This window comes from Bradyrhizobium agreste, from assembly GCF_016031625.1.
Taxonomy (GTDB): domain Bacteria; phylum Pseudomonadota; class Alphaproteobacteria; order Rhizobiales; family Xanthobacteraceae; genus Bradyrhizobium; species Bradyrhizobium agreste.
The window spans coordinates 166,541-389,218 of the sequence record NZ_JACCHP010000007.1 but is presented as its reverse complement, the minus strand read 5'-3'; the positions used below and the strand labels follow the sequence as shown (position 1 = coordinate 389,218).

218 protein-coding genes, 3 tRNA genes, 1 other RNA gene and 4 pseudogenes (2 of these 226 only partly in view) are annotated in these 222,678 nt (G+C 64.7%); 124 read left to right on the top strand and 102 right to left on the bottom strand.

All coding sequences use genetic code 11. The features are described from left to right. The 7 genes from nudC to HZZ13_RS13450 form a co-directional block, all read right to left on the bottom strand. On the bottom strand, positions 1-492 hold the 5' portion of the coding sequence (gene nudC, locus HZZ13_RS13480) for an NAD(+) diphosphatase (RefSeq protein ID WP_197960058.1). 453 nt of this gene lie to the left of the window's left edge; 492 of the gene's 945 nt are visible here — the first part of the coding sequence; it begins with the start codon at positions 490-492; its stop codon lies beyond the left edge, outside the window. A gap of 10 nt (positions 493-502) precedes the next feature. Beyond that, the gene (locus HZZ13_RS13475; protein ID WP_100236798.1) at positions 503-922 is read right to left on the bottom strand and encodes an HIT domain-containing protein; all 420 of its coding nucleotides are present in this window, start codon (positions 920-922) and stop codon (positions 503-505) included. Between the two features lie 291 nt (positions 923-1,213). Continuing rightward, complete coding sequence (locus HZZ13_RS13470; RefSeq protein WP_197960057.1) at positions 1,214-2,341, bottom strand: muconate cycloisomerase family protein; 1,128 nt, start codon at positions 2,339-2,341, stop codon at positions 1,214-1,216. Continuing rightward, positions 2,338-3,093: an SDR family NAD(P)-dependent oxidoreductase gene (locus tag HZZ13_RS13465; protein ID WP_197960056.1), complete on the bottom strand. Its 756-nt coding sequence runs from the start codon at positions 3,091-3,093 to the stop codon at positions 2,338-2,340. Before HZZ13_RS13465 ends, HZZ13_RS13470 begins: the two co-directional genes overlap by 4 nt. After that, entirely contained in the window at positions 3,093-3,887 is a 795-nt protein-coding gene (locus tag HZZ13_RS13460; RefSeq protein ID WP_197960055.1) for an amino acid ABC transporter ATP-binding protein, read from the bottom strand. Before HZZ13_RS13460 ends, HZZ13_RS13465 begins: the two co-directional genes overlap by 1 nt. After that, the gene (locus tag HZZ13_RS13455) at positions 3,884-4,546 is read right to left on the bottom strand and encodes an amino acid ABC transporter permease (protein ID WP_197960054.1); all 663 of its coding nucleotides are present in this window, start codon (positions 4,544-4,546) and stop codon (positions 3,884-3,886) included. The genes HZZ13_RS13460 and HZZ13_RS13455 overlap by 4 nt, the downstream gene beginning before the upstream one ends. A 144-nt stretch (positions 4,547-4,690) precedes the next feature. Next, positions 4,691-5,536: a transporter substrate-binding domain-containing protein gene (locus HZZ13_RS13450; protein ID WP_197960053.1), complete on the bottom strand. Its 846-nt coding sequence runs from the start codon at positions 5,534-5,536 to the stop codon at positions 4,691-4,693. A 184-nt stretch (positions 5,537-5,720) separates the two neighbouring features. On the opposite strand from HZZ13_RS13450, the gene ffs reads away from it, so the two are divergent. From ffs to HZZ13_RS13420, 6 genes are all read left to right on the top strand, one after another. Further along, positions 5,721-5,817, top strand: an RNA gene (gene ffs / locus HZZ13_RS13445) — signal recognition particle sRNA small type. Between the two features lie 95 nt (positions 5,818-5,912). Then, positions 5,913-7,745 carry a DNA polymerase III subunit gamma/tau gene (locus tag HZZ13_RS13440; protein ID WP_197960052.1) on the top strand — a complete coding sequence of 611 codons (1,833 nt, stop codon included), beginning with the start codon at positions 5,913-5,915 and terminating at the stop codon, positions 7,743-7,745. Positions 7,746-7,772: 27 nt separating this feature from the next. Then, positions 7,773-8,093, top strand: coding sequence for a YbaB/EbfC family nucleoid-associated protein (locus HZZ13_RS13435; protein ID WP_128930882.1), 321 nt, complete (start codon positions 7,773-7,775; stop codon positions 8,091-8,093). Between the two features lies 1 nt (position 8,094). Further along, on the top strand, positions 8,095-8,697 hold the full coding sequence (gene recR / locus HZZ13_RS13430) for a recombination mediator RecR (protein ID WP_197960051.1): 603 nt from the start codon (positions 8,095-8,097) through the stop codon (positions 8,695-8,697). A gap of 90 nt (positions 8,698-8,787) precedes the next feature. Beyond that, complete coding sequence (locus HZZ13_RS13425; RefSeq protein ID WP_197960050.1) at positions 8,788-9,222, top strand: hypothetical protein; 435 nt, start codon at positions 8,788-8,790, stop codon at positions 9,220-9,222. A gap of 96 nt (positions 9,223-9,318) precedes the next feature. Further along, positions 9,319-9,693, top strand: a complete 375-nt coding sequence (locus HZZ13_RS13420; protein ID WP_197960049.1) for a hypothetical protein — start codon at positions 9,319-9,321, stop codon at positions 9,691-9,693. Between the two features lie 40 nt (positions 9,694-9,733). On the opposite strand, the gene HZZ13_RS13415 is transcribed toward HZZ13_RS13420, so the two are convergent. Both HZZ13_RS13415 and HZZ13_RS13410 read right to left on the bottom strand, forming a co-directional pair. Beyond that, positions 9,734-11,098 (bottom strand): AmpG family muropeptide MFS transporter, encoded by a 1,365-nt coding sequence (locus HZZ13_RS13415; protein ID WP_197960048.1) that lies wholly within the window; start codon positions 11,096-11,098, stop codon positions 9,734-9,736. 177 nt (positions 11,099-11,275) lie between these two features. Further along, on the bottom strand, positions 11,276-12,475 hold the full coding sequence (locus HZZ13_RS13410) for a DNA recombination protein RmuC (RefSeq protein WP_197960047.1): 1,200 nt from the start codon (positions 12,473-12,475) through the stop codon (positions 11,276-11,278). Positions 12,476-12,645: 170 nt separating this feature from the next. Between HZZ13_RS13410 and def the strand changes: the two genes are divergently transcribed. From def to HZZ13_RS13390, 4 genes are all read left to right on the top strand, one after another. Continuing rightward, positions 12,646-13,173 (top strand): peptide deformylase, encoded by a 528-nt coding sequence (gene def, locus HZZ13_RS13405; RefSeq protein WP_197960046.1) that lies wholly within the window; start codon positions 12,646-12,648, stop codon positions 13,171-13,173. Positions 13,174-13,374: 201 nt separating this feature from the next. Beyond that, the gene (gene fmt / locus HZZ13_RS13400) at positions 13,375-14,298 is read left to right on the top strand and encodes a methionyl-tRNA formyltransferase (protein ID WP_197960045.1); all 924 of its coding nucleotides are present in this window, start codon (positions 13,375-13,377) and stop codon (positions 14,296-14,298) included. Between the two features lie 111 nt (positions 14,299-14,409). Beyond that, complete coding sequence (gene truA, locus HZZ13_RS13395; protein ID WP_197960150.1) at positions 14,410-15,147, top strand: tRNA pseudouridine(38-40) synthase TruA; 738 nt, start codon at positions 14,410-14,412, stop codon at positions 15,145-15,147. A 23-nt stretch (positions 15,148-15,170) separates the two neighbouring features. Next, a complete protein-coding gene (locus HZZ13_RS13390) occupies positions 15,171-15,506 on the top strand; it encodes a GIY-YIG nuclease family protein (RefSeq protein WP_197960044.1) in 336 nt (111 codons plus the stop codon). A gap of 136 nt (positions 15,507-15,642) precedes the next feature. On the opposite strand, the gene dapE is transcribed toward HZZ13_RS13390, so the two are convergent. The 10 genes from dapE to rpmH all read right to left on the bottom strand — a co-directional run bounded on the left by dapE (position 15,643) and on the right by rpmH (position 24,544). Then, on the bottom strand, positions 15,643-16,809 hold the full coding sequence (dapE, locus tag HZZ13_RS13385; RefSeq protein ID WP_197960043.1) for a succinyl-diaminopimelate desuccinylase: 1,167 nt from the start codon (positions 16,807-16,809) through the stop codon (positions 15,643-15,645). A 10-nt stretch (positions 16,810-16,819) separates the two neighbouring features. Further along, the gene (gene dapD, locus HZZ13_RS13380; RefSeq protein ID WP_197960042.1) at positions 16,820-17,665 is read right to left on the bottom strand and encodes a 2,3,4,5-tetrahydropyridine-2,6-dicarboxylate N-succinyltransferase; all 846 of its coding nucleotides are present in this window, start codon (positions 17,663-17,665) and stop codon (positions 16,820-16,822) included. Positions 17,666-17,930: 265 nt separating this feature from the next. After that, positions 17,931-18,623: a pyrimidine 5'-nucleotidase gene (locus HZZ13_RS13375; protein WP_197960041.1), complete on the bottom strand. Its 693-nt coding sequence runs from the start codon at positions 18,621-18,623 to the stop codon at positions 17,931-17,933. Between the two features lie 14 nt (positions 18,624-18,637). Beyond that, positions 18,638-19,624 (bottom strand): DUF1036 domain-containing protein, encoded by a 987-nt coding sequence (locus HZZ13_RS13370; RefSeq protein ID WP_197960149.1) that lies wholly within the window; start codon positions 19,622-19,624, stop codon positions 18,638-18,640. Between the two features lie 197 nt (positions 19,625-19,821). Beyond that, positions 19,822-20,709 carry an acetylglutamate kinase gene (gene argB, locus HZZ13_RS13365; protein WP_130363552.1) on the bottom strand — a complete coding sequence of 296 codons (888 nt, stop codon included), beginning with the start codon at positions 20,707-20,709 and terminating at the stop codon, positions 19,822-19,824. Positions 20,710-20,966: 257 nt separating this feature from the next. Then, entirely contained in the window at positions 20,967-21,332 is a 366-nt protein-coding gene (locus HZZ13_RS13360; protein WP_197960040.1) for a DUF423 domain-containing protein, read from the bottom strand. Beyond that, entirely contained in the window at positions 21,332-21,985 is a 654-nt protein-coding gene (yihA, locus tag HZZ13_RS13355; RefSeq protein ID WP_197960039.1) for a ribosome biogenesis GTP-binding protein YihA/YsxC, read from the bottom strand. Before yihA ends, HZZ13_RS13360 begins: the two co-directional genes overlap by 1 nt. A gap of 140 nt (positions 21,986-22,125) precedes the next feature. After that, positions 22,126-23,979, bottom strand: coding sequence for a membrane protein insertase YidC (yidC, locus tag HZZ13_RS13350; protein WP_197960038.1), 1,854 nt, complete (start codon positions 23,977-23,979; stop codon positions 22,126-22,128). 16 nt (positions 23,980-23,995) lie between these two features. After that, on the bottom strand, positions 23,996-24,382 hold the full coding sequence (gene rnpA, locus HZZ13_RS13345) for a ribonuclease P protein component (protein ID WP_197960037.1): 387 nt from the start codon (positions 24,380-24,382) through the stop codon (positions 23,996-23,998). Positions 24,383-24,409: 27 nt separating this feature from the next. After that, positions 24,410-24,544: a 50S ribosomal protein L34 gene (gene rpmH / locus HZZ13_RS13340; RefSeq protein WP_008542748.1), complete on the bottom strand. Its 135-nt coding sequence runs from the start codon at positions 24,542-24,544 to the stop codon at positions 24,410-24,412. Positions 24,545-24,893: 349 nt separating this feature from the next. On the opposite strand from rpmH, the gene HZZ13_RS13335 reads away from it, so the two are divergent. The 4 genes from HZZ13_RS13335 (at position 24,894) to HZZ13_RS13320 (ending at position 28,351) form a co-directional block, all read left to right on the top strand. After that, positions 24,894-26,393, top strand: coding sequence for an ATP-binding protein (locus HZZ13_RS13335; RefSeq protein ID WP_197960036.1), 1,500 nt, complete (start codon positions 24,894-24,896; stop codon positions 26,391-26,393). 294 nt (positions 26,394-26,687) lie between these two features. Next, positions 26,688-26,764, top strand: a tRNA-Arg gene (locus HZZ13_RS13330). A gap of 83 nt (positions 26,765-26,847) precedes the next feature. After that, positions 26,848-27,204: a 6-carboxytetrahydropterin synthase QueD gene (gene queD, locus HZZ13_RS13325; protein ID WP_197960035.1), complete on the top strand. Its 357-nt coding sequence runs from the start codon at positions 26,848-26,850 to the stop codon at positions 27,202-27,204. A 316-nt stretch (positions 27,205-27,520) separates the two neighbouring features. Continuing rightward, positions 27,521-28,351: an alpha/beta fold hydrolase gene (locus HZZ13_RS13320; RefSeq protein ID WP_197960034.1), complete on the top strand. Its 831-nt coding sequence runs from the start codon at positions 27,521-27,523 to the stop codon at positions 28,349-28,351. A 126-nt stretch (positions 28,352-28,477) separates the two neighbouring features. Here the strand turns inward: HZZ13_RS13320 and HZZ13_RS13315 are convergent, their stop codons facing one another. Both HZZ13_RS13315 and HZZ13_RS13310 read right to left on the bottom strand, forming a co-directional pair. Further along, positions 28,478-28,876 carry a helix-turn-helix domain-containing protein gene (locus HZZ13_RS13315; RefSeq protein WP_197960033.1) on the bottom strand — a complete coding sequence of 133 codons (399 nt, stop codon included), beginning with the start codon at positions 28,874-28,876 and terminating at the stop codon, positions 28,478-28,480. After that, a pseudogene (locus tag HZZ13_RS13310) lies at positions 28,861-29,172 on the bottom strand (type II toxin-antitoxin system HigB family toxin). Before HZZ13_RS13310 ends, HZZ13_RS13315 begins: the two are co-directional and overlap by 16 nt. 196 nt (positions 29,173-29,368) lie before the next feature. Here HZZ13_RS13310 and HZZ13_RS13305 point away from each other — a divergent pair. Continuing rightward, complete coding sequence (locus HZZ13_RS13305; protein ID WP_197960032.1) at positions 29,369-30,271, top strand: hypothetical protein; 903 nt, start codon at positions 29,369-29,371, stop codon at positions 30,269-30,271. A gap of 73 nt (positions 30,272-30,344) precedes the next feature. Here the strand turns inward: HZZ13_RS13305 and HZZ13_RS13300 are convergent, their stop codons facing one another. Further along, a complete protein-coding gene (locus HZZ13_RS13300; protein WP_197960031.1) occupies positions 30,345-30,698 on the bottom strand; it encodes a hypothetical protein in 354 nt (117 codons plus the stop codon). Between the two features lie 65 nt (positions 30,699-30,763). Then, positions 30,764-31,549: an IclR family transcriptional regulator gene (locus HZZ13_RS13295; protein ID WP_197960030.1), complete on the bottom strand. Its 786-nt coding sequence runs from the start codon at positions 31,547-31,549 to the stop codon at positions 30,764-30,766. Positions 31,550-31,731: 182 nt separating this feature from the next. Here HZZ13_RS13295 and HZZ13_RS13290 point away from each other — a divergent pair, with 182 nt between their 5' ends. The 3 genes from HZZ13_RS13290 (at position 31,732) to HZZ13_RS13280 (ending at position 35,737) form a co-directional block, all read left to right on the top strand. After that, on the top strand, positions 31,732-32,523 hold the full coding sequence (locus HZZ13_RS13290; protein WP_197960029.1) for an enoyl-CoA hydratase/isomerase family protein: 792 nt from the start codon (positions 31,732-31,734) through the stop codon (positions 32,521-32,523). 3 nt (positions 32,524-32,526) lie between these two features. Next, positions 32,527-34,620: an acetate--CoA ligase family protein gene (locus HZZ13_RS13285; protein WP_197960028.1), complete on the top strand. Its 2,094-nt coding sequence runs from the start codon at positions 32,527-32,529 to the stop codon at positions 34,618-34,620. A gap of 97 nt (positions 34,621-34,717) precedes the next feature. After that, positions 34,718-35,737 carry a tripartite tricarboxylate transporter substrate binding protein gene (locus HZZ13_RS13280; protein ID WP_197960027.1) on the top strand — a complete coding sequence of 340 codons (1,020 nt, stop codon included), beginning with the start codon at positions 34,718-34,720 and terminating at the stop codon, positions 35,735-35,737. Between the two features lie 31 nt (positions 35,738-35,768). Here HZZ13_RS13280 and HZZ13_RS13275 read toward each other — a convergent pair. Continuing rightward, positions 35,769-36,093, bottom strand: a pseudogene (locus HZZ13_RS13275) (hypothetical protein). A gap of 160 nt (positions 36,094-36,253) precedes the next feature. Here HZZ13_RS13275 and HZZ13_RS13270 point away from each other — a divergent pair. The 5 genes from HZZ13_RS13270 to HZZ13_RS13250 all read left to right on the top strand — a co-directional run bounded on the left by HZZ13_RS13270 (position 36,254) and on the right by HZZ13_RS13250 (position 41,981). After that, positions 36,254-38,398: a GumC family protein gene (locus HZZ13_RS13270; RefSeq protein WP_197960026.1), complete on the top strand. Its 2,145-nt coding sequence runs from the start codon at positions 36,254-36,256 to the stop codon at positions 38,396-38,398. Between the two features lie 2 nt (positions 38,399-38,400). Continuing rightward, on the top strand, positions 38,401-39,564 hold the full coding sequence (locus HZZ13_RS13265) for a glycoside hydrolase family 5 protein (RefSeq protein WP_197960025.1): 1,164 nt from the start codon (positions 38,401-38,403) through the stop codon (positions 39,562-39,564). A gap of 57 nt (positions 39,565-39,621) precedes the next feature. Continuing rightward, entirely contained in the window at positions 39,622-41,181 is a 1,560-nt protein-coding gene (locus tag HZZ13_RS13260) for a hypothetical protein (protein WP_197960024.1), read from the top strand. Positions 41,182-41,293: 112 nt separating this feature from the next. Next, positions 41,294-41,512: a hypothetical protein gene (locus tag HZZ13_RS13255; RefSeq protein WP_197960148.1), complete on the top strand. Its 219-nt coding sequence runs from the start codon at positions 41,294-41,296 to the stop codon at positions 41,510-41,512. A 10-nt stretch (positions 41,513-41,522) separates the two neighbouring features. Beyond that, positions 41,523-41,981: a hypothetical protein gene (locus HZZ13_RS13250; RefSeq protein WP_197960023.1), complete on the top strand. Its 459-nt coding sequence runs from the start codon at positions 41,523-41,525 to the stop codon at positions 41,979-41,981. A 72-nt stretch (positions 41,982-42,053) separates the two neighbouring features. Here the strand turns inward: HZZ13_RS13250 and HZZ13_RS13245 are convergent, their stop codons facing one another. From HZZ13_RS13245 to HZZ13_RS13225, 5 genes are all read right to left on the bottom strand, one after another. Continuing rightward, positions 42,054-42,482: a hypothetical protein gene (locus tag HZZ13_RS13245; RefSeq protein ID WP_197960022.1), complete on the bottom strand. Its 429-nt coding sequence runs from the start codon at positions 42,480-42,482 to the stop codon at positions 42,054-42,056. A 31-nt stretch (positions 42,483-42,513) separates the two neighbouring features. Next, a complete protein-coding gene (locus HZZ13_RS13240) occupies positions 42,514-42,867 on the bottom strand; it encodes a hypothetical protein (protein ID WP_197960021.1) in 354 nt (117 codons plus the stop codon). A gap of 58 nt (positions 42,868-42,925) precedes the next feature. Beyond that, positions 42,926-43,426, bottom strand: a complete 501-nt coding sequence (locus HZZ13_RS13235; RefSeq protein WP_197953092.1) for a hypothetical protein — start codon at positions 43,424-43,426, stop codon at positions 42,926-42,928. 330 nt (positions 43,427-43,756) lie between these two features. Further along, positions 43,757-44,029, bottom strand: a complete 273-nt coding sequence (locus HZZ13_RS13230) for a hypothetical protein (protein WP_197960020.1) — start codon at positions 44,027-44,029, stop codon at positions 43,757-43,759. A 74-nt stretch (positions 44,030-44,103) separates the two neighbouring features. Continuing rightward, positions 44,104-44,448, bottom strand: coding sequence for a DUF1236 domain-containing protein (locus HZZ13_RS13225; protein WP_197960019.1), 345 nt, complete (start codon positions 44,446-44,448; stop codon positions 44,104-44,106). On the opposite strand from HZZ13_RS13225, the gene HZZ13_RS13220 reads away from it, so the two are divergent. Both HZZ13_RS13220 and HZZ13_RS13215 read left to right on the top strand, forming a co-directional pair. After that, complete coding sequence (locus HZZ13_RS13220) at positions 44,435-44,659, top strand: hypothetical protein (protein ID WP_197960018.1); 225 nt, start codon at positions 44,435-44,437, stop codon at positions 44,657-44,659. The two genes, HZZ13_RS13225 and HZZ13_RS13220, sit on opposite strands and share 14 nt — an antisense overlap. A gap of 374 nt (positions 44,660-45,033) precedes the next feature. Then, the gene (locus tag HZZ13_RS13215; RefSeq protein ID WP_197960017.1) at positions 45,034-46,353 is read left to right on the top strand and encodes an aminotransferase class V-fold PLP-dependent enzyme; all 1,320 of its coding nucleotides are present in this window, start codon (positions 45,034-45,036) and stop codon (positions 46,351-46,353) included. A 27-nt stretch (positions 46,354-46,380) separates the two neighbouring features. Here the strand turns inward: HZZ13_RS13215 and HZZ13_RS13210 are convergent, their stop codons facing one another. After that, complete coding sequence (locus HZZ13_RS13210) at positions 46,381-46,779, bottom strand: VOC family protein (protein ID WP_197960016.1); 399 nt, start codon at positions 46,777-46,779, stop codon at positions 46,381-46,383. A gap of 176 nt (positions 46,780-46,955) precedes the next feature. Between HZZ13_RS13210 and HZZ13_RS13205 the strand changes: the two genes are divergently transcribed. Further along, positions 46,956-47,798 carry a hypothetical protein gene (locus tag HZZ13_RS13205; RefSeq protein WP_197960015.1) on the top strand — a complete coding sequence of 281 codons (843 nt, stop codon included), beginning with the start codon at positions 46,956-46,958 and terminating at the stop codon, positions 47,796-47,798. A 43-nt stretch (positions 47,799-47,841) separates the two neighbouring features. Here HZZ13_RS13205 and HZZ13_RS13200 read toward each other — a convergent pair whose 3' ends face one another. From HZZ13_RS13200 to HZZ13_RS13165, 8 genes are all read right to left on the bottom strand, one after another. Next, entirely contained in the window at positions 47,842-48,861 is a 1,020-nt protein-coding gene (locus HZZ13_RS13200) for an LLM class flavin-dependent oxidoreductase (protein ID WP_197960014.1), read from the bottom strand. A gap of 115 nt (positions 48,862-48,976) precedes the next feature. Further along, a complete protein-coding gene (locus HZZ13_RS13195; protein ID WP_197960013.1) occupies positions 48,977-49,357 on the bottom strand; it encodes a helix-turn-helix domain-containing protein in 381 nt (126 codons plus the stop codon). Beyond that, complete coding sequence (locus tag HZZ13_RS13190; RefSeq protein WP_197960012.1) at positions 49,344-49,670, bottom strand: type II toxin-antitoxin system HigB family toxin; 327 nt, start codon at positions 49,668-49,670, stop codon at positions 49,344-49,346. The genes HZZ13_RS13195 and HZZ13_RS13190 overlap by 14 nt, the downstream gene beginning before the upstream one ends. Before the next feature lie 91 nt (positions 49,671-49,761). Continuing rightward, complete coding sequence (locus HZZ13_RS13185) at positions 49,762-50,622, bottom strand: L,D-transpeptidase (protein WP_197960011.1); 861 nt, start codon at positions 50,620-50,622, stop codon at positions 49,762-49,764. A 116-nt stretch (positions 50,623-50,738) separates the two neighbouring features. Further along, on the bottom strand, positions 50,739-52,643 hold the full coding sequence (locus HZZ13_RS13180) for a LuxR C-terminal-related transcriptional regulator (RefSeq protein WP_197960010.1): 1,905 nt from the start codon (positions 52,641-52,643) through the stop codon (positions 50,739-50,741). 432 nt (positions 52,644-53,075) lie between these two features. Then, positions 53,076-54,053: an ABC transporter substrate-binding protein gene (locus HZZ13_RS13175; protein WP_197960009.1), complete on the bottom strand. Its 978-nt coding sequence runs from the start codon at positions 54,051-54,053 to the stop codon at positions 53,076-53,078. Between the two features lie 295 nt (positions 54,054-54,348). Then, the gene (locus HZZ13_RS13170) at positions 54,349-54,681 is read right to left on the bottom strand and encodes a hypothetical protein (RefSeq protein ID WP_197960008.1); all 333 of its coding nucleotides are present in this window, start codon (positions 54,679-54,681) and stop codon (positions 54,349-54,351) included. Positions 54,682-54,941: 260 nt separating this feature from the next. Then, on the bottom strand, positions 54,942-55,988 hold the full coding sequence (locus HZZ13_RS13165; protein ID WP_197960007.1) for a lysozyme family protein: 1,047 nt from the start codon (positions 55,986-55,988) through the stop codon (positions 54,942-54,944). Positions 55,989-57,009: 1,021 nt separating this feature from the next. On the opposite strand from HZZ13_RS13165, the gene HZZ13_RS13160 reads away from it, so the two are divergent. Together HZZ13_RS13160 and HZZ13_RS13155 are read left to right on the top strand one after the other, a co-directional pair. Then, positions 57,010-60,426, top strand: coding sequence for an AAA family ATPase (locus tag HZZ13_RS13160; protein ID WP_197960006.1), 3,417 nt, complete (start codon positions 57,010-57,012; stop codon positions 60,424-60,426). Between the two features lie 198 nt (positions 60,427-60,624). Continuing rightward, entirely contained in the window at positions 60,625-60,858 is a 234-nt protein-coding gene (locus tag HZZ13_RS13155; RefSeq protein ID WP_197960005.1) for a hypothetical protein, read from the top strand. Between the two features lie 138 nt (positions 60,859-60,996). On the opposite strand, the pseudogene HZZ13_RS36770 reads toward HZZ13_RS13155, so the two are convergent. The 4 genes and pseudogenes from HZZ13_RS36770 to HZZ13_RS13135 all read right to left on the bottom strand — a co-directional run. Next, positions 60,997-61,164: pseudogene (locus HZZ13_RS36770) on the bottom strand (ABC transporter substrate binding protein); the annotation flags it as partial. A gap of 447 nt (positions 61,165-61,611) precedes the next feature. After that, positions 61,612-62,367: a Crp/Fnr family transcriptional regulator gene (locus HZZ13_RS13145; RefSeq protein ID WP_197960003.1), complete on the bottom strand. Its 756-nt coding sequence runs from the start codon at positions 62,365-62,367 to the stop codon at positions 61,612-61,614. A 964-nt stretch (positions 62,368-63,331) separates the two neighbouring features. Further along, positions 63,332-63,565: a hypothetical protein gene (locus tag HZZ13_RS13140; protein WP_197960002.1), complete on the bottom strand. Its 234-nt coding sequence runs from the start codon at positions 63,563-63,565 to the stop codon at positions 63,332-63,334. 904 nt (positions 63,566-64,469) lie between these two features. Continuing rightward, the gene (locus HZZ13_RS13135; RefSeq protein WP_197960001.1) at positions 64,470-66,491 is read right to left on the bottom strand and encodes a YgiQ family radical SAM protein; all 2,022 of its coding nucleotides are present in this window, start codon (positions 66,489-66,491) and stop codon (positions 64,470-64,472) included. A gap of 228 nt (positions 66,492-66,719) precedes the next feature. Here HZZ13_RS13135 and HZZ13_RS13130 point away from each other — a divergent pair, with 228 nt between their 5' ends. Continuing rightward, on the top strand, positions 66,720-66,857 hold the full coding sequence (locus tag HZZ13_RS13130) for a hypothetical protein (protein WP_197960154.1): 138 nt from the start codon (positions 66,720-66,722) through the stop codon (positions 66,855-66,857). A gap of 6 nt (positions 66,858-66,863) precedes the next feature. Here HZZ13_RS13130 and HZZ13_RS13125 read toward each other — a convergent pair whose 3' ends face one another. Beyond that, complete coding sequence (locus tag HZZ13_RS13125; protein ID WP_197960000.1) at positions 66,864-67,529, bottom strand: GntR family transcriptional regulator; 666 nt, start codon at positions 67,527-67,529, stop codon at positions 66,864-66,866. A gap of 7 nt (positions 67,530-67,536) precedes the next feature. Further along, positions 67,537-68,949, bottom strand: coding sequence for an FAD-binding oxidoreductase (locus HZZ13_RS13120; protein ID WP_197959999.1), 1,413 nt, complete (start codon positions 68,947-68,949; stop codon positions 67,537-67,539). Positions 68,950-69,103: 154 nt separating this feature from the next. Between HZZ13_RS13120 and HZZ13_RS13115 the strand changes: the two genes are divergently transcribed. From HZZ13_RS13115 to serA, 5 genes are all read left to right on the top strand, one after another. Further along, positions 69,104-69,988 (top strand): dihydrodipicolinate synthase family protein, encoded by an 885-nt coding sequence (locus HZZ13_RS13115; protein WP_197959998.1) that lies wholly within the window; start codon positions 69,104-69,106, stop codon positions 69,986-69,988. Between the two features lie 199 nt (positions 69,989-70,187). Then, positions 70,188-72,530 carry a TonB-dependent siderophore receptor gene (locus HZZ13_RS13110; RefSeq protein WP_197959997.1) on the top strand — a complete coding sequence of 781 codons (2,343 nt, stop codon included), beginning with the start codon at positions 70,188-70,190 and terminating at the stop codon, positions 72,528-72,530. Positions 72,531-72,532: 2 nt separating this feature from the next. Then, positions 72,533-73,729, top strand: a complete 1,197-nt coding sequence (locus tag HZZ13_RS13105; RefSeq protein WP_197959996.1) for a PepSY-associated TM helix domain-containing protein — start codon at positions 72,533-72,535, stop codon at positions 73,727-73,729. Between the two features lie 76 nt (positions 73,730-73,805). Then, a complete protein-coding gene (locus HZZ13_RS13100) occupies positions 73,806-75,038 on the top strand; it encodes a rhodanese-like domain-containing protein (RefSeq protein WP_197959995.1) in 1,233 nt (410 codons plus the stop codon). Positions 75,039-75,178: 140 nt separating this feature from the next. Further along, positions 75,179-76,423, top strand: coding sequence for a phosphoglycerate dehydrogenase (gene serA / locus HZZ13_RS13095; RefSeq protein WP_197959994.1), 1,245 nt, complete (start codon positions 75,179-75,181; stop codon positions 76,421-76,423). Between the two features lie 131 nt (positions 76,424-76,554). Here serA and HZZ13_RS13090 read toward each other — a convergent pair whose 3' ends face one another. The 4 genes from HZZ13_RS13090 to HZZ13_RS13075 form a co-directional block, all read right to left on the bottom strand. Next, complete coding sequence (locus HZZ13_RS13090) at positions 76,555-77,664, bottom strand: hypothetical protein (protein WP_197959993.1); 1,110 nt, start codon at positions 77,662-77,664, stop codon at positions 76,555-76,557. Further along, positions 77,664-78,320 carry a 5-bromo-4-chloroindolyl phosphate hydrolysis family protein gene (locus HZZ13_RS13085; RefSeq protein WP_197959992.1) on the bottom strand — a complete coding sequence of 219 codons (657 nt, stop codon included), beginning with the start codon at positions 78,318-78,320 and terminating at the stop codon, positions 77,664-77,666. The genes HZZ13_RS13090 and HZZ13_RS13085 overlap by 1 nt, the downstream gene beginning before the upstream one ends. Continuing rightward, on the bottom strand, positions 78,321-79,910 hold the full coding sequence (locus HZZ13_RS13080; RefSeq protein WP_197959991.1) for a vWA domain-containing protein: 1,590 nt from the start codon (positions 79,908-79,910) through the stop codon (positions 78,321-78,323). 65 nt (positions 79,911-79,975) lie between these two features. Then, positions 79,976-81,034, bottom strand: coding sequence for a toxic anion resistance protein (locus HZZ13_RS13075; RefSeq protein ID WP_311972634.1), 1,059 nt, complete (start codon positions 81,032-81,034; stop codon positions 79,976-79,978). A gap of 369 nt (positions 81,035-81,403) precedes the next feature. On the opposite strand from HZZ13_RS13075, the gene HZZ13_RS13070 reads away from it, so the two are divergent. Next, positions 81,404-83,011 (top strand): tannase/feruloyl esterase family alpha/beta hydrolase, encoded by a 1,608-nt coding sequence (locus HZZ13_RS13070; RefSeq protein WP_376707036.1) that lies wholly within the window; start codon positions 81,404-81,406, stop codon positions 83,009-83,011. A gap of 33 nt (positions 83,012-83,044) precedes the next feature. On the opposite strand, the gene HZZ13_RS13065 is transcribed toward HZZ13_RS13070, so the two are convergent. Both HZZ13_RS13065 and HZZ13_RS37195 read right to left on the bottom strand, forming a co-directional pair. Further along, a complete protein-coding gene (locus HZZ13_RS13065) occupies positions 83,045-84,766 on the bottom strand; it encodes an ATP-dependent Clp protease adaptor ClpS (RefSeq protein ID WP_197959989.1) in 1,722 nt (573 codons plus the stop codon). A gap of 24 nt (positions 84,767-84,790) precedes the next feature. Next, entirely contained in the window at positions 84,791-84,922 is a 132-nt protein-coding gene (locus tag HZZ13_RS37195; protein WP_283817148.1) for a hypothetical protein, read from the bottom strand. Between the two features lie 40 nt (positions 84,923-84,962). Here HZZ13_RS37195 and HZZ13_RS13060 point away from each other — a divergent pair, with 40 nt between their 5' ends. The 6 genes from HZZ13_RS13060 to HZZ13_RS13035 all read left to right on the top strand — a co-directional run bounded on the left by HZZ13_RS13060 (position 84,963) and on the right by HZZ13_RS13035 (position 92,007). Further along, positions 84,963-85,412 (top strand): MarR family winged helix-turn-helix transcriptional regulator, encoded by a 450-nt coding sequence (locus HZZ13_RS13060; RefSeq protein ID WP_197959988.1) that lies wholly within the window; start codon positions 84,963-84,965, stop codon positions 85,410-85,412. Positions 85,413-85,426: 14 nt separating this feature from the next. Then, on the top strand, positions 85,427-86,197 hold the full coding sequence (locus tag HZZ13_RS13055; protein ID WP_197959987.1) for an enoyl-CoA hydratase: 771 nt from the start codon (positions 85,427-85,429) through the stop codon (positions 86,195-86,197). 118 nt (positions 86,198-86,315) lie between these two features. Next, positions 86,316-88,397 (top strand): methyl-accepting chemotaxis protein, encoded by a 2,082-nt coding sequence (locus HZZ13_RS13050; protein WP_197959986.1) that lies wholly within the window; start codon positions 86,316-86,318, stop codon positions 88,395-88,397. Positions 88,398-88,703: 306 nt separating this feature from the next. Beyond that, the gene (locus HZZ13_RS13045; protein WP_197959985.1) at positions 88,704-89,642 is read left to right on the top strand and encodes a dihydrodipicolinate synthase family protein; all 939 of its coding nucleotides are present in this window, start codon (positions 88,704-88,706) and stop codon (positions 89,640-89,642) included. Between the two features lie 287 nt (positions 89,643-89,929). Beyond that, complete coding sequence (locus tag HZZ13_RS13040; RefSeq protein WP_197959984.1) at positions 89,930-91,330, top strand: selenium-binding protein SBP56-related protein; 1,401 nt, start codon at positions 89,930-89,932, stop codon at positions 91,328-91,330. Between the two features lie 83 nt (positions 91,331-91,413). Beyond that, entirely contained in the window at positions 91,414-92,007 is a 594-nt protein-coding gene (locus tag HZZ13_RS13035; protein WP_197959983.1) for a hypothetical protein, read from the top strand. Between the two features lie 3 nt (positions 92,008-92,010). Here the strand turns inward: HZZ13_RS13035 and HZZ13_RS13030 are convergent, their stop codons facing one another. Genes HZZ13_RS13030 through HZZ13_RS13020 form a run of 3 tightly spaced genes read right to left on the bottom strand, consistent with a single transcriptional unit; the run spans position 92,011 to position 94,589 of the window. Further along, positions 92,011-92,709 carry a DUF1045 domain-containing protein gene (locus tag HZZ13_RS13030; protein WP_197959982.1) on the bottom strand — a complete coding sequence of 233 codons (699 nt, stop codon included), beginning with the start codon at positions 92,707-92,709 and terminating at the stop codon, positions 92,011-92,013. Positions 92,710-92,727: 18 nt separating this feature from the next. Next, positions 92,728-93,921 carry an alpha-D-ribose 1-methylphosphonate 5-triphosphate diphosphatase gene (locus tag HZZ13_RS13025; protein WP_197959981.1) on the bottom strand — a complete coding sequence of 398 codons (1,194 nt, stop codon included), beginning with the start codon at positions 93,919-93,921 and terminating at the stop codon, positions 92,728-92,730. Beyond that, entirely contained in the window at positions 93,918-94,589 is a 672-nt protein-coding gene (locus HZZ13_RS13020) for an LbetaH domain-containing protein (protein ID WP_197959980.1), read from the bottom strand. Before HZZ13_RS13020 ends, HZZ13_RS13025 begins: the two co-directional genes overlap by 4 nt. A 174-nt stretch (positions 94,590-94,763) precedes the next feature. On the opposite strand from HZZ13_RS13020, the gene phnC reads away from it, so the two are divergent. From phnC to phnE (HZZ13_RS13000), 4 genes are all read left to right on the top strand, one after another. Beyond that, a complete protein-coding gene (gene phnC, locus HZZ13_RS13015) occupies positions 94,764-95,573 on the top strand; it encodes a phosphonate ABC transporter ATP-binding protein (protein WP_197959979.1) in 810 nt (269 codons plus the stop codon). Between the two features lie 70 nt (positions 95,574-95,643). After that, positions 95,644-96,579: a phosphonate ABC transporter substrate-binding protein gene (gene phnD, locus HZZ13_RS13010; RefSeq protein WP_197959978.1), complete on the top strand. Its 936-nt coding sequence runs from the start codon at positions 95,644-95,646 to the stop codon at positions 96,577-96,579. Between the two features lie 70 nt (positions 96,580-96,649). Then, positions 96,650-97,534 (top strand): phosphonate ABC transporter, permease protein PhnE, encoded by an 885-nt coding sequence (gene phnE, locus HZZ13_RS13005; protein ID WP_197959977.1) that lies wholly within the window; start codon positions 96,650-96,652, stop codon positions 97,532-97,534. Further along, positions 97,534-98,379, top strand: coding sequence for a phosphonate ABC transporter, permease protein PhnE (gene phnE, locus HZZ13_RS13000; protein WP_210349326.1), 846 nt, complete (start codon positions 97,534-97,536; stop codon positions 98,377-98,379). Before phnE (HZZ13_RS13005) ends, phnE (HZZ13_RS13000) begins: the two co-directional genes overlap by 1 nt. A gap of 162 nt (positions 98,380-98,541) precedes the next feature. Here the strand turns inward: phnE (HZZ13_RS13000) and phnF are convergent, their stop codons facing one another. Further along, positions 98,542-99,270 carry a phosphonate metabolism transcriptional regulator PhnF gene (gene phnF, locus HZZ13_RS12995; protein ID WP_197959975.1) on the bottom strand — a complete coding sequence of 243 codons (729 nt, stop codon included), beginning with the start codon at positions 99,268-99,270 and terminating at the stop codon, positions 98,542-98,544. A gap of 120 nt (positions 99,271-99,390) precedes the next feature. On the opposite strand from phnF, the gene phnG reads away from it, so the two are divergent. The 9 genes from phnG to HZZ13_RS12950 are packed head-to-tail and all read left to right on the top strand — an operon-like array spanning position 99,391 to position 106,384. Further along, complete coding sequence (gene phnG, locus HZZ13_RS12990; RefSeq protein ID WP_197959974.1) at positions 99,391-99,855, top strand: phosphonate C-P lyase system protein PhnG; 465 nt, start codon at positions 99,391-99,393, stop codon at positions 99,853-99,855. Positions 99,856-99,859: 4 nt separating this feature from the next. Beyond that, positions 99,860-100,468, top strand: coding sequence for a phosphonate C-P lyase system protein PhnH (gene phnH, locus HZZ13_RS12985; protein ID WP_197959973.1), 609 nt, complete (start codon positions 99,860-99,862; stop codon positions 100,466-100,468). Between the two features lie 4 nt (positions 100,469-100,472). Continuing rightward, entirely contained in the window at positions 100,473-101,588 is a 1,116-nt protein-coding gene (locus HZZ13_RS12980) for a carbon-phosphorus lyase complex subunit (RefSeq protein WP_197959972.1), read from the top strand. Then, positions 101,585-102,481 (top strand): alpha-D-ribose 1-methylphosphonate 5-phosphate C-P-lyase PhnJ, encoded by an 897-nt coding sequence (locus HZZ13_RS12975; protein WP_197959971.1) that lies wholly within the window; start codon positions 101,585-101,587, stop codon positions 102,479-102,481. Before HZZ13_RS12980 ends, HZZ13_RS12975 begins: the two co-directional genes overlap by 4 nt. Further along, the gene (phnK, locus tag HZZ13_RS12970; protein ID WP_197959970.1) at positions 102,474-103,271 is read left to right on the top strand and encodes a phosphonate C-P lyase system protein PhnK; all 798 of its coding nucleotides are present in this window, start codon (positions 102,474-102,476) and stop codon (positions 103,269-103,271) included. The genes HZZ13_RS12975 and phnK overlap by 8 nt, the downstream gene beginning before the upstream one ends. A gap of 22 nt (positions 103,272-103,293) precedes the next feature. Then, positions 103,294-103,992, top strand: a complete 699-nt coding sequence (gene phnL / locus HZZ13_RS12965) for a phosphonate C-P lyase system protein PhnL (RefSeq protein WP_197959969.1) — start codon at positions 103,294-103,296, stop codon at positions 103,990-103,992. 12 nt (positions 103,993-104,004) lie between these two features. Then, positions 104,005-105,153 carry an alpha-D-ribose 1-methylphosphonate 5-triphosphate diphosphatase gene (locus HZZ13_RS12960; RefSeq protein ID WP_197959968.1) on the top strand — a complete coding sequence of 383 codons (1,149 nt, stop codon included), beginning with the start codon at positions 104,005-104,007 and terminating at the stop codon, positions 105,151-105,153. Then, the gene (gene phnN, locus HZZ13_RS12955) at positions 105,150-105,776 is read left to right on the top strand and encodes a phosphonate metabolism protein/1,5-bisphosphokinase (PRPP-forming) PhnN (protein ID WP_197959967.1); all 627 of its coding nucleotides are present in this window, start codon (positions 105,150-105,152) and stop codon (positions 105,774-105,776) included. Before HZZ13_RS12960 ends, phnN begins: the two co-directional genes overlap by 4 nt. After that, complete coding sequence (locus HZZ13_RS12950; protein WP_197959966.1) at positions 105,773-106,384, top strand: pyridoxamine 5'-phosphate oxidase family protein; 612 nt, start codon at positions 105,773-105,775, stop codon at positions 106,382-106,384. Before phnN ends, HZZ13_RS12950 begins: the two co-directional genes overlap by 4 nt. A 184-nt stretch (positions 106,385-106,568) precedes the next feature. Here HZZ13_RS12950 and HZZ13_RS12945 read toward each other — a convergent pair whose 3' ends face one another. Further along, positions 106,569-107,300, bottom strand: a complete 732-nt coding sequence (locus HZZ13_RS12945) for an SDR family NAD(P)-dependent oxidoreductase (RefSeq protein WP_197959965.1) — start codon at positions 107,298-107,300, stop codon at positions 106,569-106,571. Between the two features lie 389 nt (positions 107,301-107,689). Between HZZ13_RS12945 and HZZ13_RS12940 the strand changes: the two genes are divergently transcribed. Beyond that, the gene (locus HZZ13_RS12940; RefSeq protein WP_197960146.1) at positions 107,690-107,884 is read left to right on the top strand and encodes a hypothetical protein; all 195 of its coding nucleotides are present in this window, start codon (positions 107,690-107,692) and stop codon (positions 107,882-107,884) included. Positions 107,885-107,912: 28 nt separating this feature from the next. After that, entirely contained in the window at positions 107,913-108,866 is a 954-nt protein-coding gene (locus tag HZZ13_RS12935) for an aliphatic sulfonate ABC transporter substrate-binding protein (protein WP_197959964.1), read from the top strand. Between the two features lie 14 nt (positions 108,867-108,880). Here the strand turns inward: HZZ13_RS12935 and HZZ13_RS12930 are convergent, their stop codons facing one another. The 4 genes from HZZ13_RS12930 to HZZ13_RS12915 all read right to left on the bottom strand — a co-directional run bounded on the left by HZZ13_RS12930 (position 108,881) and on the right by HZZ13_RS12915 (position 112,464). Further along, positions 108,881-109,384: a DUF6496 domain-containing protein gene (locus HZZ13_RS12930; protein ID WP_197959963.1), complete on the bottom strand. Its 504-nt coding sequence runs from the start codon at positions 109,382-109,384 to the stop codon at positions 108,881-108,883. A 68-nt stretch (positions 109,385-109,452) separates the two neighbouring features. Next, positions 109,453-110,235 carry an alpha/beta fold hydrolase gene (locus HZZ13_RS12925; protein ID WP_197959962.1) on the bottom strand — a complete coding sequence of 261 codons (783 nt, stop codon included), beginning with the start codon at positions 110,233-110,235 and terminating at the stop codon, positions 109,453-109,455. Between the two features lie 4 nt (positions 110,236-110,239). Further along, on the bottom strand, positions 110,240-111,535 hold the full coding sequence (locus HZZ13_RS12920) for an O-acetylhomoserine aminocarboxypropyltransferase (protein WP_197959961.1): 1,296 nt from the start codon (positions 111,533-111,535) through the stop codon (positions 110,240-110,242). A gap of 119 nt (positions 111,536-111,654) precedes the next feature. After that, entirely contained in the window at positions 111,655-112,464 is an 810-nt protein-coding gene (locus HZZ13_RS12915; protein ID WP_197959960.1) for an IclR family transcriptional regulator, read from the bottom strand. A 131-nt stretch (positions 112,465-112,595) separates the two neighbouring features. Here HZZ13_RS12915 and HZZ13_RS12910 point away from each other — a divergent pair, with 131 nt between their 5' ends. The 6 genes from HZZ13_RS12910 to HZZ13_RS12885 are packed head-to-tail and all read left to right on the top strand — an operon-like array spanning position 112,596 to position 117,209. Continuing rightward, positions 112,596-113,561, top strand: coding sequence for a Bug family tripartite tricarboxylate transporter substrate binding protein (locus HZZ13_RS12910; RefSeq protein ID WP_197959959.1), 966 nt, complete (start codon positions 112,596-112,598; stop codon positions 113,559-113,561). A gap of 3 nt (positions 113,562-113,564) precedes the next feature. Beyond that, complete coding sequence (locus HZZ13_RS12905; protein WP_197959958.1) at positions 113,565-114,182, top strand: flavin reductase family protein; 618 nt, start codon at positions 113,565-113,567, stop codon at positions 114,180-114,182. A 50-nt stretch (positions 114,183-114,232) separates the two neighbouring features. Then, the gene (locus HZZ13_RS12900) at positions 114,233-115,093 is read left to right on the top strand and encodes a fumarylacetoacetate hydrolase family protein (RefSeq protein ID WP_197959957.1); all 861 of its coding nucleotides are present in this window, start codon (positions 114,233-114,235) and stop codon (positions 115,091-115,093) included. 3 nt (positions 115,094-115,096) lie between these two features. Then, positions 115,097-115,900, top strand: coding sequence for a 2-oxo-hept-4-ene-1,7-dioate hydratase (gene hpaH, locus HZZ13_RS12895; protein WP_197959956.1), 804 nt, complete (start codon positions 115,097-115,099; stop codon positions 115,898-115,900). A 25-nt stretch (positions 115,901-115,925) separates the two neighbouring features. Further along, entirely contained in the window at positions 115,926-116,321 is a 396-nt protein-coding gene (locus HZZ13_RS12890) for a RidA family protein (RefSeq protein ID WP_197959955.1), read from the top strand. Positions 116,322-116,333: 12 nt separating this feature from the next. Next, a complete protein-coding gene (locus HZZ13_RS12885) occupies positions 116,334-117,209 on the top strand; it encodes an amidohydrolase family protein (RefSeq protein ID WP_197959954.1) in 876 nt (291 codons plus the stop codon). Positions 117,210-117,424: 215 nt separating this feature from the next. Here the strand turns inward: HZZ13_RS12885 and HZZ13_RS12880 are convergent, their stop codons facing one another. After that, positions 117,425-118,432: an LLM class flavin-dependent oxidoreductase gene (locus HZZ13_RS12880; protein WP_197960145.1), complete on the bottom strand. Its 1,008-nt coding sequence runs from the start codon at positions 118,430-118,432 to the stop codon at positions 117,425-117,427. A gap of 274 nt (positions 118,433-118,706) precedes the next feature. On the opposite strand from HZZ13_RS12880, the gene HZZ13_RS12875 reads away from it, so the two are divergent. From HZZ13_RS12875 to HZZ13_RS12865, 3 genes are all read left to right on the top strand, one after another. Further along, on the top strand, positions 118,707-119,210 hold the full coding sequence (locus HZZ13_RS12875; RefSeq protein WP_197959953.1) for a peptidase associated/transthyretin-like domain-containing protein: 504 nt from the start codon (positions 118,707-118,709) through the stop codon (positions 119,208-119,210). A 13-nt stretch (positions 119,211-119,223) separates the two neighbouring features. Continuing rightward, entirely contained in the window at positions 119,224-119,862 is a 639-nt protein-coding gene (locus HZZ13_RS12870) for a ferric reductase-like transmembrane domain-containing protein (RefSeq protein ID WP_197959952.1), read from the top strand. A gap of 213 nt (positions 119,863-120,075) precedes the next feature. Next, entirely contained in the window at positions 120,076-120,588 is a 513-nt protein-coding gene (locus tag HZZ13_RS12865) for a Crp/Fnr family transcriptional regulator (protein WP_197959951.1), read from the top strand. Between the two features lie 1,082 nt (positions 120,589-121,670). Here HZZ13_RS12865 and HZZ13_RS12860 read toward each other — a convergent pair. Both HZZ13_RS12860 and HZZ13_RS12855 read right to left on the bottom strand, forming a co-directional pair. Continuing rightward, the gene (locus HZZ13_RS12860; protein ID WP_197959950.1) at positions 121,671-122,021 is read right to left on the bottom strand and encodes a RidA family protein; all 351 of its coding nucleotides are present in this window, start codon (positions 122,019-122,021) and stop codon (positions 121,671-121,673) included. 79 nt (positions 122,022-122,100) lie between these two features. Further along, positions 122,101-122,175, bottom strand: a tRNA-Thr gene (locus HZZ13_RS12855). Between the two features lie 316 nt (positions 122,176-122,491). Here HZZ13_RS12855 and HZZ13_RS12850 point away from each other — a divergent pair. From HZZ13_RS12850 to HZZ13_RS12795, 12 genes are all read left to right on the top strand, one after another. Then, on the top strand, positions 122,492-122,680 hold the full coding sequence (locus tag HZZ13_RS12850; protein WP_197959949.1) for a hypothetical protein: 189 nt from the start codon (positions 122,492-122,494) through the stop codon (positions 122,678-122,680). Positions 122,681-122,719: 39 nt separating this feature from the next. Beyond that, positions 122,720-124,426 carry an FAD-dependent oxidoreductase gene (locus HZZ13_RS12845; RefSeq protein WP_197960144.1) on the top strand — a complete coding sequence of 569 codons (1,707 nt, stop codon included), beginning with the start codon at positions 122,720-122,722 and terminating at the stop codon, positions 124,424-124,426. Between the two features lie 98 nt (positions 124,427-124,524). Next, on the top strand, positions 124,525-124,833 hold the full coding sequence (locus tag HZZ13_RS12840) for an EthD family reductase (protein ID WP_197959948.1): 309 nt from the start codon (positions 124,525-124,527) through the stop codon (positions 124,831-124,833). Positions 124,834-125,022: 189 nt separating this feature from the next. Then, entirely contained in the window at positions 125,023-125,532 is a 510-nt protein-coding gene (locus tag HZZ13_RS12835; RefSeq protein WP_197959947.1) for a hypothetical protein, read from the top strand. Between the two features lie 147 nt (positions 125,533-125,679). After that, positions 125,680-126,504 (top strand): alpha/beta fold hydrolase, encoded by an 825-nt coding sequence (locus HZZ13_RS12830; protein WP_036039828.1) that lies wholly within the window; start codon positions 125,680-125,682, stop codon positions 126,502-126,504. Positions 126,505-126,640: 136 nt separating this feature from the next. Next, entirely contained in the window at positions 126,641-127,084 is a 444-nt protein-coding gene (locus HZZ13_RS12825) for a DUF2948 family protein (RefSeq protein ID WP_197959946.1), read from the top strand. A gap of 21 nt (positions 127,085-127,105) precedes the next feature. Then, positions 127,106-128,377 (top strand): histidinol dehydrogenase, encoded by a 1,272-nt coding sequence (gene hisD, locus HZZ13_RS12820; protein ID WP_197959945.1) that lies wholly within the window; start codon positions 127,106-127,108, stop codon positions 128,375-128,377. After that, positions 128,374-128,871, top strand: coding sequence for a UPF0262 family protein (locus HZZ13_RS12815; RefSeq protein WP_197959944.1), 498 nt, complete (start codon positions 128,374-128,376; stop codon positions 128,869-128,871). The genes hisD and HZZ13_RS12815 overlap by 4 nt, the downstream gene beginning before the upstream one ends. Before the next feature lie 72 nt (positions 128,872-128,943). After that, positions 128,944-129,411: an arsenate-mycothiol transferase ArsC gene (locus HZZ13_RS12810; RefSeq protein ID WP_197959943.1), complete on the top strand. Its 468-nt coding sequence runs from the start codon at positions 128,944-128,946 to the stop codon at positions 129,409-129,411. A 284-nt stretch (positions 129,412-129,695) separates the two neighbouring features. After that, the gene (locus tag HZZ13_RS12805; protein ID WP_197959942.1) at positions 129,696-130,325 is read left to right on the top strand and encodes a Maf-like protein; all 630 of its coding nucleotides are present in this window, start codon (positions 129,696-129,698) and stop codon (positions 130,323-130,325) included. Between the two features lie 157 nt (positions 130,326-130,482). After that, positions 130,483-130,665: a DNA gyrase inhibitor YacG gene (gene yacG, locus HZZ13_RS12800; protein ID WP_197959941.1), complete on the top strand. Its 183-nt coding sequence runs from the start codon at positions 130,483-130,485 to the stop codon at positions 130,663-130,665. Positions 130,666-130,850: 185 nt separating this feature from the next. Next, a tRNA-Phe gene (locus HZZ13_RS12795) sits at positions 130,851-130,926 on the top strand. A gap of 34 nt (positions 130,927-130,960) precedes the next feature. Here the strand turns inward: HZZ13_RS12795 and HZZ13_RS12790 are convergent. The 5 genes from HZZ13_RS12790 to HZZ13_RS12770 form a co-directional block, all read right to left on the bottom strand. Continuing rightward, positions 130,961-132,709 (bottom strand): TRAP transporter large permease, encoded by a 1,749-nt coding sequence (locus HZZ13_RS12790; protein ID WP_197959940.1) that lies wholly within the window; start codon positions 132,707-132,709, stop codon positions 130,961-130,963. Continuing rightward, on the bottom strand, positions 132,706-133,374 hold the full coding sequence (locus HZZ13_RS12785; protein ID WP_197959939.1) for a TRAP transporter small permease subunit: 669 nt from the start codon (positions 133,372-133,374) through the stop codon (positions 132,706-132,708). The genes HZZ13_RS12790 and HZZ13_RS12785 overlap by 4 nt, the downstream gene beginning before the upstream one ends. Before the next feature lie 93 nt (positions 133,375-133,467). Then, positions 133,468-134,607, bottom strand: a complete 1,140-nt coding sequence (locus HZZ13_RS12780) for a TRAP transporter substrate-binding protein (RefSeq protein ID WP_197959938.1) — start codon at positions 134,605-134,607, stop codon at positions 133,468-133,470. Positions 134,608-135,003: 396 nt separating this feature from the next. Next, a complete protein-coding gene (locus HZZ13_RS12775; RefSeq protein ID WP_197959937.1) occupies positions 135,004-135,423 on the bottom strand; it encodes a CBS domain-containing protein in 420 nt (139 codons plus the stop codon). 114 nt (positions 135,424-135,537) lie between these two features. After that, positions 135,538-136,044 (bottom strand): aminoacyl-tRNA deacylase, encoded by a 507-nt coding sequence (locus HZZ13_RS12770; protein WP_246504401.1) that lies wholly within the window; start codon positions 136,042-136,044, stop codon positions 135,538-135,540. A 520-nt stretch (positions 136,045-136,564) separates the two neighbouring features. On the opposite strand from HZZ13_RS12770, the gene HZZ13_RS12765 reads away from it, so the two are divergent. The 3 genes from HZZ13_RS12765 to HZZ13_RS12755 all read left to right on the top strand — a co-directional run bounded on the left by HZZ13_RS12765 (position 136,565) and on the right by HZZ13_RS12755 (position 140,953). Continuing rightward, entirely contained in the window at positions 136,565-137,197 is a 633-nt protein-coding gene (locus HZZ13_RS12765) for a DUF1326 domain-containing protein (RefSeq protein WP_197959936.1), read from the top strand. 186 nt (positions 137,198-137,383) lie between these two features. After that, a complete protein-coding gene (locus HZZ13_RS12760; RefSeq protein ID WP_311972633.1) occupies positions 137,384-138,037 on the top strand; it encodes a DUF2182 domain-containing protein in 654 nt (217 codons plus the stop codon). Positions 138,038-138,358: 321 nt separating this feature from the next. Next, positions 138,359-140,953, top strand: a complete 2,595-nt coding sequence (locus HZZ13_RS12755; protein WP_210349308.1) for a bifunctional diguanylate cyclase/phosphodiesterase — start codon at positions 138,359-138,361, stop codon at positions 140,951-140,953. A gap of 177 nt (positions 140,954-141,130) precedes the next feature. Here HZZ13_RS12755 and HZZ13_RS12750 read toward each other — a convergent pair whose 3' ends face one another. The 9 genes from HZZ13_RS12750 to HZZ13_RS12710 all read right to left on the bottom strand — a co-directional run bounded on the left by HZZ13_RS12750 (position 141,131) and on the right by HZZ13_RS12710 (position 151,539). After that, positions 141,131-142,549, bottom strand: coding sequence for an autotransporter domain-containing protein (locus tag HZZ13_RS12750; RefSeq protein WP_210349307.1), 1,419 nt, complete (start codon positions 142,547-142,549; stop codon positions 141,131-141,133). A gap of 270 nt (positions 142,550-142,819) precedes the next feature. Next, positions 142,820-143,260 carry a hypothetical protein gene (locus HZZ13_RS12745; RefSeq protein ID WP_197959932.1) on the bottom strand — a complete coding sequence of 147 codons (441 nt, stop codon included), beginning with the start codon at positions 143,258-143,260 and terminating at the stop codon, positions 142,820-142,822. A gap of 83 nt (positions 143,261-143,343) precedes the next feature. Further along, the gene (locus HZZ13_RS12740) at positions 143,344-143,679 is read right to left on the bottom strand and encodes a hypothetical protein (protein ID WP_197959931.1); all 336 of its coding nucleotides are present in this window, start codon (positions 143,677-143,679) and stop codon (positions 143,344-143,346) included. A gap of 88 nt (positions 143,680-143,767) precedes the next feature. After that, the gene (locus tag HZZ13_RS12735; RefSeq protein ID WP_197959930.1) at positions 143,768-144,037 is read right to left on the bottom strand and encodes a hypothetical protein; all 270 of its coding nucleotides are present in this window, start codon (positions 144,035-144,037) and stop codon (positions 143,768-143,770) included. Positions 144,038-144,680: 643 nt separating this feature from the next. Continuing rightward, positions 144,681-146,987 carry a glycoside hydrolase family 31 protein gene (locus HZZ13_RS12730; protein WP_197959929.1) on the bottom strand — a complete coding sequence of 769 codons (2,307 nt, stop codon included), beginning with the start codon at positions 146,985-146,987 and terminating at the stop codon, positions 144,681-144,683. Between the two features lie 20 nt (positions 146,988-147,007). Then, on the bottom strand, positions 147,008-148,087 hold the full coding sequence (locus HZZ13_RS12725; RefSeq protein WP_197959928.1) for an ABC transporter ATP-binding protein: 1,080 nt from the start codon (positions 148,085-148,087) through the stop codon (positions 147,008-147,010). A gap of 18 nt (positions 148,088-148,105) precedes the next feature. Further along, positions 148,106-149,161 (bottom strand): carbohydrate ABC transporter permease, encoded by a 1,056-nt coding sequence (locus HZZ13_RS12720; RefSeq protein WP_197959927.1) that lies wholly within the window; start codon positions 149,159-149,161, stop codon positions 148,106-148,108. 9 nt (positions 149,162-149,170) lie between these two features. Continuing rightward, positions 149,171-150,112 carry a carbohydrate ABC transporter permease gene (locus tag HZZ13_RS12715; protein WP_246504400.1) on the bottom strand — a complete coding sequence of 314 codons (942 nt, stop codon included), beginning with the start codon at positions 150,110-150,112 and terminating at the stop codon, positions 149,171-149,173. 134 nt (positions 150,113-150,246) lie between these two features. After that, the gene (locus HZZ13_RS12710) at positions 150,247-151,539 is read right to left on the bottom strand and encodes an ABC transporter substrate-binding protein (protein WP_197959926.1); all 1,293 of its coding nucleotides are present in this window, start codon (positions 151,537-151,539) and stop codon (positions 150,247-150,249) included. 307 nt (positions 151,540-151,846) lie between these two features. Between HZZ13_RS12710 and HZZ13_RS12705 the strand changes: the two genes are divergently transcribed. From HZZ13_RS12705 to HZZ13_RS12685, 5 genes are all read left to right on the top strand, one after another. Then, positions 151,847-152,860 (top strand): LacI family DNA-binding transcriptional regulator, encoded by a 1,014-nt coding sequence (locus tag HZZ13_RS12705; RefSeq protein ID WP_210349323.1) that lies wholly within the window; start codon positions 151,847-151,849, stop codon positions 152,858-152,860. 101 nt (positions 152,861-152,961) lie between these two features. Next, entirely contained in the window at positions 152,962-153,210 is a 249-nt protein-coding gene (locus HZZ13_RS12700) for a hypothetical protein (RefSeq protein WP_197959925.1), read from the top strand. A 188-nt stretch (positions 153,211-153,398) separates the two neighbouring features. Further along, positions 153,399-154,061, top strand: coding sequence for an FABP family protein (locus HZZ13_RS12695; RefSeq protein ID WP_197959924.1), 663 nt, complete (start codon positions 153,399-153,401; stop codon positions 154,059-154,061). 19 nt (positions 154,062-154,080) lie between these two features. Further along, positions 154,081-154,788 carry a RibD family protein gene (locus HZZ13_RS12690; protein WP_197959923.1) on the top strand — a complete coding sequence of 236 codons (708 nt, stop codon included), beginning with the start codon at positions 154,081-154,083 and terminating at the stop codon, positions 154,786-154,788. A gap of 9 nt (positions 154,789-154,797) precedes the next feature. Then, positions 154,798-156,072 (top strand): flavin monoamine oxidase family protein, encoded by a 1,275-nt coding sequence (locus HZZ13_RS12685; protein WP_197959922.1) that lies wholly within the window; start codon positions 154,798-154,800, stop codon positions 156,070-156,072. A gap of 42 nt (positions 156,073-156,114) precedes the next feature. Here HZZ13_RS12685 and HZZ13_RS12680 read toward each other — a convergent pair whose 3' ends face one another. Beyond that, positions 156,115-156,417, bottom strand: a complete 303-nt coding sequence (locus tag HZZ13_RS12680) for a hypothetical protein (protein ID WP_197959921.1) — start codon at positions 156,415-156,417, stop codon at positions 156,115-156,117. A 34-nt stretch (positions 156,418-156,451) separates the two neighbouring features. Between HZZ13_RS12680 and HZZ13_RS12675 the strand changes: the two genes are divergently transcribed. Next, positions 156,452-157,276, top strand: coding sequence for an oleate hydratase (locus HZZ13_RS12675; protein WP_311972632.1), 825 nt, complete (start codon positions 156,452-156,454; stop codon positions 157,274-157,276). A gap of 3 nt (positions 157,277-157,279) precedes the next feature. On the opposite strand, the gene HZZ13_RS12670 is transcribed toward HZZ13_RS12675, so the two are convergent. The 4 genes from HZZ13_RS12670 to HZZ13_RS12655 all read right to left on the bottom strand — a co-directional run bounded on the left by HZZ13_RS12670 (position 157,280) and on the right by HZZ13_RS12655 (position 161,119). Then, the gene (locus HZZ13_RS12670) at positions 157,280-157,852 is read right to left on the bottom strand and encodes a hypothetical protein (RefSeq protein WP_197959920.1); all 573 of its coding nucleotides are present in this window, start codon (positions 157,850-157,852) and stop codon (positions 157,280-157,282) included. A 203-nt stretch (positions 157,853-158,055) separates the two neighbouring features. Beyond that, positions 158,056-159,369: a tetratricopeptide repeat protein gene (locus HZZ13_RS12665; RefSeq protein WP_197959919.1), complete on the bottom strand. Its 1,314-nt coding sequence runs from the start codon at positions 159,367-159,369 to the stop codon at positions 158,056-158,058. Between the two features lie 12 nt (positions 159,370-159,381). Next, complete coding sequence (locus HZZ13_RS12660; protein WP_197960140.1) at positions 159,382-160,404, bottom strand: aldo/keto reductase; 1,023 nt, start codon at positions 160,402-160,404, stop codon at positions 159,382-159,384. A 289-nt stretch (positions 160,405-160,693) separates the two neighbouring features. Further along, the gene (locus HZZ13_RS12655) at positions 160,694-161,119 is read right to left on the bottom strand and encodes a PaaI family thioesterase (RefSeq protein ID WP_036014328.1); all 426 of its coding nucleotides are present in this window, start codon (positions 161,117-161,119) and stop codon (positions 160,694-160,696) included. A gap of 68 nt (positions 161,120-161,187) precedes the next feature. On the opposite strand from HZZ13_RS12655, the gene HZZ13_RS12650 reads away from it, so the two are divergent. Both HZZ13_RS12650 and HZZ13_RS12645 read left to right on the top strand, forming a co-directional pair. Beyond that, complete coding sequence (locus tag HZZ13_RS12650) at positions 161,188-161,817, top strand: NUDIX hydrolase (RefSeq protein ID WP_376707035.1); 630 nt, start codon at positions 161,188-161,190, stop codon at positions 161,815-161,817. 53 nt (positions 161,818-161,870) lie between these two features. Then, the gene (locus HZZ13_RS12645; protein WP_197959917.1) at positions 161,871-163,088 is read left to right on the top strand and encodes a hypothetical protein; all 1,218 of its coding nucleotides are present in this window, start codon (positions 161,871-161,873) and stop codon (positions 163,086-163,088) included. A gap of 172 nt (positions 163,089-163,260) precedes the next feature. On the opposite strand, the gene HZZ13_RS12640 is transcribed toward HZZ13_RS12645, so the two are convergent. Then, entirely contained in the window at positions 163,261-163,566 is a 306-nt protein-coding gene (locus tag HZZ13_RS12640) for a hypothetical protein (RefSeq protein ID WP_197959916.1), read from the bottom strand. A 193-nt stretch (positions 163,567-163,759) separates the two neighbouring features. Here HZZ13_RS12640 and HZZ13_RS12635 point away from each other — a divergent pair, with 193 nt between their 5' ends. The 5 genes from HZZ13_RS12635 to HZZ13_RS12615 all read left to right on the top strand — a co-directional run bounded on the left by HZZ13_RS12635 (position 163,760) and on the right by HZZ13_RS12615 (position 169,023). Next, positions 163,760-164,239 (top strand): hypothetical protein, encoded by a 480-nt coding sequence (locus HZZ13_RS12635; RefSeq protein ID WP_197959915.1) that lies wholly within the window; start codon positions 163,760-163,762, stop codon positions 164,237-164,239. A gap of 376 nt (positions 164,240-164,615) precedes the next feature. Then, positions 164,616-165,563: a TAXI family TRAP transporter solute-binding subunit gene (locus tag HZZ13_RS12630; RefSeq protein WP_197959914.1), complete on the top strand. Its 948-nt coding sequence runs from the start codon at positions 164,616-164,618 to the stop codon at positions 165,561-165,563. Between the two features lie 153 nt (positions 165,564-165,716). Then, positions 165,717-167,825, top strand: coding sequence for a TRAP transporter permease (locus tag HZZ13_RS12625; RefSeq protein ID WP_197959913.1), 2,109 nt, complete (start codon positions 165,717-165,719; stop codon positions 167,823-167,825). Then, positions 167,822-168,205, top strand: coding sequence for a DUF1850 domain-containing protein (locus tag HZZ13_RS12620; RefSeq protein ID WP_311972631.1), 384 nt, complete (start codon positions 167,822-167,824; stop codon positions 168,203-168,205). The genes HZZ13_RS12625 and HZZ13_RS12620 overlap by 4 nt, the downstream gene beginning before the upstream one ends. Before the next feature lie 11 nt (positions 168,206-168,216). Beyond that, complete coding sequence (locus tag HZZ13_RS12615; RefSeq protein ID WP_197959911.1) at positions 168,217-169,023, top strand: SDR family NAD(P)-dependent oxidoreductase; 807 nt, start codon at positions 168,217-168,219, stop codon at positions 169,021-169,023. A gap of 22 nt (positions 169,024-169,045) precedes the next feature. Here the strand turns inward: HZZ13_RS12615 and HZZ13_RS12610 are convergent, their stop codons facing one another. Further along, a complete protein-coding gene (locus tag HZZ13_RS12610) occupies positions 169,046-169,360 on the bottom strand; it encodes a putative quinol monooxygenase (RefSeq protein WP_197959910.1) in 315 nt (104 codons plus the stop codon). Between the two features lie 152 nt (positions 169,361-169,512). Here HZZ13_RS12610 and HZZ13_RS12605 point away from each other — a divergent pair, with 152 nt between their 5' ends. The 4 genes from HZZ13_RS12605 (at position 169,513) to HZZ13_RS12590 (ending at position 173,933) form a co-directional block, all read left to right on the top strand. After that, positions 169,513-170,748: an FAD-binding protein gene (locus HZZ13_RS12605; protein ID WP_197959909.1), complete on the top strand. Its 1,236-nt coding sequence runs from the start codon at positions 169,513-169,515 to the stop codon at positions 170,746-170,748. Next, positions 170,748-172,070 carry a glycolate oxidase subunit GlcF gene (glcF, locus tag HZZ13_RS12600; protein WP_197959908.1) on the top strand — a complete coding sequence of 441 codons (1,323 nt, stop codon included), beginning with the start codon at positions 170,748-170,750 and terminating at the stop codon, positions 172,068-172,070. Before HZZ13_RS12605 ends, glcF begins: the two co-directional genes overlap by 1 nt. A gap of 85 nt (positions 172,071-172,155) precedes the next feature. Continuing rightward, complete coding sequence (locus tag HZZ13_RS12595) at positions 172,156-172,494, top strand: histone (RefSeq protein WP_197959907.1); 339 nt, start codon at positions 172,156-172,158, stop codon at positions 172,492-172,494. Positions 172,495-172,919: 425 nt separating this feature from the next. Further along, a complete protein-coding gene (locus HZZ13_RS12590; RefSeq protein ID WP_197959906.1) occupies positions 172,920-173,933 on the top strand; it encodes a TorF family putative porin in 1,014 nt (337 codons plus the stop codon). 203 nt (positions 173,934-174,136) lie between these two features. Here the strand turns inward: HZZ13_RS12590 and HZZ13_RS12585 are convergent, their stop codons facing one another. Next, positions 174,137-175,888 (bottom strand): ABC transporter ATP-binding protein/permease, encoded by a 1,752-nt coding sequence (locus HZZ13_RS12585; RefSeq protein ID WP_197959905.1) that lies wholly within the window; start codon positions 175,886-175,888, stop codon positions 174,137-174,139. 208 nt (positions 175,889-176,096) lie between these two features. On the opposite strand from HZZ13_RS12585, the pseudogene HZZ13_RS12580 reads away from it, so the two are divergent. Both HZZ13_RS12580 and HZZ13_RS12575 read left to right on the top strand, forming a co-directional pair. After that, positions 176,097-176,295, top strand: a pseudogene (locus tag HZZ13_RS12580) (L-lactate permease); the annotation flags it as partial. A gap of 178 nt (positions 176,296-176,473) precedes the next feature. Next, the gene (locus HZZ13_RS12575) at positions 176,474-176,824 is read left to right on the top strand and encodes an META domain-containing protein (protein ID WP_376707034.1); all 351 of its coding nucleotides are present in this window, start codon (positions 176,474-176,476) and stop codon (positions 176,822-176,824) included. A 149-nt stretch (positions 176,825-176,973) separates the two neighbouring features. Here the strand turns inward: HZZ13_RS12575 and HZZ13_RS12570 are convergent, their stop codons facing one another. The 3 genes from HZZ13_RS12570 to HZZ13_RS12560 all read right to left on the bottom strand — a co-directional run bounded on the left by HZZ13_RS12570 (position 176,974) and on the right by HZZ13_RS12560 (position 180,488). Continuing rightward, the gene (locus HZZ13_RS12570) at positions 176,974-178,182 is read right to left on the bottom strand and encodes a hypothetical protein (RefSeq protein ID WP_197959903.1); all 1,209 of its coding nucleotides are present in this window, start codon (positions 178,180-178,182) and stop codon (positions 176,974-176,976) included. Positions 178,183-178,322: 140 nt separating this feature from the next. Next, positions 178,323-179,954, bottom strand: coding sequence for a chaperonin GroEL (groL, locus tag HZZ13_RS12565; RefSeq protein WP_197959902.1), 1,632 nt, complete (start codon positions 179,952-179,954; stop codon positions 178,323-178,325). Positions 179,955-180,191: 237 nt separating this feature from the next. Next, the gene (locus tag HZZ13_RS12560) at positions 180,192-180,488 is read right to left on the bottom strand and encodes a co-chaperone GroES (RefSeq protein ID WP_008544107.1); all 297 of its coding nucleotides are present in this window, start codon (positions 180,486-180,488) and stop codon (positions 180,192-180,194) included. 314 nt (positions 180,489-180,802) lie between these two features. Between HZZ13_RS12560 and HZZ13_RS12555 the strand changes: the two genes are divergently transcribed. The 5 genes from HZZ13_RS12555 to HZZ13_RS12535 all read left to right on the top strand — a co-directional run bounded on the left by HZZ13_RS12555 (position 180,803) and on the right by HZZ13_RS12535 (position 187,905). Beyond that, a complete protein-coding gene (locus HZZ13_RS12555) occupies positions 180,803-181,321 on the top strand; it encodes a hypothetical protein (protein WP_197959901.1) in 519 nt (172 codons plus the stop codon). 1,851 nt (positions 181,322-183,172) lie between these two features. Next, positions 183,173-184,078 (top strand): SH3 domain-containing protein, encoded by a 906-nt coding sequence (locus HZZ13_RS12550; protein ID WP_197959900.1) that lies wholly within the window; start codon positions 183,173-183,175, stop codon positions 184,076-184,078. A 100-nt stretch (positions 184,079-184,178) separates the two neighbouring features. After that, positions 184,179-185,411 (top strand): hypothetical protein, encoded by a 1,233-nt coding sequence (locus HZZ13_RS12545; protein ID WP_197959899.1) that lies wholly within the window; start codon positions 184,179-184,181, stop codon positions 185,409-185,411. 76 nt (positions 185,412-185,487) lie between these two features. Beyond that, positions 185,488-186,345 (top strand): PAN domain-containing protein, encoded by an 858-nt coding sequence (locus tag HZZ13_RS12540; protein WP_197959898.1) that lies wholly within the window; start codon positions 185,488-185,490, stop codon positions 186,343-186,345. A gap of 363 nt (positions 186,346-186,708) precedes the next feature. Continuing rightward, on the top strand, positions 186,709-187,905 hold the full coding sequence (locus HZZ13_RS12535; protein WP_197959897.1) for a helix-turn-helix transcriptional regulator: 1,197 nt from the start codon (positions 186,709-186,711) through the stop codon (positions 187,903-187,905). Positions 187,906-188,231: 326 nt separating this feature from the next. Here the strand turns inward: HZZ13_RS12535 and HZZ13_RS12530 are convergent, their stop codons facing one another. Then, positions 188,232-189,017: a protein phosphatase CheZ gene (locus HZZ13_RS12530; RefSeq protein ID WP_197959896.1), complete on the bottom strand. Its 786-nt coding sequence runs from the start codon at positions 189,015-189,017 to the stop codon at positions 188,232-188,234. Positions 189,018-189,333: 316 nt separating this feature from the next. Between HZZ13_RS12530 and HZZ13_RS12525 the strand changes: the two genes are divergently transcribed. After that, entirely contained in the window at positions 189,334-190,164 is an 831-nt protein-coding gene (locus HZZ13_RS12525; protein ID WP_197959895.1) for a L,D-transpeptidase, read from the top strand. A gap of 650 nt (positions 190,165-190,814) precedes the next feature. On the opposite strand, the gene HZZ13_RS12520 is transcribed toward HZZ13_RS12525, so the two are convergent. The 6 genes from HZZ13_RS12520 to HZZ13_RS12495 all read right to left on the bottom strand — a co-directional run bounded on the left by HZZ13_RS12520 (position 190,815) and on the right by HZZ13_RS12495 (position 196,749). After that, positions 190,815-191,627 carry a DUF2076 domain-containing protein gene (locus HZZ13_RS12520; RefSeq protein WP_197959894.1) on the bottom strand — a complete coding sequence of 271 codons (813 nt, stop codon included), beginning with the start codon at positions 191,625-191,627 and terminating at the stop codon, positions 190,815-190,817. A gap of 124 nt (positions 191,628-191,751) precedes the next feature. Further along, positions 191,752-192,597 (bottom strand): ChbG/HpnK family deacetylase, encoded by an 846-nt coding sequence (locus HZZ13_RS12515; RefSeq protein WP_197959893.1) that lies wholly within the window; start codon positions 192,595-192,597, stop codon positions 191,752-191,754. After that, a complete protein-coding gene (locus tag HZZ13_RS12510) occupies positions 192,594-193,640 on the bottom strand; it encodes a glycosyltransferase family 2 protein (RefSeq protein WP_197959892.1) in 1,047 nt (348 codons plus the stop codon). The genes HZZ13_RS12515 and HZZ13_RS12510 overlap by 4 nt, the downstream gene beginning before the upstream one ends. Positions 193,641-193,731: 91 nt before the next feature. Beyond that, the gene (gene hisG / locus HZZ13_RS12505) at positions 193,732-194,709 is read right to left on the bottom strand and encodes an ATP phosphoribosyltransferase (protein ID WP_197959891.1); all 978 of its coding nucleotides are present in this window, start codon (positions 194,707-194,709) and stop codon (positions 193,732-193,734) included. A 4-nt stretch (positions 194,710-194,713) separates the two neighbouring features. Further along, positions 194,714-195,865 carry an ATP phosphoribosyltransferase regulatory subunit gene (locus HZZ13_RS12500; RefSeq protein WP_197959890.1) on the bottom strand — a complete coding sequence of 384 codons (1,152 nt, stop codon included), beginning with the start codon at positions 195,863-195,865 and terminating at the stop codon, positions 194,714-194,716. A 128-nt stretch (positions 195,866-195,993) separates the two neighbouring features. After that, complete coding sequence (locus HZZ13_RS12495; RefSeq protein WP_197959889.1) at positions 195,994-196,749, bottom strand: 16S rRNA (uracil(1498)-N(3))-methyltransferase; 756 nt, start codon at positions 196,747-196,749, stop codon at positions 195,994-195,996. 209 nt (positions 196,750-196,958) lie between these two features. Here HZZ13_RS12495 and HZZ13_RS12490 point away from each other — a divergent pair, with 209 nt between their 5' ends. Both HZZ13_RS12490 and ubiA read left to right on the top strand, forming a co-directional pair. Further along, positions 196,959-197,621 (top strand): hypothetical protein, encoded by a 663-nt coding sequence (locus tag HZZ13_RS12490; protein ID WP_197959888.1) that lies wholly within the window; start codon positions 196,959-196,961, stop codon positions 197,619-197,621. A 142-nt stretch (positions 197,622-197,763) separates the two neighbouring features. Next, positions 197,764-198,720, top strand: coding sequence for a 4-hydroxybenzoate octaprenyltransferase (gene ubiA, locus HZZ13_RS12485; RefSeq protein WP_197959887.1), 957 nt, complete (start codon positions 197,764-197,766; stop codon positions 198,718-198,720). Positions 198,721-198,751: 31 nt separating this feature from the next. Here ubiA and HZZ13_RS12480 read toward each other — a convergent pair whose 3' ends face one another. Together HZZ13_RS12480 and HZZ13_RS12475 are read right to left on the bottom strand one after the other, a co-directional pair. After that, positions 198,752-202,342 (bottom strand): tetratricopeptide repeat protein, encoded by a 3,591-nt coding sequence (locus HZZ13_RS12480; protein WP_197959886.1) that lies wholly within the window; start codon positions 202,340-202,342, stop codon positions 198,752-198,754. A gap of 20 nt (positions 202,343-202,362) precedes the next feature. Beyond that, positions 202,363-202,881 carry a DUF6101 family protein gene (locus tag HZZ13_RS12475; protein ID WP_197959885.1) on the bottom strand — a complete coding sequence of 173 codons (519 nt, stop codon included), beginning with the start codon at positions 202,879-202,881 and terminating at the stop codon, positions 202,363-202,365. A gap of 264 nt (positions 202,882-203,145) precedes the next feature. Here HZZ13_RS12475 and HZZ13_RS12470 point away from each other — a divergent pair, with 264 nt between their 5' ends. The 7 genes from HZZ13_RS12470 to HZZ13_RS12440 all read left to right on the top strand — a co-directional run bounded on the left by HZZ13_RS12470 (position 203,146) and on the right by HZZ13_RS12440 (position 209,277). Then, a complete protein-coding gene (locus HZZ13_RS12470) occupies positions 203,146-204,537 on the top strand; it encodes a TldD/PmbA family protein (RefSeq protein WP_197959884.1) in 1,392 nt (463 codons plus the stop codon). Further along, complete coding sequence (locus tag HZZ13_RS12465) at positions 204,524-205,342, top strand: 3'(2'),5'-bisphosphate nucleotidase CysQ (RefSeq protein ID WP_197959883.1); 819 nt, start codon at positions 204,524-204,526, stop codon at positions 205,340-205,342. The genes HZZ13_RS12470 and HZZ13_RS12465 overlap by 14 nt, the downstream gene beginning before the upstream one ends. 61 nt (positions 205,343-205,403) lie before the next feature. Then, a complete protein-coding gene (locus HZZ13_RS12460; RefSeq protein WP_036009212.1) occupies positions 205,404-205,646 on the top strand; it encodes a DUF4170 domain-containing protein in 243 nt (80 codons plus the stop codon). Beyond that, on the top strand, positions 205,643-206,362 hold the full coding sequence (locus HZZ13_RS12455) for a lysophospholipid acyltransferase family protein (protein ID WP_197959882.1): 720 nt from the start codon (positions 205,643-205,645) through the stop codon (positions 206,360-206,362). The genes HZZ13_RS12460 and HZZ13_RS12455 overlap by 4 nt, the downstream gene beginning before the upstream one ends. Further along, the gene (locus HZZ13_RS12450) at positions 206,355-207,671 is read left to right on the top strand and encodes a 3-deoxy-D-manno-octulosonic acid transferase (protein ID WP_246504399.1); all 1,317 of its coding nucleotides are present in this window, start codon (positions 206,355-206,357) and stop codon (positions 207,669-207,671) included. Before HZZ13_RS12455 ends, HZZ13_RS12450 begins: the two co-directional genes overlap by 8 nt. Next, the gene (gene lpxK / locus HZZ13_RS12445; RefSeq protein ID WP_197959881.1) at positions 207,664-208,680 is read left to right on the top strand and encodes a tetraacyldisaccharide 4'-kinase; all 1,017 of its coding nucleotides are present in this window, start codon (positions 207,664-207,666) and stop codon (positions 208,678-208,680) included. Before HZZ13_RS12450 ends, lpxK begins: the two co-directional genes overlap by 8 nt. 261 nt (positions 208,681-208,941) lie before the next feature. After that, positions 208,942-209,277 (top strand): GYD domain-containing protein, encoded by a 336-nt coding sequence (locus HZZ13_RS12440; RefSeq protein WP_197959880.1) that lies wholly within the window; start codon positions 208,942-208,944, stop codon positions 209,275-209,277. Between the two features lie 250 nt (positions 209,278-209,527). Here HZZ13_RS12440 and HZZ13_RS12435 read toward each other — a convergent pair whose 3' ends face one another. The 5 genes from HZZ13_RS12435 to HZZ13_RS12415 form a co-directional block, all read right to left on the bottom strand. Continuing rightward, entirely contained in the window at positions 209,528-209,713 is a 186-nt protein-coding gene (locus HZZ13_RS12435; protein WP_197959879.1) for a hypothetical protein, read from the bottom strand. A gap of 408 nt (positions 209,714-210,121) precedes the next feature. Beyond that, positions 210,122-210,499: a TadE/TadG family type IV pilus assembly protein gene (locus tag HZZ13_RS12430; protein WP_311972630.1), complete on the bottom strand. Its 378-nt coding sequence runs from the start codon at positions 210,497-210,499 to the stop codon at positions 210,122-210,124. Next, positions 210,496-210,936, bottom strand: a complete 441-nt coding sequence (locus HZZ13_RS12425) for a TadE/TadG family type IV pilus assembly protein (protein ID WP_311972629.1) — start codon at positions 210,934-210,936, stop codon at positions 210,496-210,498. The genes HZZ13_RS12430 and HZZ13_RS12425 overlap by 4 nt, the downstream gene beginning before the upstream one ends. 74 nt (positions 210,937-211,010) lie before the next feature. Then, positions 211,011-212,246, bottom strand: coding sequence for a TadE/TadG family type IV pilus assembly protein (locus HZZ13_RS12420; RefSeq protein WP_246504398.1), 1,236 nt, complete (start codon positions 212,244-212,246; stop codon positions 211,011-211,013). 297 nt (positions 212,247-212,543) lie between these two features. After that, positions 212,544-212,768 (bottom strand): DUF2093 domain-containing protein, encoded by a 225-nt coding sequence (locus tag HZZ13_RS12415; protein ID WP_197953260.1) that lies wholly within the window; start codon positions 212,766-212,768, stop codon positions 212,544-212,546. A gap of 194 nt (positions 212,769-212,962) precedes the next feature. Between HZZ13_RS12415 and HZZ13_RS12410 the strand changes: the two genes are divergently transcribed. Further along, positions 212,963-213,751 (top strand): dienelactone hydrolase family protein, encoded by a 789-nt coding sequence (locus HZZ13_RS12410; protein WP_197959877.1) that lies wholly within the window; start codon positions 212,963-212,965, stop codon positions 213,749-213,751. 188 nt (positions 213,752-213,939) lie between these two features. Continuing rightward, entirely contained in the window at positions 213,940-214,089 is a 150-nt protein-coding gene (locus tag HZZ13_RS12405) for a hypothetical protein (protein WP_197953262.1), read from the top strand. Between the two features lie 304 nt (positions 214,090-214,393). Here the strand turns inward: HZZ13_RS12405 and xseA are convergent, their stop codons facing one another. Next, complete coding sequence (gene xseA / locus HZZ13_RS12400; protein ID WP_197959876.1) at positions 214,394-216,007, bottom strand: exodeoxyribonuclease VII large subunit; 1,614 nt, start codon at positions 216,005-216,007, stop codon at positions 214,394-214,396. A 132-nt stretch (positions 216,008-216,139) separates the two neighbouring features. Between xseA and HZZ13_RS12395 the strand changes: the two genes are divergently transcribed. The 8 genes from HZZ13_RS12395 to HZZ13_RS12360 all read left to right on the top strand — a co-directional run. Then, the gene (locus tag HZZ13_RS12395; protein WP_197959875.1) at positions 216,140-217,144 is read left to right on the top strand and encodes an alpha/beta hydrolase; all 1,005 of its coding nucleotides are present in this window, start codon (positions 216,140-216,142) and stop codon (positions 217,142-217,144) included. Between the two features lie 2 nt (positions 217,145-217,146). Then, positions 217,147-217,668, top strand: coding sequence for a DUF2306 domain-containing protein (locus tag HZZ13_RS12390; protein WP_197959874.1), 522 nt, complete (start codon positions 217,147-217,149; stop codon positions 217,666-217,668). Continuing rightward, complete coding sequence (locus HZZ13_RS12385) at positions 217,665-218,216, top strand: hypothetical protein (protein ID WP_197959873.1); 552 nt, start codon at positions 217,665-217,667, stop codon at positions 218,214-218,216. The genes HZZ13_RS12390 and HZZ13_RS12385 overlap by 4 nt, the downstream gene beginning before the upstream one ends. Beyond that, positions 218,216-218,515 carry a winged helix-turn-helix domain-containing protein gene (locus HZZ13_RS12380; protein WP_197959872.1) on the top strand — a complete coding sequence of 100 codons (300 nt, stop codon included), beginning with the start codon at positions 218,216-218,218 and terminating at the stop codon, positions 218,513-218,515. The genes HZZ13_RS12385 and HZZ13_RS12380 overlap by 1 nt, the downstream gene beginning before the upstream one ends. A 313-nt stretch (positions 218,516-218,828) precedes the next feature. Further along, positions 218,829-219,119, top strand: coding sequence for a hypothetical protein (locus HZZ13_RS12375; protein WP_197959871.1), 291 nt, complete (start codon positions 218,829-218,831; stop codon positions 219,117-219,119). Between the two features lie 40 nt (positions 219,120-219,159). Beyond that, positions 219,160-219,996 carry an NYN domain-containing protein gene (locus HZZ13_RS12370; protein WP_197959870.1) on the top strand — a complete coding sequence of 279 codons (837 nt, stop codon included), beginning with the start codon at positions 219,160-219,162 and terminating at the stop codon, positions 219,994-219,996. A 347-nt stretch (positions 219,997-220,343) separates the two neighbouring features. Then, entirely contained in the window at positions 220,344-221,627 is a 1,284-nt protein-coding gene (gene purD, locus HZZ13_RS12365) for a phosphoribosylamine--glycine ligase (protein WP_197959869.1), read from the top strand. Positions 221,628-221,831: 204 nt separating this feature from the next. After that, a protein-coding gene (locus HZZ13_RS12360; protein ID WP_197959868.1) for an alpha/beta fold hydrolase crosses the window boundary here: on the top strand, positions 221,832-222,678 show its 5' portion. 59 nt of this gene lie beyond the right edge of the window; 847 of the gene's 906 nt are visible here — the first part of the coding sequence; it begins with the start codon at positions 221,832-221,834; its stop codon lies beyond the right edge, outside the window.

Genomic DNA, 222,678 nt, shown 5'->3' with positions numbered 1-222,678 from the left:
GCAGTCGCGCTTCCAGCCGCCTTCCTTCATGCTGGTGCGTGCGCCGCAATTGGCGCAATAGCCGTGGCGCTGATGCCAGCCCACCATCGACTTCGCCATCGCCACGGCCGAGAGCTCCTCGGGCGGGATCGCGCCCTGCATCGCCATGCCGCGCAGCTCGGTCACGGTGTAGTCCTCGCGGCCGACCAGCTTCTCGGCGGCGGCCTGCGACAGGCCCATGCCGAACACGGCCGCACCGTCGCGAAGCCCGAGGAACACCGTGCCGGGATTGGCGCCGCATTTCAGCGCTTCGTCGATTCCGAGCAGCGCGCGCACCTTGTCGCCGTCGCGCTTCACCAGCAGCGAGTCGCGATAGACCACATAGGCGCGCGAGGACGGCTTCTGCTCCAGCGCGAACAGCTTTTCGTCGTCGCGGCGCAGATGCGCGGCGCGGTCGAGGACGTTGTTGACGAAGGCCGGCTGCCCCAGCGGAAATGCGTCGAATGCTGACATTATTGTTCTTTCAACCCAACCAGATCTTGCGGCGAAGCGCGCTGATGAAATTCTGAACCTCCGCGGCGTCATGCGCCAATGGCGGCATCACGCCCCACACCGGCCGCGGCCAGGCGGCGTCACTGGTCCGGCGCGCGATGATGTGGACGTGCAGCTGCGGCACGAGGTTGCCGAGCGCGGCGATGTTGAGCTTGTCGCATTTGGTGATCTCCTTGAGCGCGCGCGAGACGCGGGAGATCTCCGTCATCAGCTGCGCCTGCTGCACCTCGTCGAGATCGATGATCTCGACCGCATCCACCCGCCGCGGCACCAGCAGCAGCCAGGGGTAATGCGCGTCCTTGATGACCAGCACCTTCGACAGCGGCAGATCGCCGATATCGATGGTGTCCTCTTTCAGGCGGGAGTGCAGCGACCAGGCGGGCTCGGGCATATGCGTTTCCGGACGGCCCGATGAGATCGGGCTTGTTGCGCCCGACCATACGATAGGGCGTTAGCGAGGGGAAGGTTGGCAACTGCATACACGCTCGTCGTCCCGGACAAGCGCGCCCAAAGCGCGCGCCGATCCGGGACCCATAACCACAGGGAGTGGTTTGACGAAGACTCGGGGTTGCCGGCTTGCGCCGCAACTCAACCCTGTGATTATGGGTCCCGGGTCTGCGCTGACGCTTGCCCGGGACGACGGCCGAGTTTGTGGCATCGCCGTCGCTTAGATCGACACAACCTACGCCTCCGCGATCACCCTTGCATTGGCGCGGACCGAGGCTTCGCTGACGCGAATGCCGAGGCCGGGGCCGTCGGGCACGACGACATGACCCGCGCGGTTGGCGACACGCTCCTCCAGCACGTCCTCGGTGAGCACGTGGTGCGGCATGTAGAATTCGCAGCCGAGCGAGATGCCTGATGTCGCGGCGATCAGCTGCGTGCCGGCGGCAAGGCCAATGCCGCCCTCCCACAGCGTGCCGCCATAGCCGGGCAGGCCCGCGATGTCGGCGATCGCCATGATCGCCTGCGCCTCGAACAGGCCGCCGGCCTTCATCAGCTTGATCGAGACGGCGTCGGCCGCTTCGCACCGCACCACCTCCATCATGTCGCGGCGATCGAAACAGCTTTCGTCGGCCAGCACCGGCGTTTCCAATGCCGCGGTGAGCTGCGCCATGACGTCGAGATATTTGCGTGGCACCGGCTGCTCGATGAAGGTCGGCGCGAATTCCTCGACATCGCGCAGGATCTTGATGGCGCCGAACGGTGCCAGCGCCTGGTTGTAATCGACGCGCAGGTCGACTTTGTCGCCGAATTCTTTGCGGATTGCTGCGAGATGATCGAGGTCCTCGCGGTGCGGCTTTACGCCGGTCTTGACCTTGTAGATGATATTGCCGTCCGGAACCATTTTCCGCATGCGCTCGAGATCGGCGGAAAAATCCGGATCGGCGATCGAGAAGGAAAGGGGGATGGTGTCGCGCACGCGGCCGCCGAGCAGGTCGGCGACCGAGAGCCCCGACGATTTGCCGACGATGTCGAGCAGCGCCATCTCGATGGCGACTTTTGCTTCGGCATGGCCGACCAGCGCACGGTCGAGCTCGGCCATCAACGCACGAATCCGGCGTACGGGTTTGCCGGTTACGATCGGGCGCAGATAGATGTCGAGCGCGGCGAACGCGGCTTCCGGCGTTCCCGTAAACACTTCCCACGGCGCCGCCTCGCCCCAGCCGATCACGCCGTCGCTCGACGTCAGCTCGATCAGCACGCGTTTCACGGTGCCCTTGACATTGCCGACGCCTTGCAGGCGCGCCATCTTGATCGGGCTCTCGATCAGGAACAGCCTGAGACGTTCGATGGTCGCTTCGGTCATGTCAGGCCTCCATTGACGTGCCCGATCTGGCCTGTGACGTAGGATGCTTTGGGAGATGCCAGGAAGGCGATGATCTCGGCCACTTCCTCCGGCCGCCCGCGGCGGCGCATCGGGATCAGCGCTTCGGTCGCGGCGATCTGCTCGGGTGACAGCCGGCTCTCGCTCGGTCTGTCCTTGACGATGAGGCCCGGCGCCACCGCATTGACGGTGATGCCCTCGCTCGCGAGCTCGACCGAGGTGAGGCGCACCAAGGCTTCCAGCGCGGCGCGGCTCGCGGCCGTCGCCGCGAAGGGCGCAAATTCAGGGCGGATCGCGTGTGCGACGAAGGACGATACGGCCACGATCCGTGCATCGCGCCCAGCACGAAGGTGCGGAAGCGCAAGCTTGACGAAACGAGTGAAGGCGAGAGCGGATTCGTCCATCGCCTGCATGAATTGATCGGCGGGCGTGCCGATCGCGCTGCCGCGGCGGGCGTGGCCTCCAATCAGGATCAATCCGTCAAGCCGGCCGAAATCGAGATGCGCAGTCGCGCATGCCAACGTCAGGGCTGCTTCGTTGGCGAGATCGCCGAGGCACGTTGCAACGGCCGCGCCGCAGGCTTGCGCCTCCGCCGCGGTGGCCTTGAGCCCGTCCTCGTTGGAACGTGTGTGCAGCACGAGCCCGATGCCGGGCGCCGCGAGCAGCTTTGCTGTGGCGCGGCCGATGCCGCTGGCGGCGCCGGTGACGAGATAGACGCGATTGATGTCGGACATCATGGTACTGCATTGGCCGGCGGCAAGGCGCCGCTGCGGTGGAAATGGCTGAGGAAGGTACGCGTCGCGGCCTCCTGCGGATTGTCGATCACCTGCCGCGCCGGACCTTCCTCGACCACGATACCATCGCGCATGAAAATGAGGCGGTCGGCGACCTCGCGGGCGAACGCGATCTCGTGAGTCACGATCACCATGGTCATGCCCTCGGACGCGAGTTGCTGGATCACGTTCAGGACCTCGCCGACCAATTCAGGATCGAGCGCCGACGTTGCTTCGTCGAACAGCATCACGTCAGGCTCCATCGCGAGCGCCCGCGCGATCGCGACGCGCTGCTTCTGGCCGCCGGACAGCGTCGCCGGATATTGATCGGCCTTCTCCGCCAGCCCCACTTTTGCGAGTTGGGCACGCGCGAGCGTCTCGGCGTCTGTCTTGGCCATGCGCCGCACCGTGATCGGGCCCTCCATCACGTTCTGCAGCGTCGTCATGTGCGGGAACAGGTTGAAGTGCTGAAACACCATTCCCGTGGTGGCGCGGAACGCGGCCAGGGTCTTCACGTCGGGCAGCTTCGAGCCGTCGCCGAACGCAAAACGCGTGTCGCCGACGCGGACGCTGCCACCGTCGGGCACGACCAGGAGATTGATGCAGCGGAGCAGCGTCGATTTGCCCGAGCCCGACGGCCCGATCAGCGCCACGACGCCGCCCTTAGCGACGTCGAGATTGATGTTCTTGAGGACCGCGTTGCTGCCGAAGCTCTTGCGAAGGCCGCGGATCTCGATTTTCGGCGTCTCGCTCATTCGCTCACCGCTAGTTGCTTCTCGCCGCGGCGGACGATGATGGTGAGTGGAATCAGGATCGCCGCATAGGCGACCGCGACCGCGGTGTAGGTCTCCAGCGGCCGGTAGCTATCATGGGCGGCGACCTGGCTCTGGTAGACGAGGTCGGGCACTGCGAGCACCGAGACCAGCGAGGTGTTCTTGAACTGGATGATTGACTGGTTCATCAGCGCCGGAATCATGCGCTTGATCGCCTGCGGCAGCACGATCCGCCGCATGGTTTGGCTCGGCGTCATGCCGAGCGCGGCGCCGGCCTCGGACTGGCCGCGGTCGATCGAGACGATGCCGCCGCGGATGATCTCCGAATAGAACGAGCCGCCATAGAGCGAGAGCGCCAGCGCCGAAGCCGTGATCGGCGTCATCTCGACGCCGGCGAGGATCGGCAGCGCGTAATAGAACCAGATCAGCTGCACCAGGATCGGCGTGCAGCGGAACACTTCGATGAAGGCGAGGGCACCGAGGCGCAACGTCCTGAAGCGCGACAGGCTGCCGAACGCCCCGAGCAGCCCGAACAGCAGTCCGCACACCACGATGACGATCGTGAAGCCGACCGTGACGCCGAGCCCGTTGAGAAAGAGCCAGCGATAGCTCCAGAGGATGCCGAAGTCCCACTGATACATGCGTGTCTTACTCGTCGTGGGTGCGGTTTTGCACCGTCGTTCCGGGGCGATGCGAAGCATCGAACTCTGGTGCGCTATGGCGCACCTGAGAACCTCGAGATTCCAGGTTCGCCCTTCGCGAGCCCCGGAATGAACAGTGGAAGCTTACAGCGACACGCCCGGCGGAATGTCCGCTTCCGTCACGCCCACCAGCTCCATATTCGTGATGATAGCGTTGCGGATGAAGCCAAGGCCTTTGTTGAAATCGATCCAGGTGTTGACGTAATCGCGCCACGTTTTGTCGGCCTCGCGGCGGAAGCCGGCATTCGAGGTGGTGGCGAAAATTGGCGTCGGCAGCACGAGCTGGCCGAGCGAGGGGTTCTTCTTCAGCACGGTCAGCGACAGCATGGTGATCAGGCACTGCGCGTCGACGCGGCCGGTCTGCAGCGCGGCGGTGGCATCGTCGGCAGTCTTCAATCGCGTGATCTGGGCCTTCGGCGTCAGGCGGCTGACGACCTGGTCGTGCGAGGAGCCCTGGTCGACCGCGATCTTGATCTCGGGCGAGTTCAATTCGGCCCAGCTCTTCGGCTTGAAGTCCTTCTTGCAGAGGATGGCGAAGGCGTTGTTGAAGACCGGCACCGAGAAATCGATCACCAGCGCGCGCTTCGGCGTCGGGTTAAGGCCGAAAAAGATGTCGATCTTGTTGGCTTGCAGGTCGAGCACCGAATTGCCCCAGGTGGTCTCGGTGATCTCGAGCTCGGCCTCCATGTCGTCGGCCAGCCCCTTGGCGATGTCGATGTAGAAGCCCTTCCACTGGCCGCTGGAAAGATCCTTCATGTAGTAGGGCGCGCCGCCGCCGACGGCGCCGATCCGAATCTTCTTGGTCCGGCGGATGCGGGCGAAGGTCGATTCGCTGGGATCAGCGGTTTGGGCCACGGCCGGGGCTGCCAACGTGGCTGCGGCTACCGCGCCAAATCCGACAATCGATGCAACATCACGACGTGTAACCATTGGGATCAATCGCTTTTCTGGTTGGATGGAGTTCCGCGAAGGTTCTTAGCAAGGTGGTGGCAGCAGAGAAAGCACAGCCTATCGGCTGGGCAGGTCCGAAATTGCCCGGATGCTGAGCAAAGCCAAGCCCGTTCGAGCCGATACGCGCTTGCTTTCCGCTCCTTTTGGCCCCAAATAGGGACCGGGAGATTGGCGGTGGACGAGCCACTCGCCAACCGGGTCAGGTCCGGAAGGAAGCAGCCCTAACGAGGTCCGGATCGGGTCGCTCGTCAGTCTCCTACCTGTTTTTCGAGCGAACCAGCGCCGGCGGCACCAGCCGCCAGCGCGCTCCTTTCCGCAAAAGCCGGCCAAGAGACATTTCATTGCGGATCGACCGATGACCGACGCTGGCGCCCCTCCCAATCCCGATAGCGCCGGCCAGGCCGGCAACGCGCCCTACCGGGTGCTGGCGCGCAAATACCGTCCCTCCTCATTTGACGACCTGATCGGCCAGGAGGCCGTGGTCCGCACCGTCTCCAATGCGTTCGAGACCGGGCGCATTCCGCAGGCCTGGATTCTCACCGGCGTCCGCGGCGTCGGCAAGACCACCACCGCGCGCATTCTCGCCCGTGCCCTCAACTATGAGATGCCGGATGGATCGGTGAAGGGGCCGACCATCCACATGCCGTCCCTGGGCGTGCATTGCCAGGCGATCATGGAAAGCCGGCACATGGACGTGCTGGAGATGGACGCGGCCTCGCATACCGGCGTCGACGACGTCCGCCAGATCAATGACAGCGTGCGTTATGCCCCGGCCAGCGCGCGCTACAAGGTCTACATCATCGACGAAGTCCACATGCTGTCGACGGCGGCGTTCAACGCCTTCCTGAAGACGCTGGAGGAGCCGCCGGAGCACGCCAAATTCGTGTTCGCGACCACCGAGATTCGCAAGGTTCCGGTCACCGTGCTGTCGCGCTGCCAGCGCTTCGACCTGCGCCGCGTCGAGGCCGACGTGCTGATGAAGCACCTCGCCAACATCGCGGCCAAGGAGAGTGTCGAGATCGAGCCGGAGGCGCTCGGCATCATCGCCCGCGCCGCGGAGGGCTCGGTGCGCGATTCGCTGTCGCTGCTCGATCAGGCGATCGCGCATGCGGCCGGAGCCGTGAAGGCCGATGCGGTCAGGCAGATGCTGGGCCTTGCCGACCGCACCCGCGTCATCGACCTGTTCGAGTCGCTGGCGCGCGGCGACATCGCGTCCGCCTTCAAGGAGTTCCGCGACCAGTACGATGTCGGCGCCGATCCCATCGTCGTGCTCTCCGACCTCGCCGAATTCGTCAATTTCGTCACCCGTGTGAAGGTCATTCCGGCGACCGCCGACAACGTCGCTTATGGCGAAACCGAGCGGGTGCGCGCCAAGGAGTTCGCCTCGAAGATCTCGATGCGCGTGCTGTCGCGGATGTGGCAGATGCTGCTCAAGGGCATCGCCGAGGTGCAGGCCGCAACCCGCCCGGCAGCCGCGGCCGAAATGGTTCTGGTGCGCATCGCCTATGTCGCCGACCTGCCGACGCCCGACGAAGCGATCAAAATGCTGGAACAGAACGGCGGCGGCTCGCCTGTCGTGAACGGCGGCAGTGCCGCGCGCAGCAGCGCTCCGGCCGCGCCGATGGCATCCGCAGCGCCGATATCCGCGCCCGTGCGGATGCCGACAGCGTCGCCATCAGCGTTTGCCGGTGGCGCCCGACCGCAGATGGCGGCGCCCGCGCCGGATCCACACGGGGCGGCACCCCAGCTGCGGATCACGAGCTTCACCCAGCTCGTCGCGCTCGCCGGCCAGAAGCGCGACCTCCTGACCAAGGGCGCGCTCGAAGGCGACATGCGTCTCGTTCGTTTCGAGGAGGGCCGGCTCGAAGTCGCGCTCGAGCCCAATGCCTCCAAGACCATGATCTCGGAGCTTGCGAAGAAGTTCGAGCTGTGGACCGGCCGCCGCTGGACCGTGATCGTCTCGAACGAACAGGGTCAGCCGACGCTGCGCTCGGTGAACCAGGCCGCCAAGCAGGAGCATGCCCGTACCGCGGAAGCCGATCCGCGCGTGCAGGAGGTGCTGTCGCGTTTTCCCGGCGCCAAGGTCGTCGAGGTCCGCAGGCTTGCCCCCGAGACGCCGGAAACCAATATTAACGTCGACTATGGCACCGACGATCCGCTTGATAGTTCCGACGGCGACGATCTCTGAGCCAATCTTTTCCAAGGACACGCACCGATGGCTGATTTTCTCGGCATGATGAAGCAGGCGGCGCAGCTGCAATCCAAGATGCAGGAGATGCAGGACCAGCTCGCCAACGTCGAGGTCGAAGGCATCTCCGGCGGCGGCCTCGTCGCCGTGCGCATGACTGCGAAGATGGACGTCAAGGGCATCAAGATCGATCCGTCGCTGATGAAGGCGGAGGAGCGCGAGGTGCTGGAAGACCTGCTCGTCACCGCCTTCGGTGATGCGCGCCGCAAGGCCGAGACCGCCATGCAGGAGAAGATGCAGGCCCTCACCGGCGGGCTCGGCCTGCCGCCGGGGTTGTTCGGCCAGTAAGATGGGTGCCGTTGCAGGTCCTGAGATCGAGCGGCTGGTCCAGCTGCTGGCGCGGCTGCCCGGCCTCGGCCCGCGCTCGGCGCGGCGCGCGGCGCTGCACCTGATCAAGAAGCGCGAAGCGCTGATGATGCCGTTGTCGTCGGCCCTCCAGGTCGCACTCGACAAGGTCGAGGTGTGCAAGACCTGCGGCAACATCGACACGCAAAATCCCTGCACCGTCTGCACCGATCCGAAACGCGATCCCGCCATCATCGTCGTCGTCGCCGACGTCGCCGACCTCTGGGCGCTGGAGCGCGCCAATGCCACCCAGGGGCGTTATCATGTGCTCGGCGCGACATTGTCGCCGCTCGACGGCGTCGGCCCGCAGGACCTCACCATCGACGCGCTCGTCGCGCGCGCCCATGATTCGCAGGTGCACGAGATCATCTTGGCCCTGAATGCGACGGTGGACGGCCAAACCACCGCGCATTACATCACTGACCTGCTTCAGGACGCCAATGTGAAGGTGACGCGGCTCGCCCATGGGGTTCCCGTCGGCGGCGAGCTTGATTATCTCGACGAAGGTACGCTATCGGCTGCGATGCGGCAGCGCACCCTGTTCTAGAGCGTTTTCGAGCGAAGTGGATACCGGTTCGCGTGAAGAAAACGCGTCAAAACAAGAATCCCCATCCAGACTTTCCACGGAACGGACGACATGACGAAACTTTTCGCCACACGCTTCGCTTTGGTCGCGACGATGCTGATGCTGGTGACCCCGGCCATCTCCGCGCAGCAGGCCGACGAGGCGCCGCCGCCGTCCAAGCCCGGCAAGCCGATCAACAATGGCGACGTGCTCTCCGGCGAGCTCAACGCGATGAAGGTGCGCGACGCCAAGAATGGCAAGCGCGTGGCGACCTACCAGATCACCTCGGAACCGCGCCGCCTGCCGCCGCCGAACGGGCTGTGCAATCTCGAAACCGGCCCCGAGACGTTCCAGCTCGTCACCGCCAGCGACGCGCAGGCCGCGCAGCTGAAATCCTTCGTCGGCAAGGAGATCTCAGTGAAGGTGGACGAAGTCGCCTGCGCCAGCGATCCCGGCCAGATGAGCGAAGCCGTCATCACCAAGTGGAGCATCATCAGGAAGCAGTAGGGGCGATTTGGCGGGGCCGGCGATGAGCACCTCTCCTTGATCTCCGGTTGTGTGTCGCGCATAGTGCAAGCGATCTAACCCTGGGAGAGCTCAGCTGTGCGTGAAATCGCCCTTGCGGTCCTGCTGGTGGCCGGCGCAACTCCTTGGCCGGTCTCGGCCGCGCCGGACGCTGCGTCTTATCCGACCGCCGCAGCTGCCCTCGAGGCGCTGCGCGCCAAGCCGGGGGTGAAGACGTCCGTTCGATCCGGCTGGACGGTGATCGAGGACAGCGCCACGCTGAGCCTGTGGTCGTTTCCACCTTCGGGGCACCCGGCCTATCCGGCGGCCATTCAGCGCCGCGTCGTGCAGGAAGGAAGCGAAATCGTCATCCGGATGAACGTGCTGTGCGAGGCATCCAGGACCGCTTGCGATGGGCTGGTTGCTGATTTCGAGGCGCTCAACGGACGCATTAGAAAAGAGATGCAGCGCTGAAGCATGATCCGCGTTGCGCCTTTGCCCGCCTACGAGACCGTCACACCCGCACCGGCCCCAACGCCTCGAAGTGCCCGCGCTTCTGCAAATACGCCAGCAGCATCAGGCTCGGGATCGCCACCAGTACGCAGATCACGAAGAACAGCGCCCAGCCCGTCGTATCCGCCACGAAGCCGGCGCCGGATGACAGATAGGTCCGCCCCACCGCCGCGAGTGCGGTGAGCAGCGCATATTGGGTCGCCGTGTGCAGCGGGTTCTGGCACAGCGCGGAGAGGTAGGCGACGAAGATCACGGTGCCGATCGCGCTGGTGAAGTTCTCCGCGCAGATGGCGAGCGCCAGCGCCCATTGATTGGTGCCGACGATGGCGAGCCATGAGAACGAGAGGTTGGCGAGCGCCTGCACCACGCCGCCGATCCACAGGCTCGTCGCGAGCGGATAGCGCCGCGCGACAAAACCGCCGGCGAAGCCGCCGATCAGCGTCGCGGCGAGACCGACGCCCTTCACGATTGCCGCATAGTCGTTGCGGGTGAAGCCGAGATCGATCACGAACGGCGCCGTCATCGTGCCGGAGAAAGCGTCGGTGAACTTGAACAGCACCACGAAGGCGAGCGCAGCGAGCGCATCCTTGCGCGACAGGAATTCCGAGAAGGCGCCGATCGCCGCATGCAGCACGCGCGCGAACGCGGTGTCAGCCTGTGTCGCCGCCTCGGCCCGCGCCGATTGCTCGGGCTCAGTCGCGACCAGCGCCGTGATCGTGCCGATCAGCACCATCGCCGCCATCACCACATAGCCCCACATCCATGCCGATGGTCGCGGGATGCCCGTGCTCTCGAAGCCCGAGACGATGAACAGCGCGCCTGCGGTCGAGACCAGCATGCCGATGCGGTAGGCCGCGACGTAAGCGGCCATGCCCGCGGCCTGCTCGCTCTCCGGCAGGCTCTCGACGCGGAAGGCGTCGACGACGATGTCCTGGGTCGAGGACGTGGTTGCGACCAGCAGCGCACCGAGCGCGACATAGAACGGCGAGCTTGCGGGGTCGGCCATCGCCAGCAGCAGGATCGCGGCGATCAAGAGGGCTTGCGAGAACAGAAGCCAGCCGCGCCGCCGGCCGAAGGCGCGGGTGAACAGCGGCACATGCATCGCATCCACCAGCGGCGCCCACAGGAATTTCAGCGTGTAGGGCGTGCCGACCAGCGCGAACAGCCCGATGGTCTTGAGATCGACCCCGGCCTCGCGCATCCACACCAGCAGCGTCGATCCCGACAGCGCCAGCGGCAGGCCGGAGGAGAAGCCGAGAAACAGCACGATCAGCACCCGCGGCTGCAGGTAGACGGCAAGGCTCTCGCGCCAGCAGGTGGCGGGTGCGGCGGTCACGGCAGGGGAGGTCGCGTCGGGTGCGGTCATGGGGCGGTGTTAGCAGATTCTGGGGGAGATGCCTCGTCTCCCTCTCCCCGTTCTTACGGGGAGAGGGCGGGTGAGGGGCCACTCTCCACACAGGAGGTCGACGATGGACCTGTACCCCCTCACCCGGATCGCAAGAGCGATCCGACCTCTCCCCGCAAGCGGGGAGAGGTGAAGGCATCACTCCCCCGCCTGGAGCTTCCTTGGAAACAGCTCTGCCGCCCCCGCAGCCACCAGCCGCGGTCCCTCCACCGCATCGCTCTTGCTGAAATCGAGTTCCTCGATGCGCCCGGCGCGCTTCTCGATCTTGTCGGCGGAGATCAGCACCTGGCGGACGTCCTCGTTCACGTCGGCAAAGTGCTTCTGCAGCTTGAGCACGCGGTCGCGCAGGCGCCCCAGGTCGTCGCCGAGCTTGATCACCTCGGTGCGGATCTGGTCGGCCGCATCGCGCATGCGCGCGTCCTTCATGATCTGCTGCATCACCTGGATCGCCAGCATCAGCAGCGAGGGCGACACCAGCACGACGCGGGCGCGATAGGCCTTCTGGATCACGTCATCGAAGCCGTCATGGATCTCGGCATAGACCGATTCCGACGGCACGAACATCAGCGCCATCTCCTGAGTCTCGCCGGCGACGAGATATTTTTCCGCGATGTCGCTGACATGCTTCATCACGTCGCCGCGGAGCCGCTGCGTGGCAACGCGCCGCTCCTCGTCGGTGCGGGCGTCGTGCAGCGCTGTCATGGCCTCCAGCGGAAACTTCGCGTCGATGCAGAGCGGGCGCTGGTCCGGCAGGAACACGACGCAGTCCGGCCGTTTTCCGGTCGAGAGCGTGAACTGGAACTCGTAGGAACCCTTGGGCAGACCGTCCTGGACGATCGCCTCCATCCGCGCCTGGCCGAAGGCGCCGCGCGACTGCTTGTTGGCGAGCACGTCGCGCAGGGTGGTCACCTGCGTGGTGAGGTCGGTGAGGTTCTTGTGCGCGTTGTCGATGATGCCGAGCCGTTCATGCAGCGCGCGCAGGCTCTCCATGGTGTTTCGGGTCGAATGTTCCATGGACTGGCCGACCCGATGCGTCACCGAATCCAGCCGCTCGTTGACCGCCCGCGCCATCTCGGCTTGGCGGCCGGCGAGCGCCTGGGTCATGGCGTCGACCCGCCCAGACGCCTCGCTCTGGGCACGTAGCACTTGCGCGAGGCGCTCCTCGAGCTCGTCGGCCCGGATCGCGTGCGCCATCGCGAGTTCCGCACCACGCCGCCCCGCGCGCGCGATCACCACCGCAATCACAACCAGCAGGATGAGGACGAGCGCACCGAAGCCGATCAGCGCATCGATCGTGCGCACCGGCCAGTCGCCCAGCATGACAATGATCTCGTTCATGCCAGCCGTTCTAGCCGATTCGGCCGCCACGGCGAACGAATAGCGAACGACGACGGCTAATCGCCCCCTAATCTTTATGGTTAACGAGAGGCGAAGTTTTATGGTTAGCGAGGGGTTAACGGGTTCCGGGCCGCATTGACCGCATCCGGCGCGCGGCTTAAATCGCGGCCATGGCCTTAAGAGAAATTATCATCCTGCCCGACAAGCAGCTGCGCCTGGTCTCCAAGCCGATCGAGAAGGTCACATCGGAGATCCGCAAGCTTGCCGACGACATGTTCGAGACCATGTACGACGCGCCCGGCATTGGGCTGGCCGCGATCCAGGTCGCGCAGCCCTTGCGTCTGATCACCATGGACCTCGCCAAGCGCGATGAGAGCGGCGAGACCAAGCACGAGCCACGCGTCTTTATCAACCCTGAAATCATCGCCTCGTCCGAGGAACTGTCGGTGTACGAGGAAGGCTGCCTCTCGATCCCCGAATATTACGAGGAGGTCGAGCGGCCTGCGAAGGTGCGCGTGCGCTTCACCGATCTCGACGGCAAGGTGCACGAGGAGGACGCCGAAGGCCTCTACGCCACCTGCATTCAGCACGAGATCGACCATCTCAACGGCATCCTGTTCGTCGACTATCTGTCGAAGCTCAAGCGCGACCGCGTCATGAAGAAGTTCGAGAAAGCCGCCAAGCGCGCGGCGGAGTGAATTGCAAGCGCTTGGTGTCGCGGCACGCTCCGCTCCGCTCCCTCCCCCCTTGTGGGGGAGGGTAGGGGAGGGGGTAGCCCAGCAAATGGTTTAATTGGGCGAAGCATTAATTCGCGCTTGAGCCGCGAGAGCGCGTCGTGTGGCACCCCCCTCCCTAGCCCTCCACCACAAGGGGGGAGGGAACGTACCTGAGTCCTTGTCATGCCCCTCCGCCTGATCTTCATGGGCACGCCCGATTTCTCCGTGCCGACGCTGCTCGAGCTGGTCGCGCATGGTCACGACATCGCGGCCGTCTACACCCGCGCGCCGAAGCCGGGCGGGCGGCGCGGCCTGCAATTGCAGCCGACCCCGGTCGAGGAGGCCGCGCGAAAGCTCGGCATTCCCGTGCTGACGCCGAAAACGCCGAAGACGCCGGAGGCGCTGGCGGAGTTCCGCGCCTTTGAGGCGGACGCGGCCGTCGTCGTCGCCTATGGCATGATCCTGCCGCAGGCGATCCTCGATGCGCCAAGACTCGGCTGCTACAATCTGCACGCTTCGCTGCTGCCGCGCTGGCGCGGCGCTGCGCCGATCAACCGCGCCATCATGGCCGGCGATGCCGAAAGCGGCGTGATGGTGATGAAGATGGATGTCGGGCTCGATACCGGCGACGTCGCCATGGTCGAGCGCATCGCGATATCAGACAGCATGACCGCGCAGGACCTGCACGATCGCCTCTCGCGGCTCGGGGCCGACCTGATGGTTCGCGCGATGGCCGCGCTCGAACGCGGCGGGCTCCAGCTCAAGAAGCAGAGCGAGGACGGTGTCACCTACGCCGCAAAGATCGAGAAGGCCGAGGCGCGGATCGACTGGACCAAGCCCGCGCGCGCGGTGCTGCGCCACATCCATGGCCTCTCGCCGTTTCCCGGCGCCTGGGCCGAACTTGGTGATGCGCGCGTCAAAATCCTGCGCTGCGAATTGGCGAATGGCTCGGGCGAGCCCGGCGCGGTGCTCGACGATCTCCTCACGGTCGCCTGCGGCGACGGCGCCATCCGCATCATCGAGCTGCAGCGCGAGGGCAAGGCCCGCATGCAGGCCGCGGACTTCCTGCGCGGCGTGCCGTTGAAGTCGGGATCCAAGTTCACCTGACACTTCGTCATACGCGGGCTTGACCCGCGTATCCATCTTCTAACAAGACTCTTTCCTCGGCGATGGATTGCCGGGTCAAGCCCGGCAATGACGTCGAATAGACTGGACACGATGCCCCGCTACAAGCTCACCATCGAATATGACGGCGCGCCGTTCTTCGGCTGGCAGGTGCAGGACACGCTGCCGTCGGTGCAGGGCGCGCTCGAGGCGGCCGTGAAGGCGATGACCGGGGCGGATCTGCGCGTGCACGGTGCCGGCCGCACCGATGCCGGCGTGCATGCCCGCGGCCAGGTCGCTCATGTCGACGTCGACAAGCCGTTTCCGCCGGGCCGTTTTCGCGACGGGCTCAACGCGCATCTGCGCCCGCATCCGATCGCGGTGCTGGAAGCCGAGATCGTGCCCGACGATTTCGAAGCGCGCTTCTCGGCGGTCAAGCGCCATTACCGCTATCGCATCGTCAACACCCGCGCCAATCTCGCGCTCGATCTCGGCCATGCCTGGCGCGTGCCGCGCAAGCTCGATGCCGACGCGATGCATGCGGCGGCGCAGCGCCTGCTCGGCAAGCACGATTTCACCACGTTTCGCGACACCGAGTGCCAGGCCAAGTCGCCGGAGAAGACCCTCGACCAGCTCGACGTGATTCGCGACGGCCGCGAGATCAATGTCATCACCTCGGCGCGCTCCTTCCTGCACAGCCAGGTGCGCTCGATGGTGGGATCCTTGGTCTGGGTCGGCGAGGGCCGCTGGACCGCGGACGATCTCTCCGCAGCACTCGCCGCCTGCAACCGCGCCGCCTGCGGCATCGTCGCGCCCCCCGAAGGGCTGTATTTGATGAAGGTGGAATATTAGCGCCTGATACCGCAACGGGCGTCATGGCCGGGCTTGTCCCGGCCATCCACGTGCGTCAACATGTGCTCATGCATGGCGGATGGGTCTATATCATGGCAAGCGCACCCAACGGCATTCTGTATGTCGGTGTGACGAGTGACATCGTCCGTCGCATCTACGAGCATCGAAATGGACTCGTGCCTGGCTTCACAAAGAAGTACGGCGTTAAGCTACTCGTCTATTTCGAGCGTTATGAAGACATCCAAACTGCCATACAGCGCGAGCACAATATCAAGCACTGGTCTCGGACGTGGAAGGTCAGGCTGATCCTCAGGGATAGTCCCGAATGGAAGGATCTGTACGACACGATTATCCAGTAAGGGTTGCCAAGCTCTCTCCACATCGTCATGGCCGGGCCTGTCCCAGCCATCCACGTTCTTGTTGTTAGTGGCGCCGAAGAACGTGGATGCCCGGGCAAACCCGGGCATGACGGCAGAACGTTTGGCGATATCCAGTCTAAGCAAAATACCGCGCCAAAATCCCGCGATACACCCGCGTCAGCTTTTCCAGATCGACCACCGGCACGCGCTCGTCGATCTGGTGCATGGTCTGCCCGACCAAGCCGAACTCGATCACGGGACAATAGCTGGAAATAAACCGCGCATCCGAGGTGCCCCCCGAGGTCGACAGCTCGGGCTTGCGGCCCGTCACCTCTTCGATCGCGGACACCGCAAGATCGGTGAACGGCCCCGGCTTGGTCACGAACACGTTCGAGTTCGATGGCTCCCAGACGATGTGGGCCTTGATGCGGTTGCCGCAGGCCTTGGCGAGGCGCGTCTCCACCAATTCGCGCAGGCTCGCCTGGGTGTGGTTGTCGTTGTAGCGGATGTTGAATCTTGCGCGGGCCTCGCCGGGGATGACGTTGAAGGCCTTGTTGCCGACATCCACCGAGACGAATTCGAGATTGGAGGCCTGGAACTGCGCGCTGCCGTGGTCGAGCGGCTCGTCGGAGATCGCCACGATCAGCCGCGCAATATCCGGCACCGGATTGGAGGCGCGGTGCGGATAGGCGACATGGCCCTGCACGCCGTCGACGACGAGCGTGCCGGATTGCGAGCCGCGCCGGCCGACCTTGATGGTGTCGCCGAGCGTCTCGACGTTGGAAGGTTCGCCGAGCACGCAATGGTCGAATGTTTCGCCGCGCTCGGCGACCCATTCGAGCAGCTTGATGGTGCCGTTGATGGAGACGTCTTCCTCGTCGCCGGTAATCAGGAACGAGATCGAGCCCGCACCGTCCTCGCGCGGCTTGCCGCCATTGGCGGCGAGATGCTCCAGCACCGCTGCGACCGAGCAGGCGATGCCGCCCTTCATGTCGACCGCGCCGCGGCCATGCAGCACGCCGTCCTTCACCTCGCCGGAGAACGCACCGACGCTCCAGGCGCTCTCGTCGCCCGGCGGCACCACGTCGGTGTGGCCTGCGAAGGTGATGTGCGGGCCTTCGGTGCCGATCCGCGCGTAGAGATTGTCGACGTCGGCGGTGCCTTCCTCGCTGAAGGTCACGCGGTGACAGGTGAAGCCGGCTGCTGTCAGGGCTTTTTCGAGCACCCCGAGCGCGCCGGCATCGGCAGGGGTGACCGAGGGGCAGCGGATGAGGTCGCGGGCGATCGAGAGAGCGTCGGTCATGCGCGTGCGATCAATCCCGCAGCAGCTCGTTGATGCTGGTCTTGGAGCGCGTGCGTTCGTCGACGCGCTTGACGATGACGGCGCAGGCGGTGCTCGGGCCGATCTGGCCGTTCTTCATCGGCTTGCCGGGCAGCGCGCCGGGCACCACCACGGAATATTCCGGCACTTCGCCCATGAAGACCTCGCCGGTCTCGCGGTCGACGATCTTGGTCGAGGCACCCAGAAACACGCCCATCGCCAGCACCGCGCCCTTGCGCACGATCACGCCTTCGGCGACCTCGCTGCGCGCGCCGATGAAGCAATCGTCCTCGATGATGACGGGCTCGGCCTGCAGCGGCTCGAGCACGCCGCCGATGCCGGCGCCGCCCGAGATGTGCACGCGCTTGCCGATCTGCGCACAGGAGCCGACGGTGGCCCAGGTGTCGACCATCGTGCTCTCATCGACATAGGCGCCGAGATTGACGAAGGACGGCATCAAGACGACGTTCTTGGCGATGAAGGCCGAGCGGCGCACCACCGCGCCCGGCACCGCGCGGAAGCCGGCATCGCGAAAACGGTTCTCGCCCCAGCCTTCGAACTTGGAAGGCACCTTGTCCCACCAGGTCGCCTTGCCCGGGCCGCCGGGAATGACGCCCATGTCGTTGAGGCGGAACGACAGCAGCACGGCCTTCTTCAGCCATTGATTGACCTTCCACTTGCCGTCGCTCCCGCGCTCGGCAACGCGGGCCTCGCCCTTGTCCAGGATCTCCAGCGACTGGTCCACGGCCTCGCGCACCTCGCCCTTGGTCGTGGTCGAGATGGTCTCACGCGCCTCGAAGGCGCTGTTGATCGTGGATTCGAGGGCTGCAAGGGACATCGTGATTTCCTCTGGGGAGCGCGTGGTTTCGCGGGAATTGGAGCGCTTTTTCGGGATTTGACAGAGCGGAGTCAAGGCAAACTCCACCGTTACCCATACTCCGCTGTCGTCCCGGACAAGCGCGCCCTAAGCGCGCGCCGATCCGGGACCCATCCCCACAGGAAAAGGTTTTGCGAAGACTCGGAGTTGCCAATCTGGTGCTACGACTGGATCCTGTGGTTATGGGTCCCGGGTCTGCGCTGACGCTTGCCTGGGACGACGGCGGTTATTGTGGCGACAGCTCCGCCAAGAACCCCGCCAGATCATCCGTGACGTGGTCGACATGGGCCGCGTCCCGGCCTTCCAGCTCCCAATCCTCGCGCACCACCTCCTTGGTGCCGTCGGGCACCACCAGCACGGTGGTCATGCCGAGCCGGTGCGGGACGGTGAGGTTGCGGGCGAGGTCCTCGAACATTGCGGCGCGGGTCGGATCGACGGCATGGTCGCTCAGGAACTTGCGGTAGGTCTGCTCCGCCGGCTTCGGTTCGAACTCGGCGGCGATGATGTCGAACACGGCGTCGAAATGGCCGGCGAAGCCGAGCCGCGCCAGCACGGCATCGACATGGTCGACCGAGCCGTTAGTCAGGATGAGCTTGCGGCCCGGCAGCTTTGCGATGGCCGCGCCGAGCGCCGGGTTCGGCTCCAGCGGCGAGTGGTCGATCTTGTGGACATAGGCGAGATAGTCGTCGGCGCGGACGCCATGCAGGGTCATCATGCCGCGCATCGTGGTGCCGAAGCGCCGGTAATAATCCTTCTGGATCGCCCGCGCTTCCTCCGGGCCGACGTTGAGCCAGTTGCAGACGAACTCCCCGATCCGCGCATCGACCTGCTGCCACAGATTGACGTGATGCGGATAGAGCGTGTTGTCGAGGTCGAACACCCAGGTGTCGACGTGGGCGAAGCTGCGGGGTGGGCTCATCACAGGTTCCTCGCTCATGGCACGGCAAAGCGCAGCGTCTTGCCGCCGCTCGACATGTCCACGGCGCCGAAGCCCGTCGGCGCAAAGCCGCGCGCACCGCAATCGGTCTGCTCGCTGGTCTCGAACTTGGTCTCGCGTGTGCAGAGCTGCCTGTCGCCGCCCCAGTTCAGCGGCTTGTCCTTCAGCTTGACGACGCGGTTGTCGGTATCGACCGCTTCCGCGAAGCTGAAGATCTGTTTCGGCTGGCCGGTCACATCGGGGTGCAGGCAGGTCTTGGGATCGATGCGATACCAGCCGCGGCTGGTCACCGCCTTGCCGTCGTCGGTCGCGATCGCCGCCATCACCTTGTGCGGCGTGTCGTTGCACCAGGTGAGGCCGGTCGCGGACGGCGTCTGCACCGCATCGACCATGGTCTTGAAGAAGTTTTGCGAGCCCACGATGTCGGCCGACAAGCCCCGGCTCTTCAGGAAGGCGGCCAGCGCGGCTTGCGTCTTCGGCCCATCGACACCATCGATCGGCGCGGCGTCGTAGCCGGCGATCACCAGCAGCCGCTGGATGCCGGCGAGGCGCGCCTGCTCGTCGTCATATTCGGAATCCTCGGCGAGATAAGCGACGAGGTTGCCGTCCGCGGCTTGTGTCGGCGTCACCTGCGTGAACGGGACCTGGGTCTGGCCGCTGCGGCACTGCCGCGCCGCCGCGATGACGAAATTGTCCTGCGCGACGCACAGCATGTCGTTGCCGCTTTGCGGGATCGGGGACGCGCCGTAGACGCCGAGCGCGCGGGCGTTGAGCAGGATGCGGTCGGCAGTCAGCGTGCCCTGCACCACAACGCGGCAGGCGGCGGGATCGATCCTGAACCAGCCGCGTGTCGCGGTGGCCGCCTTGTCGTCGATGCCGATCGCGGCCTCGACGACATAGGACATGCGGTTGCAGATCTTGAGGTCGGCGATCGCCGGCGCGGAGGAGAAGACGAAGGAGACAGCTGCGGCCGGCAGCGTCATCAGGAAGCGGGTGAGGGGGGAGCGGCGGTGGTGCCGCTCTCTCCGTTCGTCATGGCCGGGCTTGACCCGGCCATCCACGTCTTTGCCACGAGAAGAAAGGTCGTGGATGCCCGGGCCTTCGCCGCGCCGAAGCGGCTTCGGCCGCGCAGGCGGGACAAGCCCGGGCATGACGGCTCTCGTGCGTGGCGTCTCTCGTCTCACTTGTGGATCAGCGTGCCCGTGCCCTGGTTGGTGAAGAGCTCGAGCAGCACCGCGTGCTGCATCTTGCCGTCGATGATGACGACGCCCTCGACGCCCTGCTCCAGCGCGTAGATGCAGGTCTCGACTTTCGGGATCATGCCGCCGGAGATGGTGCCGTCGGCGATCAGTTTCCGCGCGTCTTTCACCGACAATTGCGGGATCAGCTTCTTCGACTTGTCGAGCACGCCGGGCACGTCGGTGAGCAGCAGCAGGCGCTTGGCTTTCAGCGCACCGGCCACGGCCCCTGCAAAGGTGTCGGCGTTGATGTTCAGCGTCTGGCCCTCTTTCGAGGTTGCGAGCGGCGCCAGCACCGGGATCAGCTCGTAGCCGATCAGCTGGTTGAGCAAAGTGAGGTCGACCTTCTCGGGGTCGCCGACGAAGCCGAGGTCGACCGCCTTCTCGATATGTGAGTCCGGATCGACGATGGTGCGCGTCGTCTTGGTCGCCTTCACCATGTTGCCGTCCTTGCCGGACAGGCCCACCGCCTTGCCGCCGGCCTCGTTGATGTAGCCGACGATCTGCTTGTTGACGGAGCCGGCGAGCACCATCTCGACGATCTCGATGGTCGCGGCATCGGTGATGCGCAGGCCCGCCGCGAATTCCGAGACGATGCCGAGGCGCTTGAGCATGGTCGCGATCTGCGGTCCGCCGCCATGCACCACCACCGGATTGATCGCGGTCTGCTCCAAGAGCACGATGTCGCGGGCGAAGTTCTTCGCGGTCTCCTCGTCGCCCATGGCATGGCCGCCATATTTGATGACGATGGTTTCCTCGTCATATTGCTGCATGTGCGGCAGCGCTTCGGACAGGATGCGGGCCTGGTCGAGCGGAGAGATGTCGGTCATGTCGCGGTCTCGCTGGCGGGTCGAATGGTGCGCGTTCTATCCGATTGGCGAGGACAGCGCAAAGTATGCTCTTACCCTCCCCTGGAGGGGGAGGGTCGCTACGCATGCAGCGAAGCGGAATGCGTAGCGGGGTGGGGTGACGGTCTCTCCGCGATGAGCAGTGCCCGAGTGGAGAGATCACCCCACCCCGGCTCATATTTCGCTACGCTCAACATGAGCCGACCCTCCCCCTCCAGGGGAGGGTAAGAAAGAGAGCGCTATTTTTTCGCCACCACCGCCGCCGCGCTCACCGCCAGCCAGCCCAAAATCATCACCGTTCCGCCCGTCGGCGCCGCCATCGGAAACAGCGCGTGCCCGGCATATTGCCGCAAAGTGAGGTCGCCTGCGAACAGCGCGGCACCGATCGCGAAGCCGAACGCTGCCACGAGTCCAATTCCGCCGTGCAGAAGGCCGCGCGTCAGCAAGGCGACGGTCGCGAGCACGGCACTTGCATGAAACAGCAGCATGGCGCTGGCGGAGGCAAGTCGGCTCGCGTCCGCGCCATGGGCGGCGGCGGCGGCCAGCGCAACGCCGGCGGCGCCCATCAGGCCGGCAAGCCCGATCAGCAGGCGCTGCGCCGGCATCACGAGGCCCGCTCTTCCAGCAGCTTCGCCATCGCGGCGCGAAGCTCGGCCATGCCGGTCGCGCTGCGCGACGATGTCGCGAGCACGGTCGGGAACGCGGCCGGGTGTTTTGCCAATGCGGCCTCGGTCTCGGCGATGCGTGCCTGCAGCTCGGCGGCCTTCACCTGGTCGGCCTTGGTCAGCACGATCTGGTAGCTGACCGCGGAGCGGTCGAGTGTCTTCAGCACTTCGAGATCGACGTCCTTGATCCCGTGCCGCGCGTCGATCAGCACGTAGACGCGCGCGAGACTGGCGCGTCCGAGCAGGAACTTGTGGATCAGCTCGGTCCAGGACGCGACCTGGCTTTTCGGCGCCTTGGCATAGCCGTAGCCGGGCATGTCGACGAGACGCAGGTCGTTCTTGCCGGGGACCTCGAAGAAGATCAGCTCCTGGGTGCGGCCCGGCGTATGCGAGGTGCGCGCCAGCGCGTTGCGCCCGGTGAGCGCGTTGATCAGGCTGGACTTGCCGACATTGGAGCGCCCGGCAAAGGCGATCTCCAGCCCCGCAATCGGTGGCAGCGTTTCGATCGAAGGCGAGGCCCAGATGAACTGCCAGTCGCGGGCGAACAGTTTTCGCCCAGCCTCGATCAGTCGCTCGTCGGTCTTGTCGTTCATGCGAGCGGTCTATCCTCTCGTCATGGCCGGGCTTGTCCCGGCCATCCACGTCCATCTGTCGGGCATCCTCCTAAACGTGGATGCCCGGGACAAGCCCGGGCATGACGAAGTGGAGGCATTTGCGCCCGCAATGACGACGACTACGTCGCCTTCCTCGCGAACGTCGCCTTGAGATTGTCGAACAACTCCACCTTCACGCCGTTGCGGCGCATGATGTAGCTCTGCTGCACCACCGAGAGCAGGTTGTTCCAGGCCCAGTAGATCACGAGACCTGCCGGGAAGCCCGCCAGCATGAAGGTGAAGATCAGCGGCATCCAGTTGAAGATGATCTGCTGCGTCGGATCCGGCGGCGTCGGGTTCAGCTTCATCTGGAACCACATCGTGATGCCCATGATGATCGGCCAGATGCCGAGCGCGAGATATTGGCCGAACACCGGGATCGTGGTCGGATCGAACGGGATCAGCCCGAACAGGTTGAACAGGTTGGTCGGATCCGGCGCGGAGAGGTCCTTGATCCAGCCGATGAACGGCGCGTGCCGCATCTCGATGGTGACGAACAGCACCTTGTAGAGCGAGAAGAACACCGGGATCTGGATCACCACGGGAAGACAGCCGGCAACCGGATTGATCTTCTCCTTGCGATAGATCTCCATCATCTCCTGCTGCTGCTTCACCTTGTCGTCGGGATAGCGCTCTTTCAGCGCCTGCAGCTGCGGCTGGATCGACTTCATCTTCGCCATCGAGGCGTAGGACTTGTTCGCCAGCGGGAAGAACAACAGCTTCACGATCACGGTGACGAGCAGGATCGACCAGCCGAAATTGCCGAAGAAGCGGAAGAAGAAGTCGAGGCCGAGGAACATCGGCTTGGTGATGAAGTAGAACCAGCCCCAGTCGATCAAGAGATCGAAATGGTTGAGGCCGAGCTCCTTGTTGTAGCCGCCGAGACCTGCGAACGGGAACACGCCGACGACGCCGGCTTCCTTGGCGCCGGCGAACAGCCGCGCATTGGCGGTCGCGGTGCCGCCGATGGCGACGGTGACGGGATCGAGCAGATAGTCGGTCTGATAGGTGTGGAGATTGCCGGACGGGTTCGAGGAGAAGCGCGCCTGCAGCTTGGCATTGGTGTCGGGCAGCAGCGCCGAGGCCCAGTACTTGTCGGTGATGCCGAGCCAGCCGTTGGTGACGTTGCTGAAGTTCACCTGCTTGGCTTCGTCGACCTTCTTGTAGGCGTATTCCTGCAGGCCCTGGTCGCCGAGATAGCCGATCAGGCCTTCATGCAGGATGTAGTAACCCGAGACCTGCGGCGCGCCGTGGCGCGAGATCAGCGCGAACGGATAGAGCGTGACGGGCGCATTGCCGACATTGCTCACCTCGTCCTTGACGGTGAAGAGATAATGGTCGTCGACCGCAATGGTGCGGCGGAAGGTGAGGCCCTCGCCATTGTCCCACTTCAGCACCACCGGGCTCGTCGGCGTCAGGCTGCCGCTGCCCTCCTGCTGCCAGACGGTCTGGGCGTTCGGCATCTTCGCCGTCACGCCCGTCGCCGCCACCCAGCCGAACTCGGCGTAATAGGGCTCGGCGGTGCCTGACGGCGAATAGAGGATGATCGGCGGCGATTTCGGGTCGACGGTTTCGCGGAATTGCACCAGCGCGATGTCGTCGATGCGGCCGCCCTTCAGCGAGATGCTGCCGGCGATCCGCGGCGTGTCGATCTTGACGCGCGGGCTGGCGGCGATGGCGGCCTCGCGGGGAACGACCGACTGGGGCTGGCTCGCGGCCGGCGTTGCCGGCTGGGCCGCGCTGCCCGGCGTCGCCGGCGCGCCGCCTGGCGTCGCCGAGGCGGTCGGCTGCGGCGTCGTTTTCTGGAGCTCGGCCTGCGCCTGCTGCTGGGCGCGCTGCTTCTCCATCTGCGGCACGTTGTAGAAATACTGCCAGGCGATCAAGACCAGGCCGGACAGAATGACGGCGAGGATGGTATTGCGGTTGTCGGTCATCTCGATTGTCTCGTCATCAATCCGGTTTGCGGCTGGCAGCTCGGGCGTGACCCGGCCTGTGGCCGCGCGCTTTGGCCGTATGCCGCGCGGGCTTCGTGAAGGCTATGCGCAGATCGTCGAGCATGGTGGCGAAGTCGCGCGAGAGCGCGTCCCTTCGTCCGACCAGGACATAATCATGGTGGGGCTGCATCGATGCCGGATCGAGCCGCTTCACCAGTTCGCGCAACCGGCGCCGGATGCGATTGCGCTCGGGGGCGTTGCCGTTCTTCTTTGTGACGGTGAAGCCGATCCTGACAGGGCCGGAATCATCGCGGCGGCGGCTTTGCAGAACGAACGCGGGACTATTCACCCGCGCGCCATTGGCAACGGCGAGGAAATCCGCCCGCTGCCTCAGCCGATCCATGATGAAATCCCAAAAAGGGGGTCCGGCTCAGGCGCTCAGACGCTTGCGGCCGCGGGCGCGGCGGGCGGCGAGAACCTTGCGGCCGCCGGCAGTGGCGAGACGGGCGCGGAAGCCGTGACGGCGCTTGCGCACCAGTTTGCTGGGTTGATAAGTCCGCTTCACGGGTTTTTCTCCGCTGACCGGGCAATTTGCCTGTAGAATTGATGGTAAAGTCCGGAAGATGCGGCCCAAAACGGGCCCTTTTCGGCCCCAAGAGAGCCGCTCCCGGTGTCGCACCGGGTCATCGCGGACAATTCGCGCGGCTTATAAGGGAGCGCCTTGTTTTCGTCAACGCCGCACAAGCGCGCGATTTTGGTGAATATCGCTGTTTGCGCGGCGTTTTTAACCCTTGAGGTGGCGACTCGCGCTATCCGCGCTTACATCCCACTTTGGCAGATTAGCGATCCGTAATTTGACCGGGCTTCGGTCGGGTCGCATCCTCCATCAGCCAAGGTCAACAGGGGCGAGTTTCGTGGCAGCCACAGATCGCCAGCCGATCCAGGATCTGGATCAGCCGGACCCGCCGGCGACGAGGCCCCGCGGCTCGCGCGGGCTCGGGCTGTCGGGCAAGCTGCTGCTGCTCACCGTGCCCCTGGTGATGATCGCCGCCAGCCTGCTTTACGTGCCCGCCATCGCCAATTTCTGGGTCAACCGGCTCAACGACCGCGTTGCGGCCGCCAACACCGCGGCGCTGGTGCTGGATGCGGCGCCGCTCGGCATGGTGCCCGATTCGCTGTCGCGCCAGATCCTCAAAAGCATCAATGCCCGTGCTGTCGCCATCAAGATGGGCCAGCAGCGCCGGCTGCTCGCGAGCGACAACATTCCCGCCGCGATCGAGCACGACATCGACCTGCGCGACATGACGGCCTGGGAGGCGATCACCGGCTCGTTCCGGATGATGCTGGAGACCGGCAACCAGGCCATCCGCATCGTCGGCCCCGGCGTCGGCAATGCCCAGTTCATCGAAATCGTCACCGACGAGCTGCCGCTGCGGCAGCAGATGTACCGTTTCTCCCGCAACGTCGTCGTGGTCGCGCTGATCATCGCAGTGCTGACCGCGGGTCTCGTCTATCTCGCGCTCCATTATCTGTTCGTGCGGCCGATGCGGCGGCTGACCGCGAGCCTGGTCGGCTTCCACGAGAATCCCGAGAGCTCGGCCGGCATCATCGTGCCGAGCCAGCGCAGCGACGAGATCGGGGTGGCCGAGCGCGAATTATCGGACATGCAGCGCGACCTGATGTCGATGCTGCATCAGAAGAGCCGGCTCGCCGCCCTGGGCCTCGCCGTCTCCAAGATCAATCACGATCTGCGCAACCTGCTCGCCTCGGCCCAGCTCTTGTCGGACCAGCTCGCCAGCGTGCCGGATCCGCGCGTGCAGCGCTTTGCACCCAAGCTCGTGCGCTCGCTCGAGCGCGCCATCGCCTTCTGCCAGTCGACATTGTCCTACGGCCGCGCCCAGGAGGCCGCGCCCGACCGCCGCATGATCCTGATCGAGCCTGTGGTGATGGAGGTGCGGGAAACCGCGGGGCTCGCCAACGACGCCTCGATCGCCTGGGTCGCTGCGATCGAGCGCGGGCTCACGGTCGATGCCGACCCCGACCAGCTGTTCCGGGTCTTGCTCAACCTCGTCCGCAACGCCGCCCAGGCGCTTGAAAGCCATGCGGCGGGCGAGGGGCGTGTGCAGCAGATCCGGATCACCGGAAAGCGCGAAGGCGCCGTCGCGATTCTGGAGGTTTCCGACACCGGCCCCGGCGTCCCCCCGAAGACCCGGGAGCGCCTGTTCGAGGCCTTCCAGACCTCGGGCCGTCCCGGCGGCAGCGGCCTTGGCCTTGCCATCGCCGCCGAGCTGGTCCGTGCCCATGGCGGCGACATCCAGCTCGTCGAAGGCACCATCGGCGCCACGTTCCGCATCGTCATCCCCGACCGTCCCGTGGAACTGCTCTCCATCCGCAACGAGCGGCAGAGGGCGTAAGTCGGCCAGAGGCCGACCGAACGAGCGGACGCGATCTCCATACCTTCCGTCATTCCGGGACGACCCGAAGGGTTGGGCCCGGAATCCATAACCCCGGCTGGTGGTTATGGATTCCGGGCTCGCGACTGCGTCGCGCCCCGGAATGACGAGCTGAGATGCGGAAATGAGCCAAAATCTCCCCCTTCCGGACCTTGCCAATCCCGACAAGAGCGGTTAGTCAGAGCGCTCTTTCGCACCCCCTCCGGCTCCGCCGGGGGCTGCTTGCGGGCCCAGCCCGCGCTGTTTGCGAAACACGCGCCCGTAGCTCAGCTGGATAGAGCATCAGACTACGAATCTGAGGGTCGGACGTTCGAATCGTTCCGGGCGCGCCATTCTTCGACGGAAGGTCAGGACAGGACAGCACTGGTCGCCAGACCGGCCCGAGACCGGATGGCCGTGCCGTGTGGGGAGCTGGATGAGGATATCGCAGGCGTTCAAGTTCGAGGCGGCGCATCGGCTGCCAAACGTGCCCGAGACTCACCGGTGCAGCCGGCTGCATGGTCATTCCTATCGGGTCGAGGTCCAGCTGGACGGACCGGTCGACCCGCACACCGGCTTCGTCGCTGATTTCTTCGATATCGAGAAAAGCTTCGCCGGCATCATGGCCGCGCTGGACCACCAGTGCCTGAACGAGATCGATGGCCTAACGAACCCGACCGCCGAGAACATCGCGTTCTGGATCTGGGACCGGTTGAAGCCAAGCCTGCCGCAGCTGTGGGCGGTCCGGGTCTATGAAACGGCGGATTGCTGGGCCGAATATCAGGGGCAGTGACGACGGCCTGGCGCTGAGCCGGCCTGGGCCCGCCCGAGGCTCGGCGCGATCGAGCATCCGACTGAATCGGAGGGCGGCGTTCGAATCGTGCCCGGTGCGCCATCGTCTGGCCAATCGCTGTCCGACGACAATCTGCGTCGGCCGTTGCAATCGTTGGGGACCTATAGCGCCGACATCGGTTATCCGGTCACGGTCGCCGCCGACCCATCATCAACACAGCGTTCACCCCACATCAAATGCCGTCCGCGCGGAACCCCCGGCACAGGGGGGCCGTTTGGTAGGCCGAGAGCCATGCAAAATTCCGAGGAACAGAGCGATGGCGGTGGCGGATTGGTCCCTTCCGGAACGTTTCGCATTTCGCGGTCACTCAATCGCGTGGGGAGTCATGGGCGATGGCCCGCCCGCGGTATTGCTTCATGGTACGCCTTTCTCATCATCGGAATGGCGCAGAATCGCGCCTTTGTTTGCCGAACAGCGGCGGGTCTATTGCTTTGACCTGCTTGGCTATGGTCGGTCCGACAAACCCGCCGGAGACGTCTCCCGTGGCATTCAAAATGAGCTTTTCGCAGCGCTCTACGATCACTGGGGACTTCACAATCCCGATCTCGTCGCACATGACTTCGGCGGCTCGACAGCATTGCGCGCTCATTTGCTCAACGGACTCGACTATCGATCGTTGATGCTCATCGATCCAGTTGCGATCAGCCCGCAAGGCTCGCCGCTTGTTCAAGCCGCTAAGAAATACGAGAAGGTCTTTTCCAGCCTGCCGTCGTACATCCACGAAGCAATCTTGCGCGCCTATATCGGCGGCGCCGTTGCGAACGCACTGCGCGAGGAGGAGATGACACTCTACCTTGCACCGTGGCTGGGGGAGGAGGGCCAAAAAGCCTTCTGGCGTCAGGTCGCCCAGATGGACGACAAATACTCGCAAGAGGTCGAATGGCGGTACGGCGAGATTCGTTGCCCGGTCGCCATCCTATGGGGAGAGGAAGACGCCTGGATTCCCTTAAGAGACGGCCGCGAACTCGCGCGCCGTATACCCGGCGCTGCCTTCCATGCAATTCCCAATGCGAAACATCTCGTACAGGAGGACGCGCCGGAAGCAATCGTATCGGCGGTGTTTGGTTTCTGGCGCCCTCTGAACTGAAAGCGTTGCTATCCAGCAATTTCAATTACATAGGTGTTCGCAGTCTTATCCTGTCCGGCGCGCCATTTGCCCCGGACCACGCTATTGCCGACAAGAACCGCTTCCGTTGCGCGAGCCTTTCCCCTGCTACGCGGCCGATCTTCGACCGCGCGTTCGCGGCGGCGCGATCAGGGCTTCCGCCGGAATGTCCCATTCGCGGTGCAGCTTCCAGGCCATTCTCATTGTCAGCGGACGCTTCCTGGTCAGAATATCGGACGCGCGCTGGCGCGAGCCGAGCAGGCGGCCTAGATCGGCCTGGGTATAGCCGCCCATCTCCATGCGGTAACGAATCGCATCGATTGTATCAGGCGGATCAATCGGCCAGCGCTTACGCTCGTAGTCCTCGATAATCAGTGCGAGGGGATCGAAGCGGTCGGCTTCCGGCGTGCCCGGTTTGGGTTCTTTTTCGAAGTATCCTTCGATCTCGTTGAGCGCCGCTTCATAGTCGGCCTCGGAGCGAATTGGACGGATCAATTTTTTCGCCATGATACGGTCTCTGGATCGATGCGGTCGTATTCGGAATGAGTGCCGATGAACTTCACAAGCAGGCGGCCGAACGCATATGACACGTGAACGATCAGCCGATATTTATTCCCACCGAGATCGAAGATGACTCAGTTGTCGCCCACGAAATCGACGGTGCCGCCGAACTGCCGCTTTATTTCGGCGGGATTGGCCCAATCCGCCTTGGCTGCAATAGCGAACCCCGCCCGAATTGGGCCCTCAGCTTGCGGGTAACGCGCCCAAAATTCTCTCAAAGTGCGAAGGGCAATCACCTGCATGCCAACACCTTATCATGTCACCAAATTGGTGATAATCGCGACAATCTGCCTCGCTCCGAAATCGTAAGGCCGAATGCGTGCTTGATCGTGCCGCAGAACGCGGCACCGACCCTCACGGGTATCGTCATAGCGCCACGGCGAAGCAGTCGTGCCATTTCGTTGGCGGTGGCACGCATTTCGATAGTAAGCTCGTTCCATGCGCACGATCGGCCGTCTGTTCTCCTGCCTCGCTCTGTTGCTTGCCATCGCCGTCGTCCCGATGCTTCCCGCGCGTGCGGCTGAGACCTGCCCGTTCATCAGCGCGCAGGAACTCGCCCGCGCGATGCCGGCGCTGAAATGGTCGCTGATTTCGAACCAGGACGGCCGCGGCTGCATCTACCAGGCCGGGCGCGGCGACACGATGATGCTCTCCGTGTTCCGCAATCCCGACAAGGACCGCGCCAGGGAATTGTACGCGACCTTCGTCGAGACGCTCAGTGAGCGCATGAAGCTGAGCGCAGTGGCTGACATCGGCGACGAGGGCCAGGGCGGAACCAGCGCCGCCGGCGCCGAGCGCCAGGAGGCCTCGGTCGTCGCTCTCTCCGGCGACTACATTCTGCAGATCAGCGTCTATCCGATCGGCCGCCGCGCCGACGATGCGCTGCTCGGCCCCATCACCGAAGCCGCAAGAATTGCCGTCGCCAACGTGAGCAGGAGCAGCGAGCGGTTCGGCAATTGCGAGTGGCTCACGGCCGCTGATGCCGACGGCTTTCTCGACAACTCAACGCTGACGGTGCAGCGGACCGGCGCGGGCAGCTGCATGATGTTCGATCGCGAGGCCAACACCATGACCGTCGCGGTGATCGCGATGTCGCGCGATACCGTCCTCGGCATGATGAAGCGGGCGGGCCCCTGCACGCACGTGGCGATCCCCGAGCTCGGCCGCGAAGCCTTCGGCGAGCATTCCTGCATCAAGGGCAACGGCAACGCCGTCACCATATATGTCTGGAAAAACGGCCGGCAGGCGTCGATCCTGTTCGCGCCGGTCAAGCCGCATCCGGAGTCAGGCTCGGTCGAGCGCCTCAAGGCGGTCGCCGCGCGGGTGTATGGGAAATTGTGACGGCGCTGCGTGGCGTTGCGGGCGCATGCGCCCGTCGCTCGGCTGGAAAGAGGATTTCGGTAGGAACGTTTCGCTACCGAGCGCGAGTCAGCTCCACGCCATCGACCACCATCTTCCATGTTCCCGCCTCCTGGTGAGGCGGTGTCGAGACCTCGAATATCGTCGACAGGAATGGAATTCCAACGACGAAATTATCACCCTCGAACCGGCGCAGCGGCGCGTTGATCGTTGTCGTGACCTCGCCGATCGCGGTGTCCTTCCTGACGCGCTTGTAGTGGACGGTCCCGTCCTTGGTGACCTCCACGTCCATCGCCTGGGCGTGCCATTCGCCGACATAAGCGGCCTTGTCTTCCGTCACCGGCTGTCCGCACGCGGAGAGCAGCGGCACGGCCGCAACGAGAACCGTCAAAGAAGTCAGCTTTCTCATATTTCGCTCGACAGCAGCAGGCATCACGAAGATGCAGGTAGCACCCCTCTTCGTCGGCCATGGTGTCATCTGGGTTCACGGTCTCCCAGCACCTCCCTGCACTTTGCCGCAAACGCGTTGAGGTATGCGCCGAGCTCGCTCGCCAGCGCGTCGGAGCGCTCGACGTTCTGCAGGCTCATGTTGAGCGCGTAGACCGGAAGCCCCTCGATCACGATCGGCGTTGCGACGGCGACAACGGCGGGCTGCCACGACACCGCGCAATAGCCGTCGCGTTCGACGGCGCTGATCGATCGCCTGACCTCCGCCAGCAGCGTCCTCGTCGCAGCAGCGCTGCGCCGCCTGAACTGCTTCAGCAATCGCTCGCGGTCGGTCTCTGCAATGCCGGCGAGGTAGGCGCGGCCGAGCGACGTCAGCTCCATCGGCACCTGCTGGCCGGCGACCACGTTGCGCAGCGCCGCGCGCGGGCTGTAACGGATCGACTCCAGGTAAACCATCATGATCCTGTCCGCAGTCGCGAGCCCGACGTTCAGCCGGCGCCTGGCCGATTCCGTCCGCATCATCGGGCCGATCGCGTTGAGCACGGGCGATCCCGTCCGCATGGCGTGACCGATGCTGATGACCGATGCGGCAAGGCGGTAGGCCCGCTCGCTGCGGACTTGGTCGAGCATCCCGGAATAGACCAGCGTCCGGGTCAGCCGGCTGACGGTTGATCGCGGCAAGCCTGTTCGCTCCGCGATCTCGCCGTTGCCGAGTGTATCGACGCCGGGGCGGAACGCCCTGAGAATTTCGATGCCCCGTTCGAGCGAGCGATTGCCGTCGACCCCGCCCGCATATTTGCGCGCCTGCGCCATCTCCGATCTCCTCGCCGTTTCCACTGAGTGGAATTAAGCGGATGTTCGGGTGGCTGCAAGCCGCTATAGGCAGCGGAAAGAATAATGCCGGGCTGCGCACGGCACGACGAGGAAACCGCAATTGCGGAGCTTGCGCCGATCATGCCTCGCGCGCCGACCGATCCGACTCCAGGGAGCTTGCCATGTCCTATCAGCTCATCGAATTTTCCGTCGAAGCCGGTGTTGCGACGATCGCATTCAACCGGCCGGACCGGCGCAATGCCATGAGCGACGAGATGCGCGCCGAGTTCTCAGGCGCGCTCGAAACCGTGTCCCGCGACAAGGCGATCAAGGCGCTGGTGCTGACCGGGCGCGGCAACGCCTTCTGCGCAGGCGGCGACATCGGCGGCATGAAGCGCCGGCTCGAGGCGCCGCAGGGCGAAGTCGCATTCAACGGATGGAGTCGTCAGCAGGGCGTGCATCACGTGCAGTCGCTGCTGCTAGGCCTGCCGAAGCCGACGATCGCCGCCGTCAACGGCGCGGCGGCGGGCCTCGGCGCCGACACCGCGCTCGCCTGCGACTTCGTCGTGGGCACGGAACGATCGAAATTCACCTGGTCCTACATCAAGCGCGGCTTGATCCCCGACGGCGGGGGGCTTTATTTCCTGCCGCGCCGGGTCGGGCTTGCCAGGGCCAAGGAGCTGATCTTCACCGGCCGCGTCGTCGAGGCCGACGAAGCGCTCGCGCTCGGCATCGTCGATCGCAAGGTGGCCGCGACCGAGCTGCTGTCGGCCGCACAAGCCTGGGCAGCGGAACTGGCTCAAGGGTCCGCCACGGCGCTCGCGCTCAGCAAGAAGATCCTGAACGAGACCTTCGAGCATTCCGCGCACGATATCTTCAATCTCGGCAGCCAGGCGCAGGCCATCTGCTACACCAGCGCCGAGCATCGCGAGGCCGTGGCGGCGTTCCTCGCGCAATCCTCGGCGAAGGGTTGAGCGATGAGTGCGATCGAACGCCTGATCCGGCCGCGCAGCATCGCCGTGATCGGTGCATCGGCGGACCCGAGCAAGACCTCGGGGCGGCCGGTCTCCTATCTCCAGAAGCACGGCTTCGCGGGGGCGATCTATCCGGTCAATCCGAAGGTCGCGGAAATCGGCGGTCTCGCCTGCTACCCCGACATCGCCTCGCTGCCCGACGTGCCTGACGTCGGCCTTGTCCTGCTCGGCGCGGAACGCGCCCACGTCGCGGTGCGGGAATTGTCCGCGCGCGGGGCTGCCGCCGCGATCGTTCTCGCCAGCGGCTTCACCGAAACGGGAGCGGAGGGCGCCGCGCGCCAGCAGCAGCTGATGCAGGCCGCCGGATCCATGCGCCTGCTCGGGCCGAACACGATCGGCCTCGTCAATCTCACCGACGATATCGTGCTGTCGGCCTCGGGCGCGCTGGCCATGGACCATTTCCCGGCAGGTCCGGTCGGGTTGGTCTCGCAGAGCGGAGGCATTCTCGGCGCCATCTTGTCGCGCGCCGCGGCGCGCGGGGTCGGGCTGTCGAAGCTGGTGTCGACCAGCAACGAAGCCGATCTCGAGCTCGCCGATTTCATCGACTTTCTCGCCGACGACGATGCGACCAAGGTCATCGCGCTCTACATCGAGGCGATCCGCAATCCGGCCCGCTTCCGCGAGGCGGTGCTCAAGGCACGAGGTGCCGGCAAGCCAATCGTCGCCTTCAAGATCGGGCGATCGGAAGCGGGGGCAAAGGCGGCTATCTCGCACACCGGCGCGCTCGCAGGCTCCGATCGCATGTATGACGCCTTGTTCAGGCAGCTCGGCGTGATCCGCGCGAAAACGTTCGAAGACCTGCTCGACATTCCCGCAGCGCTTTCGACGGGACGGAAGCTTTCCGGCCGGCGCGTGGCGATCCTCACCTCGACCGGCGGCGCCGGCACGATCGTGTCCGACAGTCTGGGCGTCGCAGGCTTCGCAACGCCCGCTCCCGACGCGGATACGGCCGCGCAACTCCGTGCCTTGCAGTCGGGAGCGCATGCGATGCTCGATCGCAACCCGATCGACGTGACCCTGGCCGGCCTGCAGCCGGATCTGCTCCGCGCCGCAATCCGCATCCTGCTCGCCAGCCCGTCCTACGATGCGCTGGTCGTCATCGCCGGCTCGTCCGCCGTGGGATCGCCGGCGCTGATGGCCGACGCCATCCACGACTGCCTGCCGCTCAGCGGCAAGCCCGTCATTGCCTATGTGAGTCCTCATGCGCCCGATGCGGTCTCCGTCCTCACGCAGCGAGGCGTCCCCGCCTATACCTCCGCCGAAAGCTGTGCCGCTGCGCTCGACGGATTGTTGCAGGCCGGAATGTTCGAGCAGGTTCCGACGTCCGGCTCGGCTGGGACGGCCGTCGACATCACCGATCTCCCGGCGGGATCGCTGGACGAAGCCCAGGCCAAAACCTTGTTCGCCCGCTTTGGTATTCCGATCGCTGCAGAGCAGGTGGTCGCAACGGCCGAAGAGGCGGAATGGGCGGCGCGAGACTTCGGCGGCAAAGTCGTGCTCAAGATTCTCTCGGGCGAGATCGCGCACAAGAGTGATGTCGGCGGCGTCGCGGTCAACCTGACCGCCGAGGCCATCGGCGGCCGGCTGACGGCGATGGCCGACGAGGTCGAGGCTAGGACCGGGAAGCGGCCGGAGCGATTCCTGGTTCAGGAGATGATTTCAGGCGGCGTCGAAATCATCCTCGGGATGCACCGCGATGCCTTGGGCGTCGCCATCCTCCTCGGCATGGGCGGCGTCGCCGCCGAGCTGTTCAAGGACACCACGATGCGCCTGCTGCCGCCGGAAGGCGGCCTCGACCTCGCCGAGGCGCGCGCGATGGCGCGCGATCTCGTCACATGGCCGTTGCTGGACGGCTTCCGCGGCCGGCTGAAATGCGATGTCGAAGCGCTCGCAGCAGCGATCGTCGCTTTCTCGCAGATGGTCGCGCACCTCGGCGACCGGCTTCTCGAGGCCGAGATCAATCCGGTCTTCGTGCTGCCGGCCGGCCAGGGCGTGAAGGCGGTCGACGGGCTGGCTGTTCTGGGCGCAAGCAAATGAAGCCGCACCGCTGTCGCTTGCAAAATGGCAGGCGGCTCGTTCGTCGAAACCGCAAGCCTCATTGAATAACTCGACAAGAACCGGATGGGAGGACCGCATGGCAATCGGCAAGATCATCAGTCGCGACCGCGCTGCATGGAGGGGTTGGCCGCGCTCCGCCATTCTCGTCTCGTCGGCCTTGCTGGCGGTGGCGGTATCGAGCGCTGCGCCGGCGCGGGCCGAGTATCCCGAGAAGATCATCAAGATCGTGGTGCCCTTCGCGGCCGGCGGCGGGACCGACATCGTCGCGCGAACGACCGCCCAGGAAATCCAAACGGACCTCGGCAAGCCCGTCATCATCGAGAACAAGCCGGGTGCCGGGACCATCGTCGGAACCCAGACGGTGGCGACGAGCGAGCCCGACGGCTATTCGCTGCTGCTGGCGACGTTCGCGCACGCGGTCAACCCGAGCCTCTACAACAAGCTGCCGTTCGATCCGCACAAGGATTTCGCCGCGGTCTCGTTGATCGCGCGGTCCTTCAATGTCGTCGTCGTCAACCCCGCATCCAAGATCAACTCGATCTCCGATCTGATCGCTGAAGCCAAGGCCAGGCCGGGCAAGCTCAATTTCGGCACGTTCGGCATCGGCACCTCGGCCCATCTCGCCGGCGAGCTGTTCAACGCCATGGCGAACGTCAAGATGACGGCGGTCCCCTACAAGGGCGCGGCGCCTGCGATCAGCGATCTCTTAGGGGGACAGATCGACGTGATGTTCACCACGGTGGCGAGCGCAGCCTCGCTTGTGGCGGCCGGTCAGCTCAGGGCCTTGGCCGTCACCTCGGCCGAGCGTTCGGCCGCGTTCCCGCAATTGCCGACGGTTTCCGAGGCCGGATTGCCCGGCTACGCAGCCGAGTCCTGGTACGGATTATACGCGCCGGCCAGGACGCCCGCTCCGGTGATTGCGCGCCTCACCCAGGCGATCGCGAAGGCCGTTCAGTCCGGTGCCTTCAAGCAGCTGTCGACCAACGAAGGCCTGATCATGGTCGGCAGCGCGCCCGAAGAGCTCGACCGCTACGTTCGGCAGGAGGAAGAACGCTGGCGCAAGCTGGTCAAGGACGCGAACATCGAGGTGCAGTAGATCATCCGGGACCGCCCCGCAGGCTCGGTCTTCACCGCAAGCCCTGCTCGTCGATCAGGATGCGGTGCATCTCGATGCGCTCCGGCAGCTCGATCAGGAAGTCCGCGTCGCGCGCGAGATGATGGACCTTGGTCGGCTCGCCCTTGGTAAAGCCGTCATGGTTGCGATGTCCGCCCAATAGGAAATAGTGGTGAACCACGTCTCCTCGTCGCGATCCTCGCGCAATTGCTGCACACCGAGTGCGGTCTTGCGCAGCGGCGGGATGCCTCGGCTTGCAGGTAGGCCTGGTAGGCGTCGGCGAGGTCGCGGCGGGTTCGGCCGCGCCAGATGCGGGCGATGGTCGGCTTGGTCGGCATGGAAGGATTCTCCTTCCTGCCGAACGCTGTGCGGCGTGGTCTCGTTCCAGCGTCCCCATGTCACGGCCATCGGCGGTCGTAACCGCCGGTTAACCATGGATATTTACGGTGTAGCAAGCCTCTGAGCTATGACTGTCAGTTGATTTCGAGTCCCAAACCCATGGCGTTCGGTAGCCGCGCATCTCCGCGAAGCATCGCCCCGACGGAGCAAGCGGCTTCGTGGGAAGCGCCGCGGGCTGTGAGGGCGAAGCCTGACGGTGCCTCGCCGGGATTGACCAAGGGATCGCTGACCGTCTCCGGTACGCTGTCCTTTCTGCGCGAGAACGGCCGGCGCATTCTGACGCTGGCCCTGGCGCTGTTCGCCCTCGGCGTCGTCGCTCTGATGGTGCTTCCGGTCCGCTATGCCGCGACGGCCCTCGTCGTGCTCGATCCGCGCGAGCTGCGCGTGACCTCGGAGCAGGACGTGCTGCCCGGCATCGGCCAGGATGCCGCGGCGCTGCAGAGCCAGATCGAAATCGCCAAATCCGACGGCTTCCTGCGCCCCCTGATCGAGCAGCTCAAGATCGCGGACGACGAGGACGTCGCGGGCGGTTATACCGACATGACGCGCCTGCTCGAGAAATTCCGCAACCGCCTCGAGATCACCCGGCGCGGGCTGACCTATGTCATCGCGATTTCGTTCACCTCCAGCCGGCCGGATCGCGCCGCATACTATGCCAATGCCATCGCCGAGGCCTTCGTTGCCAGCCAGGGCCGCGTCCGCACCGAGGCGACGGACGAGGCCGCCGATTGGCTCAAGGACCGGCTGAAGACGCTGAGCGAGCGCCTGCGCGCGTCGGAAGACGCCGTCGCCGCCTTCCGGCTCGAGCACAACATCGTCAATGCCGGCAAGGAATCCACCACGCAGCAATTGCGGGTGACCGACCTGACCCAGCAGGTCTCCGCCGCCCGCGCCCGCACCGAGGAGGCCAAGGCGCGCTACGAGCAGGTGCAGCGCGACGTCAAGGCCAACGTCGAAGGGCCGGTGAAGCAGGATCTCCTCAGCATGCTGCGCGCGCAGCGCTCGGCCCTGAACGACCAGATCGCGCAGAAGAAGGCGGTCTATGGCGACCGCCATCCGGACCTTGCGATCTCCTACAGCCAGCTGGCGGACATCAACCGGCAGATCGAGATCGAGCGGAAGAAGAACATCGACACGGCCAAGTCCGAATATGAGGCCCAGCTGGAGCAGCAGAACGCGCTGGAAAAGCAGCTCAAGGCGGTCGAGACCAAGATGCTGCGCGACGGCCAGGCGCTGGTGAAGTTGCAGGAGCTGCAGCGCGACGCCGATGCCAACCGGAATATCTACGAGCAGTTCCTGTCGCGGTTCAAGACCACCAATGAGCAGCGTCAGCTGCAGGCCTCCCAGACCAAGATCGCCTCGGTTGCCATTCCGCCGCTGCGCTCGACCCGTCCGCCGCTCGCCTTGCTGCTTGCGGCGCTGGCGATCGGCTCGCTGCTGACGTCGACCGCCGCCGTTGCGGTGACGACGAGCCTGTCCGCCGACGAGGCCGAATCCGCTCAGGCGCCTGCCTCTCGTGCAGCGGAGGCGGAGCCCGGCCGGCAAGTTTCTCCGCCGGCCGCCGCCACCCGCCTGGCCGAGGCGATGCCCCGCCTTCCTGTCTGGGCCCGCATTCCCGAGCTGGCGCCAGCAGCCGGGATCAACACGGTCTGGCAAAGGCCGGTCGGCGCGTCGGCCGAGCTCGATGTCAGCCCCCATCTTCGGCCACTGCTCGAACGCATCGACCGCGTGCCGGTGCGCGGCTGCAAGGTCGCGCTGGTCTTGTCGGTCGGCAAGAGCGCCGGCGGCAACACCGTCGCCCGCTCCCTCAATCGCGCCGCCGTGAACCGCGGCATGATGAGCGTGCTGATCCGCCTCCAGCCGGAATTCGCCGGCACCCAGCCGCCGGTGACCGAATGGCAGGACGGCTCGACCACGGCGGGACTTCAGTCGATCGACGAGCTGCTCAGTGCCGGCCGCAAGCCCGATGCGCGGCCCGAGGACGATATCCGCTCGGAGTTTGACCTGATCGTCGTCCATGCCAGCGACCTCGCCTTGCAGCCCGACGCCGTTGCCCTGGCCGCGCATGCCGACCTGATCGTCCTCGTGGCGCGCGCCGGCGAGCTCGGCGCGTCCGCGATGCGGAGGGTGACCGCGGCGCTGTCGAAATATGCGCCGGTGCCGACCGGCCTCGTCGTCAATCACGTGCCCGCCGATTCCGTGGTGCCTCAGCCCGACGGTGGCGCGTTGGGTCTTGCGGTTTGACGATGACTGCCTTGCGCCGCCGTCTGCTGGCTGCGGCGATGCTGTTGTCGATCTCGTTCAGCCGGCCGGTGTTTGCCGACGATTGCGTGCCCCTGCCGTCGACGGTCTCGCCCGCGAGGCTTGCCGCGCTCGCGCGCGGCTTCAACGCCGACGGCTGGATCAACGGTGCACCGCCGGACCGCGCGCTGCTGCAGCAGCTGCGCAAGGCGGGCATGAGCCATGTCCGCCTGCCGGTGCCGGCGGAGCGCGTGATGCCGCGCTTTGCCGCAAAGGACGAGCGCGAGGCGACGCTGCGCGTGCTCGACGGCGCGTTGAAGCAGCTGAGCTCGCTCGGCTATTCCAGCTCCGTCGACCTTCATCCGGGCGAGCGCTTCAATCGCCTGCACAAGGATGATCCGGACGCGGCGATGGGCGAGATGCAGGAGGCCTGGCGCGCGCTTGCTGAGATCATTCGATCCTATCCTGCCGATCGAATCTTCGCCGAGCTGCTCAACGAGCCCGATATCGAAGCGGACAGATGGCAAAAGGAGGTCGAGGCGCTCGCCGCTTTCGTTCGCCGATTGCTGCCGGACGCCACGCTCGTCGTCGGTCCGGTCAACTGGCAGCGCGCGGATTCGCTGCCGCTGTTTCGTCCGCTGGCGGACCCTGACGTCGTCTACGCCATCCATTTCTACGATCCGATGGTGTTCACCCATCAGGGCCACTGGGACGCGCGCGATCCGCTGCACGACATCATGGATCTGCCTTATCCGATCGACGCCGGCGATCCCAAGGTTCAGGCGCTTCGGCAGGATTTGCAGGCCAGGGCCGCGGTCAAGGCGCTCGCCATGCTCGATACCGCGATTGCCGCCGCCAAGGACAAGCCGGGGGCCGATCGCTGGCTCGCGCCCGCGCTTCAATGGCAGCAGCAATTTTCGCGGCCGATCATCGTCAATGAGTTCGGCGTGTTGAAAGCCGGCGCCCCCAGGCAGAGCCGCTTGCGCTGGCTGGCGGAGGTCACTGCCTATGCCCGCGCGCATTGCTGGGGCTGGGCGCATTGGGAACTGGCGCAAGGCTTTGGGCTGGTCGACGCCGCAACCGGCAAGCCCGATCCCGACGTGATGCGGGCGCTGCTCGGCACGTCCGGCCGGCTTGAAGGGGCTCCCTCCGCGCGCCGTGATCGTTAACGGATCCTTACACCTCACGCGGCTATCGTGTCCCGGCGCGATGCCAAAGGACGATCGATGAGCGCCGGGTACTCACCGCAAGGCCAGAGCGTGCAGGCCGCTCCGTCGCCACCAGCCTGGCGCGAGCTGGCTGCGACCTTCTGCATCGCCATCGCGGCGATCGGTTCTGCGCCGGTTCTGCACCTCGCCAATCCGGCGCTGGCCATCACCATCGAGGTCCTGATCGGCATCGCCATCATCGTTGCGGTCCCGACCTGTGCGCCGGCCGTCGCGATCTTCGTCCTGTTCTTCCAGAACCTGTTCGTCTCCTTCCTGTCGCCGCTAGTCCCGCTGCCGTCCGATCTCGATTTCATCAAGGGTTACAATTTCCTGGTTTGCTCCGTGATGTGGCTGGCGACGTTTGCCCTCTACATGCTGGGCCAGAGGAATCAGTCGGCTGAAGTGAACAGGATCATGCGCTGGGGCGTCGTCACCCTGGCCGTGGTGTCGCTGTATTTCGCCATCGGCTTCGTCCAGGACGGACAGCCGGCGGCGGTCTATCTGCGCAACATCGTTCTGCCGTTGTTTCTGTTTCAGCTGTCGCTTCTGACCGCCGCGACCTATGAGGTGCGCATCACGCCGTTCCTGGTGACGCTCGCGGTCATCCTCATGCTGTGCGGCTATGTCGAGCTCGTCTTGCGCGATGTCTGGCTGGCCATCACCAACGGCTATACGTTCTGGGGCTTCGACGAGCTCAAGGCGACCCATTCGGGCGTCTGGGAGGCCCAGATGCGACAGACCGGCAACGTGCCCGTCACGCTCAAGGATCGCTTCAGCTTCGACTTCCTGAACACGCCTCTGCTCGAAGGCTTCGGCCTGTCGAAGATGCTGCGCATTCACGGTCCGAACATGCACCCGATCAGCTTCGCCTACGGGCTCGGCTTTCTCACCCTGTTCCTGTTCTCGGTCGGACGGCCGCTGCTCGCCCTGGCAGCCCTGCCGCTGCTGGTCTTCTGCAGCGTGAAGGGAGCGCTCATCACCGTCATCTTCGTGGCTGCGGGCTGGATCGGGACTCGCCTCATCGGTGCGGTCGCGACGTTGTTGCTGGGTTTCGTCGGCATGATCGCCTTTGCAATCCTGGCGATCCGCCTCGGCTTGCAGATCGGCGACTATCACGTCATCGGCCTGATGGGCGGCCTCGACGGATTCGTGCAGAGACCTTACGGCCGGGGCCTCGGCATCGGCGGCAATCTGTCGGACAGTTATTTTTCCATCGACTGGAGCGCTGCGCAGGCGGCCGGAACCATCGATGGCGCGGTCGAGAGCGCGATCGGCGTGCTCCTGTACCAGATGGGCGTTGCTTCCTTCGTGCTGCTGGCCTTCTATTTCGCGATCGCGCTCAAGGCCTGGCGCCTGTACGCGTCGTCGGGATATCTGACGCAGGGCCTCGCCGGCTTCGGCGTCCTGGTCGTTCTGCTCAACGGATTGTTTCAGGAAGAGGCCCTGTTCGCGCCGCTTGCGCTGGGCCTGATGCTCTCGCTCGCCGGCCTCGTCATCGGCAGTCATGCGAGGGTGCAGAGCGTTGCCAGCGAGGATGCCGGCCTCGCTCGGCTCACCGGCTACCAGCCCGTCACGTAAGCTGCCGGCGCGCCAACGGTCCTGCTCGACCCGCTGCTTTGACCGCGCCATCCAGGAACTTCCATTTTTTCCCGGCGTTGAACCGGACCCGCACAAGCGGTCGACGCACGCGATGAAGAATTTTTCCAACGCCGAGTTTTCTCCCGAGGTGATCGAGATCATGACGACCGCGCTGGAAGCTGCCGTTGCGACCCTGCCGGACCCCGTGCATTCCTCGCACGTCAACGCGCTCGCCGAATCCATCCTGCGCACCGCCAGCGCCGGCGAGCGGAACGTCGCCAACCTGCAAAGGATTGCCCTGATGGAGCTGCAACTGGCGCCGCGCAAGTGACGAGGCGGACATGAAGACACTGGTTGCCGCGATCATCGCGCTCTGTGCGACATCCTCGATCGCTTCGGCAAACGGCTGGAGGACCTACCGCATCCCGCAATCGGGAACCTCGGTCGACATTCCCGCCTCGATCTTCACCGAGCCGGCCGGCAAGCCCGACGGATATGGGCAGCAGTTTCGCAGCTCCGACGGCAGTGCGGACCTCACCGTTCAGGCCGTCGAGAACTGGCAAAATCTGTCGCCGGCCGAATTCCTCGCCAAGAAGAATCCACCGAGCGGGATCATTTACAAGCGGATCACGTCGAACTTCTTCGTGGTCTCCAGCATCAAGCGCGACAAGATCTGGTACGACCGCTGCAATTTCTCGCGCGGCTACGTGCACTGCGTTCTGATCAATTATCCAGCCGCCGAGAAGCGGCGATGGGATGCCGTCGTGACCCGGATCAGCCGCAGCCTGCGTGGCGGCTGAGCGAGGTCGCAAACGGAAAGAGCTGCCCGGACAAGCCGGACAGCAGGTCGTGAGGAATAGAGCCGCGCAATTCTAGCGCGCCGTCGTCGTCGTCCTCGACATGGTCGGCTTCGAGCCCGGCACATGCGACATGGTCTTGGTGGTCGAGCCGACTTCCTCGCCGGCCTTGACCTTGGTGCGCGTGTGCGAGCGGCTGAACGTGCCGCCCTCATGGGCCTGCGCGCGGGCGTTGGAATTCAGCACCGGACCGTTGCCCTTGTTCATGCTGACGCCGGTCTGCGTCTTGCCGCTGGTGGCAGCTGCGCTTCCGCCGGCGGCGATCGAGGAGCCGGTGCGGCCCGTCGCTGAGGTGGACGTGCCGCCGGTGCCGACGGTGGAAGCGGAGGTGCCGCCTGCTGCGGCCGAGCCGCCGCTGCCGCCGGTGATGCTGGTCTGCGCCAGCACTGGTGACGTGGCGGCAAGCAGAAGCGCGACCGCCGAGGTCGTAAGAAGCGTTCTCATGTTCAATCCTCTGTTCGATGGCTACTGGTGTTCAAGGCGACGAGGTCGAGACGGTGCAGCCGTTGACGGTGATGGTGCTGGCGCTGGTCGAGCCAGGCCCGCCCGCCGTCGACGAGGAGCTCGAGACGTGGCCGCCGCCCGCCTGCACGTGGACCGACGATCCGCCGGCCGAGCTCGAGCTCGACAGCGAACCGCTCGATGCGGTCGAGCCCGTCGTGCCGGAGCCCGATGCGCCGGCGGCCGTGATGCTGCCGTCCGCATGCTTCTCGACCTTGACCTTGCAGGTCTCGCCCGAACTCGTCTTGCCCGTCTTTTCGATGGTTTCTGCCGATGCGGCGCTGCCCATCAGGGCCAGCGCCGTGATCGCAACGATTGACTTGTTCATTGCGTCTCCTCCTCAACATGGACAAAGGGAGCGGCACCGTGCCGCTCCCCCGATCGGACTAGTTCTTGTCCTTCTTCCACTCGTCCTTGTTGTGGCCCTTGCCCTTTTCGAGGCCCATGTCGCTCGCGTGGCTACCGGACTTGCCGTCGCCCATGCCTGGCGATTTCGACGAACCGGACTGGCCAACGGTGGAGCCGCCTGCAGCGGAGCCGCCGGTGCCGACGCTGGACGAGCTCTTGCCGCTGCCCGCCGATGAACCACCGGTGCCGAGCGTCGAAGCCGAGCCGCTCCCCGAGCCACTGCCGGCCGCCGAGCCGCCGGTGCCGACGGTCGAAGAGCTGGTGCCGCCGCCCGCCGACGAGCCGCCGGTGCCGAGCGTCGATGCAGAGCCCGACCCGCTGCCGCCAGCCGAAGAGCCACCGGTGCCGACCGTCGAAGAGCTGGTGCCGCCGCCCGCCGATGAACCGCCGGTGCCGATCGTCGAGCTCGATTGCGCGACGGCGAGCGCCGTGCCGGCCAGCAGCGCGGCCGCAGCCGCAGAGAGCTTCAGGATCCTCATTCTCATTTCCTCCAAGTTTCCAAAAATCAGAGCGCCAATCAGGCACGGGATAAATTGGCAATTGCACAAACGTTCCCTTGTGTCCGACACGTTGACGCGTTTGTTGCGCTCGGAGTCAGTTCCGAGACGCGAAGCGTGTCGCCTCTTGTTCATCCGGCGTTCATCTGCTGCGGCCATGGCGTCGCGTTCGCTGCGATCACCAGCTCTCAGAATGCTCCGTCCGTCACCAGATGCGTGGAGAGACGAGAGGAAGCCGCGCGGGCATTCCGATTCGAATGTAGACCGGCTGCTCGCGCCGTGCGGCGTCGAGATGCCGGCGTGACGCCCCGGCTATCGCCTTTCAAGCAGCGCCAACGCGTTGCTTTCACCATGATCCGGCGAGTCGGCGGTGAAGAGGGGAGTGGAGACCGTCGCGGCGATCAGAGCGGACGTGTCGAAGATAATTTTCTCAGGCAGCGCCCGTGTGGAGCGGATGCGAATGGTGGTTCGATCGATGTCCGGGCCGGCAGCACGCGCCACGGACGGCGGCAGAGAGCGATCCAACAAGAAGAGCAGCGCCGCGACGAAACTGCTTGCAAATACGACGTATCGAACGATCGGCATCAGGCGCTACCGCAAACGAAGCTATTGAAAAAATGCACGGGCGGGCCGCCTCGACGGCCCGCCGTGCGCAGCAGTTAGTCAACCTCCTGAACGACCACGCGGGTGTCGGGATCGACCAACATCACGCGGCTGCCCGAATAGACGTAGCGGTACTTGGTGAGCGAGGGACCCCAGTCACTCGGGACGGGCGCGAGCTCGACGTCGCGCGGCACGGGCGAACCGACGACGATCTTTTCGCGCGTTTCGACCGGACGGATCTTGTGCTCGGTGACGTAGGAGCGGATCTTGGTCCGGTATTCCGGTTCGATCTGCACGGCCGCGCCGTGCCCGGCCCCGGTCGTCGTGGTGACGGTGGTCTGTGCCATCGCGCCCGTCGAGACGAGCAGAGCGGCAGCCGAAATCAACATGAGCTTCTTCATCGCGTTCTCCTTCGCCGCTGCATGCGGCGCTGCGATGAACTCGCGATCAGCTGCACCGTTCCGGGGAACCCGGAACGTTTGCCGCTTTCTCCCGTTCCTCCCCGGGGAGGTTCAACTGGAGGAGAGGAAAATGCCTGTATTGATTCTCTGGGCAGTGCCCGCCATCGTGGTCATCGGCGGCGGCATCTATCTCATTAGTCACATGCACTGAATGTGGAGGCCCCGGTTTCCAGGCAAAAGCAAGAAACCGGGGCCGCACATCCAATCACCTTCCATCGATCTCGGGATGTGGAGCATCACCGCTCTTGCACGCGTTGATCATGCCTGGCCAGTTCGGCCCTGGCTTTCTCATGCATGAAGCGATACGCACGCAGGTCGGCGCTTCGGTCGCGGAGTCGACATCGGCTTCCCGATCATCACATTGTCATGCTCCGGTCATCTCCGCTGCATCGTCCGTTGCTCTTGTCCCGCGCGCCAGAGCTTCGCTCCAATGACATCAAAGCGGAGCTCTGGATCTTGTTTGACGCGTTTTCGCGATGCGAGCCCGACGCCGCTTCGCTCGAAAACGCTCTGGGGAGAGCTGACATGCAATTGATCAGGACGATTTCGGCGGACCGCCGCGCTATGCTCAAGGGCCTTGCGGCAGCGGCCGTGGCGCCGCTTGCGGCGCCGGCTTTGGCCGCCGAGGGCCTCCCGCCGCAGCCCACCGGCCCGGCGGCCGCGATCGCCACCGACAAGTCCTATTGGGCGGCCGTGAAGGGGCTCTATGCCGTCACGCCCGACATCGTCAATTTCGAGAACGGCTATTGGGGCATCATGGCCGAGCCCGTGCGGCGCGAGTTCATCCGCCAGTCCGACATGGTCAATTATCAGAACACCTATTACGCGCGGCTGCGTGCGGGCGCAGATTTCGAGGCCGTGCGCACCAAGGTGGCGGCGGCGGTCGGCGCGCTCCCGGAGGAGATCGCGCTCACCCGCGGCGCCACCGAAGCGCTTCAGCTTCTCATCGGCGGCTACAACGGGTTGAAGCCGGGCGATGCGGTGCTCTATGCCGACCTCGACTATGATTCGATGCAATATGCGATGAACGCGCTGAAGACGCGCCGCGGCGTCGACGTGGTCAAGTTCGACGTGCCGGAGCCCGCCACCCGCCAGGCGGTGCTCGACGCCTATGCCCGTGCGATCGAGGCGAACCCGAAGACGAGGCTTCTGCTCCTGACCCATGTCAGCCACCGAACCGGCTTCGTCATGCCGGTCGCGGAGATCGCCCGCATGGCCAAGGCCAAGGGCATCGACACCATCGTCGATGCCGCCCATTCCTGGGGACAGCTCGACTTCCGGGTGAGCGAGCTCGAGGCCGATTTCGTCGGCTTCAACCTGCACAAATGGATCGGCGCGCCGCTCGGCGTCGGCTTCCTCTACATCAGGAAGGATCGCCTCGCGGCGATCGATCGCGACATGGGCGACGAGGATTTTCCGGAAAGCGACATCCGCTCGCGGGTGCATACCGGCACGGTCAATTTCGCCACGGTGCTGACGGTGCCGACGGCGCTGGCGCTGCATCAGGAGATCGGCGCGGCGGCCAAGCAGGCGCGCCTGCGCCATTTGCGCGATTATTGGGTGAGCCGCGTCCGCGGCTTCAAGGACATCGAGATCCTGACGCCGGATGAAGCCGGCTCCTATGGCGCGATCACGTCCTTCCGCCTCGCCGGCAAGACCGGCAAGGCCGACAACGAGGCCATCGTTGCGAAGCTTCGCGACAGCCACAGGATCATGACGGTGCGCCGCGCCGGCGTCGCCAGGGGCCAATGCATCCGCGTGACTCCGGCGCTCTTCACCGACGAGGCCGATCTCGACCGCCTCGTCGAGGCGCTGGCAATCATCACGGGGACGAAGACGGGGTGAGGGTCGCGGAAGCGGCGGCATCGCGCGTCAACAGCGGCCGGACGGTTGGATGAGGTCCCAGCGGTTGCCACACAGATCCTCGAAAACCGCCACGACGCCATAGGCCTCGTGCCGTCGCGGTCCGACGAAACGTACGCCCGCCGCCATCATGCGCGCATGATCGCGCTCGAAATCATCCGTTTCCAGGAAGAGGAAGACGCGCCCGCCGGTCTGGTCGCCGATGCGCGCCGTCTGCGCCGGACCGTCTGCCCGCGCCAGGAGCAGGCCAGAACCAGGATTGCCCCGCGGCCGCACCACCACCCAGCGCTTGCCGCCACCGAGCGGCGTGTCCTCGCAAAGCTCGAAGTTCAGGGCGCGCGTGAAGAAGGCGATCGCTTCGTCATAGTCGGCGACCACGACACTGACGAGTGACAGACGCTGATTCATCGCGCGACCCCGCGAATGGCGGCAAGCTTGCTATCGGGAAGAAGAGGGTAGCATGACGTCGATCCAGAGGGCGCGCCAATTCTGTTCTGACTGGGGTTGTTATTGGGTTACAAGACCAAGCGGTCAATGTCGCCGATTTGCGCCTGAGCCGCGACGGCATGCGTAGGAGACGGCTCGTGCCTCACGACAAGAAAGCCCTTCAGATCCTTCTCGATGCCTATTGGTCGCCAAGGGGCTGGAAGCGAGACGAGCCCGTCGATCGGGCGGATTTCGAATATGCCCGTCAAGCCGGTTACATGTTCGATTCTGTCACGGTGACGCACGACGACATGGTCGCACGACTCGTCTCCGTTCGTACCCGCATGAACCTGGAACGGGTCGCGGACGCCTTCCTGGCCAGCCTCAGCACCCGCCGGCTCGAGTTGCGCTCGGCGCTGGGCAGCTTCTCCTGTGCCGCGCAGTTTCCTCTTCATGGACTTCTCGAACAGGCCACTCGTCGAGCGCCCAGCGGCCGGCTGTATTGTGGTATCTGCGGGCGCTACGGCGACTCCGGCCCCGAGCAGCAAGACCTCAACATTCTGAACTTCGAGAGATGGAAATGGGGCGGCGTTCGTCACCTCGATCCCCTTTATTGTTGGTTCGACTTGGCACAGTTCGAAAAGATCGCTCAGGTCGCACCGACGCAGACGGACCATTCGATCCTCGCGCGGATCATCGACATTGCCTCTAACCTCGCTCCCGCGGCAAGGCCGGGCGAGCTGGAGTCGCGCATCAGCAGGGTGGTCAAGTCGAACAGCGCGGAGCGGCGCACCCTCATCCAGATTCTCGGCTATTGCGGCGTTCTCAAACCGGCAGGCCGAAACGGCTTCCTGCAGGCGTTCACGGCAGATGAGCTTCGAGACCGGCCTCCCGATCGCGCGAACGATTGGGCTTACCCGGTCATCTGGTGGCGAGGCGCGGATGGCGTCGACATGGATGCGCTCAGTCGCGTCTTCCCGAAAGTTGCAGCCATGGTGTGAGGACCTCAACCGCGGACTCACGCACCCAAATCGGCGATACGCCTCACCGCCACCCCAGCGCCGGCGCGACGTGCTTCAGGATCGCCTCGATCGCATGCGCGCAATAGTCGACGCCGAGCTGGTTCGGGATCGTCAGCAGCAGCGTATCGGCCTCGGTGATCGCCTCGTCCTCGTGCAGCTGTTCGATCAGCACGTCCGGCTCCGCCGCATAACTCCGGCCGAAGATCGCGCGGGTGCGCGGGTCGATGAAGCCGATCTGGTCTTCGCCGCGCTCGCCGCCGAAATAGGCGCGGTCGCGATCGTCGATCAGCGCGAAGATGCTGCGGCTGACGGAGACGCGGGGCTCGCGGCTGTGGCCGGCCTCCTTCCACGCCGCGCGATAGGCCCGGATCTGCGCCGCCTGCTGCACGTGAAAGGCCTCGCCGGTCTCGTCGTTCTTCAGCGTCGAGCTCTGCAGGTTCATGCCGAGCTTCGCCGCCCACATTGCGGTGGCGTTCGAGCCGGCGCCCCACCAGATCCGCTCGCGCAGGCCCGGCGCATGCGGCTCCAGGCGCAGCAGCCCCGGCGGATTGGGAAACATCGGCTGCGGATTGGGCTCGGCGAATCCTTCGCCGCGCAGCAGGTCGAGGAAGACTTCCGCATGGCGCCGCCCCATGTCGGCATCGCTCTGGCCTTCGGCCGGCCGATAGCCGAAATAGCGCCAGCCGTCGATCACCTGCTCGGGCGAGCCGCGGCTGATGCCGAGTTGCAGCCGTCCGCCGGCGATCAGATCGGCGCTGCCGGCGTCCTCCACCATGTAGAGCGGGTTCTCGTAGCGCATGTCGATCACGGCCGTGCCGATCTCGATTCGGCTGGTCTTGGCGCCGACCGCCGCGAGCAGCGGAAACGGCGAAGCCAGCTGCCGCGCGAAATGGTGGACGCGGAAATAGGCGCCGTCGGCGCCTAGCTGTTCGGCCGCGACGGCGAGCTCGATCGATTGCAGCAGCGTATCCGCCGCCGAGCGCGTCCGGGATTGCGGCGAGGGCGTCCAGTGCCCGAAGGAGAGAAATCCGATCTTTTTCATGGAAGGCAATCTAGCGATCATCGGCCGGTGGCGATACTCAGGCCGAGTAAAGATGTTGCGACGGAGCCAAATCTTTCGGGCGCTCTCGGTCTGTCGCCCCCCGCCGTCACGTTCACTAAGCCGCCTTCTTTCGGCTCGGCCTGATCAGGACATCTGCGGAGATGCCAAGGCGTTCGTGAAGGCGCCGGATCATCGTGATCGATAGCCCGCGTTTCCGGTTCAAGACCTCGGCGATGCGGGTGCGCGTCCCAATGATCTCTTCCAGGTCCCGCCGCGTGAGCCCTTGCTGCTCCATCCGAAACTTGATGGCCTCAATAGGGTCAGGTGGATCCATTGGATAATGCTCAGCCTCGTATGCATCGATCAGCGTCGCGAGCACATCCAGCCGGTCACCCTCTGGTGTGCCCGCCTTGGCGCCCCAGAGGCGCTCCACCTCCCTGAGGGCGGTCTCATAATCCCGCTTCGTCCGAATCGGCTTGATCTCAGTCCTCGCCATGTCGAACCTCCCTTACGTTGAACCTGTCGTAGTCTCGGTGCGTGCCGATCCATTTGATCCATACGATGCTCTTCTCGAAATCAATGGAGGCGACAAGTCGATAGTCGTTTCCCTTGATGTTGAAGACGATGCGATCTGCCGAGATGATGCTGGCGGTCGCGTAGCTGCGTTTGATGTCCGCGGCGCTGGACCACCGCGCCTTCTTGGCCTCATCGAACCATGCATCGAGGGCAGCTTTGAGAGCGGCGTGGTCCTTATATCCTCGCCGCGCCTCGACGAACTCCCGTAACGTACGCCGGGCTATGATCCGCATGCCTCACGCTAGCATGCGCCCAAAATGGGCGCAACGCCCATTCCCGCTACGAGGAGACGCGATACCCCGATTGCGGACCGAGGTGGCCGAACTACCGCGCCTCGGCGATCCTCGGTCCGGGTGACGGCATCTGCGCGTTGGTTGGCGATGGCCGGCTCGACGGCGAGACCAGGTCCGGCGATCGGGACGCGGCGTCGGGCGGGGCTCCTTGCGATGGTCGACGGGCCGCATTTGCCGGCAGCACGATCACCTTCGCACCGACTTTCACCCGCTCATAGAGGTCGACGACGTCCTCATTGGTCAGCCGGATACAGCCGGACGACACCCGCTTGCCGATCGTGTCGGGCTTGTTGGTGCCGTGAATTCGATATTCGGTCTCGCCGAGATACATCGCCCGGGCGCCGAGCGGATTGCCGGGGCCGCCCGCCATGAACCGCGGCAGATAAGGCTGACGCGAGACCATCTCCGCCGGCGGGCGCCAGTCCGGCCATTCGGCCTTGCGCGCCACGGTCTGCTCGCCGGACCACGCGAAGCCTTCGCGGCCCACACCGATGCCATAGCGCATCGCCTGCGTGTCGTTCAGGACGAGATAGAGGAATGTGTTGTTGGTATCGATGATCACGGTGCCCGGCGTCTGACGGCTGGCATAGTCGACCACCTGCCGGACCAAGGCTCCGGGACCATCCGCGTCGGCTTTGGGCGGTTCGACCAGCGGCGCCGGAGCCGGAATCGGAGCCGGCGCGGGCGCTGCATGAACCGGGGGTGCCACGTAGACCGGTGTTGACGATGCCATCGCCTGCGGCGCGGCTGGCTTCCGCACCGGTTGCTCGCGCCCCGGGCCAGCCAACAGGCCGTACCCCAACGCGGCAACGGCCACCGCACCAATTCCAACGCGCGCGGCCATCGGCAACGCGATCGTCTCGACCTTCCGGCGTTTGGCCCGCTTGCTCATGTCTTTTCCCAGGTGACCATACCCAGGAGAGGTACCCAGCAAGATTTAAGAAACTTCGAAACGATTTCGCTGGAACCGCCGGCGATGGTTAACGCCGCGCGCAGGCGTCGCGTGCGCTACACGAACAAGTCGTGTATCGGATGGTGCTCGGTGCCTCTTGCGTGATCGACCGCGCTTTGCTCCGCGTGCGAATGGCCGATCGGGTCTGCATCGAGCATCAGCGCCAGTTCAGCATGTCCGGTGCCGTGCAGACCATGTTCAGCCGGATCGGCGCCGGAGCCAACCTCGAGATGATCCGAATGTCTCGGCGCTGGCAGATCATTTTTGAAATCGAAAGAATCTCCGGCCCCGGGCGCGGCAGCCGTGCGTGCCGGACCTGAGTCATGCTGAGCCTGGTCGTTGCCGCCAGCCTTCTGGGTCGGCTCCGCATGCAAATTCTTTGAGGCGTCTGGATGTGCCTGGTGCAAGTCACGCTGGGGTTGGCCGGAACTGTGAGGGCTTCCCGGTCCATTATCATCGGTGTGCTGCTCCGCAGATGCGGAAGCCTCCTGCGAAGCGCGATGCGATTGCCCTTGATTTGATGCGTGGTCCGGTGGCCCATGCTCGGCATCCGGCTTGCCTGCTGCTGCGCCGTCTTCCGAAACGTGCAAATCACGCTGCGATTGTTCACGATCAAGCGCCTCTATCGCGGCCGACTGCGTCGTGCCGTGTTCGGCATTCCTCGCGCTTGTTGCGACCGCCTGTTCGATGCCGCCATCATCGCTCTGAGCGTCGATGGCACCGGATCCGACATGGGGATTGCTGCTGCCGCCGAAGCTGTCCTCGCGCGCCGCCGCATCGATGATCTGACGTTCGTCGCTTCTGGCGAACGCCTCGCCTCGGGCCGCCCCGAAGGCGAATGATCCATGGTCTATGTCGGAATCGGGCCAGGGCAGGCCGCCGAAGCCGTCGAAGTCGGGCCTGGCGGGACCATTGAGGGCGACCAGCTCGCCGCGGGCGTTTGCGTCAGCCCATGCAAAGACATCGCTCCGGCCGTCCCAAGCCGTGAGCGCCTGGGCGTGGCTGCTGAGGAGTTCGTAGATCGAAACTCCGACCGCCGTCATCATGAAGGTGCCGGCGTTGCTCAATCCTGGCCTCGCAAGGTTGAGGGCCGGCACCGTGATCGTGCTGCCGGCAACGTCAGCTCGGGGCCCGATGAGCTTGCTCGCCCGCGCAGGCATATCAGCCGGCGAATTCTCGACGCGAACGGCTTTGGCCGTTTTCTCCGGAGCAGCGGTGGCTTTTTGGGGGGTGATCTTGATGGTTACGACCGCGCCGGCGCCGTTCGCGGTCATGACCGTGACGCTGTCGGCATCCGCAGGATCGAGTGCGGCCGCGCTCGCGGATTGAAGGTCGTGGAGTGCTGCCCAAATCAGAGCCGCGAGCGCGCCGACCCCGCCGTAGAGGCGCGACAGGACGAACCGCGCGAGCTCCGTCCGGTTTTTGATGCCGAGCTGCGCAGATATCTGCTCGATCCGCGCCTCGACCCGGCCCGGCGCGACCTTGATCTGACGTGCAATCTCCTTGTTCGACATCCCGCTGGCGGCGAGGCGGATGATCTTGTGCTCCTGGTCCGTCAGTGCAGCCAGCCCCTTTCCGACAAAGGCGCCACGACCGGCTTTGCTGTCCGCCGCCGGCGCCACCAGCCTCAGGGACTGCAACAGGTTCTCGGGCTCCTCGCGCATCGGTATCGCCGTGCAGGCACCCGCGGCGATGGCCGCCGCGAGTTCGCCGCGCGCAATCGATGCGGTGTAGAAGACCAGCCGTGTGGGAAGGTTTTCGGCATTGACGGCGGCGAGCATTGCGGAAGCCGTCACGTCGGGAAATCCGTCCTCGACGAGCGCGACGTCCGGCCTCAATGTCCGGACGGCTTCGAGGCAATCGGCTCCATTGCTGCAGGACGCAACGATCTCGAAGTCGCGCTCGGTCGCAAACAGCGTCTCAAATCCCTGCAAGACGATCGGGCGGCGATCTGCGATCACGAGTCGGATACGACGCATCTGGTCTGGCTCGCCCGGCGTTCCCGTCTTGATTGGCCCAGCAAAGGCGACTGGGTCTTAGTGGTCACCTTCAAGAGCAGCGCGGCAACGCATACCACGTCGCTTGGTTCCGGTCGATTGATAAGGCGGTCGAATGATGCTCGTGGTTGCTTCGCGGCCCTCACTTGGCTGCCACGTGAACAGGCGATCAGAGACGCCACTGCCTACAGCGCTTCGAACTGCTTACAATTGCGCCTGCCGGACAAACTTGGACTGAGAAAGCCATCTACGACATCAACCTTATCGAGCCCGCAATGGGTCAGATGCGCCGTTTCGACCAGCGATCGGGCTCTCCCGGTTTACCCGCGATTCCGGACATCTCGCCGCGATGCACCAACGGAAGCGATGGGCCAATTCCCGACATCATCGCCTGCTTCATTCGATCACCTTGTCGGCACGAGTGAGAAAAGCAGTTGGTACAACTAGATCGAGCGCTTTCGCGGTCTTGAGGTTGAGCGCAAGCTCGATAATTGTGGGCCGCTCGACCGGGATTTGGGCGGGCTTTGCACCCCGCAGCAGCTTGACGAGCTGCGGCACAATAATCTGGGGGATCAGCGTCGCGACGCGTGGACCATAGGCGACGAGGCCGCCCCGGTCGGCGAATTCCGGCACGCCGTAGATAGCGGGCAGCCGGACCTTGGCGACATGCTCGATGATCAGCGAGTAGTTGACGAAGGTGAGCGGCGACTGGATGACGTTGAGGGCTTGAGCCTCGACCGCTCGCGCCGCGTCGATGGCTGGAATGATCTCCTCATTCCGACTGGCACGGTGGATCGATAGCGTGGCGCCACGTGACCCCGCGGCGGCAGCCAACGTCTCGAGCTGTGCAGGAGTCCTAGCGCTTGGATCGACCAGCGCGCCGATGCGACGAATGCCGGGCAGCATGTCGAACAGCATATCCTGGCGTTTGGTATCAATTTCGGGCGCTAGGATGCTGACCCCCGTAGTGTTGCCGCCGGGATGCGCCAGCGAGGCAACAAGTCGTTCCGCTACCAGATCACCCGAGTAAGCGCTGATCGGAATAGTCTTCGTCGCATCCTGCGCGGCTCGTGTACATTCCGGTCCGGCGGTGAAAATGACATCCGCCCCGGCTTTGACCGCCGCGCCCGCGACCGCGTCGGCGCGGCCCGGTGTTACGCCGAATTCGCCCACAACTTGGAGGTTGCCACCCTCGACGAACCCGGCGCGCCGCAACTCGTCGAATAGGATAGTCCAAAAGCCCTCACTGCGAGGCGATGGGACCACGAAGCCCAGACGATAGGTCCGTCCAGCCTCTTGCGCCCAACCCAGCGAAGACGCCACCAGTGTCGCAGCACCAAGTGTGGCAAGCACGGCACGGCGCGGCAGCATCATCCGGCTTCCATTCTCCGTCATTAGGGCGGCCCTCGCCTTGGACGCGCTTCCCTACGGTGCGCAATCGAAAGTTACTACGGCTTTAGGCCAACAGTCACGCGCCATGGGTCCGCTTCGGTTCAAAATGCGAAGACCTCAGACTGAGCAAATCCGGTCCGCTCTGGCTCAACGGGCGGACTTCCGACCGCCGCGGCGCAGCTTCGCCGGCCAGAAGCGGAGATGGCTTTGGGCTTGCAAAAATGCCTAGTTAAGCGCGTGGTCCATCTGCGGGCGCGGCGATGACGGACGCAGGCAATTATTCATCACTCGTCTTCGTTTGTCGCTTGCGCAACCGTCGCTCAATGACTTCGCCTAGTGGCGTATCCGGTGATTTGCGAAACGCCTTCAGTTTCTTCATTCGACCTTTGCGCAACGCTTGCGACTGGGCTTCGTCGGCGACCTCGTCCGCGACGGTCCCCTTCGCAGCGATGAGGGCTTGTCGCACCGCCCGCCGCTCATCCTGATGCGAGAGCTGCTTGCTGCGCGGAATATTCTTGCGACTGCTCTTCTGATTTTCGCCGTAGGTGTTTCGTCGGTCGTTTGCGTAGCTCAGCTGCTTCTTTTCCCGTGGAGTTTTGACCCTACTCACAGCTTGCCTCCGAGTAGACCGTCGATGACGGGGCCGCACGCCCTGCTCGCATTGATTGACAACCGCTCGCGGCACCATCGCTTGATAGCATTACGATTTGGTGGCGCCAAGTCCGCCTGGGGCCAAAGGCTGACGGCTCGCAAGCTGCGCTGCCACGTCAGCAATGAGGTCATGAGTGGACTTGGGTCTCCCCAGCTGCGTCTGTTTCCCCACGGCGACTGAAGGCAAAGCAGCATGACCGGGCGCTGCCGACGACGGATTTATTGGCTTGCCGATGCCGCAGCGCTCGCCACATATTTCGTATAGAATTCGGCGACCCGGCCGCGCCACATGCCGACAAACGCCTCCGAGGTCACGTTGTCCACCGACTTCCAGGTCCGCTTGAAGGCCGGAAGTGCATTGCCCCAGATCGCGCGTTTGCACCACCTCTCACCCTTTTCCTTGCCTTCGCTGCTGGCGCACATGGATTTCCAGGCGAGGCGAGCGGGCTTGCTGATGTGCTCAGCGGCGCCTTCCCAGCCCTGCTGATGGATCAGGTAGAGATCGCTCATATCCGGCTTGCGGTGCGTGATCCACTCGAACTGGACGCCCTCGGTAATGATTTTGTAGGCGGCCGCAACGGCGTTATCCCGCGGACTGCGTATCTGCCCGAAGCCGAACTTGCCGAACTCGTAATGGCTCAGCTGAAACAGCCCGATATACGACCCGGTGCGTTGATTGGGGTTGAAACCGGATTCGATCTTGGCAACCGCCATCATGAAATTGACATCGAGACCAAACGCGTCGGACGCGCGCTTGATCTCCTCAGTCGGCGTTCCGACCGGAATGTCCTTGAACGCACGCAAGACGATCTCCGCCGGTTTCTCGGCGGGCGGCAGTTCAGACCAGACGTAGTAGACCAGATAACGGAAATCCTGCGTCGACGCCGCTTTCGGAGCATCGTTGGATGCCTCCCGTTGCGGCGGCAGCGGTTGGACGACATCCTGTCCCAACGACGCCAATCTTGGCGCGACGGGTTCATCGACCATCTCGGCTTCGGTGCGGAGCGGCTTGGCGCCTGCTGACGTCACCGCGTCAAGCTCTGCTCGTTCAGCCCGAAGCGCTGCCGCGAGTCTGGCGGCTGCCTCTGCGTAGACGGCAGGCGTCACCACGTTCGCAGGAGCCGCTGGGCGCACTGCAGCCGGTATGCTCGCAGCTGCTTCCGGCATGACATCCGGCAAGTTCGCGACCGGTCTGTTGGCGGCGGCCAGATAAAGTCCCGCGGATGCGACAACAGCCACGATGCAGCCGGTTTGCCAGACCTTCATTGCCTGAAGTCTACGGATGGCTTCTGGACGAAGGCTGTTGGCATGGTCCTGCGGCCTGTGAGTGAGTACTCTTCGTAGAATCTTAAGGTTTAAATGTGGTGAACGAGGGCAGGCGTTGTGCCTCGCAGCTCGATGTATCCCCCATTGAGGCCCTTTGGGGCATCAGCGGCCGCTGTAGGGAGACGCTCGGGGGGCTATAGGTCATGGGCGCCCCTTCGGAGTGCGGGCCGGCTGCTTCCGGTCTACACCTATGACCCGACCACCGGGGACGCTGCCTAGACTTCGCAGAAGGGCCACAAGCAGATGAGAAATCTTGATTCAGTAGCAGCCGTCGAAGAGCTTAGGAGGAAGCCCACCATCCGTCGGGAAATGGCTCGAGCAACGTCCAATCGATCGGGTTGTCGTTCTGAGGAACCCTGTGACCTCCTGTATTTCTGCTTAGTGGCGTGTAGCGACGGAGGCGGACAGACAGGGTGCCAAGATCACGACCTCGGAGGCGGCGCGAAGCATGGCGTCTAGGGCGCAATGCAGGCGCACCTCGGGCCACGCGCTCTGCATCTTCGACTAGACTTCGAAGGTCTTCCAGTTCTGAGAGCTGAGAGGCAAGCTCGCCAAGTCGTTGCAGATAAGGCATTGCGCGAAATCTTCGCATAAATGTCCTCCACAGTACTAAAAAGCACTACTCGGACGGCTTCGATGCAGCCGGGATAAAGTGGTAATCTACCATCGCTAGAAATCGGCCTTCAATACGTCAGGCCCGTTGCCCCATACGAGAACTATCGCCTTCGAACGCCTGCAGCAGCGAAAGGCAGCTTAGGCTAAGGCTGTCCTCGGCAGCCGCACGACGGCTTCCGTCCAGCCTTCGAAAGAGGACGGTGCGAGGCCAAGAACGGAAGGCAGCCTCGGGCCAAAAGCTGCCCTTCCTTCGCGCTCAACTCGTGACGTTTCATCGCGCCCAGCGCACGCCATCTTGAGATAGACTGAAGCACCTAGCGCTGAAGACGAGAGCCGGGAGGAGCCCATGGACGTCGGGGCCTGGCTGTGTGGTCTGGGGCTGGGACAGTACGAACACGCGTTCCGGGAGAACGACATTGATGCCGAGGTCCTCATGGACCTTACGGCCGAGGATCTGATTGGACTCGGCGTGGCCTCCATAGGCCATCGCCGCAAGCTGCTCGCCGCCATTGCAGCCCTGCGCGCCGGCTCAATATCTGCGACCATCCCTGTTACGGCCGCACCTACCGCTGTCTCCGAAAAGGCCGCGCCTGCACCGGAGGCGGAGCGCCGTCAGCTCACGGTGATGTTCGTCGATCTGGTCGACTCGACCGCACTCGCGGCGCGGCTCGATCCGGAGGAAATGGCCGAACTCCTCCGTGCCTATCAGAGCGCAGTGGCGGCCGCGATCGCGCGGTTCGAAGGGCATGTGGCGAAGTACATGGGCGACGGTGTGCTGGCCTATTTCGGCTATCCGCGCGCCCATGAGGATGAAGCCGAACGCGCCGTGCGGGCCGGCCTCGCCGCGGTCGCGGCGATGCACGGTTTGGGATCGGCGCATGGCAAGACGCTGGCGGCCCGTGTCGGCATCGCGACCGGTCCGGTGGTTGTTGGCGAGTTGATCGGCGAAGGCGCGGCGCGCGAGGAGACGGTGGTCGGCGACACGCCAAACCTCGCGGCGCGGCTGCAAACCCTGGCCGAGCCGGGCACGGTGGTGATCTCCACCCGCACCCGCGAGCTCATTGGCGGGCTGTTTGAACTCGCCGAACTCAGCGTGCAGATCTTGAAGGGGTTTCCCGTTCCGGTGCGGGCGTGGCGTGTGATCGGGGAAGGCGCCGCCGAGAGCCGGTTCGAGGCGTTGCACGGGGCCGGCCTGACACCGCTGGTCGGTCGCGAGCATGAGATTGGTCTCCTGCTCGAGCACTGGGAGCGAGCCAAGGAGGGGGATGGCCAGGTTGTACTGCTAACGGGCGAGCCTGGCATCGGCAAGTCGCGCCTCGTGCGGGCGCTGCGCGGACGGCTTGCAAATGAGCCGCACACCGCACTGAGCCATTACTGTTCACCGCACCATCAGACCAGCCCTCTTAATCCGGTCATCGGCCTGCTGGAGCGGGCGGCGGGCTTCGCCGCGGACGATCCCGCCGCGGCGCGTCTCGACAAGCTCGAGGCGCTGCTTGCGCTGTCTTCCGATGATGTCACCAAGGTCGCGCCGCTGTTGGCGGCAGTGCTGTCGCTCGAAACGAATACGCGCTACCCGCCGCTCGAGATGAGCCCGCATCGGCAGAAGGAGCGAACGCTCGAGGCGCTGGTCGATCAGGTGTTGGGCCTCGCAAGGCACCGCCCGGTTCTGGCCCTCTATGAGGACGTGCACTGGGCCGATCCGACGTCGCTCGAGCTGCTCGATCTCCTAGTCGACCGGGTGCAAGGCGCCCCCGTGCTCGTCCTCATCACCTTCAGGCCCGAGTTCGCGCCGCCCTGGACGCGCCATGCCCACGTCACTGCGCTGACCCTCAGCCGGTTGAGCCGCCGGCAGGGCGCGGCCATCGTTGCGCGGCTGAGCGGCGGCAAAGCGCTGCCGGCTGCGGTGCTCGACCAGATCGTCGCCAAGACCGATGGCGTGCCGCTGTTCGTCGAGGAACTGACGCGGACTGTGCTGGAGACCAATCTGCTCCGCGATGAAGGCGACCATTACGCGCTCACGGGGCCGCTGCCGCCCATGGCGATCCCAACCACGCTCCAGGAGTCGCTGTTGGCCCGGCTCGACCGGCTCGCCCCGGCCCGTGAGGTGGCCCAGGTCGCGGCCGCTATTGGCCGGGAGTTCTCTCACGAACTGCTCGCGATGACGGCGCAGTTGTCGGAGAGCGAATTGCAGGCGGCATTGGATGACCTCGTCGGCTCGGGCCTGGTGTTCCGGCGTGGGACGCCGCCTCAGGCGACCTACAGCTTTAAGCATGCGCTTGTGCAGGACGCCGCCTATGCGACCCTGGTGCGCCCGAAGCGGCAGCGCTTGCACGCCCGGATCGCCGCGGCGCTCGAGCAGCATTTTTCGGAGACGGGGCAGACACAGCCGGAGCTTCTGGCTCATCATTTCTCAGAGGCCGGACTGATTGCACCGGCAATCGATCATTGGTTGAAGGCAGGACAAGCAGAGATCGCGCGCTCGGCCACAGCAGAGGCGATCACGCAACTTAGCAAGGGGCTCGAACTGATCCCGGCTCTCTCCGACGACGCCGCACGATGGCGGCGGGAACTCGAACTGGAAGTTGCGCTCGGTGTCGCGCTGATGGCTGCGAAGGGCTGGGCGGCACCAGAGGTCGGGCAGGCCAACGCACGCGCCCGAGACTTGTGCGAGCGTCTTGGCGACACGTCGCGGCTCTTTCCTGTGCTCTATGGGGAGTGGGTTTTTCACGTCGTCAGGGCGGAGCTCGAGGCCGGTCGGACGGCAGGCGAGGATTTACTCCGCCGTGCCCAGGAACAGAATGACGTCGCTGCCGAAACCATTGGCAACCGCATCGTCGGAACCGCTGAATTGCTTCGCGGCGAGTTAGCGGCTGCTCGCGACCATCTGGAGCGGACGCTCGCTCTCTACGATCCCTCCGCGCATCGGTCGCTCGCCTTCCTGTTCGCGCAGGATCCGCGCGTGGCGGGACTGTCCGTTCTGTCTTGGGGATTGTTCGCCCTCGGCTATCCCGAGCAGGCGCAGGCGAGGAGCGAACAGGCATTGACAGACGCGAAGGAGTTGTCCCATCGCAATACCCTCGGCTATGCCCTGCTTTACGGCTGCATCCTGTCGCAGCTCCGCCACGACATAGACGAGGCCCGAGATCGGGCGAATGCGCTGATCGCACTTGCAGCCGAGCAGGATTCCCCACACTTCCTCGGAGCCGGCATCATCATTCGTGGCTGGACGCTGGGCGAGGTTGGGGATTTTGGGGCTGGCATCGCGCAGATCCGAGATGGGCTTGCGACGTGGCAGGCCACCGGAGCGGGTTTCCTGGTGCCCTATTTCCGAAGCCTGCTGGCCGAGGTCCACGGCCGGTCGGGCGCTGTGAACGAGGGCTTGGATCTCATGACCGAAGCGCTCGACCGAGTGGAAGAAACCGGCGAGCGGTGGTTCGAGGCCGAGCTCCATCGGATGTTGGGCGAGCTGATGCTACGGCTGCCGAGGCAAGATCCGACCGCCGCGGAAGCACGGTTCGAACATGCCGCTGCAACCGCGCGCCAGCAAGGCGCCAAGCTCTGGGAGTTGCGCGCAACGCTATGCCTTGCACGACTTTGGATGCAACAGCGCCGGCGCGGCGAGGCTCACGATCTACTCAGTCCGCTCTATGGCCAGTTCACTGAGGGCTTTGGGACACCGGATCTCCAGGCTGCTAGAGTACTACTTCGAGAGATCACTGCCAGCTCCGAGCCGAAGAACCCGATCCCAGGTCCCAGCAGTTAGTTCTGCATACGAGCATCGCAGCTCCCCTACCGTGGCGGCTCCGGGTCAAAGGCTGCCTAGTCACCTTTCATGCCGGTGTTCGGGTTAGCTTCGGAAAGCGGACATCTCGGCGCGCTGACTTAAGGTCAGCCACGGGGCCAGCAGGCGACGCCGCTTGAGTTGCCTGTTATGAATAGCCGACCAATGAGGAACCCGGGAATGGCGAATAAGAAATCGGTCGCGTCGGTCCGATACGTCGTCAAGTATGAGTTTGGCGGCTCTTCACACTATGGCGCACTTCAGATTAAGGATGGCGACCGCCTGCATCTCGAAACTCAGCATGGATCGAAAACTGCGACCATGAACCCAAGGTCCGATGTCAGATCACTGGCGATGGTCCTGCTTCTGGAGTTGGGCGCGAAGCTCGTTTCAATCAATTCGCATTCGAGTTGATAGCGACCCTTGGGGCCGCATCGTTGGTCGGCTCGGGGTCAAAGGCTGCCCTTGGCGGGCTGCTTCACCTGGTCGGCTCATCTCCTGCAAGCAGACGTTCGGCTCTTCGAGCGCAGGTCGGCAACAGACCAATAGCGGTCATTCGATCACCTCGTTGGCGCGGGCGAGCAACGTCGGTGGCACGGTGAGGCCGAGTGCCTTGGCCGTCTTGAGGTTTACGGTTAGTTCGAATTTTGTCGGCTGCTCCACTGGGAGATCTGCGGGCTTAGCGCCCTTGAGTATTTTGTCCACGTAGGTGGCCGCGCGACCTTCGACATAGCCAAGCTCCCCGAGCCGACCAAGAAAGACCTCGTAGCGAGCTTCCGTCACCGAACCAAGCATCAAGCCGATACGATAGATCTTCTTTGATTGTTGCGCGCGTGCCACCGCAGATGATGCTGACACCGCCGCGCCGACAAGCGTGATGAATTCGCGCCGATGCATGTGCCCACCAGGAACGGGCTTGCTGCTCCCTAGAGACTAACATTTTTCGTTCGGGCGGCGAGCGAGAAATAACAGCAGATCGGCCTCGGCCGTTGATCAGGTCGGGTGCGGGTCACAATCGGCGGTAGAGGCGAACATGGACCGGCGTCCGGTCTGCTCCTCTCAGCCGACATGCAAAGGCTTGGGCGGTGTTCGGCTTGGGGCCACAAGCCGACATTGGCGCTTGCGCCGATGCGTCCGAAGATCATCTCGTGCGAGCCTATCGCAACGTCAGTGTTGTGGTGGCGGCGAGCGTGTTGTAATCGGCGAGCCCACTGGCAGCTCTTCGTTATACATGCGGGTAATTCTGCGTCGCATGACTGCGTAACACTCGCACGCGATCTTCTCGAGCCGCCCTCGGTCGATCTCCAGCATCCCACGCCGGTCAGACAATATGCCGCCTGCTGCTCGAAGTTTCCGCATCGTTAGCGTCACCGTTGTTCGGCGCACCCCGAGAAGCTGTGCCAACGCCTCCTGCGTTAGCTGTATTCTGCTGTTTCCGATGCGGTCGTGAATCTCAAGCAACCATCGGGCCATGCGGCATTCCACCGGATGCACCGCGTTGCAGGCCGCCACGTTGTTAAGCTGCAGCAATTGTGTGCGGAGATGAAGGCGTAGAACATGCCTAACAGTGGCGCTTTGCTCAAAGGCAAGCCGCAACGGTGCAACAGGAACCTGAACCGCGGCTCCAGCAACATAGGCAGTTGCTGTGACTGGCGATCGCGAGGGGATTAGAAGTGAGAGAGCGCCGACCGCTCCTTCCGAGCCCATGAGAGTTGACGCGACAATGTGTCCGTCCGACATCTCAACGAGAAACGCTATCACTCCGCTAAGGGGAAAATAGACCTGCTTGAATTCGTCTCCTGTTCGTACCAGGACGGCATCAAAGTCGAACGACGTTTCGTGGAAATGGGGAGCAAGCAGGTTGAAATCCCGGGGCGGAAACGCCGCCAAAAGCCTATTCCCAAGGCTAGTCTGGAGCGCCATCGCGGATGTTCCCTCAAACCGCTCAACCCGGTTCAAACCCGCTCTCAGGGGCCCGTTCCTATTGGTGGCAATTTTCTGAGCCGCGCGGGTGGATCCTCCGCTTTGGGTCAAGAGCCGTCGATCTAGCGGCCTCTCCGGGATGCCCGTCGCGCCCCGACTGCCGACGTGCCGCAAGCAGTCGCTATCTTCGCCTCAGGGCCAGCAGCCGACATTGCTGCGTCCAACCGATCCTCAGAGAACGGGTTCGTCGGAAGCGCCCGCGAGCAACGCGCGGGCATCATCGCCAGTTGTCGCTTGGAGGCGCCAAGCAAGACTGGCCCCAGGTTCAGAGCAATAGGGAAGAGCTGGGGCCGATTGCGTTACCCACTTTGGCGAAGGGCTTCGGGAAAACGTGGTAATCGCGAGGCGTTCCAAACGCCGCACGGTCAAAAAAGACAGAGCTGCCTCTGCCAAAACCTCTACGGGGCCGAGGGACGGTTCAAAGTTGGCGTGCCACAACTTCAAACAGATGAACGGGCGGAGAAACTGGAAAAGGCGTATGCCGCGATGGCGCTCGTGGCCGGGGCGGAGCGGTTTCGGCGGTCATCGATATGCTCCGCTCCGCCTCAAGCACGCGGGCGCGAAGACTTTCCAATTCGGACAATTGAGACGTGAGTTGTTCTAGACGCTCCTGCAGCAGCACAGCGGCGTCAACCGCGAGACCATGATGTTTACGCATGTCCTATAACCCCCAACCAAGCTTTCGAACAAACTTGGATATTATGGCCCGCCGGCGAACCAATCGGGAAAATGATGCAATCGCGACTGAAGTCCGCCGATGTTGTTCCAGCATCTACATATGTGAATCGTAAGTTGCTTTACCCGAAAGTTAATTCGGCGGAGTGCATCAGGCGCGTCGCAAAGGTGCGGCCGAAGTGTCCGGGGGTGAGCGCCGTCCCGCGGCGAGGCCCAGTTCGCGGAGGCGTCACTCTCGCTTAGACCGGATTCCAAGGGGCACCACCTTTTCCGGCGCAATAGGGTCCGAACTTGCGCTCTGCCGCTTGATCGCCAGTTCAAGCTCAAGAGCCTCAATTGCGAGTTCCTCTGCTAGGCGTCCGAACAGTTCTCGCTTTCCCGCGTCACTCGTCCGTCTGCTCATGAGGGCGAGATCTGCAGCATCGGCGCGGAGCTTCTCTAACCTCTCCCTGAGATCCCTCATCGCATTTGGCTCAGATTCCTGACCACCCCGCTCCCGCGCGGGTAGCGTACAGGACAACGACAAGAACGCGGGACAGGTTCATTTTTCGTGCTACTTTATCCGGCGATGGCCCATGGCGAGATGAACCGCACGAACGGGGCGGGCTTCGGTAGAGGTCGCACCGCGCCCTCACCATCCCACCAGGGTGATGTCTCTTATGGGTCACAAGCAGCGGTCGAAGTGAGCGCGGCCCCGCGTCCGGTCTGCCGCCGAAAGCCAACAATACGATGGTCTCAGCGTTGTTCGGCCAAGGGTCACAAAAGAAGTCGCGGTGGGCATTCACCGCGGGGCGATGCTGTCGAACTTCGCCGAGCTAAGCGTCACCAAGAGCGTCCAATTGGTTCGGGAGGGGGATCGGTACTCAGCCGCGAATGGCTCCCTAGACCAATTTTTGTCTCGATACACGAATATTGGCGGGAATATGGGAGCATCGAAATATAGGGCCTCCTAGAAGGAGACGAGTTGATTGGGATCTTTGGAAACCAACCTGAGCTCCAGAGTGCTGCCGAGATAGAGCTTTCGATGACGTGACGGAGCAGCCTCATCGGTCAACAGTGAGCGCGACGACGCTAGCGCTGAGCAACGGAAGGGCTCCCGATCCCGGTCCTTCCGATGCTGCCATTCTGCTCCTGTTTTGCCCGACGGAGCAACGGTTTCGTAAAATCAGCAAAAATGTGCAGCGGTCGTTCGTCGAGGTCGTGCTCGCTCGAGCAGCGAGGTCGCCGTGACGATCCACCCGTCTCGTCGCGCTCTAACTCGTTGATTTTGCTGTCCCCGGCTACTGTGCATGGGGTTGTTTTCGAGCTTTTTGTTTTGGAGGGGCGCGAATGCGCCACCGAACCGGGCCCGATGCGGCTCTTGCCCGCTACTTCATCACCCGCAGGCCCTTGGTCGTGAACTTCTGCGTCCTCACACCGGGCCGCAGCGGGCGCTTGGTGCCCGCGGCCTTGCCGGTGCCGGGCGGCTGGTGCGCAGGCACGAGCTGGTGCGGCTGCGAGCCGATCAGGTCGCGGCGGCCCATCTCGATCAAGGCTTCGCGCAGCAGCGGCCAATTGTCGGGGTCGTGATAGCGCAAGAACGCCTTGTGCAGGCGGCGCTGGCGCAGGCCCTTGATCGCCTCGACCTTGTCGCTGCCGCCGTGGCGCACGCCGCGCAAGGGGTTGACGCCGGTGTGGTACATCGCGGTCGCGGTCGCCATCGGCGAGGGCAGGAAGGTCTGCACCTGGTCGGCGCGATATCGGTTCTTCTTGAGCCACAGCGCGAGGTTCATCATGTCCTCGTCGGTCGTGCCCGGATGCGCCGCGATGAAGTAGGGGATCAGGTAATATTTCTTGCCGGCACGTTCGGCCGCTTCGTCGAACATCCGCTTGAACTTGTTGTAGGCGCCGATGCCCGGCTTCATCATCTTGTCGAGCGGACCGCGCTCGGTATGTTCAGGGGCGATCTTCAGGTAACCGCCGACGTGATGGGTGACGAGCTCCTTGATGTATTCGGGGCTCTCGACCGCGAGGTCGTAGCGCACGCCGGAGGCGACCATCACCTTCTTGATGCCCTTGGTCTCGCGCACCTTGCGATAGAGCCGGATCAGATCGTCATGCGAGGTGTTGAGGTTCGGGCAGATCTCGGGGAAGACGCAGGACGGCCGGCGGCACGCCGCCTCGACCTTCGGGTCCTTGCATGCCATCCGGTACATGTTGGCGGTGGGGCCGCCGATGTCGGAGATGACGCCGGTGAAGCCGGGCGTCTTGTCGCGGATGCGCTCGATCTCGCGCAGGATCGAGCCCTCCGAGCGGTTCTGGATGATGCGGCCCTCGTGCTCGGTGATCGAGCAGAAGGTGCAGCCGCCGAAGCAGCCGCGCATGATCGTCACCGAGAACTTGATCATCTCCCAGGCGGGGATGCGCGCCTCGCCATAGGACGGATGCGGCGCGCGCGCGTAAGGCAGGTCGTAGACCGCGTCCATCTCTTCCGTCGTGAGCGGGATCGGCGGCGGGTTGAGCCAGAGGTCGCGGTCGCCGTGGCGCTGCACCAGCGGCCGCGCATTGCCGGGATTGCTCTCCCGGTGCAGCACGCGCGAGGCGCGGGCATAAGCTTCCTTGTCCTGCTCGACCTGCTCCAGCGCCGGCAGCCGGATCACGGTCGACCCTGGCTTGCGCGATGCGCCCTCGTCGGCGGAATCGAGATCGTCGGCGTGCAGCTCGGTGTAATCGTCCGGCACTTTTCGGAACAGCGCCACGCCCCTGATGGCGTCGAGCTCGCGCGGCGCTTCGCCGGCGGCGAGCCGGTGTGCCACCTCGACCACGGCACGCTCGGCGTTGCCGTAGAGCAGCAAGTCCGCCTTGGCGTCGGCCAGCACCGAGCGGCGCACCTTGTCGGACCAGTAATCGTAGTGCGCGATCCGGCGCAGCGAGGCCTCGATGCCGCCGAGCACGATCGGCACATCCTTGAACGCCTCGCGGCAGCGCTGGGCGTAGACGATCGTGCAGCGGTCCGGCCGCTTGCCGCCTTCGCCGCCGGCCGTATAGGCATCGTCGCTGCGGATGCGCCGATCCGCGGTGTAGCGGTTCACCATGGAATCCATGTTGCCGCCGGTGACGCCGAAGAACACCTTTGGCTTGCCGAGCGCCCTAAACGGCTCCGCCGAATGCCAGTCCGGCTGGGCGATGATGCCGACCCGAAAACCCTGCGCCTCGAGCAGGCGGCCGATGATCGCCATGCCGAAGCTCGGATGGTCGACATAGGCATCCCCGGTCACCAGCACGATGTCGCAGGCGTCCCAGCCGAGCGCGTCCATCTCGGCGCGGCTCATGGGGAGGAACGGCGCCGGCTTGCGCGGGCGGGCCTGGTCCATCAGCGGCTTTTCGGCGGCGATCATCTCGGTGTCCATGGCGCCTACGCATAGGGCCGGGGGCGGGCGAATTCAACCGCCCGGTGTGCCGGTGACGGAAGTTCCGGCGCCGATCGGATGCGGCCGCAGGAACCAACCGCGCCCGCGAGCATTCTGGCTATGGGTTCGACGCGGGCCCGGGTTGTGCGCGCCTCCAATCGATTCGGCGCGCGCGGCGTCGCCTCTGGCGATGGGGGAATCGTGGGTACGGTCATAGAGAACTTGCTGATGCGGAAGCAGAAGCTGGTGGAACAGCTCGAAGCGGCGCCATCGGTGGAGGATCGCGACAGGATCGAGCACCAGCTCGAGCAGATCAACACCGCGCTCGATTTCCTGGACAGGTCGGGATCGAAGGAGGAGCGCTAGACGCGCTCAATCCACCTTCAGCGCACTTGCATAGACGATTCCCGAATTCGTGATGTGCGTGGTCATCAATTCGTCGAAGGCGGCGAAATCGCCGCGTGCGAACAGGTCGAGCAGCTTGCGGTGCTCGTCGAAGGACGTGCGGGTGCGCACGTCGATCGGCGATGTCAGATTGGTGCGGAGCGCGGCGACGCGGCCGGAGACGAGCTGATAGGATTCGGCGAGATAGCGGTTGCCGCAATGGGCGAACAGCGCCTCGTGAAAAGCAGTGTCGGCACGGCCATAGGCGATGGTGTCCTTCGCCGCGACCGCCGGCTCCATCGCCGCGATCGCGGCGGTCATGGTTGCAATCGCACTGTTGCGGTCGTGGCGGAAGGCGAGCTCGGCGGCCTTTGGCTCCAGCGCGATGCGGAAGGTGCAGAGCGCATTGATGTCGTCCGCACTCGGCGTGAAGACGAAGCTGCCGACCTGCGGCCGGATCACCACGAGTCCCTGCGCCTGCAACTGGCCCATCGCCTCGCGCACCGGCGTGCGGCTGACGCCGAAGGAATTGGCCACCATCTCCTCGGAGATGGCAGCGCCGAGTGCGAACTCGCCGTCGATGATGGCCTGGCGCAGCCGCAGCATCACCCGCTGCGACAGCGATTTCGGCGTATCGAGCTTGAGCGATCGCATGATGCGTTCAGATCACCTTGCCGGGATTGAGCAGGTGATCGGGATCGAGCGCCGCCTTGAGCGTGCGCATCAGCGCGATCTCGGCCTCGCTCCTGGCATGGCCCAGCCATTGCTTCTTCAACGTGCCGATGCCGTGCTCGGCGGAGACGCTGCCGCCAAGCTCGCGGACGAGACCGTAGATGATCGCGTCCATCTCCTCCTTCGGCTGCTGCTCGACGGCAAGGCCGGTGACCCAGGAGACCAGGTGCAGATTGCCGTCGCCGATATGGCCGTAATAGACGCTCTCGCAGCCCTTGATGCCTGCGGCGAGCGCCGCCTTGCAGCGCGTGACGAACTCGTCCATGCGTGCCACCGCAAGGCCGATGTCGTAGGCGATGTGTGGCCCCAGCACCTGACCGAACTCGGCGCAGATGTCGCGCACGCGCCAGAAGCTCTGCGTCTGTGCGAGCGATTGCGCGACGGCGGCGTCGGCGAGCAGCCCGCGTTCCATCAGCTCCACGAGCCAGCGCTCAAAGCGCGGCGCATCGACGCTTTCGTCGGTGCCCTGCGCTTCCACCAGCACGTAGAGACCATGACCTGGCGCGACCGGCGGCTTCACGCCGGCGCGCGCCGTAATCACGTCCCAATAATCCGGCCACATCACCTCGAAAGCGGACAGCAGCGGGCCGAGCCCTGAGCGCGCTGCATCGAGCAGCGCAATCACGGCGGCATAATCCTTCAGCGCGCAGAGCGCGGCCATGGTCGAGCGCGGCTTCGGGAACAGCTTCAGCACGACGCGTGTGATGATGCCGAGCGTGCCTTCCGAGCCGATGAAGAGATGCTTCAGATCGTAGCCGGCATTGTTCTTCATCAGCTTGTTGAGATTGGTGATGATGGTGCCGTCGGGCAGCACCACTTCGAGACCAAGCACCAGCTCGCGCGTCATGCCGTAGCGGATCACGCGGTTGCCGCCGGCATTGGTCGAGAGATTGCCGCCGATCGCGCAGGAGCCGCGCGAGCCGAGATCGAGCGGAAAGAAGAAGCCGGCCTCGTCCGCCGCCTTCTGGATCGTCTCCAGCGGCGTGCCCGCCTTCACCGTCATCGTCGCGGAGGCAGGGTCGATCTCCTCGATGCCGGTCATGCGCTCCAGCGAGATCGCGACCCAGCCCGCTTCCGGCGAAGCACCGCGGCACAGCCCGGTCAAGCCGCCCTGCGGCACGAACGGCAGATGCGCCTGCCGACAGGTCGCAATCGCATCGGCAACGCCCTGCGCATCCACGGGGCGGATCACCGCCAGCGGCGTCTGCGGCAGGCTCGCGCTCCAGTCGTTGCAATTGCGCGCCGGCACATCGGTGCCGACAAGCACCGCGGCCGCGCCGAGCCTGTCGCGCAGCGCGCCGAGCAACTGGTCGGGGCGTTCGGTGGGGGTCACCGTGTCCATGCGCGACCTCCTCAAGATCTGGCGCGTGTGATTTGCGTTCGTGTTGTATGTAAGGTACAAGAGCAAAAGTAAAGTGAAAACAAGGCCTCGGTAAAGCGCGGAAGATCGTTGAAGATCAGCGGCTTAGCCGGGGGCGGCAGCAAAAGGTGGTGTGATGGCGGAGGCGATTCGCGGTTTCTGGGTGGCGTCGGCGACACCGCTGGCGACGGACGGCAATGTGGACGTCGCCAAGCTCGCGGCACACGCCAAGCACCTCTTCGGCAAGGGCGTCGACGGCGTCGTGCTGTTCGGCACCACCGGCGAGGGGACCTCATTCAATGCCGCCGAACGCATCGCGACGATCGAAGCGATGCTCAAGGCCGGAATCGCGGCGGAGCGCATCGGAATCGGCGGCGGCTTTCCTGCCATCAGCGACAGCATCGCGCTGACGCGCGCCGTGCTCGGCCTCGGCCTGCGCCACGTGTTGCTGCTGCCGCCCTATTTCGATCGGAGTGTCACGCCTGAAGGCATCGAGGATGCCTTTGCGGCGATCATTGACGGCGTCGGTGACGATCGCCTGCGCGCCTCGCTCTACCACATTCCACAAGTCTCGGGCGTTGCGATCCCGACGACAGTCGCCGCAAGCCTGCGCAAGCGCTACGGCCAAGTGGTTGCAGGTCTGAAGGACTCCAGCGGCGACTTCAAGCAGTTCCAGGCCTTCCGTGCCGCCGCGCCCGAGCTCGCGATCACCGTCGGCAATGAAGCCGACATTGCCCGCGCGATCGCAGCCGGCGGCGCCGGCACCATCTGCGGCATGGCCAACGTCGTGCCCGAGCTGGTCAAGGGCATGCTCGACGGCAAGGACGTCGAGGCGCGCATGCAGGCGGCGATCGACGTCGTGCTGAAGACGCCCTCCCTCGTCGCAACGCTGAAGGCGATCCTTGCGACGCAAACCGGCGATGCAGGTTGGCTGCGCGTGCGTCCGCCGCTCCGCGCGTTGTCGGACGGCACTGCGTTCAAGCGCAAGCTCGACGAGTTGGTCGCTCCCGCCGTCGCGTGATCGCAAAACATCGGGCCATCCCGTCGTGATTTCGCGCGCAGCGTGTCACGCACGGTGCACCGGCAATTCATGATTGCTGTTAGTGTCCGCCTGTTCTTAGAATGATTCAACACTAGAGCGATTCAAGCTCGGCTACGGTTCTCCTCGATCGCGGCGGCTGTTACACGCGCACACTTCAATGCTCCTGACTTGAAGTGGAATGAACGTGCGTGCCTTTGTGGATGGCCAACGTGACAACGGCCATCGAACTCGTGCCGGCAAGAGCCGTGCAGGACTTCTCATGGGAGCAGCGGTGCTGCTCATTGAATATCCCTCCACCACGACGAGCGCACTGGCGCAATCGGCTCTGCCGCCGGTGACAGTGGAAGCTCCGGCGCCCCGACCGAAGCCGGCTCGCACATCGGAGCAGTCGTCACGCCGCACGCAAACGGCGGCGCGCCGCCAGCCCAGTCGCAATCCCGCGCCCGCGGTGCCGACGCTGTCGGAGCGCGCGGCAGCGGAGGCCGCCGCGCAACAGGCCGCAAAGCTCGGCTACCGCGCGATGCCGAGCGCAACCACGCTGCGCAGCGGCGCCTCTCCGCTCGACACCTCGCAGGCCGTCAACGTCGTGCCTGCGCAGGTGCTGAAAGACCAACTCCCGCGCAACATCGACGACGCGCTCGTCAATATCTCAGGCATCACCCAGACCAACACGCTCGCCGGCACCCAGGACGCCGTGATCCGCCGCGGCTTCGGCGACAACCGCGACGGCTCGATCATGCGCAACGGCATGCCGCTGGTGCAGGGCCGCAGCCTCAATCCTGCGGTCGAGAGCGTCGAGGTGCTGAAGGGGCCGGCCTCGCTGCTCTATGGCATCATGGATCCCGGCGGCATCGTCAACACCATCAGCAAGCGGCCCGAGCTCTATCAGCACGGCTCGATCACGCTGCTCGGCTCGGCCTACGCGAACAATCGGAACGGCGCCGACGGTACGCTTGACATCACCGGTCCGATCGGCGACGGCGGTCTCGCCTATCGCTTCATTGGCTACGGCGTCAGCGAGGACTATTGGCGGAATTTCGGCCGCCACCGTGAGATGTTGGTGAACCCCTCGCTGGCCTGGTATGGCGACACCACGACGGTCCAGCTCACCTATGAGCACCGCGAGTTCATCACTCCGTTCGACCGCGGCACCGCTTTCGTCAACGGCGCGCCGCTGGCGATTCCGAAGACTCGCCGGCTCGACGAGCCCTTCAACAACATGTGGGGCGCCTCCGACCTGATCCAGGGCTCGGTCGAGCAGAGGCTGGACGACAATTGGAAGGTCACGGCGGCCTACAGCTACAACACCGAGACCTATAGCGCCAATCAGCTTCGCATCACCAGCGTCAACGCCAAGACCGGCGTCGAGACCCGCAGCAACGACGGCACCCGGAACTCGCTGAGCAACGCCAGCTACGGCACCTCCTATCTCCAGGGTGACGTCTGGGTGGGTGGCTTCCGCAACGAGATCCTGTTCGGCGGCGAGGCGCTGTATCGCACCATCGACCGCCACGATTTGATCCGCCAGGCGACCCCGAGCTTTAATTTTTACAACCCCGTTTACGGACTGATCACGCCGGGCACGACCGTTTCGGCTGTTGACAGCGAGCAGACCGACAAGCTCGGCACCCGTGGCTTCTTCGCCCAGGACACCTTCCATCTGACCAACTGGCTGTCGGTGGTCGGCGGCGTGCGCTGGATGGAATACGAGCAGCTGGCGGGAAAGGGCCGGCCGAACTTCGTCACGAACACCAACCTGTCGGGCGACAAGGTGCTGCCGCTCGGTGGCGTTGTCTTCAAGCTGAACGACCAGCTCTCCTACTACGTGAGCTACACGCAGTCGCTGAAGCCGACCTCGACCATCGCGCCCTTCACCGGTGCTCCCATCGGCTTCGTCGTCGACTCCACCATTCTGCCCGAGGAGGGCATCCAATGGGAGACCGGCGTCAAGTTCGATGTCAACAAGCGGCTGTCCGGCACTCTGGCGGTCTACGACATCGAGAAGAAGAACGTGCTGGTCCGCGATGATCTTGGCAACAACGTCATTGCGATGCGGACATCCGCGAAGGCGCGGTCGCGCGGCGTCGAATTGGACGTGACCGGCAAGCTGACCGACGATTGGAGCATGATCGGAAGCTACGGCTACACCGATGCCCGCCTGGAGAACGATCCCGTGAACGGCAACGCCAAGTTGCTGAATGCTGCGATGAATACGGCTTCGCTCTATCTCGTCTATGATTTCGGCGATGCGCTCCCCGGACGCCTGCGGCTCGGCGGCGGCGCGCACTACGTCGGTGACCGGCCGGGGGACTCCGCCAACAAGTTTTTCTTGCCGGCCTATACCGTCGCAGACGTCTTTGCGACTTACGACACAAAGATCGACAATCTGCCGGTGACCTACCAGTTCAACGTCAAGAACCTGTTCGACAAGGTCTATTATACGTCCAGCACCGGAAACGCGCTCAACGTTGCCATCGGCGACGCGCGGCGCGTCTCGCTGTCGGCAACGGTGAAATTCTAGCGATGGCAGTGCGGCCGGGGCACATGATCAAAGCCGTCCTGCTCCAGGTCCATTCCATCGCAGGCCTGGTGCTCGCGCTGCTGCTCGCTTTGATCGCGCTGACCGGCGCGATCATGAGTTTCGAGGACGAGATCGTCGCTCATCTCAACGCCGGCATCATGCACGTCGTGCCGCGCGAGATGCCGGCGCTGATGCCGGACGAGCTGGTCGCGCGGCTGAAGGCGGGGCAGGATTTCGGCCAAGTCTCGGCCGTCATGCTGTCGAGCGATCCGACTGCCGCCGTGTGGGTCCGCTTCGCGCGGGACGAGCAGGGCGCGCGGCCGAATTCGCTCTATGTCGACCCCTATGATGCACGCGTGCTGGGTGCGCCCCGCGGCGAGGTGTTCTTCGCGACGGTGCGGAAGCTGCACCGCTGGCTGCTGATGCCTGGCGATGCCAAGGGCTGGGGCCGCCAGATCACCGGTGTGGCCGCGCTCGGTCTGATCGTCATGCTGGTCTCGGGCCTCGTGCTGCGCTGGCCACGCCGCGCGCGCAGCGTGAAGATGTGGCTCAAGCCCAATCTCGGTCTCAGCGGGCGCGGGCTGCATCGCTCGCTGCATGCGGTCATCGGCACCTGGGTTCTTCCGGTCTATCTGGTGATGACGCTCACAGGGCTCTGGTACTCGTTCGACTGGTACAAGGACGGCGTCGTCCGGCTGCTGGCGCGCCCGGAGATCAGCTCTGCGAAGATGCAGCCAAAAATGTCCGCGAAGACGCCGCGTGCGGCGGCCCGCTCCGAGCCGGCGCAGCCGATCGGGTTCGACCAGGCATGGACGACGTTCCGGCGTGAGGAGGGCGGCCGCTTTGCCAGGGCTCTGCTGACACTGCCGTCCAGCCCCGGCACGGCGATACGGATCCGGTCCTGGGGGGAGGATTCAACGCTCGACACTTCGCGCGATGAATTCCGCATCGATGCCGTCACCGGTCAGCTGGTCTCCGCCGAGCGCTATTCCGACAAGACGTTCGGCGAGAGGATCATCGCCAACGTGCTCGATATCCATCGCGGCGCGATCCTGGGTTGGCCCGGCAAGCTCGCCTTCATGCTTGCCGCGGCCCTGATGCCGCTGTTCTCGGTCACCGGCATTTTGCTCTATCTGTCGCGCCGCAGGTTGCGGCGCCCGGCGCAGCCGCCGCTCGGGCGGCTCGTTCCCGGCGAGTGAGTTGCAGCCGAAGAGGCTAGCCAACATCTTGACAATCGTTCAAAAGCCTCTGGCACGTCCTTGTCAGGTTTTCGCCATGAAGCTTCCCACCGTCACCCCCGCCGATATCCGCCGTGCGCTGCTCCTGCGCGAGGAGATCGCGCTGCTCGACCTCAGATGCGAGGCGGCCTTTGCCACCGGTCATCCGCTGTTCGCCGCCAACATGGCCGCAGACCGGATCGCGATCGAGGCCGAGGTGCGGCTGCCGCGCAAGGACGTTGCGATCGTGCTCTACGATGACGGCGAGGGGCTCGTCGCGTCCGGCGCCGAGCGTCTGGCTGCACTCGGCTACACCCATTTCAGCGCACTTGACGGCGGGCTGACGGCCTGGCGCGATGCGGGCTTCGAGGTTTTCGAGGACGTCAACTCGTATTCCAAGGCCTTCGGCGAGCTGGTCGAGTCGCGCCGCCACACGCCCTCGCTGAGCGCCGACGAGGTGGCAAAGCTCATCGCCGACAAGGCCAATATCGCCATCCTCGACGTCCGCCGTTTCGACGAATATGCGACCATGAACATCCCGGGCTCGATCAGCGTACCCGGGGCGGAGCTGGTGCTGCGGGCAGGGCAGGCCGTGCCCGATCCCGACACCACCATCATCGTCAACTGCGCCGGCCGCACCCGCTCGATCATCGGCACCCAGTCGCTGATCAATGCCGGCGTGCCGAACAACGTGTGGGCGCTGCGCAACGGCACCATCGGCTGGACGCTGGCGCATCATGCGCTCGATCACGGCGCCGACAGGCGCGGCGCGATCGGGCCGTTCGAGGGCGGCCCGGCCAATGCCCGCGATGTCGCCTATCGCGCCGGTGTCCGCCATATCGGCGCGAACGAGTTGGCCGCGCTGGCCGCACAGACCCATCGCACGCTCTATCGCTTCGACGTGCGCGACGCCGAAGAGTATGCGGCCGGGCACCTGTCCGGCTTCCGCCATTATCCCGGCGGCCAGCTCGTGCAGGAAACCGACATGGCCGCGCCCGTGCGCGGCGCGCGCATCGTTCTGACCGACGACAGATGCGTCCGCGCCGACATGACGGCGTCTTGGCTGGCGCAGATGGGCTGGGAGGTCTACGTGCTCGAAGGCGGCTATGACGGCGCGCTGGAAGTCGGTCCACCGTTGGTCATGCCGAAGCTCGACCCCGCCCACCGCTACCGGCGACCCTATGAAGGCACCGATGTGGCGGAATCCGCGATGCAGGCCTATCTCGATTGGGAATACGGTCTCATCGAGCAGCTCCGCCGCGACGGCACGCATGGGTTCTATGTGATTTGACCTGGGCGCGCGGACAACGGGCCTGGTACACCAAGAACATCCACCGCGCCGGCCATTTTCTCCCCGTATCCGTTCCCTATTGTGCTGCATATCGCCCGCGGTCTATGAGCTGCGGCAAAGCTGCCATTTACGGAGATTCCATGTCCGCCCCAGGCCAAAGCCCTGAGCGAAGCGCCAAGGCGCTTCTGCTCGAAGGCGTCAATGATAGCGCTGTCGATCTGTTCAGGAGCGCGGGCTTCACCAAAGTCGAACGGCTGACCAAGGCGCTGGACGGTGAGGATCTGCGGCGCGCGCTCGAGGACGTGTCGCTGCTCGGCATCCGTTCGCGCACCCAGATCACCGAAGAGGTGCTCGGGGCGGCCGGCCAGCTTCTCGCGGTCGGCTGCTTCAGCGTCGGCACCAACCAGGTCGATCTTTCGGCGGCGCGCAAGCGCGGTATTCCCGTCTTCAACGCGCCGTTCTCCAACACGCGCAGCGTCGCCGAGCTCGTGATCGGCGAGATCGTGATGCTGCTGCGGCGGATCTTTCCGCGCTCGGTGTCGGCCCATGCGGGGGGCTGGGACAAGTCGGCGGCCGGCAGCCGCGAGGTGCGCGGCCGAACGCTCGGCATTGTCGGCTACGGCAATATCGGCTCGCAGCTTTCGACCTTGGCCGAGGCGATGGGCATGCGCGTGATCTATTTCGACCGCACCGACAAGCTTCGCCACGGCAACACCGAGCCGGTCGAGAAGCTCGAAGATCTGCTGGCGCAGAGCGATGTGGTCAGCCTGCACGTGCCGGAGACGCCGGAGACTGCGGGCATGATCGGCGAGAAGGAGCTGCGGGCCATGAAGCCGGGCTCGTTCCTGATCAACAACAGCCGCGGCACCGTGGTCGATCTCGATGCGCTGGCGCGTGCCTTGCGCGATGGCCATCTTGCCGGTGCGGCCGTCGACGTCTTTCCCGTCGAGCCATCGTCGAACGCCGATCGTTTCAAGAGCCCCATTCAGGGCCTTGAGAACGTTATCCTCACCCCGCATATCGGCGGCTCGACCGAGGAGGCGCAGGAGCGGATCGGCGGCGAGGTCGCGCGCAAGCTGGTCGACTATTTCATCACCGGCTCGACCATGGGCGCGGTGAACTTCCCGGAGGTGCAGCTGCATCTGCGTCCCTCCGGCGCACGCTTCAGCCATGTCCATCGCAACGTGCCGGGCATGTTGCGGCGGCTGAACGAGGTCTTCCTCCAGCGCGACATCAACATCGCCGCGCAATATCTGGAGACCGCCGGCGACCTCGGCTACGTCGTGCTCGACGCCGATCTCGGTGGTCAGGATTCAGGCACGCTGCTGCAGCAGATCCGCAGCCTCGAGGGAACGGTCGGCGCGCGGCTGGTGTTCGAGCATTAAAGCGCGATGCGATCAGGCTTGATCGCGATAAGGGAAGATGCACTCCCTCTCCCGCAAGCGGGAGAGGTGAACAACCTACCGCGGGATCGATTCAACCTGAAGCCATTACGTTCTAAAGCGCGACGCCAGGACTACGCGGACAGCCGGTCCAGCAGGGCCAGCATGACCGGCGCATCCGGCATCGGCAGTACGGCGTCGATCCGCTCGAGCAGGCGCGACTGCAACAGCGCGTTGCGCGCCTTGCCAATGGTTCCGAGCGGTCCGCGGAAGCCGTGGTCCTCCCAGGCGATTTCGAGGAGGCCCTCGCTCATCAGCGCGTCGATCAGATCGTCGGCCTGGCGCTCGACGCTGATCAGCGGATGGGCCGAGAATACCGTCGGTTGCGGATACAGGATGACGGGCTTGGCCGGCGCATTGGCCTCAAGCCGCTTCCAGCGCTCTGCGTCCTGCAGCACCCATTCGACGAGCTGGTTCTCGTAGCCGACGATCAGCGGCTGCGCCCCCGCACCGCCTGCGACGTAGTCGTCGAACAATTTGCCCGAGGACGGCGGCTTGAAGCCCATGCGGCGAAACACGGTGGCGACATCGCCATCGATCCTGCTGAGGGTGTCGGGCATCACCACGTCGCCGGACAAGAGGCTCGCTGCGAGGCCCGCGAACATGAAGCCCGAATTGGATTTGTTCGGGTCGGTGGAGACCACGCGAGCCCGGCCGAACAGGTCGGTGACGCCGATCGCCGACCAGTTCTCGCCGGCGATGACGGCCTTGAGCAGCTTGGACAGATCCACCGTGTAGCGCGGCCCGCCGGCGGATTGCGCAATACCGCCCTTGACCAGGCCCTCGGCAATGCGATCCCAGGAATAGAGCACGATCGGGGAGTTGAAGATCACCTGATCGCGGGAGATCTTCACGCCCGAAGACCGCGCCATCTCGACCAGCACGGACGAGGACGGCCACAGGAATTGCGGCTTCTGGTCGAGCAAGGCGCGTTCACGAACCATCTCGACCGATCCCGCGCGGCGGCCGTCGAGGATCAGTCCGAACCGGCGCTCCAGCAAGCTCTTCACGCGGGCGTTGCCGAGGAAACCCTCCTTTTCGCCGCCCGCGAAGCCGAACAGCCGCTTCGGCTCGCCGAAGCGCCCGGCGATTTCGGGGTGCTCGCGCAGATATACGTAACCGCCGGTCGCCGCCGCGCTGGCGGCGACGAGGCCGATTCCGAAGGCACGGCGCGAGATTGCCATCAATTGGTCCCTCTCTTGGTCTCGACTGGCGCGGCCGGCGGCGCCGGGCCGATGTCCTCGTCGAGTGAGCGTTTCAACAACTTCAGATCAATGTCCAGCTTGTCGAGATCGGCGTCCTGGAGATTGGCCGCATAGCGGGTGAAGGCACCGTCGAGCCGGTCGATCATGTCACGCGCGGCCGCAAGGCGCGAAGTGTCGGGCACGGTGCTCTTCTCCAGCGCGCGGTAGGCGTCGGCGATCTCGGCTGCGCGCGGCAGATAGTAGGTCAGGAACCGGCGCACGCGGTCGAGCCGCAGCGGATCGCGCTCGATCGCGGCAAAGATCTCGCGCGCAATCTGCACGAGGTGACGGATGCGATCGGCGACTGCGCGGGTGCGGATCGCCGAGGCGGTGTCTTCCATGCGCTCGGCGAGCGGCTCCGCCTCGGTCAGAAGTTCGGCTGCGAATTCGATCTTGCCGCGCGCGACGCCGCTGGCCTCCAGCGCGGCGAACCGGTTTCGCGGCGCCAGCGCCACGACGATGCCTCCCCCTGCAGCCGCACTGATCGCGAGCGCGATCCAGAACGGCATGGCAAGCCCGATCGCGAGCGACGGCAGCAACGCTGCGGCTGCCACTCCACCCGCGATCCAGCCAAGCCCGGACGGCATCGTCGCCATTCAGTTGTACCCTCGTACCGCACGGAACGCGTCCGTGAGACTCTTGCTTCCGTCGAACACGCGGCCTCCGGTCAGCTTCGCGAGGTTGTCGAGCTGGCTGCGATCGACCTCGGACCCGAACGTCACGCCGAATACCGGCACGCGATGGCCATCGGCGCGCCAGGCCGCCTCGAATGTGGACATAGACCCTTGGCTCTTGCCATCGGTCATGATGACGATGGCCGGCAGATGCTGGCCATCGCCCAGACGCGACTTCATGGCAGCGAGCGCCTGCGCCGCACATGTATAGAAGTCTGTGCCCCCGTTGGCCCGCAATTCGAGCGCGCGTGCGAGCAGGCTGGCCTGCTCGTTCTCGTCGCCGCTGGCGCGTGCCGTCCAGAGGATGTGGTCGCTGAAGGGCAGGACGAGAATCTCGTCCGACTTCGTCCATTGCACCAGCACCTCGCGGGTACGCTCCGGCGTGAGCAGGAAGCGCATGGCGTCGAGCAGTTGCTTTTCGCCGGCGCCCTGCATGCTTCCGGAGACGTCAAGACAGAGCGCGGTCAGTGACGGCCGCCGCAGCGCCTCCTGATAGATCAGGAGGGCCTTCTGGATCACGGCGGGCTCCGGCGGCCGGATCACGGTCACCGGCCGTGACGGATCGAGATTCGTCCTCGGGTCGGCTGCAAGCGGGGTGGCGCGGCCGATCTCGACGCGCCGGCCGGTCTTGGAGATCTTGCCTTGCGTATCGCCGTTGAGCAGGAACGCCTGGAGGTCGGCAAAGAAGCTTTCGACTTCCTTGCCGCGGCCGCGGTCGACGAAGCCGAGCGGCGAATCCGCGATCGCCACGCCGTCGGCGGGATAGATTGCATAGAGCGGCTCGTGGTTCTCGGCGATCAGCTTGTCGTTGGTTTCCTTGATGACGGCTTCGTAGTTCCAGATCGCCTGGTAGCGCGCGCCGCTGCGCTCGCCGTCGCGGTAGAGGTCGGCGAGCCAGCCGCTGGAGCCTGCGCTGCGCTCGACGCCCTTGAGCAATCCGCGTGCGGTGGCCAGCACTTCGGGTTTGTCGAGATCGCCGGCCTCGATCAGGTCCGGCTTGCCGATGCCGGCCGCCAGCATGGCTAGATAGGCGGCGGCTCCGGAATTGGATTGGGTCGCCGACGTCATCAGGAATTTCAGCTTGCCGCCCTCGACGGCCGCGAGGATGTCCCTGGCGGTCACCTTGGTGTCGATCCAGCCCAGCGCCTCGGCCTTGGAACGGCGTACGCCGAGAATGACCGGCATCTGCACGATCGACTTGACCATCTTCACCCGCCGCGTCGTGTCGAACATGTCGATCCAGATCGAGGCGGCCGGCCACACGGCATCCGCACCGGGATCGCCCGCCTTCAGGGCGAGAGCGATGTCGAGCGAGCCCTGATAGCGCATCGTGCAGGTCGCGTTGCGCGACTTGCAGAACTCCTGCACCAGCGGTTCGAGAACGTCGTTCTCCGAGCCCGAAAGGATGGTGAATTGCGGTCCTGGGCCGCCGCAGCCCGACAGCAGCGCGGCAATCAGCGGCACTGTTGCGATCAGCGCCAAGTGGCGCCGCAAGAGACGGAAAGTCCTCATGCCCGAACCTTCATGCGGCGGCCCTTATGGAGGAGCTTCATGGAGAAACAGTTACGATGCAGGCCTCAAGGCGCAGCTTTCGCTATCGCGGTCTTCAACTCGTCCGTCAGCTCCGCCATCCGGTGCTCGATCTCGGCGCGTTTGGTGCGGCCCTGCTCCTGTACCGTGAGCACGCCGGAGATGGTCTCGATCAGATCCCGGTTGGTCTGCTCCAGGGTCTGGATATCGATGATGCCGCGCTGCGACTGCTTCTCGATCTCGATTGCCTGAGTCTTCATCATCTCGGAGGCCTGGCGCATCATCTCATTGGTCGCGTCGGTGACGGTCTTCTGAAGCTCGAGCGCGGATTTCTGCCGGTTGAGACCAAGCAGCAGGATCATCTTCTGCTTCCACACGGGAATCGTGAGCTCGGTCGTCGCCTGCAAGTTCTCGATCAGCGTCTCGTCGCCGGACTGCACGATGCGGATTTGCGGCAGCTGCTGGATGCCGATCTGGCGCGCCTGCTGGAGATAGAAGACCCGCTTCTCGAGCCGGTCGAGCGCCTGCACCGCGTCCTGATAGGTCTGCGCGGCGAGCATGGCGTCGCTACCCGCGCCTTGTGCCTTCGCGTTCCGCTCCATCTCGACGAGCTTGCCGCTGCGGAATTCCTCGGTGAAGGCTTTGCCCGCGGCGATGTGCATATCGAGCTGGCCGAGCGCGTTGCGGGTCTGCTCGTAGAGATCGTCGAGCAGGGCGATGTCGCGGCGCAGGACCTCCTTGTTGCGGTCGAGCTCGACGCAGACGCGGTCGATCTGCGAAGCGACCTCGTTGAACTGTTCGGTGAAGCGACGCAGCCGCGCCTCCGCCGACGAGAAGATGCGGGCGAGAAAGCCCTTGTCCTTGAGGTCGGCCGGATCCAGCCCCCGAGCCTTGGCGAGGATATCGGTCAGGAGCTTGCCGGTGGCGCCGAGCTCGCGGTTCTGTGTCTGGGCGAGAATACGGTCGGCGAACTCGACCACCGAGCGTTGCGCCCGCTCGCCGAACGTGACGAGGCGCGAGCGATCCGAAATGTCGATCTCGGACTTGATGCGCGCGACGGCCGATGCATCCGTCGGCAGTGCCGGGACATTGATGATTTCGCTCACCATTCGCTCCTTGGTTCTCGCCAGTGCAGGATAGCACGTCCTGCCGTTCCGGCAGGAAAGCCCGGCTCGTCTGACAGATTGATGACAGCCTGTGGACTTGGTCGGCCGACGCGCCGTCCGCGTTCAGTAACAGGACAAAATTTCACATTAAGTTCAGTTCGTTAGCGGAAGGCGCTGGGGGTGGAGCCGGCGCGCCGGTCGCTCCTCCGCGTCGTTGCGATCGGTTCAGGCTGCTGCGATTGACGACCGCTGACCATTTGCATTGAATTGGTCGATCGCTTGGTTCGCGACGAAAAAGCAATGGGGACGGAAACGATGATGCGCAAGGCCGTGACGCTGTGTGGATGGCTGGTCGGTGCTGTGGCCGTGATGGACGCCAGCACCGCCGCGGCGGCAACGCTGGCGGAAGACGCCGAGACTGTCTGCAAGGGGCTCGTCGGCGGCGATGACGCCGTGAAGATCGATTCCGCGAGCTTGCAGGCGCCGTCGCAACTGGCCGTGGCCGAGCGTGGGCCGACGCCGTCGGGGCGCATCACACCGGCCAATCCGCGCTTCTGCAAGGTGCTCGGCCATATCGATCCCACCGATCCCAAGGCGCCCCCGATCAGATTCCAGGTCAACCTTCCCGTCGAATGGAACGGGCGCTCGCTGCAATATGGCGGCGGCGGCTTCAACGGTGTGCTGATCACCGGCCTTGCGCTGCCGCCGGCCTACCCCTTTGACAAGCCGTCGCCGCTGGCGCGCGGCTTCGTCACCTACGGCACCGACTCTGGCCACGAGACCAAGCGGGGCGAGCCGCCGCAGGTCTTTGCGCTGAACGACGAAGCCTTCGAGAATTTTGCCCATCGCGCCTACAAGAAGGTGCGCGACGCTGCGGTCGGGCTGATGCAGCGGGCCTACGGCAGGAAGCCGGAGAAGATGTACTTCATGGGCTCGTCCGAGGGCGGCCGCGAAGGCCTCACCATGGCGCAGCGCTATCCGGATGATTTCGACGGCATCTTCGCCCGCGTGCCCGTGATCAACTGGGTCGGGCTGCAGCATGCGGGCACGCGCTCGGGTCTCGTCACCATGGGCGAGGGCTGGATCAACCCGGCGCAGGTCAAGCTCGTCGGTGAGGCCGTGCGCGCGGCTTGCGACAAGGCCGACGGCTCCGACGATGCGCTGGTGCAGGATCCCGTCGGCTGCAAGGCGGCGTTCAAGGTCGAGACGCTGCGCTGCGCGGCCGGGCAGAGCGGCGACCAATGTCTCACCGACGCGCAGATCAAGGCGGTGAACACGCTGCATGCCACCTACAAATTCCCCTTCGTGCTCGCCAACGGTCTCGACGATTATCCGGGCTGGGGCGTCTCCGGCGAGGACATCCCCGCGGTCGGGCCGACCGGCGGCTGGGTCTCCTGGTGGCTCGGCACCGCGCCGCCGGCACAGCCGCCTGCACCGAACAACGGCATCGCCTGGATCTACGGCGCCGGCGGCATCCAATATGTCTTCGCGCGCGATCCGAAGCTCGACGTCACCACCTACAAGCCCGAACAGCACAAGGCGCGGCTGCTCGAGGTCTCCAGCCTGATGGATTCCACCGATCCTGATCTCAGCCGCTTCCGGGCGCGGGGCGGCCGGCTGATCGTGCTCGAGCACATGGCCGACTACGCCCAGAGCCCCTATGCCGGCATCCGCTATTTCGAGACCGTCGAGCGCAAGATGGGCAAGGCCGAGACCGCCGAGTTCGCGCGCCTCTACACCGCGCCCGGCGTCGACCATGTCGGCTCCGGCGCGCCGGCCAATGTCGACATGTTGAGCGTGCTGGTCGACTGGGTCGAGAACGGCAAGGCGCCCGGCGACCTCGTCGTTGCCGAGCAGAAGGTCGAGGCGCCGTCCTTCGCGACGTTGCGCGCGCTGCCGCTATGCCGCTGGCCGGCCTGGCCGCATTACAAGAACGGCCCAGTGACCGAGGCGTCGAGCTTTACCTGCGCGCCGTAATGCGGCACGAGCCGACCGCTGTGGTGGCGGGTGCTACCCCGCCGCCATGGCGTGGGCGCCGCCAAGCAGCCGCGCATTGAGCCGGCCGCCGGAGAACAGCATGTCGTCGAGAGCTTCGTCGATATCGGCCGAGACGATCGACTTGCCGCCGTCGCGCGCCAAGCTCGCTTGCGCCAGCCGCCGCATCAGTTCCTTGATGAAGGCGCAACTCGTGCCTTCGCTGCGTTGGGCGGCCTCTGCGATGATCGTGTCGTCAAGCGGAAGTCCTTTGCCATAAAGCCGCACCAGCTGGCCGCGGCCGGTCTCATCGGGGAGTGGCACTTCAATGGCCTGATCGATGCGGCCGGGCCGACCAGCAAGGGCTCCTTCGAGATCCTCAGGCCGGTTGGTGGTCAGGACGAACAGGATATCTGCGTCCTCCTTCAATCCGTCCATCTCGTTGAGCAGCTTATTCAACATGGACTCCTCGCACGGGCCCATGTCGTCGCGGTCGCGGGCGATGAGATCGACGTCCTCGATCACGACCATCGAGGGTTGGAGCAGCCGCGCCAGGCTCATATAGGCGCCGAGAAGGCCGATTTGCTCGGCGGTGATGATCAGCGTCGTATGCCCGGGCAAATGTGTTGCGAGATAGCGGATCGTGTGGGTCTTACCAGTGCCTGGCGGTCCGTAAAGCAAGATGCCTTTGCGTGTCGACTGGCCGAGCCGGCGCAATTGATCGCGGGTGTCGACGAAAGTCAGAACGTTGCGATCGAGCAACCGCAAGGTCTGCTCGGGCAGGATTACGTCGTTCCGCGACACCGGCGCCAACCGATGCACGGTGATGCCGCGCGAGCGGCCGCGATAGTCGGAATCGGCGTCGAGCGACAGGATCTTGCCGCGATAACTGCGCGCAGCTTGCACGGCCTGCTCCAGTTCGCCAAAACACGTCTGGACGAGGGCCGCGCCTGCACTGCCTGACGGCACGAGGATCTCAATCCGAATTCCCGGTTCGCGGCTGAATTCGCGGTGAGCACAGAGCAAGACCGCATAGCGAAGACCATCCTGCTCGCACAACCACAGGCCGTTATCGAGACATTTGACCGGGCTCCTCTCGCCGACATCCACATCGGAATATTGCAGTGGTGCAATCGCGATCGCATAGCGACCGTCCCGCAGGAGCCGCGAGATCGACAGCGTTTCGTAGCGTTGTTCCTCGTTCAGGCCGAATAGCTGAATTCCCTCGCTGAACAGTCGGTCGATCGCTGCCTGGACGTCCACCCGCATGTGGCCGGGGAACTGTCGGATGGTGGTCACGAGTTTGCTGCGCGCGATGTCGGCAAAATGCCAGTCCAGCACGTCGCAAGCATATTCGAACTCCTCCGGCTCTGGCGACGGCGTGGTGTCTGCTGCGCGAATACAGTCGCTGCACAGCCAGACTGTGCGCTCCCCGATCCGCACCTCCGTCTGTCCTTCAGGCTTGCCGCAGAGCTCGCAAGGGGTCCTGATCTCTTCAAGAGTGATCTTCAGGGGCTGCTGGCGGAGCCAGATATATTGTTGGGCCGACTTGAAGAGCGCCTCTGCGACGGATTGCGGGTAGGGACCGCAGGCGGCTTTCTCCTCGCGCTCGATGCGGGCTATCAGCGCGGAGGCCTCACGGTCCGTCTTGCCGAAAACCTGGCGGAGCAGTCCGATGACGAATTCGTCCGGCGTATCGTCGTCATTGTGAAACACCAGCTGAGCCGGCCCATGCTCCCCCCGCGCAACTTCCGTCATGAAATGACTCCACTGCAACTTGAGCTAGAATAGAACAAACAATGAACATAAAACAGGGCAGCCGTCAAGCGGCATGGTCGCCATTTCCATTTGATGCTCGATTCCAGATCCGCTGATCTGCTCGCGACCTTCGCGCGCCGCGTCGGCAAAGAGCATCGTCTTTGACAATCCGAGCTGCCCTGCTTATATAGTTCGCATGCGAAATAACGACGCCGGCACCCGGCGCCATCGGCTGATCTACCTGCTGAGTGTCGCCCATCGCCGGCTGCAGCGCTGGATGGCGGCGCGGCCCGAGAGCGAGGTGACGCCGGCGCAGGCCGGGCTGCTGTTCATCCTTGGCAAGCAGGATGGCATCCTGATGGGCGAGGCGGGCGTGGCGCTCGACATGGGACCAGCCGGCATTTCCGGCCTCGTCGACCGCACGGTGGCTGCGAAGTTGATCGAGCGGCGGGCTGACCGCGAGGATGGCCGCGCCTTTCGCATCTGGTTGACGCCGAAGGGGCGCACCGCGCTGGCACAGGCGAAGTTGAGCGCGGCGGAGGTCAACGCAGCGCTGACGGAAGGTTTCACGGCCGCGGAAATCGACATCGTCGCACGCTGGCTGACGAGCATTCAGGACAAGTTTCCAAGACATTCAGACGAATAAAACGGAGCAGACCAATGACCGAGCACGTCCGGATCGAGAACAGCGGCGGAATCCTCACCCTCACCCTGGCACGTCCCGACAAGAAGAACGCGCTGACGGATGCGATGTACCGCAAGCTTGCCGACGCGATCGAATCCGCCGAGTTCGACCAATCCGCTCGCGTGATCCTGATCCGGGGCGAGGGCGACATGTTCACCGCCGGCAACGATGTCGGCGAGTTCGCGGCCGTCGCGGCCGGCAAGTCCGAGGGCAGCCGCAACGTGGTTCGCTTCATCCAGTCGCTGGCACGCTGCACCCGGCCGCTGGTTGCTGCCGTGCAGGGGCGTGCCGTCGGCGTCGGCACCACGATGCTGCTGCATTGCGACCTCGTCGTGCTCGCCGACAACGCGCAATTGTCGACGCCGTTCGTCAGCCTCGCGCTGGTGCCCGAAGCCGCCTCCAGCCTGTTGATGCCGGCGCGCATCGGCCACGCGCGCGCCTACGAGATGTTCGCGCTTGGCGAAACCGTGCCGGCCAAGTCTGCGCTGGACTGGGGCCTCGCCAACCGCGTGGTGCCGCTCGACAAGCTCGACGCCGAGGCGCTTGCGCTGGCGCAGCGTCTCGCCCGCCAGCCGGCCGGGGCCCTCGTCGCGACCAAGCGGCTGATGCGCAACGGCGAGGCGCTGGTCGCGCAGATGCAGGCCGAAGGCGAGCAGTTCGCGCAGCGCCTGCGCACGGCCGAAGCGCGCGAGGCGTTTACGGCGTTTGCGGAACGCCGCCCGCCGGATTTCACCAAGGTGGCGTGAACCGGCTCCCAGGACGGGCCGGCAACTCGGGGCGCGCTTATCATTTGATATAAACCTTAACGAAACTTTGGCATGTGGCCGTGCAAGATGCCCGCTCGCGGCGAGCGGGTTTGGGTCCATGTCCATTTTCAAGAAATCGGTAAGCACGCTTCTCCTGGTGCTGATGGTGCTGCTGGCGGCCAGCGCGCTGACCAGCACGGCCATCCAGATGGTCGGGGCTTTCGGCCGCTATAGCGACAGTCTGGAGACCGAACGGCTCGCGAATGCCGACAAGTCGATCTTCCATGGCGTGGTTGCCCTGCGCAGCAATCGCGGCGATGCCCAGAGCGCGCTGCTCGGCGAGGACGATCCGCGCGCCAAGCTCGGCGTTGCCGAGAAGGCGGAGCAGGCCGGTTTTGACGCCATCAGCGCCGCGCTCTCCACCGTCGAATTCGCTAGCCGCGACGAGCTCGCCGGCACGCTGAAGCAGCGCTGGAGCGAGGCCGCGCCAAAATTCCAGTTGTTCTACGACGAGGCCAGGCTGCCGCGCGCCGAGCGCAAGCTGGAGCGTACCGCGCCCTGGTACGATGCGGTCACCAAGGTCATCGAGACCGCCAATCTCGCGTCCACCGCGGTGTCGAACCGCGCCTGGATGAACGATCCCTACATCGCCCGCATGATCCAGGCCCGCCGCCTGGCCTGGCAGGTGCGCGACCGCTACGGCATCCAGTGCTCGACCCTGCGGCCGAACGTCAACGCCAGCAAGCCGCTCGACGAGGCCCAGAAGCAGACCGTGGCCGGCTGGAACGGCGTCGTCACCGCGGGCTGGACCGGCATGGAGGAACTGTTGGCCGCGCCTGACGTGCCGGCCGAGCTCGTCAACGCGGCCAAGGAGGCGAGGGCCAAGACGGAAGGGGCCCTCAAGCGGATCGGCGAGCTCACCAAGGGCTTCGACGGCAGCGGCCGGCCCGCGATGCCCGCCTCGGAATGGAACGCGTTGTGCCAGTCTCCCTTCGCCTCCATCGTCGCAGTCGCGAACAAGGCGCTCGACCTGTCGATCGCGCGCGCGGAGGCGGTTCAGGCGAAAGCGCTGACCAATCTCGTCGTGCAATCCCTCGCGTTCCTGCTCGCGCTGGCCGTGACCATGGCCGGTGTGTTCGTGGTCCGCAATCGCCTGATGCGGCCGGTGCGCGCCATCCTCGATGCCATCGCCCGCATCAGCGCCCGCGACTATGCGACGCCGGTGCCGCAATCGCGGCATCCCGACGAGTTCGGCACCATGGCGGCTGCGCTCGAAAGCCTGCGCGAGAGCGCGGCGACCGCGGAGCGGCTCGGCCGGGAACGCGAATCGCAGCAGGCGCTCCAGCTCGCCCGCTCCGGCACCGTCGATGCCGCCTGCCGCAGCTTCGACGATACGGTGCAGGCGGTGATCCAGAGCGTTGCGGCCTCGACGCGGGAGCTCGATGCCACCGCGAACGGCGTGCGTTCGCTGGTCTTGGAATCGAGCAGCCAGACCGCGGCGGTCTCCTCGGCAGCGGAGCAGGCCACCAATAATCTCGAGACCATCGCCGCCGCGACCGAGGAGCTCTCCGCATCCGTGGGCGAGATCTCCGCGCAGGTGCAGTCGAGCGCGCGCGAGGCCCGCGAGGCCGTGGCCCAGGCCGAGCAGACCAATGCGACAGTCGAGATCCTCGACCAGACAGCCAGCCGCATTGGCGAGGTCGTGAAAATGATCAACGCGATCGCCGCCCAGACCAATCTGCTGGCATTGAACGCCACCATCGAAGCCGCGCGCGCGGGCGAGGCCGGCCGCGGCTTCGCCGTGGTTGCCGGTGAGGTCAAGAGCCTCGCGGCGCAGACCGCGACGGCGACGGAAGAGATCTCGCGCCAGGTCGAGGAAATCCAGGGCGCTACCGGCCAGGCGGTCGCCGCAATCCGGTCGATCGGCGGCGCCATCAGCGGCATCGACGAGAAGATGACGGCGATCGCCGCTGCGGTCGAACAGCAGCGCGCGGCGACGACGGAAATCTCGCGCAACTTCCAGCAGGCGGCCCAGGGCACCCGCGAGGTCACCGACACGATCGGCAGCGTCGCCAGGCTCAACCAGGAGACCGGCAACGCCGGCACGGTGCTGTCGGAGTCCGTCAAGAAGATGTCGGCGGATGCCGATCGTCTTCGCGTCGCGGTCGAGGGCTTCCTGGGCGCCGTGAAGAGCGCGTAGTCTCGCATGGCAATCGCACATGGCAGCTGGGAGTTTGCCGGACGTGCTCGGCCTGCATAGTTCGAGACGCCCGCTCTGGCGGGCTCCTCACTATGAGGGTCTGATATTTCGCCACGAAACGAGACCTCATCCTGAGGGCCCGCCGCAGGCGGGCGTCTCGAAGGATGGCCGCAGGCGGGCTTCCTCTCAGTTCTCCATCCAACTCGCGCGGGCATTGCCGCAGCTCGGCACTGCGGGTACATCTGTGCCGCCTCGCTCCCGCGAGCGCGGCGACAGACGCAAGACACATCAGGGATGGAGAGTTCGATGCCGGTCACCACAAGCAAGGCCCAACGCCCCTATCGCGGCGTGTTCCCGGTCGCGCCCACCATCTTCGACGAGCGCGGCGAGCTCGACCTCGAGGGCCAGCGCCGCTGCATCGATTTCATGATCGATGCCGGCTCGCACGGCATTTGCATCCTCGCCAATTTCTCCGAGCAGTTCGTGCTCACCGATGCCGAGCGCGAGACGGTGATGCACACGGTCCTGGAACATGTGGCCGGCCGGGTTCCCGTGATCGTCACCACCACGCATTTCAGCTCGGCCGTCTGCGCGGCGCGCAGCAAGCACGCCGAGGCGGCGGGTGCCGCCATGGTGATGGTGATGCCGCCTTATCACGGCGCGACCTTCCGCGTCCCCGAGAAAGGCATCGTCGAGTTCTTCAAGGTGCTCTCCGGCGCGATCAATATCCCGATCATGATCCAGGACGCGCCGGTTGCCGGCACGCCGTTGTCGGTCGAGCTGCTGGCGCGGCTGTCACGCGAGTTTTCCAATATCCGCTATTTCAAGATCGAGGTGCCGGGCGCGGCCTCAAAACTCCGCAGCCTGATCGAGGCGGGCGGTAAGGACATCGAAGGCCCCTGGGACGGCGAGGAGGCGATCACGCTGCTCGCCGATCTCGACGCCGGCGCCACCGGCGCCATGACCGGCGGCGGCTATCCCGACGGCATCCGCCAGATCATCGATCCCTATTTCGCCGGCGATCGCGAAAAGGCGAAGGCCGCCTACGAGCGCTGGCTGCCGCTGATCAATTACGAGAACCGCCAATGCGGCCTGATCGCCTGCAAGGTGATGATGCAGGCCGGCGGCGTGATCAAGTCGGAGGCGGTGCGCCATCCGCTGCAGCCGCTGCATCCGGCAACGCGGGCGGGGCTACTGGAGCTCGCCAAGGAACGCGACGCACTGGCGCTCCGGTGGGGGAAATAGCTCTCTCCTACGTCATTGCGAGGAGCCCTTGCGACGAAGCAATCCAGGCTGCTTCTGCGGAGAAGAGTCTGGATTGCTTCGCTTCGCTCGCAATGACGAGGACCGCCCAGTTCGCCTGAAGGCGTCGAATTAGCGCGGGCTGGGCCGTTTCCCATAGCCCGGCGATGGCATATTGTACGCTCGCCAACCGACCCTGCGGAGAGTCCCAAGACATCGCGCAACAGCTCTTCTCTTGCCACTATCCCGAGCCAGGTTGGTGCAAACCGACAGAACAGGGAGGAAGTCCCATGACGATGAGGCCGGATCCCACCTTTCACGCATCGCCCAAGCTTGCGATGGAAGCGCCTGCGGAGAATTTTGCTTACACCTTGCTGCTCAGTCCGGATTTCTCAAAGCCGGACGCTCTCGCGGTCATCGACGTCAAGCCGGGATCGCCGACTTATAGCCAGATCGTCCACACCGTCACGATGCCCAGCAAGGGCGATGAGTTTCATCACTTCGGCTGGAATGCCTGCTCCTCCGCTCTGTCGCCGCTCGCCGGACACGCCTTCATCGAGCGGCGCTATCTGATCATCCCCGGGCTGCGCTCGTCGCGAATCTATGTCATCGATACCAAGCCCGATCCGACCCAAGCCAGGATCCACAAGATCATCGAGCCAGAGGAGGTCTTCAAGAAGACCGGCTACTCGCGGCCGCACACGATCCATTGCGGGCCGGACGGCATTTACGTGAGCACGCTGGGCGGCGGCGGCAAGGACGGCACCAACGGACCTCCGGGCGTCTTCATCATGGATTGCGAGACGTTCGAAGTTCTTGGACGATGGGAGATCGATCGCGGCCCGCAGACAAAGCATTATGACTTCTGGTGGAATCTGCCGCGCGATTACATGGTGACGAGCGAATGGGCGTTACCGCCGCAGTTCGAGAACGGGATCGTCCCGGAAGATCTGCTTGCGAATAAATACGGCCATCGTCTCCACTTCTGGGACCTTCGCGCCCGTCGCAACGTCCAGACCATCGACCTCGGCGCCAATCATCAGATGGCGCTGGAGGTGCGGCCGGCGCACGATCCGGTTCGCGAGTACGGCTTCGTCGGCGTCGTGGTCGACACCACCAATCTCGAAGCATCGATCTGGACCTGGTGGCGCGCGGATGGAAAATTCCATGCCGAGAAGACGGCGACGATTCCTCCCGAACCCGCGCCCAAGGAGAAGCTGCCGCCGCTGCTGCAGGGATTTGGCGCCGTGCCGCCGCTGGTGACGGACATCGACCTGTCGATGGACGATCGGTTTCTCTATGTCTCGTGCTGGGGCACCGGTGAAATGCGCCAGTACGACGTCAGCGATCCCAGAAAGCCGAAGCTTGCGGGCTCAGTCCACATCGGCGGCATCGCGCGGCGCACGCCGCATCCGAACGGCAAGGCCTTTGCGGCGGGTCCGCAGATGGTCGAGATCAGCCGCGACGGCCGGCGCGTGTACTGGACCAATTCGCTCTATTCCACCTGGGACGACCAGTTCTATCCCGACGGAGTTCCGGGCGTGGAAGTCATGGCCAATGTCGGTCGCAACGGCGGCCTCGAGCTCGACAAGGACTATTTCGTGAGCTTCCCCGAAGGATATCGTGCGCACCAGATCAGGCTCGAGGGCGGCGACTGTTCGACGGACTCCTTTTGCTATCCGTCGGTCTAGACGGGACGCATGCGAGCCCGGCGCTTGGCTGGCTGTGGCTCGCGCTTGTCGCGAGCGGTCTCTACCACGGGGTCAATCCCGGAATGGGATGGCCGCTCGCCGTTTCGGCCGGGCTCATGGACAAGAGCCCGCGCGCGCTCTTCCGTGCATTGTGGGCTTTGGCGGCCGGGCATCTCCTGGCAACACTTCTCGTGCTGCTGCCATTCGCGTTGCTGCTCGTGCTGGCCGAATGGCAGCGTCCGATCCAGATCGGTGCGAGCCTTCTCGTCATCGGCTTTGGCGTCTATCGGCTGATTGACCGACGTCATCCGCGCGCGCTGGCACGAATTCCGCCGACGCAATTGGCGCTCTGGTCATTTGCCGTCGCCATCGCTCACGGTGCTGCCCTGATGCTCGTGCCGATCTATCTCGGACTCTGCCAGGCCTTCGAGCTCGATGCCGGCCATGAGGCGGCGGGCGCGCTGATGAAGGCAAGTGTCGGGATGGCAGTGCTGGTGTCCGTGGTGCACGTTGCCGCCATGGTCGGCGCCGGCGGATGTCTGGCGTGGCTGGTCTACCGCTATCTGGGATTAAGGTTCGTCTCGCGAAGCTGGTTCAACCTGGATGCAGTCTGGGCGACCAGCCTCGTTCTGGTTGGCGCGGTGGCGCTCGCTTTCAATCTTGCGACCGCGCGCTGAGGTCTACCGCACCAAAGCCCACTCGCCGATGATGCGAAATTTTGCTTTGGCATCATCCTGCTTGAACAGCGCGATGCGGTCGATCGCGAGCGTATCGAGGCCCAACCTTGCAAAACTCGCCCGCAGCATCTGCAGGATCGGCCCGCGTCGGTCCGCATCCAGTCGACCCGTCAACGTCATGTGGAAACGGAACTCCTCCATCACGTAAGGGTAGCCCCAGCGGTCGAGATAATCCCGCTGCCGCTCGCTGAGCTTCTCCGGCTTGCGACGGGTGCGATCTTCCGTCGTCAGCGCGGCGCGAAACGGGTCGAACTCGCGAACGCAATCGGCGGCCAGCTGTTGGAGAGCCTCGACCGGCTCGGCCGGAACGACGGCAATGAAGCCGCTGATGGAATCCACGATTGGCCGGATCACGGGACGCGGCCGTGCCATGCCCGCGAAGGCCGCGCAGGCGGCCATCAGCTCGGCTTCGGTCTTGCCAGGCGCCAGCGCCATCGGCGCCTTCAGCGTGGCGTGAAAGCCGTATTTGCGGGGATCGGCGCTGACCTCGCGCCAGTCCGGCGCGACATGGAGTGCTTGTTGCGGAAACGGCAGCTCGTCTCCGCTGTAGGCATCATAGCCGAGCAGTTCGGCACCGAAGCGGGAGAGGACGCTGTCGCTGCCGGCGGCAAAATAGATCGCGTAGCGGGGGAAACCTGTCATTGGCTCAGCATAATCAATTTACGCCGCGACGACAGCCTCGCGCGGCGCGGCCATTGCGGTGAGCAGCCGCGTCGCATCGGTGAGATGCACGAGCTTGCCGCCCGAGATCACCGCGATCAGCCGTGGCCGCAGTTTCATGCTGTCGTCGACTAGGAGAATGTCAGCGCGGTGTCCCTCCGCGAGCAGGCCGCGATCGGTGAGGCCGGTCGCGCGCGCCGGGCCGGCGGAAACCAGATCCCAAGCCTGTGCCAGCGGCACCACGCCATCGGCGGCCAATCGGAACGCGGCGAGCAGCTGCGCGGGATAGTAATAGTCCGACGCCAGCACCGAGCAGAGCCCCTTTGCGATCATGTCGGAGGCCCTGGTCCAGCCGGTATGGCTGCCGCCCCGCACGACGTTCGGCGCGCCGTAGACGATGGCGTCGCCGTGGCTGGCCGCTGCGCGCGCCGTCTTCTCGTTGATCGGAAATTCCGCGATTCCCGCGCCGAGCTCGCGAAACTCACGGCGCATCGCCGGGCTCGCGTCATCATGCGAGAGCATCCGCACCTCGGCCCCGCGGGCCGCGGCGGCCAGCCGCGACACCGAAGCGGGCACCTCGCCGGCGCGCGAGACCACGCGCTCGACCAGGCGGTCGAACTCCTCGGCTGAGAGCCCGGTGCGCTCCACCATGCGGTTGCGCTTGCGCGGCTTGGCCATATCGGCGACGGTGCCGTCCATGTGGTCATTGAAGGCGAACAGGTCGACGCGGCCCTCGCTGAGCCATTGTGCGATCTCGGCCTCGGCATCGAGATTGTAGGTCTCGTGCCGCAGGTGGAAGCGGGTGTCGGCGGCGAATTGCGGACGCTGCCGTTCGATCGCCTCCATCAGGCCGCGCGCATTGTCGGCGCTGCGCAGGCCCGGCTCCCAGGAGCAGGTGGTGGCGTGAAACACGGTGGTGATGCCGTTGCTGATCGCCTGGCGGTCGCTGTCGGCGAGCGCAACGTCGATCGGAAAGTCGACGCCGGCGCGCGGCATCAACTGGCGCTCGAAGGCATCGCCGTGCAGATCGACGATGCCTGGCAGCACCAGCAGGTCGCGGGCATCGAGCGCCAGCCGAGCATGGCTGCGAGAGGCATCGACCTCTGCAATGTCCGTTCCGGAGATGAGAAGAGAGGTTTCGACGAACTCGGCGCCGATCAGGGCCCGGCCGCCTTCGATGAAAATGTCTGTCACGCGACCGCGCTTCGTTTGCTGGCAGGAGAATTCGTAAGCGAACTCGCCCGTGCTTCGTATGTCGAGAGAAAATCTTCAATGCCGAGCTTGCGGAAATTGGGCAGCGCCTCGCGCAATTTGTCGTGATCCCAGTCCCACCAGGCAAGCTTTGCAAGCCGTCCGGCGATCTCCTCCGAAAACCGCCGCCGTACGATGCGGGCCGGATTGCCGGCGACGATGCTGTAGGCCGGCACGTCCTTGGTGACGATCGCGCCGGCGGCGATCACCGCGCCGGTGCCGATGTTGCGGCCCGGCAGCACGATCGCGCCATGGCCGATCCAGACGTCATGGCCGATATGAACGTGATGCTGGCGGCGCCAGTCGAAGAACTCGGAATCGTCGCTCTCACCTTCGAAATAGGCGCTGGATCGGTAGGTGAAGTGCGCCTGCGTGGCGCGGTGCATCGGATGGTTGCCGGGATTGATGCGGGTCATCGCCGCGATCGAGCAGAATTTTCCGATCGTGGCGTAGGTGATCTGCGCATCGTTCACGACATAGGAATAATCGCCCATCGTCACTTCGTGCAGGATCGTGCGCGCGCCGACCTCGGTGTAGGCGCCGAGCCTGGTCTCATGCAGCTTGGCCGAGGGATCGACGGTCGGCTGAACCGAAAGAGCTTTGGCGGCCATGTTGCGTCCGAAGTGCGAGAGCGGGCATTTCTCTTCGAGCGGCTAGATGACGGTGTCATGACAATGAGATGACAGGGGATGTTGTGCGTAGGATCGCCGCATTGCAGCGGCGCTGTCACACAAGTGTTAAGCACGGGCGTTAGCGGTTGGCTCCAGCTACTCTGGAGCCTCTGTATGCTGCTGGTTGAAGGCCTGACGTGTCGCTTCGGCGCGAAAGCCGCGGTGGACGATGCTTCGTTTCAAGTGTCCCCCGGCGGCTTCGTCGGGGTGATCGGGCGATCCGGCGCCGGCAAGTCGACATTGCTGCGGACCATCAATCGCCTCGTGACGCCGACCGGGGGGCGCATCCTGTTCGACGGCGTCGACGTCACCTCGCTGCGCGGCAAGGAGCTGCGGCAGTGGCGCGCCCGCTCGGCGATGATCTTCCAGCAGTTCAACCTGGTCGGCCGGCTCGACGTACTCACCAATGTTTTGATGGGGCGTCTTGCGACGATGCCCGCCTGGCGCTCGCTGTCGCAGATCTGGCCCGAGCAGGACAAGGCGCTGGCGATGTCGGCGCTCGAGCAGTTCGACATCGCTTCGCTCGCCGCCCAGCGCGCCGACCAGCTCTCCGGCGGCCAGCAGCAGCGCGTCGCGATCGCCCGCGCGCTGGTGCAGCAGCCCGACATCATCCTTGCCGACGAGCCGATCGCCTCGCTCGATCCGCGCAACACCAAGATCGTGATGGATGCGCTTTTGCGCATCAACAAGCATTTCGGCATCACGGTGCTCTGTAACCTGCATTCGCTCGATCTGGCGCGGACCTATTGCGACCGCCTGATCGGCATGGCCGCCGGCCGCGTGGTGTTCGATGGCGCGCCGTCCGCGCTGACCGATCACGTCGCGCGCGAACTCTATGATCTCGAAGCCGCCGATGTCGTGGGCGGAATGCCTGTCCCGGCGCCCGAAGGCGTGCCGGCGCTCGGAACGGCCGCGGCCGCCTGAGCCTGTTTCATTGCAAGTCTTCAGTTTCAAGTCTTTGCGTCAACCGACCCCAACCGATGAAGAGGGTATCATGATCACTCGCAGATTAATCCTTGCCGGCGCCGCCGCGCTCGCCTTCACCGCCTCCGCCTCCGCGGAGGACTGGAAAGCCAAATATCCCGAGCTGACCTTCGCCGTCGTCCCGGCGGAGAACGCCTCCGGCGTCACCGAGCGCTGGGCGCCTTTCATGAGCTATCTGTCCAGGGAACTTGGCGTGAAGGTCACGCTGCGAATCGCCAGCGACTACGCCGCCGTCATCGAGGGCCAGCGCGCCGGCAACATCCACATCGCCAGCTACGGCTCGGCCTCGTTCGCCCGCGCCCGCCTGACCGGCGTCAAGACCGACGCCTTCGCCAACGACATCAACGCCGACGGCTCGACCGGATATTATTCGGTGTTCTTCGTCAAGGCGAACAGCCCCTACAAGAAGATCGACGACCTCAAGGGCAAGAACCTCGGCCTCGTCGACCCGAACTCGACCTCCGGCAACAACGTCCCACGTTTCGAGCTCGACAAGATGGGCATCCACGATGCCGACGCCTATTTCGGCAAGGTCGTCTTCACCGGCAGCCACGAGAACGCGATGCTGGCGCTGGCGCAGGGCACGGTCGAGGTTGCCGCCAACCAGTGGACCAGCGACGACGATTCCACGCTGGCGCAGATGCTGACCAAGGGCATGCTGAAGAACGCCGACGGCTCGGCGATGAAGAAGGACGATTTCCGCATCATCCACAAGTCGGCGCCGATCATCAACGGACCCTATGCCTACAATTCGGAGCTGCCGGAGGAGGCCAAGGCTGCCATTGCCAAGGCGTTCTTCGACGCGCCGGCCAAGGACAAGGCTGCGTTCGACCGTCTCTCCGACGGCCAGAAGAAGGGCTTTCATCCCGCCACGACCAAGGACTGGGATGGCACGATCGAGCTGATCAAGTTCGTCGACGCGCTGCGTAAGAAGAAGGCGTCCTGAATCTTCGGGACGATGCACCTGAGCCGGGTCGCAAAGGCCCGGCTCTTTCCTTGACGGACCTGTCCGACCCATGACGACAGCGGTTTCGATCCTCCCCGCGCAGCAGCTCGCCGCGCTGAATGGCGCCTATCGCCAGGCGGTTTCGCGCCGACGGCTCCGCCTGCTATGGGGAACCGGGATCTTTGCCGCGGCGCTGGTGCTCGCCGCGATCGGCGCCGAAGTGAATCTGCGCACGCTTTTCACCTATTTCGGCAACTTCGTCAGCTATTTCGACCGCATCCTCACGCTCGAGAACGGCCAGCGGGTCTGGACCGATGTCGGCGAGTGGTTCTGGGGCTGGCGCAAATGGCTGAAGATGCTGGCTGAGACGCTGCTGATCTCCTATGTCGGCACACTGATCGGCGCGACCTTCGCCTTCGCCCTCAACTTCTTCGCGGCCGAGAATACCTCGCCGGCGCCCTGGCTGCGCTTCGTCGTGCGGCGCCTGCTCGAATTCGCCCGCACCGTCCCCGGCATCGTCTTCGCGCTGGTCTTCGTCATCGCCTTCGGGCTCGGGCCGATGGCGGGCGTGCTGGCGATTGCGATCCACTCCACCGGCGCGCTGGGAAAACTGTTCTCTGAGATCGTGGAGAATGCCGACATGAAGCCGGTCGAGGGCATCCGCTCCACGGGTGCGAGCTGGCTCGCCTGCATGCGCTTCGCCATCGTGCCGCAGGTCACCGCCGGCTATGCCAGCTACGCGCTGCTGCGCTTCGAGATCAACGTCCGCGAAGCCTCGGTGATGGGCTTCGTCGGCGCCGGCGGCATTGGCCAGGAGCTCGTCGTCGCCATCCGCAAGTTCTACTATTCGGACGTCAGCGCCATCCTGCTCACGATCATCGTTACCGTCTTCATCATCGACATCGCCACGGGCTGGCTGCGGGGACGTCTGTTCGGCAAGGAGGCGCGGACGTGATGAAGCCGCAGGAGGTGGACACCGCGCAGATTCGCGCGCGCTATCCCGATGTGTTCGACCGGCCGGCCTCGGCGCGGCTCGCGACGCCTGCGATGATCGTCGCGGCGCTCGCGATCCTGATTTACGGCCTCGTCGATCTCGATTTCTCGCCGTCGCGCTTCTTCGCCGGACTCAGCCAGCTCGGCTGGATCACATTGATGATGATCCCGCCGGATCCCGGCTCGTCGCTGCCGATCTATCTGAAGGCGCTCGGGGAAACGCTCTCGATCGCGCTGCTCGGAACCACGCTGGCGGCGGTGTTCGCGCTGCCGGTGAGCTTGCTCGCGGCGCGCAACATCGTGCCGTCGAACATCCTGCGCTTCCCGGTCCGCCGTTTCCTGGATTCGATCCGCGGCGTCGACACCCTGATCTGGGCGCTGGTGTGGATCAACGTGGTCGGGCTCGGCCCGTTCGCCGGCGTGCTCGCGATTGCGGTGGCGGATTTCGGCGCCTTCGGCAAGCTGTTCTCGGAAGCGATCGAGAGCGCCGACCAGAAGCAGGTCGAAGGCATCCGCGCCTCCGGCGGCAGCGCGCTGCACGAGATCCGCTTCGGCCTGCTGCCGCAGGTGCTGCCCGTCATCGCTGGCCAGGTGCTCTATTTCATCGAGTCCAACACCCGCTCGGCCACCATCATCGGCATCGTCGGCGCCGGCGGCATCGGTCTCCAGCTCGCCGAGCAGATCCGCGTGCTGGAATGGCAGAAGGTGTCGTTCCTGATCCTGATGATCCTGGTCGCAGTCGCCGCGATTGATTTCATCTCCGGCAAGCTGCGCTTTGCGATTATTGGGCGAAGGGCGGTGGCGTAGAAATTCTCTCCCCGTCATGGCCGGGCTTGTCCCGGCCATCCACGTTCTTTCTGCTGGAACTCAAGACGTGGATGCCCGGGCCTTCGCCTCGCCGAAGCGGCTTCGGCCGCGCAGGCGGGACAAGCCCGGGCATGACGAGAATGTGGAGCTGGCGGGGCCACCCTACGACTCCACCAGAAACTCCACCCGTTCTGCCGCGAAGCGCGAATGCTTCGTCACCAGCGGCTTGCCCGTGAGATCGTGGTCGGTGGCGTCGACCACCAGGATCGGCCGCCCCAGCGCCAGATCGAGCCGCGCCGCGTCGGTCGCGTCGACGATGCCCGCGGTGATCCGCGTTGCGCCGCGGCGATAGTCGCGGACGCCAAAATGCTCCAGCAGCTTGGTCATCGAGCGCGTTGCCGCGAACACGGCGCCCGCATTCGGGAACAGGTCCGCCGACAGCCATGTCGTCGACACGCAAATCGGCGTGCGGTCGGCGAGGCGAATCGCCTCGATCCGCACCAGCGGCGCGCCGACCTTCAATCCCAGCTCCCGCGCGAGTTCGCGCGTCGCGACGTCGTCGGTCGCCTCGATCAGCCGGCCATGCGGTTCGCGGCCCTCAGCGCCGACGATCTCGGAGAAGCGCGTGCGCGAGCGCAGGGGATAGGCGAGCTTCTGCGCCTCGACATAGGTTCCGCTGCCGCGTTCGGCACGTACCAGGCCGCGTTCGGCAAGAGCGGCCAGTGCGCGCCGCACGGTGTGGCGGTTGACGCGATAGGTTTCGGCGATCTCCATCTCGCCCGGCAATTTGTCGCCGGCCGCAAAGCGGCCGTCGGCGATGCCGCGCTCGATGCCGTCGGCCACGAGGCGCCATAGCGCGACGCCCGAGGAGGCTGTGTCCTGCATGCTCATGTCGTTGCGAAACCTACTCCAGAAATCACAGCATTGTCACGAAACAGTCATGGCGCGTCCTTATGAAGTTGTCTATTATCATAGACAACTTCGATGCGGCAACTCCTGTAGAAGAACTCGGTGGACCAGGTGACCCAGCACAGCAACCAGCAAGCCCAGCGCAAGGCCGCCATGGCGGTGCTGGCGCACGCGGAGGCGGGCGAGATCGCCGCTCGCCTCCGCAACTTGTCTCTCCCGGACCATCAGGATCTGCGCGCGCCGGAGAACGGTCTCGTCATGCTGCGAGGCCGGGTCGGCGGCGACGGCGCGCCGTTCAACCTAGGTGAAGCCACGGTGTCGCGCGCCGCGGTGCGGCTTGCGAGCGGCGAGGTCGGGTTCGGCTACACGCTCGGGCGCAACAGTGAGAAGGCGCGGCTGATCGCGCTGTGCGATGCGCTGGTGCAGTCCCGCGATTTCGGCGGCGCGGTGGAGCGCGACGTTATCGCGCCGTTGCGCGAGCAGCTTATGATTCGCCGCAAGCAGGCGGCGGAAGCGGCCGCCGCGACGAAGGTTGATTTCTACACCATGGTGCGCGGTGAGGGGTGAGATCATGACCACGATTGCGGAACTGCCGCCGGGTTTCGCCGACAAGGTGCTATCGGCGCAATCGACCTTTCGTTCGGTCATGGACGCCATGGCGCGGCCGGGCTCGGTCCAGCGCATCGTGCCGATGGCGGGCGCGCCTGATACGATGATGCGCGGCACCGCCGCGATCGCGCTGACGCTGTTCGACCACGACACGCCGCTCTGGCTCGATGCGCGGATGGCGGAGAGCTCGGACGTGACGAAGTGGCTGAAGTTCCACACCGGCGCGCCGGTCGTGCAGGATTCGTCGATCGCTTCGTTCGCGCTCGTCAGTGACGGTGGCGCCTTGCCTTCGCTCGAGTCCTTCGCACTCGGTACCAGCGAGTATCCGGACCGCTCCACGACCGTGATCATCCAGGTCGACAGCCTCTCCTCCGGGCGCAGCTTCGAGCTGCGCGGCCCCGGCATCGATGGGATCGCCACGCTGCAGGCGTCGATCAAGCCTTTCGACCTGTTCGAGCGCCTGCGTATGAACGAGGCGCTGTTTCCGCGCGGCATCGACGTGGTGCTGGTCGCCGATGACGCCGTGGTCGCGATCCCCCGCACCACGCGTGTCGTGAGCAAGGGAAGCTGAAACCATGTATGTCGCAGTCAAAGGCGGCGAACGCGCCATCGAGAACGCCCATCGCCTGCTCGCACACAAGCGGCGCGGCGACCAGAGCGTTGCGGAAATCGGCCTCGACCAGATCTCGGAGCAGCTCGGCCTTGCCGTCGATCGCGTCATGAGCGAAGGCTCGCTCTATGACCGCGAGCTCGCAGCGCTCGCGATCAAGCAGGCGCGCGGCGATTTGATCGAGGCGATCTTCCTGGTTCGGGCCTTCCGCGCCACGCTGCCGCGTTTCGGCGCCAGCGAGCCCGTCGACACCGGCGCGATGCGGGTGCAGCGGCGGGTGTCGGCGACCTTCAAGGACATTCCCGGCGGCCAGACCTTGGGTCCGACGTTCGACTACACGCACCGCCTGCTCGATCCCTCGCTCGCGGAAGGTTTTGTGCCGGAGGCTCCGGCGATGGCCGAGGCCTCCATCGCACCGACGCCGCGCGTGACGGACATTCTCGGCCGCGACGGGCTGATCGAATCATCGCCGGAGGCCGAGGACGGCGCCAGCGTCGGCGATCTCACCCGCGAGCCGCTGAATTTCCCCGCGGATCGCGATTTGCGCCTGCAAAACCTTGCGCGCGGTGACGAAGGCTTTCTGCTCGCGATGGGCTATTCCACCCAGCGCGGCTACGGCCGCAACCATCCCTTTGTCGGAGAGATCCGCTTCGGCGAGGTCGAGGTCGACTTCGTCGCGGAAGACGTCGGCTTCGCCGTGCCGCTCGGCGCGATCGAGCTCACCGAGTGCCAGATGGTCAACCAGTTCAAGGGCTCCGCGACCGAAGCGCCCTGCTTCACCCGCGGCTATGGTCTCGCCTTCGGCCAGAGCGAGCGCAAGACCATGTCGATGGCGCTGGTCGACCGCGCCTTGCGCGCCCGTGAGCTCGGCGAGGAGGCACTGGCCCCGGCGCAGGACGAAGAGTTCGTGATGTCGCATTCCGACAACGTGCAGGCGACCGGCTTCGTCGAGCACCTGAAGCTGCCGCACTATGTCGATTTCCAGTCCGAGCTCGGCCTCCTGCGCAAGCTGCGCCAGGAGTTTTCTAAAGCGTTCGCCGATGCCAACACGCCCGAAGCCATGAAGGAGGCCGCGGAATGAACGCGCCCGCCTACAACTTCGCCTATCTCGACGAGCAGACCAAGCGGATGATTCGCCGCGCGATCCTGAAAGCGATCGCCATCCCCGGCTATCAGGTGCCGTTCGCAAGCCGCGAGATGCCGATGCCCTATGGCTGGGGCACCGGCGGCGTGCAGGTCACGGCTGCGATCCTCGGTCCCGCCGACGTGCTGAAGGTGATCGACCAGGGCTCCGACGACACCACCAACGCGATCTCCATCCGCAAATTCTTCGCCAAGACCGCTGGCGTTGCGACTACGACGGCGACGGACGAGGCAACCGTGATCCAGACCCGCCACCGCATCCCGGAGACGGCGCTGCGCGCCCATCAGGTGCTGGTCTATCAAGTCCCCATCCCAGAACCCCTGCGCTTCCTTGAGCCGCGCGAGACCGAGACGCGGCGCATGCACGCGCTCGCCGAATACGGCCTGATGCATGTGAAGCTCTACGAGGACATCGCCCGCTTCGGCCACATCGCCACCGCCTATGCCTATCCGGTCAAGGTGAATGCGCGCTATGTGATGGACCCGTCGCCGACGCCGAAATTCGACAATCCCAAGATGGACAATTGCCCCGCCCTGCAATTGTTCGGCGCCGGCCGCGAGAAGCGCATCTATGCGATCCCGCCCTATACGCAGGTGGTGTCGCTCGATTTCGAGGATCACCCCTTCGAGCCCTACCGCTTCAACGCGCCCTGCGCGCTCTGCGGGGCGGAGAATTCGTACCTCGACGAGATCGTCACCGACGACAAGGGTGGGCGCATGTTCGTGTGCTCGGACACCGATTATTGCGAGGGCCGCCAGGCCGCCGGCCATCACGGCAGCCTCAGCGCTGCGCCGTACAAGGAGAAGGCGCAGGAGGCCGCGAATGGCTGATCAGAATTTGCTCGAGAACGACGAGCCGCTGCTGGTCGCAAGATCCCTCAGCAAGTCGTTCGGCCGCATCAACGCCTGCCGCGACGTCTCGTTCTCGCTGTATCCCGGCGAGGTGCTGGCGATCGTCGGCGAATCCGGTTCGGGCAAATCGACGCTGCTGCAAATGCTGTCGGGTCAGCTTGCACCGAGCGCGGGCCAAGTGTCGTACCGGATGCGCGACGGCGTCACCCGCGATCTCGCCTCGCTGGGCGAAGCCGAACGGCGTTTCCTGTTCCGCACCGATTGGGGCTTTGTGCATCAGGATCCCGCACAGGGCCTGCGCATGGCGGTCTCGGCCGGCGCCAATGTCGGCGAGCGGCTGATGGCGGTAGGGTGGAATCACTACGGCCGCATTCGCGACACCGCGTCCGATTGGCTCACCCGGGTCGAGATCGACACAGCGCGCATCGATGATGCGCCGCGCACCTATTCCGGCGGCATGCGCCAGCGCCTCCAGATCGCCCGCAACCTCGTCACCGAGCCGCGGCTCGTGTTCATGGACGAGCCGACCGGCGGACTTGACGTATCCGTGCAGGCGCGCCTGCTCGACCTCTTGCGCAGCCTCGTCGCAGAACTGAACCTCGCCGTCGTCATCGTCACCCACGATCTGGCGGTGGCGCGCCTCTTGTCGCACCGCGTGATGGTGATGAAGGGCGGCCGCGTCATCGAAACCGGTCTCACGGACCAGGTGCTCGACGATCCGCGCGAGCCCTATACCCAGCTGCTCGTCTCCTCGATCCTGCCGCCATGAACGTTACGATATGAGCTTTCCAATGACCGCCATGATCGACATCACTGACGCCGGCAAGACCTTTACGATGCACCTGCAGGGCGGCATCGAGCTGCCTGTCGTGCGCGGCGTGACCTTCCGGGTCAATCCAGGCGAGTGCGTCGTGCTGTCGGGGCCGTCGGGCGCCGGCAAGTCGTCGATCCTGAAGATGATCTTCGGCAATTATCGCTGCGACAGCGGCCGCATCGGCATCCGCCATCCGGGCCAGGTGGTCGATCTTGCCACCGCCGAGCCGCGTCAGGTCCTCAACATCCGCCGTTCCACCATCGGCTATGTCAGCCAGTTCTTACGGGCCGTGCCGCGGGTTGCGTCCATCGACGTCGTCGCGGAGCCGCTGATCGTGAACGGCATGAGCCGGACCGACGCCCAGGCGCGCGCCGGCGAGCTGCTGCATCGTCTCAACATCCCCGAACGGCTCTGGCAGCTTCCGCCCGCGACCTTCTCCGGCGGCGAGCAGCAGCGCGTGAACATCGCCCGCGGTTTCATCTCGGACCTGCCGATCCTGCTGCTGGACGAGCCGACCGCCTCGCTCGATGCGGTCAATCGCGCCGTGGTGGTCGAGCTGGTCGCCGAAAAGAAACGTCAGGGCGTCGCCATGGTCGCCATTGTCCATGACGACGAAATCCGTCATTTGATTGCCGACCGCATCGTCGACGTCACCAGCTTTGCCGCCGCGGCCTGAAGGAATGGGGAAATGAAGCAGGAATCCGTGATCGCCAACGCCAGGATCGTGCTGGCTGACCGGGTGATCGAGCAGGGCTGGCTCGCGCTGGCCGACGGACGCATTGCGGAGATCGGCGAGGGGAGGGCGCCCGCGGGTGCCGAGGATGCCGGCGGCGATCTGATCATGCCCGGCCTGATCGAGCTCCACACCGACCATCTCGAAGCGCATTACGTGCCGCGGCCAAAGGTGTTCTGGAATCCGGTCGCCGCCGTCATCTCCTATGACGGCCAGCTCGCGACCTCGGGCATCACCACCGTGTTCGATTCGCTCCGGGTCTGGCGCGAGGACGGCGCCGAGGAGGTCGATGGCCGCGCCGGCGTGCTCGCCGCCGCCATCACCAATGCGCGCGAGGCCAACCTGCTGCGCGCCGATCATTTCCTGCATCTGCGCTGCGAGATCCCGATGCCGAGCGTGGTTGAGGAGGCCAAGGAGCTGATCGACCGCCCCGACGTCAAGCTGATGTCGCTGATGGACCACACGCCGGGCCAGCGCCAGTTTCGCGACGAGGTCAAGCTGCGCGACTATTACCGCGGCAAGGGCGGCGGCAAGACCGATGCCGAGCTCGACGAATTGTTCGCAAAGCGCTTCGAATATCAAAGGCTCTATGCTGCGGCGAACATGCGCGAGATCGTGGCGCTGGCGCATCAGTACAACATTCCGCTGGCGAGCCACGACGACACCACCGAAGAGAACGTCGCGGACGCGGTGCGGGACCGCGTCTCCGTCGCGGAATTTCCGACCACGCTGGAGGCCGCGCGCGGCCTGCACCAGGCCGGTATCGACATCCTCATGGGCGCACCGAACGTGGTGCGCGGCGGCTCGCACTCCGGCAACATCGCTGCGGTCGATCTCGCGCGTGAAGGCCTGCTCGACATCCTGTCGTCGGATTACATCCCGTCGAGCCTTTTGATGGCCGCGCTGCAATTGCCCGAGCACGTGCCCGCAATCAGCCTTCCGGCCGCGGTTCGCACCGTGACGAAAGCGCCTGCCGAGGCGGTCGGCCTCACTGACCGCGGCGAGGTCGCGACCGGCAAGCGCGCCGATCTGATCCGCGTCCATGTCGCAGGCCATGTTCCCGTGGTCCGCAGCGTCTGGCGCGAAGGACACCGCGTCGCATGAGCGAGATGGCGACCACGGGCGAAGGCGAGACGGGTGCGATCGGCCCCGGCCGGCTCGTGCTTGTGGTCGGCCCCAGCGGCGCAGGCAAGGACACGCTGTTGCGACTGGCGCAGGCGGCCTGCAGCGACGACCCCGACGTCGTCTTCCCGCGCCGCATCGTGACGCGTGCGTCGTCCGCCGACGAAGACAATATCGCGGTCAGCCCCGACGAATTCGGCCGCGCCTGCGAGCACGGCGACTTCGCCGTACACTGGGACGCGCATGGGCATTCCTATGCGCTGCCGCTCGAGATCAACGACGATATCCGCGCCGGCCGCACCATCGTCGTCAACGTCTCACGCACCGTGATCGCTGCCTTGCGACGGGCCTATGCCAACGTCGTGGTGGTGGCGATCACCGCACCGCCGGACGTATTGGCGCAGCGGCTTGCCGCGCGCGCGCGGAAAAGCGATGGCGATATCGCCGAACGGCTGTCGCGCAGCGTCGACGACGTGTCGGCGCAGGCCGATGTCAACATCCTCAATGCCGGCAGCGCGGATTATCACAGCCGCCAGCTCGTGCGCGTGATCAGGAATGAAGGTTGGCAACTAGTTGCTGGCAATAACGGGGAGAGCGTGGAATGACGGTGATCGAAACGGTCGAACAGCTTGAGGCAATCTACGGCGCCACCAATGACGCCTCGACCGTGAAAGTCGCCGACCACGTCACCCCGCTCTATCGCAACTTCATCGAGAAGGCGCCGTTCGCCGCGCTCGCCACCATCGGGCCCGAGGGCATCGACTGCTCGCCGCGTGGCGATCTGCCCGGCTTCGTCCGCATCCACGACCCCAAGACGCTGATGCTGCCCGACCGCCGCGGCAACAACCGGGTCGATTCCTTACGCAATATCGTGCGCGACCCGCGCGTGTCGCTGATGTTCCTGATCCCGGGCTCCGGCAATGCGGTGCGGGCCAACGGCCGCGCGCATCTCTCCGTCGATCCGGAGCTGCTGGCCTCGTTCAAGGTCGAGGGCAAAGCGCCGCGCAGCGTCATGGTGATGAACGTGGAGGAGATCTACTTCCAATGCGCCCGCGCCATCGTCCGCTCCGACCTCTGGAATCCCGACAAGCGCGTCGATCCGAAGACACTGCCGACGCCGGGGCAGATTCTTGCGGAGATGAGTGACAACAAGGTCGGCGGCGCGGAGTACGACCGCGCCTGGCCGGAACGGGCCGCGGCGACGATGTGGTGAGCTTCCGCGCTCTCTCGTCTCCCTCGCCCCGCTCTTGCGGGGAGAGGGCGGGGTGAGGGGCCTCTATCCGCACGTGAGATCGCGGTGGGACCTGTACCCCCTCACCCGGATTGCATCTTCGATGCAATCCGACCTCTTCCCGCAAGCGGGGAGAGGTGAAGAGGGCGCCGCGGCTTCTAGGCGCTCAATTAAACGCCATCCCGCCGCTCAGCGCGATCGTCTGTCCGGTCATGTAGGCGTTGTCGACCAGCAGCATCACCGCTTTCGCCACCTCCTCGGCCGTGCCGAAGCGACCGAGCGGGATGCGGCTGACGAGCCCGGGCTGGCCGCTCATCATGTCGGTCTCGATCAGCGACGGCGCAACCGCATTGACGGTGATGCCGTCCTTCACCAGGCGTGCGGCATAACCTCGGGTCAATCCCTCCATGCCGGCCTTGGACGCATTGTAATGCGGGCCGATCGAACCGGCGCCGCGCGCGGCGCCCGAGGAGATGTTGACGATGCGGCCCCACTTCCTTGCGCGCATCGATGGCAACACCGCCTGCGTGCACAGGAAGGCAGATTTCAGGTTGACCAGGATCGTTCGATCGAAATCCTCCTCGGTGAGATCGTCGAGGCCGCGTGTGATGGCGATGCCGGCATTGTTGACGAGGATGTCGATCGGCCCGAGCCCGGCGGTGACGCGCTCGATCATATCGACCACGGCTTCGCGCTGCGAGACATCGGCGGCGACCACGATGGCGCGGCCGCCCTGCTGGCAGATCTCGCCCGCGAGTTGTTCAGCCTGGCCAATCCTCTCGCGGCAATTGATCGCCACCGCCGCGCCTGCCTCGGCCAGCGCGCGACAGACAGCTGCGCCAATTCCGCGCGAGCCGCCGGTGACGAGCGCCGTGCGCCGCTTCAGAGCATCCGTCATGTAGACCTCCCGCATTTCCTTGCGTCTCTCGGGGCAACGGTACCACGCTATGGACCCTCAGCGTGTTGACATCATCGCGAGAGGATTTCGGCTGCGACGGCTTGCACGCGGAGAAGTGCGCGCACGCGGCCGCGGCAAATATGGATAGCCATTTCATTGACCGATCGGGTCAATCCCTCGATATTCGAAGCATCGAAACTGCATCGTCGAGCCGAAAGCTGCTGCATGACATCGAATGACCAGCGAGTGAGAAGCGACATGCGCAAGCGCATGATGCGTCGCTGCGTCTCGGCCGCGACCGGCGCCTGTTGTCGCTGCTGATCGCCGAGCCAAAGTCCCGATCGCAATCTCTTGACAGGAGCGCCGACCCGTTCGGCGAACGAGCAGCCATGCCCAAAGCCTATATCATCGAAATTCACGACCGCACCGCCGGCATCATCGCCAGCGACGAGCGCGGCTTCCGCTTCTTCTCCTCAGAGCGCCTGTTCGACAGCCTCGAGGGCCGCCAGTTCCGCTCGGCCCGGGACGCCGAACGCGCCGCACGCGCCGTGTTGGCGGAGCGCCGGCACCTTGTCTCAATCTGAGCACCCGCAGACCGAAAGGACTTTGCAAATGATCACGCGACGACACATCATCGCCGGCGCTCTGTTGCTGGCAAGTGCGGCGGGTTCACCCGTGCGGGCCGAGGACAAGCCGGCGGAAATTCGCATCGGTACGCAGAAGGGCGGCTTCTTCCCGGCGGTGCGCCAGCGCTACACCATCGAGAATGCCTTCAAGCCGCTCGGCATCGAGATCAAGTGGATCGACTTCCAGTTCGGTCCGCCGCTGCTGGAGGCCATCAATGTCGGCAGCGTCGATTTCGGTTTCGTCGGCGACTCCCCGCCGATCTTCGCGCAGGCCGGCGGCGCCAGGATCCGCTACGTCGCTGCGGTGAAATCGGAAGGCAACACCCAGGCGATCATCGTGCCGAGGGACTCGGCCATCAGGACGCTGGCCGATCTCAAGGGCAAGCGCGTCGCCTTCGGCAAGGGATCGAGCGCGCATAATCTGCTGGTCGCTGCGCTCGAAAAGGCCGGCCTGTCCTGGTCGGACATCACGCCGGCGCCGCTCGCGCCGGCCGATGCGACGGCCGCCTTCATCAAGGGCTCGGTCGATGCCTGGTCGATCTGGGACCCCTATCTCGCGCTCGCCGAGCTGAAGGAAAGGGCGCGCGTCATCGCTTTCGACAAGGACGTGCACAAGCCGAACGCCTTTTACATCGCGGGTTCCGACTTCGTCGACAGATACCCATCGCTGGTCGCCAAGCTCAATGCCGCCTTCGCCTCTGAAGGCGGTTGGGCCAACGGTCATCACGAGGAGGTCGCCAAGGCGCAAGCCGAGGCCACTGGCGTCGACATCGAGGCCGTCAGGCGCTTCGTTGATCGCTCCAACTTCAGCGTGGTGCCGATCGACGGCGAGGTGGTCAGGAGCCAGCAGGCGGTCGCCGATCGTTTCGCAAAGCTCGGCCTGATCCCGAAGCCGGTCAGCGTCTCCGACATCGTCTGGAGATGGACGCCGGGTTCTTGAACCGGCGCGACTGATCAGCGCTTGCGGCGCGCCCTGGTGCGCGCCGCCTTCTTGGCGGCGGCGGAGCGGGTCTTGGCGCCCTTGGTCCGGCTTGCCTTCCGTGCGGCCGCCGAACGCGAGGCGGCGCTGCGGCTCTTTGCGGCACGCTTGGCCTGCTTCGATAGCGCGCTGCGCGATGCGGTCGAGCGCGGCTCCCTCTTCAGGACGCCTTCGACAGCGCGCGATACTTTCGGCCTCCGCTTCGGCGTGCGTTTGCCCTGGCCGACCTCGTAGGCGTATTTGGCGCTGCGTCGCGTCGACTTCTTGGTGCCTCCCTTGCGCGGCGGCGGCAGATCGACGCCGGCGCGGCGCGCCTCGGAAAGACCGATGGCGATGGCCTGCTTGGTCGAGCGCGCGCCGTGCTTGCCCTTGCGGATCTTGTCGATCTCGTCCTTGACGAATTCGCCGGCCTGCGTGCTGGCCGACTTGCCGGCGCGCTTGTCCTGCCTGGCTTTGCGGATGATTTCCTGTCTTGGCATGGTCGAGTTCCCCTTCTTGAGTGAGAGGAATGTCTGACGGCAACGCGCAGGGCGGAAGATCGATCCACTTAGTTCCGCAGCGCCGCCAGCAACTCATCCGGCCGCTCGGCCATGATCATGTGGCCGGCGCCGGGCACCACGACGGTCTTTGCATGCGGGATCGCCGCGGCGAGCGCCTTGCCGGCCTTGGCCGGCGTCATCATGTCCCGCTCGCCGAGGATGAGCGTTGTCGGCACCTTCACGCTTGCCGCAGCGGCAAGCGCATTCGTATAGGAGTTGCACGCCGACAGATCCCTGAACAGCACGCCCGGCTCGCACGCCTTCAGCACCGCCTGCGCGCTGCCATGCATCCACAGGCCGGGCGCCAGGCTGCCGCCGAGCTCCGCATTGAAGCCGAGGCCCCAGATCGAGACCATGTCGTTGGCGTCCTGCGAGTTGGCCTCGGCGGCTTTCAACAGATCCGGACCCACCGTCATGGTCGCGGCGGTGCCGATCAGGCTCAGCGCGGAGACCTTGTCGGGGTGCCGGGCCGCGGTCTCCAGCGAGATCAGCGAGCCCATGGAGTGACCGATCAGATGCGCCTTCGCAGTGCCGGCGGCATCGAGCAGCGCCGCCGTCCAGTCGGCCATCTCGGCGATGCTGCCGAGCGAAGGTCCGGCCGAGCGGCCGTGGCCGGGTAGGTCGGGCGCCAGCACGGCAAAGCCGTGATGGGCGAACCAGCGCGTATGCAGCGCCCAGGTCGAATGGTCGAAGCCGGCGCCGTGGATGAAGACGACCGCGGGCAGGGACTTGTCGAAGTCGCGGCCGCCGGTTGCGACAAACACATCGGTGCCGTTGACGGAAAGCTTCATGGTGTCAGGCCTTTTGCGAGATGCGCAGCGCTTGGTTGAGGTCATCGATGATGTCGCTTGCGGTCTCGATGCCGACCGAGAGCCGCACCAGCTCCTCGCCGACACCGGCGGCCTTGAGCTGCTCGGCGTCCATCTGCTGATGCGTGGTCGAGGCGGGATGGATCACCAGCGTCTTGGCATCGCCGACATTGGCGAGATGGCTGATCATGCGCAAGCTTTCGATGAACTTGCGCCCGGCGGGCCGGCCGCCCTTGATGCCGAAGGACACGATCGAGCCGGCACCGCGCGGCAGCAGCTGCTTTGCCAGTTGATAGTCCGTGTGATCCTCGAGCGAGGGATGCAGCACCCACTCCACCGCCTTGTTGGACTTCAGCGCCTCCAGCACCAGATGCGTGTTCTGCATGTGCCGGTCCATGCGCACGGAAAGCGTCTCGACGCCCTGGAGCAGCTGGAACGCGTTGGTCGGCGACAGGCAGGCGCCGAAATCGCGCAGGCCCTCGGTGCGGGCGCGCATGATGAAGGCGGCGGTGCCGAACTGCTCGTCGAAGATGATGCCGTGATAGCCGCCATAGGGCTCGGTCAGCACGGCGAACTTGCCGGAAGAGCGCCAGTCGAAGCGGCCGCCGTCCACGATGGCGCCACCGATCGCGATGCCATGCCCGCCGATCCATTTGGTGGCCGAATGCATGACGATGTCGGCGCCCAGCTCGATCGGGCGGCTGAGATAGGGCGTGGCAAAGGTGTTGTCGATCAGAAGCGGAATCTTGGCCGCATGCGCGATCGCCGCGACCTTGGGAATGTCGAGCACCTCGAGCCCGGGATTGCCGATGGTCTCGCCGATCACGAGTTTTGTGTTCGGCTTGATCGCCGCGCGAAACGCGTCGAGATCGCGCGGCTTGACGAAGCTCGTGGTGATGCCGAAGCGCGGCAGCGTGTGCGCGAGCAGGTTGATGGTGCCGCCGTAGAGCGAGCTCGACGCCACGATGTGGTCGCCGGCATTGAGCAGCGTGGCGATGGCGAGGTGCATCGCCGCCTGACCGCTCGCGGTGCAGATCGCGCCGACGCCGCCTTCCAGCGCCGCGAGCCGTTCCTCCAGCACGCCGGTGGTCGGATTGGAGATGCGCGTATAGATGTGGCCGGCGCGCTCCAGGTTGAACAGCGCCGCGGCGTGGTCGGAATCCTGGAACACGTAGGACGTGGTCTGGTAGATCGGCACCGCCCGGGCGCCGGTCACGGGATCCGGGTGCTGGCCCGCATGCAGGCTCAGGGTCTCGAAGGCAGGCGGTTTCGGCGCGGGCATGCGTGGCCTCGTTGGTCGGTCGGCGATGGCGCGTTGTGCCACAAAACGGAGCGGCACGTCAGCCCATTGACAGCTCACACAAGCCCGGCCATGACGCGCTGTCGCAGGTTTATCGTGCCCTAGCCGAGATTGCCGCGAATAGCCTGCTCGATCACCCGCGCCTCCCGCAGCAGGATCTCCGCGACCTCCTGCTCGCGACGCGGGCCCAGCCTCGTGCGAACGGCCGAGACCGTCATCGCCGCAGCCGGTTGTCCGTCCGGAGTCTTGATCCAGGTCGAGATCGATTTCGTCCCCTGCACCAGGCCGATCTCTCTCAGGCCGTATCCGAGCCGCCTGGCGGCGGTGACCTCGCCGAGCACGGTCGCGACGTCGGTCCGGTAGGCCTCGAACCTTGTCTCGTTGGCCGCGACGATCTTCCGCGCCTCCGGCGCCGGCAGCGCGGCGAGGATGGCGACGCCGGCGCTGGAGACGCCGAGCGGCCGGCGCGCGCCGACCTCGATCGACAGCACCTGGATCGGATAGACGCCGATCCGGCGATCGACGCACAGCGTGTCGTTGCCGGTGCGCACCGTCAGGAACAGCGTGTCGCCGATCTCGGCCGATGCGCGTTGCAGCGACGGATTTGCGGCGACCAAGAGCCGCGAGGGCCGCGGCCGCGCCAACGCCAGCTCCGGTACCTGCTTGCCGATCGCGTAGCGGCCGCTCCTGCCGTGCCGCTCGACAATGCCTTCCTCGATCAGCACGTGGACGATGCGATGCACCGTCGGGCGGGTGAGGCCGGTGGTCCGCACCACCTCGGCCAATGGCACACCGTCCTCGCGCCCTGCGGCCAGGATGCGCAGCACCGCGAGCGCGCGCCGGATCGCCTGCGCGCCCTGCCGCGGCTCCACCGCGCTGCTGGCGGATTTCGTCGCGCGTCTCTTGTCCATAATATGGACAAGAACGCCACAATTCACTCGACAGGGCAAGCACGCATCTGGAGATTGCGCTCCGATCGGGATGCCATGCACGAAGTCATCTGCGCCCGATATGGAATTGGAAGCGCCGCCGGGAGGTTAACATGAGATTAATCTGGATTGCCATCGCTGCTGCAGCCGCAATACTTGCGGGGCCCGCCTCGGGCCAGCAATGGCCGGCGCGCAACGTCAAGCTGATCGTGCCTTATCCCGCCGGCGGCAATGTCGACAGCGCCGCGCGCATCATTGCCGACAAGCTGCAGGAAAAGCTCGGCCAACCCTTCGTCATCGAGAACAAGGCCGGCGCCGGCGGCATGATCGCGGGCGAAGCCTTCGCGAAGTCGGCGCCCGACGGTTACACGCTGTTCGTCGGCGCCAACGGCCCGGTGCTGTTCGCGACCGAGATCAACAAGCGCGATGCCTATAATTGGAAGAAGGATTTTCTGCCGATCTCGACGATCTCGATGACGCCGCTGGTGCTCGAGGTTCATCCGTCGGTGCAGGCGACCACGCTCAAGGAGTTCCTCGACCTCGCCAAGCGCGAGCCCGGCAAGCTGACCATGGCCTCGCCCGGCCCCGGCACCACCAACCATCTGCTCAGCGAGCTGATGCAATCAAGCCTCGAACTGCAATGGGTGACGGCGCATTACCGCGGCAACGCGCCGGCCATCAACGATCTCCTCGGCGGCCAGGTGCAGTTCGCCTTTGATCAGCTCACCGTCAGTCTGCAGCACATCAAGGCCGGTCTGTTCCGCGCGCTCGCCGTCACCTCACCGCATCGATTGAAGTCGCTGCCCGACGTGCCGACCTTCGCCGAGCTCGGCTACAAGGATTTCGACGGCCAGACCTTCACTGGCCTGTTCGCACCCGCCAGTACGCCCGCGTCCATCGTCGAGAAGCTGCACGAGACGCTGGTCGCGATCCTGAAGGACCCCGCCGTGATCGACAAGTTCGAGAAGCTTGGCGGCGAAGCCACGCCGATGACACCGGACGAGTTCAAGGCCTATCTCGAGCGCGAGGACGCCAAGTGGATTCCGGTGGTGCGCAAGGCCAATATCAGGGCGGATTGATCGATGCGGATCGACCCGACCGAGCTCGGCGCCGAGCGCATCTACCGCCTGATGACCGGCATCGTGGTGCCGCGCCCGATCGCCTGGGTGACGAGCCTGTCGCGCACGGGCGTGCTCAACCTCGCTCCGTTCAGCGCCTTCACCTTCGTCTCGCAGAAGCCGCCGATGCTCGCCATCAGCGTCGGCCGCAAGGGCGCCGACTACAAGGACACCGCGCACAACATCCTCGACACCGAGGAATATGTCGTCCACATCGCGGATACGCCGCTAATGAATGCCGTGCACGACTCATCCGTCGAGCATCCCCCTGAAATCAGCGAGGTCGAGCATCTCGGCCTGGAGACGCTCGCGAGCGAGCGCATCAAGGTGCCGCGGCTCGCCGCCGCGCCGGTCGCGATGGAGTGCCGTTTCCGGCAGTGCCTCGAATTCGGCGACGCCAAGAGCCGGCTCATCGTCGGCGAGGTCGTGCTGTTCCATTTGCGCGACGGTCTCGTGCACGACGGCAAGGTCGAGACCAGGGCGCTCGACCCGATCGCGCGCATCGGCGGACCGCGCTACGCCCGCCTCGGCGAGATCGTGACGCTGGACAGCGTCTTCCAGACTCCCAAGTCGAAAGACTGAGCGCGCGGGCTCATCGCCGCCGCCGCTTCAAGATCATCGGAGGAAATACAATGCGACTGCTGAGCTATCTGCTGGACGGCGAGGCGCGCTACGGCGCGGCCGTGGACGGCGGCGTGGTCGATCTGACCAGGCGCATCGGCCGCGACTATTCGGACGTGAAGGCGCTGATCGCGGCCAACGCATTCGTCAAAGCGCAGGAAGCCGTCGCCGGGCAAAAGCCGGACCATGCGCTGGACCAGCTCGTTCTGCTGCCGCCGGTGCTGGCGCCGGAGAAGCTCTGGTGCATCGGGGTCAATTACGCCGAGCGCAATGCGGAATATAAGGACAATTCCGACCTGCCCAAATATCCCAGCCTGTTCGTGCGCAGCATGTCCTCGATATCAGGCTCCGGCCAGCCGATCGAGAAGCCCAAGGTTTCCGACCAGCTCGACTATGAAGGCGAGCTCGTCATCGTGATCGGGCAGGGCGGCCGCCACATTCCGCGCGAGGAGGCCTGGTCGCATATCTTCGGCATGACGCTGTGCAACGAGGGCACGATCCGCGACTGGCTGCGCCATGGCAAGTTCAACGTCACGCAGGGCAAGAACTTCGATCGCTCCGGCAGCATCGGCCCGTGGATCGTCACCGCCGACGAGCTCGACCCGCGCGGTCCCCACGACATCATCACCCGCGTCAACGGCGAGGTGCGCCAGCAGGACACCACCGAGCGGCTGATGTTCCCGTTCGATTTCCTGATCGCCTACCTCTCGACCTTCGCCACCCTCAAGCCCGGCGACATGATCGTCACGGGGACGCCGACCGGCGCGGGCGCGCGCTTCGATCCGCCGCGCTGGCTCAAGGTCGGCGACGTCGTCGAGGTCGAGTCCAGCCGCATCGGCGTGCTGCGCAACATCGTCGCCGCGGAGAGCTGATTCATGCTGGATACCGCCACGATCGAACGCCTCGCCGCGCGGCTCGATGAAGCCGAGCGCACGAAATCGCTGATCCCGATGTTCTCGAAGGACTATCCCGACTTCAGCATCGAGGATGCCTACGCGGTCCAGCGCGCCTGGACCAAGCTTCAGCTCGGCCGCGGCCGCATCATCAAGGGCCACAAGATCGGCCTGACCTCGAAGGCGATGCAGAACGCGGTCGGCATCAACGAGCCCGACTATGGCGTGCTGTTCGCCGACATGTTCTATGCCGACGCCACGCCTGTTCCGTTCGACCGCTTTCACGCGCCAAGAATCGAGGTCGAGCTCGCCTTCGTGCTGAAGGCGCCGCTGCGCGGGCCGGACTGCACCATCTTCGACGTGCTCAACGCCACCGACTACGTTACGCCGGCGCTGGAGATCCTGGAGACGCGCATGCACCGCGTCGATCCCGAGACCGGCAAGACGCGAAAGGTGATGGACACGATCTCGGACAACGCGGCCAATGCCGCGCTGGTGCTCGGCGGCCGGCCGATCCGCCCGATGGACGCGGATCTGCGCTGGATCGGCGCGCTCCTGTTCCGCAACGGCGAGGTCGAGGAAACCGGCCTTGCCGCCGGCGTGCTCAATCATCCCGCTAACGGCATCGCCTGGCTCGCCAACCGCCTCGCCCCGCATGACGAGCATCTCAAAGCCGGCGAGGTCGTGCTGGCGGGATCGTTCACGCGGCCCGTCGAGATCCGCCGCGGCGACACCTTCCATGCCGATTACGGCGCCTTCGGCTCCGTGTCATGCCAGTTCGTCTGAAGCCATCACAAGAAGGAAGCGCATCATGAGTGGTCAAACGCGGCGCAGGAGCATCCACATCGGCGGCTTCAAGCACGTCAACCCGATTCCGAACGCCTGCCGCATCGGCAATCTCGTGATGTCCGGCGTCATCCTCGGCCGCGATCCCGCGACCAATGCGATGCCCGAAAGCTTAGATGCCCAATGCGCCAACATGTTCGCGCATATGAAGGCGATTGTGGAGGCCGCCGGCGGCTCGACCTCCGACATCATCAAGATGACGGTGTGGCTGAAGGACCGCGGCAACCGCGGCCCGCTCAATGTCGAATGGCTGAAAATGTTTTCGGACGAGCATTCGCGCCCGGCGCGCCACGCGCTGCCGATGGACAACATGGATGGCGGCGCGCTGGTAAGTTGCGACTTCACCGCCGTGATCGACTGAGGAGCCCTGCGCATGCCGACCTATTTGCCGTTCGACCCCAATCCGCGCCGTCCAAGCAAGGCGCCGCCGCCCAAGACCGTCGACAGCCAGTTCCACGTGCTCGGGCCGATCGACAAATATCCGGAGCGTCCCGGCGCCGCCTATCGGATGCCGACCGCGACCTGGGAAGCGGCGCTGCGCATGCACAAGACGCTCGGCATCGAGCGCGGCATCATCGTGCAGACCACGACCTACGGCGCCGACCATGCCGTCGTGCTCGACGGCTTGGCGGCGATGGGCCCGAATTATCGCGGCTGCGCCAATGCGCTGGTGTTCGCGGAAGCCAGCGACTCCTATCTCGCCAGGCTGCACGACGCCGGCGTGCGCGGCGCCCGCTTCAGCTTCCGCCAGGAGCTCGGCGCCGTACTCTCGGACGCCGATTTCGCCCGTGCCATCGCCCGCATCCGCGAGCTCGGCTGGTACGTCAAGATCCAGCCGGAGAAGGACGGCATCGTCTCCAGCGTCGCCAAGTACGAGAACCTCGACGTGCCCGTGCTGATCGACCACATGGCGCGGCCTGACCCCGAGGCCGGCAGGAACGATCCGAACCTGCGCAAGATGCTGGAGCTGCTCGGCAAGGGCAATTTCTGGGTCATGCTGTCGCTCGGCGAGAAGACCTCAAAGAAAGGGGCTCCCTACGACGACGTGATCCCGATCGCGCGCGCCTATATCGAGGCCGCCCCCGATCGCTGCGTCTGGGCCAGCGACTGGCCGCATCCGGTCTCGGTGAAGCAGCCGCCGAACGATGCCGATCTGCTCGAGCTGATGTACCGCTACGCGCCGGACCAGGCGGAGCTGGAGAAGATCTTGGTGCACAATCCGGCCAAGCTGTTCGGCTTTGCGGATTGAAGCGGAATGAAATTCGGCGCCGAGCAGCGCTCTCTCCGTTCCCTCCCCCCTTGTGGGGGAGGGGCAGGGAGGGGGGTGCCACACGGGGATTCCATCCGCTACGTAGCGACCCCGATACTTCGCTCAACAATCGATACCTTTTCCTACGCTACCCCCCTCCCTAACCCTCCCCCACAAGGGGGGAGGGAACACACCTCTGTCGGAGCGGATCCCGCTCACACCGCCGGCTGCTTCGCCAACCTGTCCCGCACCTCGGCCGCGATCTCGAACGACCGCAGCCGCGCGGAATGGTCGTAGATCTGCCCCGTGGTCATCAGCTCGTCCGCGCCGGTCTCGGCGATCAGCGCCCTCAGCTTCGCTTCGACCACATCGGGCGAGCCGACGGCCGAGCACGACAGCGCTTGCGCGACGCCGGCCTTCTCCGCCGGCGACCACAGCGCGTCCATGTCGTCCACCGGCGGCGGCAGCGGCCCCGGCGTGCCGCGGCGCAGCTTGATGAATTGCTGCTGCAGTGAAGAGAACATCCGCTGCGCCTCGTCATCGCTGTCGGCCGCGAATACGTTGACGCCGATCATCGCATAGGGCTTGTCGAGCTGCGCCGATGGCTCGAACCGCGCGCGATATTCGCGCAGCGCCGGCATCATCATCTGCGGCGCGAAATGCGAGGCGAACGCGAAGGGCAAGCCGAGCATCGCGGCAAGCTGCGCGCCGAACGTGCTCGATCCCAGGATCCACAGCGGCACCTTCGTGCCCATGCCGGGCACGGCGCGAATCGCCTGGTTCGGCTGCGCGTCGCCGAGCAGCGCCTGCAATTCCAGCACGTCATGCGGAAAGTTCTCGGACGTGGTGGCCAGGTCGCGCCGCAGCGCCCGCGCAGTGAACTGGTCGGTGCCCGGCGCGCGGCCGAGCCCGAGATCGATCCGTCCGGGATAGAGCGATTCCAGCGTGCCGAACTGCTCGGCGATGACCAGCGGCGAATGGTTCGGCAGCATGATCCCGCCGGAGCCGACGCGGATGGTCTTCGTGCCTCCCGCGACATGTCCGATCACCACAGACGTCGCCGCGCTCGCGATGCCGGTCATGTTGTGATGCTCCGCCAGCCAGAACCGCTTGAAGCCCCATTTCTCGGCATGCTGGGCCAGATCGAGCGAATTGCGGAAGGCCTGCGCCGCGTCGCCGCCCTGGCGAATGGGTGCGAGGTCGAGCACGGAGAAGGGGATCATCGAGGCACCGGCGGGAGGGAACTGCGCCATCACATGTAGTGTCAGCGCGTAGGATGGGTAGAGCACTTGCGAAACCCATCATGCTTCGTCGTCGGACAAGGCCTCGATGGGTTTCGCTGCGCTCTACCCATCCTACGAAGCTGTCTGAGCGGTCCGCGCCTCCGTTCACAACACTGTTATTGTGGCCACTGACGCCCCTCGCGCCAACTGGGCGTTCTGCACGTGGTGTTGTAGCTTGCCCGCAGCAGCTGCACCGCTGCCAGGAGGAACTGACATGACCACGGTCGTACTCACCCGCCGCAACCTCCTCGCGGCCGGCGGCTCCGTCCTCGCAACCGGGCTTCTTGCAACCGGCGCTTCCGGCCTCCTGCTGCCGGCCCGTGCGAGCGGCCTCGCGCCGACCGAGTCGATGTTGGGCGGCGCGAACAATTACCGCAAGGGCGCGGCGATCGTGGAGCGGATCGGCAAGGGCGGTTTCTGGATGAGCGGCACCGTGCGCCGCGCCGGCGACGGGGCTCCGCTGGCCGGGCAGCGCATCCAGATCTGGGCGCACACGGTCGAAGGGCGGGAGCACGAGCCGCAGAGCCACGGCGCTACGCTCACCGACAAGGAAGGTAAGTTCCGGCTGGAGATGCCGCAGATCATTCCCATCTTCGGCCAGCCGCACGGCCACCTCGCCTATGACAGCGGCGAGTTCAAGACCGTCTTCCTGCGGCCGGTGATGCGGAGCGCCAAGGAGACCAGCCTCGAGGCGCACTTCGTGCTGCAGCCGGCTTGAAGCCCACTTGCAGATGACGGCATGGAGATCGGCCCGGGCGCCCCTGATCTGGGTCGCCCTTGCCTTGGCGATCGGCGTGCCGGTCGCCGCTGCCGCAGCCAGCGAGCAGCTGGCCTGGCGCGGTCCTGTCTACATCCTCGCCGGCTTCGCCGGGATCATCGCCCTCGGACTCGTGCTCGTGCAGCCCTTGCTGATCGGCGGCTACCTGCCGGGATTGTCGGCCTATCGTAACAGGCGCGCCCATCACTGGATCGGCGGCGCGCTTGCTCTGGCGATTCTGATCCATGTCGCCGGCCTCTGGATCACCAGCCCGCCCGACATGGTCGACGCGCTGACCTTCTCATCGCCGACGCCGTTCTCTCCCTTCGGCGTGATTGCGATGTGGGCCATCTTCGCGGTTGCGCTCCTGGCTCTCTTGCGAAGGCGATTGGGATTGCGGCCGCGAACCTGGCGCATCATCCATATTCCCCTCGCCATCGTCATCGTCGTGGGCAGCGTGGTCCATTGTCTGCTGATCGAGGGAACGATGGAGACGATCTCGAAGGCGGCGCTCTGTGCGCTCGTTCTCGCCGCAACGGGGAAAGTCATGATTGACCTGCAGGTGTGGCGAAAGCGGCGGACGCTGCGCGGGGAGAATGTCGCGCCCCAATGAGCGATGAATCCTGGAGGTGAAGCTTCTCACCGCGTCATTGCGAGGAGCTCTTGCGACGAAGCAATCCAGACTGTCTCCGCGGACACATTCCTGGATTGCGTCGCGGAGCCTGTCATCGGGCCGCGCTTCGCGCGGACCCGTTGGTTCGCAATGAGGGAACCTGGCTGCGCCGCCTTGCTTGCCGCGATCATCGCCCCGGCGTAGCCTCGCGCAATGACTGTCACGCCCCCCGATCTGAAAGCGTTCCTGCTGGCGACGCCATTCTTCGGCGGTCTTTCGGAGGCAAGCCTCGACCTCTTGATCTCGATGCTGGTCGAGCGCCGCTTCGATGCCAATGCGACCGTCGTGGCCGAGGGCGAGCCGGGGCGCTCGATGTTCATCGTCAAGTCCGGCCGGCTCGCGGTGAGCAAACGGACCCATGCGGGCAGCGTCATCCCGATCTCGCGTCTGGAGCCTGGGGATTTCTTCGGCGAGATGACGCTGATCGAGATGCAAAACCGTTCCGCCACAGTGGTCGCGGAGGCACCGACGGTGCTGTACGAGCTGACGGCCCAAAAGCTCTATGCCTGCTACAAGGCGGACATCCACGCCTATGTGATGATCCTGCAAAACATCAATCGCGAGCTATGTCGGCGGTTGCGCCGGGCGGATGAGCGGTTCGTTGGGCATCAGGCCCGTAGCCCGGATGGAGCGGAGCGCAATCCGGGGCCATTGCCTTCGCGCTGAACGATCCCGGATTACGCTTGCGCTCCATCCGGGCTACGGAACTGCAGACGGGTCGCGACGATCGATTGGCAATCACGACTTGTCGTGCGCGTACTTCTCCAGGACCAGCCGATTATACTCGTCCCTGACGGCTCGTCGGGAAATGTGTCCCTTCCGTTCCTTGGCGATTTTCAGAAGATCAGGGTCGGTCGGTGCCTTCGATTTTCGCCGAAATCTCGCAAAGAGAGGGGTCGTCGGCTCCGACATCCTTCCAAACAGGCGGTCGAACCATCCCATTGTGTCCTCCCGGACAGGCCGCGAGTAAAAAGACTATCACCATGACATGAGCGGTCAACGTGCCGCGTGACTGCACCTTTCGAAGAGGCGCAACCGCAAGCTGGTATGGATCGCAATGCTTCTGACCCGTCGGGCAAAACAGCCCCCTCGGCGCAAACCCCGTCAACCCCCTCCCACGAAAATATTCCACTTTACCGAAATTCGGAATTGCGGTATCCGTCGCGCATCCCGGCCCAAGGAGAGGGGCGATCGTACGTCGCAACGAACGTGGACCGGGGTGCGGTGGACGCGGCTGCGTCGGGTACGCGAGGCGGGACCAGGGCGAGATGAACCTCGTGAGGTCTGAACTGCGTGCGGACGGACGGCGCCAACATCCGGCGAAGCCTCTTGGCGGAGCCGGAAGCTGCGTACGGCAAAACCGTGTGGTCCTGACCGTCGTTGCTACGGTCAAGCCTTGCGGAGATGCTTTGGGGCTCGACCGGGCCTGGAAGCATCGTCAATTCGCGAGGTGACGGAGGCCAGAAGGAACTCGGCTCCGGGGAGAGCAGGCATAAGCCGTCAAACCATCGCGCAGGGAAGGCCGGGTGTTTCCGGCCCACCTGTCTTCCGCCTGCGCATTGCGTGTGCAATTTTTTCGCGCGAGCGGACCATGGGTGCCAGCCGGCACCCGGCCTTCCCTGCGCCCTCTTCATAAAAGAGGGCAAAAGAGGAAAGCAAAACTCGGGCGCTTCACGCCGCGAGAGCACGGCTTCATGTGTGAACGTAGGAATGAGCGAGCTTGCCCGCCTCGGCAGTCGCGCGGGGGATCAACGGCGGGCGGCGATCGCGGTCAGCTCCAGCTTGACGCCCGGGCCGAGATCCGCAACGCCGATCGCGGCACGCGCCGGCAGATGCTCCGCCGCGAAATAGCGCTTCCACACCTGGTTGAACGCGGCCTTGTCGGCGAGATCAGCCATGAAGATCGTCACCTGCAGAACGCAGGAGAGATCGGAGCCGGCCCCCTCGAGCAGGGTCTTCAACTGGCGCAGCACATCGTCGGCCTGGCCTGCCATGTCGAGCCCGGCATCTTCAGGGACGATGCCGCCGAGATAGAGCACGCCATTATGCTCGACGATCTCGTGGAGCAGTCCTTCATAGGGCAGGGAACGTGTGATCACGATCGCATCCGTGGCTGTTGCGGGCGCGCTGGCCAGGCGCAAGGCTTGGTTCAACACGGCTCGCGTCGGTGAGGAAAGCTGGTGCTGCCAGACAGGATTGAACTGTCGACCTCTCCATTACCAATGGAGTGCTCTACCACTGAGCTACGGCAGCATGTGCTGGGACAAGAATCGGCCGCTGAAGGGGCCTACCAAGCGGGCCGATATCTGCCACAAGCCCCCCTCCTGTGCAAGCTTGCAAGCCTCGTCAAAACGAGAAAATCGGGCCGATATCGGCGCCAAACTGCCGGTTTTCGCGCGAAACAACCGACTTTGCACCGATTCGCCGTCCCAAATCCCTGCCCAACTGGTCAGTTGGCCTCGGGCCGGATTCGATCCATTTCGCGTTTCGCTTGGGGTCCTATCGCCTCGCCTCTTGAGCTGCCACACTTCGATGGCATCCTGCTGCCGGTTGCTGGGACGGAGCCGAGATGGTTGACGAGACTGACAAGAGCGCGAGGCAGGCGAGGGCATCCCGGGACGACCGGCTGAAATCGGCGCTGCGCGAAAACCTGAAGCGGCGGAAGGTGCAGGCGCGCGAACGCGCCGCAATCACCGACCCCTCGCAGAACGACGACGGTTCCCTAAATGAGGGGGCCGCCGGCAAGATCTCTCGTTGAACGCCGGCGGCTGGAAATTTTGGAGTGCATGCCGTGGCCATGGGGCAGGACGAAACACAACGAACCGACCGTGAGGCGCAGCTGGTGCGGTTCACCCGCCCCGAGCAGACCTTTCCGGCGCTGACGCCCGCCGAGATCGAACGGATCAGGCATTTCGGCGAAATCCGCACCTATGCCGACGGCGAGTTGCTGTTCGAGACCGGCAAGCCCGGCCCCGGCATGTTCGTGGTGCTGAAGGGCCATGTCGCCATCAGCCAACGCGACGGCCTTGGTCACGTCGTCCCGGTGATCGATCAGGGGCCGGGGCAATTTCTGGCCGAGCTCGGCCAGCTCTCGGGCAGGCCGGCGCTGGTCGACGGCCGCGCCGAAGGCGATGTCGAGGTGCTGCTCGTCCCGCCGGACCGGCTGCGCGCGTTACTGGTGGCCGAAGCCGAGCTTGGCGAGCGCATCATGCGCGCGCTGATCCTGCGCCGGGTCAATCTGATCCAGGGCGGCATCGGCGGCCCCGTGCTGATCGGGCCGTCGAACTCCGCCGGCGTGGTGCGCCTGCAGGGCTTTCTCACCCGCAATGGCCAGCCGCATCATCTGCTCGATCCCAGCAGCGAGCATGACGCCGCCGAACTGATCGCGCGCTATTCGCCGAAGCCGGAGGATTGGCCGCTCGTCGTCACGGCCGGCGGCACGGTGCTGCGCAATCCCAGCGAGACCGAGCTCGGCCGCGCCATCGGCATGATCGGCGGGGCCAAGGACGACCGCATCTACGATGTCGCCATCGTCGGCTGCGGGCCGGCGGGGCTCGCGACCGCGGTCTATGCGGCGTCCGAAGGTCTCTCCGTCGCGGTCGTCGACACCCGCGCCTTCGGCGGCCAAGCCGGCGCCAGCGCGCGCATCGAGAACTATCTGGGCTTTCCGACCGGCATCTCCGGCCAGGCGCTGGCGGGCCGCGCCTTCACCCAGGCGCAGAAGTTCGGCGCCGACATCATGATTCCGATGTCGGTGAGCTCGCTGGATTGCTCGCGCGCCAACGGCACCTTCGCGCTGGCGCTGGATTGCGGCGACATCTTGCGCTCCCGTTCGGTGGTGGTCGCCAGCGGCGCGCGCTATCGCCGTCCCGACATCGCCAACCTCGACAAGTTCGAGGGCCGCGGCGTCTGGTATTGGGCCTCGCCGGTGGAGGCGCGGCTCTGCGCCGGCGAGGAGGTGGCCCTGGTCGGCGCCGGCAATTCGGCAGGCCAGGCGGCCGTATTCCTGTCGGGGCACGCGAAAAAAGTGCTGATGATCATCCGCGGCGGCGGCTTGGGCGCCAGCATGTCGCGCTATCTCATCGAGCGCATCGAAGCGACGCCCAACATCGAATTGCTGTTCAACACCGAGATCACCGCACTCGAGGGCGACGAGGCCTCGCTGCTGCGGCGCATCCGCTGGAAGAGCCGGCTGTCGGATGACGAGGATTCCGCCGACATCCGCAATCTCTTCCTGTTCGTCGGCGCCGATCCCGCCACCTCCTGGCTCGACGGTTGCGGCGTCACGCTCGATCGCGGCGGCTTCGTCGTCACGGGCGCGCAGTCCGAACAGAACCAGGGCAAACTGGTGGCGCCGCTGGAGACCTCCGTGCCCGGCGTCTACGCCGTCGGCGACGTCCGCTCCGGCTCGGTCAAGCGCGTCGGCGGCGCCATCGGCGAGGGCGCGCAGGTCGTCGCCTCCCTGCACGGCTATCTCGGCGACGCCGCAAAACCGGCGCTTTAGGCAAACACAACACAAGAGAATGGCAGGCCGAACGGGGCTTGCCATTGCGTGACATCCTATCCAAGGCCGACAAACAAGACACTCAACGGGAGGACCAAATGGCTGAAGTCGTCGTGCTCTACAAGACACCCAAGGATGCTGCCGCCTTCGACAAGTACTATGCCGAGACGCACATCCCGCTCGCCAAGAAGCTTCCCGGCTTGAAGAACTACGCAGTCAGCAAGGGGCCGGTCGCATCGCCCACGGGTCCTTCCGGAATCCATCTCGTCGCCATTCTCACCTTCGACAGTGTGGCCGACGTCCAGGCGGCCTTCGGCAGCGAGGAAGGCAAGGCGACCGGCGCCGACGTGCCGAAATTCGCCAGTGGTGGGGCTGACATCCTGATCTTCGACACCAAGAACGTGTGAGACTTCGATTCAAGTTTCGTCGAAGCTGCTCGCATTTGTGACAGCCGTGCAAAAAATTCAGTCATGCGTTTGTCGATTTCGCACGACGACGCATGGCTGCGCGCATGCATGTGACGACAACGCAGGTGGTAATCCGATGAGGACCGTAATACTACTCTCATCACCTCAACGGAGAGTAGGAGAGATGTCATGATCCCAGGGTTGAGTCTGCCCGCCCTCACGCTGATCCATGTCATCATCAGCCTGATTGCCATCGTCGCCGGGCTCGTCGTGATGTTCGGCCTGCTCGGCTCGAAGTCGATGCCCGGCCTGACTGCGATCTTCCTGCTGTTCACCATCCTCACCAGCGCCACCGGCTTCCTGTTTCCATTCAAGGAGCTGCTGCCCTCGCACATCATCGGCATCATCTCGCTGGTGCTGCTCGCGATCGCCTGCCTTGCGCTCTACGGCATGAAGCTCGCCGGCGTCTGGCGCCCGGTCTACATCGTGACCGCGATGATCTCGCTCTACTTCAACGTCTTCGTGCTGGTGATCCAGTCGTTCCTGAAGGTGCCCGCGCTTGCCGCGCTTGCGCCCGCCGTGCCGCCGGCGCCGCCATCGGGGCCGGTGTTCGCCGTGGTGCAGGGCATCGTGCTGGTGTTTTTCGTCGTGCTGACCATCGGCGCCTGGCGCCGCTACAAGCCGATGGCGTTTGCCTGATCGGCGCGCAAGCGCGACGCGCCTTCACCCGTCATTCCGGGGCATCGCGCAGCGATGAACCCGGAATCTCGATTTAACAAACTCCAGATTCCGGGTCCGCGCTAACGCGCGTCCCGGAATGACTCAAGCTAAGAAGGAGCCCCCACCATGCCTACCATCACCACCAAAGACGGCGTCGAGATCTTCTACAAGGATTGGGGCTCGGGCCAGCCGATCGTGTTCAGCCATGGCTGGCCGCTGTCGTCGGACGATTGGGACGCGCAGATGATGTATTTCGTCACGCGCGGCTATCGCGTCATCGCCCATGACCGCCGCGGCCACGGCCGCTCGGCCCAGGTCGCCGACGGTCACGACATGGATCATTATGCCGACGATCTCGCCGCGCTCACCGCGCATCTCGACCTCAAGAACGCCCTCCATGTCGGCCATTCCACCGGCGGCGGCGAGGTCGTGCACTACATCGCCCGTCACGGCGAGAGCCGCGTCGCGAAGGCCGCGATCCTCTCGGCGGTGCCGCCTCTGATGGTGCAGACCGCGGCCAATCCCGGCGGCCTGCCCAGAAGCGTGTTCGACGATTTCCAGGCCCAGCTCGCCGCCGGCCGCTCGGCGTTCTACCGCGACATCGCCGCCGGCCCGTTCTACGGCTACAACCGCCCGGGCGCAAAACCACTGGAAGCCGTGATCGAGAACTGGTGGCGCCAGGGCATGATGGGCGGCGCCAAAGCGCATTACGACGGCATCGTCGCGTTCTCGCAAACCGATTTCACCGAGGATCTGAAGAAGATCAACGTCCCGGTTCTGGTGATGCACGGCGACGACGACCAGATCGTGCCGTACGCGGACTCGGCGCCGCTCTCGGCCAAGCTGCTGAAGAAAGGCATCCTGAAGACCTACAAGGGATTCCCCCACGGCATGCCGACCACCCACGCCGAGACGATCAACGCGGACCTCCTGGCGTTCTTTCGGGAGTGAGGCTTCACTAATCCTCCCCGTTGTTGTGGGACAGGGTGGCGCCGCGTAGCGGCGAGACGGGCGAGGGCTTAACTTGTGTGGAAATTTCGGGGCTCGCGCGCGTTGAGCCCCCTCCACTCCAGGAGAGGCGCCGGCGATGTCGCCCCAGCTCAAACTGATCGCGCTCGATGCCGACGATCTCGCCGTGATCTCGACCCATGTCCAGGACGCCCGTGTCCAGGCTTCCGACATCATCTGGCGGCAGAGCGAGAAGCGGCTTGTGGTCGGAATGAGCCGGCTGGACTGGGAGCAGACATTGGAGGGCGAGACCTCGCCGCGCCGGCTGGTCGCCGCGCTGCGTTTCGACCGTGTGCTCGCCTGCAAGTCGCGCAACATCGACCTCGCCGCGCCCGACAAGGTCCTGGATCTCGTCGGCATTGAATTTCACCCCCAGGACGGCCGCGCCGAGGAGCCCGGCGGCAGCGCCCTGCTGTTGTTCGCCCAGGGCGGCGCCATCCGCCTGGACGTCGAGTGCCTGGAATGCGAGCTGACCGACCTCGGGGCCGACACGCTGGGCACGGCAGTCGAGGGGAAGGGGTGACGCGGCCGTATACCAGCCCGAATGGGCTCGGGCCCTGGCCGGAACGGCATCTCCCGAGGGTTGACGCAGCTTCCCCGCCGCGCCATTGAGCAGGGGACCTGGTGCGCCGTCGACGACGTGGCCAAGCGTGGCGATGCCGCCCTGCTCGAGGCGACGGCCAGGTTCGACCGCTTGAAGCTGGATCCATCCTCCTTGCGCGTCTCCGCCGCCGAGATCGAGGCCGCCGTGAAGGCCTGCGAGCCTGCGACGCTGGATGCGCTCGAGCTCGCGCGCGACCGCATCGAGACCTATCACCGTCGCCAGCTGCCGAAGGACGAGCGCTTCACCGATCCGCTGGGCGTCGAGCTCGGCTGGCGCTACACCGCGATCGAATCCGCCGGGCTCTACGTCCCCGGCGGCACGGCGGCCTATCCGTCTTCGGTGCTGATGAACGCCGTGCCGGCGAAAGTCGCCGGCGTGTCGCGCCTCGTGATGGTGGTGCCCTCGCCGGACGGCAAGCTCAATCCGCTGGTCCTGGCGGCCGCCCATCTCGGCGGCGTCACCGAGATCTACCGTGTCGGTGGCGCGCAGGCCGTCGCCGCGCTCGCGCATGGCACCGCGACGATCGCGCCTGTTGCCAAGATCGTCGGCCCCGGCAATGCCTATGTCGCTGCCGCCAAGCGGCTGGTGTTCGGCAAGGTCGGCATCGACATGATCGCCGGCCCCTCGGAGGTGCTCGTCATTGCCGACGACACCGGCAACGCCGACTGGATCGCCGCCGACCTGCTGGCGCAGGCCGAGCACGATGCCAGCGCGCAGTCGATCCTGATCACGGACTCCTCGCGCCTCGCCGCCGACGTCGAAAAGGCGGTGGAAGCGCAGCTGAAGACGCTGCCGCGCGCGGCGATCGCCAGCGCGTCCTGGGCCGATTTCGGCGCCGTCATCATGGTGAAGAACCTGGGCGACGCCATCCCGCTCGCGGACGCCATCGCGGCCGAGCATGTCGAGATCATGACCGCCGATCCCGACGCGCTCGCTGCGAAGATCCGCAATGCCGGCGCGGTGTTCCTCGGACCGCACACGCCCGAAGCGATCGGCGATTATGTCGGCGGCTCCAACCACGTGCTGCCGACGGCGCGCTCGGCGCGATTCTCCTCGGGCCTGTCGGTGCACGACTTCATGAAGCGCACCTCGATCCTGAAATGCGGGCCCGACCAATTGCGTGCGCTGGGTCCCGCCGCGATGACGCTCGGCAAGGCGGAGGGTCTGGACGCCCACTCGCGCTCGATTGGATTGCGCCTCAATCTGTCATGACAAAGCCGCCCGAACAGGACGACTCGACCAATCGTATCGTCGGCGTCACGCTCGACGAGGACTCGATCGGCCGTTCCGGGCCCGACATCGAGCATGAGCGGGCGATCGCGATCTACGATCTGATCGAGCAGAATCTGTTCGCGCCCGAGGGTGCGGAAGGAAACGGCCCGTTCACGCTGCATATCGGCATCACCGGCAACCGGTTGATGTTCGACATCCGCCGCGAGGATGGTACGCCTGTCGTCGCGCATCTGTTGTCGCTGACGCCGTTCCGGCGGATCGTGAAAGACTATTTCATGATCTGCGACAGCTATTACCAGGCGATCCGCACCGCGACCCCGGACAAGATCGAGGCCATCGACATGGGCCGCCGCGGCATCCACGACGAGGGATCGCGCACGCTCCAGGAGCGGCTGAAAGGCAAGGTGCGGGTCGACTTCGAGACCTCGCGCCGGCTGTTCACGCTCATTACCGTCCTGCACTGGAAAGGCTGATCGCGCATGATCCCGAAAAGTGGGAACCGGTTTTCGGATCGGATCATGCGCAAAAACAAAAGAGCATAAGCGATGGCTGCGCCCTCACGCGCACGCGATCCGCAATCGGTGCTGTTCGCCTGTGCGATGAACAGCGTGCGCTCGCCGATGGCCGAGAGCCTATTGCAGCACATGTTTCCGCAAGGCCTCTACGTGAAGTCGGCCGGCACCCGGAAGGGCGAGCTCGATCCCTTCGCGGTCGCCGTGATGGGCGAGCTCGGCCAGGACATTTCCGGCCACAAGCCGCAGACCTTCGAGGAGCTGGAGGATTGGGAGGGACTGAATTTCGACCTCATCATCACGCTCTCGCCCGAGGCGCATCACAAGGCGCTGGAGCTGACGCGAACGCTCGCGGCCGAAGTCGAATACTGGCCGACGCAGGATCCCACCACCATCGAAGGCAGCCGCGACCAGAAGCTCGCTGCCTATCGCGATGTCTGCGATCAGCTCCTGATGCGCATCCGGCGGCGCTTCGCCAAGGTCGGCGCGGCGAGCGGGTGATCTCGTGCCCCGGACGCAGTGCAGCGCGTCTTCGCGATGCGCTGCAGAGCCGGGGCCCATCTCACCGCATGTGCAAGACCGTGGGTCCCGGCTCAGCGTCGCAGCATTTCACGCCCCGCCGCGTCCGGGACACGAGACCGGCCGTAACACCCGCGTCACAGAGAGCAGGCACAGCCATGGCGAGCACCTCGAATCACCAAACTCCGGTTCCCGGGTTGTTAAACCGGCCCCCTTCCGATAGGTTCCGCGCGCAATTCACCCTGCCTCATCCCCCAAATCACCTGATGCTTGGCCGCCCCAAATTCGTACTTGCCTCCGGCTCGCCGCGTCGGCTGTCGCTGCTCAACCAGGCCGGCATCGAGCCGGATGCGCTCCGGCCGGCCGATGTCGACGAGACGCCGAAGCGGGGCGAGCTGCCGCGCGCCTGCGCCAACCGGCTGGCCAGGGTCAAGGCCGACGCTGCGCTGAAGTCGGTGCAGCTCGACGACGAGCTGCGCGGCGCCTTCATCCTCGCCGCGGACACGGTGGTGGCGGTCGGCCGCCGCATCCTGCCCAAGGCCAACCTGGTCGACGAGGCCGCGCAGTGCCTGCGTCTGCTCTCCGGCCGCAACCACCGCGTCTACACCGCGATCTGTCTGGTCACGCCGCGCGAGGCCTTCCGCCAGCGCCTGGTCGAGACCCGCGTGCGTTTCAAGCGCCTCTCCGAGGACGATATCCAAGCCTATATCGGCTCGGGCGAATGGCGCGGCAAAGCCGGCGGCTACGCCGTGCAGGGCATCGCCGGATCCTTCGTGGTCAAGATGGTCGGGTCCTACACCAATGTCGTCGGCCTGCCGCTCTACGAGACCACGACGCTGCTCGGCGGCGAGGGCTTTCCGATCCGCTTCGGCTGGCTCAATACCACCGCCGTGTGAGCCCCAAGGCCGCGCCGACAAAAAACCTCGAAAACAACCCCATGCACAGTAGAATGGCCCCGCGGGGTCCGCGCCGCGGCGCATGTGCGGCTGCACCAGGAACCCGTTTCCTGGCAGGCGCTTGAACCCCGTCACCCCGTGTAAGCTGTCGACATCCATGGACGACAAGGTCAACAAGCCCACCGGGCCGCTCAAAACCTGCCCGATCTGCGGCAAGCCGCAGACGCAGGCCACCCGTCCGTTCTGCTCCTCGCGCTGCCGCGACGTCGATCTGAACCGCTGGCTGAAGGGCTCCTACGTCATCCCCGGCCGCGACGACGAGACCGACGACGTGGAATAGTCGCGCCTTATCAAGGCGTTAATGGCCTCGCTGAGAGGCTAAGCGGCCGCCACGGCCAGCCCGCCCATCTTGTGCACAGCAGGGCCGCGCCCGGCGCAGCCACTTGGCGAAGCCGGGTGGACAGGCCGCCCTCGGCCCACTATAAACCGCCCGCTCGATGGGCTTTGGCCCCTCTCTTGGAGCACGCCCAGGTAGCTCAGTTGGTAGAGCATGCGACTGAAAATCGCAGTGTCGGTGGTTCGATTCCGCCCCTGGGCACCATTTCCCGAATAGCTCTGTGCGTCGCCGCTGCGCCTCAACTCGCGTACAGATAGTTCGGCAACCACAGCGTCATGCCCGGCCAGAGATACATGATCACCATGCACAGGATCACGATCAGCATGTAGGGCATCATGCCGGCGAAGATCTGGTTCAGCGTGACGTGCTTCGGGGCGACGCCCTTGAGATAGAACGCCGACATCGCGACCGGCGGCGACAGGAACGCGGCCTGCAAGTTCACGAACACCAGCGTGCCCCAGAGGATCGGATCGATGTTGAAGTGCTTCAGCATCGGCAGGAAGATCGGCACGAAGATGATGATAATCTCGGTCCATTCGAGCGGCCAGCCCAACAGGAAGATGATCGCCTGCGACAAGATCATGAACTGCAGCGGCGTCATGTTGAGCGACAGCACCCAGCTTTCCAGCAGCGCCTGACCGCCGAGGATGGCGAACACCGCCGAGAACAGCGCCGAGCCGACGAACAGCCAGCACACCATTGCGGTGGTCTTGGCGGTCAGGAACACCGCTTCCTTGGTGCGCGTCCAGTTGAGCGTGCGGGCGTGGAAGGCGAGGATGAAGGCGCCGGCGGCGCCGACGCCGGCTGATTCGGTCGCGGTGGTGATGCCGAACAAGATCACCCCCAGCACCACGACGGTGAGGATGCCGAGCGGCATCACCGACGACGTCAGGAGCTTCAACACCTCGAAGCGTTCGCCGTCCATGCGCAAGTAGGAGCGCACCGTCCACGCCGCCATCACGGCGGCTGATATCGCGAACCAGATGTAGAACTGGGCGTCGGGACCCTTTTCGGCGGGCGACAGCTCCTTCGGCTCGACCGCGCTGCCGAGCTGCTGCAGGCCTTCGATGGCTTCGCTCGCGGCGCCGGGCTGCTGGTGGATGACGACATACCACCAGACCGTCGCGAGCGTACCCGCAGTCAGCAGGAACGGCACCAGCGATATGAGGAAGTTCTGCACGATCGCGCCATAGCCCATCGGCTTGCCGTCGATCTGGAGCATCTTCGCCTTTGCAGGCGAGAGCAGCGCCTTGAACAGGCCGACGAACAGGTTCGGCGAATACAGCGTCGCGAAATTCCTGATCCATTCGGGCACGTTGACGCGGGTCTGTTCCTCCGGCAGCGGCGGGGCGATCTTCGGATTGATCATCGCCCAGCCGACGATGTAGACGAGATAGAGGAACGCCAGGAAGAAGCCGGGAAGCATCGCCGCCGCATAGAGCTTGACCACCGACTGGCCGGCGACCGCGGCATAGACGATGATCATCACCGAGGGTGGGATCAGGATGCCGAGCGTGCCGCCAGCGGTGATGACTCCGGAGGCGAGCTTCACGTCATAGCCGGCGCGCAGCATCGGGCTGAAGGCGATCACGCCCATCAGCACCACCACCGCGCCGACGAGGCCGGAGGCGATGCCCCAGAAGGTGCAGACGATCAGGGTTGCGACCGCCAGCGAAGCGGGCAGGCGGCGGAAGGCGAGCTGGATCGAATAGAACATCTTGTCGACCAGCGCTCCGCGCTCCATCACGTAGCCCATCAGCACGAACAACGGGATCGAGATCAATACGTCGTTGGTCATCGCGCCGTAGGTGCGCTGGACCATCAGCTCGAAGACCTTGTTGTGCGTCCAGTTCTGCGATGGGTCATAGAAGGCGATGAAGCCGAAGAACATGCCAAGGCCCATCAGCGTAAACGCCGTGGCAAAGCCCATCATGATGACGACGACGATGAGCGTCAGCATCAACAGGCCGAGCGCGGGATCGCTCATGTGTTCAGGTCCCCGCCCATGCCGCGCTGCCGCGCCATTTCATCGATGCGCGCCGCGCCCTCGATGGCGAGCTTGCGCGATTCCTCGTCCACGAATTCAGAGTGCGCGAGTTGCTCCCCGATGACGTCGGTCTCGGCGACGTCGGCAAGACGGCCCGGCCATTCGCCGGTCTTCAGGCACACGATGCAGCGGATGATCTCGCCGATCCCCTGCAGCATGATCAGCGCGCCCGCGATCGGGATGACGGTCTTGAAATGGTAGACCGGTGGGCCCTCCGCCGTGACGTTGGAATGCTCGTTGATGTGCCAAGAATCCGCGGCGTAGAAATAGCCTGCATAGATCAGCGCGGCGATGCCCGGAATGAAGAACACGAAGTAAAGAACGAGGTCGAGCGCGGCCTGCGTGCGCGGGCGCATCGAGGAGTACAGGAAATCGCCGCGGACATGGGCGTTCTGCGCCAGCGTATAGGCGCCGGCCAGCATGAACAGCGATCCATACAGCATGTTCTCGGCGTCGAAGATCCATGCCGTCGGCATGTTCGCGGCGTAGCGCTTGAACACTTCGATGCAGACGACGCTCATCAGGACGATCATCAGCCAGGCGGTCGCCTTGCCGACCCAGGTCGAGATGCCGTCGATCTTGTACAGTAAACTCTGGACGCTCATGTGATACGGTTCGGCATAAAAACCATCCCAACATAACACAAGGCACCGTCCGGAGGATGGTCCGGACGGTGCCTTGCCGGGTTTATTTCGGCATCAGAGCTTCTTGGCCGCGGCGTTGGGCCCAAAATAGTGGTCGTAGGCCATGCGGCGGTTCACCACCGTATCCTGCTCCCATTGCGTCGCACGCCTGGCGAACGCGATCTGCGACTGCACGATCTCCTTGAACAGCGGATTCTCCGCCGCCTTCTTCTTGACCACGTCGTCGTAGATCTCGAGCTGCAGCTTCAGGATTGCATCGGGCGTCTTGTAGAACTTGACGTTGTCTTTGGTCTGCAGCTCCACATAGTCCTTGGAATAGCGGTCGATCGCCTTCCAGGACATATCTGCCGAGGCTGCGTCCACCGCGTTGGCGATGATCGCCTTCATCTTCTCCGGGAGCGCGTTGTACTTGTCCTTGTTGAACGTGATCTCGAGCTGCTCGGCGTTCTGATGATAGCTCTGCAGCATGCAGACCTTGGATACGTCGGGGAAGCCGAGCACGCGGTCGGAGGTGGCATTGTTGAACTCCGCCGCGTCCAAGAGGCCGCGGTCCATGGCAGCTACGATTTCGCCGCCGGGCAGCGCGTTCACGGCTGCGCCCATCCCCGCATACACGTCGATGGAGATTCCGACGGTGCGGAATTTCAGGCCCTTGATATCCTCGGGCTTGGTGATCGGCTTTTTGAACCAGCCGAAAGGCTGGGTCGGCATCGGCCCGTAGGGGAACGAGACGACGTTGGCGCCGATCGACGCATAGAGCTTTTCGAGCAGCTCCTTGCCGCCACCGTAGCGGTGCCAGGCCAGCAGCATATTGGCGTCCATCGCAAAGCCCGGGCCCGAGCCCCAGAGCGCCAGCGCGGTCTGCTTGCCGTAGTGATAGACCAGCACGCCGTGGCCGCCGTCGAGCACGCCCTTGGACACGGCATCGAGCAGGCCGAAGGCGGGCACGACAGCGCCTGCCGGCAGCACTTCGATCTTGAGCTCGCCGCCGGTCATGTCGTTGACCTTCTTGGCGTAGTCGAGGGCGTATTCGTGGAAAATGTCCTTTGACGGCCAGGTGCTTTGCCAGCGCATGCTGATCGGCCCCTGGGCGCTGACGACGTTCGGCGCCGCCACCGTCGCGGCGGCTCCCGCAGCAGCGACCTTGAGAAAGCCGCGGCGACTCGAAGTTCTGCTCTTGTTTGATTTGGTCATGGCTGCCTCCCTCCCCTTGGAAGAGCGATCCCTTGCGGATCAGCTCCTTTTTGTTGGAACAAGTCAAAGTCCTGCGCTGGGCTTTGGCAAGAATGTTCGGATTGATGCGACTCTTCGACGCGGGACTACGGGTGATGACGCACCGCACCAGGACCGGACCACGGCGTGGCCGCCTTTCGGAAGAGCAGATATCGGAATCCTGAAAGAGCAGGGGGGCGACGCGCCACCTCCTCTCCTCGTTCGATACCTGCTCCCATCAAAACGCGCTCGCCGCCGACTGGGGCGAAGCCGAACTGCGGTCACACTGCACTGCACTCGATGCACGCTCGCGAGAACTCCGCGGCCGCGGGAGTCTGCGAGCGATCCGGCGAAGATCAAGATCGAGCCGACGTTGCCTCAATGGTGGGCCGACACGCCCTTGACGCACTGCGTCAACAGATCCGCGGGCGCGGATTGCCCGACATCGCCCAGGCTGATCATGCCGACCATCCGCTTGCTCTTGTTGATCACCGGCAGCCTGCGGATCTTCAGCGTCTCCATGTGATGCACGGCTTTCGCCAGATCGTCGTCTTCCCGGCAGCAATGGATGCCTTCGGTCATCACGTCCCGTGCGGTCATGCGCGCGGCCTCGAAGTCCTTGCGCGCAAGGCCTTTGCAGACGATGTCGCGATCAGTCACCATCCCGATCAAATGGTCGTCTTCGCCGATCGGAATGCAGCCAATGTCGTGCCCCCGCATCAACTTCGCGATCTCGGTGATCGGGGTGTCGGGGCTGACCCAATCGACGCCCTTGTGCATCACGTCCCTGACTTTCATGGAGGACCTCCCTTGCGAACGCAGCCCCCGCGATGTGACTATACAACGAAACGGGCGCAACCGCACGCGTCGCCGCGACGGGCGTGCCTGGAATCATCCTGCTGTCATGCCGCGTCAGTCGTGCACACTGAAGCGTCCATGCGGTGCACTGGCCGTCAGGCGCGCGAACTGGGCATGAGTGAGCTGAAGCAGCGTCTCGTGATCGCCGGCTTCGATGTAGACCTCGGGCTGGGCCTGGATGCTGTCGTCGACGATGAGATCGAGGCCGTAGCACCGGCCGACCGCCGGAACGGCTCCGGGCGCGCAGTCCGCGAACAGCCGGTTGATCTCGCTTTCGTTGGCCATGGCGAGATCCTCGCCAAGCCTCTCCTGCAGGTCCGGCAGGTTGAGATGGTGCGATGCCGGCACGACCGCAAGCATGTAGCCGCCGTCATGCCGCAGCACGACGGCCTTGGCGAGGTGATCGCCCGAGACGTGACAGGCCTGCGCCGTGCGCGCGGATGACATGGTAAAAGTGTGCGGAATCTCGACATACTCGATGTTTTCGGCAGCCAGATACCGGTGCAATGTGGGGGCAATGGTCATGGTGTAGCCTTTCAGATGGGTGTGTGAGCCATCCATCGTTAGGCTGCCCCGCCGCACGATGGGCGGCCGCGTGATTGCCGAACTTCAGCATAGGCCTTACCCTCGAAGGCCGCAATCGGAGCGTTTTCCGGCGAAGTGGACACCGGTTCGCGCGAAGACAATGCGCAAGGCAAGGATCTAGAACCCGGTTCCGATTCAATCGGAGCGGAAACGGGTCTTGGACGTTCGAACCGCGCGGCGCCCATCGCATCTGTCTGGCGCGGCGCCCGCATCTGGTGCTGGTCTCGGACGATGCTGTGGGCCGGGCGCCAGAGCCGGGACATCCCCGAGGTGTGGCTGCCCCCCTGAGGCACTACCCTCATTCGCTATACGTGGCCGGCGCCCGCTGATATGATCCTCGGACGGTAGACGGCAGCTTGCCACCATACTTTTTCTGCGATGCCGGCCTTCTGATCGGACCTCGATCCCGCTCGCGCCCTTTCGTATTGCCTCAACAAGAACGCTGAACAAATTCGTCAACGGCTGCCGCGTCCCCGCTCACATCAGGAGATGTGCCATGGCTGCATCGGACTGGCGTCTCGAAGGCGAATGGATGAAGAACTGCACCTGCGCGTTTGGCTGCCCCTGTGATTTCAACGCACGGCCGACCCAAGGCTATTGCAAGGGATTGGTCGCCATGCGGATCGCCAAGGGGCATTTCGAAGGGACCAGGCTCGATGGTCTCTGCTTTGCGATCACGGTCGATTTCCCTGGTCCGCTGCACGAGGGCAACGGGACGATCCAGCCCATCATCGATGAACGCGCCACGGAGGAGCAGCGTCAGGCGTTGTTCGATATCTTTTCCGGCAAGCATTCGGCCGAAGGCACGCTTTTCCAGATCGTCAGCATGATCGTTACCAAGATCCATGATCCGGTGTTTGCGCCGTTCGAGTTCTCCTTCGACAAAGATGGACGCGTCGCAAGACTCGTCGCCAAGGGCGTGCTCGAGACCGATGTCGAGCCGATCAAGAATCCGGTGACCGGTGATCCGCACCGCATCCAGGTGGTCATGCCCGAGGGGTTCGAACATCGGGCGGCCGAGGTCGCATCCGCCAACATCCGCTCGACCGGCGCGATCCCGTTCGAGACCCGCGGTACGCATAGCTCGCTCGCCAATGTCGTGCAGACGCCCACGGGCGTTGCGGCATGATGGGGCGCTGACACCGGCATAAGATCTCGGTGTCAGCTCCTCATCGCTACGGACAAATCGATGCAGGGGCGCTCGATACTCGAACACTTGCTCCACCGCGACCGGCTGATCGTCGCGATCGGGACCGCCGCAGTGGTGGCGCTCGCCTGGGCCTATCTCGTTGCGGGCGCCGGCATGGATACCGAGATGATGGCCGACATGCCGGACATGGCGCCGATGCCGTGGACGCCATTCTATGGCGCGCTGCTGTTCGTGATGTGGTGGGTGATGATGATCGCGATGATGGCGCCGAGCGCGGTGCCCACCGTTCTCTTGTATGCGACAGTCAAGCGCAAGCAGGAGACTGCCTCCCGCGCCGCAATCGATACCTGGATCTTTCTCGCCGGCTATCTCGTGACGTGGGCCGGGTTCAGTCTCGCTGCTGTCCTGGTGCAAGGAGCGTTCGAACGCTTCGGGTTGCTGTCGATGGCAATGGCGAGCACCAGCGCGATTCTGGGCGGCGGCGTTCTGATTGCAGCTGGGCTTTATCAGTTCACGCCGCTCAAACAGGCCTGCCTGCGCTATTGCGAGAGCCCGCTGTTGTTTCTCAGCCGATATTGGCGGCCCGGCACGCGCGGCGCATTCCGGATGGGACTTCGCCACGGCAGCTACTGCGTCGGCTGCTGCTGGTTTCTGATGGCATTGCTGTTCGTCGGCGGGGTGATGAACCTGGCCTGGATCATCGGCATCGCGCTCTATGTCGCCGGCGAGAAACTGCTGCCGTTCGGCCAACGACTGAGTTATGCGGCAGGCGCGCTCCTCATCCTGTCCGGCACGATCGTTGTTGCGCGCGCGATGTGAAATGCGGTCCAAAGATGGTTAAAATGCGCCGCTCTCGACATCCCGATGTGCTTGATTGCTCAAAACCGGCCGGTCTCCGTGATGATACGGATGCATTGAGCTAAAGAATTGAGCTACGTCCAAACAGAAACTTAAGGCTGTTTCCCCTAGGTTTGCGCCATGAACAGCGCCCGCCTATGGCGGCGGGTGTCCCTGTGCAAGTCGAGGCGGAGACAAGGCGATGCCAATCCTGCGGGCGAGCGCAGTTCTGCCCTGGCGGCCGAAGCGGGGGTGCGCGTCGTGATTCCCGCAGGGGCAGTCCGCAAAGCCGGAAGAGCGATCTTGCGGAATGGCCCGCTGCAGATCGCATTGTTCTTTCTGCCCCTGGTCTGGATCGGCTATTTCGCAATCACCGCCTCTGAGCGGATGGATGCGATCCAGCAAGCGCGGTCGCACGGCAACAGCGTCGCCGAATTATTCGAGGAGAACACCGAGCGCATCTTCGAGCGCGTGGATCAGTCGTTGCTGGTGGTACGGGCACTCTACGCCCAGGATCCGCAGGCCTTCAGCCTGAAGTTCTGGTCCGACAAGGCCCGCATCGCCACCGGCGACGTGGTCCAGTTCGCACTGATCGGATCGGACGGGTACATGATCGAGACGACGGCCGGCTATTCCGGTCCGCCGCTCTATCTCGGTGATCGCGAGCACTTCATTCACACCATGTCGCAGGCCGACGATCGCCTTTACGTGGCGAAGCCGGTGCTGGGCCGCGCGTCGAAAAAGTGGACGATACAGCTCGCGAGAAAGCTGTTCGACTTCGCCGGCAATCCGGTCGGCGTGGTTGTCGGCTCGATCAGCGTCGACGTCGTCGGCAGGTTCTACGACACCGCAAAGCTCGGCGTCGGAGGAACGCTGGTGCTCAGGAATGCGAACCACGTCGTGCTCGCCGCCCGGGGCGTGGACCAGGGTTCCGTGCTGGGACAAAGCGCGCCGGGCCGCGTCGAGGGCGAACTGGGCGACGGCTTCTATGCGCAATATTGGAATGAGAACCGACCGAACCGCAGCGACCGACTGATCACGGCGCGCAGGTCGCGCGCGTTTCCTCTCATCTTCACTGTCGGCATTTCGGAGCAGGAGATTTATTCCCGCTCCGCCTTCAGGCAGAAGATCTATCTCGGCGGCGCGCTGCTGCTTACGTTCATCATCCTCGTCGCGACGACATTCCATTGGCGACGGCAGCAGGCGCTGGATCGCGCCCACCGCGAGCGGCGCGATTTCGCCAGCAAGTTCGAGGATGCGCTCAGGAACCTTCCCCAGGGCTTGAGCATGTTCGACGGCAATGACCGCCTGATTGCGTTCAACCGGCAATGGCTCGAACTTTATGACCTCGTGCCGGAAGAGATCCGGATCGGCATGGACTTCCGGGAGGTGTTCGCGAAGCAGACCGCCGTGCTCGACGTCGAGACGTACCTCGTCGATTTGAAGAGCCGGCTCGCTCAGTCGGAGCAGATCTCGAACACCGTGCAGTTTCCGGATGGACGGGTCGCCTACATCTCCTACGGCCGGCGCGAGGGCGGCGGCTGGGTTGCCACGCACGAGGACATCACCGAGCGCAAGGCGTCGGCGGACCGCATCGAGCGGCTCGCGCATTACGATAGCCTGACCGGCCTTGCCAATCGCAACCTGTTCAAGGAGCGCCTCGACGAGGCGCTGGCCCGCTCGCGCCGGCTGGAGCCCGCGTTCGCCGTACTCCTGCTCGATCTCGACAAGTTCAAGTCGGTCAATGATGCGCTCGGCCATCAATGCGGCGATGCGTTGCTGACGCAGGTCGCCGACCGGATCAGGGCGCAGATCCGCGATACCGATACGGCGGCGCGAATCGGCGGCGACGAGTTTGCCGTGATCGTGGCACCCGGCCGGGCGGCGATGCGCGACGGCGCTGCAAGCCTGGCCGCGCGGCTGATCCAGGCTATTGCCGAGCCCTATCACATCGATGGCCATCCCGTCGTGATCGGCTGTAGCATTGGCCTTGCGCTCGTGCCCGAGCACGGCACGCGGGTCGACGAGATCCTTCGCAACGCCGATCTTGCACTCTACAGGTCGAAGAATGCCGGCCGAAGCTGCTTCCACGTCTATTCAGCGGAGTTCAAGGCGGAAGCGGATCAGCGCAACGTGCTCGAGATCGAGCTGCGTGAAGCGGTCTGGCGCGAGGAGATCGAGCTGTTTTATCAGCCTGTGATCGAGCTTGGCGCCGGTCGGGTAAAATCGGTCGAGGCTCTGGCGCGCTGGCATCACCCCACCAGGGGCTACATCCCTCCGGCGGAGTTCATTGCGGTTGCGGAGGCGGGGGGACTGATCGTCGAGCTCGGCTATCAGGTGCTCGCCAAAGCCTGTCGCGATGCGATGAGCATGCCGGCCGACGTCAAGGTCGCTGTCAATCTCTCCGCCCTGCAATTTGCCAGCGCCAATCTCGTCGACACCGTGACCTTTGCGTTGACGCAGAGTGGGCTTCCGCAAACCCGGCTCGAGCTCGAGATCACCGAGAGCGTATTTCTCGCCGACACCGAGGAGAACCTCAGGACGCTGCAGCGCCTCAAGGCGCTCGGCGTCTCCATTGCGCTCGACGATTTCGGTGTCGGATACTCGTCCTTGTCCTATTTGACGGCCTTTCCTTTCGACAAGGTCAAGATCGACAAATCCTTCATCGACAGGATCGATCGCAGCGAGACCGTCGCCGTGCTGAAATCCATCGTGCAGCTCGCAAAGACGCTGAAGCTGTCGATCGTCGCCGAGGGGGTCGAGTCCTCCGAACAGGTCAGACTGCTCCAATCACTCGGCATCCCGCTCGGCCAGGGATTTCACTTCAGCAAGCCCGTGCCGCTCGCAAATCTCTCCTGGCAAGCCCCCACGGCGCGCCGGAAACGGCGGGTGGCGTGAGCTGAATGCCTCAGTCGTCATCATGACCCGCCACTGCAGCCCTTGCGGCCAAGAGTAGCAAGCTGAGTAGGTGAACCTCCCTCGCCTGAATTGCCGAAGGACCGCGCCGCTCGGAGGACTGATCTCGCCGGTCGAGCAGGCTGATCGGCTCGGACCATGCGCCGAGCTCGCGCTCCGTCAGAAGCCGAAGCGCAATCCGGCGTTCACTCCAACGCTGTTCGCGCCGCGACTGGCGACCAGTCCCTCGGCCGAAACGGTGAGCCGCGCATTTGGACTGACGTCGTAGCCGATGCCGCCGGCGATCCGGACATAGGTGTCGTTGAACGGCCGCACCGGCGTGAAGATCGGCACGCCCGGTGCCAGAGTGAACGTCGTCTGCAACACCCGCGTCGCATCGCGCAGGTCCTTCTCCACGGTGACGTCGACGAAGCTGTCGGCCCGTGCACCGAAGGCGGCGATACGAGGTTGGAAGCGAATTCCGCCGCTGACTACGGCTGATTGTAGCGACTGGCCTGCGACCATCTGGGTCAGGAATGGATCGCCGGTCTCCGAATAGCCGTCCACACGGGTGTGCGAATAGGTGAAGCCGCCGATCGGGCCCAGACGCCCGAGGCCCACGTCAAAAAGGTACCCGGCTTTGATCGCGGCGACGCTTGTGTTTCCATCGGTCCTTGGGGTGATCGGCGCGCCAAATCCGGTGCGCGAAACGTCAAATCGATTCCAGCCATAAGCTGCAACCGCGTGCACGAACAGCGCGCTGGTGTCGTAGGCGAAAAAACCACCGAGATGGTAGGAGTCGAGGTCCGTCGAGCCAAGTCCCTGCCTGAAATCGGCGGCCGTGCGGGTGTAGCCGAAGGTTGGACCGATGGTGACGTTCGGCGTGATGTAGAACTTTGCTCCGGCCAGCACGCCGCCGGAATCATAGCTGTACTTGGTCGAGCCGAATGCGTCGGCGCGGTCGCCGTGATGGTAATTCCCTTGAACGAACAGCGCGATCCGACAAGGATTTGCGATCGGCGGTGCCTTGACGACGGGAGCCTTGGTGACCAGCGGCGCTGGCGCAGCGGGCGCCTGATCGAGGCAGGCTTGTCCGCGGCCGGTGTCGAGCTGCGAAAACAGGTCACGGGAAAAATCCTGGCCGCTGAGCTGGGCCATGCTCGGCAGCGCCGCCGCGGTCTCCGGCGCGAATAGAAGGTTTGACGCCACGCGCTGGAGATAGCCGGTTCCGAGCGCCGCGATCGGGGAGGCCGCGAGCTGGATCACGATCGCCGATGAACTGTTGCCGGTCTGCGCGACCGCAGAGGCATTGGTCGGGCCGATCTGGATGACATAGGCATGGCTGAAATCGCCGGCCTGGGTGATCGCGGCGGTATTTGTTGCATCAACCTGGATGATCGCGGTACGGTTGTAAAAACCGGTCTGCGTGACCGTCGCCAACGGATTCGGCGCCAGCTGAACGATGCCCGCAATGTTCTGCCCGGGTCCGAACGCCTGGTTCACGACGATCGGCCCGTCCAAGGATACAAAGCCGTAGCCGGTGGTATCGATGAAACCAGTCTGGGCGCTCGCCGATTCAGCGAGCACAATGGCGGCCACCGCGAGCGCGTAGCCACACCACCATTGTCCGGACAATGCCTTGCCAGCCGATTTGCTCTTCATCGCCCCACCTTGCCCCGCCTGAAAGGAACGCGCTTGAATCCGCCGACGATGGGCACATTAGCTCAGTGGGACCGGGCTGCCTGTTGCAGCGGGGTGACAGCTTGCTGATATCTTTCGATACAGGCGACGATTGACGCGAGAACCCGCGCGGGCGATCAGGCCTGCGCGGTTCCAATGGCGATGACTCTGGCCGGCGCCGCTGCAGACTTACATCTTCTTCTGCAAACCCAGCGATTTCATCAGATTATCCAAAGTCTGCTGTGATTGCGGCGAAGCACCCTTGCGGACCTGCCGGTAGACATCTGAGTCGGTGAGCGCGGGTCCACGCTCGTCATCGCTCTCGGTTCCATCTGGCGCCGTCGGTCCATTCGGGGTGTTGCCACCTTCGGTGTCGGTGCCATTAGGCGAGCCGGGCTTCGAGCGCTGGATGATCGTCGCCGAGTTGCCGCCGTTGCGCTGCTCGATATGCGTGTAGCCAGGGCGGGTGTCCACCCGCTTGTCCGTCTTCGCCGGATCTCCGCTCTGGGTGATGTTCGCCGAGTTGCTGCCGTTATTCACCGAAGTCGTCTCGGCTCGCAATGACGCGCTCGCGAGAGCGGCCATCAGGCTTGCAGCGACCACGAAAGCCGGCCATTGGATCCGCTTCATCTGTTTCTCCTGTCATGAAACGCGCGTTGGACGAGGGGGCTCGCCCAACCGCGGTCCGGCTCCGACCTTTGCGAGCCGACGTCTTACCATTGACGAACGTTGACGCGATTGCCGTTTCCAACCTGCATGGCGCCGGCGCTGTTGTCACGGCCACGTTGGCTGAGGCCGGTCGAGTTGCCGTTGCCGAGCTGAAGCTGGCTCGACGTGTTGCTGGTCCCGGATTGCCGCGCGCCGGCTGACATTCCGTTGCCGGCCTGCACCTGGCCATTCATGTTATATTGGCAGTTCTGGCTGACGTTATCGCTGGCGCCGTTACCGATCTGCGTCCTGGCGTGCACGCATGCCGTGACACCGCCGGCGAAAGCAGGAGCGGAGATCAGCACCAGCGCAGCGCTGGTGACGAACAGAAGCTTTTTCATCGGGTTTCTCCCTTCGAGGGTTCGCGACGCGGAAAGGAATGTGAGGACGGGCCGTCACGGTTCCTTTCCGCGCGATGAGATCAGCGGATCAGTGGCGGCTGCGCTGCCAAACCCCACCGTAGTTGCCGTCGCCGTTCTGGCCGATGCCGGCGTTGTTGTTGCGACCGACCTGATGGATGCCGGCGCCGTTGCCGTTACCGAACTGAATGACCTGGCTGTCGTTGTTGCGGCCCCTCTGGAAGGTCTCGGCGGCGTTGCCGTTGCCGTTCTGCACGATCGAAGAGGAGTTGCCCGCAAACGCGCTCGAAGCAGTGAGCGAGAGGACGGCGGCGGAGACGATGAGGATGGAGCGAAACATGGGAGTGATCCTTTCTGGTCAATTCGAACCGCGTGATTGCGTTCGATGGTTGGACGATAGGACTCATCGGCGCATACTTCCGTGTGATGGATCACACTTGTCGAAGGATTCGGAATGCTCACGCTGCCATCACGGAATGATGAAGAGTTTCTTCAATGCTCAAGATAGAGAGTTGTGAATAAATCGATATGCAACCGATCAGATCGATCGACAATATTGCTGAGGCGTCGGTACGAGCGTCGTGCTCTTCGACGTTGCTCTGCTCGGACGATTGGGAGATCTCAAAATTTGGCCGCGCGACAGGGCTACCTCTCAACTAAGTTCGCAATGCTACGTGCTTCTGTCCCGCATGCGGGCCTTAGCTTTGAGGGACCATAAATGACTTCTCCTCTCTGGCGTAGCGTTTTGCGCGTGCGACACTTCTCGCAACAGAGCGAGCCGGTAACAGCCGGACGTTGCAATCGTCTTCGTCGTTTCTTCGCCATCCTCCCCCAAGCCGCCTCACGACAGTCCGAGTCGAACTACGATTCGAACGTTGCGATGAATGCAGGCTGGGAGCTGCAGCCGATTCGAACTTCCGGAGGAGTGTGAATTCGCGGGCGGGTCTTGCCAGTCAGGACCGGTCCTCGCGGTGACACGCCCCTCAGTCGGACGAGCCGGCAAGGCGCAGATTCGGCACGCCGACGCCGCGGACGCGGATGGGCAATTCTCCTCCGCTGGCGTCGAGAACGAAGCCGAGATCATCGCGGCGCAAGCGGAATTCGATTGTCGTGCCTGTCTTGCGCCAATCCGCCGTCTCGCCATCGTCGACATAGAGCAGGCCCGAGCCACCGTGTTCGGGCGTCCCGAACGCAATCGCGGTCAGCCCGGCTTCGTCCTCGACTGGAACGATCGCGCCGGCGCGCGCAAAGACGGGGAGCCGACCGAGAGGCGCTGCCACGGTGATGGTGCGGCCGCCCTCATATGACGCTCCGTCATGCCAGTCGTACCAACCGCCGGCATGGGCGGGCAGATAGACCTCGCGCGTCGTCGCGCCCTGATCAAGCACCGGAGCGACGAGGAGATCGGGACCCAGCATGAACGCGTCCTCGACGGTCGCCGCAATCGCATCGAAGCCGAAATCCCACAGCAGCGGCCGGACTGGTGGTACGTCTTCGGCTGCCGCGCGCCACATCTGAGTGTAGAGGTAGGGAATGAGGCTGTGGCGAAGGTCCATGGCGGATCGAACTTGCGGAAGCACCTCGGGATGCATCCAGGGGGTGTTGACGATGCCGCTCGCCTTCCAGGAATTCATCACCATGCGCGGCCACAGCGCGCAGAACTCGACAAAGCGGCAGAACAGTTCCGGGCCCGGCGAGTCGCCATGGAAGCCGCCGACATCGTGGCCGATGTTGTAGAGTCCCGACAGGCTCATGTTCAGGCCCTGGGTCAGGTTATAGCGCAGCGTCTTCCAGGCGGTTTCGTTGTCGCCGCTCCAGGTTTGGCCGTAGCGGGCGATGCCGGCGCCGCCGGCACGCGTGATCGTATAGGGCCGCTTGTCCGGTGCGTGCGCGGCCTGGGTCTCGTAAGCGAGCTTGTGCATCAAGAGCGCCTGCGCGGGTCTGGCCAGCGCCTGTGCAAACGGCCGGCCGTCACCGTCGCAGACCGCATCCTCGTCCCAGATCTCGTATTCGTTGTTGTCGTTCCAAACTGCCGTCACGCCGAACGCGAGCAGTGCGTCGCGGATGCCGTCCGCCCACCATTGCCGGCCTTCCGGATCGGTAAAGTCGACATGGAAGCCGAGGCCGTCCCAGAATTGCGCGATCGCAGGCTGGCCGGTCTCGCCGTCCTCAACCAGAATGCCGCGCGCCTTGGCCTCCTCGAGCCGGGGGTGATCGTCGAGCAGGCAAGGCTTGATGTTGGTCACCGGGTGCATGCCGGCGGCCTTGAGACGCGCCATCGTCGCCGCGGGATCTGGGAATTTGTCGCGATTCCAATTGAAGACGTAACGACGGTTGCCGATCGAGGTGTAGCCGGAGCCGAAGTGAAAGCTGTCGCAACGAATGCCGTGGCGCCTGCAATCCTCGATGAAGGCGGTGATGCGCGCGTCCGCATCCGGCGCGTCGGCGATGGTCATGGTCGTCATCGCGAAGCCGAGCGTCCAACGGGGCGGGAAAGCCTGTCCGCCGGTGAGCCAGGAAAACCGGCGTGTGACATCGGGCACCCCAGGGCCGGCGAGCACGTAATAGTCGAGGTCGCCATCCTCGGCACGATAGAAGCGGAACAGGCCGTGGTAATTGTCGATGGTGCTGCCGAGGTCAACCGAGCCGAGCGCGAGATTGTCGTAGAAGATGCCGTGCGCGCCGCGGGCTCCGTCGGCGATGACGAACGGCAGCATCTTGTAGAGCGGGTCGGACAGTTCGGCGTCAAAGCCGCAAGGGTCCACGGCATCGATCGCAAAGCGCCGGCCGGTACGGTCGAGCGGACCGGCTTTGTCGCCGAGGCCGTAATGACGTTCGTCTTCGTGCCGTTCGGTCGCGTGCAGCAACGCACCGGTCTTGCGCGACAGGAAATAAGCCTGGGTCGGGCGATCGCGCAGGAATGGCTGGTCCTCGCCGTCGCGGAACCAGGCTATGCCGAACGGATCGAGCCGCACTTGCGCGGTGAGACCCGCGGCGGCGAGCGTAACGATGCCACCCGCCTCCGACAATGTCGCGGCCGGATTGGCAAAGCCGGAGATGTCGTCGCGCAGTCGGCCCTCGTACGGCGGCTCGGCCCGGTTCGGGGCAATCGCCCAGCCGCGATCGAGGCGATAGCCCTCCGGCCGGCGCAGGGTGACGCGGCCGATGTCTCGCTCGAGAATCGCGACGCGCAAGCTGGCGAGCGGGGCCGCCGCGGCTCCAGTGGCGAGGTCAAACTGCGCGGCGTTGCCGTCGAGGCCACGGAAGCGGCCGTGGGTCAGGGCTTTCATGAGATCGGGCTCCGGTTCGATCAGGGCCGGGCGAGAGCCGCGCCAGCCGCGTCGAAGATATGCAGGTGATCGGGGGCGAAGCGGATCGCGACCGCATCGCCGCGGTGGAAGTGCGACTGGCCATCCTGGCGCAGTGTGATCTGCGGCAGCCCGGGAGCAGTGGCATAAACGAAGGTCTCGCCGCCAAGCTGTTCGAGCAGATCGATCTTTGCCGCGAGCATGCCGTCGCCCGGCGCGATCTCGATATGCTCGGGGCGGATGCCGAGCGTCACGCTCGCTCCGGCGGCGAGGCCGGAAGCCGGGCGAGGCAACGCAACTTCGACTTCGCCAACAGTGAGACGGAGCGTGCCATCATCCGAGACCACCACCGCAGGCAGGAAGTTCATGCGGGGGGAGCCGATGAAGCCGGCGACGAAGGCATTGGCGGGGCGATTGTAGAGCTCGAGTGGCGTGCCGACCTGCTCGATCCGGCCGGCGTTGAGCACCACGATCCGATCTGCAAGCGTCATGGCTTCGACCTGGTCGTGGGTGACATAGATCATCGTGCCGCCGAGACCGGCATGGAGACTGGCTAGCTCCTTGCGCGTCGCGACACGGAGTTCTGCGTCGAGGTTCGACAGCGGCTCGTCGAACAGGAAAATCTTGGGATCGCGCACGATGGCCCTGCCGATGGCGACGCGCTGACGCTGGCCGCCGGAGAGCGCCTTTGGCTTGCGGTCGAGATAGTCCGTGAGGCGCAGCATCGCCGCGGCGCGGGCGACCCGTGCCTCGATCTCCGCCGGCTTCAGGCCCATGTTCTCGAGCGCAAAGCCCATGTTCTTGCGCACGCTCATATGCGGATAGAGCGCGTAGGACTGGAACACCATGGCGAGCCCCCGCTCGGAGGCGGGCAAATGGGTGACGCGCTCGCCGTCGATATGGATCTCGCCGCTCGTGACGTTTTCGAGGCCGGCGATGAGGCGCAGGAGCGTCGACTTTCCGCAGCCCGAGGGACCGACGAAGACGACGAATTCGCCATCCCTGACCGCAAGATCGATGCCGTGCAGCACGTCGATGCTGCCGAAGGATTTTCGCGCGCTCGTGAGTTTCAGTTCAGCCATGGTCGATCGTCCAATCGGTCATTTCATTCCCGTCGAGCCGATGCCCGTCGTGATGAAGCGCTGGAGGAACACGAAGACGAGCGCGACCGGTGCGAGCGTCACGACCGTCATCGCAAGCAGGTAGTGCCACTGGGTCTGGAGCTCGCCCTGAAACGCATTGAGCGCGATCTGCAGTGTGTAGACCTCGGTTTTGGTCAGCACCGCGAGCGGCCACAGGAACTCGTTCCAGCGCCACATGATCGAGAAAATCGCCAGCACCGCCAGCGCCGGCAGGGTCAACGGCATGACGATGCGCCAATAGATCTGCCACTCGGACGCCTTGTCCATGCGCGCAGCCTCGATCAGATCCTTCGGCAAGGTCAGCATGTATTGCCGAAGCAGGAACACGCCTGTCGGTGTCGCGGCTCCCGGCAGAATCACCGCCCAAAGCGAGTTGGCGAGTCCAAGCTCGGTCACCACCAGGTAGACCGGCACGAGGATGATGGTCATCGGGATCATGAGGGTACCGATGACCGCCAGGGTGGCGGTCTGCTTGCCGGGGAACGCATAGACGGCAAGCGCGTAGGCCGCCATGGAATTGATGAGCAGGGTGATCAGCGTGGCAACCACAGTCACGAAGACCGAATTGAAAAGGAATCGCAGGAAGGCGAAGCGCTGCAGCGGCTCGCTGTAGTTCTCGGTCGCGAATGCGACGCGGCGCACCGGTTCGCGCTTGTCGATCGCGACGCGGAACTGCTTGGCGGGATCGGCGGGATCGACCATCTGGGCGACCAGGCCGATGCGTCGAACCTGCGCCAGTTCGCGTACCGAGCCGTCGGGTAGGTTCGTGCGGAACAGCGGCAGCTTCTGCGGTTGACCGGGCACCGTCACCTCGACCTGCGCGAATGGCAGTAGCGACGGCGGAAATTCCAGCAGCGCGCTCTGCGTCTTGAACGATGACAGCACCAGCCACAGGACCGGGCCGAACATCAGGACGACGCCGAGCGCGAGATAGGCGTAGGCGGCAATGTCGGTCCAGTGCAGCGGTCGCCCGGGCCCGTTGCGTCGCTGACCAAGCAAGCTGGCAAGGCGCATGCTGCCCTCTCAAATCTCTTTGCGCCGCGCGGCGGCGAATTGCAGGAGCGTCAGGACGAAAAGCACGATGCCGAGCACGACCGATGCGGCGGCAGCGAGGCCGAAATTCTGCACCTGGCTGGAAAATCCGGTCTCGTAGATGTACTGGACGACCATCAAGGTCGCAGTACCAGGGCCGCCGCCGGTCAGCACGAACACCTCGTCGAAAGTCTGTGCGCCCTTGATGAGCGCGAGCACGATCACGACGATCATGTTCGGCCACAACAGCGGCAGCGTGATGTGCGTCAGCACGCGCCAGCGCGGCGTCGCGTCCATTTCCGCCGCCTCGTAAAGGTCGGCCGGAATCGCCTGAAGGCCGGCGAGCAGGATCAGGGTGTAGAAGCCCATGTGTGCCCACACGGATACGAACACCGCCCAGAACATCGCCCAGCTCGGATCGACGAAGAAGATGATCTTCTGTCCGCCGAGCGTCGTGATGGCGGCGTTGAGAAGTCCGTCGCGCTGCAGGATCCACTTCCAGATCAGCGCAACGACCACCGGCGACAGGAGGACGGGGAAGAAATATACCGCCCGGAAGAAGCCGCGGCCACGGATTCTCATGTTGAGGACCAGCGCGGTGACGAGCGAAAGCAGCACCATCGCCGTCACCTGAAGCACGACGAACTTTACGGTGTTGGCAACGGCGCGCCAGAAATGATCTTCGCGGCAGGTCGCGGGATCCAGATAGGAGCCGCAGTCGAACAGATAGGCGAACTGGTCGCTGCCGACATAGGGGCGCTGCGAGGGAAACAGCGCCGTGCCGCCGGTCACCGAGAACACGATGTTGATGCCGATCGGCAGGAACACGAACAGGCCGAAGAATACGAAGTTGGGTAGCAGGAAGACGTAGGCCATGCGTCGCGCGCCGATCATGCGCTGCACCCAGCGCATCGGCGGGTCGAACAGACGCATCCCGAGCTCGACCGGCAGAGTCACGATGCTTCGGAGCTCGGCGAGCGTTCCGATGCCTCTGCCGCGCTCCGGTCGGGAGACTGATGACGTGTCCGACATCGCAGTGAGCCGCTGATCCCGTGGACGCGCTGCCTTCACTTCTTGTTGCGCTCGGCGATCTGTTGCGCGACGTCGGCGGTGATGCGCTTGTAGGCGTCTTCGAGCGTCGTTTCGCCGGAGACCGCCTGCCCGAGCCGGCTGATGACGGCGTTGAAGATGATCCGGCTGTTGCCGTAGCCCTGGGTGCGGTACGCGATCGGCGAAAGCGCGGCAGCGCTGGCAGTGAAGACCTTCAGCGCGGCCGCGGCTTCAGGGCTGGCGGTCGGATAGTCGATGCCCTTCTTGGCGAGACCAAGGTGGCCGGGCACGAACAGCGAGCGCGAGTAGAATTCCGCCAGCACCGGTTCGCTTGCGAGATATTCCATCACGCGCGCGACTTCCTTGGGATGCTGCGTCGTCTTGAAAGCAACGAGACCGGCACCGCCCGGCATGCTGCTGCACCCGCCTGTCCCGCAGGGATTGGGGACTGCCACCCAATCGAAAGCGTTGTCGACGGTCTTGGCGAACTGAGCGATCTGCCACGATCCCGACAGGTACATGACGACCTGCGCGTTCTTGAATTCGTCATTGGCGCCGCGATAGGCCGTGCCGGAGACCGAACCCCAGAGCTCCTTCGACATCACGCCGGACTTGTGCCAGTCGTAGACGAGCTGCGCCGCGCGCTTGAAGCCCTCGTCCACGACATCGGGTTCGCCGTTCGCGCCGAACACCTGCGTGCCTTGCGACACCGCCAGTGCATAAAAGCGGTGGCCCGAGCGGTCGAGCGCGAGCGGGAATGGCGCCTGGACCTTGCTCGCGACGTCCTTGGCCGCCTTGGCCCAATCCTCCCAGGTCGCCTTCTCGCCCGGCATCGCGACGCCGGCCTGCTCGAACAAGGTCTTGTTGACGAAAGGACCGGTGACGGTGAGCTGGGTCATGAAGCCCGGGATGGCCTGCGGCGCTCCCGGCGGCCGCATCCATTCGAGGAACGGGCCGAAATTCGTCTCCCAGTAGGAGGGATCCTTGAGCAGGGGGCGCAGATCAAGTGCGTAGCGCGACAGGCCGCCCATATCGACGACACGCGCGATGTCGGGTCCCTGGCCGGAGGCGAGCTGCATCGGCAGATTCTCGTTGATCGCCTTGTAGGGCACCTGATCGAGGACGACGTCGATGTCCTTGTTCTGCTCGTGGAAGCGCCGGAGCAGGTCGGCCATCACCTCGCCTTCGTTTCCGTCCGAGTACCAAGCCATTCGAAGCGTGGTCGTCTCGGCCGCAGCTGGTCCGCTGAAGGCGGTGGCGGACAAGAGGGACACCGCAAGAGCGGCGATAAGGGACGTCACGGTACGCATGATCGTGTCTCCTCCACGGGCGCAGACTCGGCGGGTTTGCGCGAAATAGGCGCAACGGGTCCGCTCTCCGGCGGACCCAACGCAGACGTTTCCTTCCACATCGGCACCCCGACCCTGGTCGGATGCCGTTTTCGCAACTTCAGCGCAGTCTTGATTTGGCGCGGACACGCGACGGCCGAACGGCCGTCAGCGGGCTCACAAGCACGAAAGTGACATTGGCAAACGTTTGCCAATCTGTCAATCTGGTCCAAATCGTGATTCTTGGGCCTCAGAACAGATACGACAACAAACGCGGATCACCACTGGCATGCCATCGGACCAGACGCCTTGGAGGCCGATACCGGAGGACGTCTCTCTCGCCACGGTCGCGGCCCGGGCCGGCGTGTCGGTTTCGACCGTCTCACGGATCGTCAATGGCGAGATGCGCCGCGCCTCTCCTGCCACGGTGGCGCGGGTGCTCGAGGCGGTGGAGGCGGTCGGCTATCGGCCAAATCCCGTGGGGCGCGCCCTCAAGCGCGGCCAAAGCCAGCTCGTGGCGATGATCGCGGCCAATCTCGACAATCCGGCGATGGCGACCATCGCAAGCTCCACCGAGGCGGCATTGCGCGAGGCGGGCTACGTGATGGTCCTGTGCGACACCCACGACCGCCCCGAGCTTCAGGACGAATATCTCGAGGCGATGCGGGCCCAGATGGTGAGCGGCTACGTCCTCGTGGCGGCGGTGCCCAGCCCCGGGCTGAGCGAGCTCTCGGCATCGCGCGCCCCGGCCGTGTTCGTGAACCGACGCAATCCGGGCGGAAGCGGCGCCTTCGTCGGCATCGATGATCGCGCAGCAGGTGCGACCGTGGCTGATTACTTCATCGACCGCGGCCGGCGAGCCCTGGCCGTCGTGTTTCCGCGGCTCGGCTCGAGCGCATCGCGGGACCGCGCGTCGGGCTTTTTGGCGAGGCTGCGGGAGCGCGGCTGGGCCGACGAAGCCATTATCCAGGCCGCTGGTGACGGACGATCGCATCTCCAAATTGGCTACGATGCGGGCTCGCGAATTTTCGTCGGCAGCGACGCGCCCGACGCCATTCTCTCTGTGAGCGACCAAATCGCCTATGGCCTGAACCGGCGCGCGCTCGAATGCGGCCTGAAAATCCCCGACGATTGCGAACTGGTCAGCATCGACGGTACCCCTCTCAACCAGTGGGTCGCCCCATGGTTGAAGTCGATCGAAATTCCCTACGCCCTCTATGGGGCGGAAATCGTCGCGGGCCTGCAATTGATCTGGCGAGGCGCGCCTTTTGGCGAACGGCTGCTGCCCTGCAAGTTCGGATGACGCACGGCCGCCCGCGCCCCGCCGGTCCTGGCACTCCGCTTGCTCATTCAGGGCCGAAGTCCAGGCCTCGGCGGAGAGGCCGTTTCAGGTTGAGGCAAGCGATGCAGGAAGTGTCCCGTTCTGGTGCTGCTGACGAACTCCGGCTCGACGCGTTGATCGCCGATCTATGGTGGCGCGTCCGGCTGATTAATACCGACATTCTCGAGGAGGAGGCGCGCGCCGGGGTGTTCGACCCGGTTCAGCCGACCTATCCGCTTCTCGCGCTCAACCTTCGCGCCCGACGCGACAATCTGGTCGCGACGATCGGCATGCTCGAGCAGCGTGCGAGATCCGTGTCGGAAGCGGCTTGAAGCGGTCGCGGGGCGCGCCAGCCTCGACGACTTCGTCAACCGGCCGGCTGCAGCGCCAGAGGTGGGCGCGGGATGCAACGCGCATCATCGCATGGCTCGAATGCCTTCGGCGCCTTGCCGGCAACAGTTGAATTCAGGCCGCCGCCTGCCCGTGTTATGGCTGGTCTCTGCAATCCCGCGAGGCCTCCATGCTCCCGATTCCCGCCGATATCTTCACCGAACCCGAGGACGTCTCGCCCGACGGCCTGACCAATCTCGGCCCGCTTCGACGTCTTGCCGGCACCTGGCAGGCGGACAAGGGCATCGACATCAATCCGAAGGCGGAAGGGCCGGAGCGGCGGACCTTCATCGAGCGCATTCGCATGGACCCGATCGATCCGCAGGCCAACGGGCCGCAGCTGCTGTACGGGCTGCGCTATCACATCCACATCAACACGCCCGAGGAAGACATCACCTTCCACGACCAGGTCGGCTACTGGCTGTGGGAGCCGGCGACCGGGCTGATCATGCAGACGCTGGCGATCCCGCGCGGGCAGGTGCTGCTGGCCTCGGGCAAGGCCGCGCCTGATGACAGGGCGATCTCGGTCGCGGCCAAGCGCGGCGACACCGCCTACGGGATCTGCTCGACCGATTTTCTGGAACAGGCCTTTCGCACCGATGCCTACCGCTGCGACATCACCTTCAACGACGACGGCAGCTGGACCTATCTGATCCAGACCGAGTTGTTCGTGCGGGGCGCGCCGTTCAATCACCGCGACACCAACACGCTCCGGCTCATGGCGCCGCCCAAGCTCAATCCGCTGGCGGCGATCGTGAATGATCGCGCCGCCCGCGGTGGACCCGCGGCCTGAGCGCTGCCCGGAGGATTGCATGAAACCGTATGTCGTCTGCCTGATGCACTCCAGCCTCGACGGGCGCACGCATCCGAGCCGCTGGCGTCCGAAAGGCGCGGGCACGGACTGGTTCGAGAAGATCCACGATGAGCTCGCCGGCGATGCCTGGGTGATCGGCCGCGTCACAGGTTCGGAGTTCGCCAAGGGCGGGCCCTATGCCGCGACGGATGCGACATTTCCACGCGAGAACTGGTTCGCCCGGCGCGATGCGAAGACCTATGGCGTCGTGCTCGATGCAGCGGGCAAGATCGGCTGGGGACGCACGGAGATCGGCGGTGATCCGATCGTCGTCGTGCTGACCGAGAACGTCCCGGATTCGCATCTCGCTGGCCTGCGCAGCGAGGGCGTGTCCTACATCTTTGCCGGCAAATCCGAGATCGACCTGGCCCTGACGCTGGACATTCTCAGCCGCGAGCTCGGCGTGAAGCGCCTGCTGGTCGAGGGCGGCGGCGTCGCCAACGGCGCCTTCCTGCGTGCCGGCCTCATCGACGAATTCAACCTGATCCTCAGCCCCGCGATCGACGGTGCAAAAGGCGCCCCCTTCGTGTTCGATTCGACCGAGGCGGACAGCGACCGGCGCGCGCCGATCGCCGCGATGACGCTGGAGAGCACGCGCGAGCTCGGCGGCGGCGTCCTCTTGCTGCGCTATCTGATCCAGAACGAACCGCAAGCCGCGAGCCGGTAAGGCGCGGCCATGTCCGACACATCCGAGCACATTGTCATCGTCGGCGCCGGCGCGGCCGGCCTGATGGCGGCGCGCGAGCTGGCGCGCGCCGGCCGCAAGGTGACGATCCTGGAGGCGCGACAGCGCTGCGGCGGCCGCATTCATCCGCTGCCGGCCTCGGAGTTCGGCTATGCCGTCGATGGTGGCGCTGAGTTCGTGCATGGCGAGGCGCCGGTCACGCGCGCGTTGCTGCGCGAGGCAGGCCTGTCGCTTCAGGAGATCGAAGGCGAGCAGTGGCGCTTTGACGGGACGAAGCTCACGCGCGAGGCGTGCGAGGATCCCCATGAGGCGGAGCTTCAGGCCGTGCTGGGGGACTTGAAGGACGACCTCACGGTCGCCGACTTCCTGCGCCGGCATTTTGCAGGCGACGACTACGCGCCGCTGCGCCATTCGATCGAGCGGATGGTCGAAGGCTATGACGCGGCCGATCCCGAACGCGCCTCCACGCTGGCGCTGCGCGCGGAATGGATGGACGGCGGACACGCTTCCTTGGCGCGCATCGATGGCGGCTACGGCGCGATGATCGACGTGATGGCGGCGGACTGCCGCAGGCGCGGCGTCACCATCCGCTTCGGCAGCGTTGTGTCGGCCATTGCGGAGGACGGCGGCGCGGTCGCCGTTCGCTGCGCCGAGGGCGATGTGCACGCCTGTGACCGCGTGATCCTCACCGTGCCGCTGCCGCTGCTGCGCGAGATCGCGCTGCCGGCAGGCGTGCGTGCGAAGCTGGCGGCTGCCGACGACATCGGCTTCGGCAACGTCATCAAGATCCTGCTGCGCTTCGCGCGGCCATGGTGGCGCGAGCGCAAGGAAGATCTTGGCGACATGACCTTCCTGCTGTCGGATGAGGCGATCCCGGTCTGGTGGACGCGCTACCCGGACCAGCATCCCGTGCTGACGGGCTGGTTCGGCGGCCCGCGCACGGCGCAGCTGGAAAGCCTCGACCCGCAAGCATTGATCGATGTCGGGCTCGGCTCGCTCGCCGCAATCTTCCGCCTGCCGCGCGATCACATCGCGCGCGAGCTGGTGGCGTCCTCCGCGACCAACTGGGCGCATGATCGCTTCGCGCGCGGTGCCTATTCGTGGGCGACGCCGCGCACGCGGGAGGCACAGGCCATCCTCGCGCGTGGCGACGGCTTGGTGCTGTTTTCGGGCGAAGCGCTCTATCGCGGCCGCGACATGGGAACGGTCGAGGCGGCACTGGCGAGTGGCCTGGAGACGGCGCGCACGATCCTGCGGGATCAATAACAAAAGAGGCCCGCATCCGATGCGGGCCTCTCGTCGCGTGTCTTACCAGCGGCCGCCGCCGAAGCTGAACGTCACGCCGGGGCCTCCGCCGTAATAGCCGTACGGTCCGCCGCCGTAATAGCCGTAGTGCCGCGGATAATAGCCGTAGCTTCTGTAATAGGGCCGGTAATAGCTGTGATGATACCGCCAATGATGATGGTGGCGGTAATGCCTGCGGTGCGCGCTGATGTCGGTGGACTGGCTTTGTTGCGCAGTCTGCTTGGCGCTTGCGCTGCCGGCCGCGCTCGCCGATCCGCCGGCCAACGCCACAGCACCAAGCGCGATCGCGGCAATGAGATATTTCATGTCGTCACTCCAGTTGAAGGTCGCGTGACAACACATGAGCATCCCGCGCGTTCCTGCCAACGTGGGCGTCGAAACGACGCAGATTTTCAGTTCCGATGAACAGGCGTTAACGTTTGTGAACGATCGAAGGCCGCGCGTTCTATCGTTGCATGACGAGCGTCGCCTGCGGACTCGTGCCCCGGACGCAGCGCAGCGTCTCTTCGACGATGCGCTGCTGAGCCGGGGCCCATTTTTTTTGGTGGGCCGCTGCATGGGTCCCGGCTCTGCGCAGCAGCGCAAGGAGCGCTGCAGCGCGTCCGGGACACGAGGGTGGGGCACGCAGGCGTCGCTGCGACATTGGAATGAAGAATCGAGGCGGATCATGAAGGCGTATTTCATCGGCGGTGGCATCGGATCGCTCGCGGGCGCGGCGTTCCTCGTTCGCGATGCGCAGCTCCCGGGGCGCGACATCGTGGTCTACGAGGCGCAGCCGCTGTTCGGCGGCGTGGCGAAGCCGATGTCCGATTGCGGCGGCGCCGAGATCCTGAAGGAGCTCTGCGGCCATCTCAACTTCGAGCCGAGCGTGTTCGAGGATGCGATCTGCATTCCCTGCCGCATGCCCTACATCACCAGCATGTTCATGCCGCGCAACCTGGCCGACCGGCCGCTGCCGGTGCCCAGGAATTCCGTCAATCTCGCCTTCGTCAGTCAGTTCGTCGAAATCCCTGATGACGTCGTGTTCACCGTCGAATATTCGGTGCGTGCGGCGCAGATGGCGGTCTATCAGCTCATGAAGATCGACCGCCCGGTGCCGCCGGTGACGCGGCACGACAAGTCGCTCGCCGTGATCTTCGCGACGCTGGAGAAAGCGTTCGCGTGATGACTACTTGAACGGATCCTGGATCGACGGTGCCGACTGGCGGATGCGGCGCACGCTGACCGGGGTGCCATCGGAGACGAACAGCAGCTCGTATTTGCGGCCCTGGCTGTCGGTCGCCGAGCAGGTGACGTCCTTCACCTTCCTGGCGGCGAAGTTGCCGGTCTGGCGGCAGATGCCGGTCGAGGTCTGCTCGGCGGGCACCGGCAGGCCGTCGACCTTGGGGCGGTTCTTGGAGTTGAGCAGCACGCGGTCGATCGGCAGCTCGTAGGAATTGTCGTCGGCGCGCTTGCCGTTCTCGCCGGAGAACGACACCACATGGCTGTCATCGGAGGGATCGTCGACCGCGACCGCGAAATTGACCCGCCCCGTGTCGCCGTGGGCATAGGCCACCGTCTTGCACGGCAAGGTGCGGCCTGCGACCCTGAACGTCTTGCAGTGGCCTGACATCAGCGCCAGGAGATCGATGAAGGCGTTCGGCTGCGGATTGTTGACCGGAATGGGCTTGGAAGTCTCGGCAAAACAAGGACTTGCCGCGACCACGAGCAACGCGGCGAGGACCAATCGGCGAAGGCACATCGTCGGGCTCACGGGCCAGGGGGCCATGGCGGCGGAAGAGTTCCGCACCATAACCATCGAACCGCAAATTGGTTGCGATCCTGTTTGTGCTGCAAGTCCCGACTGGAATACCACCGCGTCCACCCCGACGGCGATTCGTTCAAATCGCCCGATCCATCCCGGCGGGCACATGCCATCAGGGCGGTGTTTTTTTCGTGGCGGAGCTAGCCCATCGCCGCCTGCCAGCGCCTGTCGCGTAAGGAGGGGCGGCGGTGGAGGCGGGCGTCCAGCACGGCGCGGGCGCGGGGCAGCTCGCCGCTGCGCATGAGCGCGACGATATAGGTGTCCTCGATCAGCTCGCGCTGGGCGTGGCTGCCGCCGATGCGCACGACCTCGCCGAGGACGGGCGCGAGCAAGCGTACGCAAGCCGCATAGTCCTCCTCGGCAAAGGCCGCCAGCGCGCGGCAGATCGCGGGGACCACAGGGCCGGCCGGCAGCTTGCCGTCGGCGAGGCGCTGCTCGACGGCGGCAAGGCGCGTTTGGAGCGCCTTCGGGTCGTCACTCGCGGCCGCGAACAAGGCCATGTGGACGTCGACGAAAGGAAGGCTGGAGTTTGGAAACAGGCCTTGCGCGACAGCATCAGCTTCTGACCAGAGCCGTTTCGGCACGGTATGGCCATAGGCGGTGAGCCGCCACAACAGTGAGGCGATGTCGGTGACCATGTTAAGCGGCGCCGCCTTCGTTATGGAGGGGTGCAGTACGTCGGCGTAAATCGCCAGCGCGCGTGGCGCGTCGTCCTTTTCCAGCGCGACCAATGCCTGGTGCCAGCGCAGATGGCTGTAGAGGAGCCCGGAGCGGTCGTAGGCCGGGATCCATTGCTCCACGAACCGGTCGGCTTCCTCGATCGAGCCATCCTCGAACATCGCGTGCAGCACGGTATGAGCACCATGGGCGTTCTCCCGTCGCAACGCGAAGCCGCGCTCGGTGATCGCGCGACCGCGCGAGACGTTGCCGTTCTCGGTCAGTGTCCAGCCGTGCGTCGTGAGAAACCACCAGTCCTCGTCATAGTGACGCGCTACACTGTCGCAGAGATCCTGCCGCGCACGATCGTGGTCGGCCATGCCGGAGAAGGCGAACAGGCCGAAGGCGCCGAGCGGCAGCGACAGCACCACGGCATCGCGCGGCCAGGTCTCGATATGCTTCAATGTCGCGGCAATCGCTTCGGGAAGGCGTCCTTCGACCGCGAGCGCCAGCGTCTCGACATGGGACCGCTCGCGCATCGAGCCGCGCCTTGCCACGAGTTCGCGCGCTATTGCTGCCTTCTTCCGCGCAAGATCGCCCTGCTGATAGAAGGAATGCACGCGCGCGCGGGCGATATGCGCCAGTGCAAAATCCGGATCGACGTCTATGGCACGCTCGAAAGCCTCGGCCGTCCCCTGCCAGCTCGCGAGCAGGAGGTCGACGCCCTCTCGGTAGGCATCCGCCGCTTCGTCCGATGACGTTGTGAAGGCATTCCCGTAGCGATCTTCATGCATCATCGACGCTCCCCCTCACGCCGTCCGCGCGCGGCGGCCTTCGATCGGATAGGCCGGGTCGTTGTAGCCCGGCGTCGAGGGATGGCCCGGCGTCACCAAGCGGTCGACCAGCGCCTCGTCCTCTGCGGTGAAACGATAGTCGAGCGCGCTTATGTAGCCGTCCCATTGCTCCTCGGTGCGGGGACCGGCGATCACCGACGAGACGAAGGCGGAGTTGAGCACCCAGGCGACGGCGAACTGGCCGGCGGTGATGCCCTTCTTCTCGGCGTGCGCCTTGATCTCCTGCGCGAGCTGGAGCGATTCCGGCCGCCATTCCGTCTGCATCATGCGGGTGTCGTTGCGGCCGGCGCGCGTCTCCTTGTCGGGAGCTGCATCCACCTTGTACTTGCCGGTGAGCACGCCGCGCGCCAGCGGGCTGTAGGGCACGATGCCGAGGCCGTAATAGGCGCAGGCCGGAAAGTGCTCGACCTCGGGCATGCGGTTCATGGCGTTGTAATAAGGCTGGCTCACCGCGGGCCGGTCGATGCCGAGCCGGTCGCAGATGTTGCAGATCTCGGCGACGCGCCAGGCGCGGTAGTTGGAGACGCCGAAATAGCGCACCTTGCCGGCGTGGATCAGGTCACCCATCGCGCGCACCGTCTCCTCCAGCGGCGTCGCATGGTCTTCCTTGTGCAGATAGTAGATGTCGATGTGATCGGTGCCGAGCCGCATCAAGCTCTCGTCTGCCGCCTGCAACACCCAGCGCCGCGACAGCCCGCCGCGATTGGGATCATCGCCCAATTCGTTGCTCATGGGGTTGGCGAGTTTTGTCGCGAGCACCCAGGCGCCACGATTGCGGGCGATGGCGCGGCCGACGACTTCCTCGGAGGCGCCTTTGGAATAAGCGTCCGCCGTGTCGATGAAATTGATCCCGGCATCGCGTGCCTTGTCGATGATCCGCTTTGAGGCGGCTTCATCGGTCGGTCCGCCGAACATCATGGTGCCGAGACAAATCGGCGAGACCTTCAGGCCGCTGCGGCCGAGCTGGCGGTATTGCATGAGCGGGTCCTCGATGTTGGTGAGGGGAGGATAGCCGCCCAGAGGCGTCATTGCGAGCGCAGCGAAGCGATCCAGAGGTTGCCATCACTTCTCGTCGTCCCGGACAAGCGCGCCACAAGCGCGCGCAGATCCGGGACCCATAACCACAGGATCGCGTTTGGCGAAGACTCGGAGTTAGCAGTTCGACCCATAACCTCTCCCTGTGGTTATGGGTCCGCCCTGTGCGCAAGTGCGCACTAGGCGGGGACGACGGCGGAGTGTGTGGCAGCGACGGTGACAGCCTGACTGGCTACCCCGGCCCCTTCAGGATCTTGAACACGCCGTTCGCCATCACGATGCAGCGGTCGTCCACCGTCACCTCGGTGCTCATGAAGATCAGGCTGCGGGTCGAGCGCACCACGCGCGGACGGGAGATCAGGGTGTCGCCGATCTGGCCGGCCTCGACGAAATGGGTATCGAGCTGCACCGTCGCCAGGTACTCCTTGCCGGAGACGTAGCGGGCCGTCATGCCGCAGGTGCGATCGGCGAACGTCATCATCACGCCGCCCTGGACCATGCCGCGGCGGTTGTGGTGCTTGTCTTCGGTCGCGAGCGCGAACTCGTAATGGCCGTCGACCTTGCGCTCCCACAAAGGGCCGATCAGGTGCAGGAAGCCCGTCGTCTCCAGGATGCTCCAGCCCTCCGATTTCAGCCTGGCGGCGGCCTTGCTGGTCATGTCATCGTCCGTCCTTGCAACGCGAATGTCTCCTCGTTTCATCAGATGCGGTCCTGGTGTAGTCAAGCATCATGAGAGCGTTCGACGATGCCACCAGACGGAATATCGCAGAGGCCTGCGCGGCCTTCGCGCGGCTGCCCGAGATCGCCGAACCGTCGGCGCTGAAGCGCGCCGCGGTGGTGCTGGCGCTGACTGAATCCGACGACGGTGGCGACACCGCCTTCCTGCTCACCAGGCGCGCCTCGCACCTGCGCGCCCATCGCGGCCAATGGGCGCTGCCCGGCGGACGCTGCGATGCCGGCGAGACGCCGGTCGCGGCGGCGCTGCGCGAGCTCGACGAGGAGCTCGCACTTGAGCTGTCAGCCGATGCCGTGCTCGGCCTGCTCGACGATTATCCGACGCGCTCGGGCTATCTGATTACGCCGGTCGTGGTCTGGGCGGCCGACAGTGCCGCGATCACGCCGAACCCGGACGAGGTCGCCTCCGTCCATCGCATCGCGCTCGACACGATCGAGCGCGACGATGCCTTCGACTTCACTGAGATCCCCGAGAGCAGCCGCCGCGTCATCCGCTTCCATCACCAGATGAGCCTGATCCATGCCCCGACCGCGGCGCTGATCTACCAGTTCCGCGAGGTGCTGGTGGGGCGGCACACCCGTGTCACCGACCTGGAACAGCCGGTATTCGCCTGGAGGTGATGGTAAACGGCGCGTTAACGTGACGGTTACCGGATGCCTGCTAACAAGGCGGCATGCATCATTCGATTCGAAATAACCTGGCGCTGGTTCCGCTTGCGCTCGTCCTGATCTCGACCGCGGCGCGCGGCGGCGAGGTCGACGCGCTGCCGCCCGCCGTTCGCAATGCCAACGCCCAGCTGCTGTCGCAGTTTTTCGCGCAAGGCGCGGGGGATTCGCCCGCCGTGCTCGAATATCGCCGCAAGCTCGCCGAATATCAGGCCGCGCGCGCCGCCTTCGATGCCGAGGCCGGCGCCTATTGGAGCCAGATCTCCGAGAAGCGGAAGACGCGGAACGCCAAGCGGCGCAGCGGGCAACAGATCACGCTGGATGACTACGTGCTGGAGCATCCGCCGCTCTATACCGGGCCGAAGAAGCCGGTGAATCCGGAGCCGGAGGAAACGCCGGACCGGCCGCCCAAGAAGCCGATCCCGGTGGTCGCAGATCTGCTGCGCGCGGCGCAGGAACTCTACCAGTTCACGCCGCAGCGCCCGTCCAGCGAGCTCGAGTTCAAGCGCGCCTATGCGCGCTACGCGCTGGCCTCGGGGCTGACGCGCGAGCAGGCGGTGCGGGTCTATTCGTTCGAGACCGGCGGCACCGGCAGTTACGACGTGCAGGCGGGCATCGAGCATGGCGGCAAGCGCGCGATCTCGACCGCGATGGGCTACAACCAGCTGCTCACCACCAACAGCGTCGAGCTGCTCGCCGAGCAGGGCCATGAATTCATTCGCGCGCTGTCCGAGAAGCTGGCGCGGAGCTCGGGGCCGGCGCGCCAGGCGCTGGAGCACAAGCTCGCCGTGCTCAAGAAGATGGTGGCGCATGCGAAGTCGGTGCCCGACACCTGGTCGGAGCACGAGAAGATCGGCAACACGCCGCAGGGCTGGGCCATGCATGCCATGGTGCTCGACATCGACATCGGCCCGATGCTGCAGACCCACAAGCTGCTGACATCCGTGCTGTTCGCCCGCGCCAAGGGCTTCACCCGCCCGCTGTCGGCGGCCGAGCTCGAGATGATGAACCTCACCGGCGACGGCACCGGCCTCGACATGGTGACGATGCCGCAGGTGATGCGCGAGCAGGTGCCGACCTCGAACTTCTTCCAGCGCGGCGGCTATGAGCGCAACCCCGTCGCGATCCGCCACAACACGGTGGCGAAGCTGCTCGCGGTGACGGATGAGCGGATGGACGTGAACAGCGGCAAACCCGGCGCAAGGGAGCTGGCCGGGGCGTTTTAGATATCGGTGTCGTCCCGGACAAGCGCGCCTCAAGCGCGCGCAGATCCGGGACCCATAACCACGGAATCAGATTTGGCGAAGACTCGTGGTTACCGGCTTCGCGCCGCAACTGCTCCCTGTGGTTATGGATCCCGGGTTCGCGCTTCGCGCGCCCCGGGACGACAAAAAGGGACTACTGATCCGGCCCGAACTTGAACTTGCCGTCACCCTCCAGATACGGGCCGGTGCGCATGTAGAGCTGGCCGTTGTGGCCGATGAAGAACAGCGTGCCCCTGGGCACCTTCTTGGCGCCCTTCAAGAGCTCGCCGGCGTTGCTGGTGCCCATCTTGTAGGAATAGGTCTTGCCGTCCTTGTCGTAGGCATAGCCCGTGTCGGGCTTCAGCTCCCAGGGCATCGCTGCGGTTTGCGCCATTGCGGGCGCTGCCAATGCGCCGAGCGCAGCTGCGATTGCAAATGCCTTGATTGAAAATGCCGTCATCCCATCCTCCAAAGGTCGGGACATTCCAGGCTTGAACAAATCACGAACGATGCGTCCCGGTCAATTTGCGAAAGCGCCGCAGCGCATCACGTCTTGCCCAGCAGTTTGTGATTTTCCCTTCGTCCCCTCGCGACTATGTTCCGCTTTCCGTCTAGAACGCAACTCGACAAAAATATTGCTGGGGGTGATTCGAATGAACCTTGTCGTCAAAGCCTGCTCGGCTGCCGCGCTGCTGCTCACGGCGCTGGCGCCGGCCGCCCAAGCCGATGAGTACCAGCTCAGCCACAACCAGCGGATTTCGTGCAGCCGCGGCCTTGCCCCGGGCAAGCTGAACACGGCGACCTGCAAGTCCTACACCTATCTCTTCAACACCAAGACCTCGGAATATTTCCGCTGCCAGGTCTCCCTGGCGCTGACCCGCGACAACAAGGAGGTCATCAACGTCCAGACCGACGGCGGCTGCACCAAGAAGCCGCGCATTTTCGAGACCGACGGCAAGTACGATTTCGACGCCACCGAGACCGAGCCGCCGAACACCAATTCGTTCTTCGGCCCCGGCGGCTATTCGGTCTGGGCCGCCGACGTCGGCGCGCAGAAGGTGCGCGGCTGCATCATCATCTCCTCCGGCCTCGGCTCCGACATCTCCAAATGCCTGGACATGACGTTCCAGTAGCGTTTGCTGCTGAGGGTGTGCTGGATCATCGCCTCATAGAAGGTGCGCTCCCTCCCCGCTTGCGGGGGAGGGCTGGGGAGAGGGGTGTCTCCACAACGGGATAATCCCCCAGAGGTGAAAGCCCTCACCCGGATCGCTTGCGCGATCCGACCTCTCCCGCAAGCGGGTCCCGCAAGCGAGAGAGGTGAGCGAGCCCGCGGCACGCGTGGGTGAGTCTCACGCAAATCCGTTCGCTGCGCCACCTCGCCGCACCGTCCGGTTCCAAAAAACCCAGCCGGAACGGCCCTTTGCCGCAGTCCTGTTTTGTCTTTTGGATGGGTTGACCCGCATCCCTCATCCGGCCAATTTCGCCGCCGGTTTGGGGAGTACAACAACCATGAAACGGACGATTTTCGGTGTGGCCGCGGCTCTGGCTCTGGCGGCGTCGGCACCTTGCGCCCAGGCGCAATCCTTCATCAACGTGCTGACCGGTGGAACCTCGGGCGTCTACTATCCGCTCGGCGTCGCGATCGGAAAGATCTACGGCGACAAGATTCCGAACGTGAAAACGCAGGTGCAGGCCACCAAGGCGTCGGTCGAGAACCTGATCCTGCTGCAGCAGGGCCGTGGCGAGCTGGCGTTCACGCTGGGCGACTCGCTGAAGGCGGCCTGGGACGGCGATGAGGAGGAGGGCTTCAAGACCAAGCTGGACAAGCTCAGGACCATCGGCGCGATCTATCCGAACTACATCCAGATCGTCGCGACCGCTGAGTCCGGCATCAAGACGCTGGCCGATCTCAAGGGCAAGAGCCTGTCGGTCGGCGCGCCGAAGTCGGGCACCGAGCTGAACTCCCGCGCGATCCTGGCCGCTGCCGGCATGAGCTACAAGGATCTCGGCAAGGTCGAATATCTGCCGTTCGCCGAATCCGTCGATCTGATGAAGAACCGGCAGCTCAACGCCACGCTGCAATCGGCCGGGCTCGGCGTCGCCTCGCTGAAAGATCTCTCGACATCCAGCCCCATCACAGTGGTGTCGGTGCCGAAGGAGACGGTCGACAAGATCGGCCCGCCCTTCGTCGCGGCGACCATTCCGGCCAACACTTATACCGGCCAGGACAAGGACGTGCCGACTGCGGCCGTGATCAATTATCTGGTCACGAGCTCCGCCGTCTCGGACGATCTCGCCTATCAGATGACCAAGCTGGTCTATGAATCGCTGCCCGAGCTCGTCAATGCGCACGCGGCCGGCAAGGAGATCAAGCTCGAGACCGCCGCCAGCGGCAGCCCGGTCCCGCTGCACCCCGGCGCGATTCGCTATTACAAGGAAAAGGGGCTGATCAAGTAAGTCTCTCGATTGTCATTCCGGGGCGCCCGCAGGGCGAACCCGGAATCTCGAGATTCCGGGTTCGATGCTGCGCATCGCCCCGGAATGACGGAGAGAACGCAAATGCCCGGGTCAAGCCCGGGCATGACGATTTCAGGGCGCGGGGATATATCGATGTCGCAGGCAGAGGCCACCGAGGCCCCTATCAAGGTCGAGTTCGACAATTTCGAGCATGGTTTTCCGGAAGGTTTCGGCCCGGGCTGGTGGGGCGCGCTCGCCTACTGGATCGGCATCGCGTTCGCGACCTTCCAGCTCTATGTCGCCGCATTCAACTACTTGCCGAGCCAGGTGGTGCGCGGCGTCCATGTCGGCTTCCTGCTCCTGCTCACCTTCGGCCTGATCGCCAACTTCACCGCGAGGAGCAATTTCGGCCGTGCGCTGGGCTGGGTGATCGGCGCTGCCGGCTTCTTCTGCGGGCTCTACCAGTGGATCTTCTATGCCGACCTGATCGCGCGCGACGGCGATCCGACCAGGCTCGACCTCGCCGTCGGTACCCTGCTGGCGGTGCTGATCTTCGAGGGCACGCGGCGGCTGATGGGCGCGGCATTGCCGCTGATGTGCGGCGCGTGCCTGCTGTATTGGTTCTTCGGGCAGTATCTGCCGTCGCCGCTCAACCATCGCGGCTACGACTTCGACCAGATCGTCACGCATCTGTCGTTCGGCACCGAGGGCTTTTACGGCGTGCCGATCTACGTCTCGGCGACCTACATCTTCCTGTTCATCCTGTTCGGCTCGTTCCTGGAGCGCGCCGGCATGATCCAGCTGTTCACCGACGTCTCGCTCGGCCTGTTCGGCCGCACCCGCGGCGGACCTGCCAAGGTCGCAGTGTTCGCCTCGGGCATGATGGGCACCATCTCCGGCTCCGGCGTCGCCAACGTCGTCACCGTCGGCCAGTTCACGATTCCCTTGATGATCAAGTTCGGCTACCGCCGCGCCTTCGCCGCCGGCGTCGAGGCCACGGCCTCGATGGGCGGCCAGATCATGCCGCCGGTGATGGGCGCAGTCGCCTTCATCATGGCCGAGACGCTCGGCGTGCAATATTCGGAGATCGTGAAGGCGGCGGCTATCCCTGCGATCCTCTATTTCGCCTCCGCGTTCTGGATGGTGCATCTGGAAGCCGGCAAGCACGGCCTCGTCGGCATGAAGCGTTCCGAGATCCCGAGCGCCTGGAGGGCGCTGGTGACGCGCTGGTACCTCGTGCTGCCGCTCGCAGCTTTGGTCTACATGTTGTTCGAGGGCTTTACGCCGCTCTATGCCGGCAGCATGGGCCTTGCGCTGACGGTGACGCTGATCCTCGGCACCGCCATCACGACGGGCGCCTCCTCGAACGTGATCCGCACCATCTTCTGGGTCGGGCTCGCGCTCGTTGTCGCCGCGCTGTCGCGCGACGGCCTCCAGATCGTGCCGGTCGCCACCGTCGTGGTCGGCCTGATCGTGATCACGGCCTTCGTGCGCGGCGGCTTTGCGGCCTTGCGCGCCTGCCGCGACGCGCTGGCCGAGAGCGCGAAATCCGCCATCACCGTCGGCATGGCCTGCGCCATCGTCGGCGTCATCATCGGCATGATGTCGCAGACCGGCGTCGGCACCATCTTCGGCGGCTGGGTGATCGGTCTCGGCGAGAAGAGCCTGTTCCTGGCGCTGGTCATGACCATGCTGCTGTCGATCCTGCTCGGCACCGGCATCCCGACCATCCCGACCTACATCATCACCGCCGCGCTGGCGGCGCCCGCGCTGGCCAAGTTAGGGGTGCCCTTGATCGCGAGCCACATGTTCGCGTTCTATTACGGCATCATGGCCGATCTCTCGCCGCCGGTGGCGCTCGCCGCGCTCGCGGCCGCGCCGATTGCCAAGGAGAACCCGGACAAGATCGGCTGGGAGGCGATGCGCATCGCGCTCGCCGGCTACGTCATTCCCTTCATCTTCGTCTATTCGCCGGCCTTGATGCTGCAGGCCGGCGATCCCATGGCGGCCAAGCTCGGTTTCTACGGCGCCGTGGCGTTGGCGGGCTTGAAGGCGCTGGTGGCGATCGGTCTGTTCGGCATGGTCGCGATCGGCTTCCTGTTCACGCGGCTGACGCTGATCGAGCGCCTGGTCGCGCTCGGCGCCGCGTTCTGCCTGCTCGGCGAATTCCCGTTCAGCGACACCGCCGGCTTCGTGCTCGCCGCCGCGCTCGTGCTGTGGCAGTGGCGGCAGCGTCCGCCGGCGCCGGTCGAGGCGGTGTGAGTCTCTGTCTTGCGACAGCCGGCGGCGTGAAGGCGCTCGCCCTCACAGCCTTCACGCTTGCATGGACGCATTCGATCGCGAAGGTCGAATGGCAGGAAGACTGGCGCCTCACGCCCGCCGGCCTCGAATTGGTGCAGGCCCGCGTCAAGGGCACCGGCCCCGGCATGGAGCCGCCGGCCGAGGCGCGGCTGGTCGACGGCTGGTTTCGCTGGCCGCCGCAGCGTGCGCCGATGCCGGAATTGGTGCTCGGCAATTCCGGCGCGGCCGGGGAATGGCGACTCTGCCATGACGGGACGTGCCGGACATTGTCGGAGATTGTCGGACATCCCATCGGTGCTAACGTCACCAAGATGAGCGTCTGCGAAGAACAAGAGAAATAAGGGAGATCACGATGGATCGGCTCAAGGGCAAGGTTGCGATGGTGGTGGGGGCCGGCTCGATCGGACCCGGCTGGGGCAACGGCAAGGCGACCGCGGTAACCTTTGCGCGCGAGGGCGCGCAGGTGTTCTGCGTCGATCGCAATGGCGCCGCGGCCGAGGAGACCGCAGGGATCATCAGCAGCGAGGGCGGCAAGGCGATTGCATTTACGGCCGACGTGTCGCGCGCGAGCGAGATCGAGGCGATGGTCGCGGCGTGCCTGAAGTCCTATGGCCGCATCGACGTGCTCGATAACAATGTCGGTATCGCCGAGATGGGCAGCGTGGTCGAGGTGAGCGAAGAAAGCTGGGACCGTGTCTTCAGCGTCAACCTCAAGAGCGCCTATCTCGCCATGAAGCACGTGATCCCGATCATGGTGAAGCAGGGCGGCGGCTCGATCATCAACATCTCCTCGATCGCCTCGATCCGCCACATGGGGATCTCCTACGTTACCTACGGCACCTCGAAAGCGGCGATGAACCAGATGACGCGCACCACCGCGATCGAGTTCGCGCGCCATCATGTCCGGGTCAACACGATCCTGCCCGGCCTGATGAAGACGCCGATGGTCGAGCACTCCGCGGGCCTCGCCGCCAGCTATGCCAAGGGCGATGTCGAGGCGATGTGGCGCGCGCGCGACGCGCAGGTGCCGATGGGCCACATGGGCGATGCATGGGACGTCGCCAACGCGGCGCTGTTCCTGGCCTCGGACGAGTCGAAATACGTGACCGGCATCGAGCTCGTCGTCGACGGCGGGATCACGTGCAAGGCGGGGGCTTGATCACCTCCAGCTTGTTCCGCCATCACAGCAGGGCGTATTGCGCGCGTTCGCGCCTGGCCAGCAGCGGCAGCGCCTGTTCCGCGATGTAGCTCTTGAAATGCGCGCTCTCCTGGTGCGCCTCGAAGGCGGCTTCGTCGCGGAACAACTCGTAGAACAGGAACTGGGCCGGATTGTCCTTGGCGCGCGAGATCAGGAACAGCTTGACGCCTGGCTCGCGCTGCGCCTGCGGGAGGAAGCCGCGCAGGATTTCGGCAACGCGGTCGGCCTCTTCAGCCTTTGCTTCCCATTGCGCCACGACGAGAAGTCCGGCCTGCTGATTCATTGCCTGTTCGGTCATGATGGAGCTCCCTTGAGAATGCTCCATTCGATAGCGCAGCTCGGGGCGACAATGGTTCGATGAAGATCGTAGTGCGATTGTCGCCGAACCGCCCCGCCTTCCGTCACGGGTCGAATTGATTTCCTGCGCGAATTTCGCTACCGCCTTTTCCTGTGGATACGCTCAAGGTCAGAGACGCCAAAGACGTCGAAGAGGTGGTGCGCGCGGCGATCGCGAGCGAGCAGCCGCTCGAGATCATCGGCCATGGCTCCAAGCGCGGCATCGGCCACGCCATGGCGACCAACGCCGTGCTCGACGTCTCCGCACTCAATGCCGTCACCGCCTACGAGCCGAACGAGCTGATCATCACGCTCCAGGCCGGCGCGCCGCTGGCCGACGTGCTGGCGCTGATCGACGCCAAGAACCAGCAATTCGCCTTCGAGCCGATCAACACTGCTCCGCTGCTCGGCACGCCGGCAACGGGCACCATCGGCGGCATGATCGCTGCCGGGCTCGCCGGGCCGCGGCGGATTCGGGCCGGCGGGGCGCGCGACCACTTGCTCGGCGCACATGCCGTCTCGGGCTTCGGCGACAGCTTCAAGACCGGCGGCAAGGTGGTGAAGAACGTCACCGGCTACGACCTCTGCAAGCTGCTGGCGGGGTCCTGGGGCACGCTGTCGGTGATGACCGAGGTGACACTCAAGGTGATGCCCAAGCCCGAGGCGGAGCGGACGCTGTTGCTGCGCGGGCTCGACGATGCCACGGCCAACAAGGCCATGACCGCGGCGCTGGGCTCGCCGTTCGACGTCTCCGCCGCCGCGCATCTGCCGAAATCCGCGTTCAGGGCCGGGACCGAGGGGCTGGACGATCTTGTGGGCGAGAGCGAGGCGCTGACGGTGCTGCGGCTCGAGGGCATCACCGCGTCTGCCCTGCACCGCGCCGGCTCGCTGCGCGACTTGCTGGCGCCGTTTGGAACCGCGACGCTGATCGAGGACGTGGCATCCGCGGCACTGTGGACCGCGATCCGCGACGTGCTGCCGTTCGGGGCGAGCGGCGCGCTCGGCGCCTGGCCGGTCTGGCGGATCGTCTGCCCGCCGGCCTCGGGCGCGGCGCTGGGCACGCAGCTGGCGCGTGAGACGGGCGGCGATGTGATCTATGATTGGGGCGGCGGTCTGATCTGGGCGGCGCTGCCGCCGAAGCCGGACGCGCATGCCCCGGCCGTGCGTGCGCGCGCGAACGCGGTCGGCGGGCATGCCACGCTGATCCGGGCCGCCGAGGATGTCAGGCGCGAGGTCGATGTGTTCCATCCGCAGGCGCCGGGCATTGCCGCGCTGAGCGAGCGGGTGCGCGCCAGCTTCGATCCGAAGACCATTCTCAACCGGGGGCGGCTCACGCGGAGCGCTGGCTGATGAAGACCGAATTCTCACTCGCGCAGCTCGCCGACCCCGATATCGCGGAAGCCGACAAGATCCTGCGCGCCTGCGTCCATTGCGGCTTCTGCACCGCAACCTGCCCGACCTATGTGCTGCTCGGCGACGAGCTCGATAGCCCGCGCGGCCGCATCTATCTGATCAAGGAGATGCTGGAGAAGGACCAGGCGCCGACCGCCGAGGTGGTCAAGCATATCGACCGTTGCCTGTCGTGCCTTGCCTGCATGACGACCTGCCCCTCGGGCGTGAACTACATGCACCTGGTCGACCAGGCCCGGGTGCGGATCGAGCAACGCTATCGGCGGCCGCTGACCGAGCGGCTGTTGCGCCAGGTGCTGGCCTTCGTCCTGCCGGATCCGCAGCGCTTCCGCATCAGCATGTGGCTGGCGCGGCTCGCCCGTCCGCTGGGCGTCTTGCTGCCGACGCCCCGGCCTTCGGCGACGCCGGGCTTGATCCAGCGCATCAAGGCGATGCTGGCGCTGGCGCCGAACCGGCTGCCGCCCGCAGGGCCCACCGCCGGCAGCGTGTTCGCGGCGCTGGGCAAGAAGCGCGGACGTGTGGCGCTGCTCCAGGGCTGCGCCCAGCAGGTGCTCGCGCCGCGCATCAACCAGGCCGCCATCAGTCTCCTAACCCGCCACGGCATCGAGGTTGTCCTTGTCAGGGACGAGCAGTGCTGTGGCGCGCTGACCCATCACCTCGGCAACGACCAGGATGCGCTGGCGCGGGCTCGCGCCAACGTCGCGGCGTGGCGGAAGGAAATGGCCGGCGAGGGGCTCGATGCCATCCTGGTGACGACCTCCGGCTGCGGCACGGTGATCAAGGACTACGGCTATCTCCTGCGCGAGGACAGGGCGTTCGCGGCCGATGCGGCGAAGGTGTCGGCGCTCGCCAAGGACATCACCGAGTACGTCGCCGGCCTCGAACTTGCGACGGCGGCGCGAGCGGACGACATCGTCGTCGCCTATCACTCCGCGTGTTCGTTGCAGCATGGACAGAAAATCACAGGCCTTCCGAAAGAATTGCTTTCCAAGAATGGATTCGTGGTGAAAGATGTGCCCGAGAGCCATTTGTGTTGCGGTTCGGCGGGGACCTACAACATTCTCCAGCCCGAGCTTGCGGGTCGGTTGCGCGATCGCAAGGTCGCCAACATCGCGAGCGTCAAGCCGGACATGATTGCCGCGGGCAATATCGGCTGCATGGTGCAGATTGCCAGTGGCACGTCAGTTCCGGTCGTACACACGATTGAGCTTCTCGATTGGGCGACGGGCGGGGCGCGGCCGGCACTGAACGCGCAGGTTTGAGCTTTCAGGAGCCTGAACTGTCCTCCCGAGGTGACGACTGAAGACGCCCGATCAAGCATTGTTCGGCGGCAACAGGAGGACCACGATGGCGAAAGCGAAGAAGAAGAAAAGCAAGAAGGCCAAGAAGGCCGTAGCGGCGAAGAAGACCGCGAAGAAGACGACGAAGAAGAAGGCGGCCAAGAAGACCGCGAAGAAATCTGCCAAGAAGGCCGCCCCGAAGAAGGCTGCCAAGAAGACAGCAAAGAAGGCGGCGGCCAAGAAGGCGGCTCCGAAGAAGGCCGCGAAGAAGGCGGCACCGAAGAAGGCGAAGGCAGCGCCTGCTCCGAAGCCGTCGGCACCGGCGGAGGCTCCAGCGCCCGCCGAGACAAGCTGGGCGATGCCTTCGTCTTCTGCGGAAGCGTCGCCCGCCGAGGAGCAGGGGTAGGAAGGCGGCCTCTCATCGCCTTCGGACCGTTACCTCGGACTGTTACTTCAGACTGTAACAAGAAGGCCGCGGCACCCCGGTGCTGCGGCCTTTTTGCATCGCGGCAAGACGCCCTGGCGGCGCACGTGCTGGGCCCATCCTGATTCGCAAGCCAAGGTGTGACGCCGCCGGGCGATCCCGGGTTTACACGGGTCTGCTTTGCCCCCCGGAATGCAAATAATGTGATCGAGAAGCAACACAGGCTGACAACCTTTCGTGAATTCGTCAAAACGCCTAAAAAGTCGGCAGATGCCCGCGCTTTTTGCTTCACGGTTCCTATCCATCGATCCAAATTGCCGCAGTGACGCAATTTTGCAGGTACGCCGCATGCCCCGGGGGGCTTCCGGGGGCGACTGCCAAGTAAGAACGGGTAAATGGGGACCGAAATGAAAAAAGTGGCTTTGTTGGCAACGGCGCTGGCAATGGTGACGACGGGTTCGGCGTTCGCGGCAGATCTGCGCGTGAAGGCATTGAAAGCCCCGCCGCCCCCGGCCTTCGATCCCTGGGATATCGCCTTCGGCGGCGGCATCATGAGCGATTACATCTTCCGCGGTATCACCCAGTCGAACCACAAGCCGTCGGTCACGGCCTATTTCGAGCCGCGCTACAACGTCAACAAGGACCTCCAGCTCTACATCGGTACGTCCGCCTCGAGCATCTCCTTCCCGAACCGCGCTGCGGCGGAAGTCGACATCTACGGCGGTATCCGCCCGACCTTCGGCATGTTTGCCTTCGACTTCGGTGTCTGGGGCTACCTCTATCCGGGCGGACAATGCTTCGGGTCGCAGGGCACCCTGCTGCAGGGCAATTGCGGCAGCGACATCGACTACTCGCAGGGCGCGATCGGCCTTCCGATCAACGGCAACTTCGCCAAGAAGAACGCGAGCTTCTACGAAGGCTATGCCAAGCTGAACGTCACCATCAACGATCAGTGGACGGTCGGCTTCAACGAGTACTATTCGCCGAACTTCCTGAACCTCGGCGCCTGGGGCAACTACGCCTCGATCACCGCCAAGTGGACCGCGCCGAGCACGATCTTCGGTGCCAGCGGCGTCGGCATGTATGTGTCGGGTGAGTTCGGCCGTCAGTGGTTCGGCACTTCCGACATCTTCTACGGCATCGCGGGCGATCCAGTGTACGCGAACGGCATCAAGGAGCCGAGCTACAACACTTGGAACGTCGGCGTCGGCTTCACCTACAAGGTGTTCACGCTCGATCTGCGCTACTACGACACCGACCTGAACAAGGGCGACTGCAACGCCTTCACCAGCGATCACACCGCGAAGTTCACCGGCAGCTTCACCCCCATCAACCCGGGCGGCTTCGGCTCCAACTGGTGCAGCGCGGCCGGCGTCGCCAAGCTTTCCTTCGACCTGACGGCGATGACCAATCTGAAGTAAGCTTCTTCCCGAACGACTTCGCGAGGGCGGCAGGGCAACCTGCCGCCCTTTTGCTTTCTCCACGCGGTCATGGCCGGGCTTGACCCGGCCATCCACGTGTTAGCTCCGAGGCCAGAAAGACGTGGATGCCCGGGTCAAGCCCGGCATGACGAGTGTATGGAGTGACGACTCGAACTTGATGACCAGCGGCCACAGAGTGCGCCTCAGCGCGCGGCGCTCGGCTCAGCCGCAGCCCGCTCGCCCCCGACGACGTGGATCGCACCGTCCTTCACCAGCGCCACCTTGCGGCTGTGGAAGGCATCGAGCGTCGAGCGGTGGCCGATCGAGACGATGGTGGCTTGCGGCAGTCTCTCCGCCAGCAGCCGGTAGAGCCGGGCTTCCGACGGCTCGTCGAGCGAGGCGGTGGCTTCGTCCAGGAACAGATAGTCCGGCGCATGCAGCAGCGCGCGCGCAAGCCCGAGACGCTGCTGCTCGCCGAGCGAGAGCATCCGGTTCCAGTGGCCGTCCTCGTCCAGCCTCCCGGCGAGATCGGGCAGCCCGACCGCGGTCAGGGCGTTGCGGACCTGCGCGGCGTCGAACGCCCCCGGCGCTGCCGGATAGACCACGGCATCGCGCAACACGCCGACCGGGAAATAGGGCCGCTGCGGCAGCATCATCAACTTTGCCTTTTCCGGGACCATAACCGTGCCGGTGCCGAACGGCCAGATGCCGGCGATGGCCCGGAACAGCGTGGACTTGCCGGAGCCGGACGGTCCGGTCACCAGCACGCGCTCCGAGGCCTGAATGGTGAAGGCCTTGGCGGCCACCAGCGGCGCGCCGTTGGGCAGGTTCACGCAGAGCTGCTCGAGATCGATATGGCGGCCTTCGACCTCCAGCGCGATGGCAGGCTCATGTGCCGGCAAATTGACCGCCGAGGCGACCGACATCTCGAAGCCATCGAGTCGCGCAACGATCGAGCGCCATTCCGCCAGCGACCGGTAGGCCGTGACGAAGAACGACAGCGCACCTTGGACGCTGGAGAAGGCGGATGCGGTCTGCATCATGTCGCCGAGCTGGATCTTCTTGGCGAAGAAGGCCGGCGCGACCAGCACGTAGGGAAAGAGCACGGCGGCCTGCTGGTAGCTGGCGGTGAACGCGGTGAGCCGTTTGGTCCGGCTCATGATGCCGTACCAATTGGCGATGACGAAGCCGAAGCGGTCCAGCAGGCGGGCGCGTTCGGCGCCTTCACCCCTGAGCAGCGCGATCTGCTCGGAATTCTCGCGCACGCGGACGAGGTTGAAGCGGAAGTCGGCTTCATAGCGCTGCTGCTCGAAGTTGAGGTTGACCAGCGGCGAGCCGATCCAGTGCGTCAGCGCCGTGCCGAAGATCGCGTAGATCAGCGCGCCCCAGCACAGATAGCCGGGGATCATGAGGTCGGTGCCGAACAGGCGCAGCGGCGCGGCGTTGGAAAGGCCCCAAAGGATGATCACGAAGGAGAACAGCGTCACGATCGAGGACAGCAGGCCGAGCCCGATGGTCAGCGTCTGCTCGACGAAGTTCTTGACGTCCTCGGTGATGCGCTGGTCCGGGTTGTCGGCCGCATCGCCCTTGAGCTGCATGCGATAATGCGTCGAGCCCTGCAGCCACTCGCCGAGATAGTGTCGCGTCAGCCATTGCCGCCAGCGGATCTGGAGCCACTGGTTCAGGTACAGCTTGTAGACCGCCAGCGCGATATAGGTCGAGGCCAGCGCGACGAAGATCCAGATCTGTGTGACGAACGCGTCCCAGTCGCTGTTCTGGAGCGCGCTGTAGAACCGGTTCTGCCACTGGTTCACCAGCACGTCGATCGCCACCAGCGCCAGCTCCATCGCGACCACCGCGGCGAGCAGGCCGCGGCCGGCCCATTTGTCCTCGGATCGGAAATAGGGGGCGGCGATTCGCCAGACGATCGCGAGCGTGGCGCTGATGTTGTTCACGGAACGGGGTCTCCTCGGGGGATGTGCACAAATGCCCGGAGCCAACGACCTGAGGCAACAGCGGAAACGGGCGCACTTGGACTAAAGTCGCAAGGTCTGCAATTTGCGTTGGCTTGTCGCAGCTTGCAACCCTAGCATGGGGCTCGATGGCGGGGCGGGGTGCTCCGGGATTTCGCGACCTTGTGAGCGGCCAGGAACCGCCGCATTCGCTGCGAACTCCTCCGGCGGCGTGATGGGCAAGATGATCGACGCGCAGTCGATCGTGGTCGCCTCCACCGCCACCAATTGGTACGGCCATGAGGGCACGATCCTGCGCTTCGTGTTCTGGCACGCGATCGTGCTGGCGTGCCTCGTCGGCGTGCTCGTGACGTTGCATCTGGCCGTTCACGGCGCTGGTCCTGAAGTAGTGGGCTGCGCCGCGTCGACAAATCCCCGCGAGGTTCGTCCTCGCGGGTTTTTTGCACCTTCCGCGAACCTTCTCAACGGCACGGCTGTCCTATACAAGGTGCCGCAAATCAGGTCGGGTCGAGAGGTCTCATGGTTTCGCTTCTGCGCTTGCTGTGTGCGGCGGTTGCAATGTTGGCAATGGCCACTCTCGCGCGTGCCGAGGAGGGGTTTCCGTTCGGCACCGAGATGACGCTGGAAGCGTTGCCGCAAGCAGGCTCGAAGCGGATTCCCAACATCGAGATCGGCGACCATGGCGAGGTCGTGCTGGAGCTCTGGTGCAAGGGCGGCAAGGGCCAGTTCTCGGTCGCCGGCAACACCGTGATCTTCGTCCCCGCCCAGATCCAGGATCGCAATTGTCCGCCGGCGAGAGCGCAGGCCGACGACGAGCTCGTCGCCGCGCTCGGCAGCGTCGAAACCTGGAAGCGCCAGGGCGACGTGCTGACGCTGATCGGCCCGAAGCCGCTGCGCTTCAGGACGACGGGGAATTGAAAATCGCAAGCAGCGCTCTCGTGTCCCGGACGCGGTGCGGCACGAAGTGACGCTCCGCAGAGCCGGGACCCAGACTCTTTCTGCAATCGCGTGTGTGGCCTCTGGGCCCCGGCTCGCAGCGCTTCGCGCTACGTCCGGGGCACGTGAGCTCACTTCCACATCGACTTGTCGGCGTCCCAGCGCTGGCCCTTCAGCTCCTTTACGAGCGCCTCGATCGAGCCGTTGTCGTCGGGCAGATCGCTCTCTTCGTCCGCGCTCGCATCGTCGGACAGATTGAGCCTGGCGCCGCTGCCCTCGTCGGCCGTCGTCGTCGCGGGGCTGCCAATCCAGAGCATGAGCTTGTCGGTCGTGCCGGGCTTGTCGGGCGAGACCAGGCCCGTGACCTCGATCGTGTCGGTGAGCTCGAGCGCCGGATGATCCTGGTTCGGCCGCTTGAAGACCAGCTTCAGCTTGCCCGTGGCGGGGTTGAAGGTTTGCGAGACCGGCTTTGCCGCAAGCGTCCGGCTCAAGACGTTCGAGACGGCGGTCGCGAGCTTGGTGCGGTTGATCTTGTCGCCCTCGCGCCAGTCCGCCGCGGGGAAGCGGATAGTGCGATCCATCTCGGTCATGCCCGCGGTCCAGCCTGCGGCCGTGACGCCCGGCATCGCCTTGAATTTCGCCAGCAGCGCGCCGGCGCGCTCGGGATCGACCGACATGTTGATGGTCTGCTCGCCCGCGCGCAGTGCATCGCAGCCGACATTGAGGCTCGCCAGCGTCACCTCGACCTCCTGGCCCTTGAGGCTCTTCAGGAAGTCGGTCGCCGCATCCAGCTTGACCTTGACCGCGATCGCTTCCGGCGAGACGTCGGTGAAATCCTTCGGCTGCGGCGTGATGCCGTCGTCCGATGTCTGGCTGTCCAGGAATTCCTTTTCGCTGAGATCGGAATTGTCCGGCGAGGTGACCTCGGTCACCGCCTGGCCGATCGCGATCTGGCCGCGGAATTCGAACGTGTCGCCGGACTGCTTGCGCGTCAACTTGACGCTGACCGGCGACTTCTCACTGATGCTCTGCGTCGTTCCCGTCAGCGTCTGGCCCGCGACCTGGAGGTTGACGACGAAGCGGTCCTTGCGCTCGGAGTTCTTCGCGATGGGATAGCAGACGTCGAGCACCGCCGCGGTCACCGTCTTGCCCTGACGCGTTTCCTTCAGGATCACGTCGGCATTGCCGTCCATCAGCCCGTCGATCGAGGTGAAATAGCGCGTCTCGGGTCCGCCCGGCGCGGTGGCCTTCGGCGACAGCTTCATCTGGGCGGAGGCCTGCGGTGGAACGGCGAGCAGGGCCGCCAGAACGGCCGTCGAACAAACCAGAAGCGCACGCATCGATGACATCCTCGCGCAATCAGAATCGGCGCAACCGTAGTTGGTTTTGGCCGTGGATTGAATCGGAAAGCGGAGCCCATCGTCGGCAAAAAGAAGGCCGCCCGGAGGCGGCCTTCGCAACATCGGAATGGGTCGGAGGCTTAGAAGCCGCCCATGCCGCCGCCCGGGGGCATGGCGGGCGGAGCTTCCTTCTTCGGCAGCTCGGCGACCATGGCTTCGGTGGTCACCAAGAGGCCGGCCACGGAGGAGGCGTCCTGCAGCGCGGTGCGCACCACCTTGGCGGGATCGATGATGCCCTTCTCGACCATGTCGACATAGTCCTCGTTCTGGGCGTCGAAGCCGAAGGTCTCGGACTTGTTCTCCAGGATCTTGCCGACCACGATCGAGCCTTCCACGCCGGCGTTCTCGGAAATCTGGCGGACCGGGGCTTCCAGCGCCTTCAGCACGATGTTGATGCCGGCCTGGACGTCATCATTGGCGTTGGTGAGACGGCCGACCGCCTTCTTGGCGCGGAGCAGCGCGACGCCGCCGCCGGGGACGATGCCCTCCTGCACCGCGGCGCGGGTGGCGTTGAGCGCGTCCTCGACGCGGTCCTTCTTCTCCTTGACCTCGATCTCGGTGGCGCCTCCGACGCGGATCACCGCGACGCCGCCGGCGAGCTTGGCGAGGCGCTCCTGCAGCTTCTCGCGGTCGTAGTCCGAGGTGGTCTCCTCGATCTGCGCCTTGATCTGGCCGACCCGGGCCTCGATGTCGGGCTTCTTGCCGGCGCCGTTGACGATCGTGGTGTTCTCCTTGTCGATCACCACCTTCTTGGCGCGGCCGAGCATCTTCACCGTGACGTTCTCGAGCTTGATGCCGAGCTCCTCGGAGATCAGCTGGCCGCCGGTCAGGATCGCGATGTCCTCCAGCATGGCCTTGCGGCGGTCACCGAAGCCCGGCGCCTTGACGGCCGCGACCTTGAGGCCGCCGCGCAGGCGGTTGACGACCAGGGTGGCCAGCGCCTCGCCCTCGACGTCCTCGGCGATGATGACGAGCGGCTTGCCCGACTGCACCACGGCCTCCAGCACCGGCAGCATGGCCTGCAGGCCCGAGAGCTTCTTCTCGTGCAGGAGGATGTAGGCGTCCTCGAGCTCGGCGGTCATCTTCTCGGCATTGGTGACGAAGTAGGGGCTGAGATAGCCGCGGTCGAACTTCATGCCCTCGACGATGTCGACCTCGGTCTCGAGCGACTTGTTCTCCTCGACGGTGATGACGCCCTCGTTGCCGACCTTCTGCATCGCCTGGGCGATCATCTTGCCGATGGCGGCATCGCCGTTGGCGGAGATGGTGCCGACCTGGGCGACCTCGGAGGAGGCGGCGACCGGCTTGGCGCGCTTCTCGATGTCCTTGATGACGGCGGCAACCGCGGTGTCGATGCCGCGCTTGAGGTCCATCGGGTTCATGCCGGCGGCGACCGCCTTGGCGCCTTCGCGCACGATGGCCTGGGCGAGCACGGTCGCGGTGGTGGTGCCGTCGCCGGCGAGGTCGTTGGTCTTGGAGGCGACCTCACGCACCATCTGGGCGCCCATGTTCTCGAACTTGTCCTCGAGCTCGATCTCCTTGGCGACCGTGACGCCGTCCTTGGTGATGCGGGGGGCGCCGAAGCTCTTCTCGATGACGACGTTGCGGCCCTTGGGGCCGAGCGTCACCTTGACGGCGTTGGCGAGAACGTCGACGCCGCGCAGCATGCGTTCGCGCGCGTCTCCGGAAAACTTGACGTCTTTGGCAGCCATGGTCTGCAATTCCTCGTGTTACGTGATGTGTCTGTGTTGTGCCGTGCGGCGCTCTCTTCGTCATTGCCGGGCTTGACCCGCCTGCGCGGCCGTAGCCGCTTCGGCGTGGCGTAGGCCCGGCAATCCATCATCTTGTGAGGAGGGATGGATGCCCGGGTCATCTAGCGCGAAGACGCGCTTCGCGCTTCTGCCCGGGCATGACTGCGGCACATTCAGCGGCCGTTCAGGCGGATGGTCTTAGGCCAGCACGCCCATGATGTCCGACTCCTTCATGATCAGGAGCTCTTCGTTGTCGATCTTGACCTCGGTGCCCGACCACTTGCCGAACAGCACGCGGTCGCCGACCTTGAGGTCGATCGGGATCAGCTTGCCGGTCTCGTCGCGGCCGCCGGGGCCGACGGCCACGATTTCGCCCTGGGACGGCTTTTCCTTGGCCGTGTCCGGAATGATGATACCGCCCTTGGTCTTTTCCTCGGCGTCGATACGTTTGACCACGACACGGTCATGCAGCGGACGAAATTTGGATTTAGCCATGACGTTTCCCTTTGGAGGCTCGCTTCGGAAGTAGTGGGGTCGGTGGGGCGGCGCTTCCGTCCACCCTCTCGTCGAGGGTCGAACGGCGCGCTTAGCAATCGGGCTTTCCGAGTGCTAATAGTGGGTCCGGAAATATGGCTTGGCCGCGATCCTGTCAAGCAAAGGTGGTTAAGCGGTTGTTGAGGCGGATATAGGATGGTGGCATTGGAAACTGGCTCGGGGCGTCGGCTTAGAGAACGACGTCATTGCTCGGGCAGCGGTTTTGCGCTTGGCTGCGGGAGGGGTGCGGCCATGGTCTTGTTCGGGGGAATGCCATGATCAGTTCGGCTCACGCGCGCACGGTTGCCAATCTGGCGGCCGCCTCTTGTCTGGCGCTGCTGCTGGGCGCCTGCGGCGGCGGCATGAGCCTGCCGTCCTTCTCGTCCTCGCCGCCGCCGGAGGCCGAACCGGGCGTCGCGCCCGAAATGCCGGCCAGCATCCGCGCCGACGAGATCGTCGGCCGCTGGGGCCTCGCCTCGTTCCAGAACCCGGCCGACCGCGCCCGCACGGAGAAGATGGCGCGCGAGCAATGCAAGAACCCCTACGTGATCACCGCCGGTTCCTCCGGCGGCGTGATCATGCATCTCGCCGACCAGGCGACGCCGCAGGAGCTGCGGCTGAAGGGCTCGCCGAGCGGCAAGAACTACATCGGACCGGCCGGCCCGACCCCCGGCGAGCAGGACCGCGAGATCGTCTCCTTCGACGGTCGCGTCATGATCACCCGCTTCATCGACAAGGACGCCGCCACCCGCTACGGCAATATGGTCTACGTCCGCTGCGCGCCGAGGGCGTAAAAAAGCCCTGCATCAGCAGGGCCTTGGGATGGTGGGCGCACCAGGGCTCGAACTGGGATCCGCTGATTAAGAGTCTGATCGTCTACGTGCAACTACAAGTACTTAGCTGTAAAAGACCGTCTCAACGAGCCTATGTAGATCTGTAGGTTAGGTTACGATCGGAATATAAATCGCACGTCGGCGTTTTTGCTAACCCGCGACGCTTACGTCCCGAACGCAGTGAACATTTTCTAAAGTATTGATTTTTCTCGACGCAAAGGGTGTTTCTGCCCCGTTTTGTTCGCGGTTGTTTCACCCAATTCGTTGCGATTTCGTTGCGGGCGTTCTGACTGCCGGCGAGCTTCGGCAATGAAGCTCGCCGGCCTTAGTTTAGAAGAAGGGTGGTGCGCCATCGTCGGAAGTCGCGGTGTCTTTGGACGCTGCGTTGATGTCCGCCGATCAGCCTGAAGCGCGACGTGCTCGACCTATAGGCGGCCGAGCTGCGGCATCTCATTGGCAAGCCCGCGCTGAAGCATGCCGAACCGATAATGCAGATGGCCGCCTGACTGATTCCGCTCAGCGCGTGCCCTCGCGATCGGAAACGCACCCCCTCTGGGTCACGCAAATCCCAGCAATCCACCGGCGCGCGTATCAGACGAATGTCCGATGCGCACGCACTGCATCTGTGGGACGAATCTTGAGCGGGAGCAGCTCGCGCGATGTCTGCCACCAGCTTTGGGATCAGTTCGAGAATGGCTGCAAGGCGTTCAAGCCGGGAGAATAGCTCATGATCCGGAGCGTTTGCGCGCTCGGCCTGCTAACGCTCGGCTGCACGGCGCCATCAACGGCAGAAGCACAGGACGCGCGCCCGCGGCCACAATGTGCGCACACGCCCCAATGCTCGCCAGGCAGCGCAGCGGCTTGCATGACACACGGCGCGTGCCTCATCAACAATCAACTCCAGCGACACGGTGGCTGCATACAATATTCATGCATCAAGGAGCCTTGGAAAACCCGAGAAGAAGAACGTGCGCGCAGCGAAATCACCAGGCCATCTACGCCCTGGACGGGACCCATACCTAGCGGTGGAGCGGGCACGGTCGCAACGAAGCCGATCAAGAAGCTCGGCAAGCGACGCGTCGGCGACAACATCGATTACGGCGGAGCAGCCACGTGCGGACCAGGCCGGACCGGCACACCACCGAACTGCTCTACCCTCATCAAATAGAAATCACGGCGATGGCACTGCGATCAGCGGACAACAACACTGGAACTCGCCATGAACTCAACGCGCAATGTGCTCAGCATCGGGAGATAGATCCAATGGCGTCTCAAGTACAATCTCGTCGACGAGGAATAGGCGCCATATTGCTTCCGGCTATTCTGTACTTTTGGGTGCCAGCGACGGCTCCCGCTCAAACTTCCAATTTTATAACCCGAGATGTCGCGCAGAGGACGATGAAGCCCTACTGTCGAGTTTCGCCGGATTATCGCTGCGCGGCCGACGACCCGACGGCAAAGAGGGGCATGCCGTGCGTTTGTATCATCTCCGGCCTCAGGCACCGTGGACGGGTCCTCAGCGAGTCGTCGTTGATCCGCGATCAGCCCGCGCCTGGCGCAGGACCCAGCACGCCTAGCGGCGGGGTGGGTACGGTCGCAACGAAACCGTGTAGCGGCGGGAATGATGGGTGTGGTGGCCCCTACGGCCCCACGCCGAGCGGCGGAGCGGGCACAACGAAGCCGATCAAGAAGCTCGGCAAGCGGCGCATCGACGACAACATCGATTATGGCGGAGCGGCCACGTGCGGACCGGGCCGGACAGGCACACCGCCGAACTGCTCCACACTCATCAGATAGAACGATCGGGACCAAATGGGAATTTCAATGATAAGGCATCGATGCGCGCTGTCGCACGCAAGAGAGATCATCACGTTTTCGCGTTACTGCGTCGCTCTTGCCGTTATTGTTCATTGCATGCTCACGGCGCCAGACGTTCAGGCGAGAGACCTCCAGATTCAGGGCGGACCCGGCGGCGGACATTTCCGATCGCAATGCTCCAATGGCTATATTGTCGGCGTGTACCTGAAGACTGGCGGCTGGGTCGACTCGATCGGCCTGAAATGTGCAAGCTTCAATGCGGCACAACGCAGATTCGATCAGCCGCCATGGAACATGCCCTATCACGGCGGGCCAGGCGGCTCGCCAAAAGAGGGTATCTGCCCGGGCGGCGATCGGTATGCCAGCAGCATCATGTTCGGCTACACGCATAAGGACGACAGGCCGGTCTTTGTCGATTTCGTCGAGCTTACCTGCACGCCGCTGGCGGGCGGCGCGCCCAACAAGATCTGCCTTGATTCAGGTAGCGCCTGCACGAGCGTCCGAGTGGGCGGTCACTATTCGGGAAAGCTCCTGCATTCCTTCGTGCAGACCTGCTCCGAAAACGAGGCCGCAACCGGCATTCATGGCCGGTCCGGCGCCTACCTGGATGCGCTTGGCCTTATCTGCGGGCCGAAGCCGCCAATCCTCCCGACGCAAGCGTCCAATGCGCCATCCGGCAAGCCCCTCAAAGCGCTCGGCAAGAAAACAAGCAAAGCGACCGCCAAGGACGACGTCGATATTCACGAAGGTCCCGGTGGCCAATTCAAAATCATCGGCATGATGAGACAAGGAACGACAGCCAGTGTTCTGGGCCGACACCCGGACGGCTGGCTCAATCTGAAGCTCGACGTGGCCAGCGGCTCAGGCTGGGTCGCCGCAGACCACCTTACAACAGATTAGTTTCGCGACGGTGATAGCAGCGGATCGGACACGCGGGAGATATCGATTCCGTGGAGTTCAGTTGGAGTGTGGAATTAGACTTGGCATCGGGAGCAGCGCTATGATGACCACGATCGCGAAGGCAAAAACAAAAATCGGGGAATTCCTCCCGACGATATCCCCCTACGCGCTATGCACCACGCGGCGCTTCCGTCGGAAACCGGCGCACCGGGTCGCCGCTGCTGCACTTTCCATCGTCGCGGGCTTTGTGACCCTGAACACCGTTGCTGCGAAAGAGTTTGCGCCGATTGGAGGAGGCGGAGATTTCTCATTCCGTGATCTTTGTCCGGCCGGACAATACCTGGTCGGTTTGCGCGTGCGGTCCGGTCTTTGGGTGGACCAGATGTCCATCACATGCGCCCCAGTGAAACCTGATGGCTCGACCGGCGCACAATTTCATGGTCCCGCGCGCGGCGGAAATGGCGGCGGGCCATCGGAGAAAGATTGCGGAGCCAATGCCATCATTGATGGCGTGGGCCTCCAAATGACGGACCGGAACAGGCAAGTGCGTGAGTTCGTGCTCTATTGCCGCTCGACGACGGGTGGCGCGCGACACAGCCTGTCGCTCGGGAATGGCGCCGGTACGTTTCCGTCCATTAATCAGACGTGTCCCAATGGCGAAGCGGCCATTGGCATCCAGGGGCGCGGCGGCAAAGACGTAAATGCCGTCGGGCTGATTTGCGGTTCGAGTCCGAACGTGGTGGCGAACACGCCATCGCCACCGCCCTCGCCTTCGCAAAACACCGGGACGAGCCTGGGCGAGAAGATCGCTGCTTATGCGGAGTCGCAGCTGGACAAATGTGTCGATGCACAAGGCCGGGTTCGATCATCGGCGTGTCCGACATTGCCACCTGGCCAGGTTGGCGACGGTGAGTGCACGCATTTCGTACAGGCGGCGCTGAAGGCTGCTGGCGCGAATCCTCCCGTTTTCAATCCGCGCCCTTATGACTGGGGTCGAGAGATATCTCTCGCCGAAGCTCAACGGGGAGACATCGTTCAGCTCGAAGCCGCGCATTTCACCCAGCCAGGGGGCGGCGGAAACTGGGGAACCGGAACCGGGCCTGAAGACAAGCACAGCGCGATCATCGTCGCGAGGAACGGCAATACGATCACATTGATCGAGCAGAACACGAACAACCTGAGAGCCGTCAAACGGCACACCTATGACTTCTCCTGGCCGCACACAGGCCGCGTTATCGTGTATCGCGCGGAATCGAACTCAAGATTGCCGAGCCGGCGCTGGCAAGAGCGTTATCGCCCTGGCTACTACGGGCAACGTGCATCGGGCGGATAAGCGATATGCGATGTGCCATCTGCGATGGCGATGACCGATTTTTCTCTGGGGCAACGCGGACGGTTGGAGATCCGGAATGCTGCTTAGCCGCTGGAGCGCACGAATAGGAAACGTCATGCGACCTCACATTGCCGGTGTCATCGTTCATTCTTTGGCCCTCGCGATGGGTGCGCTCGTGCTTGCGATCTGGTCCGGATTGTCTTCGGCTGCGGTGGCGGCAGAGTGTCAAGCTTGGCGACTGCCCGCGAAATTCAATGCCGTCGAGGACAGCGGATTCTTTGTCGTCTTCAGCATGACAAGAAGGAGCGAAAACGAATACGATGGCACGGTTTACTACAATGATTGGAAGACTTATCGCGAGGTCAAAGGAAGAGCGACGGCCCGTTTGGATGGACCAAAGCTCGACATCACCGCGGAGTGGGCGACGATGCCAACCGGCGGCGGGCATTTCACTTACTACAAGGGCACGATAGACGGATCAGGATTTATCGGCGGCTTGAGGAGGAACCCGCTCCTTCCGGAGGGCGACAAGAACCGGGAGGTGTTTTTCAAAAGCAAGCAGCAGGCCACTTGTGTGACCACTTCGTCTCATAACAACAGCGGCGGAATCAGGGACCGGATCGAGGCGATAAAAAAGGCGCAGCAAGGTTCCGCATCTTCAACGCCTTCACCAGCGTCGCCGACGCCTCCGACGCGACCCAGCGCACAACGAGCTGAGCAGAACATCAATCGCCTCGGCCGCGACTATCGGCATTTCGAAGTTCCGATCGAACGGTACCAGAGCTGCCTCGAAGCCTGCGAAGCCGACGGCCAGTGCAAGGCTTACACTTACGTCCGCGCCGGCGTGCAAGGACCTCGGGGTGTCTGCTGGCTGAAAGACAGTGTTCCGGCCAAGAGTGCAAATCGCTGCTGCGTATCGGGTGCCCTCCGATAAACCGCATTGGCGAGGATCGTTAGGGGAGAACGTTTCCAAGCGCAAATGATGCTTGTGCGCAGACCCTTAACCGTGCACCCGCCCATCTTCAAGACGCTATCAAAACAACTATCTCGTAACCGAAGTGTCGGACGGCGAGAGCGCAATCTATGTCGTCAGGGGCACGACGTCTGTTGAAAATGTTAGCACGTCGGCTGCGACATTCTGCATCAGGAAAAAGCGGCAACCGCTCCCGCACGACTGGCAACGCATCGGTGACGAAGCAGATCTATCTCAATAGGGCAATGGCGCATCAGACGTTTGTCCTGTATCTTTCACGCTCGGGTTGTAGAATTTCCGCGAGAACACAGGCGGCGGGCACCGATGGCACGTGCAGATGCGATTCTTGAAGCAGTGAAGCAAATTCATGAGACGCCGCTAACGCCCGATGGCTGGGCGCGCGCGTTGGCGTCGATCGCCGGTGCCTTGGGCAGCGAGCGCGGCATCCTGCTGGTACAAAACGCGAGCCGAAAGCCTGAGTATGCGGTGAGCTTCGAGATGACTTCTGAGCAGACGGTCGGATTCGCCGGCGTGGCCGCCAATGGGTCCGATCTCTGGGAGACCATCCGGGCGCTGCCGGTCGGCTCCGTGGCACCGACCTCCGCGCTTCTGCCCGACCGCGAGTACGCCCGGACACGTTTCTACAACGAGGGAGTCAAGCCGTTGGGCGCCTTCTACGGCCTGGTGGTTTCGCCGCTCAGCACGCCGGAGTGGTTCATCCACCTCTCCACCGGCCGCCTGCTGGGCCGCCAAGATTATGATGCCGAGGACGTCGCGGTGATGCGGATGCTAGTACCGCATCTTCTCACTGCGCTGCACGTGGCCCACCGCCTGGCTGCCGCCGATCTCCGCACGGCGGCGGCGGGAAATGCGCTCGATCAGTTGGAGGCCGGCCTCATCCTGGTCGATGCGGCGACGAAAATCCTGTTCGCAAACCGAACCGCCGCGGCGATCCTCGCCCGCAATGACGGTCTTGGTGTCGATCGGGATGGCGTCTGCGCTGGCGATCACCACGCTACCCGGGTGTTGCGCCGTCTGATTGCGAGTTGCGTGGGTGTTGCTATCGTCAACGGCTGGCCTGGCGGAAGGATTGAGGTTCCGCGTACGGATGGGCGCCACGCCTTGCGCATAGCGGTCGCGCCATTTCGAGCGGAGGAGGCGCAGATCGGTACGCCCTGGCTTGGCGCTGCGCGGCCGGTAGCGATTCTCATCATCACCGATCTTGAGCGAGAACAGCGCGTGCGAAAGGAAGACTTTCGTTATCGATTCGGGCTGACGAAGGCAGAGGCCGATGTGGCGTTGGAAATTCTCAAGGGTGACGGACGCGACGCGGCCGGAGCCCGCCTTGGTATAACGTCCGCAACCGTCAGAGCGCATCTCAGCCACATCTTCGAAAAGACCGGCGTACGCCGACAGGCCGAGCTCGTCCGGCTACTGCTGGAAGGCGAGCGCCGGTTAACGAGCACTGCTGGCCAACCAAGGAGGTCAGTAGGCGATCCTTCAAGACCGAGCCACGACTGATCCAAAGTCTGTGCATTCGTAGGCCCGCGTTTCCAGCTAAGTCTGGACTTCCGCGGCCTATCTGCCGAAGTCCACCTTGGGGTCGCGCCGGTGTCTCGTTGCAGGCCGGCATTGCATATGGTTTCCTCGACGCTGAGGTAGCGTGGTCTCTGTCATGCCCCGCGAAGGCGGGAAGCATCCAGTACGCCGCGGCCTATCGATTCTAGCCTCACTGTCTCTGGAATACTGGATCGTCCGCCTTCCGCGGACGATGATAGCGGAGGGGGTGCCCAACAACAAAAAACGCCGGCTCGCGCCGGCGCTTTTTTTCCGTGATCCGCTCCCGCTCAGTCGAACAGCGCGTCGATGTCGTCCTGCGAGGCGTGGCCGACGTCGCCGGCGAGCTTGGGGCCGTTGAGGAGCTTCTCGTCCTCGCTGCGGTTGTCGACCTGCGCCGGCACATGGGACTTGATCGCGTCGACGCCGCCCCAGATCTCCATCATCGCATTGATGTGCTGCTCGATGAACTTCATCGTGGTCATGACCTTGCTGATGCGCTGGCCGGTCAGGTCCTGGAAGTTGCAGGCTTCGAAGATCGAGATGACGCGTTCCTGGATGTCGTCGGCAAGGCGCTTCTGCTGATCGATCGAGTCCACCTTGGACATCGCGCTGGCCGCCTGGTCGATCGATTCCGCGGCTTCGAGGATCTGCTGGGTCGCCTGCTCGGTGCCGCCGACCACCGCGCCGAGCTCGCCGTTGACCTTGGCCATCTCGCCGCCGTCGAAGCTCTTGCCGTGCAGCGTCGCGATCTCGCGCTTGGTGCGGTCGATGGCGTCGTGGATGAGGTCGAGCTCGACCTTCAGCTTCTCGCATTGCTCGATCTGCGCCCGGTAGGTCTCGAGCATGGTGCGCGCTTCGGCAAGCTCGTGCGCGGTCGAGGCATCGATCGCCGCCATCGCGGCGCTGCCGGACAGCGGGGCCGCGACGATGCCCTTCGCCATCTGGGCGCGGATCGCGCGCAGCTCGGCCATGATCTCGCTGTGCATCGGGGGTGCCTCTTCCGTTACGTCTAGAATGGGCATCTCGCCACCGACGATATCTTCGACGCGAAAACGCTTGCGGTGAACAGCCATCAGGATACTCCCCCCACCTCACTCACGCGTCTTTGTAGGCAGAAGCGATTTAACACGAAGTTCACAACCGGAACTGTTGTGCGGCGTCGCGCGACGCGGCGCAAAGAAGCGATTAACCATGGCCGCGCGGCGTTCATCGAAAATAAACGCTGATCGCCAAATTGCAGGCGCGCTCGCGACGTGGTGAATCGAAACGCGCTTTCCGTTTACCAAACAAAACGGCTTTTGCTTTTTATTGACCACGTCGAAGAGCGCGGATCAGCCACCGGCTCTCCACGACGCATGTGATCTAGACGAAACAGTACAGAGTACGTCGATGTTCAAGAAAATGTCTGTCGCGCTGCTCGGCAGCGCTTGCACCTTCGTGGCCGGCGCGAACGACGCCAGCGCCTTCGACAACAGCGTGCCGAACAATCCGCCCGCAGTGCTGTACCAGTCGCGCGTGCCGCCGGCGCCGGTGCGCGTGGCGTCCAATTCCAACATGGGCGGTGGCTTCATCGAGTTCCTGTTCGGCGATGGCCCCGGCCGCGGCCCGGCCTACGCGCCGGAGCAGCCGGTGTATCAGCAGCAGCCGGGCTATTACGACCAGCGGCGCCTGCCGCCGATGGGCGAGCCGCAGATGCAAGGCGGATATCAACAGGGCGGATATCAGCAGGGCGCCTCTCTCCAGCAGGAGGCGGTCGATCCGCGGCAGCGTCCGTTCGATCCGAAATTCGAGAAACAGCTCGTTGACTATGGCGGCAAGGAAAGCCCGGGCACGATCGTGGTCGATACGCCGAACAAGTTCCTCTACCTCGTCGAAGGCAACGGCCGGGCGCTGCGCTACGGCATCGGCGTCGGTCGTCCCGGCTTCACCTGGTCCGGCGTGAAATCGATCACCGCCAAGCGCGAATGGCCGGACTGGACGCCGCCGGCGGAAATGCTCGCGCGCCGGCCCGACCTTCCCAGGCACATGGAAGGCGGTCCGGAAAATCCGCTCGGTGCCCGCGCGATGTATCTGGGATCGACGCTCTATCGCATCCATGGCTCCAACGAGCCCTGGACCATCGGCACCAACGTCTCCTCCGGCTGCATCCGCATGCGCAACGAGGACGTCATCGACCTCTACGGCCGCGTCAATGTCGGCACCAAGGTTGTGGTGATGTGAACCGTCATGCGCTCGATGGAGCGGTCAAATCCGCGTGCCGCGTCGGCTCCAACTGCGCGGCATCGAAGAGGACGCTGCCGCCGCCGAACGTCTGCCTGAACGGTCCTACGTCTGCTGACGATGCCTCGACCCGGGACGAGGGACGGCGGAGCGGCGCCGGCGAGTTGATGAAGGCGAATGCGGTGCGCGAGCCGAGTGGTTCAGCCGCCGCACCGACAGCTCTGCCTTCCTGAGGCGCTCGTGCAGCCCCTCCAACTCGTTCAATTCGGTGATGAGATGTGTTGTGACGTCGCTCAGTGTCGCAATGCGCTGCTGAAGTGGACTCATTCTTAAAACCCCCGACTGTGCCAAGAGAGGCAGCCACGGCGTGTGGGATACGCAGCGTGTTCTTTCAGTTGAACACCCATGTCCAAATTTGGAAATCCGGGAGTCTACGGCAGCGTGTGTCGGAGGGCGATTTCGCTCCGTATGGTGAAGTCAGGCGCACGTCGTGATCTTCTGCTCAGTGCTGTCCGACAATCGCATGCACTAGTCATATTATATTGAACGGGCCCTCTTTGGCGTGGGGACAGAGCAGACGCATTGAGCTCTGCTTGAAAAGAAATCGGCCGCCCGGAGGCGGCCGTTGCACATCTGTCGATCGGATGGGCCTACGCGTAATCGCTGCCGCCGTCGTCATTGCCGAAGTCGCTGTCGCCGGCCGCTGTGTCGAAGCTGTCGTCGCGATCGTCGCCGTAGTTCTGGTCGTTGTTGTCGCGATCGTTCGACGCCGGATCGAAGAAGCCGTGACGGGACTCCCGGTTCGAGCCGATGTCGTCGAGGCCGGCATCGTGCGCGAGCGAGCCGCCGGACTGATCGACGCCCCCGCTCCAGGGACTGCGGTCGCCGAGCGCGTTGGTGTCGCCAAAAGCCTGCTGGTGCGATCCGCCCATCATGCCGCGGATGCTCGACAGCAGCAGCGAGCCGCCGACGACGCCGGCCGCGGCCGCCGCCGCCGTGCCGAGGAATGAGCCGCCGCCACCGCCAATCGGCCCAGCGCCATAGCCCTGACCCGGACCCTGGCCATAGGCCTGTCCGTAAGGCGGCGCGCCGTAGCCCGGCTGGGTCTGCTGCATCGCCTGGCCGCTGTTCCAGACCGGCCGCTGCTCACGCGGCGGCACGTTCGGAACCGAGCCGCGCGATGGGCTCGATCCGAACAGCGTGTCGCGCATGGTCTCGAGGAAGCCGCCGGACTGCGCCTGCCCGGGCGCATGGGCCGCTTCCAGCTCCTGGATGCGGGCATTGGCGCGCTTCAGCGCTTCGTCCTGGACCAGCGTGGTCTGCACCAGCGCATAGATGGCGCCGGGCGCCTTGCGTAGGCCGTCGGAGATCGCGGCGATCGCATCGGGATCGCGCGGTGCATTCTCCAGCTTAGAAAGCCGGTCAAAAAGGTCGTCGACGAGCTGGCGTTCCTGCGGCGTCATGATCTGTCTCCTTCGCGCGAAACCAAGCGCGAGAGGAGATGTAGGGTTCCATTATGGCCCCAACAGTGCCGGCCGGATTAAATTTCGGTATGCGACAAGCTGCCTCTGGCGCGCTTTTCGCCGTTCATCCCAGTGTTACGTTGCTGTCTGCCAGCAGGCGCGCGAAGGCGTCGCCCGCGAGATAGGCGTGCTCGCGCTCGCGAACGTCGGTCATGGGGTCGAGGCCGGTGAGCACATCATCGACGAAGCCGGGATGGCACATCACGAGGCCGCCGTCGGGGAGGCCTTCCAGGAATTGCCGCATCAGCGCGCCGAAATCGGCGGCGCGCGTGAAATCATAGGCGCCGGCGAAGCCGGGGTTGAAGCTGAGGCCGGCACTGCCGGCGCGGCGGCGGAATTGCGCGCTGAGGATATCGAGCACCATGGCCTTCGGTGAGGCCAGCCGCTGCCGAAGCGGCAGGTCGCGGCCGCACTGGCGCACCCAGGCCTTTGGTGCAGCCTCGACCACCGCATCGACGAAGCCGTCGCGCACCTGCGGGTAGAGCTGCACGTGCTGGTGACCGTCGACGAAGTCAGGGGCGCGTCCGAACGCGTCCATGAAGGCGGCCAGCTGCGCCTTCACCTCGTTGCGGATGATTTCACGGTCGAGCCGGCGCATCAATCCGGCGCGCAGCAGCTTGGGAAAGGCGAGGAACATGTCGCCGTCCAGGGGGCGGAAATGCATGGTGAGGGGGCGGAACGGCGCCGACAGCGTCACGTGCAATCCGATCGCGCAACGCGGGCTTTGCGTTGCCGAAGCAGAAAGCGCCTCGATGTCGCTGCGCGCGATCGCCGGCCCCACCATCATCACCGAGGTGGCGTTGAGGCGGCCGCGTTCGATCAGGTCGCGGATGGCGCGGTTGACCCCCGGGCTGATGCCGTAATCGTCGGCGCAGAGCCAGATCCGCCGCGCCCTCGCGGCCACGCTCATTCGGCTGCCGTCCTGCTCGCGGCCTCATCGGCCTTGCCGGCTTCGAAATGCTTCTCGCTGTGCTCGGCGACGAAGTAGATCGGCCGCGCCTTCAGCTCGGAGAGGATCTTGCCGATATATTCGCCGACGATGCCGATCATGATGAGCTGCACGCCGCCGATCGTCATCAGGCCGACCACGAGCGAGGGATAGCCGGGGACCTGTTTGCCGGTCGTGAACACCTCCCAGAGAATCGAAAGGCCGAACAGGAAGGCACCCCCGGCGAGAATGACGCCGAGCAGGCTGGCGAAGCGCAACGGCGCCACCGAAAAGGACGTCAGTCCCTCGATCGAGAGGCCGAGCAGGCTCGCGGCGTTGAAGGTGGTGACGCCATGTGCACGTGCTGCGGGCTCGTAGTCGACGCGGATCTGGCGGAAGCCGATCCAGCTGGCGAGGCCCTTGAAGAAGCGGTTGCGTTCCGGCAACTGCCTCAGCGCAGCGACCGCGCGCGGCGACAGCAGGCGGAAATCGCCGGCGTCCTCCGGAATCTTCTGGCGGGCGCCCCAATTGATCAGCGCGTAGAAGCCGTGCACCGCGAGCCGGCGCAGGAAGGGCTCGTTGTCGCGATGCGCCTTGGCGGTGTAGACGACGTCATAGCCGTCATCGATCCAGTGCCGCACCAGCTGTTCGACCAGCGCCGGCGGATGCTGGCCGTCGCCGTCCATGAACATCACGGCGCCGAGGCGGGCATGGTCCAGGCCCGCCATCAGCGCGGCCTCCTTGCCGAAATTGCGCGACAGCGACACCACCTGAACGTCGATGGCGTCGGCCGGCAATGACCGCGCGATCGACAGCGTCGCATCCTTGCTGCCGTCGTCGACATAGACGACCTCGCAAGACAGGCGATAGCGCTGCCGCAGGGTCTTGGCGAGTTCGCAGATGCGCTGGTGCAGAGCGGTGAGGCCCGCCGCTTCGTTGTAGACGGGGATGACGATCGACAACCCCTTCGCTGCGGCGGTGCTTGCGGTGGTCGTCATGCCGGAAACGTCAGAGCCCAGCGTCATCGATCGAGGTTCCAGAGGCGTTTAGGTCTTCTCAACAGTATATGGTAGCAGCCGTTTGCTGTCGCAAAGCTGAACGGAACGGACCTGGGACTCACCGCCGCAGGAACGCCTCGAGCTTGGCGAACAGCGGGTTCTCCCGGTCGAACACGTAGTCGAGCGACACCACCGAGACGGTCTCGGCGCCATGCTCGCGCAGGAAGCTCGCCAGCGCGTAGAGCTGCCCCGGTGGGCAGTGCAGGGTCAGCATGCCTGACGAGGTCGGACCGCCGAACGGGGCCTCCACGCCGAACCGGCTGTGGGCTTCGCCGAGCAGGGCGGCATCGCATTGCCGGAAGCGGGTGCGGACTTCCCGGTACTTGTTGGCCCGCGCCCGTGCGGCGATGTGATCGAGAATGACGCGCGCCGTCTCGCGCGCCTGCGGCGACCAATCGGCCTCCTTGGCAGCCACCAGATTGGCCTGGCTGCGCAGGATCACGCCGTCGTCGAGCACCCGCAGGCCGTTGGCCGCGAGCGTCGCGCCGGTCGTGGTGATGTCGACGATCAGCTCGGCGCTGCCGGCCGCCGGCGCGCCTTCGGTCGCGCCCGCGCTTTCGACGATGCGGTAATCGGTGATGCCGTGAGCCTGGAAGAAGCCGCGGGTGAGGTTGACGAACTTGGTCGCCACCCGCATCCGCATGTGATGCTGCTCGCGGAAGCCGGTGGTGACGTCGTCGAGGTCGGCCATGGTGCGGACGTCGATCCAGGCCTGCGGCACTGCGACGACGACGTCGGCATAGCCGAAGCCGAGCCCTTCGATCAGCGATACGCGCTTGTCGGCATCGGCGATGTTCTCGCGCACGAGATCTTCGCCGGTAACGCCGAGATGGGCAAAACCGCGGGACAATTGCGCGGCGATCTCGCTCGCCGAGAGATAGGCGACCTCGACATTGTCGAGCCCTGCGATGGTGCCGCGATAGTCGCGGGCGCCGCCGGCTTTCGACAGCTTGAGGCCGGCGCGGGCAAAGAAGGCCTCGGTGTTTTCCTGCAGGCGGCCCTTGGAGGGAACGGCCAGAACGAATGGCGCGCTCATGATTTTACGCTCCCACCTTGCGGCCGATCCGGTTCAGCGCGTCCACCCAGACCGAGAAGCCGACCGCGGGGATCGGCTCGGCTGAGCCGAGCTGGGTCAGCAGCCCGTCATAGCGGCCGCCGGCGACCAGCGGCTCGGCGCCGTTGCCCCTGTGATGCAGTTCGAACTCGAAGCCGGTGTAATAATCGAGCCCGCGCCCGAACGCGGTCGAGAAACGGGTCTGCTTCACGTCGATGCCGCGCGCGGCCATGAAGCCGACCCGGCTCTCGAGCTGATCGATCGCAGAGGCGAGATCGAGCTTCGCGTCCGTCGTGAGCGCGCGCAGCTCGGCGATGGCATCGTCGGGATTGCCCGAAATCGACAGGAAGCGCTTGAGCACGGCGATCGCCTCGCGCGGCAGCGCGCCACCCTTCAGTGTCGATTGCTCGAGGAAGCGATCGGCGATTTCGGCCGTGGTGCGGCCGCCGACATTGGTGGTGCCGGCGATCGACATCAGATCGGTGACGAAGGCGAGCGCCGCCTTGCGGTCGGAGCCGGCAAGGGCCGCCAGCACGCCCTCATACTCGCTGCGTGTCGCGGTGGCCGCGGCCGCCAGCCGCTCCAGATCCTGCTCCAGGCTGATCTTGCGGTTGAAATCCTTGATCAGGCGGCGGCGCCAGACCGGATAGAGGTTGAGCGCGTCGAGCAGCGCATTGAACAAGGCGACGTCGCCGGTGCGGATCTCGACGTCGCGGACGCCGAAGGCGGCCGTCGCCTCCAGCGCCAGCGCCAGCATCTCGGCATCCGCCGCGGCGCGGTCCTGACGGGCGAATGATTCGATGCCGGCCTGGAGGAATTCGCTGGCTTGGCCGCTACGGTAGCGGAACACCGGACCGAGATAGCTGAACCCCGCCGGCTGGCCGGCGCGCCCCGAGGCCAGATAGTCGCGCGCGACGGGAATGGTCAGGTCCGGGCGCAGGCAGAGCTCCTCGCCGGAGAGGTCGGTGGTCAGGTACAGGCTCTTGCGGATGTCCTCGCCAGAGAGGTCCAGGAACGGCTCGGCCGGCTGCAGGATGGCGGGCTCGGCCCTGACATAGCCGGCCTGCGCGAACGACAAGAGCAGCGTATCCGCCCAGGCGGCGGAGCCGGCAGCATTTGAGGTGGCAGTCGCGGTCATCTCAGGGGTCCATCGTCCCGGCGGAACCGGGCAGGGCAAGGGGAGGCGAATTGGCGCAGCCCTTAGCATGACCGATGCGCGGTTTCGACCTCCAAAGGATCAATCGCTTAACGGGCCAATGCGCAGGATCAGGCTCCCTTGCCGCTCCAATCCCCCAGCACCGCCTGCACGAGCGTCAGGGCGGCGACCGCGGCCGTATCGGCCCGCATGATGCGGGGGCCGAGCGCCAGCCGCAGGATCCTGGGCTGGCGCAGCAACAGCGCCCGCTCGTCCTCGGCAAAACCGCCCTCGGGGCCGATCAGCACGTCGATCCCGTGTCCGGCCTCGCGTGCGCCTTGCAGGCCCTGAATGGGATCCTGGACCTCCGCCGCCTCGTCGCAGAAGATCAGCAGGCGATCGGCGGGACGCTGGCTCAGGAAGCGCTCCAGCGGCACCGGCTCGGCCACGCCGGCGATGCTGAGGATGCCGCATTGCTCGGCCGCCTCGACCACATTGGCGCGCATCCGCTCGGTGTTGACCCGGGACGCCTGGGTGAACCGGGTCAGGACCGGCTGCAGGGTGGCGGCGCCCATCTCGATGGCCTTCTGCACCATGTAGTCCAGCCGGGCATGCTTGAGCGGGGCGAAGACGTAGGTGAGGTCGGCGAGCCGGTCCTGGGGCCGGGTCTGCTGGAGGATCACGAGGCCGTCCGGCCGCTTGCGGCCTTCGATGGCGGCCTGCCACTCGCCATCCCTGCCGTTGAAGGCCAGGACCTCGGCCCCGGCCGCCAGCCGCAGCACATTGCCGAGATAATTGCTCTGGTCGCGGTCGAGCGGCACCCTGGCGTCCTGGGCCAGGGGGGCATCGACGAACAGGCGGGGGGCGCGAAAATCGTGGGAAGGCATCGCTTGGGGTCCGATTACCGGGCGTTCTTAACCGAAAGGCGCCATTTCGGGGGTAAATATTGCCGAACTGGTGCGTCCCAGCGCCGCGCTCTCGCCCTATTCCACGGGTTGTTAAGCGCCGGCGGGAATCGTAAAAACGCGAACACGCTGGTCGCGCTTCAATTGGGAAGCTCTGAACCCCGTAAGCTCCTGCCGGAGAGACTATCTTGATGATCCGTCATTTGATGGTTCCGATCGCTGCCGCCATGGTCGCCATGAGTGCCGCGGGCGCGCATGCGCAAAGCGCGTTCCCGGCGCCGCTGCCCAACCAGGCTGCCGCCAATTCTCCATTTCCTCCGGTCAACGGTTCGGCACCGACCGCTTCGGTCGGTGCGGCACCGCAATCGTCCTTTCCCGTGAACGGCGCTGCCCCGATCGGCGGCGCCGGCGCCTTCAGCGCGGCTCCGCCGACGCAGGCCGGTCCCGGCGAGGACTGCATGAAGGGGTTCGTGCCCCTGCGCGAAGAGGCCGAGAAGCGCGGCAAGCTGATCAAGGCCGCGAGCGACCGTCACGCGTCGCCGGACGAGGCCTGCAAGCTGATCCGCAATTTCAGCCAGGCTGAAGTCAAGATGATCAAGTACGTCGAGACCAATGCCGCCAAATGCGGAATCCCGCCGCAGATCGGCGCGCAGCTGAAGGACGGTCACAAGAACACCGAGGCCATGCAGACCAAGGTCTGCAACGTCGCGCTACAGATGCAGAACCAGCCGCGCGGTCCGGCCGGTCCGTCGCTGAGCGAGGTGCTGGGCTCGGGCTCGGCGCCCGAGGCCAACGCGGGCAAGAAGGGCGGCAGCACCTTCGATACGCTCAACGGCAACGTCCTGACCCGATGATACGCGTGCCGCCGATTTGAAGTTCCTGCGGTGCTTGCCGCGAGATCCTCATAGGAACTTCAAATCGATAAGCGGCACGTGAATTATGGTTTTCTGGCTAGTGCCCTTGTAGTCTTCGAAGTTCGTACCGGAATGCGCCGCGATGGAATACGAACTTCGAAAACTGGGCACTAGCACATCCGCCCGCGTTGCCGATTCCACCGGCAACTGGGTCGATACGCTCGCGCCGCATTGGGCGCGGCCCTACCTGCGCCTGTCCCGCTTCGATCGCCCGATCGGCTCCTGGCTTCTCTTGATGCCATGCTGGTGGTCGGCAGCGCTGGCCGCCGGCATGGCGCATGACATTCGCGGCCTGCCGCTCACCATCGTGCTGTTCTTCATCGGCGCTTTCGTCATGCGCGGGGCCGGCTGCACCTGGAACGACATCACCGACCGCGACCTCGACGACAAGGTCGAGCGCACGCGCTCGCGGCCGCTGCCGTCGGGGCAGGTCACCACCAGGCAGGCGCTGGTCTTCATGGTCGCGCAGGCGCTGGTCGGTCTTGTGGTGCTGCTGCAATTCAACCGCTTCGCGATTGCGACCGGCATTGCCTCGCTCGTGATCGTCGGGATTTATCCCTTCATGAAGCGGATCACCTGGTGGCCGCAGATCGTGCTCGGGCTTGCCTTCTCCTGGGGCGCGTTGATGGGCTTTGCCGTCACCTTCGGCCGCATCGACGCCACCGCGCTCGTGCTCTATGCCGGCGCGATCTCCTGGGTGATCGGCTATGACACGATCTACGCCCATCAGGACGCCGAGGACGACGCGCTGATCGGCATCAAGTCGACCGCGCGCCTGTTCGGCGCGCATACGCATCAGGCGCTGATCCTGTTCTACGGGCTCGCGGTGATGCTGATCGGCGTCGCGCTGGCATCTGGGGAAGCGCGCTGGCCGGCCTGGCTCGGCCTTGCCGCCTTCGCCGCGCATCTGGCGTGGCAGATCGTGCGGTTGAAGATCAACGATCCCGAGCTGTGCCTGCGCCTGTTCAAGTCGAACAAGCATGCGGGCGCGCTGCTGTTTGCGGGATTGCTCGCGGACGCGGTGATGCGGGCGAGCTAAATCCCAATCGATTGCCGTCGAGCCGACGAACTCACAGCCACCTAAGCTGGGGCGGGCTGACAAGGGTTGTCTGGCCAAGAATTTCGGCTGCCGCGGCCAAGAGTGCCCTTGATGAGGACTTGTCGCCGAGCTTCTCATAGGCTTGCGCGGCCCCCAACAACGAATAGCCGACGCTCGGAGAATGGTCCCCATTCTCTCGTTTGAAAATCTCTAGCGCGTCCGAAAAGCGAGCCATGGACTCCCGGAAGCGATTTGCCTCTAGATAAACGAGCGCGAGGTTGAACGAATTCTCGCCGACTGCAGCACTTCGGCGGCCGCCATACTTGGCTGAAATCTCTACCGCGCGAACGAGATCCGTTGCGGCGGCCTCGAAGTCCTTGCGGGTTGCACTAAGCTCTGCCCGCAGTTGCAGAAAGTTCCGATAGCCTTGCTTCCTGTCAGAGGGATGGGGACCAATCAGGTCACTCGTTCGGGCCAGAATACGAACTGCCGCCTGCGTGTCGCCGTTGCGCAAGCGAAGGCGTCCGAGTTGAGCGAGATTGGCCAGGAGCACCGGACTTTCGCGGCCATAATTGTCTTCGAGGATGTTCTGGACGCGCTCGGAAAACACGATGGCTTCGGTTGGCGAGGTCTGAGCGATCGCGATCAATGCCAACTGATCGAGCGCAACGCTCGCCCGCAGAACATGGCCCAGCGCTTCCCATCCCTTGCGTGCGGCATTGATCTCGCTTCGGGCTTCGTCGAGGCGTCCCATCCTGCGAAGCAGCGAACCGAGCGCAAGATGGTTCGACGCGGCCTGGTCGCTCTGCGGCCCAAAGGATTGCTCATCTATTGCGAGCGCGCGACGAAGCAACTCAATTGCCCCCGCTTGGTCGCCGGAACTGCTGGTCGTGGCCGCGAGCGAACGTAGCGCGACCGCAGTGGCGGGGTGGTTGGATCCAAGCTGCGTTTCGGTCAAGGCGAACTCGGCACGCTGGATCTCGACCGCTTCGTCGAACTTGCCTTGCACGAAGAGCAAACCGCTCAGCCGGTCGATTGCGTTTCGCCTGGTCGGGAAATCAGGCTGGTAGAGACGCTTCGCCATCGCGAGCGCATCGCGAACGTGATTTTCGGCGCCCACCATGTGGTCTGCTGCCAGTTCGACTTCGGCCTTGGCAATCAGCAATTCGATCCTGAGTGCATGATCGGCGGGCGGAAAATTGTCGACAATGCGGGTTGCACGGTCAAGGTTGAGACGCGCGTCGTCTAGTTTATCTTGTGCAAGATCGACGCGAGCCAGAAAGACAATCGTTGAGACCTGGGGTGGTTGATCGGGACCAGTGCTGCGCTCGCTGATGCCTCGCGCCCGACTCGCCAGCGCGCGTGCGGCATCGAAGTGCGCCTCCTCCCAGGCCAGGTTTGCCGAGGTCAGCAACGCTCCCGTGATCACGGGGCTTTCGTTTCCAAATCGATCGGCGTAGATCGCAAGCGCTCGTTCAAGATTGGCCCTCGCTTCCGGTCTCTTGCCAACCCGCCTCAACAGCTCAGCCAGGTTGGTCAGGTCTGCCGCCACGGCTTCGCTTTGCGGACCAAGGATTTTTTCGTCAATCGCAAGCGCTTGCCGGTAGTGATCCTCGGCCTGGCCGTTCCGCCCGCGCGCCATCTCAATCGAGCCGAGCACTTTGAGCGCGCCAGCATAGCGCGGATGCTCAGGCCCAAGCTTGGCCTTGTAAAGGTCGAGGCTCACGCGATTGAAGGTTTCGGCCTCGTCGAGCTTGCCCTGGATCAGCAAATTTTCCGAGAGCAGTAGAGAGTAGAGAGCGCCGGTGGTTGACTGGGACAGGGGAGAGCTGTTGATGACTGCGAGCACGCGCCGGAATTTTGCCTCGGCCTCGGCGGTAAGCCCTCTCTTGTCGTCGAGCGTAGCCAGATTGCCTAGAGTTTCGGCGGTCCAGCGGCTGTTTTCGGACAGCAGTTTCGTGCGGATAGCAAGCGCCTGATTGAGCTCGCTCTCTGCTTTGTCGTACTGAGCCCTATGCATATGGATCAGTCCCAGCGAGTTTAGCGCGGTCGCCCGGCCAAGCTCCGGCTGCTCGATCGCGAGAGACTTCAGAAGAGCGGCTTCTGCTTCATCATATCGGCTCTGGCGACGGTAAACTCCGGCGAGCTCGGTGTAGTGCCGTGCGGCATCTTGAGACCGGCCGGCGCCCCCGGCCTTATCGGTCTCGATGGCCTTGAGTAGCGCGGCGACGGCATCGTCATAGCGGGCCTGCTCGCGATAAATCAGACCGAGGCTTCCAAGGATTATCGATCGCGCATCTCTCGACGGCGTGGCCAGCTTCGCATCCATCTGGAGAGCCAATTGGAAAAGTTGTTCAGCTTCCCTAAACCTCTCTTGGGCTATCAGCGTCGACCCAAGTGACATTCTGACTTTGATCCGCTGTGGGGCGCCTTCGGCGAGAACGCGATCAACAACGTCGATCGCACGGATGTGTGCACGTTCCGCCTCGCTGGCGCGGCCTAACTGGCCATAAGCAGAGCCAAGGGCATCTAACGCAAGTCCCAGCGCCAGATTTTCAACCTTCGCTTCGTCGAACTTCTGTATGGACTGGCTCGCATAGCGGATGCACTCCTCGTGCTTGCCCAAATCCTCTTCCAATCCCGCCAGGTTGAGCAATGCGACCGCAAGGTTGGGATCGGAAGGCACGTAAAACCTCTGAGCATAATCGAGCGCCCGAAGGAAAAGTGGTTCTGCGTCCGCATATCGACGCAGCTTTTGGTAAAGCAAGCCCAGATCTTCCAAGCTGTTGATAAAGTGGCTCTCTTCGCCCGGTTGTGGTGGATCGACCAGGTGAAGGGCCTCCAGGAAGATGCGTTCGGCCTCATCGTTGCTGTTATTGCCCGATGATTGTCTGGCCTGCCTGATGAGAGCCGCGTTGAGGCGACGTCTTGAATCCCGGAGTAGCCCTGGATCCTTGCGGTGCCTGGTGTGGAAATCGAATTCCCGCCGCGCGACAGCTGCTTCTTCAACGGGTTTGCCGATAGCGTAATACAATTCCCCAAGCGCGCGAAATGCAGTGCCAATGTCTGGATCGGCTGGCGCGACGCGGCTCAATCCGATGCTCGTCTCGATCAGAAGTGGTTCTGCCTGATCGAAATGACGCAGAGCGAGATGGCTCCTTCCAATGCGCAATTGCGATCTGAGCAACCCCAAGAGAGCAGTTCCCGGAATCCCCCTGCGTATGTCCAAAGATTTCTGGTAGTGGGAAAGCGCCTCAGAATATCTTGCCTGGAGGTAGTCGATGTCGCCCAGTGAATCATGGAACCCTGCAAGACAGTATCGACTAGCGGTGCCAACAACCTCGTCGCAGCGCGTGAGGCCCATTTTCGCAAGCGTCTCGGCCCCGGACCAGTTGCGCTGTCTTATCAACTCGGAAACGACGCGGCTTATCGAGCGTGTGTCTTCGGCGGCATCTGCCGCCAGGGCGTTGTCTTTGGTCCATTGCTCGGTGATAATCAGGATCTGAGCGGCAAAAAAAATCGGAATACTAAAATACCGGCGAAATATCCCCACGGAGGTGTCTCCCGTCGCGAGCTTTGCGACCAGCGTATCACCCCGGGTTGAAATGAAGAAGGCCGCCACGCCCGCTAACTCCGGCCGGCTCAATTCCTCGCAATAATCTCGCGCTCGTCCCGATGAACCGGCAGCTCGCGGGCGATGCCCGTGCGACGGCGCATCAGGAATTTCGGGCGGCGGGCGCGGATCGCGTTGGCGCGGCGGCGGCGCGGCGTGGGCTTGCGGGCGCCCTCGTCGAGCTGCGGCAGTGCGAAGATCTCGCTCCAGATCGCCCAGGCCTGTGCGATCTCGTCCGCATCGGTGCTGATCAGCAGCGGAACGGACAGCGAAGGATCGCGGTGCACGAGGACGAGCGTCTGCGCTTCGTCGTTGCCGCGCAAGGCAACGCCGGTGAAGTCGGCGACGCGCACGTTGATCGCCATCTGCATGCCGCGCACGGCACGGCGCAGCACGACGCGCTCGCGATGAAGCTCGATCTGCCTGACATATCCGTCGGCGCGCGGATCATGCGCATCGAAGCGGACCGGAAGGGAAAGAGGGTCGAGCCGCAGGGAGCGGCTCGACCCGGCGGGGTTAGCCCCGCATGTTGCTGTTTGACGCCTCACGGCTTCGTTCTCCCCGCCGGGATTATGTTCCCGGTCGATGCGAGGACCTTAGCGCGCCCCGGTCCGAAACCGCTTAAAAAGGCTGGTTAACCCACTGTCACTTGCACCTCATGATTGACAAGACCTTGGCGCGCATGATTGACGAGACGTTGCGCCGATGTCGCGAATCTGAGCTTTTGGCGGGCTGAAAATGCTTGAAGTCCGCGCAATCAGGGCACATCTGTGGGTTCCGGTCCCGAACCCCGCCCCAACAGGATTTCGTTCGTGAACTCTTCACCAAGCTCGACGCTTTCGCCTGCCGCCAATCGCGACCTGTTCGATCAGTCCGCGCTCTCCGACCTCGCGCAGCGGCTGGTCGAGGCGGCCAGGCGCGCCGGCGCGGATGCGGCCGATGCGGTCGCGGTGCGCGGCGTCTCGCAGGGCGTCGAGGTCCGCGACGGACGCGTCGAGGAATCCGAGCGGTCCGAGGGCGACGACGTCGGCCTGCGCGTGCTGGTCGGCCAGCGCCAGGCGGTGGTCTCGACCAACGACGTCAGCGGCGATGCCGTCACCAAGCTCGCCGAGCGCGCGGTCGCGATGGCGCGCGTTGCGCCCGACGACAAATATGTCGGTCTCGCCGATCCCGCGCTGCTCGCGCGCGACTTCCCCGATCTCGATTTGCTCGATCCCGATGTGCCCACGACGGCCGAGCTCGAGCGCCGCGCGCTCGCGGCCGAAGCCGCCGCGCTCGCCGTCAAGGGCGTGACCAAGTCCGGCGGCGCCTCGGCCTCCGCGGGCATCGGCGGCATGGTGCTCGTCACCTCCACCGGCTTCCACGGCTCTTACTTGCGCTCCAGCCAGGGTATCTCGGCCACCGCCATCTCGGGCGAAGGCACCAGCATGGAGCGCGACTACGACTTCACCTCGGCGCCGCATGGCGCCGATCTGCTGTCGCCGGAAATCGTCGGCCGTTCCGCCGGCGAGCGCACCGTGGCGCGCTACAATCCGCGCAAGGTGGAGACCTGCAAGGTGCCGGTCGTGTTCGATCCGCGCGTCGCCGGCTCGCTGGTCGGCCATCTCGTCGGCGCCATCAACGGCGCCTCGATCGCGCGCAAGACCAGCTTCCTGAAGGACAAGCTCGGCCAGCAGCTGTTTGCGAAGAACATCCGCATCATCGACGATCCCCTGCGCAAGCGCGGCCTGCGTTCGCAGAGCTTCGATGCCGAAGGGGTCGCGGTGAAGCGGACCGCGCTGGTCGACGATGGCGTGCTGACGACCTGGCTGCTCGACTGCGCCACCGCGCGCGAGCTCGGCCTCACCACCACCGGTCACGCCCATCGCGGCGTGTCCTCCTCGCCCTCGCCGGGCCCGTACAACCTGCATCTCGAGCCCGGCACGCTGACGCCGGCCGAGCTGATCGCCGACATCAAACAGGGGTTCTACGTCACCGATCTGATCGGCTCCGGCGTCAACGGCGTCACCGGCGATTACAGCCGAGGCGCCTCCGGCTTCTGGATCGAGAACGGCGAGATCACCTATCCCGTCAGCGAGGTGACGATCGCGGGGCACCTGTTCGAGATCTTCAAGTCGATGCAGCCCGCCAACAATCTCGAATTCCGCTACGGCATCAATGCGCCGACGGTGCGCATCGAGGGTTTGACGCTTGGCGGACGCTGACGCGCACTCTCTCGACGACATCATCCTGACCCGCGACGCGGCGCTGCTGAAGGACACGGTGCGGGAGGCGGGCGCGCTGGCGCAGTCGATGTTCCGCAGCGAGCTCAGGAAGTGGACCAAGGGCGCGTCCTCGCCGGTGTCGGAGGCTGACATCGCGGTCAATGATCTGCTCGAATCGCGCCTGCGCGCTGCGACGCCCGATTATGGCTGGCTGTCCGAGGAGAGCGCCGACGATGCGGCGCGGCTGTCGCGGCGGCTGACCTGGATCGTCGATCCCATCGACGGCACGCGCAATTATCTCGGCGGTCACGACGAATGGTGTGTCAGCGTCGCGCTGGTTGAGGACGCGTCGCCGGTGCTCGCCGCCATATTCGCCCCGGCCACCGACGAATTCTTCTTCGCAACGCGCGGCCGGGGCACGACGCTCAACGACAAGCCGGTGCGCGCGACGCGCGGATCCGAGCTCGATTTCGCCCGCGTGGCCGGCCCGAAGCCGCTGGTCGAGCGGCTGAAGCCGTCACTCGGCGAGATCAAGCTGCACCGGCGGATCGGGTCGCTGGCGCTGCGGCTGTGCCGGGTCGCCCATGGTGCGCTGGATGCGGCTTTTGCGGGCGGCAACAGCCATGATTGGGACCTTGCGGCGGCCGATTTGATCGTGCAGGAAGCGGATGGTAGGATGAGCGACCTCTCCGGAGAACCCATCCTCTATAACCGCCGGGAAGTGGCGCACGGAGTGCTGGTGGCAGCGGGACGCGAACGTCATGCGGGCATTGTCGCGCATTTTCGCAACCGTCCCTTAGCCTAAGGCGCTTTCGTCGTGCTTCTCGAACACTGCTTTGCCGGGCAGCCCGTTAGGAACAGAACTCATGCCAGATAGTGCCCCGCAACAACTGCTCCACCTCGTCATCGGCGGCGAGCTCGTCGATCTCGAGCACAACACCTTCAAGAACCTGGACGAGGTCGACATCGTCGGCCTCTATCCAAATTATGCCACCGCCCACGCCGCCTGGCGGGCCAAGGCGCAGAGCACGGTCGACAATGCGCAGATGCGCTACTTCATCGTCCACCTGCATCGGCTGCTCGATCCGAATCAAGAACCGGCGCGTTGAAGAAACTGCTTCGCAATACGCTGCGAAGCAGCTGGTTTCAGCGTGCCGTCGGGATCCTGGCGGCCGAATATCTGCGTCTGGTCTGGCGGACCAACAAATTCACGTTCGATCCGCCCGAAGTCTATGAGCGCGTCGAGCCGCAGCTCCCTGCGATCTTCGCGTTCTGGCACGGCCAGCATTTCCTCACGCCCTTCATCAAGAACCGGAACAAGGCCTCCTATCGGGCCAAGGTGCTGATCTCCCGGCACCGCGACGGCGAGTACAATGCCATTGCCGCCGAGCGGCTCGGGATCGATACCATCCGCGGTTCCGGCGACCATGGCGGCGCGTTTCACCGCAAAGGGGGCGTCGGCGCCTTCAAGGAAATGGTGCGGACGCTCCAGGCGGGTTGTAATGTCGCGCTGACGGCCGATGTCCCCAAGCGCTCGCGCGTGGCCGGGCTCGGCATTATCATGCTGGCACGGGAATCGGGACGGCCGATCATGCCTTTCGCGATGGCGACCAGCCGCTTCGTCCGGCTCAAGAACTGGGATCGCACCACCATCAATTTGCCGTTCGGGCGGGGCGCATTGGTCGGCATCAAGGAAATCCACGTTCCCGCGGATGCCGATGCCGCCATGATGGAGACCTTGCGGCAGGAGCTGGAAGACACGTTGAACGAGGCGACTCGTCGTGCCTATGCGCAGCTCGGACGCCCGGGACCGGAAGATGCCTAAGTCGCTGCCCATTGCGCTGCCGATCACGCTGCGGATGTACCGGCGCCTGGCCGCCGGCCTGGTGCCGCTTGCGCCTGCGCTGATCAAGCGGCGGCTGAAGCAGGGCAAGGAGGATCCCGCCCGCGTCGGCGAGCGGCGCGGCCTGTCGCGCGACGTGCGGCCGCATGGCCCGCTGGTCTGGATCCACGGCGCCAGCGTCGGCGAGGTGCTGGCCGCAGCGGCGCTGATCGAGCGCCTGCGCGATCTCAATCTGCGCATCCTGCTCACCTCGGGCACGGTCACTTCGGCCGCGGTGGTCGCAAAACGCTTTCCGCCCGACGTCATCCATCAATACCTGCCGTATGACTCGCCGCGCTATGTCGCGCGCTTCCTCGATCATTGGAAGCCGTCGCTGGCGCTGTTCATCGAATCCGATTTGTGGCCGAACCTGATCCTCGCCGGCGCGGCGCGGCGGGTGCCGATGGTGCTGATCAACGGGCGGATGTCGCCGCGTTCGTTCCCGCGCTGGCGGCGCATGCACGGCACCATCTCGGCGCTGCTGTCGCGGTTCGACATCTGTCTTGCGCAGTCGAAGACCGATGCCGAGCGCTTTGCCGCGCTCGGCGGCCGCGACGTCGTCACGACGGGCAATCTCAAGCTCGACGTGCCCGCGCCCCCGGCCGATCCCGCCAAGCTCGAACGGCTGATGGCGATGACGCGCGGGCGGCCGATCGTCGTCGCGGCCTCGACCCATCCGGGCGAGGACGAGATGCTGGTCGCGGCGCATCGCAGCCTGGTCGGTTTCTTCCCGCAGCTTCTCACCGTGATCGTGCCGCGGCACCCGGACCGCGGCTCCTCGATCGCAGGCCTCGTCACGGCCTCCGGCCTGAAGCCCAGCTTGCGCTCGCGCGAGGAGCTGCCGACGGCGACGACCGACATCTATGTCGCCGACACGATGGGCGAGCTCGGCCTGTTCTATCGGCTCTCGGCAATCGTGTTCATGGGCGGATCGCTGATCCACCATGGCGGGCAGAACCCGATCGAGGCGATCAAGTTGGGGGCGGCGATCGTCCACGGTCCGCACGTGTTCAACTTCGCCGACGTCTACGAGGCGCTCGATACCAGCGGCGGCGCGCGGCAGGCCGACACGCAGGAGGCGCTGGTCAAGCAGCTCGGGCAGTTGCTGGCCGATCCCGTCATGCGCGACAAGATGCAGCGCGCCGCCTCCGGCGTGGTCGAGCAGCTTGGCGGTGCGCTCGATCGCACCATGACCGCGCTCGAGCCGTATCTGCTGCAGTTGCGGATCGAGATGGGGGCTGCCAATGCGTGAGCCGGCCTTTTGGTACCGGCCACGTTCCCTCCAATCATACGCGCTATGGCCGCTCGGAGCCGTCTACGGCGCGATCACTGCACGGCGCATGCTGCGCCAAGGCGCGGACGCCGGCATCCCCGTGATCTGCGTCGGCAACTACCATGTCGGCGGTGCCGGCAAGACGCCGACCGTGCTGGCGTTGACCAAGGTCTTGCGCGAGCTCGGCGAGACGCCTGTCGTGCTCAGCCGCGGCTATGGCGGGCGCCTGAAGGGGCCTGTCATGGTCGATCGCGCGCGCCACGATGCGTCCGACGTCGGCGACGAGCCCTTGATGATGTCGCGCGACGTCCCGGTCGCGGTCGCGCGCGACCGCCTCGACGGCGTTGCGCTCGCGAAGTCGCAAGGCGCCACCGTGATCCTGATGGATGACGGCTTCCAGAATCCTGCTCTGCTCAAGGACGCCTCGCTGATCGTGATCGACGGCGAGCGCGGCCTCGGCAACGGCGAGGTGTTTCCCGCAGGCCCCCTGCGCGCCCCGCTCGCGGTGCAGCTCGCGCGCACCGACGCGCTGGTGCTGATCGGCGACGGCAATGCCGCCAACGATGTCGCGGCGGAGATCGCGAAGCGGAACAAGCCCGAGCTGCGTGCGCGCCTGAAGCCGGATGCGGCCTCGCTCGCGCGGCTCTTCGGCAAGCGGGTCTTCGCCTTCGCCGGCATTGGCGATCCCGAGCGTTTCTTCCGCACCCTGCGTGCGAGCGGGATCGACGTCGCGCGCACGCGCGCCTTCGCCGACCACCACATGTTTTCGGAAGACGAGATCGCGGCGCTCGCAGCGGAGGCGCTGCGCGAGCAGCTCACGCTGGTGACCACCGAAAAGGATCTTGCACGCTTGCGCGGCCGCGAAGGCGTGCCTGACGGCATCGTGCCGTTCGCCGTTCAGCTCGAATTCGATGATCCGGCAAAGCTGCGGCAATTGATCAGCGATCATCTGTACAGAGCGCGCGAGCGAAGGTTCAGCGCGCGCTGATCTCGCAACGTGAGGCAACGTCTCTGCCCTAGTCGCGAAACGTGAAATGTCGCTGCTGGCGAATCTTCTTCCGCGCGTTCGACAGTTGATGTAGCCTTGCATGAGAGCCGTCACCGGGACGTGCCGAACTCGCGGAAATCATCGACGGCGTTGATGCCCACGGCGGGCAACGAATCTTCATCATGTCAGGTGCAGCGGCCGGAGCGACCGGTTCGCAACGGCACGGAGAGTTATTGCCAATAGTTCAGAGGAGAACATGCCATGCATTTTTGCCTCACCGGACAATACACGCCACGCTCTCTCAATGCCATTTTGGAGAATCCCACGACCAATCGCCAGGAGGCAGCTCGAAAGCTCATCGAAGCGGCCGGCGGAAAGTTGGTCTCGATGTACAGCGTCGCGGCCGACGGCCCCGGCGTTCTCGTGATTTTCGATGTGCCTGATCCCAGCGCGGCTCCAGCCATTTCCGGCCTGACCGTCGCGGCCGGCACGCTGCAGGATGTGAAACTGGTTCGGTTGTTCACGCAGGACGAGATCAAGCAGGTCCGCCAGAACGCGGCGAAGCTGCGTTCTTCCTATTCGCCGCCGGAAGGCTGATCTCGGGATCCAAAAGCGCAGCCGTCGCCGTCGGAGGACGCGGCGGCTGCACTCACGTCGAAGCCGGATGCACCGAGCCGAGGGGGCATGCTCACCACGCACCGACGGCCATCAATCCAATGATGGTCAGGCACGACATGCAGGCGACGACGACGGTGTAGCATTCGGGTGTATTCATTGCCGTCTCCCAAACTGTTGCCAATTGCTTGGTCACTGCTACGCGGGAGTGATCGCCGGTCTTGGAGCCGCTTCAATTCGGCAGGCCGTGACCGGTCTTGCTTTGTGCGTCCGTTCTCTCGTCGTCAGCTTGCATCGCAGGACGATGATCGGCTGCGATAGCTTCAGTACGCTCGGCTGCGATCAGAAGCTGTTTGCGCATTTCAGCGAGACGGGCGCGGCAATATTCACGATAGAGCAGGTCGAATATGGCGGGCATGATCCACCCCCACCGCTTGATTTGATTTACAGATATTCCACCGCTGATTTTCGAGGTGATCGTAGCCCGTCGGGTGGCTCTTCGATATGAGCCCGTTCACAGACCTCGCCAATTCCAACGCTCGATGGCTGTTTGGTTGACCTGATCGTCTGTGCGATAAAAAGAACAGGGCCAATTACCTAACTGCACTATAGCAGTTCTTTGTTTCACCAAAACTTCATCAAACAACTTAAGGGCGCCGAACCGCAACAAAGAATCCAACCACAAGGCGAAACGACTCACCCACGGCTGCAAGGAATGTAGAACGCAAGCGACCGGCACGACAGAGACCATTTTGCTGAGCTGCCGGCAATGCGGCGCGGGCACACCGCCTTTTCCCTCGCACGGCACAGCCGCCTGTCGGCGACCTCAACTCGGAAAGCATGCACGCGCGGTCAGCGTCACCGGGGAAAGGTTGATGATCTGCGGAAACTCGAATGAATAGCTCGCGCTGACCTGGTTGCCGCACGCGGCCGTGGCAAAGGTGAATGTCCCCGGCGGGAGCGTGAGGCCGAAGGCCTGCTGGGCAGCGTAGGTCGTGATCGCGCTGCTGCTCGGGCAGAGCGTGTTGTTGACCGTCGCGCAGCGCGCCGCCATCTCGCTCCCATGCTGGATTCCCAGCTGGGTCCAGAACAGCAGTCCGCATTCGATGATGCCAAATATGAAGAGGAAGAACACGGGAGCGGTCAGCGCAAATTCCAGCGCCGAGGCGCCGCGCGTGTCTCGCCATAGCGCGGTGAGTTTCACTGCAGCCTCGCGGTGGACTGCGCGGTGTAGGTGTATGTGGCCGCCACGATCTGATAATCGATGATCGTAGAGTACGTCGCCCGCGCCGAGACCGTCGTATAGGTTCCGGCCGGCGCGCCGCCGGTACAGACCGTTCCGCAGCTGGTGGCGCTAACTCCCGCACTCGTTGGGCATCCGCAGAATTGGACCGGCGGAGGCGAAGCGGTGATGTTCGTCGCGCTGGTGGCATTTGCGACGGCGTTCGCGATGCCGTTGGTGTCGAAGCCGCGCGCAATCGCGTACTGGGCTCCCGCTTGCGCGGCATTTTCGACCTGCATCTTGCGATAGAGGGCAAGCCCGATGTCGGTGACCGAGACGACCATCAGAGACAGCAGGGGAATCAGGATGGCGAATTCGGCTGCCGCGACGCCCCGTTGATCGCCGGCCGCATTGCGCACGTGCCGCGCCAGAGCACCAAGCAATCGGTCGCCAAACCTGGATGAGACATTCCGGATTTGCATCGCTTCAACCCTCACTCGACGAGCTGCGCGGTTTGCGAACCGATCGTCGCGGTGCCGAGCGCGGTGCAATTGACCTGCAGGTTCGACGTGCCGCTGAACGTCAGCGTATCCGCGATGATCTTGGTGCAGGACGTGCTGGTGCCGTTGCCGCCGCTGAAGCTGAGATTGGCCTTCGGCAGGTAGATGGCACCCCCGAAATTCTGCGTGCTGCCGCCGGTCAGATTGAAATTGGTCCCGGCCGGCATGTTGCGGTCGCCGTACATGACGATGCCCTTCAAGGGGCCGCTGGTTGGCCCGGTCAGGTCGACGGTCGCGTTGCTGCCGATCGAGGCGGTGCCCCAGTCGCTTCCGGAGCCCGTGAACACCAGGGTGACGCCGCTGCCGGTGATGGTGGCATTTCCGGCGACGCTCAAGCTGGCGCCGTCCAGATAGTAGATGCCGGGATTGAGGTTCAGGACTGCGCCGGCATTGACCGTAATGTTGCCCATGTAGCAGCCGGGGTCGAGCGAGTTTGTCTTTCCGTTGGCGTTGACCGTGATCTTGGCATTGCTGCAACTCGGTCTCGTAGGCGGAGAGACGTCGGCGTAGGGATCGGCGACGGGCATGATGTGCGTCTTGACCCCGTTGGTCGCCGTGATGCTGCTCGCGCCGGAGACGTCGCCGACCACTCCGACCTGGTTTGCCGCGACCGAGGCGCTGCCGGCGACGTTGAGCGAGGGGCTTGCGCTCGAGTTGCTGTAGAGATTGCACTTGATCAGGTTGAGCTGGTTGCCGCCGCTGACGTTGACAGCGGGACTTGCGCTCGCGTTGAGCGCAAGGACGCAGCCCGTCCCGGAATTGGGCAGGGCGACCGAGCGCGCGGTGATTTGTACGAGATCCGAGCCGAACAAGGCCGATAGCAGCCGGCGCTGCGGTTGACTGACGATGACTTCGATGGCCTGCGAATTCGACGCTTGACTGCCTGTTTTTGGTGGCTGGTTCACCGTGACCGTGACGTTGTTCGCCCCGTCGGTGTAACCGTAATTTGCTGCGACCGCCTTGGCTTCGGACGAGGGGTCGGCGCCTGCACTGGCAGCGGTCGCAGCGCTGACCGCGCCGGAATCTGCAACGCTCTGCATGTTCTTGTGCTTGTAGTACCACCAGCCCACTTCCGTTCCGAGGCCGGCGGTGCCGACCAGGACCGGCATGAGCAGCGCGGAAATGAGCACGTAGCTGCCCGACTCGTCCCGGATGAACCGTTCAAGCAAATGATTCTTTGAGCTCGAAGGTGCACCGAACGAACGGCTGAAAGTTCTCCGGAGGTCCATCGTTCCTGCCCGATTGCCACTTTGTCCCGAGGCAATGTGGTGCAGGCCGGCTTAAATGCGCCCCAATGGAAGCCGGACAATTTTAGACATCGGCGAACATTCAGCCGGCATTCATGGCCGCAGTCTTATTGAATGAAAGCCGCGTCCAGGAGAGTCAGATGAAATTGCGGTCTGCAATTGTTACCGCCAGCCCCGTGTGTCTGCCGGTTTTGCCCGCCCTGCGAGAGAGCCGGGGGATCACGACTGCTTCAGCGCGCCGGGAAAATGCCGCTGCAGCACCGCGGCGGGCGTGGAATAGGCCTCCTGCAGGTCGACGCTCCAGTACTTCAGCTCGTCGAGCGGGATTCGGACGTCGGTGATCGCGCAGCGCACGAAGGTCCCCGGCGAGATCACGCGGAAATCGCCGTCGAGATATTGCACCTGCGCTTCGCCATGGCCCGAGGGGCCGAACTTGTTCAGCACGGTCGAAAGTCTCCGCGGAAAGCCTCTCCACGGAAAACCGTGGAAGGCACGATGTGTTGGACGGGATGTAGCATAGATGGGGTGGCTTGTCCGCCCGTTAAACCCACCGGTTCGTGATGATTTGCCGCCGTTTTCGCGTGATAGGGCTTCGGTCGAAGGGACGCTGGTTCCGGCAGCTCCTGCGGCAATGTCCGATGCGCCTGCGACTGACCGCCTTGTTCCTGACGCTGATGATGTCGGCCGCGCACGCCGGCCCGGCGCCGCAGCCGGTGGAGATTCCACTCGCGTCCGGGGTGCTCCATGCGCAGCTCTACAAGCCCGAGGGCGCGGGGCCGTTTCCGGCCGTGATCGCGCTGCACGGCTGCGGCGGGCTGAGTAGCCATTCCGATCCCGTGCTGCCGCGCTATCGCGATTGGGCCGAGCGCCTGCTCAAGGCCGGCCATGCCGTGCTGCTGCCCGACAGCTACGGCTCGCGCGAGCTCGGCCCGCAATGCCGCGTCAAGGAGATGCACGTCAAGGCGCGGCGCGAGCGCGTCGCCGATATCGCGGCCGCGCGCGCCTGGCTGATGAAGCAGCCTTTCGTGGCGCCGGACCGTATCAGCCTGATCGGCTGGGCCAACGGTGCGAGCGCGCTGCTCTGGGCCGTGCGTCCGCAGAGCGCAGGGCGCGATCCCGGTCCGGACTTCCGTGCGGCGATCGCGTTCTATCCGGACTGCCGGATCTCGGCGGGCCTGGGCTGGAGCACGCGGGTGCCGACGCTGGTCTTGATCGGCGCCGATGACGAGGTGTCATCGCCGCCGGCCTGCCGCCAGATGGTGGAGGGCGCGCGCGGCCGCAGCGCGCTGGCGCGCATCGTGGTCTATCCCGGCGCCGATCACGATTTCGACCGCGCGGGCACGCATGCAGCCGCCGCACCCGAGCCCGGGGATGCCGAAGCTCGCGCGGCCTCGCAGAAGGACGTCGCGCAGTGGCTGGCGCGGTGATGGGAGCCGTAGCCCGGATGGAGCGAAGCGAAATCCGGGGTCGTGCCCCAGGCTGCACGGTCCCGGATTACGCTTGCGCTCCATCCGGGCTACGCACCAGTCCCGGAATCTACGGATCGCGCATGGATGCGGTTTCAGCATATGGCCGCGCCATCATTCGACCACGATGTCGATTAAACGCATCTCACATGCGCAACCGCATCACGCTCTTCGCCTCCGCCCTGGTCGTCTTCACCGTCGCGATCCTGCTGTTCGAAGCCCACGCCGGCGCCCCCCATCGCGCGCCGGACCATTGCGGCTTCTGGACCACGATCGAAGCGGGATTGTCCTGCCGGTAGAGGCGGCCGGCGCTCCCTCCACGCCGTCATTGCGAGCGCAGCGAAGCAATCCAGAATCCCTCCGCGGAAAGACTCTGGATTGCTTCGCTGCGCTCGCAATGACGAGTTTCTGGCCACAGAGGTGCCACACACTCACTGTCATCGCCCGGCTTGACCGGGCGATCCAGTACGCCGAGACGGCAGTGAGTCACCGAGAAGCTGCGGCGTACTGGATTCCCCGCTGGAGCCTGTCATCGGGCTCGCCGAAGGCGAGACCCGGTGGCGGGGAATGACAGCGAGGGTGGAATGCCGCCCTCGTGCCTTCTCAGAACAAGCTGCCCTGATCCACCGGCTTGCGTTTCGGCGCCGGCTTCGTCTCCGCGGCCGGCTTCGGCTGCGCCGGCGCGCGCCTCGCCGCCGGCGCCGGGCGATCCGCATCCGCGGTCGCGCCGACGCGGCCATCGGCGAACTCGATCTCGACGCGTGCGCCGGGGCCGATCGCCTCCGCCGCATGCAGGGGATGGCCCGCCTCGTCGCGCACCAGCGCAAAGCCGCGTGCGAGCACGCTGCGATAGGACAGCGCCGAGAGCAGCTTGCCGCTGTTCTCGACCCGCGCCTCCAGCCGCTGCAGCAGCGTGACAAGCGCGCGTTCTGCCCGTTCGGCCAGGCGATGGGTGCGCTCGCGCTGGCGGAGGATCGCGTTGCGCTGGGCCTGCGCATTCGAAAGTCTTGAGGCGCGCAGGCGCACCTCCAGCCCGGCGAAGCGGTCGTGCCGCTGCCGCAGCAGCGAACGCGCGGACAGGCCCAGCCGCTCGCCGCACACGGTGAGGCGATGGTCGGCCTGAGAAATCTGCCCGTGCAGCACCCGCAGCGTCAGTTTTGAGCTGGCGGCGGTGAACCTGCGGAAATGCGCATGCGTGTTGGCCCTGAGGCAGCGGGGCAGGGAGGCGCCTGCCGAATCCAGCCGCTGCCGCGGGATCGCCAAGAGATCGCCGGCCGCCGGCAGCGCGCGCGCGGCGGCGCGCAGCTCGTTGCGTCGATTATCGTGGCCGCGCTGCCAGCAGGCACGGGTGCGCCGTGCGAGATCGGCGACCTCGACGAACAATTCGCTGCGCACCGGCACCGCCATCTCGGCCGCCGCCGTCGGCGTCGGCGCGCGCTTGTCGGCGACGAAATCGATCAGCGTGATGTCGGTCTCGTGCCCCACCGCCGAGATCAGCGGGATCATGCTTTCGCCGGCTGCGCGCACCACGATCTCCTCGTTGAACGACCAGAGGTCCTCCAGCGAGCCGCCGCCGCGCGCGACGATCAACACGTCGGGCCGCGGAATCCTGCCGCCCTCAGGCAACGCGTTGAAGCCGCGGATCGCGGCCGCGACCTGCTCGGCCGAGCCGTCGCCCTGCACCTTGACTGGCCACACCAGCACCCGGCGGGGAAAGCGGTCCTCCAGCCGGTGCAGGATGTCGCGGATCACGGCGCCGGTCGGCGAGGTCACGACGCCGATCACCTCTGGCAGCCAGGGCAGCAGCTGCTTGCGCGCCTCGTCGAACAGGCCCTCGGCGGCGAGCTTCTTCTTGCGCTCCTCCATCAGCGCCATCAGCGCGCCGATGCCGGCCGGCTCCAGCGCCTCGATCACGATCTGGTATTTCGACGAGCCCGGATAGGTCGTCAGCTTGCCGGTGGCGATGACCTCGAGCCCTTCCTGGGGCTTGAAGCGCATGCGGCTGTGCACGCCCTTCCAGATCACCGCCTCGATCTTGGCGCTCTCGTCCTTGAGCGCGAAATAGCAATGGCCGGAGGAATGCGCCCCGCGAAAGCCGGAGATCTCGCCGCGGACGCGGACATGGCCATAGGCGTCCTCGACCGTCCGCTTCAGGGACAGGGACAGTTCGGAGACGGTGAATTCGGGCGCGTTGAGCAGTTGTTCCGCAGGCGGCATAGCAAACGATTCGGCATTTTGGGGTCAGGCCCGACGTTAAGGATTTTCGTGAGGTAGCGCCAATCCCGGGATTGATCGGAAGAGTACTCTGTATTATAGAGTTCTCTGAAATCCGGCTGAAGGGGGATGGTCATGGCGATGCAATTGCTGCGTGGTGCGCTGAGCGTAGTGAAATGGGGTCTCTGCACGGTCGGCGCCGTCGCGCTGCTTCTGACCGCCCTGATCGCGACGCCGCTGCAGCGGCCGAACGAGCTGCGCTCGGTCTCGGATTCCGCCAAGGGCATCGACTGGTCGACGCTTCCGCCGCTCGAGCGCTTCCAGGCCCGTGACGGTACCTGGCTCGGTTTCCGGCACTATGCGGCGAAGGGAACCGATCGCGGCGCCATCTTCATCCACGGCTCCTCCGGCTCGAGCGGGACGGTCAATCACGCGCTGACCCACGCGATTGCCGCCCGCGGGGTCGAGACCTGGGCGCTCGACATCCGCGGCCATGGCGGCTCCGGCACGCGCGGCGACATTGGCTATGTCGGCCAGCTCGAGGACGATCTCGTCGATTTCGTCGCGCATGTCCGAAAAAGTGCCCCGGACCTGCCGCTGACCCTGCTCGGCCATTCCGCCGGCGCCGGCTTCTCGCTGCGCGTCGCCGCGACGCCGATCATGCAGGACATGTTCGTGCGCACCGTGCTGATCGCGCCCTATCTCGGCTATGACGCGCCGACCAACAGACCGAATTCCGGCGGCTGGGCCAATCCCGACATTCCCCGCTTCCTGGGCCTCGCCGCGCTGCGCAAGCTCGGCATCGACTGCTGCTCGCAGCTTCCGGTGCTGGCCTTCGCCGTGCCGCCGAATTCCGAGCGGCTGCTGACCGCGACCTATTCCGACCGCCTGATGCGCAATTTCGCGACGCGTGGCTACCGGCTCGATCTGCCCGCCGTGACCCACCCGATGACGATCTTCGGCGGCACTGAAGACGAGATGATGATCTCGGACAAATATGCGGACACCGTGCAGGCGCTGAAGCCGTCGATCGACGTCAAGATCATCGACGGGGTCAACCACATGGGCATGGTCACCAATCCGAAGGCCGTGTCCGCGATCGCCGAGGACGTCGCCACGCGCGGTGTAGCCGGGAGCTGACCATGATCGCGCATCTGACAATCGCCGGAGCGATCCATGTGGTGCTGGCGCTGCTTTGCAGCGCCGTCGGACTCATCCAGTTCCTGCGTCCCAAGCGTGGCGCCGGCCATCGCGCCCTCGGCTATTTCTACGTCTACGCCATGCTGGTCTCCGACGCAGCGACCTTGCTTGTCTACCGGTTCACTGGCCAATTCAACGTCTTCCATGCCGCCGCCATCGTAAACTTCACCTTGATCGTGCTGGCGATCGTTCCGCTGCTGCGCAGTCCGCGACCGCCGAACTGGCGGACGGTCCATTATTACTTCATCGCGTGGTCGTATCCCTCGTTGATCTCGGCAGGTGTCATCAACGTGCTGGCGCGCCTGCTGCCGCTGACCACGCGGGGGCAAGTCGCACTATTGGCACTGCTGGTGTCGGTCGCGGTGACCGCGATCGCGTATGTCGTCATCGCGAGGTACCGTCCCGTGCCCGCCTCGCCTGCAGTGGCGAGCAGACTCGCCGAGCAGAGCGGAGCGCCATCGTGATCGACAGCAAGCAGGCTTCCGAAGCACTGACCGATATCGAGGACACCGTCCGCCGTGTGCGGCAGTCGCAAATCTACCAGGTCTCCAGTTTGGCTTTGCTGATGTGGGGCGTGCTGGCGTGCGCCGCCAATATCGCGGGCTGGTTCTGGCCGCGCTACGGGCTCTATATCTGGCTTGGCGCATACGCGGTGTCGGCCGTCGGCCTCGTTGCTCTCAGCGCCTATCATCGTTCGAAGAGCCGCATTCGCGTGTTCGACGGGCGGTATTTCCTGACGTTTGCGTTGATCGCCGCCTTCGGCATCTTCGTCTGCTATTTCGGTCAATTCACGGCGCGCCAGCAGACAGCGTTCTGGCCGATCTACATCATGCTGTTTTACATGATGGCGGGTGTCTGGTTCGGCTATGCCTTCCTCATCATCGGCGCCACCATCGTTGCGCTGACGCTGATCGGCTATTTCTACATCCCCGGCATCTCGTTGTTGTTGTGGATGGCTGCCGTCAATGGCGGCGGGCTGACCCTCGGCGGCCTCTGGATGCGGCGGAACTGATGGCCGAGCTCGACGACATCATCCACCAGCCGCTGCGCCTGAAGATCATGGCCGCGCTGAACGCGCTGCCTGCGGAGGTCGGCCTGGAATTCGTCCGCCTGAAGAAGCTCACCGGCGCCACCGACGGCAATCTCGGCGCCCATATCGAGACGCTGGCGAAGGCGGGCTACGTGTCGGTGGACAAGGCGTTCGTGGGGAAGAAGCCGCAGACCACGGTGACGGCCACCGCGGTCGGCCGCGGAGCGTTCGCGCGGCATGTGGCGACGTTGCAGGAGATCATTGCGGGGAGGCAGGGGTAGCTCTGCGATGCCGATTGATGCGCCCTCTCCCCTTGCGGGAGAGGGCCGCGAAGACGGTAGACCCAGACTCACTGTGGTGAGGGGTTCGCCCCTCATCAAAGGTCTTTCCGTGGAAGAGACCACTCATCTGGCGCTTCGCGCCACCTTCTCCCGCAGGGGAGAGTGGAGTGCTATATGTTGGTGTCCACGGGTGGGATTATCCCTTTGCGCGATATCCGACATATCCACAGCCCGCGCCGTAGTCTTCCGGCTCCACACTACCTTGCATTGTGTCATCGTTGCGTTCCCGATTCGCTAGAGAAGGAAACAACTCATGGCGCTGAACAACGGTGAGATCGCAGTCGTCAAAGGGATGCTGCTTCGCGGAGATCGCCAGCACGACATCGCCGCTTATTTCGGCGTGAATGGCGGACGCATTGCCGAGATCAGCACCGGACAAACCGGCAGCGGCGTGGCAGCGTCAGCACCAAATGAATTGCCGCCTGCGGGCCCCTACATGGCTGGCCGCTCAGCGCTGCGCGCTCGGGACACGCTCATCGCTCTGCGCGATCTCATCCAAGATGCGATCAACGATATCGATCTGTACGAGAAGCCGAAAGACTGACCAGCAACACTCGGCAGACCTTCCCTTGTGAGCAACGTTTATGAGCTTCGGACGTTTAGGCGCTTCAAATTCTTCGCGAAAGGCAATTCAACCCGTGACGAAGTACCTATTTATTGATGGAGCATGTCTCAGGACAACCATCGAGGAAATCGGAAAGCGATACGTGCCGGGCCAGGTTCTGCGCATCGACTATGATCGCTTGACCGGCGGCTACGACAAAGTCTTCTACTACGATGCTCTCCCCGCGAAACGCAATGGCGAAACGGATGAGGAATTCGGCGTCAGGCGCGACGCAGCGATTGCATTCCATGATCAGCTCGGATCGCTCGATCGCTTTCATGTTTACGAGGGCGACACTCGAAAGAGCCCGACCGTGCGCAAACAGGAGCAAAAGAAAGTCGACGTGATGATCGCAGTCGACATGCTAACGCACTCATTTCGACGCAACATGCAGCACGCCACTCTGCTCACCGGAGACCTCGATTTCAAGCCGCTGCTAGATGCGTTGGTGCAAGAAGGGATGTCCGTCACGCTATGGTATCCACCTCACAAGACAAACAAGCAACTAATCTCTGCGGCAGACCAGCGCCGCCAATTGGACGTCCAATCGATATATCCTGCATTGCGGCCGGCAAGTAGGGCTCTATTCTCTCTCCCATCGGGAAGCGGCGAATCATCGAGGGGTAAAATTGGGCGAGTGCTTCAGGCGTGGGATAATGACGATGGAGAAATAGAGCTGTTTGCATGTCCGGATCAGACATACGTCTTGGCAATGCCCAATGTGAACCCCGGCTACAAGACTTATTGGACCCACAGCGATCTTGCGATCCTGAAGAACTTTGCGATTGAGGTTTTTGGCCTCCCATTCCCTGATTGATAGCGCCCACCCACACTAGCGTTGCGCGTTTGTCAGCCGTAGCTTGTCCAAGTGCAACGCTGCCCACGGCAGCTCATCCGGCGTTGCCACGTCGCGAGATGTTGAGACCATGCAGACGCGTCGGCCAAGGTTGAGAAGAAACGCGCCCGGCTCAATCGCGTGAGGCGGGCACTGGCCACGTCCCGCCAGTGTCCCGGAATTTGTACTTTCATACTGGTCGTACACTCGGGCGATTGTCGGATCGATTTTCCTCGGAATGCCGGGGGAGTTCGAGGCCATCCCCCCTTGAGCCCCACCCCGATTCGTGCGACCTCCGCCCCAGCAAAACCCCTCATCTCGAGCCCTCGATGCACATTCTCCTGCTCGGTTCCGGCGGCCGCGAACATGCGCTGGCGTGGAAGATCGCAGCCTCTCCCCTGGTGACCAAATTCTGGTGCGCGCCCGGCAATGCCGGCATCGCCAGGGAGGCGGAGTGCGTGGCGCTCGATGTCGCCGACCATGCCGCTGTGATCGAGTTCTGCAAGACGAACGCGGTCGAGCTCGTGGTGGTCGGGCCGGAGACGCCGCTCGCGGCCGGTATCGTCGATGATCTCGCTGGCGCCGGCATCAAGGCGTTCGGGCCGAGCAAGGCGGCGGCGCAGCTCGAAAGCTCGAAGGGGTTCACCAAGGCGCTGTGCACCGAGTTCGGCATTCCCACGGGCGCCTATAAGCGCTTCACCAAGGCCGATGACGCGCGCGCCTATGTGCAGAGCCAGGGCGCGCCGATCGTGATCAAGGCCGACGGCCTTGCCGCCGGCAAGGGCGTCGTGGTCGCCAAGACCGTGCGCGAGGCCGAGGACGCCATCGCCATGATGTTCGAGGGCGCCTTCGGCGAGGCCGGCGCCGAGGTCGTGATCGAGGAGTTTCTGCCGGGCCGCGAGATCAGCTTCTTTGCGCTGTGCGACGGCGAGACCGCGATCCCGCTGGCCTCCGCGCAGGACCACAAGCGCGTGTTCGACCATGACGTCGGCCCGAACACCGGCGGCATGGGCGCCTATTCGCCGACGCCGCTGGTCACGCCCGCCATCCACGACGCGATCATGGCCAGGATCATCCTGCCGACGGTCTCGGGCATGAAGCAGCGCGGCACGCCGTTCCGCGGCGTGCTCTATGCCGGCATCATGCTGACGACGCAGGGGCCGAAGCTGTTCGAGTTCAACGTCCGCTTCGGCGATCCCGAGTGCCAGGTCTTGATGCTGCGCATGATGAGCGACATCGTGCCGGCCTTCCTTGCGGCTTGTGATGGGCAGTTGAAGCATTTCGATCTGCGCTGGCATCCGGAATCCGCGCTCACCGTGGTGATGGCCGCGAAGGGCTATCCCGGCGACTACCAGAAGGGCACGCGCATCGAGGGGTTAGAGGAGGCCGCCAAGGTCGACAATGTCGAGATCTTCCACGCCGGCACGGTGGCCAAGGACGGCGCGATCCTCGCCAATGGCGGCCGCGTGCTCAATGTCTGCGCGCTGGGAGCGACCGTCACCGAGGCGCAGGCCCGCGCCTACCAGGCCGTCGACCGCATCCGCTGGCCGGACGGTTTTTGCCGCCGCGATATCGGTTGGCAGGCGGTGGAGGCCGAGAAGGCGCAAAATTAGCCTCGTCATTCCGGACGGCGCGCCAAACGCGCCGATCCGGAATCTCGACATTTGGCGTCACTGCGCCGCCACATCCGCACGCCAGAATGTGCAAGCAGCAGTTGGGGTTAGTTGCCCCGACGATAATACCGGTACTGTGCATGGGGTTGTTTTCGACATTTTTTGTGTCGAGCCCCCGGGACTGACCAACAAGGATGCAACAAGATGTCCGATCTCGCCGACCTCTATCCGGGCTTTGCCGCCGAATGGATCGATACCTCGTTCGGCCGCATCTTCGCCCGCGTCGGCGGCAAGGGCCCGCCGCTGCTGCTCCTGCACGGCTTCTCCGAGACCCACGTGATGTGGCACCAGGTGGCGCCTGAGCTTGCGGAAGCCTTCACGCTGATCATCGCCGATCTGCCGGGCTACGGCTGGTCCGACATGCCCGCCAGCGATGCGCTGCACATCCCCTACAGCAAGCGCGCCATGGCGAAAGCCATGGTCGAGGTGATGGAGCGGCTCGGCCACGTGCATTTCGCGCTCGCCGGCCACGACCGCGGCGGCCGCGTCTCCTATCGGCTCGCGCTCGACCATCCCGGCCGGCTGTCGAAGCTCGCCGTGCTCGATATCCTGCCGACCTATAATTACTGGGAGCGGATGAACCGCGCCTACGCACTGAAGATCTATCACTGGACCTTCCTAGCGCAGCCCTATCCGCTGCCGGAGACGCTGATCGCAGGGCAGGGCGAGTTCTTCCTGCGCTTCAAGATGGCGAGCCAGACCAAGTCGAAGACGCTGGATGCGATCGACCCGCGCGCGCTCGAGCACTACCTCGCCCCGTTCCGCGATCCCGCCCGCATCCACGCGATGTGCGAGGATTACCGCGCCGGCGCCTATTTCGACTACGACCTCGACAAGGCCGATTTCGAGGCCGGCAAGAAGATCACCGTGCCGATGCTGGCGTTGTGGGGCAATGCCGGCGTCGCCCAGGCCGCCGCGACGCCGCTCGACACGTGGAAGCAATGGGCGACCAACGTCGACGGCATGCCGGTGGATTCGGGGCACTTCCTGA

What these genes read in the sequence shown, in the direction of transcription:
- HZZ13_RS12390 (WP_197959874.1), top strand. Translation starts at nt 217,147, where the DNA reads ATGATCGCGCATCTGACAATCGCCGGAGCGATCCATGTGGTGCTGGCG.
- HZZ13_RS13120 (WP_197959999.1), bottom strand. Translation starts at nt 68,949, where the DNA reads ATGGACACGGTGACCCCCACCGAACGCCCCGACCAGTTGCTCGGCGCG.
- HZZ13_RS13130 (WP_197960154.1), top strand. Translation starts at nt 66,720, where the DNA reads ATGCGGAAGCAGAAGCTGGTGGAACAGCTCGAAGCGGCGCCATCGGTG.
- HZZ13_RS12760 (WP_311972633.1), top strand. Translation starts at nt 137,384, where the DNA reads ATGATGGCCGACATGCCGGACATGGCGCCGATGCCGTGGACGCCATTC.
- HZZ13_RS12830 (WP_036039828.1), top strand. Translation starts at nt 125,680, where the DNA reads ATGCCTACCATCACCACCAAAGACGGCGTCGAGATCTTCTACAAGGAT.
- HZZ13_RS13440 (WP_197960052.1), top strand. Translation starts at nt 5,913, where the DNA reads ATGACCGACGCTGGCGCCCCTCCCAATCCCGATAGCGCCGGCCAGGCC.
- HZZ13_RS13185 (WP_197960011.1), bottom strand. Translation starts at nt 50,622, where the DNA reads ATGAGCAAGCGGGCCAAACGCCGGAAGGTCGAGACGATCGCGTTGCCG.
- HZZ13_RS12545 (WP_197959899.1), top strand. Translation starts at nt 184,179, where the DNA reads ATGATGACCACGATCGCGAAGGCAAAAACAAAAATCGGGGAATTCCTC.
- HZZ13_RS13265 (WP_197960025.1), top strand. Translation starts at nt 38,401, where the DNA reads ATGACTGCCTTGCGCCGCCGTCTGCTGGCTGCGGCGATGCTGTTGTCG.
- HZZ13_RS13455 (WP_197960054.1), bottom strand. Translation starts at nt 4,546, where the DNA reads ATGTATCAGTGGGACTTCGGCATCCTCTGGAGCTATCGCTGGCTCTTT.
- HZZ13_RS12510 (WP_197959892.1), bottom strand. Translation starts at nt 193,640, where the DNA reads ATGACGCTGGGCTCTGACGTTTCCGGCATGACGACCACCGCAAGCACC.
- HZZ13_RS13250 (WP_197960023.1), top strand. Translation starts at nt 41,523, where the DNA reads ATGAAGACACTGGTTGCCGCGATCATCGCGCTCTGTGCGACATCCTCG.
- HZZ13_RS12765 (WP_197959936.1), top strand. Translation starts at nt 136,565, where the DNA reads ATGGCTGCATCGGACTGGCGTCTCGAAGGCGAATGGATGAAGAACTGC.
- HZZ13_RS13465 (WP_197960056.1), bottom strand. Translation starts at nt 3,093, where the DNA reads ATGTCCGACATCAATCGCGTCTATCTCGTCACCGGCGCCGCCAGCGGC.
- HZZ13_RS13115 (WP_197959998.1), top strand. Translation starts at nt 69,104, where the DNA reads ATGGCGGAGGCGATTCGCGGTTTCTGGGTGGCGTCGGCGACACCGCTG.
- recR (WP_197960051.1), top strand. Translation starts at nt 8,095, where the DNA reads ATGGGTGCCGTTGCAGGTCCTGAGATCGAGCGGCTGGTCCAGCTGCTG.
- yidC (WP_197960038.1), bottom strand. Translation starts at nt 23,979, where the DNA reads ATGACCGACAACCGCAATACCATCCTCGCCGTCATTCTGTCCGGCCTG.
- HZZ13_RS12815 (WP_197959944.1), top strand. Translation starts at nt 128,374, where the DNA reads ATGACAAAGCCGCCCGAACAGGACGACTCGACCAATCGTATCGTCGGC.
- fmt (WP_197960045.1), top strand. Translation starts at nt 13,375, where the DNA reads ATGCCCCTCCGCCTGATCTTCATGGGCACGCCCGATTTCTCCGTGCCG.
- HZZ13_RS13260 (WP_197960024.1), top strand. Translation starts at nt 39,622, where the DNA reads ATGAGCGCCGGGTACTCACCGCAAGGCCAGAGCGTGCAGGCCGCTCCG.
- HZZ13_RS12595 (WP_197959907.1), top strand. Translation starts at nt 172,156, where the DNA reads ATGGCGAAAGCGAAGAAGAAGAAAAGCAAGAAGGCCAAGAAGGCCGTA.
- HZZ13_RS13415 (WP_197960048.1), bottom strand. Translation starts at nt 11,098, where the DNA reads ATGACCGCACCCGACGCGACCTCCCCTGCCGTGACCGCCGCACCCGCC.
- HZZ13_RS37195 (WP_283817148.1), bottom strand. Translation starts at nt 84,922, where the DNA reads ATGCTCTTTGCCGACGCGGCGCGCGAAGGTCGCGAGCAGATCAGCGGA.
- HZZ13_RS12535 (WP_197959897.1), top strand. Translation starts at nt 186,709, where the DNA reads ATGGCACGTGCAGATGCGATTCTTGAAGCAGTGAAGCAAATTCATGAG.
- HZZ13_RS12715 (WP_246504400.1), bottom strand. Translation starts at nt 150,112, where the DNA reads ATGCGTCTGTTCGACCCGCCGATGCGCTGGGTGCAGCGCATGATCGGC.
- HZZ13_RS13210 (WP_197960016.1), bottom strand. Translation starts at nt 46,779, where the DNA reads ATGAATCAGCGTCTGTCACTCGTCAGTGTCGTGGTCGCCGACTATGAC.
- HZZ13_RS13285 (WP_197960028.1), top strand. Translation starts at nt 32,527, where the DNA reads ATGAGTGCGATCGAACGCCTGATCCGGCCGCGCAGCATCGCCGTGATC.
- HZZ13_RS12805 (WP_197959942.1), top strand. Translation starts at nt 129,696, where the DNA reads ATGCTTGGCCGCCCCAAATTCGTACTTGCCTCCGGCTCGCCGCGTCGG.
- HZZ13_RS13470 (WP_197960057.1), bottom strand. Translation starts at nt 2,341, where the DNA reads ATGACCGAAGCGACCATCGAACGTCTCAGGCTGTTCCTGATCGAGAGC.
- HZZ13_RS12980 (WP_197959972.1), top strand. Translation starts at nt 100,473, where the DNA reads ATGTATGTCGCAGTCAAAGGCGGCGAACGCGCCATCGAGAACGCCCAT.
- HZZ13_RS12540 (WP_197959898.1), top strand. Translation starts at nt 185,488, where the DNA reads ATGCTGCTTAGCCGCTGGAGCGCACGAATAGGAAACGTCATGCGACCT.
- HZZ13_RS12935 (WP_197959964.1), top strand. Translation starts at nt 107,913, where the DNA reads ATGATCACGCGACGACACATCATCGCCGGCGCTCTGTTGCTGGCAAGT.
- HZZ13_RS13050 (WP_197959986.1), top strand. Translation starts at nt 86,316, where the DNA reads ATGTCCATTTTCAAGAAATCGGTAAGCACGCTTCTCCTGGTGCTGATG.
- HZZ13_RS12960 (WP_197959968.1), top strand. Translation starts at nt 104,005, where the DNA reads ATGAAGCAGGAATCCGTGATCGCCAACGCCAGGATCGTGCTGGCTGAC.
- HZZ13_RS13320 (WP_197960034.1), top strand. Translation starts at nt 27,521, where the DNA reads ATGGCGGTGGCGGATTGGTCCCTTCCGGAACGTTTCGCATTTCGCGGT.
- HZZ13_RS12675 (WP_311972632.1), top strand. Translation starts at nt 156,452, where the DNA reads ATGAGCATCCCGCGCGTTCCTGCCAACGTGGGCGTCGAAACGACGCAG.
- HZZ13_RS12720 (WP_197959927.1), bottom strand. Translation starts at nt 149,161, where the DNA reads ATGCGCCTTGCCAGCTTGCTTGGTCAGCGACGCAACGGGCCCGGGCGA.
- HZZ13_RS12645 (WP_197959917.1), top strand. Translation starts at nt 161,871, where the DNA reads ATGCATCATTCGATTCGAAATAACCTGGCGCTGGTTCCGCTTGCGCTC.
- HZZ13_RS12900 (WP_197959957.1), top strand. Translation starts at nt 114,233, where the DNA reads ATGCGACTGCTGAGCTATCTGCTGGACGGCGAGGCGCGCTACGGCGCG.
- dapE (WP_197960043.1), bottom strand. Translation starts at nt 16,809, where the DNA reads ATGACCGACGCTCTCTCGATCGCCCGCGACCTCATCCGCTGCCCCTCG.
- HZZ13_RS13045 (WP_197959985.1), top strand. Translation starts at nt 88,704, where the DNA reads ATGCCGGTCACCACAAGCAAGGCCCAACGCCCCTATCGCGGCGTGTTC.
- HZZ13_RS12550 (WP_197959900.1), top strand. Translation starts at nt 183,173, where the DNA reads ATGGGAATTTCAATGATAAGGCATCGATGCGCGCTGTCGCACGCAAGA.
- HZZ13_RS13390 (WP_197960044.1), top strand. Translation starts at nt 15,171, where the DNA reads ATGGCCGGGCTTGTCCCGGCCATCCACGTGCGTCAACATGTGCTCATG.
- HZZ13_RS13225 (WP_197960019.1), bottom strand. Translation starts at nt 44,448, where the DNA reads ATGAAGAAGCTCATGTTGATTTCGGCTGCCGCTCTGCTCGTCTCGACG.
- HZZ13_RS13055 (WP_197959987.1), top strand. Translation starts at nt 85,427, where the DNA reads ATGACCGAGCACGTCCGGATCGAGAACAGCGGCGGAATCCTCACCCTC.
- HZZ13_RS12570 (WP_197959903.1), bottom strand. Translation starts at nt 178,182, where the DNA reads ATGCGTGCGCTTCTGGTTTGTTCGACGGCCGTTCTGGCGGCCCTGCTC.
- ubiA (WP_197959887.1), top strand. Translation starts at nt 197,764, where the DNA reads ATGGAATACGAACTTCGAAAACTGGGCACTAGCACATCCGCCCGCGTT.
- hpaH (WP_197959956.1), top strand. Translation starts at nt 115,097, where the DNA reads ATGCTGGATACCGCCACGATCGAACGCCTCGCCGCGCGGCTCGATGAA.
- HZZ13_RS12745 (WP_197959932.1), bottom strand. Translation starts at nt 143,260, where the DNA reads ATGAAGCGGATCCAATGGCCGGCTTTCGTGGTCGCTGCAAGCCTGATG.
- HZZ13_RS12670 (WP_197959920.1), bottom strand. Translation starts at nt 157,852, where the DNA reads ATGTGCCTTCGCCGATTGGTCCTCGCCGCGTTGCTCGTGGTCGCGGCA.
- HZZ13_RS12410 (WP_197959877.1), top strand. Translation starts at nt 212,963, where the DNA reads ATGCGCCTGCGACTGACCGCCTTGTTCCTGACGCTGATGATGTCGGCC.
- HZZ13_RS12940 (WP_197960146.1), top strand. Translation starts at nt 107,690, where the DNA reads ATGCCCAAAGCCTATATCATCGAAATTCACGACCGCACCGCCGGCATC.
- HZZ13_RS12560 (WP_008544107.1), bottom strand. Translation starts at nt 180,488, where the DNA reads ATGGCTAAATCCAAATTTCGTCCGCTGCATGACCGTGTCGTGGTCAAA.
- HZZ13_RS13270 (WP_197960026.1), top strand. Translation starts at nt 36,254, where the DNA reads ATGGCGTTCGGTAGCCGCGCATCTCCGCGAAGCATCGCCCCGACGGAG.
- HZZ13_RS13105 (WP_197959996.1), top strand. Translation starts at nt 72,533, where the DNA reads ATGGCAGTGCGGCCGGGGCACATGATCAAAGCCGTCCTGCTCCAGGTC.
- HZZ13_RS13190 (WP_197960012.1), bottom strand. Translation starts at nt 49,670, where the DNA reads ATGCGGATCATAGCCCGGCGTACGTTACGGGAGTTCGTCGAGGCGCGG.
- HZZ13_RS12520 (WP_197959894.1), bottom strand. Translation starts at nt 191,627, where the DNA reads ATGACGCCGCAGGAACGCCAGCTCGTCGACGACCTTTTTGACCGGCTT.
- HZZ13_RS12440 (WP_197959880.1), top strand. Translation starts at nt 208,942, where the DNA reads ATGCATTTTTGCCTCACCGGACAATACACGCCACGCTCTCTCAATGCC.
- HZZ13_RS12865 (WP_197959951.1), top strand. Translation starts at nt 120,076, where the DNA reads ATGACTGTCACGCCCCCCGATCTGAAAGCGTTCCTGCTGGCGACGCCA.
- queD (WP_197960035.1), top strand. Translation starts at nt 26,848, where the DNA reads ATGAGGATATCGCAGGCGTTCAAGTTCGAGGCGGCGCATCGGCTGCCA.
- HZZ13_RS13070 (WP_376707036.1), top strand. Translation starts at nt 81,404, where the DNA reads ATGGACGCCAGCACCGCCGCGGCGGCAACGCTGGCGGAAGACGCCGAG.
- phnE (WP_210349326.1), top strand. Translation starts at nt 97,534, where the DNA reads ATGAAGCCGCAGGAGGTGGACACCGCGCAGATTCGCGCGCGCTATCCC.
- HZZ13_RS12615 (WP_197959911.1), top strand. Translation starts at nt 168,217, where the DNA reads ATGGATCGGCTCAAGGGCAAGGTTGCGATGGTGGTGGGGGCCGGCTCG.
- HZZ13_RS12810 (WP_197959943.1), top strand. Translation starts at nt 128,944, where the DNA reads ATGGCTGCGCCCTCACGCGCACGCGATCCGCAATCGGTGCTGTTCGCC.
- HZZ13_RS12775 (WP_197959937.1), bottom strand. Translation starts at nt 135,423, where the DNA reads ATGAAAGTCAGGGACGTGATGCACAAGGGCGTCGATTGGGTCAGCCCC.
- HZZ13_RS13255 (WP_197960148.1), top strand. Translation starts at nt 41,294, where the DNA reads ATGAAGAATTTTTCCAACGCCGAGTTTTCTCCCGAGGTGATCGAGATC.
- HZZ13_RS12635 (WP_197959915.1), top strand. Translation starts at nt 163,760, where the DNA reads ATGAACCTTGTCGTCAAAGCCTGCTCGGCTGCCGCGCTGCTGCTCACG.
- phnD (WP_197959978.1), top strand. Translation starts at nt 95,644, where the DNA reads ATGATCACTCGCAGATTAATCCTTGCCGGCGCCGCCGCGCTCGCCTTC.
- HZZ13_RS12780 (WP_197959938.1), bottom strand. Translation starts at nt 134,607, where the DNA reads ATGACCAAATCAAACAAGAGCAGAACTTCGAGTCGCCGCGGCTTTCTC.
- groL (WP_197959902.1), bottom strand. Translation starts at nt 179,954, where the DNA reads ATGGCTGCCAAAGACGTCAAGTTTTCCGGAGACGCGCGCGAACGCATG.
- HZZ13_RS12905 (WP_197959958.1), top strand. Translation starts at nt 113,565, where the DNA reads ATGCGGATCGACCCGACCGAGCTCGGCGCCGAGCGCATCTACCGCCTG.
- HZZ13_RS12840 (WP_197959948.1), top strand. Translation starts at nt 124,525, where the DNA reads ATGGCTGAAGTCGTCGTGCTCTACAAGACACCCAAGGATGCTGCCGCC.
- HZZ13_RS12575 (WP_376707034.1), top strand. Translation starts at nt 176,474, where the DNA reads ATGGCCACTCTCGCGCGTGCCGAGGAGGGGTTTCCGTTCGGCACCGAG.
- HZZ13_RS13175 (WP_197960009.1), bottom strand. Translation starts at nt 54,053, where the DNA reads ATGATGCTGCCGCGCCGTGCCGTGCTTGCCACACTTGGTGCTGCGACA.
- HZZ13_RS13370 (WP_197960149.1), bottom strand. Translation starts at nt 19,624, where the DNA reads ATGACGCTGCCGGCCGCAGCTGTCTCCTTCGTCTTCTCCTCCGCGCCG.
- phnK (WP_197959970.1), top strand. Translation starts at nt 102,474, where the DNA reads ATGGCTGATCAGAATTTGCTCGAGAACGACGAGCCGCTGCTGGTCGCA.
- HZZ13_RS12975 (WP_197959971.1), top strand. Translation starts at nt 101,585, where the DNA reads ATGAACGCGCCCGCCTACAACTTCGCCTATCTCGACGAGCAGACCAAG.
- truA (WP_197960150.1), top strand. Translation starts at nt 14,410, where the DNA reads ATGCCCCGCTACAAGCTCACCATCGAATATGACGGCGCGCCGTTCTTC.
- HZZ13_RS13110 (WP_197959997.1), top strand. Translation starts at nt 70,188, where the DNA reads ATGAACGTGCGTGCCTTTGTGGATGGCCAACGTGACAACGGCCATCGA.
- HZZ13_RS13035 (WP_197959983.1), top strand. Translation starts at nt 91,414, where the DNA reads ATGGGATGGCCGCTCGCCGTTTCGGCCGGGCTCATGGACAAGAGCCCG.
- HZZ13_RS13020 (WP_197959980.1), bottom strand. Translation starts at nt 94,589, where the DNA reads ATGGCCGCCAAAGCTCTTTCGGTTCAGCCGACCGTCGATCCCTCGGCC.
- HZZ13_RS12380 (WP_197959872.1), top strand. Translation starts at nt 218,216, where the DNA reads ATGGCCGAGCTCGACGACATCATCCACCAGCCGCTGCGCCTGAAGATC.
- HZZ13_RS13410 (WP_197960047.1), bottom strand. Translation starts at nt 12,475, where the DNA reads ATGAACGAGATCATTGTCATGCTGGGCGACTGGCCGGTGCGCACGATC.
- HZZ13_RS12770 (WP_246504401.1), bottom strand. Translation starts at nt 136,044, where the DNA reads ATGGATGGCTCACACACCCATCTGAAAGGCTACACCATGACCATTGCC.
- HZZ13_RS13200 (WP_197960014.1), bottom strand. Translation starts at nt 48,861, where the DNA reads ATGAAAAAGATCGGATTTCTCTCCTTCGGGCACTGGACGCCCTCGCCG.
- HZZ13_RS12890 (WP_197959955.1), top strand. Translation starts at nt 115,926, where the DNA reads ATGAGTGGTCAAACGCGGCGCAGGAGCATCCACATCGGCGGCTTCAAG.
- HZZ13_RS12740 (WP_197959931.1), bottom strand. Translation starts at nt 143,679, where the DNA reads ATGAAAAAGCTTCTGTTCGTCACCAGCGCTGCGCTGGTGCTGATCTCC.
- HZZ13_RS12685 (WP_197959922.1), top strand. Translation starts at nt 154,798, where the DNA reads ATGTCCGACACATCCGAGCACATTGTCATCGTCGGCGCCGGCGCGGCC.
- argB (WP_130363552.1), bottom strand. Translation starts at nt 20,709, where the DNA reads ATGACCGACATCTCTCCGCTCGACCAGGCCCGCATCCTGTCCGAAGCG.
- HZZ13_RS13280 (WP_197960027.1), top strand. Translation starts at nt 34,718, where the DNA reads ATGGCAATCGGCAAGATCATCAGTCGCGACCGCGCTGCATGGAGGGGT.
- HZZ13_RS12915 (WP_197959960.1), bottom strand. Translation starts at nt 112,464, where the DNA reads ATGGACAAGAGACGCGCGACGAAATCCGCCAGCAGCGCGGTGGAGCCG.
- HZZ13_RS12660 (WP_197960140.1), bottom strand. Translation starts at nt 160,404, where the DNA reads ATGCAATACCGCCAGCTCGGCCGCAGCGGCCTGAAGGTCTCGCCGATT.
- def (WP_197960046.1), top strand. Translation starts at nt 12,646, where the DNA reads ATGGCCTTAAGAGAAATTATCATCCTGCCCGACAAGCAGCTGCGCCTG.
- HZZ13_RS12930 (WP_197959963.1), bottom strand. Translation starts at nt 109,384, where the DNA reads ATGCCAAGACAGGAAATCATCCGCAAAGCCAGGCAGGACAAGCGCGCC.
- HZZ13_RS12460 (WP_036009212.1), top strand. Translation starts at nt 205,404, where the DNA reads ATGCCAGATAGTGCCCCGCAACAACTGCTCCACCTCGTCATCGGCGGC.
- HZZ13_RS13425 (WP_197960050.1), top strand. Translation starts at nt 8,788, where the DNA reads ATGACGAAACTTTTCGCCACACGCTTCGCTTTGGTCGCGACGATGCTG.
- HZZ13_RS12925 (WP_197959962.1), bottom strand. Translation starts at nt 110,235, where the DNA reads ATGAAGCTTTCCGTCAACGGCACCGATGTGTTTGTCGCAACCGGCGGC.
- HZZ13_RS12490 (WP_197959888.1), top strand. Translation starts at nt 196,959, where the DNA reads ATGATCCGTCATTTGATGGTTCCGATCGCTGCCGCCATGGTCGCCATG.
- HZZ13_RS12515 (WP_197959893.1), bottom strand. Translation starts at nt 192,597, where the DNA reads ATGAGCGTGGCCGCGAGGGCGCGGCGGATCTGGCTCTGCGCCGACGAT.
- HZZ13_RS12705 (WP_210349323.1), top strand. Translation starts at nt 151,847, where the DNA reads ATGCCATCGGACCAGACGCCTTGGAGGCCGATACCGGAGGACGTCTCT.
- HZZ13_RS12555 (WP_197959901.1), top strand. Translation starts at nt 180,803, where the DNA reads ATGATCAGTTCGGCTCACGCGCGCACGGTTGCCAATCTGGCGGCCGCC.
- HZZ13_RS13155 (WP_197960005.1), top strand. Translation starts at nt 60,625, where the DNA reads ATGGCGAATAAGAAATCGGTCGCGTCGGTCCGATACGTCGTCAAGTAT.
- HZZ13_RS12680 (WP_197959921.1), bottom strand. Translation starts at nt 156,417, where the DNA reads ATGAAATATCTCATTGCCGCGATCGCGCTTGGTGCTGTGGCGTTGGCC.
- HZZ13_RS12730 (WP_197959929.1), bottom strand. Translation starts at nt 146,987, where the DNA reads ATGAAAGCCCTGACCCACGGCCGCTTCCGTGGCCTCGACGGCAACGCC.
- HZZ13_RS12920 (WP_197959961.1), bottom strand. Translation starts at nt 111,535, where the DNA reads ATGCCCGCGCCGAAACCGCCTGCCTTCGAGACCCTGAGCCTGCATGCG.
- HZZ13_RS12880 (WP_197960145.1), bottom strand. Translation starts at nt 118,432, where the DNA reads ATGATCCCCTTCTCCGTGCTCGACCTCGCACCCATTCGCCAGGGCGGC.
- HZZ13_RS13375 (WP_197960041.1), bottom strand. Translation starts at nt 18,623, where the DNA reads ATGAGCCCACCCCGCAGCTTCGCCCACGTCGACACCTGGGTGTTCGAC.
- HZZ13_RS12885 (WP_197959954.1), top strand. Translation starts at nt 116,334, where the DNA reads ATGCCGACCTATTTGCCGTTCGACCCCAATCCGCGCCGTCCAAGCAAG.
- HZZ13_RS12665 (WP_197959919.1), bottom strand. Translation starts at nt 159,369, where the DNA reads ATGATGCATGAAGATCGCTACGGGAATGCCTTCACAACGTCATCGGAC.
- HZZ13_RS12590 (WP_197959906.1), top strand. Translation starts at nt 172,920, where the DNA reads ATGAAAAAAGTGGCTTTGTTGGCAACGGCGCTGGCAATGGTGACGACG.
- HZZ13_RS12835 (WP_197959947.1), top strand. Translation starts at nt 125,023, where the DNA reads ATGATCCCAGGGTTGAGTCTGCCCGCCCTCACGCTGATCCATGTCATC.
- HZZ13_RS13300 (WP_197960031.1), bottom strand. Translation starts at nt 30,698, where the DNA reads ATGAGAAAGCTGACTTCTTTGACGGTTCTCGTTGCGGCCGTGCCGCTG.
- HZZ13_RS12945 (WP_197959965.1), bottom strand. Translation starts at nt 107,300, where the DNA reads ATGACGGATGCTCTGAAGCGGCGCACGGCGCTCGTCACCGGCGGCTCG.
- HZZ13_RS13305 (WP_197960032.1), top strand. Translation starts at nt 29,369, where the DNA reads ATGCGCACGATCGGCCGTCTGTTCTCCTGCCTCGCTCTGTTGCTTGCC.
- HZZ13_RS13080 (WP_197959991.1), bottom strand. Translation starts at nt 79,910, where the DNA reads ATGAGGACTTTCCGTCTCTTGCGGCGCCACTTGGCGCTGATCGCAACA.
- HZZ13_RS13140 (WP_197960002.1), bottom strand. Translation starts at nt 63,565, where the DNA reads ATGAGGGATCTCAGGGAGAGGTTAGAGAAGCTCCGCGCCGATGCTGCA.
- HZZ13_RS12870 (WP_197959952.1), top strand. Translation starts at nt 119,224, where the DNA reads ATGACGGCATGGAGATCGGCCCGGGCGCCCCTGATCTGGGTCGCCCTT.
- HZZ13_RS13220 (WP_197960018.1), top strand. Translation starts at nt 44,435, where the DNA reads ATGAGCTTCTTCATCGCGTTCTCCTTCGCCGCTGCATGCGGCGCTGCG.
- HZZ13_RS13040 (WP_197959984.1), top strand. Translation starts at nt 89,930, where the DNA reads ATGACGATGAGGCCGGATCCCACCTTTCACGCATCGCCCAAGCTTGCG.
- HZZ13_RS12850 (WP_197959949.1), top strand. Translation starts at nt 122,492, where the DNA reads ATGGTTGACGAGACTGACAAGAGCGCGAGGCAGGCGAGGGCATCCCGG.
- HZZ13_RS13215 (WP_197960017.1), top strand. Translation starts at nt 45,034, where the DNA reads ATGCAATTGATCAGGACGATTTCGGCGGACCGCCGCGCTATGCTCAAG.
- HZZ13_RS12530 (WP_197959896.1), bottom strand. Translation starts at nt 189,017, where the DNA reads ATGGCTGTTCACCGCAAGCGTTTTCGCGTCGAAGATATCGTCGGTGGC.
- HZZ13_RS12710 (WP_197959926.1), bottom strand. Translation starts at nt 151,539, where the DNA reads ATGCGTACCGTGACGTCCCTTATCGCCGCTCTTGCGGTGTCCCTCTTG.
- HZZ13_RS12500 (WP_197959890.1), bottom strand. Translation starts at nt 195,865, where the DNA reads ATGACCGCGACTGCCACCTCAAATGCTGCCGGCTCCGCCGCCTGGGCG.
- HZZ13_RS12610 (WP_197959910.1), bottom strand. Translation starts at nt 169,360, where the DNA reads ATGACCGAACAGGCAATGAATCAGCAGGCCGGACTTCTCGTCGTGGCG.
- HZZ13_RS13460 (WP_197960055.1), bottom strand. Translation starts at nt 3,887, where the DNA reads ATGAGCGAGACGCCGAAAATCGAGATCCGCGGCCTTCGCAAGAGCTTC.
- HZZ13_RS12655 (WP_036014328.1), bottom strand. Translation starts at nt 161,119, where the DNA reads ATGACCAGCAAGGCCGCCGCCAGGCTGAAATCGGAGGGCTGGAGCATC.
- phnC (WP_197959979.1), top strand. Translation starts at nt 94,764, where the DNA reads ATGCTGCTGGTTGAAGGCCTGACGTGTCGCTTCGGCGCGAAAGCCGCG.
- HZZ13_RS12950 (WP_197959966.1), top strand. Translation starts at nt 105,773, where the DNA reads ATGACGGTGATCGAAACGGTCGAACAGCTTGAGGCAATCTACGGCGCC.
- HZZ13_RS12625 (WP_197959913.1), top strand. Translation starts at nt 165,717, where the DNA reads ATGTCGCAGGCAGAGGCCACCGAGGCCCCTATCAAGGTCGAGTTCGAC.
- serA (WP_197959994.1), top strand. Translation starts at nt 75,179, where the DNA reads ATGTCCGCCCCAGGCCAAAGCCCTGAGCGAAGCGCCAAGGCGCTTCTG.
- hisG (WP_197959891.1), bottom strand. Translation starts at nt 194,709, where the DNA reads ATGAGCGCGCCATTCGTTCTGGCCGTTCCCTCCAAGGGCCGCCTGCAG.
- HZZ13_RS13245 (WP_197960022.1), bottom strand. Translation starts at nt 42,482, where the DNA reads ATGAGAACGCTTCTTACGACCTCGGCGGTCGCGCTTCTGCTTGCCGCC.
- HZZ13_RS12875 (WP_197959953.1), top strand. Translation starts at nt 118,707, where the DNA reads ATGACCACGGTCGTACTCACCCGCCGCAACCTCCTCGCGGCCGGCGGC.
- HZZ13_RS13315 (WP_197960033.1), bottom strand. Translation starts at nt 28,876, where the DNA reads ATGGCGAAAAAATTGATCCGTCCAATTCGCTCCGAGGCCGACTATGAA.
- HZZ13_RS12785 (WP_197959939.1), bottom strand. Translation starts at nt 133,374, where the DNA reads ATGAGCGTCCAGAGTTTACTGTACAAGATCGACGGCATCTCGACCTGG.
- HZZ13_RS13450 (WP_197960053.1), bottom strand. Translation starts at nt 5,536, where the DNA reads ATGGTTACACGTCGTGATGTTGCATCGATTGTCGGATTTGGCGCGGTA.
- HZZ13_RS13290 (WP_197960029.1), top strand. Translation starts at nt 31,732, where the DNA reads ATGTCCTATCAGCTCATCGAATTTTCCGTCGAAGCCGGTGTTGCGACG.
- dapD (WP_197960042.1), bottom strand. Translation starts at nt 17,665, where the DNA reads ATGTCCCTTGCAGCCCTCGAATCCACGATCAACAGCGCCTTCGAGGCG.
- HZZ13_RS12370 (WP_197959870.1), top strand. Translation starts at nt 219,160, where the DNA reads ATGAGCTTCGGACGTTTAGGCGCTTCAAATTCTTCGCGAAAGGCAATT.
- HZZ13_RS13195 (WP_197960013.1), bottom strand. Translation starts at nt 49,357, where the DNA reads ATGGCGAGGACTGAGATCAAGCCGATTCGGACGAAGCGGGATTATGAG.
- HZZ13_RS13125 (WP_197960000.1), bottom strand. Translation starts at nt 67,529, where the DNA reads ATGCGATCGCTCAAGCTCGATACGCCGAAATCGCTGTCGCAGCGGGTG.
- HZZ13_RS13435 (WP_128930882.1), top strand. Translation starts at nt 7,773, where the DNA reads ATGGCTGATTTTCTCGGCATGATGAAGCAGGCGGCGCAGCTGCAATCC.
- HZZ13_RS13135 (WP_197960001.1), bottom strand. Translation starts at nt 66,491, where the DNA reads ATGGACACCGAGATGATCGCCGCCGAAAAGCCGCTGATGGACCAGGCC.
- HZZ13_RS13085 (WP_197959992.1), bottom strand. Translation starts at nt 78,320, where the DNA reads ATGGCGACGATGCCGTCCGGGCTTGGCTGGATCGCGGGTGGAGTGGCA.
- HZZ13_RS12845 (WP_197960144.1), top strand. Translation starts at nt 122,720, where the DNA reads ATGGGGCAGGACGAAACACAACGAACCGACCGTGAGGCGCAGCTGGTG.
- HZZ13_RS13240 (WP_197960021.1), bottom strand. Translation starts at nt 42,867, where the DNA reads ATGAACAAGTCAATCGTTGCGATCACGGCGCTGGCCCTGATGGGCAGC.
- hisD (WP_197959945.1), top strand. Translation starts at nt 127,106, where the DNA reads ATGGGCTCGGGCCCTGGCCGGAACGGCATCTCCCGAGGGTTGACGCAG.
- HZZ13_RS12690 (WP_197959923.1), top strand. Translation starts at nt 154,081, where the DNA reads ATGAAACCGTATGTCGTCTGCCTGATGCACTCCAGCCTCGACGGGCGC.
- lpxK (WP_197959881.1), top strand. Translation starts at nt 207,664, where the DNA reads ATGCGTGAGCCGGCCTTTTGGTACCGGCCACGTTCCCTCCAATCATAC.
- HZZ13_RS13235 (WP_197953092.1), bottom strand. Translation starts at nt 43,426, where the DNA reads ATGAGGATCCTGAAGCTCTCTGCGGCTGCGGCCGCGCTGCTGGCCGGC.
- HZZ13_RS13475 (WP_100236798.1), bottom strand. Translation starts at nt 922, where the DNA reads ATGCCCGAGCCCGCCTGGTCGCTGCACTCCCGCCTGAAAGAGGACACC.
- HZZ13_RS13295 (WP_197960030.1), bottom strand. Translation starts at nt 31,549, where the DNA reads ATGGCGCAGGCGCGCAAATATGCGGGCGGGGTCGACGGCAATCGCTCG.
- HZZ13_RS12790 (WP_197959940.1), bottom strand. Translation starts at nt 132,709, where the DNA reads ATGAGCGATCCCGCGCTCGGCCTGTTGATGCTGACGCTCATCGTCGTC.
- HZZ13_RS12525 (WP_197959895.1), top strand. Translation starts at nt 189,334, where the DNA reads ATGTTCAAGAAAATGTCTGTCGCGCTGCTCGGCAGCGCTTGCACCTTC.
- HZZ13_RS13165 (WP_197960007.1), bottom strand. Translation starts at nt 55,988, where the DNA reads ATGAAGGTCTGGCAAACCGGCTGCATCGTGGCTGTTGTCGCATCCGCG.
- HZZ13_RS12630 (WP_197959914.1), top strand. Translation starts at nt 164,616, where the DNA reads ATGAAACGGACGATTTTCGGTGTGGCCGCGGCTCTGGCTCTGGCGGCG.
- HZZ13_RS12395 (WP_197959875.1), top strand. Translation starts at nt 216,140, where the DNA reads ATGGCGATGCAATTGCTGCGTGGTGCGCTGAGCGTAGTGAAATGGGGT.
- HZZ13_RS13030 (WP_197959982.1), bottom strand. Translation starts at nt 92,709, where the DNA reads ATGACAGGTTTCCCCCGCTACGCGATCTATTTTGCCGCCGGCAGCGAC.
- HZZ13_RS12495 (WP_197959889.1), bottom strand. Translation starts at nt 196,749, where the DNA reads ATGCCTTCCCACGATTTTCGCGCCCCCCGCCTGTTCGTCGATGCCCCC.
- HZZ13_RS12700 (WP_197959925.1), top strand. Translation starts at nt 152,962, where the DNA reads ATGCAGGAAGTGTCCCGTTCTGGTGCTGCTGACGAACTCCGGCTCGAC.
- HZZ13_RS13230 (WP_197960020.1), bottom strand. Translation starts at nt 44,029, where the DNA reads ATGCCGATCGTTCGATACGTCGTATTTGCAAGCAGTTTCGTCGCGGCG.
- phnL (WP_197959969.1), top strand. Translation starts at nt 103,294, where the DNA reads ATGACCGCCATGATCGACATCACTGACGCCGGCAAGACCTTTACGATG.
- xseA (WP_197959876.1), bottom strand. Translation starts at nt 216,007, where the DNA reads ATGCCGCCTGCGGAACAACTGCTCAACGCGCCCGAATTCACCGTCTCC.
- HZZ13_RS12825 (WP_197959946.1), top strand. Translation starts at nt 126,641, where the DNA reads ATGTCGCCCCAGCTCAAACTGATCGCGCTCGATGCCGACGATCTCGCC.
- HZZ13_RS12375 (WP_197959871.1), top strand. Translation starts at nt 218,829, where the DNA reads ATGGCGCTGAACAACGGTGAGATCGCAGTCGTCAAAGGGATGCTGCTT.
- HZZ13_RS13360 (WP_197960040.1), bottom strand. Translation starts at nt 21,332, where the DNA reads ATGCCGGCGCAGCGCCTGCTGATCGGGCTTGCCGGCCTGATGGGCGCC.
- yacG (WP_197959941.1), top strand. Translation starts at nt 130,483, where the DNA reads ATGGACGACAAGGTCAACAAGCCCACCGGGCCGCTCAAAACCTGCCCG.
- phnF (WP_197959975.1), bottom strand. Translation starts at nt 99,270, where the DNA reads ATGAGCATGCAGGACACAGCCTCCTCGGGCGTCGCGCTATGGCGCCTC.
- HZZ13_RS12910 (WP_197959959.1), top strand. Translation starts at nt 112,596, where the DNA reads ATGAGATTAATCTGGATTGCCATCGCTGCTGCAGCCGCAATACTTGCG.
- HZZ13_RS12735 (WP_197959930.1), bottom strand. Translation starts at nt 144,037, where the DNA reads ATGTTTCGCTCCATCCTCATCGTCTCCGCCGCCGTCCTCTCGCTCACT.
- HZZ13_RS13065 (WP_197959989.1), bottom strand. Translation starts at nt 84,766, where the DNA reads ATGACGGAAGTTGCGCGGGGGGAGCATGGGCCGGCTCAGCTGGTGTTT.
- HZZ13_RS13060 (WP_197959988.1), top strand. Translation starts at nt 84,963, where the DNA reads ATGCGAAATAACGACGCCGGCACCCGGCGCCATCGGCTGATCTACCTG.
- rnpA (WP_197960037.1), bottom strand. Translation starts at nt 24,382, where the DNA reads ATGGATCGGCTGAGGCAGCGGGCGGATTTCCTCGCCGTTGCCAATGGC.
- HZZ13_RS12725 (WP_197959928.1), bottom strand. Translation starts at nt 148,087, where the DNA reads ATGGCTGAACTGAAACTCACGAGCGCGCGAAAATCCTTCGGCAGCATC.
- HZZ13_RS13100 (WP_197959995.1), top strand. Translation starts at nt 73,806, where the DNA reads ATGAAGCTTCCCACCGTCACCCCCGCCGATATCCGCCGTGCGCTGCTC.
- glcF (WP_197959908.1), top strand. Translation starts at nt 170,748, where the DNA reads ATGAAGACCGAATTCTCACTCGCGCAGCTCGCCGACCCCGATATCGCG.
- phnE (WP_197959977.1), top strand. Translation starts at nt 96,650, where the DNA reads ATGACGACAGCGGTTTCGATCCTCCCCGCGCAGCAGCTCGCCGCGCTG.
- HZZ13_RS12405 (WP_197953262.1), top strand. Translation starts at nt 213,940, where the DNA reads ATGCGCAACCGCATCACGCTCTTCGCCTCCGCCCTGGTCGTCTTCACC.
- HZZ13_RS12450 (WP_246504399.1), top strand. Translation starts at nt 206,355, where the DNA reads ATGCCTAAGTCGCTGCCCATTGCGCTGCCGATCACGCTGCGGATGTAC.
- HZZ13_RS13090 (WP_197959993.1), bottom strand. Translation starts at nt 77,664, where the DNA reads ATGGCAATCTCGCGCCGTGCCTTCGGAATCGGCCTCGTCGCCGCCAGC.
- phnN (WP_197959967.1), top strand. Translation starts at nt 105,150, where the DNA reads ATGAGCGAGATGGCGACCACGGGCGAAGGCGAGACGGGTGCGATCGGC.
- HZZ13_RS12640 (WP_197959916.1), bottom strand. Translation starts at nt 163,566, where the DNA reads ATGACGGCATTTTCAATCAAGGCATTTGCAATCGCAGCTGCGCTCGGC.
- purD (WP_197959869.1), top strand. Translation starts at nt 220,344, where the DNA reads ATGCACATTCTCCTGCTCGGTTCCGGCGGCCGCGAACATGCGCTGGCG.
- HZZ13_RS13160 (WP_197960006.1), top strand. Translation starts at nt 57,010, where the DNA reads ATGGACGTCGGGGCCTGGCTGTGTGGTCTGGGGCTGGGACAGTACGAA.
- HZZ13_RS12435 (WP_197959879.1), bottom strand. Translation starts at nt 209,713, where the DNA reads ATGCCCGCCATATTCGACCTGCTCTATCGTGAATATTGCCGCGCCCGT.
- phnH (WP_197959973.1), top strand. Translation starts at nt 99,860, where the DNA reads ATGACCACGATTGCGGAACTGCCGCCGGGTTTCGCCGACAAGGTGCTA.
- HZZ13_RS13145 (WP_197960003.1), bottom strand. Translation starts at nt 62,367, where the DNA reads ATGGCGCTCCAGACTAGCCTTGGGAATAGGCTTTTGGCGGCGTTTCCG.
- yihA (WP_197960039.1), bottom strand. Translation starts at nt 21,985, where the DNA reads ATGAACGACAAGACCGACGAGCGACTGATCGAGGCTGGGCGAAAACTG.
- HZZ13_RS12695 (WP_197959924.1), top strand. Translation starts at nt 153,399, where the DNA reads ATGCTCCCGATTCCCGCCGATATCTTCACCGAACCCGAGGACGTCTCG.